This is a genomic window from Sphingobacterium sp. 40-24, from assembly GCF_001899705.1.
Classification (GTDB): Bacteria; Bacteroidota; Bacteroidia; order Sphingobacteriales; family Sphingobacteriaceae; genus Sphingobacterium; species Sphingobacterium multivorum.
In genome coordinates this window covers 1-230,686 of sequence record NZ_MKWH01000034.1, presented here as the reverse complement: position 1 = coordinate 230,686, position 230,686 = coordinate 1, and the positions used below count along the sequence as shown (strand labels likewise).

At 40.9% G+C, this 230,686-nt stretch carries 182 protein-coding genes and 2 tRNA genes (1 of these 184 cut by a window edge); 110 read left to right on the top strand and 74 right to left on the bottom strand.

Annotated features, from left to right (window positions below; all coding sequences use genetic code 11):
- On the bottom strand, positions 1 to 671 hold the 5' portion of the coding sequence (fabG, locus tag BGP15_RS12855; RefSeq protein ID WP_046675808.1) for a 3-oxoacyl-[acyl-carrier-protein] reductase. The gene continues 73 nt to the left of window position 1, outside the view; only the first 671 of its 744 coding nucleotides appear in the window; the start codon lies at positions 669 to 671; the stop codon falls past the left edge of the window.
- 513 nt (positions 672 to 1,184) lie between these two features.
- Here fabG and BGP15_RS12850 point away from each other — a divergent pair.
- The 3 genes from BGP15_RS12850 (at position 1,185) to BGP15_RS12840 (ending at position 4,583) form a co-directional block, all read left to right on the top strand.
- Positions 1,185 to 2,684, top strand: coding sequence for a malate:quinone oxidoreductase (locus tag BGP15_RS12850; RefSeq protein ID WP_070569666.1), 1,500 nt, complete (start codon positions 1,185 to 1,187; stop codon positions 2,682 to 2,684).
- Between the two features lie 215 nt (positions 2,685 to 2,899).
- The gene (pnuC, locus tag BGP15_RS12845) at positions 2,900 to 3,517 is read left to right on the top strand and encodes a nicotinamide riboside transporter PnuC (protein WP_286769739.1); all 618 of its coding nucleotides are present in this window, start codon (positions 2,900 to 2,902) and stop codon (positions 3,515 to 3,517) included.
- Positions 3,504 to 4,583, top strand: a complete 1,080-nt coding sequence (locus BGP15_RS12840) for an acyl-CoA dehydrogenase family protein (RefSeq protein WP_286769738.1) — start codon at positions 3,504 to 3,506, stop codon at positions 4,581 to 4,583. Before pnuC ends, BGP15_RS12840 begins: the two co-directional genes overlap by 14 nt.
- Positions 4,584 to 4,628: 45 nt before the next feature.
- Here the strand turns inward: BGP15_RS12840 and BGP15_RS12835 are convergent.
- Positions 4,629 to 4,700 (bottom strand) — tRNA-Arg (locus BGP15_RS12835).
- Positions 4,701 to 4,978: 278 nt separating this feature from the next.
- On the bottom strand, positions 4,979 to 5,881 hold the full coding sequence (gene xerD, locus BGP15_RS12830; RefSeq protein ID WP_070569672.1) for a site-specific tyrosine recombinase XerD: 903 nt from the start codon (positions 5,879 to 5,881) through the stop codon (positions 4,979 to 4,981).
- 244 nt (positions 5,882 to 6,125) lie between these two features.
- On the opposite strand from xerD, the gene BGP15_RS12825 reads away from it, so the two are divergent.
- Positions 6,126 to 8,981, top strand: a complete 2,856-nt coding sequence (locus BGP15_RS12825) for a M16 family metallopeptidase (RefSeq protein ID WP_286769737.1) — start codon at positions 6,126 to 6,128, stop codon at positions 8,979 to 8,981.
- Between the two features lie 129 nt (positions 8,982 to 9,110).
- Here BGP15_RS12825 and BGP15_RS12820 read toward each other — a convergent pair whose 3' ends face one another.
- A complete protein-coding gene (locus tag BGP15_RS12820; RefSeq protein WP_028068906.1) occupies positions 9,111 to 9,971 on the bottom strand; it encodes a sigma-70 family RNA polymerase sigma factor in 861 nt (286 codons plus the stop codon).
- Positions 9,972 to 10,360: 389 nt separating this feature from the next.
- Between BGP15_RS12820 and BGP15_RS12815 the strand changes: the two genes are divergently transcribed.
- Positions 10,361 to 10,582 (top strand): helix-turn-helix domain-containing protein, encoded by a 222-nt coding sequence (locus BGP15_RS12815; RefSeq protein WP_046675813.1) that lies wholly within the window; start codon positions 10,361 to 10,363, stop codon positions 10,580 to 10,582.
- On the opposite strand, the gene fmt is transcribed toward BGP15_RS12815, so the two are convergent.
- Entirely contained in the window at positions 10,579 to 11,496 is a 918-nt protein-coding gene (gene fmt / locus BGP15_RS12810; RefSeq protein ID WP_286769736.1) for a methionyl-tRNA formyltransferase, read from the bottom strand. The genes BGP15_RS12815 and fmt overlap by 4 nt on opposite strands.
- A 151-nt stretch (positions 11,497 to 11,647) precedes the next feature.
- Between fmt and BGP15_RS12805 the strand changes: the two genes are divergently transcribed.
- The 12 genes from BGP15_RS12805 to BGP15_RS12750 all read left to right on the top strand — a co-directional run bounded on the left by BGP15_RS12805 (position 11,648) and on the right by BGP15_RS12750 (position 26,680).
- Positions 11,648 to 12,865 carry an ABC transporter permease gene (locus BGP15_RS12805; protein ID WP_286769735.1) on the top strand — a complete coding sequence of 406 codons (1,218 nt, stop codon included), beginning with the start codon at positions 11,648 to 11,650 and terminating at the stop codon, positions 12,863 to 12,865.
- 115 nt (positions 12,866 to 12,980) lie between these two features.
- Entirely contained in the window at positions 12,981 to 15,104 is a 2,124-nt protein-coding gene (locus BGP15_RS12800; RefSeq protein ID WP_286769734.1) for a cation:proton antiporter, read from the top strand.
- Between the two features lie 25 nt (positions 15,105 to 15,129).
- A complete protein-coding gene (gene icd / locus BGP15_RS12795) occupies positions 15,130 to 16,392 on the top strand; it encodes an NADP-dependent isocitrate dehydrogenase (RefSeq protein ID WP_286769733.1) in 1,263 nt (420 codons plus the stop codon).
- A gap of 55 nt (positions 16,393 to 16,447) precedes the next feature.
- Positions 16,448 to 16,705: a hypothetical protein gene (locus BGP15_RS12790; RefSeq protein ID WP_286769732.1), complete on the top strand. Its 258-nt coding sequence runs from the start codon at positions 16,448 to 16,450 to the stop codon at positions 16,703 to 16,705.
- A gap of 186 nt (positions 16,706 to 16,891) precedes the next feature.
- Positions 16,892 to 17,962: a 3-phosphoserine/phosphohydroxythreonine transaminase gene (gene serC / locus BGP15_RS12785; RefSeq protein WP_070569687.1), complete on the top strand. Its 1,071-nt coding sequence runs from the start codon at positions 16,892 to 16,894 to the stop codon at positions 17,960 to 17,962.
- 144 nt (positions 17,963 to 18,106) lie between these two features.
- Complete coding sequence (locus BGP15_RS12780) at positions 18,107 to 19,054, top strand: D-2-hydroxyacid dehydrogenase (protein ID WP_046675820.1); 948 nt, start codon at positions 18,107 to 18,109, stop codon at positions 19,052 to 19,054.
- Positions 19,055 to 19,178: 124 nt separating this feature from the next.
- Positions 19,179 to 20,492, top strand: coding sequence for an aspartate kinase (locus BGP15_RS12775; RefSeq protein WP_286769731.1), 1,314 nt, complete (start codon positions 19,179 to 19,181; stop codon positions 20,490 to 20,492).
- Positions 20,493 to 20,507: 15 nt separating this feature from the next.
- Positions 20,508 to 21,668, top strand: a complete 1,161-nt coding sequence (lysA, locus tag BGP15_RS12770; RefSeq protein ID WP_286769730.1) for a diaminopimelate decarboxylase — start codon at positions 20,508 to 20,510, stop codon at positions 21,666 to 21,668.
- A 135-nt stretch (positions 21,669 to 21,803) separates the two neighbouring features.
- Positions 21,804 to 22,556 carry a prolipoprotein diacylglyceryl transferase gene (locus BGP15_RS12765; RefSeq protein ID WP_286769729.1) on the top strand — a complete coding sequence of 251 codons (753 nt, stop codon included), beginning with the start codon at positions 21,804 to 21,806 and terminating at the stop codon, positions 22,554 to 22,556.
- Positions 22,557 to 22,561: 5 nt separating this feature from the next.
- Entirely contained in the window at positions 22,562 to 22,801 is a 240-nt protein-coding gene (locus tag BGP15_RS12760; protein WP_286769728.1) for a hypothetical protein, read from the top strand.
- 11 nt (positions 22,802 to 22,812) lie between these two features.
- Entirely contained in the window at positions 22,813 to 24,216 is a 1,404-nt protein-coding gene (locus BGP15_RS12755) for a radical SAM protein (protein ID WP_286769727.1), read from the top strand.
- A 64-nt stretch (positions 24,217 to 24,280) separates the two neighbouring features.
- A complete protein-coding gene (locus BGP15_RS12750; RefSeq protein WP_286769726.1) occupies positions 24,281 to 26,680 on the top strand; it encodes a mechanosensitive ion channel family protein in 2,400 nt (799 codons plus the stop codon).
- 54 nt (positions 26,681 to 26,734) lie between these two features.
- On the opposite strand, the gene BGP15_RS12745 is transcribed toward BGP15_RS12750, so the two are convergent.
- Positions 26,735 to 27,565, bottom strand: coding sequence for a helix-turn-helix domain-containing protein (locus BGP15_RS12745; protein ID WP_286769725.1), 831 nt, complete (start codon positions 27,563 to 27,565; stop codon positions 26,735 to 26,737).
- Between the two features lie 108 nt (positions 27,566 to 27,673).
- Between BGP15_RS12745 and BGP15_RS12740 the strand changes: the two genes are divergently transcribed.
- Together BGP15_RS12740 and BGP15_RS12735 are read left to right on the top strand one after the other, a co-directional pair.
- The gene (locus tag BGP15_RS12740) at positions 27,674 to 28,588 is read left to right on the top strand and encodes an AEC family transporter (RefSeq protein WP_112374454.1); all 915 of its coding nucleotides are present in this window, start codon (positions 27,674 to 27,676) and stop codon (positions 28,586 to 28,588) included.
- Positions 28,589 to 28,834: 246 nt separating this feature from the next.
- The gene (locus BGP15_RS12735) at positions 28,835 to 29,134 is read left to right on the top strand and encodes a DoxX family protein (RefSeq protein WP_353681985.1); all 300 of its coding nucleotides are present in this window, start codon (positions 28,835 to 28,837) and stop codon (positions 29,132 to 29,134) included.
- Between the two features lie 186 nt (positions 29,135 to 29,320).
- On the opposite strand, the gene purL is transcribed toward BGP15_RS12735, so the two are convergent.
- Positions 29,321 to 33,052, bottom strand: a complete 3,732-nt coding sequence (gene purL, locus BGP15_RS12730; RefSeq protein WP_286769724.1) for a phosphoribosylformylglycinamidine synthase — start codon at positions 33,050 to 33,052, stop codon at positions 29,321 to 29,323.
- A 725-nt stretch (positions 33,053 to 33,777) separates the two neighbouring features.
- Between purL and pheT the strand changes: the two genes are divergently transcribed.
- The 4 genes from pheT to rny all read left to right on the top strand — a co-directional run bounded on the left by pheT (position 33,778) and on the right by rny (position 38,767).
- Positions 33,778 to 36,174, top strand: a complete 2,397-nt coding sequence (pheT, locus tag BGP15_RS12725) for a phenylalanine--tRNA ligase subunit beta (RefSeq protein WP_286769723.1) — start codon at positions 33,778 to 33,780, stop codon at positions 36,172 to 36,174.
- 40 nt (positions 36,175 to 36,214) lie between these two features.
- Positions 36,215 to 36,520 carry a hypothetical protein gene (locus BGP15_RS12720; protein ID WP_046675830.1) on the top strand — a complete coding sequence of 102 codons (306 nt, stop codon included), beginning with the start codon at positions 36,215 to 36,217 and terminating at the stop codon, positions 36,518 to 36,520.
- A 54-nt stretch (positions 36,521 to 36,574) separates the two neighbouring features.
- On the top strand, positions 36,575 to 36,865 hold the full coding sequence (locus BGP15_RS12715; RefSeq protein WP_046675831.1) for a cell division protein ZapA: 291 nt from the start codon (positions 36,575 to 36,577) through the stop codon (positions 36,863 to 36,865).
- A gap of 348 nt (positions 36,866 to 37,213) precedes the next feature.
- Positions 37,214 to 38,767, top strand: coding sequence for a ribonuclease Y (rny, locus tag BGP15_RS12710; protein ID WP_286754411.1), 1,554 nt, complete (start codon positions 37,214 to 37,216; stop codon positions 38,765 to 38,767).
- 334 nt (positions 38,768 to 39,101) lie between these two features.
- Here rny and BGP15_RS12705 read toward each other — a convergent pair whose 3' ends face one another.
- Positions 39,102 to 39,752, bottom strand: a complete 651-nt coding sequence (locus BGP15_RS12705) for an HAD-IA family hydrolase (RefSeq protein ID WP_070569715.1) — start codon at positions 39,750 to 39,752, stop codon at positions 39,102 to 39,104.
- 141 nt (positions 39,753 to 39,893) lie between these two features.
- Here BGP15_RS12705 and BGP15_RS12700 point away from each other — a divergent pair, with 141 nt between their 5' ends.
- Positions 39,894 to 40,421, top strand: a complete 528-nt coding sequence (locus tag BGP15_RS12700) for a DUF962 domain-containing protein (protein ID WP_286754412.1) — start codon at positions 39,894 to 39,896, stop codon at positions 40,419 to 40,421.
- Between the two features lie 164 nt (positions 40,422 to 40,585).
- Here BGP15_RS12700 and BGP15_RS12695 read toward each other — a convergent pair whose 3' ends face one another.
- Entirely contained in the window at positions 40,586 to 41,911 is a 1,326-nt protein-coding gene (locus BGP15_RS12695) for an ABC transporter permease (RefSeq protein ID WP_286754413.1), read from the bottom strand.
- Entirely contained in the window at positions 41,904 to 42,839 is a 936-nt protein-coding gene (locus tag BGP15_RS12690; protein WP_286769722.1) for an ABC transporter ATP-binding protein, read from the bottom strand. The genes BGP15_RS12695 and BGP15_RS12690 overlap by 8 nt, the downstream gene beginning before the upstream one ends.
- A 413-nt stretch (positions 42,840 to 43,252) precedes the next feature.
- On the opposite strand from BGP15_RS12690, the gene yihA reads away from it, so the two are divergent.
- The 3 genes from yihA to BGP15_RS12675 all read left to right on the top strand — a co-directional run bounded on the left by yihA (position 43,253) and on the right by BGP15_RS12675 (position 46,511).
- Positions 43,253 to 43,882 carry a ribosome biogenesis GTP-binding protein YihA/YsxC gene (gene yihA, locus BGP15_RS12685; protein ID WP_046676372.1) on the top strand — a complete coding sequence of 210 codons (630 nt, stop codon included), beginning with the start codon at positions 43,253 to 43,255 and terminating at the stop codon, positions 43,880 to 43,882.
- Positions 43,883 to 43,899: 17 nt separating this feature from the next.
- On the top strand, positions 43,900 to 44,754 hold the full coding sequence (locus BGP15_RS12680; RefSeq protein WP_286769721.1) for a UbiA-like polyprenyltransferase: 855 nt from the start codon (positions 43,900 to 43,902) through the stop codon (positions 44,752 to 44,754).
- Between the two features lie 80 nt (positions 44,755 to 44,834).
- Complete coding sequence (locus tag BGP15_RS12675; RefSeq protein ID WP_286769720.1) at positions 44,835 to 46,511, top strand: PNGase F N-terminal domain-containing protein; 1,677 nt, start codon at positions 44,835 to 44,837, stop codon at positions 46,509 to 46,511.
- Positions 46,512 to 46,588: 77 nt separating this feature from the next.
- Here the strand turns inward: BGP15_RS12675 and BGP15_RS12670 are convergent, their stop codons facing one another.
- A complete protein-coding gene (locus BGP15_RS12670) occupies positions 46,589 to 47,047 on the bottom strand; it encodes an Lrp/AsnC family transcriptional regulator (protein ID WP_046675839.1) in 459 nt (152 codons plus the stop codon).
- Positions 47,048 to 47,207: 160 nt separating this feature from the next.
- On the opposite strand from BGP15_RS12670, the gene BGP15_RS12665 reads away from it, so the two are divergent.
- Together BGP15_RS12665 and BGP15_RS12660 are read left to right on the top strand one after the other, a co-directional pair.
- On the top strand, positions 47,208 to 48,275 hold the full coding sequence (locus BGP15_RS12665; protein WP_286769719.1) for a PLP-dependent cysteine synthase family protein: 1,068 nt from the start codon (positions 47,208 to 47,210) through the stop codon (positions 48,273 to 48,275).
- 99 nt (positions 48,276 to 48,374) lie between these two features.
- The gene (locus BGP15_RS12660; protein WP_286769718.1) at positions 48,375 to 50,057 is read left to right on the top strand and encodes a protein-disulfide reductase DsbD family protein; all 1,683 of its coding nucleotides are present in this window, start codon (positions 48,375 to 48,377) and stop codon (positions 50,055 to 50,057) included.
- 406 nt (positions 50,058 to 50,463) lie between these two features.
- On the opposite strand, the gene BGP15_RS12655 is transcribed toward BGP15_RS12660, so the two are convergent.
- Positions 50,464 to 52,986 (bottom strand): DUF5686 and carboxypeptidase-like regulatory domain-containing protein, encoded by a 2,523-nt coding sequence (locus tag BGP15_RS12655; protein WP_286769717.1) that lies wholly within the window; start codon positions 52,984 to 52,986, stop codon positions 50,464 to 50,466.
- Between the two features lie 376 nt (positions 52,987 to 53,362).
- Positions 53,363 to 55,042: an RluA family pseudouridine synthase gene (locus BGP15_RS12650; RefSeq protein WP_286768266.1), complete on the bottom strand. Its 1,680-nt coding sequence runs from the start codon at positions 55,040 to 55,042 to the stop codon at positions 53,363 to 53,365.
- Positions 55,043 to 55,377: 335 nt separating this feature from the next.
- On the opposite strand from BGP15_RS12650, the gene BGP15_RS12645 reads away from it, so the two are divergent.
- The 9 genes from BGP15_RS12645 (at position 55,378) to BGP15_RS12605 (ending at position 68,816) form a co-directional block, all read left to right on the top strand.
- A complete protein-coding gene (locus BGP15_RS12645) occupies positions 55,378 to 55,851 on the top strand; it encodes a Dps family protein (RefSeq protein WP_070569738.1) in 474 nt (157 codons plus the stop codon).
- Positions 55,852 to 55,999: 148 nt separating this feature from the next.
- The gene (locus tag BGP15_RS12640; protein WP_286769716.1) at positions 56,000 to 58,459 is read left to right on the top strand and encodes a glycoside hydrolase family 31 protein; all 2,460 of its coding nucleotides are present in this window, start codon (positions 56,000 to 56,002) and stop codon (positions 58,457 to 58,459) included.
- A 3-nt stretch (positions 58,460 to 58,462) separates the two neighbouring features.
- On the top strand, positions 58,463 to 60,421 hold the full coding sequence (glgB, locus tag BGP15_RS12635) for a 1,4-alpha-glucan branching protein GlgB (RefSeq protein ID WP_286769715.1): 1,959 nt from the start codon (positions 58,463 to 58,465) through the stop codon (positions 60,419 to 60,421).
- 35 nt (positions 60,422 to 60,456) lie between these two features.
- The gene (locus BGP15_RS12630; protein WP_286754422.1) at positions 60,457 to 61,869 is read left to right on the top strand and encodes a glycogen synthase; all 1,413 of its coding nucleotides are present in this window, start codon (positions 60,457 to 60,459) and stop codon (positions 61,867 to 61,869) included.
- A gap of 6 nt (positions 61,870 to 61,875) precedes the next feature.
- Positions 61,876 to 63,159 carry a glucose-1-phosphate adenylyltransferase gene (locus BGP15_RS12625; protein ID WP_070569746.1) on the top strand — a complete coding sequence of 428 codons (1,284 nt, stop codon included), beginning with the start codon at positions 61,876 to 61,878 and terminating at the stop codon, positions 63,157 to 63,159.
- 164 nt (positions 63,160 to 63,323) lie between these two features.
- The gene (locus tag BGP15_RS12620) at positions 63,324 to 64,085 is read left to right on the top strand and encodes a hypothetical protein (protein ID WP_139145087.1); all 762 of its coding nucleotides are present in this window, start codon (positions 63,324 to 63,326) and stop codon (positions 64,083 to 64,085) included.
- A gap of 1 nt (position 64,086) precedes the next feature.
- Positions 64,087 to 64,869, top strand: coding sequence for a M90 family metallopeptidase (locus BGP15_RS12615; protein ID WP_286769714.1), 783 nt, complete (start codon positions 64,087 to 64,089; stop codon positions 64,867 to 64,869).
- A 129-nt stretch (positions 64,870 to 64,998) separates the two neighbouring features.
- Positions 64,999 to 66,780 (top strand): DUF4091 domain-containing protein, encoded by a 1,782-nt coding sequence (locus tag BGP15_RS12610; RefSeq protein WP_286769713.1) that lies wholly within the window; start codon positions 64,999 to 65,001, stop codon positions 66,778 to 66,780.
- 302 nt (positions 66,781 to 67,082) lie between these two features.
- Positions 67,083 to 68,816, top strand: a complete 1,734-nt coding sequence (locus BGP15_RS12605) for a thiamine pyrophosphate-dependent enzyme (RefSeq protein WP_286754425.1) — start codon at positions 67,083 to 67,085, stop codon at positions 68,814 to 68,816.
- Positions 68,817 to 68,959: 143 nt separating this feature from the next.
- Here the strand turns inward: BGP15_RS12605 and BGP15_RS12600 are convergent, their stop codons facing one another.
- Positions 68,960 to 69,148, bottom strand: coding sequence for a hypothetical protein (locus tag BGP15_RS12600; RefSeq protein WP_112374468.1), 189 nt, complete (start codon positions 69,146 to 69,148; stop codon positions 68,960 to 68,962).
- Positions 69,149 to 69,414: 266 nt separating this feature from the next.
- Between BGP15_RS12600 and BGP15_RS12595 the strand changes: the two genes are divergently transcribed.
- On the top strand, positions 69,415 to 69,903 hold the full coding sequence (locus BGP15_RS12595) for a hypothetical protein (protein ID WP_286769712.1): 489 nt from the start codon (positions 69,415 to 69,417) through the stop codon (positions 69,901 to 69,903).
- Here BGP15_RS12595 and BGP15_RS12590 read toward each other — a convergent pair.
- On the bottom strand, positions 69,877 to 70,269 hold the full coding sequence (locus BGP15_RS12590; RefSeq protein WP_286769711.1) for a diacylglycerol kinase family protein: 393 nt from the start codon (positions 70,267 to 70,269) through the stop codon (positions 69,877 to 69,879). The two genes, BGP15_RS12595 and BGP15_RS12590, sit on opposite strands and share 27 nt — an antisense overlap.
- Before the next feature lie 203 nt (positions 70,270 to 70,472).
- On the opposite strand from BGP15_RS12590, the gene BGP15_RS12585 reads away from it, so the two are divergent.
- On the top strand, positions 70,473 to 71,651 hold the full coding sequence (locus BGP15_RS12585) for a MalY/PatB family protein (RefSeq protein WP_286769710.1): 1,179 nt from the start codon (positions 70,473 to 70,475) through the stop codon (positions 71,649 to 71,651).
- Between the two features lie 160 nt (positions 71,652 to 71,811).
- On the opposite strand, the gene BGP15_RS12580 is transcribed toward BGP15_RS12585, so the two are convergent.
- Positions 71,812 to 73,974 (bottom strand): S46 family peptidase, encoded by a 2,163-nt coding sequence (locus BGP15_RS12580; protein WP_201639396.1) that lies wholly within the window; start codon positions 73,972 to 73,974, stop codon positions 71,812 to 71,814.
- A gap of 226 nt (positions 73,975 to 74,200) precedes the next feature.
- Here BGP15_RS12580 and BGP15_RS12575 point away from each other — a divergent pair, with 226 nt between their 5' ends.
- Positions 74,201 to 75,139 (top strand): hydrogen peroxide-inducible genes activator, encoded by a 939-nt coding sequence (locus BGP15_RS12575; RefSeq protein ID WP_046675858.1) that lies wholly within the window; start codon positions 74,201 to 74,203, stop codon positions 75,137 to 75,139.
- A gap of 6 nt (positions 75,140 to 75,145) precedes the next feature.
- Complete coding sequence (locus tag BGP15_RS12570; protein ID WP_070569765.1) at positions 75,146 to 76,945, top strand: chloride channel protein; 1,800 nt, start codon at positions 75,146 to 75,148, stop codon at positions 76,943 to 76,945.
- A gap of 89 nt (positions 76,946 to 77,034) precedes the next feature.
- Here BGP15_RS12570 and BGP15_RS12565 read toward each other — a convergent pair whose 3' ends face one another.
- The 7 genes from BGP15_RS12565 to BGP15_RS12535 all read right to left on the bottom strand — a co-directional run bounded on the left by BGP15_RS12565 (position 77,035) and on the right by BGP15_RS12535 (position 88,701).
- Positions 77,035 to 77,625 (bottom strand): riboflavin synthase, encoded by a 591-nt coding sequence (locus BGP15_RS12565; protein WP_286769709.1) that lies wholly within the window; start codon positions 77,623 to 77,625, stop codon positions 77,035 to 77,037.
- Positions 77,626 to 78,376: 751 nt separating this feature from the next.
- A complete protein-coding gene (locus BGP15_RS12560) occupies positions 78,377 to 78,970 on the bottom strand; it encodes an RNA polymerase sigma factor (RefSeq protein ID WP_286769708.1) in 594 nt (197 codons plus the stop codon).
- A 199-nt stretch (positions 78,971 to 79,169) separates the two neighbouring features.
- Entirely contained in the window at positions 79,170 to 80,660 is a 1,491-nt protein-coding gene (locus BGP15_RS12555; RefSeq protein WP_286769707.1) for an arylsulfatase, read from the bottom strand.
- The gene (locus BGP15_RS12550) at positions 80,657 to 82,180 is read right to left on the bottom strand and encodes a sulfatase family protein (RefSeq protein WP_112374473.1); all 1,524 of its coding nucleotides are present in this window, start codon (positions 82,178 to 82,180) and stop codon (positions 80,657 to 80,659) included. Before BGP15_RS12550 ends, BGP15_RS12555 begins: the two co-directional genes overlap by 4 nt.
- A 55-nt stretch (positions 82,181 to 82,235) precedes the next feature.
- Positions 82,236 to 83,891, bottom strand: a complete 1,656-nt coding sequence (locus tag BGP15_RS12545; protein WP_112374474.1) for a RagB/SusD family nutrient uptake outer membrane protein — start codon at positions 83,889 to 83,891, stop codon at positions 82,236 to 82,238.
- A gap of 17 nt (positions 83,892 to 83,908) precedes the next feature.
- The gene (locus BGP15_RS12540) at positions 83,909 to 87,337 is read right to left on the bottom strand and encodes a SusC/RagA family TonB-linked outer membrane protein (RefSeq protein ID WP_286769706.1); all 3,429 of its coding nucleotides are present in this window, start codon (positions 87,335 to 87,337) and stop codon (positions 83,909 to 83,911) included.
- Between the two features lie 185 nt (positions 87,338 to 87,522).
- On the bottom strand, positions 87,523 to 88,701 hold the full coding sequence (locus BGP15_RS12535; RefSeq protein WP_286769705.1) for a FecR family protein: 1,179 nt from the start codon (positions 88,699 to 88,701) through the stop codon (positions 87,523 to 87,525).
- A gap of 360 nt (positions 88,702 to 89,061) precedes the next feature.
- Here BGP15_RS12535 and BGP15_RS12530 point away from each other — a divergent pair, with 360 nt between their 5' ends.
- Complete coding sequence (locus BGP15_RS12530; protein WP_146753040.1) at positions 89,062 to 89,487, top strand: hypothetical protein; 426 nt, start codon at positions 89,062 to 89,064, stop codon at positions 89,485 to 89,487.
- On the opposite strand, the gene BGP15_RS12525 is transcribed toward BGP15_RS12530, so the two are convergent.
- The 8 genes from BGP15_RS12525 to BGP15_RS12490 form a co-directional block, all read right to left on the bottom strand.
- Positions 89,468 to 90,340: an EamA family transporter gene (locus BGP15_RS12525; protein WP_286769704.1), complete on the bottom strand. Its 873-nt coding sequence runs from the start codon at positions 90,338 to 90,340 to the stop codon at positions 89,468 to 89,470. The genes BGP15_RS12530 and BGP15_RS12525 overlap by 20 nt on opposite strands.
- Positions 90,327 to 91,145, bottom strand: a complete 819-nt coding sequence (locus BGP15_RS12520) for an alpha/beta hydrolase (RefSeq protein ID WP_286769703.1) — start codon at positions 91,143 to 91,145, stop codon at positions 90,327 to 90,329. The genes BGP15_RS12525 and BGP15_RS12520 overlap by 14 nt, the downstream gene beginning before the upstream one ends.
- Before the next feature lie 74 nt (positions 91,146 to 91,219).
- A complete protein-coding gene (locus tag BGP15_RS12515; RefSeq protein WP_286769702.1) occupies positions 91,220 to 91,795 on the bottom strand; it encodes a Crp/Fnr family transcriptional regulator in 576 nt (191 codons plus the stop codon).
- A 111-nt stretch (positions 91,796 to 91,906) separates the two neighbouring features.
- On the bottom strand, positions 91,907 to 92,683 hold the full coding sequence (locus tag BGP15_RS12510) for a hypothetical protein (protein ID WP_286769701.1): 777 nt from the start codon (positions 92,681 to 92,683) through the stop codon (positions 91,907 to 91,909).
- Between the two features lie 179 nt (positions 92,684 to 92,862).
- Positions 92,863 to 92,935: transfer RNA gene (locus tag BGP15_RS12505), tRNA-Lys, on the bottom strand.
- 141 nt (positions 92,936 to 93,076) lie between these two features.
- Positions 93,077 to 93,355 carry a lipopolysaccharide assembly protein LapA domain-containing protein gene (locus BGP15_RS12500; RefSeq protein WP_286754434.1) on the bottom strand — a complete coding sequence of 93 codons (279 nt, stop codon included), beginning with the start codon at positions 93,353 to 93,355 and terminating at the stop codon, positions 93,077 to 93,079.
- 55 nt (positions 93,356 to 93,410) lie between these two features.
- Positions 93,411 to 96,008, bottom strand: a complete 2,598-nt coding sequence (locus BGP15_RS12495) for a heavy metal translocating P-type ATPase (RefSeq protein ID WP_286769700.1) — start codon at positions 96,006 to 96,008, stop codon at positions 93,411 to 93,413.
- Between the two features lie 251 nt (positions 96,009 to 96,259).
- Positions 96,260 to 96,493, bottom strand: a complete 234-nt coding sequence (locus tag BGP15_RS12490; RefSeq protein WP_046676375.1) for a hypothetical protein — start codon at positions 96,491 to 96,493, stop codon at positions 96,260 to 96,262.
- A 270-nt stretch (positions 96,494 to 96,763) separates the two neighbouring features.
- On the opposite strand from BGP15_RS12490, the gene fbp reads away from it, so the two are divergent.
- Positions 96,764 to 97,774: a class 1 fructose-bisphosphatase gene (gene fbp / locus BGP15_RS12485; protein WP_286754437.1), complete on the top strand. Its 1,011-nt coding sequence runs from the start codon at positions 96,764 to 96,766 to the stop codon at positions 97,772 to 97,774.
- Between the two features lie 114 nt (positions 97,775 to 97,888).
- Positions 97,889 to 99,337: a L,D-transpeptidase family protein gene (locus tag BGP15_RS12480; RefSeq protein WP_083295796.1), complete on the top strand. Its 1,449-nt coding sequence runs from the start codon at positions 97,889 to 97,891 to the stop codon at positions 99,335 to 99,337.
- Positions 99,338 to 99,379: 42 nt separating this feature from the next.
- Here BGP15_RS12480 and BGP15_RS12475 read toward each other — a convergent pair whose 3' ends face one another.
- On the bottom strand, positions 99,380 to 100,912 hold the full coding sequence (locus tag BGP15_RS12475; RefSeq protein WP_053003933.1) for a DUF3943 domain-containing protein: 1,533 nt from the start codon (positions 100,910 to 100,912) through the stop codon (positions 99,380 to 99,382).
- Between the two features lie 101 nt (positions 100,913 to 101,013).
- Between BGP15_RS12475 and BGP15_RS12470 the strand changes: the two genes are divergently transcribed.
- Positions 101,014 to 102,546: a SulP family inorganic anion transporter gene (locus BGP15_RS12470; RefSeq protein WP_115048082.1), complete on the top strand. Its 1,533-nt coding sequence runs from the start codon at positions 101,014 to 101,016 to the stop codon at positions 102,544 to 102,546.
- Here the strand turns inward: BGP15_RS12470 and BGP15_RS12465 are convergent.
- The gene (locus tag BGP15_RS12465; RefSeq protein ID WP_286769699.1) at positions 102,530 to 103,138 is read right to left on the bottom strand and encodes a methyltransferase domain-containing protein; all 609 of its coding nucleotides are present in this window, start codon (positions 103,136 to 103,138) and stop codon (positions 102,530 to 102,532) included. The genes BGP15_RS12470 and BGP15_RS12465 overlap by 17 nt on opposite strands.
- Before the next feature lie 228 nt (positions 103,139 to 103,366).
- Here BGP15_RS12465 and BGP15_RS12460 point away from each other — a divergent pair, with 228 nt between their 5' ends.
- From BGP15_RS12460 to BGP15_RS12440, 6 genes are all read left to right on the top strand, one after another.
- Positions 103,367 to 103,825, top strand: coding sequence for a hypothetical protein (locus BGP15_RS12460; RefSeq protein WP_286769698.1), 459 nt, complete (start codon positions 103,367 to 103,369; stop codon positions 103,823 to 103,825).
- A gap of 252 nt (positions 103,826 to 104,077) precedes the next feature.
- Complete coding sequence (locus BGP15_RS12455) at positions 104,078 to 105,349, top strand: glucose-1-phosphate adenylyltransferase (RefSeq protein ID WP_046675878.1); 1,272 nt, start codon at positions 104,078 to 104,080, stop codon at positions 105,347 to 105,349.
- A gap of 61 nt (positions 105,350 to 105,410) precedes the next feature.
- Entirely contained in the window at positions 105,411 to 105,494 is an 84-nt protein-coding gene (locus BGP15_RS26955; protein ID WP_083295797.1) for a hydroxyisourate hydrolase, read from the top strand.
- Between the two features lie 116 nt (positions 105,495 to 105,610).
- On the top strand, positions 105,611 to 106,387 hold the full coding sequence (locus tag BGP15_RS12450; RefSeq protein ID WP_286769697.1) for a phosphatase PAP2 family protein: 777 nt from the start codon (positions 105,611 to 105,613) through the stop codon (positions 106,385 to 106,387).
- A gap of 376 nt (positions 106,388 to 106,763) precedes the next feature.
- The gene (locus BGP15_RS12445; RefSeq protein ID WP_286769696.1) at positions 106,764 to 110,009 is read left to right on the top strand and encodes a SusC/RagA family TonB-linked outer membrane protein; all 3,246 of its coding nucleotides are present in this window, start codon (positions 106,764 to 106,766) and stop codon (positions 110,007 to 110,009) included.
- A gap of 11 nt (positions 110,010 to 110,020) precedes the next feature.
- Positions 110,021 to 111,790, top strand: a complete 1,770-nt coding sequence (locus tag BGP15_RS12440; RefSeq protein WP_286769695.1) for a RagB/SusD family nutrient uptake outer membrane protein — start codon at positions 110,021 to 110,023, stop codon at positions 111,788 to 111,790.
- Between the two features lie 109 nt (positions 111,791 to 111,899).
- On the opposite strand, the gene BGP15_RS12435 is transcribed toward BGP15_RS12440, so the two are convergent.
- Entirely contained in the window at positions 111,900 to 112,829 is a 930-nt protein-coding gene (locus tag BGP15_RS12435) for a metallophosphoesterase (protein WP_201639378.1), read from the bottom strand.
- Positions 112,830 to 113,921: 1,092 nt separating this feature from the next.
- Here BGP15_RS12435 and BGP15_RS12430 point away from each other — a divergent pair.
- From BGP15_RS12430 to BGP15_RS12400, 7 genes are all read left to right on the top strand, one after another.
- Positions 113,922 to 114,512 (top strand): YdeI/OmpD-associated family protein, encoded by a 591-nt coding sequence (locus tag BGP15_RS12430; RefSeq protein WP_286754446.1) that lies wholly within the window; start codon positions 113,922 to 113,924, stop codon positions 114,510 to 114,512.
- Positions 114,513 to 114,954: 442 nt separating this feature from the next.
- Positions 114,955 to 118,965: a hybrid sensor histidine kinase/response regulator transcription factor gene (locus BGP15_RS12425; RefSeq protein WP_286769694.1), complete on the top strand. Its 4,011-nt coding sequence runs from the start codon at positions 114,955 to 114,957 to the stop codon at positions 118,963 to 118,965.
- A 182-nt stretch (positions 118,966 to 119,147) separates the two neighbouring features.
- Positions 119,148 to 122,012 carry a glycoside hydrolase family 31 protein gene (locus BGP15_RS12420; protein WP_286769693.1) on the top strand — a complete coding sequence of 955 codons (2,865 nt, stop codon included), beginning with the start codon at positions 119,148 to 119,150 and terminating at the stop codon, positions 122,010 to 122,012.
- A 28-nt stretch (positions 122,013 to 122,040) separates the two neighbouring features.
- Positions 122,041 to 125,178, top strand: a complete 3,138-nt coding sequence (locus BGP15_RS12415; RefSeq protein WP_286769692.1) for a SusC/RagA family TonB-linked outer membrane protein — start codon at positions 122,041 to 122,043, stop codon at positions 125,176 to 125,178.
- Positions 125,179 to 125,190: 12 nt separating this feature from the next.
- A complete protein-coding gene (locus BGP15_RS12410) occupies positions 125,191 to 126,819 on the top strand; it encodes a RagB/SusD family nutrient uptake outer membrane protein (RefSeq protein WP_112374501.1) in 1,629 nt (542 codons plus the stop codon).
- A gap of 49 nt (positions 126,820 to 126,868) precedes the next feature.
- Positions 126,869 to 127,804 (top strand): hypothetical protein, encoded by a 936-nt coding sequence (locus BGP15_RS12405; RefSeq protein ID WP_201639375.1) that lies wholly within the window; start codon positions 126,869 to 126,871, stop codon positions 127,802 to 127,804.
- A gap of 4 nt (positions 127,805 to 127,808) precedes the next feature.
- Positions 127,809 to 130,253: a glycoside hydrolase family 2 TIM barrel-domain containing protein gene (locus BGP15_RS12400; protein ID WP_112374807.1), complete on the top strand. Its 2,445-nt coding sequence runs from the start codon at positions 127,809 to 127,811 to the stop codon at positions 130,251 to 130,253.
- Between the two features lie 114 nt (positions 130,254 to 130,367).
- Here the strand turns inward: BGP15_RS12400 and mnmE are convergent, their stop codons facing one another.
- Entirely contained in the window at positions 130,368 to 131,747 is a 1,380-nt protein-coding gene (mnmE, locus tag BGP15_RS12395) for a tRNA uridine-5-carboxymethylaminomethyl(34) synthesis GTPase MnmE (protein WP_070568741.1), read from the bottom strand.
- 177 nt (positions 131,748 to 131,924) lie between these two features.
- Between mnmE and BGP15_RS12390 the strand changes: the two genes are divergently transcribed.
- Positions 131,925 to 132,410, top strand: a complete 486-nt coding sequence (locus tag BGP15_RS12390; RefSeq protein WP_070568738.1) for a hypothetical protein — start codon at positions 131,925 to 131,927, stop codon at positions 132,408 to 132,410.
- Positions 132,411 to 132,477: 67 nt separating this feature from the next.
- Here BGP15_RS12390 and xpt read toward each other — a convergent pair whose 3' ends face one another.
- The 3 genes from xpt to BGP15_RS12375 all read right to left on the bottom strand — a co-directional run bounded on the left by xpt (position 132,478) and on the right by BGP15_RS12375 (position 136,339).
- On the bottom strand, positions 132,478 to 133,053 hold the full coding sequence (xpt, locus tag BGP15_RS12385) for a xanthine phosphoribosyltransferase (protein WP_286769691.1): 576 nt from the start codon (positions 133,051 to 133,053) through the stop codon (positions 132,478 to 132,480).
- A gap of 53 nt (positions 133,054 to 133,106) precedes the next feature.
- Entirely contained in the window at positions 133,107 to 134,885 is a 1,779-nt protein-coding gene (locus BGP15_RS12380) for an AMP-dependent synthetase/ligase (RefSeq protein WP_201639371.1), read from the bottom strand.
- A gap of 260 nt (positions 134,886 to 135,145) precedes the next feature.
- Positions 135,146 to 136,339 carry a proline dehydrogenase family protein gene (locus BGP15_RS12375; RefSeq protein ID WP_046675892.1) on the bottom strand — a complete coding sequence of 398 codons (1,194 nt, stop codon included), beginning with the start codon at positions 136,337 to 136,339 and terminating at the stop codon, positions 135,146 to 135,148.
- Positions 136,340 to 136,434: 95 nt separating this feature from the next.
- Here BGP15_RS12375 and BGP15_RS12370 point away from each other — a divergent pair, with 95 nt between their 5' ends.
- The 3 genes from BGP15_RS12370 (at position 136,435) to BGP15_RS12360 (ending at position 138,597) form a co-directional block, all read left to right on the top strand.
- Positions 136,435 to 136,641, top strand: coding sequence for an RNA-binding S4 domain-containing protein (locus BGP15_RS12370; RefSeq protein WP_286769690.1), 207 nt, complete (start codon positions 136,435 to 136,437; stop codon positions 136,639 to 136,641).
- A gap of 50 nt (positions 136,642 to 136,691) precedes the next feature.
- Positions 136,692 to 137,759, top strand: coding sequence for a 3-dehydroquinate synthase (gene aroB / locus BGP15_RS12365; protein ID WP_286769689.1), 1,068 nt, complete (start codon positions 136,692 to 136,694; stop codon positions 137,757 to 137,759).
- 121 nt (positions 137,760 to 137,880) lie between these two features.
- Complete coding sequence (locus BGP15_RS12360) at positions 137,881 to 138,597, top strand: ThuA domain-containing protein (protein WP_286769688.1); 717 nt, start codon at positions 137,881 to 137,883, stop codon at positions 138,595 to 138,597.
- A gap of 155 nt (positions 138,598 to 138,752) precedes the next feature.
- Here the strand turns inward: BGP15_RS12360 and BGP15_RS12355 are convergent, their stop codons facing one another.
- Together BGP15_RS12355 and BGP15_RS12350 are read right to left on the bottom strand one after the other, a co-directional pair.
- The gene (locus BGP15_RS12355; protein WP_286769687.1) at positions 138,753 to 140,639 is read right to left on the bottom strand and encodes a TonB-dependent receptor plug domain-containing protein; all 1,887 of its coding nucleotides are present in this window, start codon (positions 140,637 to 140,639) and stop codon (positions 138,753 to 138,755) included.
- Between the two features lie 101 nt (positions 140,640 to 140,740).
- Positions 140,741 to 141,652 carry a zinc dependent phospholipase C family protein gene (locus tag BGP15_RS12350; protein ID WP_286769686.1) on the bottom strand — a complete coding sequence of 304 codons (912 nt, stop codon included), beginning with the start codon at positions 141,650 to 141,652 and terminating at the stop codon, positions 140,741 to 140,743.
- A 219-nt stretch (positions 141,653 to 141,871) separates the two neighbouring features.
- Here BGP15_RS12350 and BGP15_RS12345 point away from each other — a divergent pair, with 219 nt between their 5' ends.
- Genes BGP15_RS12345 through BGP15_RS12335 form a run of 3 tightly spaced genes read left to right on the top strand, consistent with a single transcriptional unit; the run spans position 141,872 to position 144,488 of the window.
- Positions 141,872 to 142,858, top strand: coding sequence for a glycosyltransferase family protein (locus tag BGP15_RS12345; RefSeq protein WP_046675898.1), 987 nt, complete (start codon positions 141,872 to 141,874; stop codon positions 142,856 to 142,858).
- A 6-nt stretch (positions 142,859 to 142,864) separates the two neighbouring features.
- Complete coding sequence (gene bamJ / locus BGP15_RS12340; RefSeq protein ID WP_286769685.1) at positions 142,865 to 143,596, top strand: BamJ family beta-barrel-assembly machinery protein; 732 nt, start codon at positions 142,865 to 142,867, stop codon at positions 143,594 to 143,596.
- Positions 143,583 to 144,488 (top strand): aldo/keto reductase, encoded by a 906-nt coding sequence (locus BGP15_RS12335; RefSeq protein ID WP_286769684.1) that lies wholly within the window; start codon positions 143,583 to 143,585, stop codon positions 144,486 to 144,488. Before bamJ ends, BGP15_RS12335 begins: the two co-directional genes overlap by 14 nt.
- Positions 144,489 to 144,494: 6 nt before the next feature.
- Here the strand turns inward: BGP15_RS12335 and kdsB are convergent, their stop codons facing one another.
- The 4 genes from kdsB to mazG all read right to left on the bottom strand — a co-directional run bounded on the left by kdsB (position 144,495) and on the right by mazG (position 147,844).
- On the bottom strand, positions 144,495 to 145,238 hold the full coding sequence (kdsB, locus tag BGP15_RS12330; protein WP_070568708.1) for a 3-deoxy-manno-octulosonate cytidylyltransferase: 744 nt from the start codon (positions 145,236 to 145,238) through the stop codon (positions 144,495 to 144,497).
- An 88-nt stretch (positions 145,239 to 145,326) separates the two neighbouring features.
- Positions 145,327 to 145,944: a deoxynucleoside kinase gene (locus tag BGP15_RS12325; RefSeq protein ID WP_046675902.1), complete on the bottom strand. Its 618-nt coding sequence runs from the start codon at positions 145,942 to 145,944 to the stop codon at positions 145,327 to 145,329.
- Positions 145,945 to 145,956: 12 nt separating this feature from the next.
- Positions 145,957 to 146,955, bottom strand: a complete 999-nt coding sequence (trpS, locus tag BGP15_RS12320; RefSeq protein WP_046675903.1) for a tryptophan--tRNA ligase — start codon at positions 146,953 to 146,955, stop codon at positions 145,957 to 145,959.
- Between the two features lie 76 nt (positions 146,956 to 147,031).
- Positions 147,032 to 147,844, bottom strand: a complete 813-nt coding sequence (mazG, locus tag BGP15_RS12315; protein ID WP_046675904.1) for a nucleoside triphosphate pyrophosphohydrolase — start codon at positions 147,842 to 147,844, stop codon at positions 147,032 to 147,034.
- A 143-nt stretch (positions 147,845 to 147,987) separates the two neighbouring features.
- On the opposite strand from mazG, the gene BGP15_RS12310 reads away from it, so the two are divergent.
- The 4 genes from BGP15_RS12310 (at position 147,988) to BGP15_RS12295 (ending at position 150,466) form a co-directional block, all read left to right on the top strand.
- Positions 147,988 to 148,287 (top strand): hypothetical protein, encoded by a 300-nt coding sequence (locus BGP15_RS12310; RefSeq protein WP_046675905.1) that lies wholly within the window; start codon positions 147,988 to 147,990, stop codon positions 148,285 to 148,287.
- 4 nt (positions 148,288 to 148,291) lie between these two features.
- Positions 148,292 to 148,816, top strand: coding sequence for a hypothetical protein (locus BGP15_RS12305; RefSeq protein WP_286769683.1), 525 nt, complete (start codon positions 148,292 to 148,294; stop codon positions 148,814 to 148,816).
- Between the two features lie 107 nt (positions 148,817 to 148,923).
- Positions 148,924 to 149,607 (top strand): hypothetical protein, encoded by a 684-nt coding sequence (locus BGP15_RS12300; protein ID WP_286769682.1) that lies wholly within the window; start codon positions 148,924 to 148,926, stop codon positions 149,605 to 149,607.
- Between the two features lie 109 nt (positions 149,608 to 149,716).
- Positions 149,717 to 150,466 (top strand): SDR family NAD(P)-dependent oxidoreductase, encoded by a 750-nt coding sequence (locus BGP15_RS12295; protein WP_286769681.1) that lies wholly within the window; start codon positions 149,717 to 149,719, stop codon positions 150,464 to 150,466.
- 96 nt (positions 150,467 to 150,562) lie between these two features.
- Here the strand turns inward: BGP15_RS12295 and BGP15_RS12290 are convergent, their stop codons facing one another.
- The 4 genes from BGP15_RS12290 to BGP15_RS12275 form a co-directional block, all read right to left on the bottom strand.
- Positions 150,563 to 152,122 carry a sulfatase family protein gene (locus BGP15_RS12290; protein WP_286769680.1) on the bottom strand — a complete coding sequence of 520 codons (1,560 nt, stop codon included), beginning with the start codon at positions 152,120 to 152,122 and terminating at the stop codon, positions 150,563 to 150,565.
- Positions 152,123 to 152,270: 148 nt separating this feature from the next.
- Positions 152,271 to 152,855, bottom strand: coding sequence for a YdeI/OmpD-associated family protein (locus tag BGP15_RS12285; protein ID WP_236560166.1), 585 nt, complete (start codon positions 152,853 to 152,855; stop codon positions 152,271 to 152,273).
- 8 nt (positions 152,856 to 152,863) lie between these two features.
- Positions 152,864 to 153,328 (bottom strand): SRPBCC family protein, encoded by a 465-nt coding sequence (locus BGP15_RS12280; protein ID WP_286769679.1) that lies wholly within the window; start codon positions 153,326 to 153,328, stop codon positions 152,864 to 152,866.
- Position 153,329: 1 nt separating this feature from the next.
- A complete protein-coding gene (locus BGP15_RS12275) occupies positions 153,330 to 153,650 on the bottom strand; it encodes an ArsR/SmtB family transcription factor (protein ID WP_112374516.1) in 321 nt (106 codons plus the stop codon).
- Between the two features lie 208 nt (positions 153,651 to 153,858).
- Between BGP15_RS12275 and BGP15_RS12270 the strand changes: the two genes are divergently transcribed.
- The 9 genes from BGP15_RS12270 to BGP15_RS12230 all read left to right on the top strand — a co-directional run bounded on the left by BGP15_RS12270 (position 153,859) and on the right by BGP15_RS12230 (position 161,940).
- On the top strand, positions 153,859 to 154,491 hold the full coding sequence (locus BGP15_RS12270; RefSeq protein ID WP_286769678.1) for a hypothetical protein: 633 nt from the start codon (positions 153,859 to 153,861) through the stop codon (positions 154,489 to 154,491).
- Positions 154,492 to 154,679: 188 nt separating this feature from the next.
- Entirely contained in the window at positions 154,680 to 156,326 is a 1,647-nt protein-coding gene (locus BGP15_RS12265; protein ID WP_204990719.1) for a carboxylesterase/lipase family protein, read from the top strand.
- 236 nt (positions 156,327 to 156,562) lie between these two features.
- A complete protein-coding gene (locus BGP15_RS12260) occupies positions 156,563 to 157,696 on the top strand; it encodes an NAD(P)/FAD-dependent oxidoreductase (protein ID WP_112374518.1) in 1,134 nt (377 codons plus the stop codon).
- Positions 157,687 to 158,400, top strand: coding sequence for a methyltransferase domain-containing protein (locus BGP15_RS12255; RefSeq protein ID WP_286769677.1), 714 nt, complete (start codon positions 157,687 to 157,689; stop codon positions 158,398 to 158,400). Before BGP15_RS12260 ends, BGP15_RS12255 begins: the two co-directional genes overlap by 10 nt.
- The gene (locus tag BGP15_RS12250) at positions 158,361 to 159,449 is read left to right on the top strand and encodes a type III polyketide synthase (protein ID WP_286769676.1); all 1,089 of its coding nucleotides are present in this window, start codon (positions 158,361 to 158,363) and stop codon (positions 159,447 to 159,449) included. Before BGP15_RS12255 ends, BGP15_RS12250 begins: the two co-directional genes overlap by 40 nt.
- A 17-nt stretch (positions 159,450 to 159,466) precedes the next feature.
- Positions 159,467 to 159,904 (top strand): 3-hydroxyacyl-ACP dehydratase FabZ family protein, encoded by a 438-nt coding sequence (locus BGP15_RS12245; RefSeq protein WP_070568678.1) that lies wholly within the window; start codon positions 159,467 to 159,469, stop codon positions 159,902 to 159,904.
- Complete coding sequence (locus BGP15_RS12240; protein WP_286769675.1) at positions 159,901 to 161,172, top strand: beta-ketoacyl-[acyl-carrier-protein] synthase family protein; 1,272 nt, start codon at positions 159,901 to 159,903, stop codon at positions 161,170 to 161,172. The genes BGP15_RS12245 and BGP15_RS12240 overlap by 4 nt, the downstream gene beginning before the upstream one ends.
- A 4-nt stretch (positions 161,173 to 161,176) precedes the next feature.
- Positions 161,177 to 161,431, top strand: coding sequence for an acyl carrier protein (locus BGP15_RS12235; RefSeq protein ID WP_112374521.1), 255 nt, complete (start codon positions 161,177 to 161,179; stop codon positions 161,429 to 161,431).
- Positions 161,428 to 161,940 carry a 4'-phosphopantetheinyl transferase family protein gene (locus tag BGP15_RS12230; protein ID WP_286769674.1) on the top strand — a complete coding sequence of 171 codons (513 nt, stop codon included), beginning with the start codon at positions 161,428 to 161,430 and terminating at the stop codon, positions 161,938 to 161,940. The genes BGP15_RS12235 and BGP15_RS12230 overlap by 4 nt, the downstream gene beginning before the upstream one ends.
- Positions 161,941 to 161,957: 17 nt before the next feature.
- Here the strand turns inward: BGP15_RS12230 and BGP15_RS12225 are convergent, their stop codons facing one another.
- The 4 genes from BGP15_RS12225 to BGP15_RS12210 form a co-directional block, all read right to left on the bottom strand.
- Complete coding sequence (locus BGP15_RS12225; protein ID WP_286769673.1) at positions 161,958 to 163,016, bottom strand: alpha/beta hydrolase; 1,059 nt, start codon at positions 163,014 to 163,016, stop codon at positions 161,958 to 161,960.
- A gap of 173 nt (positions 163,017 to 163,189) precedes the next feature.
- A complete protein-coding gene (locus BGP15_RS12220) occupies positions 163,190 to 164,497 on the bottom strand; it encodes a hypothetical protein (RefSeq protein WP_286769672.1) in 1,308 nt (435 codons plus the stop codon).
- 129 nt (positions 164,498 to 164,626) lie between these two features.
- Positions 164,627 to 165,889 (bottom strand): serine hydrolase domain-containing protein, encoded by a 1,263-nt coding sequence (locus tag BGP15_RS12215; protein ID WP_286769671.1) that lies wholly within the window; start codon positions 165,887 to 165,889, stop codon positions 164,627 to 164,629.
- 116 nt (positions 165,890 to 166,005) lie between these two features.
- Entirely contained in the window at positions 166,006 to 166,830 is an 825-nt protein-coding gene (locus tag BGP15_RS12210) for a helix-turn-helix domain-containing protein (RefSeq protein ID WP_286769670.1), read from the bottom strand.
- A gap of 213 nt (positions 166,831 to 167,043) precedes the next feature.
- On the opposite strand from BGP15_RS12210, the gene BGP15_RS12205 reads away from it, so the two are divergent.
- A complete protein-coding gene (locus BGP15_RS12205) occupies positions 167,044 to 167,856 on the top strand; it encodes a class I SAM-dependent methyltransferase (protein ID WP_286769669.1) in 813 nt (270 codons plus the stop codon).
- 27 nt (positions 167,857 to 167,883) lie between these two features.
- Here BGP15_RS12205 and BGP15_RS12200 read toward each other — a convergent pair whose 3' ends face one another.
- Positions 167,884 to 168,282: a DUF1801 domain-containing protein gene (locus BGP15_RS12200; RefSeq protein WP_286769668.1), complete on the bottom strand. Its 399-nt coding sequence runs from the start codon at positions 168,280 to 168,282 to the stop codon at positions 167,884 to 167,886.
- Positions 168,283 to 168,558: 276 nt separating this feature from the next.
- Between BGP15_RS12200 and BGP15_RS12195 the strand changes: the two genes are divergently transcribed.
- The 3 genes from BGP15_RS12195 to BGP15_RS12185 all read left to right on the top strand — a co-directional run bounded on the left by BGP15_RS12195 (position 168,559) and on the right by BGP15_RS12185 (position 173,551).
- Positions 168,559 to 170,646 carry a CBM96 family carbohydrate-binding protein gene (locus tag BGP15_RS12195; protein WP_286769667.1) on the top strand — a complete coding sequence of 696 codons (2,088 nt, stop codon included), beginning with the start codon at positions 168,559 to 168,561 and terminating at the stop codon, positions 170,644 to 170,646.
- 310 nt (positions 170,647 to 170,956) lie between these two features.
- Positions 170,957 to 172,078 carry a vWA domain-containing protein gene (locus BGP15_RS12190; RefSeq protein WP_286769666.1) on the top strand — a complete coding sequence of 374 codons (1,122 nt, stop codon included), beginning with the start codon at positions 170,957 to 170,959 and terminating at the stop codon, positions 172,076 to 172,078.
- Positions 172,079 to 172,084: 6 nt separating this feature from the next.
- On the top strand, positions 172,085 to 173,551 hold the full coding sequence (locus BGP15_RS12185; RefSeq protein WP_070568647.1) for a sigma 54-interacting transcriptional regulator: 1,467 nt from the start codon (positions 172,085 to 172,087) through the stop codon (positions 173,549 to 173,551).
- A gap of 95 nt (positions 173,552 to 173,646) precedes the next feature.
- Here BGP15_RS12185 and BGP15_RS12180 read toward each other — a convergent pair whose 3' ends face one another.
- Positions 173,647 to 174,369 carry a DUF3667 domain-containing protein gene (locus tag BGP15_RS12180; RefSeq protein ID WP_115048112.1) on the bottom strand — a complete coding sequence of 241 codons (723 nt, stop codon included), beginning with the start codon at positions 174,367 to 174,369 and terminating at the stop codon, positions 173,647 to 173,649.
- Positions 174,370 to 174,688: 319 nt separating this feature from the next.
- Here BGP15_RS12180 and BGP15_RS12175 point away from each other — a divergent pair, with 319 nt between their 5' ends.
- From BGP15_RS12175 to BGP15_RS12140, 8 genes are all read left to right on the top strand, one after another.
- Positions 174,689 to 175,105, top strand: coding sequence for a MarR family winged helix-turn-helix transcriptional regulator (locus BGP15_RS12175; RefSeq protein WP_115048114.1), 417 nt, complete (start codon positions 174,689 to 174,691; stop codon positions 175,103 to 175,105).
- A gap of 17 nt (positions 175,106 to 175,122) precedes the next feature.
- Positions 175,123 to 175,467, top strand: a complete 345-nt coding sequence (locus BGP15_RS12170) for a GIY-YIG nuclease family protein (RefSeq protein WP_070568637.1) — start codon at positions 175,123 to 175,125, stop codon at positions 175,465 to 175,467.
- Position 175,468: 1 nt separating this feature from the next.
- Complete coding sequence (locus BGP15_RS12165) at positions 175,469 to 175,894, top strand: DUF1330 domain-containing protein (RefSeq protein WP_070568634.1); 426 nt, start codon at positions 175,469 to 175,471, stop codon at positions 175,892 to 175,894.
- Between the two features lie 252 nt (positions 175,895 to 176,146).
- Positions 176,147 to 178,087, top strand: a complete 1,941-nt coding sequence (locus BGP15_RS12160) for a family 43 glycosylhydrolase (RefSeq protein ID WP_286769665.1) — start codon at positions 176,147 to 176,149, stop codon at positions 178,085 to 178,087.
- A gap of 442 nt (positions 178,088 to 178,529) precedes the next feature.
- Positions 178,530 to 180,410, top strand: a complete 1,881-nt coding sequence (locus BGP15_RS12155) for an MGH1-like glycoside hydrolase domain-containing protein (RefSeq protein ID WP_070568627.1) — start codon at positions 178,530 to 178,532, stop codon at positions 180,408 to 180,410.
- A 132-nt stretch (positions 180,411 to 180,542) separates the two neighbouring features.
- A complete protein-coding gene (locus BGP15_RS12150) occupies positions 180,543 to 181,409 on the top strand; it encodes an AraC family transcriptional regulator (protein ID WP_286769664.1) in 867 nt (288 codons plus the stop codon).
- A gap of 259 nt (positions 181,410 to 181,668) precedes the next feature.
- Positions 181,669 to 182,181 (top strand): hypothetical protein, encoded by a 513-nt coding sequence (locus BGP15_RS12145; RefSeq protein ID WP_286769663.1) that lies wholly within the window; start codon positions 181,669 to 181,671, stop codon positions 182,179 to 182,181.
- 201 nt (positions 182,182 to 182,382) lie between these two features.
- On the top strand, positions 182,383 to 182,736 hold the full coding sequence (locus BGP15_RS12140; RefSeq protein WP_286769662.1) for a YtxH domain-containing protein: 354 nt from the start codon (positions 182,383 to 182,385) through the stop codon (positions 182,734 to 182,736).
- Positions 182,737 to 182,881: 145 nt separating this feature from the next.
- Here the strand turns inward: BGP15_RS12140 and BGP15_RS12135 are convergent, their stop codons facing one another.
- The 5 genes from BGP15_RS12135 to BGP15_RS12115 form a co-directional block, all read right to left on the bottom strand.
- The gene (locus BGP15_RS12135) at positions 182,882 to 183,805 is read right to left on the bottom strand and encodes a helix-turn-helix domain-containing protein (protein ID WP_286769661.1); all 924 of its coding nucleotides are present in this window, start codon (positions 183,803 to 183,805) and stop codon (positions 182,882 to 182,884) included.
- A 9-nt stretch (positions 183,806 to 183,814) separates the two neighbouring features.
- Positions 183,815 to 184,711, bottom strand: a complete 897-nt coding sequence (locus BGP15_RS12130; RefSeq protein WP_286769660.1) for an SDR family oxidoreductase — start codon at positions 184,709 to 184,711, stop codon at positions 183,815 to 183,817.
- A 196-nt stretch (positions 184,712 to 184,907) separates the two neighbouring features.
- Complete coding sequence (locus BGP15_RS12125) at positions 184,908 to 186,713, bottom strand: ABC transporter ATP-binding protein (RefSeq protein ID WP_286769659.1); 1,806 nt, start codon at positions 186,711 to 186,713, stop codon at positions 184,908 to 184,910.
- Positions 186,713 to 188,455, bottom strand: coding sequence for an ABC transporter ATP-binding protein (locus BGP15_RS12120; RefSeq protein WP_286769658.1), 1,743 nt, complete (start codon positions 188,453 to 188,455; stop codon positions 186,713 to 186,715). Before BGP15_RS12120 ends, BGP15_RS12125 begins: the two co-directional genes overlap by 1 nt.
- Before the next feature lie 24 nt (positions 188,456 to 188,479).
- On the bottom strand, positions 188,480 to 189,301 hold the full coding sequence (locus tag BGP15_RS12115) for an SMP-30/gluconolactonase/LRE family protein (RefSeq protein ID WP_286769657.1): 822 nt from the start codon (positions 189,299 to 189,301) through the stop codon (positions 188,480 to 188,482).
- A gap of 484 nt (positions 189,302 to 189,785) precedes the next feature.
- Here BGP15_RS12115 and BGP15_RS12110 point away from each other — a divergent pair, with 484 nt between their 5' ends.
- Both BGP15_RS12110 and BGP15_RS12105 read left to right on the top strand, forming a co-directional pair.
- A complete protein-coding gene (locus BGP15_RS12110) occupies positions 189,786 to 191,075 on the top strand; it encodes a glycoside hydrolase family 99 protein (protein ID WP_286769656.1) in 1,290 nt (429 codons plus the stop codon).
- 342 nt (positions 191,076 to 191,417) lie between these two features.
- Complete coding sequence (locus BGP15_RS12105) at positions 191,418 to 191,990, top strand: glutathione peroxidase (protein ID WP_286754494.1); 573 nt, start codon at positions 191,418 to 191,420, stop codon at positions 191,988 to 191,990.
- Positions 191,991 to 192,084: 94 nt separating this feature from the next.
- Here the strand turns inward: BGP15_RS12105 and BGP15_RS12100 are convergent, their stop codons facing one another.
- A complete protein-coding gene (locus BGP15_RS12100) occupies positions 192,085 to 194,757 on the bottom strand; it encodes a DEAD/DEAH box helicase family protein (protein ID WP_286769655.1) in 2,673 nt (890 codons plus the stop codon).
- Positions 194,758 to 195,372: 615 nt separating this feature from the next.
- Here BGP15_RS12100 and BGP15_RS12095 point away from each other — a divergent pair.
- Positions 195,373 to 195,828, top strand: coding sequence for a hypothetical protein (locus BGP15_RS12095; protein ID WP_115048137.1), 456 nt, complete (start codon positions 195,373 to 195,375; stop codon positions 195,826 to 195,828).
- Between the two features lie 17 nt (positions 195,829 to 195,845).
- On the opposite strand, the gene BGP15_RS12090 is transcribed toward BGP15_RS12095, so the two are convergent.
- The 5 genes from BGP15_RS12090 to BGP15_RS12070 form a co-directional block, all read right to left on the bottom strand.
- Positions 195,846 to 196,445: a DNA-3-methyladenine glycosylase gene (locus BGP15_RS12090; protein WP_115048138.1), complete on the bottom strand. Its 600-nt coding sequence runs from the start codon at positions 196,443 to 196,445 to the stop codon at positions 195,846 to 195,848.
- Positions 196,446 to 196,718: 273 nt separating this feature from the next.
- Positions 196,719 to 198,443, bottom strand: a complete 1,725-nt coding sequence (locus tag BGP15_RS12085; protein ID WP_115048140.1) for an NPCBM/NEW2 domain-containing protein — start codon at positions 198,441 to 198,443, stop codon at positions 196,719 to 196,721.
- A 134-nt stretch (positions 198,444 to 198,577) separates the two neighbouring features.
- Positions 198,578 to 199,447 (bottom strand): alpha/beta fold hydrolase, encoded by an 870-nt coding sequence (locus BGP15_RS12080; protein ID WP_286769654.1) that lies wholly within the window; start codon positions 199,445 to 199,447, stop codon positions 198,578 to 198,580.
- Between the two features lie 233 nt (positions 199,448 to 199,680).
- Positions 199,681 to 200,277: a DUF4142 domain-containing protein gene (locus BGP15_RS12075; protein WP_046675942.1), complete on the bottom strand. Its 597-nt coding sequence runs from the start codon at positions 200,275 to 200,277 to the stop codon at positions 199,681 to 199,683.
- A gap of 88 nt (positions 200,278 to 200,365) precedes the next feature.
- On the bottom strand, positions 200,366 to 200,863 hold the full coding sequence (locus tag BGP15_RS12070; RefSeq protein WP_286769653.1) for a DinB family protein: 498 nt from the start codon (positions 200,861 to 200,863) through the stop codon (positions 200,366 to 200,368).
- A gap of 293 nt (positions 200,864 to 201,156) precedes the next feature.
- On the opposite strand from BGP15_RS12070, the gene BGP15_RS12065 reads away from it, so the two are divergent.
- A complete protein-coding gene (locus tag BGP15_RS12065; protein ID WP_147282023.1) occupies positions 201,157 to 201,588 on the top strand; it encodes a tetratricopeptide repeat protein in 432 nt (143 codons plus the stop codon).
- Positions 201,589 to 201,702: 114 nt separating this feature from the next.
- Positions 201,703 to 202,503 carry an inorganic diphosphatase gene (locus BGP15_RS12060; protein WP_286769652.1) on the top strand — a complete coding sequence of 267 codons (801 nt, stop codon included), beginning with the start codon at positions 201,703 to 201,705 and terminating at the stop codon, positions 202,501 to 202,503.
- Positions 202,504 to 202,562: 59 nt separating this feature from the next.
- On the opposite strand, the gene BGP15_RS12055 is transcribed toward BGP15_RS12060, so the two are convergent.
- Positions 202,563 to 204,425, bottom strand: coding sequence for a PAS domain S-box protein (locus tag BGP15_RS12055; RefSeq protein WP_286769651.1), 1,863 nt, complete (start codon positions 204,423 to 204,425; stop codon positions 202,563 to 202,565).
- A gap of 154 nt (positions 204,426 to 204,579) precedes the next feature.
- On the opposite strand from BGP15_RS12055, the gene BGP15_RS12050 reads away from it, so the two are divergent.
- The 3 genes from BGP15_RS12050 to BGP15_RS12040 all read left to right on the top strand — a co-directional run bounded on the left by BGP15_RS12050 (position 204,580) and on the right by BGP15_RS12040 (position 206,340).
- Positions 204,580 to 204,849, top strand: a complete 270-nt coding sequence (locus BGP15_RS12050) for a cation efflux transmembrane domain-containing protein (RefSeq protein ID WP_286769650.1) — start codon at positions 204,580 to 204,582, stop codon at positions 204,847 to 204,849.
- Positions 204,834 to 205,139: a cation diffusion facilitator family transporter gene (locus tag BGP15_RS12045; RefSeq protein ID WP_286709492.1), complete on the top strand. Its 306-nt coding sequence runs from the start codon at positions 204,834 to 204,836 to the stop codon at positions 205,137 to 205,139. Before BGP15_RS12050 ends, BGP15_RS12045 begins: the two co-directional genes overlap by 16 nt.
- 262 nt (positions 205,140 to 205,401) lie before the next feature.
- Positions 205,402 to 206,340, top strand: a complete 939-nt coding sequence (locus BGP15_RS12040) for an SPFH domain-containing protein (protein WP_070568567.1) — start codon at positions 205,402 to 205,404, stop codon at positions 206,338 to 206,340.
- A 46-nt stretch (positions 206,341 to 206,386) separates the two neighbouring features.
- Here BGP15_RS12040 and BGP15_RS12035 read toward each other — a convergent pair whose 3' ends face one another.
- The 4 genes from BGP15_RS12035 to BGP15_RS12020 all read right to left on the bottom strand — a co-directional run bounded on the left by BGP15_RS12035 (position 206,387) and on the right by BGP15_RS12020 (position 213,213).
- Positions 206,387 to 207,982, bottom strand: coding sequence for a RagB/SusD family nutrient uptake outer membrane protein (locus tag BGP15_RS12035; protein ID WP_115048156.1), 1,596 nt, complete (start codon positions 207,980 to 207,982; stop codon positions 206,387 to 206,389).
- Between the two features lie 10 nt (positions 207,983 to 207,992).
- The gene (locus BGP15_RS12030) at positions 207,993 to 211,202 is read right to left on the bottom strand and encodes a SusC/RagA family TonB-linked outer membrane protein (protein ID WP_286769649.1); all 3,210 of its coding nucleotides are present in this window, start codon (positions 211,200 to 211,202) and stop codon (positions 207,993 to 207,995) included.
- 230 nt (positions 211,203 to 211,432) lie between these two features.
- Positions 211,433 to 212,614, bottom strand: coding sequence for a FecR family protein (locus BGP15_RS12025; protein ID WP_286769648.1), 1,182 nt, complete (start codon positions 212,612 to 212,614; stop codon positions 211,433 to 211,435).
- A gap of 86 nt (positions 212,615 to 212,700) precedes the next feature.
- On the bottom strand, positions 212,701 to 213,213 hold the full coding sequence (locus tag BGP15_RS12020; RefSeq protein ID WP_286769647.1) for a sigma-70 family RNA polymerase sigma factor: 513 nt from the start codon (positions 213,211 to 213,213) through the stop codon (positions 212,701 to 212,703).
- A 480-nt stretch (positions 213,214 to 213,693) separates the two neighbouring features.
- Between BGP15_RS12020 and BGP15_RS12015 the strand changes: the two genes are divergently transcribed.
- From BGP15_RS12015 to BGP15_RS12005, 3 genes are all read left to right on the top strand, one after another.
- Positions 213,694 to 214,008, top strand: a complete 315-nt coding sequence (locus BGP15_RS12015; RefSeq protein WP_146753046.1) for a hypothetical protein — start codon at positions 213,694 to 213,696, stop codon at positions 214,006 to 214,008.
- A 66-nt stretch (positions 214,009 to 214,074) separates the two neighbouring features.
- Positions 214,075 to 214,854 carry a GLPGLI family protein gene (locus BGP15_RS12010; protein WP_112374551.1) on the top strand — a complete coding sequence of 260 codons (780 nt, stop codon included), beginning with the start codon at positions 214,075 to 214,077 and terminating at the stop codon, positions 214,852 to 214,854.
- The gene (locus BGP15_RS12005; protein ID WP_286769646.1) at positions 214,835 to 217,525 is read left to right on the top strand and encodes a peptidase associated/transthyretin-like domain-containing protein; all 2,691 of its coding nucleotides are present in this window, start codon (positions 214,835 to 214,837) and stop codon (positions 217,523 to 217,525) included. The genes BGP15_RS12010 and BGP15_RS12005 overlap by 20 nt, the downstream gene beginning before the upstream one ends.
- Before the next feature lie 105 nt (positions 217,526 to 217,630).
- Here the strand turns inward: BGP15_RS12005 and BGP15_RS12000 are convergent, their stop codons facing one another.
- Positions 217,631 to 218,518: an alpha/beta fold hydrolase gene (locus BGP15_RS12000; protein ID WP_286769645.1), complete on the bottom strand. Its 888-nt coding sequence runs from the start codon at positions 218,516 to 218,518 to the stop codon at positions 217,631 to 217,633.
- Positions 218,519 to 218,641: 123 nt separating this feature from the next.
- Between BGP15_RS12000 and BGP15_RS11995 the strand changes: the two genes are divergently transcribed.
- A complete protein-coding gene (locus BGP15_RS11995) occupies positions 218,642 to 219,010 on the top strand; it encodes a MerR family DNA-binding protein (protein WP_070568534.1) in 369 nt (122 codons plus the stop codon).
- Between the two features lie 566 nt (positions 219,011 to 219,576).
- On the opposite strand, the gene BGP15_RS11990 is transcribed toward BGP15_RS11995, so the two are convergent.
- The 3 genes from BGP15_RS11990 to BGP15_RS11980 form a co-directional block, all read right to left on the bottom strand.
- Positions 219,577 to 221,118: a protein adenylyltransferase SelO gene (locus BGP15_RS11990; RefSeq protein ID WP_286769644.1), complete on the bottom strand. Its 1,542-nt coding sequence runs from the start codon at positions 221,116 to 221,118 to the stop codon at positions 219,577 to 219,579.
- Positions 221,119 to 221,290: 172 nt separating this feature from the next.
- Positions 221,291 to 221,629, bottom strand: coding sequence for a luciferase domain-containing protein (locus BGP15_RS11985; RefSeq protein ID WP_286769643.1), 339 nt, complete (start codon positions 221,627 to 221,629; stop codon positions 221,291 to 221,293).
- A gap of 78 nt (positions 221,630 to 221,707) precedes the next feature.
- Positions 221,708 to 222,634, bottom strand: a complete 927-nt coding sequence (locus BGP15_RS11980) for an SRPBCC family protein (RefSeq protein WP_070568525.1) — start codon at positions 222,632 to 222,634, stop codon at positions 221,708 to 221,710.
- Positions 222,635 to 222,998: 364 nt separating this feature from the next.
- Here BGP15_RS11980 and BGP15_RS11975 point away from each other — a divergent pair, with 364 nt between their 5' ends.
- The 7 genes from BGP15_RS11975 (at position 222,999) to BGP15_RS11945 (ending at position 230,531) form a co-directional block, all read left to right on the top strand.
- On the top strand, positions 222,999 to 224,039 hold the full coding sequence (locus tag BGP15_RS11975; RefSeq protein ID WP_286769642.1) for an endonuclease/exonuclease/phosphatase family protein: 1,041 nt from the start codon (positions 222,999 to 223,001) through the stop codon (positions 224,037 to 224,039).
- A gap of 154 nt (positions 224,040 to 224,193) precedes the next feature.
- A complete protein-coding gene (locus BGP15_RS11970; RefSeq protein WP_201303515.1) occupies positions 224,194 to 224,853 on the top strand; it encodes a SanA/YdcF family protein in 660 nt (219 codons plus the stop codon).
- A gap of 153 nt (positions 224,854 to 225,006) precedes the next feature.
- Complete coding sequence (locus BGP15_RS11965) at positions 225,007 to 226,557, top strand: serine hydrolase (RefSeq protein ID WP_286769641.1); 1,551 nt, start codon at positions 225,007 to 225,009, stop codon at positions 226,555 to 226,557.
- 194 nt (positions 226,558 to 226,751) lie between these two features.
- Positions 226,752 to 227,192: a hypothetical protein gene (locus BGP15_RS11960; protein ID WP_286754514.1), complete on the top strand. Its 441-nt coding sequence runs from the start codon at positions 226,752 to 226,754 to the stop codon at positions 227,190 to 227,192.
- Positions 227,193 to 227,769: 577 nt separating this feature from the next.
- The gene (locus tag BGP15_RS11955) at positions 227,770 to 229,377 is read left to right on the top strand and encodes a sensor histidine kinase (protein WP_286769640.1); all 1,608 of its coding nucleotides are present in this window, start codon (positions 227,770 to 227,772) and stop codon (positions 229,375 to 229,377) included.
- Positions 229,374 to 230,123 carry a LytR/AlgR family response regulator transcription factor gene (locus BGP15_RS11950; RefSeq protein ID WP_286769639.1) on the top strand — a complete coding sequence of 250 codons (750 nt, stop codon included), beginning with the start codon at positions 229,374 to 229,376 and terminating at the stop codon, positions 230,121 to 230,123. The genes BGP15_RS11955 and BGP15_RS11950 overlap by 4 nt, the downstream gene beginning before the upstream one ends.
- Before the next feature lie 33 nt (positions 230,124 to 230,156).
- Positions 230,157 to 230,531, top strand: a complete 375-nt coding sequence (locus BGP15_RS11945) for a hypothetical protein (protein ID WP_286769638.1) — start codon at positions 230,157 to 230,159, stop codon at positions 230,529 to 230,531.
- Positions 230,532 to 230,686: the final 155 nt, after the last annotated feature.

Here is a 230,686-nt window from a genome sequence, read left to right as displayed (position 1 = left end):
CATGCATTGGCAACATCTTCTGGTTGGCCAGCACGTTTCAATGGAATTCCAGCTTCCCATCCTGCCACGACTTTAGGATCCAATACATCTGTCATTTCGGTACGTATAAAGCCTGGAGCAACTACGTTTGCACGGATATTACGAGAACCTAATTCTTTAGCGACCGATTTTGTGAACCCAATGATACCAGCTTTTGATGCAGCATAATTTGCCTGACCAGCATTTCCTTGAACGCCAACAACGGATGACATATTGATAAATGAACCTTTACGGTTTTTCATCATAATTTTTGAAGCAGCTTTTGTAACGTTAAAGACAGATTTTAAGTTCACATTTAATACATCATCCCAATTCTCTTCGGTCATACGCATTAACAGGCCGTCTTTTGTGATACCAGCATTATTGACAACAATATCTAATCCGCCAAAATCAGCGACGATCGCATTGATCAATTGTTCTGCTTCTTCAAATTTTGAAGCGTCAGAGCGATAACCAATCACTTTGGTGCCAAAAGCCTGAAGCTCCTGCTCCAACGCCTGTCCTTTTTCGACAGAAGAAAGATACGTAAAAGCGACGTTAGCACCATGTTGTGCAAAGACTTCTGCAATTTTCCTTCCGATTCCTTTTGATGCTCCTGTTACTAAAGCAATTTTTCCTTCAAGTATTTTCATCTGTATAAGTTATTTGTTCTTCAATTAATTACACTATGGCATTTATGACCATTTTCCTCGTGCTTTCTTTCGCTCACGGCCCGTCTGATCTTGGAATTCAACACGATACATGAACTCGCTTCCATTAGGTTTATCTTGGTTATGCCACAGTCTTTGTGTTTTTCTCGATGCTATAATATGAGCGAATAAATGATCTTATTTTTTAGCCATCGTGTACACTATTGCCTATCGACGTTCTGCAAAAATGTTAAAACTATATTATAACACAAAATCTTTCGATAAATAACGGTTTAAAATAGAAAAACATTGTGTGCTGACCCGGTGTTTATCTTGGAGTGGGGGAGTGTTTTAAGGTAACATTTTTAGAATTTTACGGTAAGCGATTGCTCACTTAGGATTATTTTAATAAATCAATGGTATTTTTGAATAAGTGGTTCTAAAAAGTACAGTTTTTTGACAAAAGACTTGGACGTTTACCAAAAACTATATTAAATTTGCATCAATCACAAAAACATGAGCAAAAAATCAAATAAAGAAGTTGACGTTGTTCTGATCGGCGCCGGTATTATGAGTGCTACTTTGGGTACTCTAATCAATGAATTAAGCCCAGACGTTAATATTGAAATTCTTGAGCGTTTGGATGTTGTGGCTGCTGAAAGTTCTGACGCATGGAATAATGCTGGCACGGGTCACTCTGCTTTATGCGAGTTAAATTATACCCCCGAACAGAAAGATGGTTCTGTCAAGATTGATAAAGCAGTGAAAATTGCCGAGCAATTTGAAGTCTCTAAGCAATTTTGGTCCTACCTCGTTGATAAAGGCATTATTGCCCAACCTGAAAATTTTATCCGTAGTATTCCACACATGAGTGCGGTTTTTGGTGAAAAAGACGCTAAATTTCTAAAGACAAGATGGGAAACACTAACGACCCAAAACTTGTTCAAAGGGATGGAATATACCGAAGATACAGCATTGTTGAAATCGTGGATTCCATTGATGATGGAAGGACGTGCGGCAGACGAAAAAATCGCTGCGACAAAAATGGATCTGGGTACTGATGTAAATTTTGGGTCGTTGACACGTGATTTGATCGCTAATCTTGAAAATAAAGAAAATATTTCGATTTCCTTAAACCACGAAGTAATTGACATCGAACGTGAAGATGACGGTCGCTGGGAAGTGGAAGTCAAAGATTTAAAGACAGGAACAAAGCGAGAAATCAAGGCAAAATTTGTATTTATTGGAGCCGGTGGGCACTCGTTGTTATTGTTGGAAAAATCTGGAATACCCGAAGCGAAAGGCTATGGCGGATTCCCGGTGGGAGGCCAATGGCTGCGTTGTGTGAATGAAGAGATCATTAATACACACCATGCGAAGGTGTATGGTAAAGCTTCTGTCGGTGCGCCTCCAATGTCTGTACCGCACTTAGATACACGTTATATTGATGGCAAGCAAGCGTTATTGTTTGGACCATATGCAGGTTTCTCAACTAAATTCTTAAAACAGGGGTCTTACTTCGATTTACCGGCTTCTATCAAATTGTCCAATATCCGTCCGATGTTATCAGCCGGACTTGACAACTTACCGTTGACGAAGTATCTTATTACTGAAGTCATGAAGTCACCAAAAGATAAACTGGAGTCTTTAAAACAATTTATGCCTACAGCTAAATTGGAGGATTGGGTTATCGAGAAAGCAGGACAACGTGTTCAGGTCATCAAGAAAGATGAAAAGAAAGGTGGAATTTTAGAATTTGGTACAGAGGTCGTTTCGAGTGCCGATGGTTCTATTGCTGCGCTATTAGGAGCTTCTCCTGGAGCTTCGACGTCAGTAGCTATTATGATCAGCTTGTTGAAGAGATGTTTCCCTGAACGTGCCAAATCAGATGAATACCGTAAAAAACTACGTGAAATGATCCCTTCACACGGGAAATCATTGAACGATGATGCGCAACTTTGTAAAGAAACGCGTACGCGTACGCACAAAGCGTTGAAATTGATTGATATAGAATAATCAATTCGACCGAAAATATACTTATGGGGTGCTTGGAATGACCATGGTCATTCTCGGCTGAGATTATACCCAATAAAAGCGATTGTACCTCCTTGTACAATCGCTTTTATATACCTGATCCAGGTAATGCTGGCGTAGGGATTTAATTTCAATAAAAAATAGCCGTTTCTCTCCCATAGGTTTATTATGAATGACACGATATAATAAACAAGGCGATGACTTCTGAAACAATTTTCGAAGCTTTTGTAAAACAGATTCAACAGGCCACCATTGCGGAATGGTTAGGGGTATCCTTTGGTGTTTTACAAGTTTGGTTTTCCCGGCAAAATAAATCGATCAATTACATTTTTGGGATTATTGGTATCTTAATTTCTGTTTACGTATTATTCCATGCGAAACTATATGCCGAAATATTGCTACATCTCTATTATTTGATCATGAGCATCTATGGCTGGATCTATTGGAAATATAGTCGTGATGTAGCTACGCCCATAACACACTTTGAGCCGAAAGAATGGTGGATAGTAGGTGGCATATGTGCTGTCGGTTTTCTGTTGTTTTATTTCGGATTGGTACACTTAACAGATTCTGATGTACCGCTTTGGGATTCTGCAGTTTCCTGTACAGCTTGGGCAGGGATGTGGTTATTGGCAAAGCGGAAGATAGAAAACTGGATATTGTTGAATATCAGTAATCTGATGGCAATTCCTTTACTGATCCATAAAGGGCTGTTTCTTTATTCGGGCTTGACGTTATTTTTATTTGTTATGGCATTTAGTGGGTATTTTAATTGGAGGAGAATAATACGTGAAGAAAGATATGCAATTCAATAGCGAAGATATCGCTATACTGAAAGATAATCAGGCAAAAGGAATTCAGCAGAAAACGTTGCCAGATGGACAATTGCAGCTGATTTACCGTCGGAAGTGGTTTAAGATTTGGGTTCCCCGTGCATTAGGTGGATTGGGGTTAAGTGTACCTGAAGGACTCAGTTTATTGGCTGATCTGGCTTATTGGGATGGGGGATTAGCCTGGACAGTAACCTTATGTTCAGGAGCAAATCTGTTTGTCGGTTTTATTGATCCCCTTATAGGAAATCAAATTTTCGAAACGGATCGGGTTTGTTTCGGAGGTAGTGGACAGGCATCTGGTACTGCTACGCGTGAAGGGGACCACTATCGACTCCGTGGTTTCTGGAGATATGCTACCGGAGCGCCACATTTAACGCACTTCACATTAAATGCCGCAATTCAGGAGGCGGGAAAACCCGTTTTGGACGAAAAAGGTGAACCGCTGATAAAATCATTTTTTGTCGATCGGGATCATGTACTGATTCACTATGACTGGGATACATTTGGATTGGAAGCTACAGCTTCGCATTCTTTTTCGCTGGAAGACGTTCTCGTTGATAGCAGGCAGTCTTTTGAGATTGATGCGGCAAAAAGTACACGTCGCGAGCTGTTGTATCAATATCCCTTTATGCCTTTTGCGGAATTGACTTTACTGGCCAACTTTACGGGAATGTATAAGCGCTTTTTGGATTTAATCGAAAAACTATTTGTGTTAAAAAGCAATCAATCCAAATGGGAGAAGACTGAAAGTAAAGAAGCGTTTAGGGTACTCGATGAATTTCAGCAAGATTATGTTAATCGGAGGGAAGCAATCATGAATTTGGCCGCTCTTTCTTGGGAAAATCTTCACGATGGAAATGATAATGCAGCGATTTATGAACAGATAGGGATACAAAGTAGAGATTTTGTGGAATCTATCTTAACAAATACGATAAGACTCTATCCACACACCGGAATTTCGGGGGCCGCCATTGACCATGAAATCAATATCATCTTCCGGAATATTTTTACGGCTTCGCAACACAAGTTATTGCAAAAGAGCTTCTAAACAACAAAGACTATCCTAGGATAGTCTTTGTTGTTAAATAGGATGTGTTCCCGGCGGGGGTCGAACCCACATCGTCAGAACCGGAATCTGAAATTCTATCCATTGAACTACGGGAACGTCTGGCAAAGATATACTATTTTCTAGATCTTACAAACAATCTTTGTGATAAAATTATATCTTTTAGCAATCAATTTTTAAGGCATCTTATCGTCAGTATTTTAGCGTTTAGCTTTTGTCAATTCTCTATTTTTTTACGTCAATGCTATAATAGTTTCCATATATGCTTAGCATCGGGCGGGCAATGTGGAATGAGAGGAGGCTAGCACGATTGCCCCTGAATAAAGCAGTATAGTTCATTTGGATGACCGAGCTGGCAAAAGGTGATCGGACATTCATCACGACCGTGGATGATATTGCGTAATAACGGAATGAAGGTAGTCCCTATCGATGTGTGTGTATATTTCGGTCGTGGTAATGCTTTCATGACCGAGCATATCTTGTACAGCTCTTAGATCTGCCCCGCCTTCCACTAAATGTGATGCAAAACTATGCCTAAAGGTATGTGGGCTGATGGTTTTTTGTAAACCGATTTTTAAGGCAAGTTCTTTGATGATCAGGAATATCATTACCCGAGATAATGCGGCGCCTCTTCTGTTGAGGAATACAATATCTTCATTTCCGGCCTTAATCTTGATATGAGGTCTGATCGTTTCTAAGTAGATACGGAGGTGTTTAATGGCGTGTTGACCAATTGGAATGAGGCGTTCTTTGCTTCCCTTGCCCTCAACTTTGATAAATTCAACATCTAAAAAAAGGTTCGATATCTTGAGTGTGACAAGTTCGGAAACACGGAGACCGCATCCGTATAAGATTTCGATGATCGTTTTATTGCGCTCACCCTCGGGTGAAGAAAGATCGATTGCCGCGATCAATTGATCGATCTCATGTATGCTCAAAACGCTGGGCAGCTTGCGTGCCAAGCGTGGCGCCTGAAGAAGATCTGTCGGATTGTGGACGAATTCATGCTCGATCATCAAAAAGCTAAAGAAAGTCTTCAGGCCAGAGATCAGCCTGGATTGTGTGAAGGGTGAAATATTAAACTCCTGCAACCAAGCCAAAAACTCCTGTATATTTTTTCTCGTTACAGTATTTAAAACCAAATGATTGTCTTCGCAGTAGATCTGAAATTTGGATACGTCATTTAAGTAAGCATCAATTGAATTAACGCTTAAGCCTCTTTCGAACTTTAAGAATTGTTCGAATTCTTTTTTTATATCAGTCCAGTTTTCAAAATCCATTTGCAACAAAATTACAATTAACTGTTGTTCTTTTCGAAAGTTATTCTGTATTTTTAAGTGGAATTTTTACAGATTATAAGTAATACAAAGAGACGTTCCCTTATAGCGGGTCCCGATTCCTCCTTGGATAATGAAAAAAGTATTAATCTGTATTTTACGATTTATCGGGACAATTGATCTCCTGTTCCGTTTACCCTAATATAAAACAATTAGCAAAAATAACTGAAAAAAGACATTTTTTTGTATGAAATTCATTAAACCACTCGCATTAGCTTTTCTATTACCGGCTACGTTCTATATAGCAGAAGCAAAAATGCCAACCACGTTAACTGCGGAAGCGCGCGCGATTCTATCCCAAGATAGTTTGGCCCTGAATCAAAAATTACCCTTCGATAATGAAGTCATCACAGGGAAACTGAAAAATGGATTTACATACTTTATTCGTAAAAATAGCGAGCCTAAAGGTCGTGTTACCATGTATTTGGGCATGAAGGCCGGCTCTATTCTAGAAAATGAAAAACAGCTTGGTTTGGCCCATTTTTTAGAACATATGAACTTCAATGGCCTGAAGCACTTTCCAAAGAATGAATTGGTTAACTACCTGCAGAAAGCGGGGGTTCGATTTGGATCGGACCTCAATGCCTATACCAGCTTTGATCAGACCGTTTATCAGCTGCCCATTCCTTCTGACGATCCTGAACTTTTAAAAAATGGTTTGCAGGTAATGCGCGATTGGGCTCAGGACGCTTTGTTGGATGGCGAAGAAATTGATAAAGAACGGGGTGTTATTCTCGAAGAAAAACGAGGTGGAAGAGGAGTACAGCAGCGTTTACAGGATCAATACTTTCCGATGTTGCTCAATGGTTCCCTTTACTCCAAGCGTTTGCCGATCGGAACTGAACAGATACTGAAAACATTTCCCTACACAGAAATACGCAAATTCCATGAAGACTGGTATCGCCCGGATTTACAGGCCCTGATCATCGTTGGAGATATTGATCCCAAGGAGATGGAAGAAAGGGTGAAAGTATTGTTTTCCGATATGAAAATGCCCAAAAAAGCATTGGAGCGTAAAAAATATCGGGTCGATCTGTTAAACAAGAACCAGTTCTTGGCTATTTCAGATCCGGAACTGCCCTACACTGTTGCACAGATTTTGATCAAAAGCGAAAAAGAAAAGGTTTCCACGGTAGGAGATTACAGAAACGAGCTGTTGAAGAATGTGTTCAATCAGATGATCGCGGGGCGTTTTTCTGAATTGATGCAACAACCGAACCCTCCTTTTATGCAGGCAGGTGGAAGTATCAGCGATTTTGTTGCTAACCTTAATACTTTTTCATTGTTGGTAGTGCCTAAACCAGGCGAGTTGGAATCCGGATTTAAAGCGATGTTAACCGAATTTGAGCGCATTCAAAAATACGGTTTTACACAGACGGAGTTGGATCGTGCCATCGCCGATATGAAAAAGGGTAACGAGATGTCATTTATCGAGCGTGATAAAAAGAAGTCGGATAGCTATGTAAACCGTTATCTCAATTATTTTATTGATGATGAACCTGCTTTAAGTAATGAAAACGCTTATCGTTTGACAAAACAGCTGTTACCAACCTTGAAACTGTCGGAAGTGAATGGTTTGGTGAAAAAATATTATACCGATCTGAATCGCGATGTTTTAGTTATGGGGCCAGAAAAGGATAAGGCCAATTTACCCGCTGAGTCTACCGTGATGGGCTGGGTAAAGGCAGTGGAAGAGAGTCCCGTGACAGCATATGAAGATAAAGTTTCCAATCTTCCCTTGCTTTCAAAAGAGCCCGTAAAAGGCACTGTTGTATCGTCAAAAAGTATTGACGCCGTTCAAGCGAAAGAATTGATCTTAAGCAATGGTGTGAAAGTAATCTTAAAGCCTACGGACTTTAAAAATGATGAGATACAGATTATGGCGTATAGTCCGGGTGGAACATCAGGCTATAGTGATGCAGACTACTTCTCAGCCTCCAATGCGTCTTCTTTAATTGATGCAAGCGGCGTTGGACAAATGAACAACGTTGAGCTTACGAAGTATCTTTCAGGAAAAGATGTCTCCATCTCTCCGTATATCTCCGAACGTTACGAAGGTATTTCAGGTAGTACAGATAAAGAAGGCTTGAAGAATGCTTTTGAATTGATTTATGGTTATTTTACCGAGCCTCGATTGGATCAGGATATTTTCCAGAGTACCATGACCCGGGCAAAAGGATCTTTGGAAAATAGGTTGAGCAATCCAAATAATGTATTCTCGGATAAAGTGAAAGAAGTGCTTTATGGCAACAATGTCCGCCGGCAAAACCCAACGGTAGAAACGATCAATAAAATTGATCGGGAACGTGCTTTGGCAATTTACAAAGAACGATTTGCTGATGCTTCGGATTTTGTGTTTACAATTGTGGGGTCATTTGACGAGAATCAGATCAAGCCTTATTTAGAAACCTACCTGGCTTCATTGCCGGCCCTTAAAAGAGGAGAAAGCTACAAGGATTTAAATATTCTGGAGCCGAGCAAGGGCGAGCGCGTAGTTGTTCATAAAGGCAAAGAGGAGAAGGCAAGTACGCAATTGGCCTACTATGGGGACTATACCTATAATGAAATTGAAAATGTGAATATGGAAGCCTTGGAGAGTGTGTTGACGATCAAATTGTTGGAAAGACTCCGTGAAAAAGAAGGTGGAGTTTACGGCGTGGGCGCTCGGGCGAGTTTCAGTAAGCTGCCAAAAGCACGTTATGCTTTTTCCATTGGTTTTGGTTCGGCAGTAGATAAGGCTGATGCTTTAATCACTTCGGCCTTGGATGAAGTAAAAAAGATTCAGGAAAAAGGCCCTGAAAATGGAGATATCGAAAAGTTCCTAGCAGAACAGCAGCGACAAAATGAGTTAAATCTTCGTGAAAATGGTTATTGGCTGAATTATATATCAAGTTCTTATCAGAATGATCTTGATCTTGCACGATATACACGTAGAATAGACAATTTGAAGAAGGTAACTTCGAAGTCGGTGCAGGATGTTGCCGGAAAATATTTGAAAAGAGATCGACTTTTTGAATTTATTTTGATGCCGGATTCTAAATAACAGGAGTCCTGGAAAATAGAAGGGTTGCCTGCGTAGTAGGCAACCCTTTTTTATTGGCCAAAAATTAGGAACAAAAAATCCCAACCATTTCTGATTGGGATTGCCAAAATGTCTAATAAGTATCTCTTGTTAACCCAAATAGGATTTTAAGATTTTGCTTCTTGAAGTGTGTCTCAAACGTTGAAGAGCTTTATCTTTGATCTGACGAACGCGCTCACGTGTTAAATTGAATTTTTCTCCGATTTCCTCTAACGACAATTGGTGATTGGAACCTAAGCCAAAGAAAAGCACGATAATTTCACGTTCTCTTTCTGTTAATGTTGCCAATGATCGTTTGATTTCTTCTGACAGAGATTCATCAATCAAAGAACTGTCTGTGTCTGGATCATGGTTCTCCAAAACGTCCAAAAGTGTGTTTTCTTCACCTTGAACAAAGGGAGCGTCCATAGATACGTGACGGCCAGAGTTGCTTAGCGTATCCGAAACCTTGTCTACTGTGGTTTCAAGGATATCCGCCAATTCTTCTGGAGATGGTTCCCGTTCGTATTCTTGTTCTAGTTTTGAGAAAGCCTTACTGATTTTGCTCAATGAACCAACTTGATTCAATGGCAGACGTACGATACGCGATTGTTCAGCAATTGCTTGAAGAATAGATTGGCGAATCCACCAAACGGCATAAGAAATGAATTTAAACCCCTTTGTTTCGTCAAAACGTTTAGCTGCTTTAATTAAGCCCAGGTTACCTTCATTGATTAAATCACCTAAGGTTAAACCTTGATTTTGATATTGTTTTGCTACTGATACTACGAAACGAAGGTTGGTTTTAGTCAATTTTTCCAAGGCAACTTGATCGCCTTCGCGGATACGCTGTGCTAATTCTACTTCTTCTTCTGCTGTAATTAAGTCTACTTTACCAATTTCGTGTAAGTATTTGTCCAAAGACTGTGACTCACGATTGGTGATAGATTGTGTAATTTTGAGCTGTCTCATTAATTTTTATTAATTCTCCTCTCTAAGAAATGTTTGCGAAAATACGAAAAATTTTTGAATTATTAATGGAAAATTGATTATCTAGCCACTCATATTTAATGAGTTAGGCTTTTTTGAGTTTCAATTTTTAATCATCAAAAACTATTCCATTTTAATATTTTTTTTCCTCTTATCTGTTGCTGTAATATTCAACTGTTTGATATTTAAAGAGCTAAAAGGTTTAATTTTTTTTATTGTTCTAAACAATTTAACTCGTCGGCAGCTGATTTATTATGCACCATGCATTCCTCAAATTTATTTTAAAATGATAATTTTATGATAAAACAAAAAGATGGATCTTTTGTTTTATTAGTGACATTAAATAAATTTAAAAGAATAAAAATTATATTATGCCAATCTTAATTCACTTGGATAAAATAATGAAAGAGAAAAAGATGTCGCTTAACCAATTGAGTGACAACGTCGGAATTACCCTTTCCAATCTTTCAATCATCAAGAATCAAAAGGCGAAGGCATTGCGATTAGATACTCTTGAAGCGATATGCAAAGCGCTAGACTGCCAGCCTGGTGATCTGCTGCAATATTATGATGGTGGTGATGAAAAAGGTTAAAATCGATAGCCTTTTAAAAAATCGACTACATTCATTCTTTTTTTGCCTTCGAGTTGAAGGTCAGAAATGACAATATAGCCGTCTTGTGTCGCAATTTTTAAGAAACTTTTCTTGTCAGTTTCTACGGTTCCCGGTATTGTAGCTGTATGGGCAAGCTCTTTTTCTGTGCGATAGATTTTTAGTACCTTATCATTTAAGAGGGTAAATGCCGCTGGATAAGGGCTTAAACCGCGAATGAAGTTATAAACCTGCGCAGTGGGCTGATCCCAGTTTATTTTACAGTCTTCTTTGAAAATTTTTGGTGCATGTTTGAGCGGCTCCGTGGTGAGAAGGACGTCTTGAGGTTTAGGCTGCAAGGTTCCGGCCTTCAATTGCTGGATGGTTTGAAGGAGCGTTTCTGCTCCAGCCACCATGAGGTTATCGTGAAGATCACCGGCGTTATCTGTTTCTTTGATGGCAACTTTCTTCGACAATAAGATGTTTCCCGTATCGATTTCGTGCTGTAGTAAAAATGTCGTTACGCCCGATTCTTTCTCTCCATTGATGATGGCATGATTTATCGGTGCTGCACCCCGGTATTGTGGAAGGAGTGAGGCATGGACGTTGATCGTTCCAAATTTAGGCATATTCCAGACGATCTCAGGTAGCATACGAAATGCCACCACAACCTGTAGGTCCGCCTGAAAACTTTTGAGGTCATTCAGAAATGCTTCATCGCGAAGTTTCACGGGTTGAAGAACTGGGATGTTATGTTGTTTAGCAAATATTTTCACCGCAGATTCATGTATTTTTTGTCCGCGTCCTGCAGGTTTATCCGGTACAGTAACCACAGCGACAACTTGTTCGCCAGACTGAATCAGTGCTTCAAGTGAAGCTACAGCAAAATCGGGAGTACCCATGAAAATAATACGCATAATACTTGAAAATTTTTATAAAACTCTTTAAACCAGTGCAGGGGCCTCCTCGTTGAATAGCCTACTGAAAAACGCCTAATAATTTGTCATTTCAGTTTTGTAAATAACAAATTTTTATAACTTTGCGAAGTTACATAAATATATTGAAAGCTTGAATTTTCCTTATTTTTTAGCAAATCGGATCGCATTTTCTGGAAAAAGAACGTTCTCAAAATTGATCGTTCGGGTGACTATTGGTGCCATTGCTCTTGCTATTGCAGCGATTATTATATCTATTGCGGTATTGCGCGGATTTAAGGGAGAGATTATCAGTAAGCAACGGAGTTTTTTTGCCGATGTATTGGTTTTACGTTACGACCTGAATAAGTCTTACGAAAATTCGCCCATATCACTTGCACCGGAGGTCCGCAAGTCCATATTGGCGATTCCTCAAGTCAATTCCATCAGTTCCTTTGCAACCAAGGCCGGAATCATCAATGTCAACAATGAAGTGGAAGGCGTGGTTCTCAAGGGTATCGATTCATTGTACAATCAGCAGCCGTTTCAACGTATGCTGGTGGAAGGGAATATGATAGACTTTAAATCGGATAATGCCGATAATCAAATTTTAGTCTCTAAGTATCTCGCAGATCGATTGCTCTTAAAAGTCGGTGACGATTTTATTATGTATTTCGTGCAGGATCCTATACGCAAACGTAAATTTGTCATTAAGGGCATTTTTAATACAGGCTCTGAAGAATTAGATAAGGTCTATGTAATCGGGTCTCTCAATGTCATCCGCAAACTGAGCAACCTCGATGATCATGAGGTAGGAGGCTATGAGATTCGGATCAAAGATTTTAGTCAGCTCGAACGGACAACAAACAAGGTTGAAGATCTGTTGCCTATCGATATGCAGGCAATTAATATCAAGGATCAGGTTCCCGATATTTTTCAATGGCTGGAACTGCTGGATATGAACACCAAAATCATTTTTATACTGATGACGGTCGTGGCTATTATCAATATGATTTCCGCCTTGCTGATCACCATTCTTGAGCGTACTTCAATGATCGGTATTTTAAAGGCGTTGGGGTATCACAATGCCGGAATTCGCCGCGTCTTCATGTACAGTGCCTTGTACCTGATCGGCCTCGGATTGTTAATCGGTAATCTTATTGGCCTCGGTTTTTACTTTTTTCAGGATTTTACCCATTTCTTTAAATTGGATGAGAAGACCTACTATATCTCCTATGTGGCCGTTCAACTTCAATGGTCTGATGTGATTCTTGTCAATTTGGCTGTTGTGTTTATCGGAATGATCTCTTTATTTATTCCGTCAATGCTAATTACCAAAATTAGTCCGATTAAAGCCATTTCTTTTAAGTAACACTCTTTTTAGGCTTCGCTTTCTTTAAAAAATCGTATTTTTAATGCTGTTAACTATTTTTCGAGCTGTATAGAAAAATAAGTATTTATATTTTACGGCTAGTATACAAGCACATATGAATAAAACTTTTGAGCATATTTCCCACGCCTTTGAAGCACCTTTACAAAATCCTGTACTTATATTTTCACTGGTACTTTTTATTATCCTGTTATCACCGATTGTACTGCGACCGATTAAGGTTCCGGGGATTATAGGATTAATTATATCCGGCGTTATTATTGGGCCGCATGGACTAAATTGGCTGGAAAAAAACTCGGCCATAACGCTTTTTTCAACAATAGGCCTGCTCTATATCATGTTTATTGCCGGGCTCGAGTTGGACATGAATGAATTTAAAAAGACAAAAAATAAGAGCTTGCTCTTTGGCTTCTTGACATTCATCGTGCCGATCAGTATTGGCTATCCCGTTTGTCACTTTTTATTGGGTTACGATGTTTTGCCGAGTTTATTGATATCAAGCATGTTTGCTACCCATACGCTGGTTTCTTATCCCATCGTCAATAGCTATGGTATTTCAAAAATGGAGGCCGTTGCGATTACGATCGGTGGAACAATCCTGACCGATACGGCCGTGCTGATTATTCTTGCTGTAATTACCGGCGTTTCTCAGGGAAATATAGGTAATGAATTTTGGATTACCCTGGCGATTTCCTTTGCTATCTTTCTGTTTATCATGTTTGGTGTTATTCCGAGGATCGCGAAATGGTTTTTTGAGCGCTTGGGGAGTGAGAAGACGTCCAATTATATCTTCGTTCTCTCGGTTGTGTTTTTTGCGGCATTTTTGGCAGAAATTGCCGGCCTTGAGCCGATTATTGGGGCTTTCGTGGCCGGTCTGGCCCTCAATAAACTGATTCCACATTCTTCGGCTTTGATGAATCGGATCGAGTTTATCGGTAATGCGATTTTTATTCCTTTCTTCTTGATATCTGTGGGCATGATTGTCGATGTCAGCGTGATCTTGAAAGGGCCGCAGGCCCTTATTATTGCCGGAACACTGACCGTTGTGGCTATCGTCGGAAAATATGTGGCCGCCTGGCTGACACAGATCGTTTTTAAATACAGCCGTGGTCAACGTAACCTAATATTTGGTTTAAGTAGTGCACATGCTGCGGCAACACTGGCCGTTATTATGGTTGGACATAAGAACGGCATTATCGATGAGAATGTGCTTAATGGTACGATTCTGCTGATTTTGGTGACCTGCATTGTCGCCACGGTGGTGACGGGAAATGCCTCACGTAAAGTGGTTCTGGATGGCGAACAGGACGAAGAACATACTGATGTGGTAAAGGAAAAAGATGAAAACATCTTGATTTCTATCGCTAATATGGATAATATGGAGCCGATTTTGGATTTTTCAACCTATATTAAAAGCAAGAAATGTTCCTATCCTGTCAATATTGTGTCCGTTGTGAAAGATAATGAACAGGCACAATTAAACATGTCCAAAGCACGGAAGAACCTGGACAATATGGTCAGGTATGCTTCGGGTAGTGAAACAAATGTGAATATAAGTGCTACTATAGATTTAAACATTGCCAGCGGGGTTGCACGTTCGGCAAAAGAGGTTTCTGCCAATTGTATTGTTTTAGGCTGGCCAAGTGCGGCCAATTTTATGGATAAGTTTGTCGGGGAGAAAACGGAAAGTATTTTAAATAGAACCTCGGCTAATGTGATGTTATGTCATTTTAAAAAACCTTTTATTTCGAATAAGTCGATTGTCGTTTTTGCACCACCGATGTGCGAGGCGGAATTTGGTTTCGAATACTGGCTGGAAAAGGTAGTTAAGTTTGCCCAGGAATTATCCCTGTCCATCACTTTTGTGGTTGATACACGTTCTGCCGCTGCCATTGAAGAACATCTCGTCGAATTGAAAAATTCTGTTCCTGTCACATTCAAACATTACGACAACTGGGACAATTTACAGGGCCTTAAAGCGTTTAAGGAGGAGGATGCGATGTTTATTTTTGTGTCGGCTAGAAATGGAGAAGTTTCCTATCGGGATTCGCTGGATGGAGTAGCAAAGAAATTAGATCGTATTTATGCAAACGAAAATCTTGTTTTAGTGTTTCCTAGTAGAGTGGAAAATGCGCACATCGACGAATATGAAGATGTTGAAGCTGCACCAATCTTTAGAAAAATTAGCAAAGAAATCGGAAATATGTTTAATAAGGGATAGTTATTGTCCGTTAAAATTGAAGGTTATGTCAAATAAGATTACAATGTCAAGTGAAGGAACTTTACAGGTTCCAGATTTTCCAACAATTCCTTTTATTATCGGCGACGGCATTGGTCCTGACCTCTGGCATGCGGCAGTGCGTGTTTTTGATCAGGCGGTGGAGAAAGCGTACGGCGGACAACGGAAAATTACATGGAAGGAGGTGTTGGCAGGTGAGAAAGCTTTCAACGAAACAGGCGAATGGCTACCAAAAGATACGTTGAATGTATTAAAAGAGTACCTGGTTGGAATCAAAGGGCCGCTCACCACGCCAGTAGGCGGGGGAATCCGTTCGTTGAATGTTGCGTTGCGTAAGGATTTGGATCTCTATGTATGTCAACGCCCGACAAAATGGTTTGAGGGTGTACCTTCGCCAGTCAAACATCCCGAGTATGTGGATATGGTGATTTTTCGCGAAAATACCGAAGATATTTATGCTGGAATAGAGTTTCAGGCAGGAACAGCTGAAGCCAACAGATTCCAGGATTTCTTGCATGATGAGCTTGATATTGATTACAATTTCTCGGCCACGACAGGCGTCGGTGTCAAGCTGGTTTCTGAAGAGGGCTCCAAAAGATTAGTCCGTGCAGCGATAGAACATGCTATTGATCACAATTTGCCTTCCGTGACGATTGTCCACAAAGGAAATATCATGAAATTTACGGAGGGGGCTTTTAAGATGTGGGCTTATGAGGTTGCTGAAACGGAATTTGCCGACAAAACCTATACGTGGGGACAGTGGGAGCGAACGAAAGAGGAAAAGGGTGCTGAGGTTGCTAACCAAGAGCAAAAAGCGGCCTTGGATTCCGGTAAAATCTTGATTAAAGATATGATTGCCGACAATTTTTTACAGCAGATCCTGCTGAATCCACGGGATTTTTCTGTTGTAGCAACGTTGAATCTGAACGGTGATTATATTTCTGATGCGCTGGCAGCAATGGTTGGCGGTATAGGGATCGCACCGGGTGCTAATATCAATTTTAAAACCGGGCACGCTGTCTTTGAAGCCACCCATGGTACTGCACCTCGCTTTGCAAATACCAATACCATGAATCCTTCATCGGTTATTTTAAGCGGTGTTATGCTATTCGAATACCTCGGCTGGACCGAAGCTGCAGCGGCAATTGTTAAGGCCTTAGGAGAAACGATACTGGCTAAGACGGTGACGGTGGATTTTTACAATTTGATGGATGATGCGACCTTGGTCAAAACAAGCGAATTTGCAGATCGAATTATTGAAAAAATATAAGAATTTTATTTTCTGAGATATTAAGCAGAAATTTGAATAAAATTTCTGCTTTTTTATGGATTACAATCAGCTGCCACTTTTTATAAAGGAATCGACCGTTTTTACGGAGAACGAAAAAATGAAGTTGGCTCAGATCGACCGTTTACCCACGCCACAGGAGGTAGACGATATAACGAGTCTCCCTGAAATTTACGAATTGCTAAATGCCTTTATTGGTGATCAATCTTCTCGTAATACCCATCTTCAGCTCAAGGCTAAGGAGTATTTGCAAGATAATCAGGTAGATATGGCATGGAAAGTGTTGCTTATTTGATGTTTTTTGCATTGAATTAGCTGTTTGTTGTGCGATCTTTTTATTGAAATCATTTAGAATTTTATAAATTTTCAATAAAAAAACAGATTAGTTGAAAAATATATAATTTTATTTTACCTTTGGTTTTTAAACAACGGATTGCTTAGCTAGGGTTAAAAAATAGCAATCAAACAAACTATAACATCAATGAAACATAATTTTGGAGCAGGTCCATGTATTCTGCCAAAGGAAGTATTTCAACAAGCCTCAGAAGCTGTAATTGATTTTAACAACACCGGTTTATCAATTTTAGAGATCTCTCACCGTTCCAAAGAGTTTGAAGCAGTGATAGATGAAGCCACACAATTAGTACGCGAGTTATTGGCAGTCCCTCAGGGATATTCGATTCTTTTCCTTCAAGGAGGGGCAAGTTTGCAATTTGCAATGGCGCCGTTGAATCTTTTACCTGAAGGCGGTAAGGCTGCTTATTTGGATACGGGTGTATGGGCTACAAAAGCATTAAAAGAAGCTAAAAAATTCGGTACAGTAGATGTTGTAGCTTCGTCGATTGATAAAAATTATTCCTATATCCCTAAGGGATATGCCATCCCAACAGATGCGGCATATTTTCATTATACAGCCAACAATACCATTTACGGTACGGAGGTTTTTGATAAACCCGAAACTGCATTGCCAGTGGTTGTTGACATGTCTTCTGATATTTTTTCACGTGAGATCAACGTTGCTGACTATGATTTGATTTATGCTGGTGCTCAAAAAAATATGGGACCTGCAGGTGTTACACTCGTGATTGTTAAAGATGATATCTTAGGTAAATCAGGACGTATTCTTCCATCGATGTTGGATTATCAATTGCATATCAACGGTGGTTCAATGTACAATACACCACCTGTATATTCGATTTTTGTTTCGATGTTAAACCTTCGTTGGTTAAAAGCAAAAGGCGGTGTTTCGGTATTGGAACAAGAGAATATCATCAAAGCACGTGCTTTATACGATGAAATCGATCGCAACCCATTATTCAAAGGTACTGCTGCTGTAGAAGACCGTTCACGCATGAATGTTACTTTTGTGATGGATACACCAGAGTTGGAAGCTGAATTTTTGGCTTTGGCGAAAGAACGTAATTTGATTGGCATCAAAGGTCACCGTTCTGTCGGTGGATTTAGAGCTTCAATCTACAATGCTTTACCATTAAGCAGCGTAAATGCGTTGATTGATGCCATGAAAGAATTTGAGGACACGCATACGGCCTAATGTCGTATGAATGTTGCTGGAATTTAACAGTTGACGAACAAATAATTAGTTAGATTACGAATTATAAAGGTCGTATCGTATTCACGGGATTGGATCTTCCGATAAGTTGAATGGTACTGATACCTTTAAAAACGAATTATAAAGATGAAAATATTAGCGAATGACGGTATCGATCCACTAGGAAAAAAAATGCTGGAAGATGCCGGTCATAGTGTAGATACAACGCATATTCCACAAGAAGAGCTTCCAGAAAAGCTTCTTGCTTATGACGCAATCACGGTACGTAGCGCAACTAAAGTGCGTCAGGCCCTGATTGATGGCTGTCCTAATTTGAAAGTTATCGGCCGTGGTGGAGTAGGCATGGATAATATTGACGTAGAATATGCCCGTTCAAAAGGCATTGCTGTTGTCAATACCCCGGCGGCATCTTCGCTATCCGTCGCTGAGCTGGTGTTTGCTCACCTATTGAATGGTGTCCGTTTCTTATACGATGCCAACAGAAAAATGCCTGTTGAGGGCAACACAAAATTTGGCGCCCTTAAAAAAGCTTATGGTGCCGGTACGGAGCTTCGTGGTAAGACGATCGGTATCGTTGGATTTGGCCGTATCGGTCGCGAAGTTGCCAAAATCGCCATTGGTCTAGGAATGGATGTGGTTTATACGGATTTGTTCGAAGGACCAAAAGCGTTGACCATAACACTTTCAGGTGGTATCCAGGTTGACGTGCCTATTCAACAAGTGGAGATGGACAACTTATTGAAAGTTTCAGATTTTATCTCTTTACACGTTCCATTTTTGGATAAACCAGCGATTGGAGCTGCAGAGTTCCCATTATTGAAAGATGGTGTAGGCTTAGTCAATGCTTCTAGAGGTGGCGTTATTGATGAGTTGGAATTGGTGAAAGCATTGGATTCGGGCAAGGTAGCATTTGCTGGTTTAGATGTATTCGACAACGAACCTACTCCACGTGAGGAGATTTTAAAACATCCGAAAATTTCATTGACGCCACATATTGGAGCGGCAACTAATGAAGCTCAAGAAAGAATCGGCGAAGAATTGGCCGGTCTACTGATCGAAAACTTGAAGAAGTAATTCTTCCGCATAACATAAAGGTATGCGGCACAAAACTTTCATGATTTTGTGCCGCATTTTTTTTAATATAAATTCATGAATTGCCTATATTGGCACACAGAAATTTAATAATTGTAACTTCAGTATGAAAGTTTTAAAATTTGGTGGTACTTCCGTGGGGAGTGCAGCACGTATCAAAGGGTTGTTGGATATTGTAAACCCTTCTGAACGTCAGATCGTCGTGTTGTCCGCAGTTGCTGGAACGACAAATGCTTTGGTTGAAATCGGTCAAGCTTACACAGCAGGTAAGAAGGACGAAGCTAAAGAGTTGGTCAAGAAGCATAAGGATAAGTACGAAGACCTTATTAAAGAACTTTTCAGTACTGAACAGGGATATAAAAATGGTAAAGAATTGATCGATTACCATTTTAATCTGATTTCTACCTTGGCCAACGAATTGTTTACACCCATCGAGGAGAAAGTTATTTTAGCACAGGGCGAATTGATGTCTACCGCTTTATGGCATTTTTACCTGAATGAAATTGGCGTAAAATCCGTGCTGTTGCCAGCCCTGGACTTTATGAAAATTGATGAAGACAATGAGCCTATGGTTGATTACATTGGCGAAAAGCTAAGCCATATTTTGGCCCAGAGTCCAGAAAATACCCTATTTATCACGCAAGGTTTTATTTGCCGTAATTCTTTTGGTGAAATTGATAATTTGCGCCGTGGAGGTTCAGATTATACGGCTTCCTTGATCGGGGCAGCAATCCGTGCCGAGGAAGTTCAGATCTGGACTGACATCGACGGGATGCACAACAATGATCCCCGTGTTGTCAAAGGAACCACACCGATTGCACATCTAAGCTTTGATGAAGCTGCGGAGCTAGCTTATTTTGGTGCTAAAATCTTACATCCACAATCGGTGTTCCCAGCGCAAAAATATAACGTTCCAGTTCGGTTGTTGAATACGATGGAACCCAATGCAAAAGGGACATTGATCAGTAAAGACGGTGCGCAGAAAGGTTGTATTCGTGCTATAGCAGCGAAAGACGGTATCACAGCAATTCATATCCATTCGTCGAGAATGCTACTTGCCTACGGTTTCCTGCGCCGTGTCTTTGAAATATTCGAGCGTTATAAAACACCAATCGATATGATCACAACTTCGGAAGTGGCGGTGTCTTTGACGATTGATGATACCACAAATTTGGCGGATATTATCAAAGAAGTGGAAGATTTTGGTTCAGTAACAGTTGATGGTGATCAGACCATTGTATGCGTTGTAGGGGATTTTGGTTTGAATAGCCATGGCTATGCCGCTCGCGTACTTGATGCTGTAAAACACCTTCCAGTTCGTATGATTTCGTATGGTGGTTCAGACTTTAACGTGTCAATTCTATTGAATTCAGATCATAAAACTGAAGCATTACGTTCATTGCACAATCGTTTATTTTAAGAATTAGGTTTTTATATGATAAATACAGGTATCGCGGCGAAGTTTGCAGAGAAAGAAACGCCGTTTTATTATTATGATCTGCATGTGTTAAACAAGACCCTGGAGGCTGCGCATGCTGCTTCGCACAAACGGGGATTTCATGTTCATTATGCATTAAAGGCCAATTTTAATGACGAGTTATTGAAGGCGATTCAAGCGGTCGGCTTTGGTGCGGATTGTGTGAGCGGCAATGAGGTGAAGAAAGCCATTGAATGTGGCTTTGATTCCAAAAAAGTTACTTTTGCAGGAGTTGGTAAATCCGATAAGGAAATCAATTACGCGCTCAATCAAAATATCTTCGCGTTTAATGTTGAATCTATTCAGGAGCTTGAAGTCATCAATGAGCTTGCCGCAAAGAAAGGTGTAAAAGCAAATGTGGCTTTACGGATCAATCCAAATGTGGATGCACATACCCACCATTATATTACAACAGGGCTTGACGAAAACAAATTTGGTGTGCCCAATGCCGATTTGGAAAAGTGTGCAGCCGTGCTTAAAAAATGTGAGTCTATTGAATTGGTAGGCCTTCATTTTCACGTCGGTTCACAGATTACGGATATGACCGTATTCAAAAGCCTTTGCGTAAAGGTCAATGAATGGAAAAACTGGTTTGAAGAACGCGGTACACAAATCCGTGTATTGAATGTCGGTGGCGGATTGGGGATTGATTATAAAAATCCGGATGGAAATACAATTCCTGATTTTGAAGCCTATTTTGATATTTTCGACCGCTTCCTGGAGCGTACAGCACAGCAAGAAGTGCACTTTGAATTGGGACGGGCTTTGGTCGCGCAATGCGGAAGCTTGGTAAGCCGCGTGTTGTATGTCAAAAATGGTGTCAAAAAAAATTTCTTGGTATTGGATGCCGGAATGACTGAATTAATGCGCCCAGCCTTGTATCAGGCCTACCATAAAATTGAGAATATCAGTGCGACAGACAGCGCCGAATCCATTAACTACGATGTGGTTGGGCCAATCTGTGAATCTTCGGATTGCTTTGGAAAAGAAGTGCCACTTCCGGTTTCAAAACGCGGCGACTTAATTGCCATTCGTTCTGCAGGTGCTTATGGCGAAGTGATGGCCTCGCGTTATAACCTCCGTGAAGAAATACGCTTTGTATACAACAATCAGCTATAATTGCTGTCGCAAAATAATTATTTCTAAGCCAGTCCATTTCTTGGGCTGGCTTTTTCGTTTTAACTGTTATACCGTGTGCTCTGCAACTTTTGTTTATGACTTTCTAGATCGTCTTTCGTATACTTGTTTATGCTTATGACGATTGAATTTCCGGTTACGATAGCGTTGTTTGGAAAAACATTTCTATTACATCCTTTTATGGAAGGCTTGGGGATGTTTATAGGTATGCGGTATTATCAACTGCTCAAATGGAAGGATGAGGAAAGTTTAGGGCATAGCAATTCACTGCTTATTGTGATCGCAGCAGGTCTAGGCGCTTTAATCGGCTCGCATCTTATCGGTTCCCTCGAGCGTCCGGCTGAATTGCTCAATGCGACACATAAATGGGCCTACATCTGGGTAAATAATACAATAATCGGTGGTTTGGCCGGAGGTTTGGTTGCCGTAGAAGGGATGAAGAAGATCATGGGCAAAAAAGAGAGTACCGGGGATAGGATGGTCTTTCCTTTAATTACCGCAATTGCCATTGGTCGGATAGGATGTTTTTACACGGGGGTGTTCGAACAGACTTATGGTTTGCCCACAAGCTCTCCCTTGGGAATGTACCTCGGTGATGCCTATAAACGGCATCCGGTAGCGCTGTATGAAATCGCATTTTTACTGCTCTTATTTGTAGGACTCCAACTTTTTAAACGACGATACAATTATCGAAATGGTGTGTTGTTTCAACTTTTTATGCTTAGTTATTTTAGTTTTCGTTTCCTGCTGGACTTTATCAAGCCCCGGGCAATTATACTTTTGGAGCTAAGTACCATACAAATTACCTGCATCGTGGTGATAATTTATTATATTTATTTATTAAAAAATGAACGTTTAATCAAAAAATAGAAATTATGTATTTGCTTGAAGGGTCATTTGGTTCGGAAAGTACCGCGATGTTGGGACTTTTTCTACTTACTTTAGGTGCTATTGTAATTGGGATTGCACTTTTGGTTATTATCATCGGCTCGATTATTAAAGCGGGCAATAAAGATTCAAAATTCAATGTCAATCCCTGGCTTAAAGTATTGTTGGGTGGAATTGGAGCAATGCTAGCAGGAGGGCTTGCCTGTGGACTTACCTTTATGAACTAGAAATCAGAACGATGCCAGTTAGAAACTATACCTACTACGATTATACCATTAGCCTATGTCCAACATGCCTTTCGCGTGTTGGTGCCAAGATTATTATTGAGGATGAACAGGTATTTATGACCAAAAACTGTCCTGATCATGGCTTTTTCAAAACATTGATTGCTACGGATGTTGACTATTATAAGAACATTCGGAATTATAATAAGGCCTCCGAAACACCTTTGAAATTTGACAATGAAGTACATTATGGCTGTCCATACGATTGCGGTTTATGCGTCGATCACGAGCAGCATAGCTGCCTGTCAATTGTTGAGGTGACCGACCGCTGTAATTTGACCTGTCCAACCTGTTATGCCATGTCGTCACCCCACTACGGGCGACATCGCTCGCTGGAAGAGATTGAACAGATGTTTGACAAAATTGTAGCCAGTGAAGGCGAACCAGATGTGGTTCAGATCAGCGGTGGAGAGCCAACCATACATCCTGATTTTTTTAAGATTTTAGACATTGCGAAGACAAAGCCTATTAAGCATCTCATGCTCAATACGAATGGTATCCGAATTGCCAACGATCCTGGTTTTGCTGAGCAACTCGCCACCTATGCGCCTGAATTTGAAATCTATCTCCAGTTTGATTCTTTTCGCCCTTCTGTGCTTGAAAAGTTTCGGGGAAAAGATCTCACGGATGTCCGAAAAAAGGCCATTGACAAATTAAATGCGCTCAATCTGAGTACAACATTGGTGGTGGTCCTGGAAAAGGGAACCAATGATGATGAAATTGGTGAAATCTTAGATTATGCTTTACAACAGCGATGTGTACGCGGGGTAACCTTTCAACCGGTGGAAATTGCCGGGCGAAATGCGACCGATGCACAGCAACATAAAATGACACTGACCGAGGTGCGTCAGGAAATCCTGAATCAATATTCCCTATTGGATCCACATGATATTATTCCTGTTCCTTGTAATCCTGATGCGTTGGCGATGGGTTATATCCTGAAGATAGGCGATGAGCGGATACCCTTGACCCGGCATATTGATCCGGCTATTTTATTAAATAACCAATCGCGCAATACCATTGTCTATGAACAGGACAAAGGTGTTCAGATGCAATTGCTGGATATATTTAGTACCGGAATTTCGGTGGATAAGGTAAAGCCAAAAGTAAACCAGTTACTTTGCTGTTTGCCAGAAGTGTGCGCACCTGATCTTGATTACGACAATCTTTTCCGCATTATCATTATGAATTTTATGGATGCCTACGATTTTGATGTTCGTGCTGTTAAGAAATCTTGTGTCCACATCGTCAATAAAGACTTGAAGTTGATTCCTTTTGAGACGATGAATTTATTTTATCGTGATGATAAAATAAAACGGCTGGAAGAACTAAAACTCTCCGATGCTATTCGATTTTAACAGGAGATAAGTTATTTTTGTCGGAGAAAAACCTTTGGTCCTTTCTTTGCAATTTGTAGTTTCCATGGCATTTGACTACCTGTTGCCAGGAAAGAAAGTCAACAAAATTAGAAGTATGAAATTGGGCATTGTTAAGCGTTTTATTTTTGTCTTAAGTCTCTTGACTTTTCAGCTGCACGGATTTGCACAGGACTCCGTTCAGGTTCGGAAGAATCAGATAGGCGATCGCACGGCGAGCCATAGCAGCCTAAGTAGACGGTCGAATGTGGATTCGACGCGGGTTGGAAATGACTCACTGCGGAATGAGCTACGAAATGATCTGCGCAAAGTAAATCTAAACTTTTTATCCAATATTCGTACGGCTTCCATGGCCGAGCTTATCGCGCAGCTGAATGAAAAATCCAATGGCTACTTGACAACGAATGCTGGATCGGCTAAAGATAGTATTGCTTTAATAAAAAATAGTATCCATGAAGAAATCAGCCAGTTGAAGTCAATTAAAGGCAGTATCAGCAATTATTCCAATAGCCTCAATGTGACAGCAGATCAGATCAAGACGCTGATCAACCGCTATGATATCAGTGCCAATAATCACAGTAGAGCGTATCAATATCTCGACAATGCGCAGCTTAAACTAGCTGCAAAACAAGATTCGCTGGAAGCGATCAATCGGACGATTGATGAACTTATAGCTAAAAATCAACGTCATCTGATTCGGATCGAAACCGTTCACGAAATGAAAAGCGGAAACAAAAAAGCCGATTCCGTGACCGCTAAAAGTTCGATATGGAAAGCCAATACGGCAGTCATCTCTAAAGATGTGATCTTAAATAATATCCGGAGTAATTACAGTAACAATAAGTCGATAGACAAATATGTGAATCGGACAGATTGGGCGAGCCGTATCCTGTTGATTGTACTGGGATTGGGGTATTGCTACTGGATTGTACGGGTGTCTTATATCCTTCGGCAAAATGATCCTGAACATAAACTTGCGATTGATGCGATCGTTGGGAAAACCATTATTTTTCTCCTGACACTGTTGCCTTTTGTAAACTTCTTTACACCAAGTTTCATTTTGCAGGCTTCCCAATTGGTCATCATGTTAATCTTCATGTTTTTGCTCAGGCATCGCATGAGTGGATTGCAGCGTAAAATTGCCATTATCCTTGTTGTATTCTATATCCTGGATGTATTTGTCAATATGATCGTAAGCGATGACCTGTTTTTACGTATCGTTTGTATTGCCTTCAATTTGATTGCTTTAGGATTGGTCAGTTATACGAAACGGCGTATAAAGAATGCGGATAGTCCGGGTTATATCAGTAATTTTATTTATGTGATTTTTGCTATACTCAACGTGACCGCAATTACACTGAATATTATCGGGCATGTGGAGCATTCACGTAGTTTTAGTATTGCCTGTGCTGTGGGGCTGGTACAGTCTTTTACACTGCAGTATTTTTCGGATATGATTAAGGCGGATGTCCGCAATCAGTTTAAAAAAGATCGGCTGACTTCCGGTTTTTGGATGCGTTTCAACGAGCAGCGCACCTTGGCTATCATCACCGAAATTCTGCGTATTGTCTGTGTGCTTTTGGCGATCATTGTCCTGGCAAATAACTTACAGTTTATTGAAAGTTTATTGGCATTGAGCGAAACATTCTTCGGAAAAGTACGCAGCATCGGCAGCATCTCTTTTACCTTAGGAAATCTTGGTGTAGCGGTTTTACTGCTGTTGGTGGCCAATTGGTTTCAGAAAAATATTAGTTTGATCGTTCTTGGTGGTGAAGACGGTCAGCTCAGCCAGGTCTATAATCAGAAGATGACCTTATTTCCGCTCTTTCGCTTGGCCATTATTCTGATCGGTTTCTTTATGGCCATCTCGGCCCTGGGTATGAGTTTGGACAAACTTACGGTCGTGATTGGCGCATTGAGTGTTGGTATCGGACTCGGCATGCAGAATATCATCAATAATTTTGTCTCGGGCATAATTTTGGTTTTTGATAAGCCGTTTCGCGTTGGTGATCAAATTGAGCTTGCGGACAAAAAAGGGCGCGTCAAGGAAATCGGTATACGCGCCAGTGTTTTAAAAACAGGTGATGGTGCAGATGTCATTATTCCAAATGGTGATTTGCTGTCGGGAAGGGTTGTCAATTGGACCTTATCCCAAGAATACAGCAAGACAAGTTTTGTTCTCCATATCGATCGGAAAGCAGATTTGGACCAAGCCAAACAATGGATCAAAGACGCTATGGAAAGTAGTGACCATTTTATCAAGGATAGAGATAGCGGAATCAGTATACAGGACATCAGTGCTGAGATGATTTACCTGAGTGTTTCCGGCTGGGTAAATTTTGCTGCCAATGCTTCTGCCTTTAAAAATGATGTCTTACTTGTATTGTATAAGAAGTTTGAAGCTGAGGGCTTGAAGTTTTATAGCGTCATTCCACCCAAGATTTAGCCCATTCAATTGCAATTTTTCCGCGTATACAGGGTGTATTATCTGGAAAGCCTACTATTTAGTCCGCTGAGTTCGATAATGTAAAGGACTAAATCCCCTGGCGCGTTTGTAGAAATGGGAAAGATGGCTCTCGTCGGTAAATCCGAGTTCTGCAGCAATTTGTTTCAAGGTATAATCTTTGGATTTAAGTCTGTTCTCGATGAGTTCGATCCGGTAGGTATTGATATACGCTCTTAAACTGCTGCCGAAGTTCTTCTTAAAGTAGGTCCCAAAATAGGATGGGGCAATATTGAATTTCTGAGCCAGTAGGCTGACCTGAAGTTGTTCGGGCGAAAAAATATGCTGATGAATGTAAGCCGAAATCGATCGGTCAACATATAGTTCTTGCTGCTGGGGTAAACGTTGCGTCTCTGCTATTTCTTTGAAGAGCCCAAAGATCGCGACGAGTTGGTCAAATAGCCAGTCCGAATGCTCGCTGACTGTGGTATGACTATACAGTCGGACCGCTTCCAGGATATGAGTGTAAATCAGGCGATAATGCTCGTCCATATCCAATTTGCGTTCCTTTAATCCCCTGTCGTTCATCAGCTCCATAATCCAGGCATAGCGCTTTTGATTGCGTTTATTCTGCAGGAAGTAGGTATCTGTAAATAAAATAAACAGAAAATGTGTCTTTTCTTCAATGTTAAAATAATGCTTGTCTGCCGGACTAATTAAGAATACATCACCAAGTTCATAGTTCAGTTCAAATCTGTTGATCACATGGGTTCCTTTGCCTGAACGAATATAAACAAGCTCATAATAATTCTGCTCATGTGGAGGTAAATGAAAGCTATCCTCAATAAATTCACTGATCCGCAAAGGCTCAAACTGTTTTTTGCGCATTATTCTCCTGATTATATATCCGTAAATGTACATAAAAATAATGTATTTGTACATGTTATTGCCTGCCGTACTATTGCACCTTTGTGTCGTATAAAATGGTAATAAAACATGGTCAATTTTATAATGATTGCATTTTGCATCGCGGCAGGGATGCTGTTAAAGCGAACAAATTTAATTCATTCCGAAGCACATAAAGGGATCAATACCTGGATTCTTTATTTTGCCCTTCCAGCGGTGTCTTTCAAATATATTCCGAAGATTGTATGGTCATCGCAATTACTGTTTCCGGTGTTTTCGGCAATCCTCGTTTGGGCAGGTAGTTGGTTATTTATGGAAATGTACTGTAGGCGTAAAAACTATAAACAGCGTTCGCGCAGTAGTTTGGAATTGGCCGCTGGTTATAGCAATACGTCCTTTATTGGCTTTCCATTGATCATCGCCTATTTTGGCGAAGCCCAGTTGCCGATTGCGATTATTTGCGACCAAACCACATTTATTCTACTTTCTACAGCTGGACTTATCAATGCACTGCGAGCGAATGCCCAAGATGGCGAGGCGATCGATGTCAAATTTATGCTTCGAAAGTTAGTCAGCTTTCCACCCCTGATCGGTTGTATAACAGCCTTAATGCTGTCGCAATTGGTTGATCTTTCAGTTGCCGAGCCTTTTTTCGATAAGCTGGTGGCGACCGTTGGACCCTTGGCCTTATTTTCTATTGGTTTACAGTTGAAGTTTGATGGCTGGCGACAACAGATTTCGCAGATCAGTACAGCGATGAGTTATAAATTGATTCTTGCCCCAGCATTGGTATTACTATTTGCTTTACTACTTGGTGTAAAGGGCGCTGTTGCGCGGATTAGTATATTCGAAGCGGCTATGCCAACCTTGGTAACCTCAGGGATCATTGCCGAGCAATACCATCTGAATACCAAATTGGTCAATCTGGTGATCGGTTTTAGTATCGTTGTGGGGCTGCTGACAACCGCGTTTTGGGATTTTGTTATTCGATTTTTTTTCTCCTAATTTATGGTTGCATTGATTGATTGATTGATTGATTGATTGATTGATTGATTGATTGATTGATTGATTGATTGATTTTGGAAACAGTGTGGGGCCTCATTTGCCAACGATTGGTTTGAGCAGAAGTGTTGCGTAGGAGTGGGCTGTCTTCACTTCGTAACATTTTGATAGTGAATCATCTCATACAAACAACTTTTTTACTGTTCAATTGTTATTAGGCTATAACCATCTATAAAAAGGAGGTATGTTATGAACCTGATACACAAAATTGAGCATTGGGGCGATGCACATCACCCACAATGGGTCGATTACCTAAGAATAGCCTTAGGGATCGTTATTTTTGCCAAAGGTGTAAGTTTCGTAAATGATAGGGACGTTGTTCAACACATGATTGAGCAAAGTAGTTTCCACTTATCATCGTGGGGTGCGGTTCACTATGTGGTTTTTACCCATTTGGTAGGCGGGCTGTTCCTTATCTTAGGTTTTCAAACCCGTTTAGCCTCATTAACTATTATTTCCGGTACTGTTAGGGGCTGTATTTTTTGTTAATATCACCCACGGGTTTAGTTATTTGAATTCCGAATTGTGGCTTTCTATAGTCGTATTCTTTTTGCTGATCTTTTTTATGGTCATGGGCTCTGGAAAATACTCCCTAGATCAAATGATGAACAAACCAGGATACAAAAGGGATATCTAAAAAAAAACTCCTTCATACATGAAGGAGTTTTTCTTTTTTTATTTGCCTTGCTCGTCAATCCATTGACGTGCATTAACGAATGCTTCAATCCAAGGTGAAACTTCGTCCTGACGACCTTTTGGATAATTTGCCCAATGCCATTGGAACACCGAACGCTCAATATGTGGCATCGTAGCCAAGTGGCGTCCAGTCTTATCGCAGACCATTGCTGTATTATAGTCCGAACCATTTGGGTTATGCGGATATTGCTCATAAGCATATTTTGCCACGATATTGTATTGCTCTTCCCCATACGGAAGGTTGAATTTTCCTTCCCCGTGTGAAATCCAAACCCCTAAGGTACTTCCCGCTAGTGTCGATAACATGACCGAATTGTTTTCCTGAACTTTTACAGACACAAAGTTTGACTCGTGTTTCCCTGAAGTATTGTGTAGCATTTTTCCATGGATTTCATGCTCAGGATTGATCATTTCAAGTTCCATAAATAACTGACATCCATTACAGATACCAACCGAAAGTGTATCCGGACGAGCAAAGAAGTCGGTTAAGGCTTTTTTCGCTTTTTCATTGTAAAGGAAAGCACCGGCCCAACCTTTTGCCGAACCCAATACATCTGAGTTCGAGAAGCCTCCGACGGCACCGATAAATTGGATGTCTTCCAATGTCTCACGACCAGTGATCAAATCGGTCATGTGAACATCTTTCACATCAAAGCCTGCCAGGAACATGGCATTTGCCATTTCGCGTTCGGAGTTGGAACCTTTCTCACGAAGGATTGCCGCTTTCGGACGTGCTTTAGTTCCGTCGATTTTTGGTTTCTTACCATCAAATTGACTTGGGAAAGTAAAGGCTAGGGGTTGGTGTTTATAATTATCAAAACGTTGTTGTGCAGTTCCATTTTTAGATTGCTTGGAATCCAAAAGGAAGGATGTCGTAAACCATACATCACGTGTTGCTGCTACATCAAAGCTGAATACCGCTTCTTGATTTTTAATCGTCACTGTATTACCTTCGATCACCTGACCAATTTTAACCGCGTTTACACCGGCATCTTTCACGATCGCTTCAAATGCAGCGTCGTCTTTTGCTTGAAGGACAAGTGCAATATTCTCATTAAAGAAGGCTTTTACGCTATCCGATTCATGTAATGCCGAAAGGTCATAATTGGCACCAAGATTAACATCGGCAAAGGTCATTTCCAATAAGGTGGTAATCAAGCCACCCGATCCGACGTCGTGCCCAGCTTCGATCTGTCCTTCGTGAATTAATTGCTGTACGGTATTGAATGCTGTTTTAAAGTAAGCAGCATCTTGAATGGTCGGTACTTCAGTACCTAATTTATTGATGATTTGTGCAAATGACGAACCGCCTAATTTGAACTGATCTTTTGATAAGTTGATGTAATAGATTGATCCGGCTGTTTTGTTTAGCACAGGTTCAACCACTTTGGTGATATCAGTACAGTTTCCTGCGGCAGAAATGATCAATGTGCCAGGGGCAATGACGTTTTCGCCGTTTGGATATTTTTGCTTCATCGACAAAGAATCTTTTCCCGTGGGGATATTGATTCCCAATGCAATGGCAAAATCCGAGCATGCTTTAACAGCTTGGTATAAGCGGGCATCTTCACCCTCATTATTGGCTGCCCACATCCAGTTGGCCGATAGGGAGATTCCTGCAAGACCGTTTTTGATTGGGGCAAATACGATGTTGGAAAGCGATTCCGCAATAGCCGTTCTGCTTGCCGCAGCCGGATCCACTAAGGCAGCCACAGGGGAGTGACCTATTGTTGTCGCAATACCTTCTTTACCTTTATAATCCAATGCCATGACACCGACGTTATTCAACGGCAATTGCAATGGACCCGCACATTGTTGTTTGGCAACACGGCCACCAACACAACGGTCTACTTTATTGGTTAACCAATCTTTGGAAGCAACCGCTTCCAGTTGTAATACTTGGTTTAAGTAGCTTGGAATATTAGCTGCATCATAAGCAAGATCAGCGTAGTTGCGAACTACGGTTTTATCGCGCATGAAAGTTTTTGGCGATGAGCCAAAGAAATCTTCAAGGGCATAATCCATTGGTTTTTCACCCGTACTTTTTGATTCAAAAGTAAAGCGGTGGTCGCCAGTGACATCACCTACGGTGTACATTGGTGCACGTTCGCGATCGGCAACACGTTTTAAGGTGTCAATATCATCTTCGGCGATCACAAGTCCCATACGTTCTTGCGATTCATTACCGATAATTTCTTTTGCGGATAGTGTAGGATCGCCTACAGGAAGTGCATCCAGGTCAATCAAGCCGCCGGTCTCTTCAACAAGTTCAGATAAACAGTTTAAGTGGCCACCTGCACCATGATCGTGGATAGAGACAATAGGGTTATGATCAGACTCTACTAAGCCACGAACAGCATTCGCTGCACGTTTTTGCATTTCGGGATTGGAACGTTGAATGGCATTAAGCTCAATTCCAGAACCAAATGCCCCTGTATCTGCAGAAGATACAGCAGCGCCACCCATTCCGATGCGGTAATTTTCTCCACCTAGGATAACAACTTTATCGCCAGTTTTCGGCGTATGTTTTTTCGCTTGATCCAGTTTTCCATAACCAACACCACCCGCTTGCATAATGACTTTGTCGTAACCAAGTTTACGGCCATCCTCTTCATGTTCGAAGGTCAATACAGAACCTGTAATTAAGGGCTGACCAAACTTATTACCGAAGTCAGAAGCACCATTGGAAGCTTTAATCAGGATGTCAACCGGGGTCTGGTACAACCATTGACGCTCTTGCATCGCATTTTCCCATGGCCGCGTTTTGTTGAGTTCCTTTGCCGGTTCAGTAACTGTTCCTGCCTGAAGGTCCAATTTATTTTGTTCCAATCGCGAATAAGCAGTCATGTATACGGCAGTACCCGCCAATGGAATCGCTCCTTGGCCACCGGCCATACGGTCGCGGATTTCACCACCTGACCCAGTTGCAGCACCCGAAAATGGTTCTACAGTAGTCGGGAAATTGTGTGTTTCAGCTTTTACGGATAAAACCGAATCAAATGCTTTCTCTTCGTAAAAGTCAGGTTTGTCGGCCGATTTAGGTGCAAATTGTGTGACACGTGGACCTTTGACAAAGGCAACGTTATCTTTATAAGCAGAAACAATCTCGTTCGGATTGGTTTCAGAAGTCTTTTTAATTAATTTAAAGAGGGAAGTGGGTTGCTCTTCGCCATCAATGATAAAGGTACCATTGAAAATCTTGTGTCTACAGTGTTCAGAGTTTGCTTGTGAAAAAGCGAATACTTCCGAGTCTGTAAGCAGACGACCCAATTTGGTCGAAAGGTTATTGAGGTAATCTACTTCTTCTGGATTTAGCGCTAGGCCCTCAGATTTGTTGTAGGCCTCGATGTCTTCAATTTCCAATATCGGCTCAGGTGTAATGTTGACGGTATACATGTCCTGTGTCAACATACTGAACTTTTGTGAAATCATTGGATCGAAGTCATTGAAATCCGCTGGTACCGGTTGAAATTCTTCTATACGAACAATTCCTGCAATTCCCATATTTTGCGTGATTTCTACTGCATTGGTACTCCAGGGAGTAACCATCGCGGCGCGGGGTCCTACAAAGTAATGGTTAAGGTTTTGGTCGTCTAGTTTTTTGGCGTTGCCGAATAGCCAGTTGAGTTTAGTAATGTCTTCTTGTGATAAAGAGTTTACGCTTTGAACACCATATACAGTGTTCGATGGGTTCTCAAAGAAATGAATCATTATAAATGTTTGTTTTGAACGTTCTTCAAATTAAAGCACAAAGTTACATATTATTTTTATGGAAATGACGGGATTTTTGATTAAAAAATAGGTCTTTAAGATTGGACATAAAAAGGATAAAAATCGGTACAATCTGATAAGGCTTTTTTTATGAAATTGTGTTGGGGCTTGCTTATTCAAGAGCGGAGTGTATATGCCTAAAGTCCGTTTAATTCCCTTTAAATCCGCTCAAGTCCGTTCAAATCCGTACGCTATTCGGCAACGGATCAGGATTGCTTCGGGAACGGCTCGGGACAGCTTCGGGACAGCTTCGAGACAGCTTCGGCTGGGCTTCGACTGGGCTTCGGGAAAGATTCGGGTCCGCTTCGGCAAGGAGCCGAACAACGGCCGAACAGCAGGCGAAGCAATCCCGACCATGTTCAGGCCATGTCCCGAAGCTGCCCCGAACCAAGGCCAACGATGTGCCGACCAAAGCCCAAAGCACCTTGTCCATGCGGAAAACCTGAAAAAGCATAAGCAATAGCGCAAGAAAAACGCCCTGTGGCAAGTCGGTTTGTTCGCCGAAGCCCAACAACCCCTTAGATCATATGGTAATTTGTCATACAGCAGGTGAGGATAGGGGCTGCCAGCTATCTTCAAATTCAGGACTTCCGGCGATGATCGGCAAATTGACGTTGGATATAAACTCAAATTTATCTAAGTTTGTGCATCAAATCAGATTCGAGATGAATATTTCATATAATTGGTTAAAACAACACGTTAATATAGATTCGACACCGGAGGAACTATCGCTGATCTTAACAAATACAGGATTGGAAGTAGAAGCTTTGGACGTCGTGCAGAGTATCCCAGGTGGATTGGATGGTTTGGTTGTTGGTGAAGTGAAAACTTGTGAACAGCATCCTAATGCCGATAAATTAAGAGTAACCACTGTTGATGTCGGTGGACCGGAGTTATTGCACATTGTATGTGGTGCACCAAACTGTCGTACAGGATTGAAAGTTATTGTTGCTACAGTAGGTACTACTTGCCATCCGCTTACCGGAGAGCCTTTTAAAATTACCAAATCTAAAATTCGTGGTGAAGTTTCCGAAGGTATGTTATGTGGAGAAGATGAAATCGGTTTGGGTACATCTCATGCCGGTATCGTTGAATTACCAGCTGACGTTGCTGTGGGGACCTTAGTGAAAGATCATTTCAATATCCAGGATGATTACCGTTATGAAATTGGCTTAACACCAAACCGTGCAGATGCTGCTTCGCATTTAGGCGTTGCAAGAGATATTGCGGCACATTTTCGTACACACGTGTTAAAGGCAGATGTTTCTGCATTTAAGGCTGCTGAGGCGGAGGGAACGACAGTGGTCGTTGCAGACGCACAGGCAAGCCCACGTTATAGTGGTATCAATATTACCGGTGTTCGCGTTGGCGAATCTCCCGATTGGTTAAAAGAGAAATTAAATGTTATCGGTGTTCGTCCGATCAATAATATTGTCGATGTTACCAATTATATACTACACGATTTAGGTCAACCACTGCATGCTTTTGATGCTGATAAAATTGCGGGAAATAAAGTCATTGTTCGTTTGGCGACTGAGGGTGAAAAATTTGTTACGCTGGATGGTGTGGAGCGTACCTTGTCTGCAGAGGACTTGGTGATTGCAGATGCTGAAAAACCAATGTGTATTGCGGGTGTTTTCGGTGGAGCACATTCGGGTGTATCAGCCGAAACGACCAATGTATTTTTGGAGTCGGCCTATTTCAATGCTGTTTCTGTACGGAAGACCTCCAAAAGACATGGCTTAAAAACAGATGCCTCTTTCCGTTTCGAACGTGGTACCGATCCGAATATTACGGTTGAAGCCTTGAAGCGCGCAGCTTTATTGATTCAGGAAATTGCGGGTGGAACGATTTCATCGACGCTAAAAGATGAGTATCCCGTGGTGATTAACCCGTTTTCATTTCACGTGAGCTATGCGAATGTGGTTCGTTTGATCGGTCAGGCGATCCCAAATGAAGAAATTAAATCCATTATTGTCGCTCTTGGCATTGAAGTCGCTTCAGAAACTGAAACAGGACTTGATGTGTTGGTGCCTGCATACCGCGTTGATGTCACACGCGAGGTAGACGTTGTGGAAGAAGTGTTGCGGATTTATGGTTATAACAATATCGAGTTGAAGTCACAAATTAAGGCCTCTTTAAATACGGTTGAGAAGCCGGATAAGGAAGTTGTCTTAAATCAATTGGCTGATCTGCTCATCGCCAATGGGTTTCGTGAAATTCTGTCCAACTCCCTAACGAAGCTGGATTATGCGGATGATAGCGAAACGGCGGTCAAATTGTATAATCCATTGAGCTCGGATTTGGATACAATGCGTCAAAATATGGTTTTTTCTGTTTTGAGTGCGATTGAATATAACCAAAAACGAAGAAACTTTGACCTGAAGTTCTTCGAATTCGGTAAAACTTATGCGCTGGATGGTGAAGGCTATAAAGAAACGCAGCATCTGGCTTTTGCCATGGCAGGTAAAAATGAAGCTGAGCAATGGAACAGCAAAAAAGACGCGGTTAATTTCTATAACCTTAAAGCGGCTGTAGATACGCTTATCAAACGCTTGAAAATTGAAGGAATTCAGATACAAGATGCTACAAGTACACATTTCGCCTATGGTTTGAACTATATGAAAAGGCAGAAATGTTTAGTTTCTTTTGGTGCAATCGCGAACGCAGATTTGAAAAAAGCAGATGTTGAAGGTCAGGTTTTCTTTGCTGATTTTGACTGGGATGTTTTGATGAAAATTATTCGTAAGAATAGCATTCAATACAAAGAAGTTTCCAAATTCCCGGCTGTGCGCAGAGATTTGTCGCTCTTGATCGATGAAAATGTGAGCTTCGATAAGCTACAATTTGTTGCTCAAAAGACCGAACGCAAGCTTTTGAAGGAGGTAAATGTGTTTGATGTGTATAAAGGTGATAAAATTCCGGAAGGGAAAAAGTCTTATGCTCTGAGCTTTATCTTGCAGGATGAAGAAAAAACACTTACGGATAAGCAAATTGATGCGATAGTTCAAAAATTAATTGTTAATTTTGAGAAGGAACTAGGCGCGGAAGTGCGTGGTTAACGAGAGATACAACATTAATTGGTAATATTCAATTTATACTATGGCAACATTGTCTTCACAAATGAATCTGATCGTTGAGAAAACGAAAAATTTAATTCAATTGTGCGAAGTCTTGCAAGAAGAAAATGATTTGCTTAAATTAGAGGTACAATCCTTAAAAGTGGCTTTCGATGCGAGCAACGATAAGAGCAAGCAGTTGGAAGAGAAGGTCAAAGCGTTGGCAGTTGCCCGCACGTTAGATTCTGAAACGGATAAGGAAGCAATTAATGAAAAAATACTTGACACAAAACAAAAAATTAACGATTTTGTGCGGGAAATAGACAAATGTATTAGTTTGTTGAAATAGTTGGGAGAAGTGTTATCGGATTCAAACTAATACAACGTTAAAAAGCTCAAAGAAATGGGAGAGATTTCCATAAAAATAAATATCGCAGATCGTGTTTATCCCCTTCGGGTGGAGAGCGCGGAAGAAGAAGTAATTCGACATGCTGCGAAATTGATAAATGAAAAAGTAAAGGAATTGCAGGAAAACTATACTGTGAGAGATAAGCAGGATTTGTTGTCCATGTGTGTATTGCAATTTGCGACGCGTATGCTTAATGCAGAGCGGCAGTCCCAAAACCACGAAGTGGGCTTGGAAAATTCAGTACAGGAACTTGATCAGTTGTTGACGGATTTCTTTAAAAAATAAATTTACGTTCTTTATATTTAGAGCTTAAACGACGAATTTGCCGCAATTAAATTCGGGTTGTCACTATTTTAAACTTAACGCTTCAATATTACAGGCGCAAAAAGATATAGGCCATTTTGCGAAAGCCATCTGGGTCATAATCTAAGCCTAATTATGTAATCACGAAGTTTAATAATACATGAGACCTGTTTAAATTTAATTGCGGTTTTTTTTTGTCATGAAGTCTTATGAGCTTATCAGGCTCGCCACATTGGTGCATACCAAAGAAGGGGAATAGGACGATTCATGATTTTACTGGAATTTGAATATAATTAATAAAAACAAACATAATAATACAATTATACATACATGGACATCGCAATTTATAGCATAATTTCTCTGATTGTTGGTGTTGTTATAGGTCGTTATCTATTGGTTTTGTTGTTTAAAAAGCAAGAACAGGAAGCCAAGGATAAGGTAAATAGCATACTGAAAGATGCAGAGCAGGAAGGGGAACACATTAAAAAGAAACGCCTGTTAGAGGCCAAAGAAAAGTTCCTTCAATTAAAATCTGAACATGAAAAGGAGGTCAATCAACGTAACAATGCCATCAACCAGAAGGAAAATACGTTAAGACAAAAAGAGCAGTCAATTAACCAAAAATTGGAAAACATCAACCGCGACAAGCAGGAGGTGGATACCAAGAAAAAGCAATTGGATAAATTGGTTGAACTGAATGAAAAGAAATCCGAGGAAGTAGAAGCGTTAAAATTGCAACAGATTAAGCAATTGGAAAGCATCGCTGGCGTAACTGCCGACGAAGCAAAAAATCAATTGGTGGATTCGTTGCGTGAAGAAGCCCGCTCACAAGCCATGATTCAAATCAAAGATATTGTGGATGAGGCAAAATTGACAGCGACTAAAGAGGCGAAAAAGGTTGTTATACAGACGATTCAACGCACCGCTACGGAATCTGCAATCGAAAATACCGTTTCAATTTTCAATATTGAAAATGATGAAATTAAGGGCCGTATTATTGGTCGTGAAGGTCGTAATATTCGTGCATTGGAAGCTGCAACGGGCGTAGAGATCATCGTAGATGATACACCTGAAGCAATTATCCTATCCGGTTTCGATCCTGTACGTCGGGAAATCGCACGTTTAGCTTTACACCGTTTGGTAACCGATGGACGTATCCACCCGGCACGTATTGAGGAAGTTGTTGCAAAAACACGGACGCAAATTGAGGATGAAATTGTTGAAATCGGTGAACGTACAGCGATCGATTTGGGGATCCATGGTTTGCACCCCGAATTGATTCGTATGGTAGGGCGTATGCGTTACCGTTCATCTTACGGACAGAATCTTTTACAGCACTCGCGTGAGGTTGCTAATTTTGCAGCGACAATGGCTGCAGAACTGGGCCTGAATGTTAAACATGCGAAACGTGCTGGATTACTACACGATATTGGTAAAGTGCCTGATGACAATCCAGAGTTGCCACACGCTATTTTAGGTATGCAACTTGCAGAGAAATACAAGGAACACCCTGATGTATGTAACGCAATTGGTGCTCACCATGATGAGATCGAAATGACGGCTTTAATATCTCCGGTTGTTCAAGCCTGTGATGCGATTTCTGGTGCACGCCCGGGCGCACGCCGTGAGGTTGTAGAAAGTTATATCAAGCGCTTAAAAGAGCTGGAAGACTTGGCTTTATCGTATCCTGGGGTTGAGAAGACCTTCGCGATACAAGCTGGTCGTGAACTACGTGTCATCGTGGAGAGTGAGAAGGTCTCTGATGCGCAGTCGGAAATACTCGCTGCTGATATCTCTAACCGTATCCAAACGGAAATGACGTATCCAGGGCAAATTAAAGTAACTGTTATCCGTGAGACAAGATCGGTGTCTTACGCAAAATAGATCCAAGGATCCATCTTAAAAAAAGCTCCAATTAAAATGATTGGAGCTTTTTTTATGGAATTCTACAGCTTTCCCTCAACAGGATGATTTCAGTTATTCAAGGTGTTTGGGTATTGACTTGAACTGTTCTCAATAAACTTGGCCTGAGTAGAATTAGCCTGAATTGACTTGTGTCTTGCCTGGCGAATGGACTTGAATTGGTGTCAATAGACTGTATTGGAATTGATCTGAATAGACCAGACTTGAATAGACTGAACTTGAATAGACTAGACTTGAATCAAGTTGACCTAAATGGACTCAACCTAAATTGTCTTTAATTTAGGATCCCTATTTTTTAATTGAAAAATTCGATCAGGTCAGGCACTGTCTGGATGAGATAGGTCGGTGACTCCTGCTCGAGTTCGGCTTGGCTACCATAGCCATACAGTACGCCAACAGCATCCATGGCAGTTTCCCTTGCGCCAATCAGATCATGTTTACGATCGCCGATCATGAGGCATTCCTGTGGATTTGTTAGTTTGGCCTTTTCCATGACATATTGGATGACGCTGGTTTTGGTCGGTCTGGAATCGTCCAAAGCGCTTCCACCAGCAAAATCAAAATAGGTATTTATTTCAAAGTGTTGTAATATTTTGTGGGCGAATATTTCGGGTTTGGAGGTCGCCAGATAGATGCTGTACCCTTTTGTTTTCAGGAGCGTTAAAAGCTCGGGTATGCGATCAAACAGGATGTTCTCGTACAGTCCTATGGCTGAAAAGCGCTCCCGATATTTTTCTACACAGGCAATTGCTTCGCTTTCCCCAAATCCAAAGGTATGTATGAAAGAATCTTTAAGGGGCGGACCGATCAAGGGTTTGAGGCTATTCAGATCGGCTGTATGGATGCCTTTGGACTCCAAGGCATAGGCAATACATTTTGTAATCCCTTCTGCAGGGTCGGTCAGGGTTCCGTCCAGATCGAATAAGATATGTTTGTAAGACTTCATGCTGCAATATTACGGAATAGAATAGGAGTAAGCGAGTTTGTTTGCCCTGAAAGCAGATAATGACCTACGGCAGACCAAAAAATAGGGAATATTATCATTTTTAAGACCTAAGGCATGCTCAATATTTGTTAAATTTGCCGAATGAAACAAAAGAAGAAAGTTCAAGAAGTCGAACCTTTACGTCCCGTAGATAAGTATTTTGCGGAGCTGGATGCTAATTTTCAGGATCCGACCAACCGCCTGATTCAGGCCATCTTTTTACCATTATTATTTTTTGGTATCATGGGCTGCATCTGGATGATTCCATTTCCACAGTTCGAATTCTTGGTCAAACTCAATTGGCATACCTTTTTGAATTGGGGCTCTTTCTTCATCGCTATTGTCATTTATTATTATTTAAAGCTGTCTGCAACCTTGTCCTATGCGATATTATTCTCGATCGGGGGTATGAGTTTCTTTATCGTGCAACTGGAATACGTACAGAAGAACGGTGGCCCGGCTGTCATCTGGGTGTGTTTGGGAATCGCATTGCTATCTATTGTCGCGCTGTTTATCGGTAAGGGAAAGGAAAAGAAGAAAATCACAGGACAACAGTTTCTGCAGTTTTTACTTGTCGGACCGATATGGCTGTGGCATTTTGTCTTTAAAAAATTGAAATTAAGATATTAATTGAGCTGTCCTTAGGAGCTGATCGCATTGCATCTGATCGCATCCTAATCGGGGGCTTAAAAGAACGGGGCCAAATTGCTTGCAATTTGGCCCCGTTCTTTTAGTTGAGCGCTGACATAGATCGGGGATATCCGACAGCCATGCGTAATTAGTTCAGTACATAACTAACTTTTGTAATTGAACCATTTGATGATTTCTTTGAGATTTGCCTTTTTTCCATAGATCAAAATGCCGACGCGGTAGATACGTGCAGCGACCCAGGTTACCAATAAGAAGGTCAGTATGAGCAAGGTCAACGAGGTCAGGATCTGCCATAGGGGTACACCAAAAGGTATGCGAACGAGCATGGCGATCGGTGAGGTGAATGGAATAAAGCTCAACCATGTTGCAATCGGTCCATTGGGATCATTGATAATGACGCCGAAAGAAAGAATATAGGTCAATAGCAAGGGCATGGTAATGGGCATGGAAAACTGATTGGCCTCTGTTTCGTTGTCGACAGCTGAGCCTGCAGCAGCGAAAATAGCACTATACAATAGGTATCCGGCAATAAAAAACAGAAAGAAGAAAATGATGACCTCCGTGAAATTAAAGCTTTGGATCGACGTAAGGATCGAAGCGGAATCATTCTGGGCCATAGCTTTTGATACGGTACTCATATTACCCGCTCCAGGTTGGCTTGCGGCGACTTCCTGCATGTCCTGCGGATTGACAAAGAGTAGCGTTGCTGTGATAAATAGGCCTCCTGTAAGTACAAGCCACATGACAAACTGTGTCAGTCCAACCATACCGATTCCAACAATTTTACCCATCATGAGCTGAAAGGGCTTGACCGAGGAAATAATAACTTCGATGATACGATTGCTCTTTTCTTCGATAATACCACGCATTACCTGGGCACCATAAAGAAACAGGGATAGATAGACTAAGATAGCCAAAGCGACACCAAGGCCCATTGCAATGGCCGTGTTGCTGTTCTTTTCTTCGCCGTCGGCAGTTATTTCTTTTGCATCGATGCTGACTTTCGGCTTAATGGACTGGATAATCTGCAGGTCAATTCCCTTGGCTTTATATTCCTTTTCACGGATGATCTCTTCCAGCTGTCCACTAATGATCTCCTGTATGACAAAGCTGGTCTTGCCTCCGGTAATCAGTTCGGCTCTTTGGCTTGTTAAAATATCTTTTGGGATATAAAGGATCGACTGTTTTCCTTCACTTTGGGTCAGCTGCGCTTTTTGTGCCTGGAGATCCAGTTTACTGATTGTATAACTTACATTTTTATTGCTTTGCAGTTTTCCCGCAAAGTCGCCTTGTTCATCTAAAATAAAGACTTCGGTGTGTGAATCTTTAAAGCTCTTTTTTGTCAGATAAAACATGCCTGCATACAATGCAAAAAAGAACAATGGCACGGCAAAAGTCATGACAATAAAAGATTTTTTCTTGACACGGGATAGGTATTCCCGTTGAATGATAAGTAGTATTTTATGCATGATCTTGAGATAGGGGTGAGACTTGAGTAACTTTTTGAATGAAAATATCCGCCATAGAGGGAACGATTTCGATCAACTGGTTGAGCTGTATTTGGGGTAAGAAACGCATTAAGACATTATTGATATGAATATTGTTATTTAGCTGAATTGTAGTGTTGTATGTTTTGTCGTGCTTTGTGGACGTGATGACCTTAAATAGGCTGTCTTCGGATAGAAGAAAATTATCTTCATTGGCTGTATATTCTAATCGATAGGTTTGATTTCGGTATTCTTTTTTAATCGCCTGTACGGAACCATCGAGTATTTTCTTGGATCGGTTGATGAGGGCGATATTATCGCAAAGCTCTTCCACAGTCTCCATACGGTGTGTGGAGAATATAATGGTCGCCCCCTCTTGATTCAATCGGAGAATCTGTTCTTTTATGATATTGGCATTGACGGGATCAAATCCCGAAAAGGGTTCATCCAAGATAATCAATTGTGGTTGGTGGATGACCGTGGCGACAAATTGTACTTTTTGCTGCATACCTTTACTGAGATCTTCAATTTTTTTGTCCAACCAGGATGTGATGTCCAGGCGCTGGCACCAATCTTGGATGCGTGCTAGGGCTTCTCGCTTGGAAAGTCCTTTAAGTTGCGCCAAATACAACATTTGATCGCCGATTTTCATTTTTTTGTACAGCCCCCGCTCTTCGGGTAAATAGCCGATTTGTGCAATATGCTGTGGACCCAGCGCTTCGCCATTAAACAAAATCTCACCGGAATCGGGCGCGGTAATTTGGTTAATAATACGGATCAGGGACGTTTTTCCAGCCCCGTTTGGCCCCAATAGTCCGAAAATTTTACCCTTTGGGATTTTAATGGATACGTCGTCCAATGCACGGTGATTGGCGTAATCTTTGGTGACATGATTGATTTCGAGTAACATCTATTTTAAGGTTTAATTAATTCGTTCTTTGAGTTTGTTAGAAATATTCCTTTTTTCCCAAAGACTGACGTTTATTTATGTGATTAGTATCTTGAGCAGCTGAATTGTTACAGCAGCTCCGAAAAATTTCTTGTTTGGTGATGTTTCCATTTTACCTACTGGACTTCTTATTACAAGATTTATTTTTTTTATGGCATGCAGGACTTCTTTTATTTGGCTAATAAGACGTATACCCAACCGCATAGTGCATCTTCGGGATGCGCTCAGTTGTTTGATGAATCGTTTGAAGTGAAAGTTAAAAATAATTGGGGACATTTTAGTCCCTGGCCAATTAAATAGGAGACGGAGCTTTTTTATGGAATAGAAGCGGTACACATCTTGTCAAAGGGATTCATTTAACGTACCTTTGTTCCATGGAAGTGAAAAAAGCCGAATTCGTGTGCAGTAACACGAGAGTTGACAAATTACCTGCACCCAATTTGCCGGAGTATGCGTTTATCGGACGTTCAAATGTCGGTAAATCATCGTTGATCAATGCAATGACCAACAAGAAAGGACTTGCCAAGACCTCCCAAAAGCCTGGTAAGACTCAGTTGATCAATCATTTTATCATCGACGATACCTGGTATCTGGTGGATTTGCCCGGTTATGGTTTTGCCAAAGCCTCTAAAACAAGTCGCACGGAATGGGAAAAGTTCATCCGCAGGTATCTTACCCATCGGGACAATTTGCAATGTGTTTTTGTATTGGTAGATAGCCGTCATGAACCACAGAAGATAGACTTGGATTTTTGCTATTGGTTGGGCGAATGTGGTTTACCCTTTATGTTGGTTTTTACCAAGGCAGACAAGCAATCGACTGTCAAATCCGATGTGAATATTGCGAAATTTAAAAAATCATTGCTTCAATGGTTTGAAGAGGTGCCGCCGATTTTCCTAACTTCAGCGGAAAAGAAAATGGGCCATGAACCTATTTTAGAGGCTATCGATGAAGTTAACGGCCGATTTGTTCGCCCTGAACCCGAAGGAAACGAACAATTTTAGCTAGATCTTAAGTTCAGATGAAAAAATACTTGTCCTTAGTTTTATTTGCCCATAGTGTATTTGCATTGCCATTTGCCTTCATCGGTTTCTTTTTGGCTTTGCACACAACGGACTACACCTTTTCGTGGAAATTATTGGTTTTGATGCTCGTGTGTATGGTAACGGCCCGTAATGCCGCTATGGCATTCAATCGTTATTTGGATCGCGATATTGATGCCATTAATCCGCGAACGGCCATGCGTGATATTCCTGCCGGAAAAATTTCTGCTAAAAATGCATTGATTTTTACGTTAGTAAATTGCCTTATTTTTATGGCAGCGACGTATTTTATCAATTCTCTTTGCTTTATGTTGTCGCCCATTGCACTTTTTGTTGTGCTTTTTTACTCCTATACGAAGCGCATAACACCCTTATGCCATCTTGTGTTGGGAGCAGGGCTAGGATTGGCTCCAATAGGTGCATATATGGTTATTACAGGACAGTTTGCGACTGTTCCGGTACTTTATGGCTTCGCAGTGTTGACCTGGGTGAGCGGCTTCGATATTATTTACGCGTTGCAGGATGAAGCGTTTGATCGGGCCAATCAGCTGAATTCTATACCCGTTTGGTTGGGAACGAAGGGAGCCATGCGCGTTTCGGAAGTTCTGCACGTGTTTTCTTTTATATTTATTTTAATACCAGCATTTTTGATGCCTGTCGGTTGGATTTATTATTTAGGGGTGGCCTTTTACGGTGCATTGCTGATTTACCAGCATACCCTGTTTTCATCGACTAATTTAAGTCGGGTCAATCGTGACTTTATGACAACCAATGGTTATGCCTCGGTGATTTTTGCGGTATTCTACCTCTTGGATATCTGGTTGATCAAATAAACGTTTTAGCATAAAATAAGAAAGGCTTTAGGAATTCCTAAAGCCTTTCTTATTTTTGCATCTAAACCAATACACATGCTATGAAGAAAAGTATTCTTTTTACCTCTATTTTATGTTTGTCATTGTCGTCGCAGGCGCAAAAGCTGTCGAGTTATGTCATTCAATATAACCAAAGTTTCAATGGGAATACAGCTGCCAATCAAAATGCCATCCTCGTCTATGCCAATGAAAAGGAGACTTTTGTCAGTTCAGCGAAGGAAATGCAGGGACAGTTGGCGCCGCCATACGAACGGGTTGTGGTGGAGCGTTCCGGAGGCAATGCCTTACTTAAAATTGCTAAACTCAAAGATGGATCAATCATTCTAACCAAAGATTCGCTCGCACTTTCGAAGCAAAAATTTAACACGACAAACGAGACTAAAACAATCTTGGGCTATCCCTGCAAAAAAGTGGAGACCAGCATCAATTCCAATAAAATAGAAGTTTGGTATACCGATAAATTAGGGGTAAAAGGTGCACCCACGGAACTTGGTCAGGACCTTGGTTTGGTACTTGAGGTAATCCGCAATGGGAATACACGGACTTTTGCCACCAAAGTAGAAAAGGTCAAGACGATACCGGAGCAACTGCGATTAAAAGGAAATGAAAAATTGTACGATGAACTCTCGTATAAAGATCTGATCTGGAAAAATCGTTTTATCCAAATACCTGTTTTTCGGAAGGAGCGCATACGTTTTGCGGATGATGTAAAGTCGGATTCTGTTTTGCGTTTTGCCAATGGTACAGTTTTGGTAAAAAAGGTGAAAATCCCAAAAATAAAGACTAGCGATAATGTATTTGTGCAGTTGGTCGAACAATCGAAAGGTGATGCCTATGACCGTACGGGGTCAGTTTTTATCATCCCGACCAACAAGGCGCAAAGCTTTTTGGATGGCATGAAAAATGGTATGGGTACCCTGCCTACGTATGAAAATGGAAATGGTAAAGCTTATCAAGGCGTTGTAAAAACAGCATCTTTTGAGCCTATTGTTGAATTGATTCGTTTCTTTACACCCTTTGGTGTTAAGCAGTTTAACTATCTTCAGTTAAAGGATAAGGTTTGGCAAGACTCGGTACTGTACCGTCAGGACGTAACGGAACTGGCTGGTCTGTTGAGCGAGCAGGAAATCTATGTAGGCGCCTTCATTGGCAATTATGATAAAAATGGACATGAGGTGAGTGTGGAGCTGACGGTGCATCCGGGGTTCGATGCCGAGTCAAAAGGCAGTCTGAAAAAGACGATGTCTTTATTCACCACAACCAACGTTATGGAAATGGGCGGCCAGGAGTATGGATCTATGTTTGATAAGGAGAAAGGTCTTACTGTTTCGTTTCATTTGGACCAGGACGCTAAAAACGTGCAATTACGCTACATTACCACAGGGCATGGAGGCTGGGGCAATGGTGATGAGTTTGTGCCGAAGGAAAACCGCATTTTCCTAGACAATTCATTACGCTTTAAATACACACCGTGGCGTAATGATTGTGGCTCGTACCGTTTGTCAAACCCAGCTTCAGGCAATTTTGCCACAGGTCTGTCTTCATCCGATCTAAGCCGCTCCAATTGGTGCCCGGGTACAGTAACACCACCAATCTACATTGATCTGGGGGATTTAAAAGCTGGCGACCATACAATGCAGGTGCAGATTTCACAGGGAGCTCCTGAAGGAACAAGTTTTAGTAGCTGGAATGTGACAGGAACCTTGTTGTTCGATTAATTAGTTTTTCATTGCTGTCATATGCAATAATGCTATTGCATATGACAGCAATATTCCTTGGGTTTTTAAGACAAAGATTAAAGGGGGTAGGCCGTCTCGCTTTTTGTCTCCGATAATACAAAGTAGGTCTGTACGGTATTTACTTGCGGTAGTACGGCCAGTCGATGCCGCAGAAAAATATGATAAGCATCCATATCTTTGGTTGCGATACGTAACATAAAGTCGTAAGAACCCGCCATTTGGTAGCATTCCATCACCTCGGGAAATTTAGCTACCTCTTTTTCGAATTCATTCAACACTTCAAAAGTATGCGCCTTGAGAAAGACCTGAGAAAAGGAAATTAACCCAATGCCTATCTTGTGGCGGTCCAAAATTGCCACCGTTTTTTTGATGTAGCCCAACCGCTTTAGCTTTCTAACGCGTTCGTGAACAGCAGCGATAGATTTGTTAAGTTCAAAGGATAGCGCTTTATTGCTCATGGAGGCATCTTGTTGTAGGAGGCGTAATAATTTTACATCTATTTCATCCAATTCCATAATCTGAATATTTTCGGTACGGTTGTAAAAATACGCTATTGTTCTGAATTATTTATTGGTTTTTATGTCTTTTAATTTAATTTTTATTGAAATTATAGTGATGTGTTGAATATTATCTTGTCAATGGTCAATTTTGCAACAGAATAATCATTTATAAGAAATGGCTGAACAAGAATTATTAAGTGCGTGTTTGTCACCTGCATTGGACAAGAGATTCAAACATCTGTGGAGATTGGTCGGAAATACACCGATGTTGGAACTACAGTATACTTACAAAGGTAAACCCGGACGAATTTTCGTGAAATGTGAGAACTACAATCTGACTGGTAGCATTAAGGATCGGATGGCGCTTTATATTTTATACAAAGCGTATATGAATTGTCAGATCCGGCCGAGTGATGTTGTCATTGAAGCCACAAGTGGCAACACAGGGATTGCCTTTTCAGCAATCGGTAAAGCACTTGGTCATCAGGTAAAGATTATTATGCCTAATTGGCTGAGTAAGGAACGTACCGATATTATTCGCAGTATGGGTGCCGATATACAGCTGATAAGCAAAGAAGAAGGAGGTTTTTTAGGAAGTATTCGTTTAAGTGAAGAGCTTGCTGCAAAAGGTGGCGTTTTTCTTCCACGACAATTCGAGAATCAATATAATGCCGAAGCGCATGAGAAAACCACCGGTTATGAAATTGTCAAGCAACTGGAAGAACAGGGCTTAGTTGCTGATGCTTTTGTTGCTGGTGTGGGAACTGGTGGTACGGTCATGGGTGTGGGTAGAAGCTTAAGAAAGGTAAACCCAAATGTCCGCGTCCATCCGCTAGAACCGGCAGAAAGTCCAACCTTAACTACAGGGCATAAGGTAGGTTCACACCGTATTCAGGGAATATCTGATGAGTTTATTCCTGCCATTGTGGATTTGGATGAACTCGATACGGTCGTATGTGCCAACGATGGCGACTCCATTATCATGGCGCAGAAGCTATCGCGCCAATTGGGATTGGCTGTTGGAATCTCTTCGGGAGCAAATGTAATCGGAGCGATTAAATTACAGCAGCAGCTGGGCGATGAAGCTGTGGTGGTGACCTTACTTTGTGATGATAACAAAAAATACCTAAGTACCGATTTGGTGAAAGAGGAGCCGGTAAAAGAAGGGTATCTTTCTACGGACGTTGATTTCTCGGGTTTTCAACCGATCTGCAGATTGGCAAATCCGGTATTTGGTGCTTAAAAAGATTTAGTTTCATATGTTTATAGTTAACTCGGGGAGTCTCTAGCTCCTCGGGTTTCATTTATTCAAAAACCAATTTATACCTAAGAATAACACAACATGAAAGTCAATTTTAAATTATTAATCCTTTTGTTGTTGTTGGTTGCGCCTGTGGCAATGTTTGCCCAAGCGGATACAACAAACACGTTGGAGGGGCTTGAGTTTACGGATGGTACGATAAGTCCCGATTCACTGTCCTTTGAGGAGTATCCAGATACCGCTACCGTAAAAGCCGATTCCGCCCAGATGAAATCGGTAGCTGGGACAATCGTAGACAAAGCTGGGGCAGAAGGCAAAAAATCGCTGTGGAGTATCTTTATTGCGGGCCTTTTAGGCGGTTTTGCCGCTTTATTGATGCCTTGTATTTTTCCGATGTTACCGCTGACGGTGAGTTATTTTACCAAACAGGCGGGGAGTCGTGCCAGTGGTATTAGTAAAGCCCTGTTATATGGATTATTTATTATTGTGATTTATGTGGCTCTGGGGATGATTATCACGATCGCATTCGGATCTGATGCACTCAATGCACTTTCCACCAACGGTATCTTCAACTTCATTTTCTTTTTGTTGTTGGTGGGCTTTGCGGCATCTTTTTTTGGTGCTTTTGAAATTACCTTGCCAAGCTCCTTTGTCAATAAAATGGATGCCAAATCGGATAAAGGTGGATTAGTGGGGTTGTTCTTTATGGCCTTCAGTTTGTCCTTGGTTTCATTTTCTTGTACGGGGCCGATTATAGGGACACTGTTGGTTGAGGCAGCTTCGAAAGGCGAGCGATTGGGTCCAGCAGTTGGGATGCTGGGATTCTCCATTGCCCTGGCCATTCCTTTTGGTTTGTTCGCGATGTTTCCTTCGATGCTTAAATCCTTGCCGAAATCTGGCGGTTGGCTGAATAGTGTAAAAGTCGTTTTAGGCTTTTTGGAACTCGCTTTAGCGTTGAAATTTTTATCCAATGTCGACCTAGCTTACCACTGGAACTTGTTGGATAGAGAGGTGTTCCTGTCGCTATGGATTGCTATTTTTGCGTTGATGGGGCTATACCTGATTGGCAAGATCAAGTTCTCCCATGATAGTGAGCTGAAATTCCTGTCTGTTCCTCGAACTATTTTGGCCATTGTTGTTTTTTCTTTTGTGGTCTATATGGTGCCAGGTTTATGGGGAGCGCCTTTAAAATCAATTTCCGCTTTTTTACCACCATCGGCAACACAAGATTTTGATCTTTCTTCGGGCGTAAGTGCCGGAGCTGTTGCGCATTCAGATGGAAAGGTGAAAAAATATGCTGAAATTTTTCATGACAGAGGCACGCCTAAGGGATTTGATCCTTATTATGATTACGACCAGGCCTTAGCTACGGCTAAAGAATTAAACAAGCCTGTTTTAATTGATTTTACGGGCTGGAATTGTGTCAATTGTCGTAAAATGGAAGCGAATGTCTGGACGGACAAAGCTGTGGCAAAATTATTAAAAGAAGAATTTGTGATGGCCGAACTTTTTGTGGATGATAAAACCGAGCTGGCTGCAAACGAACAATTTGTTTCAAAGTATAGTGGCAAAAAGATCAATACCATCGGCAAGAAAAACAGCGATTTTCAAGCGGCTACATTCGATAGCAATTCGCAGCCGCTGTACGTTATTGTCGATCCGACGGGCAAAAAACTGGTGCCCCAGAGTGGTGCCAACTACAATGTAGAAGAGTACAAGGCATTCCTACAAAGTGGCGTGGATGCATTTAAACATAAAAACTAACCATCGTCATATGCTAATTTTATCCTCCTTGTACTATGCAAGGGGGATTTTTTTGTTCATAAGCCATCGGTTTTTGTGTCTGCAGGCCTGATGCAGTGGGGCTTTCCTCGTATCGTGTTCGTACCTGCTTCGTACCAGCTTCGGAAGGCGACAATCTTGCAATAAATATTGACCAGCCCCTGACCAGGTAATTCCTGGTCAGGGGCTGGTCGGAATCTGATCAACATCTGTACAACATCTGTTGTATCTCCGAATAAGGTACGAAGCAGGTACGAAGCTTTCCCCGCTATTTCGTCCAGAAATCGTTGGCGGGGGAGCCGATGTTGCGGAAGCCTAGGGCAAAAAAAGAAGCCCCGTCATTTATATGAACAGGGCTTCAAATTATACTATAAATTTATGGAAACTATTAGAAGTCAAATCTGACCCGCGCACGAATACCCCAAGCTGGTGCATCGACGTGATCAAGATAATTTAGACGTTTTACGTAGTCCACGCGTAATATTTTAAAAATGTTGGATAGACCGATACTGGCTTCCATATAAGGTTCTGAACCGAAGGTATAAGAACTCTGTACACCTTCTGCATTGTGCTGCCAAGTGAATACCTTTGAGCCATAGTTAGGATCGTCAGGATTGTTTTCCTTGCGCAGTCCGCCATATACACCTTTGAAGCTAAATACTTCACGTAATTTAAGCTTTTTGATCAAAGGAATTTTATTCAACAGAAAACCGTTCATGTAATACTGCACGTTCAATGAGGCATTGTGGTCACTAACAAACTCCAGGAAGTTCATTAAGTTATACGAGTTCAATTGATAAGCATAGGTCTGATTGGCACGATGGATTGTCAAGAAAGGGAATGGGATCTCTTTACCTGCAATATAGTTGCCTTCAGCTGTTACGTCAGCAAATCCAAATTGACTAAAATAAAAGCGTTTGAATGCACCAACATTAAAGTTGTGATAATTGTATTCACCTTTAGCCAATCCTTTGATTCCAGCAGTATAATTGAACGTGAAGATCGGATATTGATTGAATATAGGTGTCCGGTAAATCTTGCCTTGATAGAACTCTTCATGTGGAGCATATCTGAAATTTACGGATACTTCTGTCGAGTTCAATTCATTAAACAGTCTACTTTCATTGTTGGCATCTACCATCTGGTAGGTAAGGCTTCCAGCAGGTGTTTGTCTGTTGATATTGAATGCCGCGCCAATAGCCAAGTGGTTTAAAAATTCTTTTTTATACTCTAAGCCGTAATTTGTCTCATAGATGTAACGGTCATTATCACCGCGTTTGAAAGACAGCAAGAAGTTGTCTTCCTGAATAAATTCCAGTTTTTGTCCTGGAATCTTCGTATCCTTTTTATAAGAGGCCCTGATGTAGTGCATTGGGAAGGAGTAGACCGATTTGTTGTTAAATGCGTAGGTACCGCTGAAAAAGTATTTCCATTTCTGATCTTTAAAACCATAGGCCGCATACGATTCAGCATAGAAACGCTTGCTTAGCGCTTCTGTTGTACGTCCGCCGACACGTAAACGGAAACCTTCTACGGGATTAAAGCTATAGAATGTATTGACTGGACCGATCTCAACTGGGCCGGCCTGTTTGTATCCTGACAGCAATAAGGCAGCGATATCCATGAACGAACGGAATGAAGGGATCTTTTGTAAGGTATCAATATTATGATAAATATTCAGTTCGTTTTGCGCAAGGACAAGCGGACGTTGTGTTTCAAACAATGTTTTAATCGCTTTCTTATTTTCTACATTATAGGCAATGACCGTAGATGGACCATCATAGGTACTATCAGGACGCTGAATGCCGACTTTGTAATTGTTGTAATCAACTGTACGACTTCCGCGGATCCCCATGCCTTTTTCCGTTAAAGAAAAATCGATACCCAGGGTACTTGTTTTTAGGTAGAAGCGACTTTTGCTGTCTTTCTCAAATTTAAGCTGTATCTGAAGGTCACGTACAAAGTTTAGATTGATATCATCGGCCACAGTCATATTGGCGCCCTGCACTGCATAATTGCCGTCTAGCGTCACATACAGTTGACCTTTAAATAACATGTCGGCCTTGTTGCGTGGAAAGAAGCTTAATTCGACCAACCAGGGTTGAACAGTCTTAATGGTATCCGTTATAAAAAACTTATAAAAAGTAGGAGCGGAATTAGCAATTGGACTTAAAAACTGATTGGTAACTAATGAAATGTTGTTGTCGTAAATATCAACTTGTTCGTACAGTTTATTGAAGTAGGCTGTCAGACCATCATTATCAATAAATCTAGGGTCAAATTGTGCCCGTTGGTCACCAAGGATATACTGTTTGGTTTTGCTTGGATCTTTACGGTAATATACCTTGGACATTTTTTCTTCAATAAAGGCAGGCAAAACATATTTGTTGGCTGTTTTAGCGGAGTCGTCCGTTTCAAAAAGAAATTGATAGTTTTTGAATATTTTTTTATTGACGAATTTCTCCGAAAGATTGCTCAGTCCTAAAGACATCTTCTCATACTGGTCAAATTCAGCATATTGTTGTCCTGAAAGTCTATTTTTCTCCTTATTCTCGATGACTTTTCGGATCAGTGCGACAGCAGGATTATCTTTGTTGCTGTATTTTTTCTTTGTGGCCTTGACAACAACTTCTTCCAGCATGTTGTCCTGTTGATCCATCAGAATTTCTTTTGTTTGCGTTGCATCATTCGTAACAAAAGCGTCTTTGCTGTCATACCCAATGTAACTTGCTCTGATTTTTACATACGATGTTGGAAAGACAAGTTTAAATTCACCATTTGCATTGGTCGACGTCATGGTTCCAGCAGAAGCCGGAGCGCCAACGACGGCTACGGTAGCATAGGGTATAGGATTCTTGGTCTTTGCATCTTTAACTGTACCGGTTACGGTCTTGTTTTGGGCAAAAGCCATGGACACCGTTAGTACGAGCGTTATCGAAAAAAAGAGTTTAGTTATGAAGGTTGTTGCGTCTATTTTAGCTCTCATTATATTGCTATAATCTTGAAAATTCAAAATTGTTTTCCTGTTTCTACTTTATTTTTGACTTTATAGGTATTAAAATCAAAAAATCAGTGAACAAAGGAAACAAAAAATTAAGAATAATTAAAATTTTATTGTAATGTAATAAAGGAAAGTAGTTGAATTACATTTGTTTGTAAGTCTTTGTTTGTGAGTTGTTTATGTTAAATTATTGATTTGGGTCAATAATTTTCACATTACATTTTGACTTGGCGATGATTTTCCGCTACTTTATTTACTGACTTTTGTAACGATATAGTCAGCGCTATTAAAAATCTGGCTCGATTTCGAAGGTCATTTCTTTTTTGAAACGAGGGTGTATAAAGGTAATTGAAGCGGCATGAAGGTGTAATCTATTAGCTTTTTTGCCATAGAGATCGTCACCAACAATAGGTGTATTTAGCCCATTGGGGTGCACCGCATGCATGCGGAGCTGGTGGGTTCGGCCAGTCAAGGGATAAAACCTGACCCTCGTTTGATTATTCTCTATCGCAATTTTTTCCCATTTTGTCTGCGCTGGCTTGCCATAGGTGTAGCAGACCATTTGTCGGGGTCTATCATCCAGATCGACGCGAAGAGGGAGGTCGATCAAGCCGGATGGAGCTTCGATAATACCATCAAGTAAGGCAATGTATGTTTTTTTGATGGTATGCTGAATAAATTGATCCTGAATAAATTTATGCGCTTCTTTGTTTTTGGCAACAACCAATAGGCCGGATGTCGACATATCCAGGCGGTGGATAATAATCGGGCCTGCTTTTGGATAACGTTGAAGAATACGGTTGTAGACCGAATCCTTGACATATATTCCTGGTACAGAAAGAAATTCTGCTGGTTTGTTGATGATGATAATATCTTCATCCTCATAAATTTGAGGAAGTGCGATATCCAAGGTCGTTTCCTGCTGCATGGGATTCGGATCTACGACCAAGCCTTGGAGCATATACCCTAAAATCGGTTCACATTTTTTGCGGCATGCCGGATAGTAGTTTTTGTGCCTGCGTATTTCAGATGCAGGGGAGCAGCCCCACCAAAATTCGGCCAAAGCTAGGGGTGTTAACTGGTTTTCATATGCATATTGCAGCAGTTTTGGCGCAGCGCATTCCCCCGATCCCGCAGGCGGAGTTATCGTGTCAAATTCATGGAATATGTCGACGACATTCTTGCGTTGCCCTTTTGCATTGCGAAAATTATATTGTTCGAAAAGCTGTTTTTGCAGATTGCCTGAGCGTGTTTTGCGTTCCTCTTTTAGCGCGGTAATCGTAGATAGCAATTGTTGTAAATGGTTACTCTCTGTTTCCAGAGCCAAATGCATGTCATATTGAAAGCGCTGAAGCTGTTGTTTGTCTTTTAAACTCTGGCTCCGCATGTCTTCCATCAATAATTCATATTCCGCATCGGATAAACTGACCTTCAGTTTTGTACGGGTTTCTTTTCGTTCCTTCTTTTGGATTCTTAATTTCGATTTTAGCTCATCGAGCGACTTATCCCATTCATTTTTTAACCGGTCAAGATTACGCTGCGTGTCTGCTAGCTCTTCACTATTTTCAAGCCTTTCTATTTTGCGGTTCAGTGCATTGAGATGCACCTCTTCGTTTAGAAAAAAACTGTTTTCTTCCAACATATCGAATATTGGCGGTACAAAATAGCGGTGTTTGTTGCTTCCGGCCAGTTTTCCCGAAACAGCGGCAAGGTAGCCAAGCTCATTGTGTTGGTTTCTGACAACCAGCACACCGAACATTTTTCCAATAGCGAGGCCCTCCATGGCGCTGTCCAGGCCAAAATTGTGGGTCCAGTCCTCTTGTGTTTCGATGTAATATTGAAGTTCTTTTGCGGCGGTTACGGCAAGGGGGTGCGGTTCATAGCAAAATGGGAAGGTAAATCGTGTTGGAAGTTCAATCGCTGAAATATCCTGTTTGAATTTGTGAAAATAGGTATTGTTGTCCATGTTGTCCGCAGCTTTCCCTCAAAATAAAGATGTCTGCAAAAATACAACATTATGTGCTTTAAATAATAGCTTGATCGATTTTTGTTTAAAATGTTTCGTTCATAAGGTACAATCTAGTTCTTATCTGTTTCTACAAAGAACACTGTCGGTGCAGCCTTCGCTTTTCATTTTTCAGTCTAGCAAACGCTTTGCAGTAATACGAAATGTAAGTCTGGTTTGGTATAGTAGGGTGAGGTAATTGTTGTGAATTTGACTGGCTTTTATTTGGTTTTTACCGCATTTTTGGGTAAATTTAACTAAGCATTTAAAACATATAGTTAACAAAAGATTATAATATGAAAACTTCAATTGGAATTAAAGATGCGGACTTGAAAAAAGTTGCAAAGTTGTTAAATGTGCTGTTGGCAGATGAACACATTGTCTACATGAAGACGCGTAATGCGCATTGGAATGTGGAAGGTGCGGATTTTCATGCTGCTCACTTATTTTTGGAATCACAATACGATGAACTAGCTGAAGTGATCGATGAAGTAGCAGAACGTGTACGTACTTTAGGGCATTATGCGGTAGGTACCTTTGATAAATATTTGAAATTGACTCGTTTAACGGAGTCTACTTCAGAAAAAACCGACAGTCAGTCCTATTACAAAGAATTGTTGGCTGACCATGAAGCTATAGCGATGTCAATTCGTGCCGACATTTCTGTGGTTGAAGGCACTTCAGATAATGGTACGGAGGACTTTTTGGTTGGACTATTGGAAAAGCATGAAAAGATGGCTTGGATGCTTCGTGCGCATTTTGTTAAGTAAGCTGTAGAAGTTTATCCACAGGTATTGAAAAAAATCCCGTCTATCCCAATAGGCGGGATTTTTTTTTGTGTTTTGTTGTCAGCGCAGGATTAATTTTCTATCTTAAAGAGGAATTAAGCCTTCAGAAACTTTTTAACATATTACAATTATGCTTGAAGACGACAACCTAAATCAAACCACACTACATGAGGAGGAAAATGATGGTACTTTGGAGAGTATGCATCATGTGAATAATCCGGTATTGGATTTACCGAAAATTGAAAAGAAATACCTTGAAACGATAGTAGCCCACAATCAAAACGATAAGTCTTATTATTTTTCTGACGGCAAAGCCAAGGTAGAAATTAAGATCGTCACGGATGAGATCGTGCGAGTACGGCTGGCTCCACAAGGGACTTTTTTGGAGGATTTTTCGTATGCCTTGGCCAAGAAAGATCACCGCGTCAGTATACATCAATGCAAGGAAGAGGCAGATCATTATCTGGTGCATACGAATACTATTTCCTGTAAGATCAATAAGAATGACTTTTTGATTTCTTTTGCTGATCGTTCAGGTAAACTGTTCAATGCAGATTTGGCGCCGATGCACTGGGAGGAAAACCCTGATTTTGGAGGCTATTATGTATATAGCACAAAAGTGGCCTTTGAAAACGAAGCTTTTTATGGACTGGGGGATAAGGCCACTAAATTGAACCTGAGAGGTAAAAGACTTAAAAATTGGAATTCAGATACTTATGCTTTTGCTTACGATCAGGATCCACTTTATAAAACTATTCCGTTTTATATTGGTTTAAAAGATGGTGAAGCCTACGGTATATTCTTTGACAATACCTTTAAAACGTATTTTGATTTCGCCGCGGAAGATCCGGGAAAAACAAGCTTTTGGTCCGAAGGAGGGGAACTGCAGTACTACTACATCCATGGTCCACATATTATCGACGTTATCCGTCGCTATCATACGCTGACAGGTACGCATTACCTGCCACCGCTGTGGGCAATTGGTTACCATCAGTGTCGCTGGAGTTATTATCCCGAAGCGAATGTCCGGAAGGTTGCTGAGGAGTTTCGGAAGCGACAGATCCCCTGTGATGCGATTTATCTTGATATCGATTACATGGAAGGATACCGCTGTTTTACCTGGAACAAGCAGTATTTTCCCAATCCTAAGAATATGATCAGCGATTTGGCCAATGATGGCTTTAAAACGGTGGTGATGATCGACCCGGGCATCAAGGTTGATGAGAACTACTGGGTGTTCAGGGAAGGAAAGGAAAATAGGTATTTCTGTCGCCGCGGGGATGATTATTTTATGGAAGGATTTGTGTGGCCGGGACGTTGTCAATTTCCTGATTTTACCAATCCGGAGGTTCGTCAATGGTGGGGCACCTTATATCAGGGCCTTGTGGAAGATGGCGTGGCTGGCTTCTGGAACGATATGAATGAACCGGCCGTATTTGGCCGCGGAACATTCCCCGACGATGTACGTCACCAATATGACGGGCATCGGGGTTCGCATCGTAAGGCACATAATATCTACGGCATGCAGATGGTCCGGGCAACCTATGATGGTTTAAAGAAATTGTATAAAAATAAACGGCCATTTACCATCACCCGAGCGGCTTATGCGGGAACACAACGCTATTCTTCGGTCTGGACCGGCGATAATTTGGCGAGTTGGGAACATCTCAAGTTGGGAACCTTGCAGTTACAGCGTTTGTCGACTTCGGGCATGTCCTTTTGTGGAACGGATATCGGTGGGTTTACGGGTGAACCCGACGGTGAGTTATTTACGCGATGGATGCAATTTGGCGTTTTCTCGCCTTTTATGCGTGTGCATTCCGCTGGCGATACCCGCGACCGGGAGCCCTGGAGTTTTGGGGAGGATTGGGAAAAGATCAATCGGAAATTTATCGAACTCCGTTATAAGTTGTTGCCGTATATCTATACCTGTTTTTGGGAGCAAACGAAGTATGGTTTTCCCATATTACGTCCGATTTCCATGGTCGAACAGCATATACCGACCAATTGGCAACGTGAGGAGGAATTCTGTTTTGGGGATAAAATATTGGTATCCCCAGTTTTGCAGCCGGGACAAAAAAGCAAGATTGTCTATCTGCCTGAAGGTACTTGGTTTTATTATTTCAATAATGAAACCTACGTGGGCGGTAAAGAACATACTGTTCCTACGCCGATTGATGAGATGCCGATTTTCATTCGTGGGGGATCTGTTATCCCCGAATATCCAGTGATGCAATATACTGGTGAAAAGAAAATTGAGGAGCTGCAGCTCAATGTTTACTTCGCTGAAGGTGTAACCCGTTCGTATGTGTATTCGGATCATGGTGACACCTTTGCCTATGAGCAGGATATTTATCTTGAAAAATGCTTTACCGTATCGGGGCTCAAAGATTCCCTGTCGATTAAACAGACGCAAGATGGGCTTTTTACGGAGCGGTATGAGGAATATAAATTACAGTTAATCGGCTTGCCTTTTCAGGTTAAGAAGGTGAAGACTGATGGTATTGAGACAAAAGTACAAGTAGATGATAAGGGGCGGTATTGGATTAATGTCGCACGAGAATTTGATAACATATTGATAGAAGGTTAAAACATGACCAATGAAGTAATTCCGCATAGTCTATTTTCTGAATTTGATGTCGCCTTATTCCAGTCGGGTAAGCACTTCAAATTATACGAAAAGTTCGGTTCACACGAGCTGGAAGTCAATGGTGAAAAAGGCGTTTATTTTGCGGTTTGGGCTCCAAATGCAAAATCGGTCTTTGTAACCGGCAACTTCAATTTTTGGGATAAAGCGCGTCACGCGCTCTATGTGCGCTGGGATGGTAGCGGAATCTGGGAGGGATTTATTCCGGGGCTTGGCAATGGGGAGGCGTATAAGTATGTTATTGAGACTTATACTGGCGAACAACTTGAAAAAGGAGACCCCTTTGCTTTTCAGTGGGAGATCGCGCCAAAGACTGCTTCCATTGTTCATTCGACCTGGTTCGAGTGGCAGGATAAGCAATGGATGCAGGAAAGGGCTGTTAAAAACAGGCTGGATCAACCATGGTCTGTCTATGAAGTGCATTTAGGATCTTGGTCGCGGGATCCCGAAAGTCCGGATACTTTGCTCAACTACCGCGAAATCGCTGTGGCGCTCGTATCCTATGTGAAGGAAATGAATTTTACCCATGTAGAATTTATGCCCCTGATGGAACATCCCTATTACCCTTCTTGGGGATACCAGATAACGGGCTATTTTGCTGCGAGTTCACGCTACGGATCGGCACAAGATCTCATGTATCTGATTGAGGAGCTGCATGCCGCCAGGATAGGCGTATTGTTGGATTGGGTTCCGTCGCATTTTCCAGGTGACGCACATGGTCTTTATCGTTTTGATGGCACGAGCTTATACGAGCATGAAGATCCCCGGAAAGGGTTTCATCCCGATTGGCAATCCTATATTTTCAACTACGGACGTAATGAAGTGCGTTCTTTTTTGATCAGTAATGCATTTTATTGGTTGGATCGTTTTCATATCGATGGACTTCGGGTCGATGCGGTTGCTTCTATGCTCTATTTGGATTATAGTCGAAACGCAGGCGAGTGGATTGCCAATGAGTTTGGTGGAAATGAGAATCTTGAAGCGGTACAATTTTTAAAAGAACTGAATGAGGCCGTCTACGGACATTTCCCACATGTGCAGACCATCGCGGAAGAATCGACTTCCTGGCCAGGTGTCAGTCGCCCAACCTATGCTGGTGGATTGGGGTTTGGAATGAAATGGATGATGGGCTGGATGCATGACACATTGGATTATTTTAAAGAGGATCCGATTAATCGCAGCTATCATCATGATCGACTGACCTTTGCGACAGTATATGCTTTCCATGAAAATTTTATGCTACCGCTGTCACATGATGAGGTTGTCTACGGAAAGCATTCATTAATTTATAAGATGCCGGGCGATGAATGGCAAAAGTTTGCCAACCTGCGGGCATTGTATCTCTTTATGTATACTTTTTCGGGAACAAAATTGCTGTTTATGGGCGGAGAATTTGGGCAGACTTCGGAGTGGAATGTAAACCAATCGCTTGATTGGCATCTTTTGGAATTTGCGCCACACCAGGGTATGAAGCAATTTGTAGCCGACCTGAATACGGTTTATAGGAGCCAACCAAGTCTTTACCAGAAGGCTTTTGACGCTTCGGGCTTTGAATGGATAGATGCTGGTGATCGTGAAAATTCGGTTGTGGTCTATTGGCGAAAGGGATTTGACGCCTGGGATGATACGGTTGTTGTACTTAACTTAACGCCTGTTGTTCGGGAACATTTCCGTATTGGTTTACCTTACGCTGGTGAATGGGAAGTGCTGCTGAATTCGGATGATTTGACCTATTTCGGTTCTGGAATACATCAGCTGCTTATTCATAGTGAACACCTGCATTGGATGAACCAGGTACAGTCTGCTCAAGTTCATTTACCTCCGCTTGGCGGATATATTTTGAAAAGGAAGAGAGCGGTAAAGGAAGTCAATCCCATTAAACAAGGCGAGCGTATCCCTGTATAAAATCTTGTTATTAAATCTCATGCTGTAAAAGAAGAATGAACGTATTTCACTTGAGTGTAGAATGTTATCCCGTGGCCAAAGTAGGTGGTCTCGCGGATGTCGTGGGCGCGCTGCCCAAATACCAAACCAAACTGGGATGGGAGGCGGCGGTTGTCATGCCTTGGTATGATCGTCCTTTTGTTAGGGATCATGCTTTTAGCCTAGTTCATGAAGGTACTTTTTACCAAGGATCTGAATTGCTGCGCTACAGTGTTTATAAGGAAGATCATCAGGTACTTGGATTTGAGCTCTACCTGATTAAGATTCCAGGTAAACTCGATCGGCAGGAGGTATATTGTTATCCGGATGAAGGCGAGCAGTTTATCGCCTTTCAACATGCTGTTTTGGCGTGGTTTAAGGATAAAAATATAGTACCTGATATTGTGCATTGCCATGATCATCATGTCGGCTTAATGCCTTTTTTGATGAGGTATAGCAATGACTATAACTTTCTTGCCGACGTTAAAACGGTGGCCACCGTCCACAATGGGCAGTATCAGGGCTGGACGCATTGGAGTAAAGCTATTCTGTTGCCCGCTTTCGATAGTTGGAAATGGGGATTATTGGACTGGGATGGTTTAATTAATCCGCTTGCAGCCCTCATTAAATGTTGCGATGCGTACACAACGGTCTCCGAAGGTTACCTGGAAGAGCTTTATGTGGAAGCAAATGGTTTGCAGCAGCTGTTTTATGATGAGCGAAATAAATCTGTCGGTATTGTCAATGGAATTGACTGGGAAATCTGGGATCCTAAAATTGATTATACCTTGCTAGAAAACTACGATGCTGTACAAGCTTTTTCCGGAAAGTTGAAAAATAAGGAGGCTTTGGCGAAGCAGTATAAAATCAATCCAGATCGACCGTTGCTTGTTTTTATCGGCCGATTTGCAACAGAAAAAGGAGCGGATTTACTTCCGGAGATAATTTTGGATTTGACGGAGAAATATCACGATAGATTAAGTATATTTATACTGGGTGCCGGAGACCCAGCGATCCAGTCACGTGTGAAATCACTCGTCGATGATGGAATTGATAATTTTGATGTGTTCTTTGGTTATGATGAAAATCTGGCCCATTGGCTTTATGCCAGTGCGGATTTTCTTTTAATGCCTTCCCGTGTTGAGCCCTGTGGACTTAATCAGCTCTATGCTATGAAGTACGGTACATTGCCGATCGTGCATCAGGTGGGGGGATTAAAAGATACGGTAATCGATCTGAAAAATGATGGCTACGGTATAGGTTTTGATAGTCTGACAATCACTGAAATTAGTGCAGCGATTGTTCGGGCTATAAATTTTTACGATAGTAAAAAGCAGTTTGAGGAGAATCAACGTAAAATGATGCAGTTGGATTTTTCTTGGGATAAATCTGCAGCGAAGTATATAAGTCTATATAACCAATTAATGTAATTTGATATGTCACGTCATAATGTAGTAGCTATCGTCTTGGGCGGAGGAAGGGGCTCACGTCTGTATCCATTGACCGATCAACGGTCTAAGCCAGCAGTTCCCATTGCCGGGAAATATCGCTTGGTGGACATTCCCATCTCGAATTGTCTTAATTCGGGTTTTAACAAGATTTTTGTGTTGACACAATTCAATTCTTCGTCGCTCAACTCCCACATTAAGAATACCTACAACTTTAGTATTTTTAGCAAGGGCTTTGTCGATATTCTGGCTGCTGAACAGACCAACGATGGCGACAAATGGTTCGAGGGTACGGCCGATGCCGTGCGACGATCGTTTCGGAAGCTGGCGAGTATTGATTATGACTATGTACTGATTTTATCAGGGGATCAGCTATATCAAATGGATTTTGATGCACTGGTTGACTTCCACGTCGAAAACGAAGGCGACCTGACCATTGCGACTATACCAGTAAACGCCAAAGATGCCACCGGTTTTGGTATACTGAAATCGGATGAAAAGAATCATATTACCTCTTTTATCGAGAAACCGAATAGCGAGCAGCTGGTAGACTGGAGTTCAGAAGTGAGCGATCATTTAAAGGGTGAGGGCAGAGAATTCCTGGCCTCTATGGGTATTTATGTTTTTTCAAAAGGCGTCCTGAAACGTATGCTTGAAGAGAATCGCGGAATGGATTTTGGTAAAGAAATTATTCCCGATGCCATTGATACAAGTCGGGTGCTTAGCTATCAATTTGAGGGCTATTGGACAGACATCGGTACCATAGGGTCTTTCTATGAAGCCAACATTGGTTTGACCGATAATATTCCGGCCTTCAATCTGTTTGATAAAAATACGGTTTTCACCCGTCCAAGGATGTTGCCGCCTTCTAAGATTTCGGGTACAACATTAATCAATTCGGTCATTTCGGATGGCTGTATTATCCAAGCTGATAAAATAGACCGTTCCGTCGTGGGCGTTCGTTCACGGATTGGTACAGGATCTGTTGTGCGCGGTACTTATATGATGGGATCAGATTATTATGAGGATCTCGTCGATATGGAGGAAGCAAAGCGTAAAAATATACCTGTGGTCGGTGTTGGAGAACGTTGTTATATTGAGAATGCTATTTTGGATAAAAATTGTCGTATCGGCAACGATGTCCGGATCAATGGTGGACCTCATTTGCTGAACGCCAATCACCCCACCTATACCATTTGTGACGGCATTGTTGTCATCAAAAAAAATGCTGTAATTCCAAATGGAACAACAATAGGATTGACAAGCTTATAAAATTTATAGAACAAGGGAGATAATATATTGTTATCATTTCATGTTATTCATATAAAAGTATCTTGAAAAGTAATTACCTGAAGTCAAAATTTGCCTAATACCGGCAAATTAACGTCAGATGGTATTGTCTTTGCTAGCAAAGAATAGATATTATAATGAGTAGTATGCGATTGAGACAGATTATCTCCCTTTGTTTTGTGTTGTTTGTTCTTTTGGGCTGCCAAACGTCATTGATGGTTCAAGGTACAGGTGTCTTGCGTGATGCCTCACGAAAATTCGAGCTTCGCCATGGCGATCGATCAGTCGTTTATATTCCAATGCGGCATCTGGGTACGCGGGTGTACTATGATCAAATTCAGCGCGCTGTAGATTCCCTCCAACGTTCGGGCTATGTTGTTTTTTATGAAAGTATCGCCTATCAGGTGGATAGTGCGGCACAACGTGATCTGTATGACCGCAAATTTAGAAAACTTACAGGCAATCGGCTCGGGCTGCAGCAATGTATTGAAATACCGGGCGATACCTCCCGGGTTCTTCGGGCGCCCATGTACCGTAAACTGGGGCAACGAATCATCAGTCAGCCCGATTATTCCTTTTTCCTGGTGAATTATGAAACGGCGGTGAATGCGGATATTCCCAAAAATAAATTGCTTGACGAGTTTGAATACCTGTATGGTACGATCAAACTGGATGATTGTGATTACAAAACACCGCTCCAAGAACCTTATTCCTGTAAACCGATCAAAGCAGCCTTAAAGAACAAATTTGATAAAGAATTTGTCATGAAAAAAAGGGAAGAAAACCTGGCATCATTAGTTGCTGACGCCCCACAGCAAAAGATTTTAATCTTATTCGGAACCTCACATTTTAAAGGCTTTTTGCGTAATTTGCAGGCTCGGGATCCCAAATGGATACAGATCAACTAATATGTTAGGAAAACTATTTATTATACTGCTTATACCAGTAACCATTTATGTTGTTTATTACCTGTTAAATCGTACGGCCAAAAACAGCAAAGCCATTAAACGTGTATTAAGCGACGAAGGAAAGGAAATTCTGGAAAAAGAAGTTGCCTATTACCGCAATCTGTCCGATGCGGATAAAATGGAATTTGAAACCCGCTGTTTAAAATTTTTGGATACGGTCAAAATTGAAGGTGTGGGCGTAGCGGTTGAGCTGAAAGATTATATGATGATTGCCGCCAGTGCAATTATCCCAATATTTGCCTTTAAGAAATGGACTTATCCCAATTTGACCAATATTATGGTTTATCCTTCCCAGTTCAATACAGCGTATGAATTTGAAGGCCATGCTGACCGAAATATAATGGGAATGGTAGGTGAGGGAGCCATGAACGGACAAATGATATTGTCCAAATCGGCATTGGAGTATGGTTTTAGGAACCCAAAAGATGGACAGAATACAGCGATACATGAATTTGTACACTTGATCGATAAAACCGATGGTACTGTGGATGGCATTCCAACACGTCTGATGGATAAAGCTTCAGTCATTCCTTTTATGAATCTGATACGGGAAGAGATTGCCAAAATAAAGGCGAATAAATCTGATATTGATGTCTATGGCATGACCAATCCAGCCGAGTTTTTTGCAGTTGCTTCTGAATATTTCTTTGAGGACCCAGCGAAATTCAAGACCCATCATCCTGAACTGTATAAAGCACTTTCTGAAATTTTTGAACAAAGTTAGTTATAGATAAATAAAATTTTACTATTTTTAAGGCAAACAGAAGTTGTTTGCCTTTTTTCTGCGAGCACCCTGCTCCTGGGCTGGAAAGAAGATCATCGCTTCGCTAAAGTTTTGTTAATTATAACTGTTATGCCTAAAACTACAATTTATTCTTCTATTGCCCTGGCTTGTATGCTATTTTGCGGCAGTAATCCGGGATTTTCCCAGCAGCGTTTTGCTACAGGGACAACATTTACTGAAATGGCCGATCCGACAAAGGATACGTTATCCAACTGGTCGAATGTTAAAGCCGGCCTACATGCTTCGTTTGTATCGATAGACAAACGTTATCCCAAATCCGTCAATCCAAATCTGACAACACAACGTACGGCGACTGTAGATGCCTGGAAAGGTGAACAAGTATCGGCGCAGGTATTGTTATGGACCAGTGTTGCCACAGCGCATGTCGCTGTATCAGCAAGTGAATTAAAATCTACAACAGGCAAGGTGATCGGCAGCGATGCGGTACAAGCGCGTTTTGTTCGTTATGTCATGACTGATGAATTTGCAAGTGGCTGTGGCCATCGTAAGCCAGAAGATTTTAAAGCTTCTCTTTCGGCAGATATGTTGGATGATCTCAAAAGCTATGACCTTGAAGCGAAGAAAGTCCGTCCTGTATGGATTACCGTAAAGGTTCCCAAGGAAGCTGCCGCAGGACAATATAAAACGACAATTTCGGTTCAGCAAAATGGTAAGGTGAAAGAGCAATTACAGCTTATCGTCAATGTTCAAAATCATGTGCTGCCGCCATCGTCGCAGTGGACTTATCATTTGGACCAATGGCAGCATCCTTCTGCTGTAGCTCGTGTCAATAATGTGAAGATGTGGAGCGATGAACATTTTGAAGCGTTGAAGCCGACCATGAAACAGCTTGCAGCTGCTGGGCAAAAAGTGATTACTGCGACTTTAAATAAGGATGCGTGGAACGTACAGACCTATGATCCCTATGCGGATATGATCACCTGGAAGAAGGCAAAAGACGGTTCCTGGGCTTATGATTATTCTGTTTTTGATCGATGGGTAAACTTTATGATGGATCTAGGGGTCAACAAACAGATCAATTGCTATTCGCTTTTACCATGGAACAACGAGGTACATTATTTCGATGAGAGCAAAAATGAACTGGTCAATGTGATTGCAAAACCCGGTACAGCAATATTTGAGGAGCTATGGACGCCTTTCTTAAAGGATTTTAGTAAGCACATTACCGCAAAGGGCTGGTTAAAGATTACCAATATTGCGATGGATGAAAGAGGCCGGGAAGAAATGGATCCAGCGATCGCCTTGTTGGAAAAAGTAGCGCCCGAATTTGGTGTTGCATTTGCTGATAATCACAAAAGCTACCAACGCTATCATAAGAGTACAGATATCAGCGTCGCCGCTGGCGATCCTTTTGATCAGAACGATCTTATTGAGCGACGTAAAAAAGGATATATCACGACATTTTATGTGTGCTGTTCGGACGAATTTCCAAATCAATTTACGTTCTCGGATCCAGCAGAATCCACCTATATGGCTTGGTATGCGCTGGCGGCAGGTTTCGATGGGGCACTGCGTTGGGCATTCAACTCCTGGGTGAAGGATCCACTGCATGATTCAAGGTTCCGTACGTGGCCGGCAGGAGACACCTATATTGTTTATCCGCAAGGAAGAAGCTCTATCCGTTACGAGCGTATGTTGGAAGGTATTCAGGATTATACCAAAGTCGGCATTCTGAAAGCCAAGTTGGAGAAGTCAAAAGATCAAGCCAACCTAGCGAAGCTAAATGCAAAAATTGCAAAATTAAATACCGCTAAACGCTATGCGGACTGGAACAAAGATCTCAATGATGCAAAGCGTTTTGTCGATGAGTTGTCGCGACAAATCAACTAAGGATTTATCCAAGCTATCATTTTAAAAAAGCTGTTTCAATGAATTTGAAACAGCTTTTTTTGTTGATTACAATCTCTTTTTATTTCAAGTGTAGCGAGTTGTTGTCTTAAATTTGGGCCCAGTATATACCTGCTCCCAATTGAGGCTGTTATTGCACATTCGACCAGATTATACGCTTGGGAAACGACAGACCTGTTCAGCTAATGTCCCAAACCATTACGCTACATTATTGTTGTTATTAAATAGCGGCAATATAATTTGCACGATGCCGCTATCACAAAATCTTAAATTATAGTATAAGTATGAAAAATGTAGCACACCAGATTGTGGGTCTTTTAAAGGATGCGGGAATTCAGCGTATTTATGCCGTAACGGGCGATAGTTTAAATTTTTTCAACGAAGCTGTTCATGCAGATGGAACGATGCAATGGATACATGTCAGGCATGAGGAAGTGGGGGCGTTTGCTGCAACGGCAGAAGCTGATTTGCACGGGATCGCTTGTTGTGCGGGAAGCAGTGGGCCTGGGCATGTGCATCTGATCAATGGTGTTTATGAAGCACACAAGACTCGTGTACCCATGCTTGTGATCGCATCAACATGTGCTACCTACGAATTTGGAACCGATTATTTTCAAGAAACCAATCCAATCAAACTGTTTGATGATTGTTCTTGCTACAACCAAATGATCACTCGGCCGGAGCAGGTGCAACGTATGGTGCAAAATGCATTACAACAGGCTATCTCTAAACGGGATGTTGCAGTTATCGGCCTACCTGGTGATGTATCAGAAATGGAAGCGGTTCAAATGAATACTTCAACGAAGGTGTTTTTTACCGAGCCGCAAATTAGACCTTCGGAGATGGAAATTGGGCGATTGGCACAATATATCAATCAAGCAGAAAAGATAACCTTGTTCTGTGGTGTGGGGGCCAAGAAAGCACAGCAGCAAATTGTAGCATTATCACAAAAGATCCATGCGCCAGTAGGTTATTCATTTAAAGCAAAGTTGGATATCCAACGCGACAATCCCAATGAAATCGGGATGACAGGACTTCTAGGAATGGCTTCAGCATTTCAAAGTATGCATCATTCCGATCTTATTTTACTTTTAGGGACTGATTTTCCTTACAAGGATTTTATACCGACCAACAAAACCATTATCCAGATTGATATTGAAGGTGAAAAGCTAGGGCGTAGATCCATCGTAGACTATGGGCTTGTTGGCGATATTGAGCATACCTTAAAAGCGGTATTGCCCTTTGTAGAAGCGCGTTCGGATACGAAATTTCTGGAGAAGCAGCTTGCTTCTTATGAAAAGGTCAAGGAAGATCTCATGACGTATGTGGAGGATTCAGGCAGCGAATGCGCAATACAGCCAGAATTTGTCGCTCATACCATTGATCAGAAAGCCAGTGATGATGCTATTTTCTTGCTTGATACCGGGATGTGCTGTGTTTGGGGAGCACGTTATATTAATCAGCGAAAGGATCGAATCATGCTGGGGTCTTTCAATCATGGTTCTATGGCTAATGCCATGCCAATGGCTATTGGAGCTGCATTGACACATCCTGAGCGCCAGGTTATTGCTTTTTGTGGCGATGGAGGCCTATCCATGTTGTTGGGGGATCTTGCAACAATAAAACAATATAACTTACCGATCAAAATCATCGTCTTCAACAATCGTGCACTTGGTATGGTTAAATTGGAGATGCAGGTATCAGGTCTTAAAGATCAGGAAACTAATATGGTCAATCCAGATTTTGCGATGATCGCCCAGGCGATGGGCATACGTGCATTTACGGTGACTCAACCCCAGGAGGTGGATGGTGTTATCCATGAGGCTTTTGGGATTGTCGATGAGCCTGTCCTAATTGATCTATATACCAATCCCAATGCATTGGCTATGCCACCCAAGATATCCTTCAGTCAAATGAAAGGGATGACAGAAAGTATGGCAAAATTAATGTTGTCGGGTAATTTCGAAGAGGTGTGGGATACCATTAAGTCTAATTATAAACATTTGAAATCGCTTTGATCCCTCGTCATCGAATATATTAAAAGCCCCAAAAAGCATAAAGCAGAGGGGCTTATTTTGTGTTAAAAGTGACTTGAATGTGTGGCGGTCAGACCATAAGAGGCTGATCGGCGGATAGTCGAAATTTGAAGGAAAATGTTATCTCAACATTGACGTTGAACAAACCAAAGGCTTTTAAGTAACTCTTCTTTACAGCGTCTGAGTTTTTCAATTTTGGATTCGGAAGGAATCGTAACTTGCTCTTTAACAATAATAGCCAAGTCTGTTTCAATGGACAATTTTGTGAGTGATGTACATCCACTATCAAATTTCTTAAAGCTTACATCTTTCATACTAATATTGGTTAAGAATTCCTGAATTTTATAATGTACAATTTACTAATAAAAATTAGCTTTACAATAAGCCTACGATAATTTTATTGTTACTAAATTGTTTATTTTTAATAGCTTATATCGTGCTAAAATAGTAGACTGCTATCTAACTTATAAACAATATTCGCTTGCTTTTTGTTTTTTGAATTTGAAAATTTTAAATGGTAGTTATTTAAAACAAAAATTCTTTTGAATTGCTATCTATACGATCAAACAAAAAATAGACGATGAGAATAATCAATTTCGGATTTATAGCGTTGCTGTGTTGTGCTGGCTGCCATCAGGAACAAAAAAAACAAGTTACTTCAACGAAACGCAATGATACTGTTCAAACTACTCAACCGTTGGATACCGCGGGTTTTTTTAGTGGAAAGAGTACATATCAGTACCTTAAAAATGGCGATACCATTTCACTGTCAATCACTGTTGATGGAGAAAAGGTACAGGGTGATCTTAGCTATGCCTGGAAGGAAAAAGATCGTAATAGCGGACATATTGATGGTGTCTTGAAGGGGGACATTTTAACGGCCGATTATACTTTTTCTTCTGAGGGACAGGAATCGGTCCGCCAGGTGATATTTAAATTATCTAAGGCTCGTGCAATGGAAGGTTATGGTGCGATGGAGGAGAAAGCTGGAAAAATGTCTTTTGTTGATCCGAAGAAGATTGCATTTGATGAGAAATTCGCGTTAGAAAATGTAACGAAGGGCCAATGAGATCAGCTTGGGGGTAAAAATTAATAGGCCGATCAATAGCGCGGTGATGCTGCTTATCATCACTGCCGCTGCGGCGACATCTTTCATCTTTTTGATGTTTGGGTTATGTTCTGGACAGATAAAGTCAGCCATATTTTCCAATGCAGTATTTAACAACTCACAGACGAATACAAAACCAATGGCAAAGAGTACAGCAATCCATTCGTGGGTACTGATGTGAAGCACAACGGATAGCAGTATGGCCATAATGGCCGCTATACAATGCACCCTGAAATTATGTTCTTCATGCCAGGCTGTTTTCAACCCACTGAAAGCATAGTGAAAACTCTTTAATCTGGCACGGAATGAAAAGTTGTTTTTGGCCATAGTTGTTATGCTATTTTCTGTAAAGATAGCGCTTTCTGCTTATCCAGGTATACTGGATTTTTTTATTGCATGTTGTCTATTATGTCCGCGAGTTTTGTTATGTATATTAGCCTTCACTAGGTAATTTATCGTGCGATCTGAACCCCCTTTTACTTTATCATATTTTTTTTGCAAATGCCTCCTAATTTTAATTAAATTGCTGTATGATCTATAATTTTGACAAAACGATTGTTCGTCGTGGTACCGATTCGGTCAAATGGAATCAACACGATTATGCCGATTTGATTCCACTCTGGGTTGCGGATATGGACTTTCCAGCAGCACAACCAGTCGTGGATGCACTTGCGCAACGGGTTCAACATGCGGTATATGGTTATGCTACGATTCCAACTGCTTTTTACAGCGCAGTGATGAGCTGGTCCTCACAGCGGCATAAATTTGTACTTCAACCGGAATGGATACTTCCTGTTATCGGTGTCGTACCGGCGCTTTCGGCTTTGGTAAGCGCATTGACATCACCCGGAGATAAGGTTTTGGTGCAAGAACCTGTATATCATTGTTTTTTTTCTTCCATAGAACGCAATCAAGCCCAGGTGGTTTCCAATGACCTGATTTATCGTAATGGCGAGTATACGATCGATTTTGAGGATTTTGAGCATAAAGCAAGTGATCCGAAAGTCAAGTTATTTATTTTATGTAGCCCACATAACCCGGCTGGGCGAGTTTGGACCCGAGCTGAGCTTGAACGTCTTGGTGAAATCTGTTTGCGACACCAAGTTTTAGTCATTTCGGATGAAATTCACTGCGATCTGGTATTTGAAGGCTATACACATATTCCTTTTGGAAGTATCAGTGCAGCCTTTTTGGCGAATTCGATTACCTGTGTAGCACCGAGTAAAACCTTTAATTTGGCGGGATTGCAGGTCGCTACAGTTCTCGTGGCCGATCCTGAACTCAAGAGGAAGGTGCAACAGGCTTTCTTAGCTAATGAGATCAGTAGCATAAGTCCCTTTGCCATTACGGGCTTGATCGCTGCGTACGAGTGGGGCGGGGAATGGTTGGATCAGGCTTTAAGCTACATCCATGCAAATTATCTGTATTTGAAAGGCTTTATGAACGAACATCTGCCTGCTTTGCATGTGTTTCCTTTGGAGGGTACTTATCTGGTGTGGGTAGATTGCGCCGCTTTGGGGATTTCAAGTCGAAAATTGGGAAAGCTCTTATTGGACGAAGCGCATGTGCAGGTGAATGTAGGTGCGATGTACGGGAAGGGGAGTGATGACTTTATTCGCCTCAACATTGCTTGTTCGAGGGAGGTATTGACAACAGGCTTGTTGCGTTTGAAGACTGTTTTCTCTTCTTTGCTCCAAGGGGCAAAATAGTATGCGAAGCTATTCTGAGTTAGATGAATAGGTTCTGATTTACGGTGATTCTTCGTTCGTAGTGGCATGCCGCCGGGCGAATCGGAAATAGCGTGGTGAACAAAAAAAGCCGCTGCATCTCTCGATGCAGCGGCTTTCTTGCGCCTTGTTTTAGACCAGATTAGATACCCATTTCTTTCAGGATAAAATGCGCGTTGTCAATTTTATCGGCAACCCAGAGGACATAACGAATGTCGACTCCGATGGATCTGCTGTAACTCTCGTTCCAAGCGAAATCATTAATTGTTGCGTCGTAAGCACGGTCAAAATTTACACCGATTAATTCACCATTGGCATTCATTATTGGAGATCCTGAATTTCCACCTGTAGTATCCATATCATATAAGATATTAACCGGCACGGACCCCAGGTCTTTTTGAACATAGGGACCAAAATTTTTGTTGAGGTAAGCTGTCTTGATTTCTTGTGGATAGTCAAATTCTGCTAAACCAAGATTTCCTTTTTGAATAATCCCTTCGATTGTTGTAAACGGTTTCATATAGGTTGCGTCAGCAGGCGAGTAGCCTTTGATGTGCCCGTAAGTCAGACGTAAGGTTGAATTTGCATCAGGAATAAAGTTCTTGGCCTGGAAAATTTCCTTAACGGCGACATAATCGCCCATTAATTTGTTCAGTACCCCTTCACGTCTTTTTTGTTCAGCAGCGAACTGGACAATATCATTGTTCAATTTGCCCTGGAAATCCAATAATTTGTCGTCAAATTTCTGAAGTGCATCGGCATTGGCCAAGACGGTATTTAGTATGTAATTTTGATCGCCAAGTTTACTGTTCTGAATAATCTCTGTTGCAAATTCTTGTGCAGTAGCCGTATTAAATTGCAATTTCTGAATGGAGGCCAATTGATTTTTACCTTGGAATGCAATGGCATCTTCCAACATTCGGGAGAAAATACGCTGATCAGCTTGCTTATTGTAGCTTTCGTAAGTTTCTTTAAGTGCTGTTTTTAACTTTTCAATATTTAAATCGAAAAGCTGTTTGGCCGCCTGGGATGATTTTTCCTTGGCTAAGTTGGTTTTCAGAACGTTTAGGTCGCGAGCTACTTTCAATAAGCTTGTGCTGTTGTAAATATTGTTGATCCAAAGTTCTTTCAGGGCATCTTGATCACTGAGCTGATAATAGGCATCAATATCAGCGAGTAGACTTCCATATTTGTTTTTCAATTCGGGTTTACTTAAGATAAACGCTGCCAGTGCTTCGTCTTCTTGTTTTTTTGTCGATAGCAAGTCGATTCCTCGTAAGCCCTTGAGTTTACCACGATAGTTTTTCAATACATTCGCATTACGTTTTATGCGTGTTGCCAAGGATAGGGCGATATCGGTATTGTCTTTTCCTGCTTCCTCCATCTGTTTATTTTGGAAATCATACAGGTTGGATACGTAGGGCAAAAGATATTCCTGTTGATATTGAATATATTGTGCTGGTCTGTGTCGGAATGTTTTTCCGGGATAACCAAGGATAAAGGTGAAATCATTTTCCCGTACCCCATTTGGATTGACTTTAAGGTGTTTTTTGGGCTGGTAAGGAACGTTATCTTTAGAATAAGGTGCAGATTTTCCGTTTTTGCCGACATAAGCTCTCAGAAAAGAATAATCTCCCGTGTGGCGTGGCCATACCCAGTTATCGGTCTCTCCACCAAATTCTCCGATGTTTTGACGTGGAATATAAACTAAACGAACGTCTTCAATTGTTTTATAACGGAATAGGACATAACTTTTGCCGATAAACATTTCCGATACTTCAGCTTTAATCGTCGGATCTTCCTTTTCAGCTTGTTTAACCAGTTCTTGTTGTTTACGTTTGATCGTATTGATACGCTCCACTGGATCGCTGATGTTAGCGACAGCATTTAATATTTTAGCGGAAACATCCTCATAAGAATCGGTAATTCTTATTTTTAATCCTTTTGCCTCAATTTCCTGCTCTTGATTTTGTGCGACAAAACCGTTTTTTAGGTAATTGTTGATTGCTGTACTCGCAAGTTGAACGGCAGAAAAAGCACAATGATGATTGGTAATAATCAGACCACGGTTTGAGACAAACGATCCAGTACATCCACTGACTTGAACCAGGGCATCTACCAGTCCGACCTGGCCAGGATTGTAGATGTCTCTCTCACTGATCTTTAATCCGGCTTTCTTCAATCCAGCTCTATTTAATTCGCTCAATGGAAACATTCCCTCATCAGGATTTGCCTTGCTATAAGGACTGTTTGCCATGGTTAAGAATAAAGCTAGTGCAATTGTCGTACGATTTATAAACTTCATAGGATTTTAACTATCAACTGTTGTAAATCTCCAAATTTAAGAAAAGCATTTCGATGAAATCGATTTTTTATGTGAACTAATGTAACAATAGTGGATATACAGGATCTTTTTGGCAAGGTATTTATTGTATAATCAGCAGGCCCAATACCCCTGTTGACTTTAATTGTAAAGGATTTGACATTGGTTTACGACAGGAATCGTAATTTTGTGCTTTAAAGATAGTAAGATGACCTTAATCCAATTGGAATATATTATAGCTGTTGATACCTACCGAAGTTTTGTTGCAGCTGCAGAAAAATGTTTTGTCACGCAACCTACGTTGAGCATGCAAATACAAAAACTTGAAGAGTCTTTAGGGGCAAAAATCTTTGACCGGAGCCGTCAGCCTGTTGTTCCTACAGAAATCGGCGAGAAAATTATTCTTCAAGCTCGAATGGTATTGACGGAAAGCCGAAAAATCAATGAGATTGTACAGGATAAAAAAGGGGAAATTGAGGGTACACTAAGGGTCGGTGTTATCCCGACAATCGCACCATATTTACTTCCGAATGTGCTGACCACATTTATGGAAAAATATCCGAAGCTACAATTGCAGATATGGGAATATACCACAGAACGGATTGTGCATGAATTGAAGGTCGGACTTTTGGACTGTGGTGTGCTATCTACTCCTTTAAATGACCCTGGGATTTTGGAGTCGCCTTTATTTTACGAAAATTTTGTCGCCTATATCTCAGTCAATAGCCCCCTGTTTCCGAAAAAAATACTGAGTGGCGATGATATTGCCGATGATAAACTTTGGTTGCTCAATGAGGGGCATTGTATGCGTGGGCAGGTACTTAATATTTGTCACCACAAACACAATCAAGATCTTACAGGAAGATTTGAATATAACACCGGTAGCGTAGAGACCTTAAAACGTATGGTCGATATCAACGATGGCATCACCATATTGCCTGAATTGTCGATTTGGGATTATTCCGACGAACAATTGGATCGTATCCGTTATTTCAAATCACCAGAACCGGTACGTGAGATATCATTGGTGACCACACAGAACTATGTGAAGAGACAGGCCATCCAGGCGCTGGAAAGAGAAATATTGGCCGTAGTACCCGATAAATTCAAAACAAAAAAGAAGAAGGAAGTGTTGAGCTTTCAATAGAACGATATGGGAAACCTCAAAAGACGTTTTTTTAAAAAAATAGACCAGATCAATCAATGGCGGATGAAGAAAGTTTCGAATCGGAACTTTATCATTATACTCGCATTTTTGGTTGGAATTGTCGGTGGTATTATGGCATCTGTATTGAAAAGATTAACCCATTTTATTGCAACGACAATACAAGATGATATCGACTGGAAAGTAAAATACTCAGTTTACTTAATTTTTCCATTGATCGGAATATTGCTCAGCGTGTTTTTTGTTCGCAAATTTCTAAAAGGGAAGAAGATGGAACATGGGATTACACCCATTATCTATGCCATCAGTCGGAAAGGCAGCCGATTGGATCCCAGTAATATTTATTCTCAGGTAGTGACCTCAGCTATAACCGTTGGCTTTGGCGGTTCCTGTGGTTTGGAAGCACCAGTTGCTTTGGGCGGGTCTTCTATCGGTTCTAATATCGCCCGTTTTTTTGGACTGCAGTATAAGGAAGTTACCATGTTATTGGCTTGCGGTGCAGCAGCAGGAATTTCAGGTGCATTCAACAGCCCTTTGGCCGGAATGATCTTTGCCATCGAGATTTTGCTTCCAGAATTTTCAATTCCCGTGTTCATTCCTTTGCTGATCTCATCAGCATTGGCTTCTGTTGTCTCTCGTGTGCTTTATAATGAACCCTTATTCAGTACATTTAATTCCGACTGGCAGGTTTCGGCCTTAATATTTTACCTCTTGTTGGCCGTGTTGATTGGGCTTTATACGATTTACTTTGCACGTGTTTCCAGAAGTGTGGGTAAATGGTTTTCTAAGATTAAGAATCCCTATAATAAAGTCTGGGTCAGTGGAATTGCTTTAGGTCTGATGATTTTTGTATTCCCGGCACTGTATGGCGAGGGCTATATTACCATTCAGCAGATTCTGAATGGTCAGTTTAACTCGATTGTTAAGAACAGTTTGTTTTCAGACTATAAAGATATGGGATTAGTCGTCCTGGGTTATACGATATTAACTTTATTTGGAAAGTCCCTTGCCGCATTATTTACTTTAAATGGCGGTGGAAATGGTGGTGTATTTGGACCAAGTTTAGTCATGGGCGGATTATTAGGATTTGCATTTTCGTATGGTGTAAACTTAACCGGAATAGCCGAGTTAAATGTGCCAAATTTTGTGGTTGCGGGGATGGCCGGTGCGTTGAGCGGCATTATGCATGCGCCGTTGACAGGCATATTTTTGATTGCTGAAGTGACCGGAGGTTATACGTTAATGGTTCCATTGATGTTGGTTTGTTCCATTTCTTATTTGATTAATCGAGCCGTGCTAAAGCATTCCATTTACACCAAGGTATTGGCCGAGTCCGGCGATCTGATTTCTTATGAAGATAAGGATCGATCCGTGTTAAGTATGATGCGGATTAAATATGTATTGGAAACTAATTTTGTGATCTTACGCCCTGACGAAACACCAAAAGGTCGACAAACAGACATCATCCATAGTAAACGCAATATCTTTCCCGTGGTTGATTATGAGGGCAAATTTATGGGACTTCTTTATAGTGAGTTTCTATTTTCAGTCTTATTGGGCGAAGTGGATGGGGGAGATACCACCTTTGAGAAATTAGCGCAGAAGCCAAATGATACCGTTGGGATCAACGAAAACATGGAAATCGTGATGGCTAAAATGAATAAGGACGATACGTGGATACTTCCGGTTTTAGGGGACGAAAATAAATATATGGGCTTTGTTTCCAAATCGAGTGTATTCAATAAATATCGCGCATTACTGATCCGTCAGGGGCACTATTTGGAATAAATCAAGTAGACAGTTAGGACCCGAAATAAAGCGTGTAAGGATGAACTTCCTTGGATTACCTTTAAACCCAAGGAAGAACAGTGAATTTTTTAAGCGCGCAAAGCCATTATCTTCGTGACATATTTCCCGATGATATCAAACTCCAAGTTGACTGTGCTCCCGACTTCAACCTGCTGCAAGTTGGTATGCTCTAACGTATATGGAATGATGGCAACGGAGAACTGATCGTCTTTAGAATCGACTACTGTCAAGCTGATACCATTTACGGTAATGGATCCTTTTTCTACGGTGATATTTTGTTGGGAAACATCATATTGAAAGGTGAAAATAAAACTACCATTTTCATCTTTCTTTTGGATACAACGCGCAGTCTGATCTACATGTCCCTGAACGATATGTCCATCAAATCTTCCGCCTGCCAAAGTACAGCGTTCCAGATTGATCAGATCGCCCACCTTTAACTGAGCCAGATTTGTCTTCTGTAGGGTTTCGTCAATTGCTGTCACTTTATGGAGATCATTGTTTAATCCTACTACAGTAAGACAAACGCCATTATGACTAACGCTTTGGTCTATTTTAAGTTCATTTGAAATAGCAGAACTGACGTAAAAATGGATATTACTTTTCTCCTGTTCGATATTTTCTATTTTTCCTAAGGTTTCTATGATTCCAGTAAACATGTTATTTTATTTTTGATTGTTTCCAAAGTTACTAAATAAAAAAATGAAATATGATTGTTAAGGTCGCACAAATACTGTCGCGATAAGTCAGGCGTATGCTAGTTGAAACTGGACTTAATGCTCAAACTAGCAGGATCGTTATAGCGATTGTTAAAAGGATCTTTAAAAAGGGCAATCCATCATTTCGGACCCTGTTTATGCATCCAATTGAACCTGTAAAAAATAAGAGTGCTTGATAAAACGAAGCAAAGGAGTGCTCCCTTATTACATAGTAAATTTAAATAATGCACGAGTTAAATACTGTGGTTGGGAGGCGCTGAGCGAAGCTACCAAAAAAAAAGCTTGTTGAAAAATGCAAAAAGACTGTAGTGTACATTGTACACTTACTATTCCTTTTGTGATTGCTATGCTAAAACAAATTTATGGGAGTTGAAAAAAAATATAACAAAATTTTTGTTTATATCATTTGAAGCACTATCTTTGTCCTAGGTTTAGGTTGATTGCCTCTTACAAAGAGGTATTTATAAAAGCTTAGCAGGTCGCCCGACCGAATGCTAAGCTTTTTTTTGTTTCTAGTTTTTTAAAATTATTGCTTTCTTAGTTTACTGATAAACAGTTGTTTGTATTTTTTAAACCGTTCCAACGTTGGAGGGCAAGTATTGCCTGAAGGTGGTTAACCTTAGAGGGTATGCTGTGTGAATAGCCTATTGGTCTATCTAGGGGTCGGATGCGGGAAATTGAAGGGAGTTAATTATCCTTTGAAGGCATACCATACAGATAGCATAAGAACACTGAGGTATTCAAATTTTTTAGATTTGAACCTTTCTTTTAATGCGTATAATGCCTTAGACCTTGCATAATAGACGGTCGATGCGGTTGTGTTTAATGTTTCACAAATTTCTTCGGTATTCAAGCCGGCCAAAAAGCTGAGCTTGAAGATCTGAGCCTGCTGTCTGGGGAGCAAATTTATTTCAGCAAGCAGCAATTCGGTGAGTTCTGTCCGGAATATTTTCTTGAGTACATCGTCTTCCGGAACCGACATATGCTGAAGAATATCGAGCTCCTCTTTCCGTACTTTGAATTGCGTCGTTCTTTGCATATCGATACAGGCATTTTTAGTAGCGATAAAAAGAAAGGCTTTCAGGCTTTCATAATTCTCTACCTTTTGTCGATTATTCCATAACTTAACAAAAACATCGGAGACAATTTCTTCGGCGTCGGTTTTGTTGCGGAGGTAGGAAAAGGCAAAATAGCGTAACGAATGACCAAAATGATCCATAAAAAAGCATAAAGCCATTTCATCACCTTCTTTTAGTGTATTGATGTATGATTCTATTTGCCGCATACTTGGTTATTGATCCTTTTACGTTGGCCTTCGGAATATGTTGTACTCCTCTATGGTCGATACGTCATTCAATAGGTACATTCACATTAGACTCCAGCTGTGGATTGCTGTGCTAAATTACATAAAAAACTTGGGTTGTCATGATTCAATCCGGACAACCCAAGTTTTTTAAGATAAAAAAATGAAGAAAGAAATCGATTTATTTTTTAATCATCTTATTCGCTACAATTTCCCATTCCTGAATATGGGCAGGTCGGTGTTCATGCTGAACAATTTCATCAAAATGTCGCAGCATTTGTGGGTATTGTGCAGCTAAATCATTTTCTTCCCAAGGGTCTGTCGTTAAATCAAACAATTGCCATTTTGCTTTGGGGTTTTTCTTCAGATCGAGTTTGACGGCCTTCCAACGTCCTTCGCGTATGGCGAGCTGGCCGCCCTTTTCTGGATATTCGAAATAGAGGTATTGATGTTTCTGTTGATCCTTCTGACCCAGCCAGGTTGGAAGGAGGGAGAGCCCATTGCTGTGTCCGGGGCTTTGTTGAACCAGCTGTGCGAAGGTTGCCATGAGGTCATATTGGGCCGAGATAAGGTCCGTTTCAGCATTGGCTTTGATATGGTTTGGCCACCTGACAATTAACGGAACTTTGATACCACCTTCAAAAACATCCATTTTTAATCCCCTAAGCGAATCGACACTGCGGAAAAAGCGATAATCTATGCCCCCATTAAAACCAGTTCCGTTGTCACTGGAAAACAGAATAATGGTATTGTCATCTATTCCCAATGATTTGATATGTTTCATAATCGTACCGACTTGGTCATCCAGATAGGTGATCATACCCGCATAGGTCGCTCTTGGATAGGGGGTAGCGGTATAGCCGTCCTGTCCGTAATACGGTTTGTCCTGGAAGAGGTCCTTATATTTATCCACATATTCCTGGGGAACTTGTAGTGATAAGTGCGGCAAAGTATAAGGAAGGTATAAGAAAAAAGGTTTACTTCGGTTTTTGTCGATAAAAGCCAGCGCTTTCGCTGTCATTAGTTCAGGTGCATATTCCTTACCGTCAAACTGCTTGAAGTCCTCTGCCGTGGCCTTACTGGAATCTAAAGGAGTATGTACAAATTTTTCCTTGTTTTGAAGGGGATATTTTGTTTCATTTTCCCAAAGATGAGTTGGGTAGTAATTGTGGGCCTGTTTTTGGTCCAGGTAGCCAAAAAAATAATCAAATCCCTGTTTGTTGGGGCTTCCGGTGGAATTATTCATCCCAAGTCCCCACTTTCCAATGGCTGCGGTCTGATAGCCGGCTTTTTTAAATAGGTGAGCCATGGTATACGTTCCTTCAGGAAGTGGCATCTGGCCAGCTTCGAGACTATCTGCAAAACCGCCCAATTCATAATTTCCGCGAATATAGGATTGGCCACCATGCTTGCCCGTCAACAACATGCAGCGGGCGGGGGCACAGACAGGCGTACTTGTATAGTGGTTTATAAAACGTAGACCTTCACGTGCCAGCTGTTGGATATGTGGTGTTTTGATCAATCGCTGTCCATAGGGCTCCGTTTCGGCATAACCTAAATCGTCCGCATAAAAAAATATAATATTGGGCAATTTTTGTTGCTTTTTCTTTTGTTGTGCAAAAAGAGTCCCCCATCCGAGGAGGATGAGGGCGAGTCCAGCTTTTATTTTCATTTTTTACGTTCTCCTTCCAATAACTGCTTGAGTTCAGCGACCTTTTCTGGATATTTTGAAGCCACATTATTCTTTTCGCCGATATCATTTTTGAGATCGTATAACTGATCTTCCGGAAGACTTCCTGTTTCAGTATCGGTTAGTTTCATGTAGGGGGCACCTTTGCTGGGTGCAATATATTTCCATTCGTCCTTTACGATAGCCAGTGTCTGCGCATGCTGTACCATACTGCTACGTCCCTTATTATCTTGACCGGTTAAGGTTTTCAAGAGTGGGGCGCTGTCTTTTGCTTCATCTGCTTTTAGTGGAACATCCAATAATTGGGCACTTGTTGCCAACAGATCTATTTGGCTGATCAAAGCATTGGAAACTTTCCCCTGTGCAACACCTTTGCCGCTCACGATAAAGGGCACGCGCGTTCCGCCTTCGAAGATGCTATATTTGCCACCGCGTAGTGGGCCTGCGGGTAGATGGCCATTTTGTTGGGCCACAGCTCCATCCATATAGCCGTCGTCGAGAACGGGCCCGTTGTCGCTACTGAAAATTATAATCGTGTTTTTGTCAAGTCCCAAGAGCTGCAACTGCTGTTGAATTTGTCCGACGGTCCAATCCAATTGCAGAATAGCATCGCCGCGGTAGCCGAGTTTGCTTTTCCCTTTAAATTGTGTTGCGGGCATACGTGGGACATGTGGTTCTGTCAAGCAGAAATAGAGAAAGAACGGTTTGTTTTGATGTTGGGAAATAAAGTCCTGGGCTTTGTGGAGAAATGTTGTGGAAACTTCTTCATCCACCCACCTGGCACGTGTTCCGCCGCTCATGTAGCCGATTCTTCCGATACCGTTGACGATAGTCTGATTGTGGCCCTGACCCGGTGAAGAATGCATTTTGAGCAGTTCGGGGTGTTCTTTGCCCGTAGGGTCGTTCCCAATTTTCTTTTCATAGTCCACCAGAATTGGATCATTGGCTTCAGCGGCCACAACTTGATCATTTTCAAGAAACACTGTTGGGACGCGATCTGCTGTTGCAGGAAAAATGAATGAATAGTCAAAACCTACATCATTAGGCCCGGGTTTAATGGGGGCATTCCAGTCTTTTTGGACCTGATTTCCGAGTCCCATATGCCATTTGCCAACAATGGCAGTAGCATAGCCGGCATGTTTAAATACTTTGGGTAATGTAATTTTATCCGTAGGAACGATTAGCTTGGCATCGCCTGGCAGAATGCCTGTCCCTTCCTGGCGCCATGGATACGTCCCGGTCATCAATGCAAAACGGGAAGGGGTGCAAGTTGCCGATGTACTATGTGCATTGGTAAATCGGACGCCGTTCCGGGCGAGCTTATCCAGGTTGGGTGTCTCGATTTGTTTGGCACCATAGCTACTTAAATCACCGAAACCAAGATCATCCGCATAAATATAGATGACATTCGGTTTACTTGCCTTTTGGGCAAAACTAACGGTGGGTAGCGTAACAAAAAGGCTCGCGGAGAGTAATAACGCTAGAGATAGTGGCTTCTTCATATACGTTGAATTTTGTTTAAAGGGTATCGTTTGACAATTGACGATACCCAAGGTACTATTTTAAATTTGGATTGATATTAATTTCATTCTGTGGAATTGGCCAATGTTCATCTTGGCCAGCTCGGAAGGCCTTACTGGTTACGTACCATCGGCTATAAGGATCTTTGTTTCCACCTGCTTTTATGCGGAGATTTTTCGCACCTGGGAATGGTGCCCCATAGAAATCGCCCTTTAGTACATCTTTTGCGATACCCCAACGTAATAAATCCCAATAACGGAGTCCTTCCAGTGCAAGTTCGACACGTCTTTCGTTACGTAAGGTCGAACGCAGTGCGCTACTGCTTTGGACGGTGATGGCTGGCATATTAACGCTGCTTCTTTTTCTGACAGCGTTGATAGTTTTGTCCAGTAGGTCGCTGGTAATAGGATCACCATTTTCGAGTTTGGCTTCAAGGTAACTCAGGAGGACTTCGGCGTAGCGTATAATAGGAACATCGGCTCCAGAGTTTTGTAAGTTTCCACTAAAGCCTTCGTCGTTGAACTTGCGCAATCCGTAGCCCGTGCGTGTTGCCTGTTTTGTTGTTGTCAATTGATCAATAGACAATGTGGAATCTGGATGTGAGGTGTATTTTAAATTTTTAAAGCGGTCTCCATTTGTTATCACCGTGAAGGCTAAACGCGGATCCCGGTTTTTGCTGATGTCTTGCGCATTATATCGCGCATCATCGTACGAAAATGCCGTTCCATCGGTGAAACCATAGCTCTCTACAAGGCTACCAAGCGGGCAATGGAGATGCCAACCCCCGGCGACTGCGGGAAAATTGTGTTGGAACATACCGTTTCCAGCGAGATCAACAAGATACTGCGTGGCAAAAATAATCTCTTTGCTCGTTTCGTTGGTTCCATTAAATAAGCCTGAATAGTTGGGATCAATGCTGTTTTCATTGGCATTGATGATCTGCTCATAACTTTTGATCGCGTCGGCGTAGGCTTTTTCGGCCAGTTGGATGCGTCCCAGGAAAGCGAGGGCTGCCTGTTTGCTTGCGCGGCCCCGTTCTGCGGCAGTCAATTTGCCATAACTCGGTAAGTCGTTTGCCGCTTCCTGTAATTCACGTTCAACAAAAGTAACCAATTCCTGTTTTTTTGCTTTGGATACCTGGTTTGCCTCATTGGGTGTTAAGGTTTTGGTCACCAAGGGAGCGTCACCCCAGTATTGAGAGAGGTAGAAATATTGACAGGCACGTATAAAGCGCGCTTCTGCCTTGAAACGAGCGAGTAGTTCAGCTGAAATCGGCGTCTTATCAATATTTTCAAGGAAATAATTTGCACGGGCGATTTTCTTATAGGTATACTGCCAATAATTGTCTAAGTTGCCGTTATTGCTCGTTAATGTTCCATCGGATAGCTTGTTGAAAACCGAATTATCACCACGTCTATCGTAGGCATTGTCCGAAGCAAACTCCAGATAAAGTAGCCCGTTATAGGACCACCAGTCTGTGGGGCTGAATTCGGCGAGGGAGTTCATTTGGATTTCTGCTTTGTATAATCCTGTCAGCGCTGATTGCGCATTCGTTTCACTGGTCCAAAAAGTCTCGTTTGCAAATTTATCAAGCGGATTGGTTTCCAGCTGTTTTTTGCAGCTGATGCTCAGGCTTGATGCAAGAAGAATGCATAGGGCCAATTTTATATGTCTGTGTGTGCTATGTATCATGGTTTTTTATCGATCGGTTAAAAACTAAGGTTAACCCCAAATGTAAAATTGCGCATAATAGGGTAGTAGGCGCCGCTTGAATTGATTTCCGGATCCCAGCCTTTTCTATAATTGCTTTTGGTAAATAGGTTTTCGGCGTTTGCATAGATCCGCAGGCCTGACAATTTCCATTTTGCAAGGGTGTTCTTGGGAATGGTATAGCCTAATTGCATATTTTTGAGGCGTAAGTAGCTCGCATCCAAAAGCCAGTAGTCTGACAGCAGTGTATTGGGAGTACCTGTGCTTGGCAATTGTTCAATTCTTGGGTAAACCGCATTGCGGTCGGGATTTGCTGCTGTCCATCTGCCATCAGCTTGCCAGCGTTGGATATTGCCGTTTTGTGTCAACGCAAATCCAGCATAATTGTCCAATAAGCCTTTAACACCACTTACACCTTGAAGAAGTATTCCTAAGTCAAAACCTTTATAGCTCATCCCGATATTCATCCCGTAGGTGTATTTGGGGATACGTGATCCGATAACAGTTCGGTCATATGTGGCATCTACTTTTCCATCAGGTATGCCGTCGGGGCCACTAATGTCTTTGTATCGGATATCGCCTGGCTGTGGCTTTGGGTTGATGCTGGTTTGATTGGCCCAGCTTGCAATATCAGCAGCATCGATAAATAGGCCATCGGCTTGGTAGCCATAGTAAGCCTGTATGGGGTAACCGATAAATAGGGTTGAACCATTTCCAACTAAGCCATTTGGCTGGTTGATATTGCCGACACCCAAATCGACGACTCTATTTTTGACGGTAGAGAAGTTTAGATTCACATTATACGAAAATTCGTTCAACTTCTTTTGATGTCCCAAGGTGAATTCCCAGCCACTATTTCGAAGTTTTCCAGAATTCTGTACGCCTACTTCAAACCCCAAAACTTTGGAAACACTAGAACCTGGGCTCACCAAAATATCGTAAGTATATCGGTTATAATATGTACTACTGAATGTCAATAAATTTTTAAATAAAGCCACTTCCATGCCCGCATCTGCCGTTCGGGTTGATTCCCAGCGTAGCGTAGGGTCAACAATTGTTGTTCTGGCGACCCCTGGAGAAATGGTATTTCCAAAAGGGTAATTATAACCCGGATTTAAAACATCCTGGTATGGGTAGTTAGAGACAACGCGCTGTTGTATATTACCGACAATATTTTGGTTTCCAAGTACCCCATAAGATCCTTTGATTTTCAATTCGTCGATCCAACTATAATGGTCCTTTATAAACGATTCTTCACTCAGCAACCAACCTACTGCAATCGAAGGGAAGGTCGCATATTTTTTATCGGTTGGAAAACGGGATGACCCATCGTATCGAACAACACCCTCGACAAGGTATTTCTTGGCATAATTATATTGTACGCGTGCAAATAATGATTCTAATGCCCACTCTGAGGCTGTCCCAGCGTTCTGTTGCCCATCTGGTGAACCTACATTTAACTCGGTAAGATCATTGCTGGGAAAATTCTGGCGGTAAGCGCTTAAACCTTCGCTGTAGCCTTTTTCGAAAGAATAACCACCTAATATTTTCAGGTTATGCGACCCGAAAGTCTTCGTGTAGTCTGCTAAAGCTTGAAAAGTTTTGTAAGTGTCGTAGGGCGCACTTTGGTTCAGATTTGAGGGGCCCAGAATTATGGAATTGTTGATCCGTTGCGAAGCTCTGAAAAGTTTTGTACGGCCATTCGTCTGCGTATACCCGCCAATAGCGGATAAGGTCAGATCTGAAATCGGTTTCCAATCGAGCTTTGCGTTTCCCGAGATATTGGATACTTTTTCTTTGTAGAAGGATTCGCTCTCCAGGAAAGATACGGGTGTCCCTTTCAGGTTATTTCCTGCGCCCCAGTCACCGTTGCTCAACCGAATAGGGTATATGGCGGGATAGCGAATCACCTGAGAAATGATATCCGTCATGCGGGAGAAGTCGAGCGTTGCCGGTGCTGCCGGTTCGTCTGTTTCGGTCTGAATTGCTGCTACCCGCGTCGTTAATTTGAGCTTGTCATTGAGGTTTGATATGAGATTGAGGCGGACATTGTATTTGTCAAAATTGTTTTTGATGACAATACCTTTTTGATTCAAAAAACCAGCAGATAAGGTGTATTGTATTTTATCTGTGGTATTGGATATATTTAAATTGTGGCCTGTTTGTGTTGCTTGCGACTTAAATGAGCTTGCCATATAATTGGCATTGGGATAATTTTCAGGATCTGAGCCATCCTTAAATTTTTGGATTTCTTCGGCCGTATAACCACCGCCACCACTTGTGGTTTCGTTGAGTAAGGAAGCGTACTCCCAAGAGTTGACAAATTCGGGGAATGCTGTTGGCTTTTGGATCCCATAATAACCATTGTAATTGACCGTTAATTTTCCGCCAGCTGCGCCTGTTTTTGTTGTTACCAGAATAACGCCGTTTGCGGCTCTAGCTCCATATATGGCTGCTGAGGAGGCGTCTTTCAATACCGATATCGAGGCAACATCATTTGGATCAATATCATTAAAGGAATTGGTGGGGATACCATCAACTAAAATAAGTGCGTCGGTACTGGCGCCGAATGATCCCACACCACGAATCTGTATCGTATTGTTTGCTGCCCCGGGTTGGCCAGATCGCTGTATGACGGTCACGCCCGGCATTTGACCAGTGAGGGCCTGAGCAAGCTGGGGAACGGAGCGTTTGGCGAGTTGTTTCCCATCAACTTGGGAAACCGAACCGATTAGTTCTTTCTTTTTTGTCGTACCGTAGCCTACGACGACGACTTCCTCCAATGCGTCGATATGCTGGCTAAGTTCAATATTGAGGTAGGGCTGGTTGGCCAACGGGATTTCCTTGGTTTGGTAGCCGATCATTTTAATGACAAGTACGGCGTTATTATTTGCTTCAATCTGAAAGTTACCACTTGCATCTGTAGTAGTTGCTTTTGTCGAACCTTTTATCATAATTGTTGCACCTTGGAGCGCGGTTCCTTTGCTATCGTGAACATTTCCCTTGATGGTGCGGTTTTGTTGCACTAAGACGTAATTGCTTGGAAGGTCATACGTTAGGTGGTTTGTTTTTAACTTCGTTACGACAAGCATATTATCCTGAAAACTCCAATCCACAGGTTGGCCTTTTAAGAGGATCGGTACAGCTTTTTCTAAAGGCATATTGCGAACCTGCGCCTCAATTTTTAGTTCAGCAAGTTCTTTACCATTCAATAGAAAGGGGACGCCACTCTGTTTTTGGATGGTACGTAGTACCTGCACCAATGACATTTTTTTGGCGTTAATCGTGATTGATTGTGCGTAGCTGGCTGCAGACAGCTTAACAACACATGCAAGAGTAAAAAATGCGCTCAGCTTCATTTTGGTCTTCCATTGCTTGGGGATGTTCACAGCAATTCGATTTCTATGAACAAGAAATTTAAAATTCATAAATTTGTTGAATTAGGGATATAATCTATTGTTAAACTGATTGGGTAAATCGGTCAAAAATGGAGATCGCTATTATGGCCGATTAATGTTCGTAGCATTGGTCGGCTTTTTTTAGTATCTCGTTTTGTCTCCTTAGGTTGGTTTTCTCATAATTGTTGTTTTTGGGTTATTTCATGGATAATTGGTTAGTTTGAAACAAAGAGTTTACGGATGCCATTTTCTTGGATCAATTCAAATTTAATATGGCTGCGTTCCAAAATTTTTAGGACTGCCGATAGACTTTTCGTACGTTGAATTTCGCCATATAATAGTGTTTCTTTTATCGGTTGCGTGTAGATGATTTGCAGGTCATACCATTGACCGATCAATTGTAGGGCAGTATGAAGGTCCGTTTCATTAAAATAGAATTTATTGTCGAGCCATGCGATGTAGTTAGCGGGATCGACCACTTTTTTGGATAGTTGACCCGAAGCTAAGAGCGCTTGTTGGTTGGGTCTGAGCTGTAACGTTTGCCCTTGCGCCGATAGATTGATGCTTCCCTCCACAAGCGTGGTACTACTTTGGGATTTCGAATAGGTGTTTACGTTGAATTCGGTACCGGTGACTTCGATGAGCTGTCCATTGGAAACGACCTGAAATGGAACCTTTTTATTTTTTGCAATTTTGAAATAGGCTTCACCGTCAACTTCAACAACACGTTTGTTTTTTGCAAAATGAAGCGGGTATTTGAGTGTTGTTTTCGCATTGAGTGTAATTTCCGAGCCATCTTCCAATTGGAGTTTCAGCATTGTGCCGGCGGGGGTATTAACTGTGGCCATCAGATCTTCTCTTAAAGATTCGTTTTGTAGAACAGTACCGTCTTCGTAGGTCAATTTATCTCCTGAAACAAGGGCTCCTTTCTGACTCGATACCTGGAGTACTTTGCCATTCGAAAGTCGTATTTCAGCGTTGTTGTTCTGTGCTTCTACATCATTTAAGACCATTCGATCGCTGATCGGTGTAGCCTGTTTTTTTACCACTATGAAATACATCAGACCACCTAAAATTAGGCTTATTAAAGCTGCAGCGTAGGGTAGCAAACGCTTTAGGTTTCTTATAGGAGATGGTTTAATGGCGGAGGTTCGAATGGTCTCTAGGGTCTTTGTCTTTAACCTTTCGTTCCAATCCATCGTATCTGAGGCCTGGAGTAGGCTCCATTGATTTAAATCGTTGATAAAATCATCGCGATCTAAAAGGTCTTCAAAAAAAATACGGTGTTCTGCTGATTCGTCCAACCATAGCTTTAAATCGGTCTTTTCATCCGACGTTAAGTTGTCGCCGATGTACTTTATGATTAGTTGTTTGATATCATCAGTCAATCTCATGGTGTATAATTTTAGATAGATACGTAACAGGAAGGATAAACCTTAGTAAAAAAATGAAAAAATATTCAGGTGTAGCATGCCGACAAATATTAAGGTCCATCCGTCAAATATCGTCAGGACCACGTCCAATAGTGCTTTGGCATTTATCTTTCAAGGATTAATTTGCATCTTTAAAAAGATTCTTGTCGTTTAAAGGTTACGCGGGTTTAGCAGTTATGCTATGTGAGAAGTCAGCCTTGAATTCGGTTTTGAAATTGAGGCGCTCGGAAGGGGCCTGGTCGAAATTTATTAAGGGAAAATAGGAGGGGACCAGAAGTTCAGGCCTATTCGCGGTTTTGTTTATTTTAAAATATTGTGCCGATGAAAAGAAAGCTAAGTTTTATTTTTCTGCGAATTATAGGGTTTAGTGTGTCGACGACCTTTGTCCTTACAGCCATACTTCAGGCAAATAATGAGGCGGCAAAAAGAGCACGTTGCTACATGCCCTTTTTTACAGAATTGTTGCTTTCATTCGTGACACTCTGTATTGCGATTGGTACGATATCTATTTTTCTAAATTTAAATAAGCAATTCAGAAGCAGTAGGCTTGCACGGGCACTATCCTTTGTTTTATTGCCCGCTGCTATTAGTCTATTGTTTTCATCCTTTCTGATCCAAACTGGTGGAGCCTCTAATATATTTGAAATGCTCCACATGGCTGCAACCATAGTTCCGGTTTGGGGGCTGATCTTATGGCAATATAATAGATTTAGTCATTGGCTGGCTACTACGACTTACCAACATTAATTATGATGACAGCCATTAAAATCAGGAGTATGCCCAACCATTGGAATCCTGAAACAACTTCCTGCAGAACCAACATGGCAGATAAGGTTGAAACGGGGATTTCCAGACTTGAAATAATATTTCCCATCGCTATTCCAGTTTTCGGGATTCCCTTTGTAAACAATAAAGGCGGTAGGATCGTTCCAAAAATGGCAATCAGTAATCCCCAGGGGATTGCATTAACTTGCATATACCGAATAATATCCATGTTCCAAAATGCGACGATGAGCAGCAGTCCGCCTAAAACCAAGAATTGGCTTCGTACCGAACTCGGCAGCTCTTTCTCCACTGTGCTTGAAGCATAAATTGCCAGCGCATAACTTATTCCCGCTCCGAAACCCAGTATTATTCCTCTGTAATCAAGGTTATTATTGTTTTGGAATAGATTGGTTGCTAAGGTCGTTCCGAGCAAAACGATAATAACTCCTGTTATCTTGCCTTTTGAAGGAAACTTTTTCAACAGCACTGCTTCTGCAACCAAACTTATCCAAATGGATTGCATCAGTAAAATAATTCCAACAGATACCGAGATATATTGGATGGAGAGATAGTAAAGTGTAGTTGTTAGGCCCAATGAAATGCCCCATACCATCAGTTTTATTTTTGATGAAAATTTGATAACGTTATGTTCTTTTGCACTACGCTTTGAAAACAGATTAAAGGCCAGCAAAAAGAGAAAACCAAACATAAACTGCAGAAAGGTCAACAGACTTGTGTGTATCCCTAAATGGTTTGCATATTTCACGATCGTTGCGAGGAGTCCATAGCTGCAAGCGCCTGCAGCAACATAGAGTGTCGATTTATAGTCCTTCATGTTGAAAGTAGTTTTGAAATAAAGCCAACTGTTGTGATAGTGATTTGCTCCAATAAGCAGTATCGTGTCCGCCTTTTGATTCGATGTAAAGATGCTCGATGTTTTTGTTGGTCAGATGCTTGTGGAATGTCCGGTTCATTTCCAGCATTTGCAGGTCTTCCGTTCCACAATCGAGGATATAGCGTTGTTTATTGTGCTTCATTTTATCTTCGTTGCTGTAGATGCGGTCTACATCGTTCAGATTTTTGAAATCGCCCAATACCTTGTCTACCTGATATTGCTGGTAGGCTTGTCCAAAGCGGTCGAAATCAAGTGCGCCGCATGAACTTCCGACGATCGAAAATGTTTGTGGGTAGGCTATGCCGATGTGCAATGCTCCGTAGCCACCCATACTCCAGCCCAGTATTCCGCGCGCATTTCGGTTTTGTTGCGTCGGGTAGTGATGATCGATGTAATTGACTAGCTCATTTCCGATAAAGGTGCTGTACTGTGAATGTGGATCGATGGGGCTATCTACGTACCAAGAATTGAAGTTGCCATTTGGGAGCACATAAATAGTCTGAAATGTTTTTGCTTTTTGGATTAAGTCGGGAATATCTTCTTGCACTGTGCGGGTGGGGTTGCCGCTATAACCGTGGAGTATATAAACTGTTTTATAATTGATCCCGTCTTGCATGTCGGGTGTAATTATAATGGTTTCAATGTTTTTGTCCATTTTGGCACTATGGATTTTTGTCTTAACGACTTTTTGTGCCGCCAGTGGTAGGCTAAGGGCAGAAAATAGGAGGGTGTATACTGTTTTCATAGCTTAAAATTTTATCTTTATAAGGCAAAATTCAAGAGTATAATCTTTAAAAACGTATACAGATGTTGATGGAATTATTCTTTTAATTCCTTACGGATGCGGCTTAATTGCGTGGGAGTTACACCAAGATAGGAGGCGATATGATGCTGTTTGAGGCGTTTGAAAAGCACTTGATTCTGATGAAGTTCAAGGTAACGTTCCTTCGCAGATTCCCATTTCAAATCGATTTCAAGTGGTTCTTTTTTGACCACCCAATTCTTTTCCAGGTAGGCTATCTGAAAGAGTGCTAAATCATGCTTTGTCCGGACAAGCTCACGGAAAGCCTTGGCAGAATACTGAATCAACTCAACATCTTCGAGTGCAACGATGTTGAACGCGCTCGGTGTTTCTGTGATGATGGCGGCGGTGGAAGCACAAAAGCTATTTTCTTCAAAAAACATTTTATAGATGGTATTACCATCAGCGTCTAATTTATAATAGCCTAATAATCCTTTGCAGATAAAATAATAGTACTTGGCATATTCTCCAGCACGTAGAATATGTTCATTTTTTTTGAACTGCTTCACCTGAAAGATAGTTTTCAAAATGTCTGTTGTTTCTGCACTGAGCGCAGCATAAGTATTCATTTCGAAGAGTAGTTTTTCTATCATCTGGGGCAATTGTTTTTGTACATGCTGGTCTGTCTTATTAACAAAGTTAGTGAAATGACAGCTGCAATAGTGTCTTTACGGACTGTAACTTGGAAATTAATGATTTTTACACTAGTCTTTGATGTAATACTCTGTTCCATTTAAGCCGACATAGATTTCCCTATCGAGGTCACCGCGATAGCCAATAAATAGCGGATACTGCTGTTCACGTAGTGGATTATTATAAAGTTCCTCGATATTCGCATACTTTGCTTTAACAACGATCTGATTGGTTTCGCTATTTTTTATTCCCTTCAGTAAAGTGTGTTCACTGGTAAAATCTATGTAGTGTATTTCTTTTCGTTTGGGCTGAAAAACCAATTTAACACCTTCTTCAATCAACTCCTTGTTTTTTGTTCGAAATTCCTGAATGGATTGCTCGTCCGGAAATAGTTGTTTTCCGTTCCGGTTGTCTCTGATGTGTTGAAAGAGTGTGTTTTGATCTATGTTGTCGCTATAATAAACAGTTGAATTTTTATACAGATAAATGGTTGTTTCACCTGTTTTAAAATCGGTTGGATTGTATTTATATACTCGTGTACCCTTTTTATCGATGCGGTATCGCTCACCATTGAATAGAACCCAGGCATAGTCTGCTGTTCCATATTTAATGATCTCGGCATTATTCACATGGAAAAGTTGGAAATTGTAATCAGCCTCGAATAATTCTGCCTTTTCAAAAAGCGCTTTTATCTTAATGTTTAGCGATTTGTCAGAGTAGCCATATAAGCTGTTCTGCATGAGTGTCGGAATTAAATCAGGATACGCCAAATCTGTTGAGGCTAATTTATCTTGGGCATGAGCAGGAATACATAAAAAGGTTAAAAGAAGTAAAATAAAATTTTTCATCCGTTTTGCTATTTAATGTGCCTAACAAAGCTATTAAATTAGCTCTGTAAAAAAATCAATGGAAATAGTGATTTTTAATATTGCTGAGCCTCGAAAGGATTGAATCCGGCCGACCTTTCTTTCGAATCCTAATAGCTTTAAAACAAAAAAAGCTAATCTTGCGATTAGCTTTTCTTTTGTGATCCCGCTGGGATTCGAACCCAGGACCCATACATTAAAAGTGTATTGCTCTACCAGCTGAGCTACGGAATCTTACTTCTTTGTTTTTGAACTACCGTTCCTTGTTTGAAGTGATGCAAAGATAGGATTAATCCCTATTCCACGCAAGTATTTGTGCCATAAAAATGCGCTACAGCTGTTTAGGGCTTCATTTTTAGTGGTTTATTTTTTCTTTTAGGAGAGGAATTCTCGATCTTCATCCGATAATTGAGGTTTTTTGTGATCGTTTTCTTCTTCCGATTCGTCTATTTCCTCCTGTTCGTGTACCTGCTGTTTCTTTTTTCCGGTTTTTAGCAGCGATACAAACACAATTCCGGCAATAAAAAAGGCCAATAGTAGCTTCCATAGTGCCACTTGTGATTCCCCGAGAAAATTGAGCTGCACCGATTGCGGATTCTTGACACAGACAACTGTGATGATAACCGTAATTAAGATTAAAAAGATATTACGCATGTTACTGTAAGCTATATGTCGTTATTGTAGCAGCGAATATAGGGAATATCTGTTTTTAATCGATATCGATCTTTGCACGATTTAAGCGCAAAGAATTCAAAATAACCGAAACGGAACTAAAACTCATTGCGGCAGCTGCTATCATGGGTGACAAGAGAATTCCGAAAGATGGATATAGCAGGCCGGCTGCCAAAGGAATTCCGAGTATATTATAGACGAAAGCAAAACCCAGGTTTTCCTTAATGTTACGAAGCAATTTATGACTCAGTACTTTTGCTTTGGCAATTCCGGTCAGGTCTCCTTTCAACAAAGTCAAAGAAGCACTTTGTATGGCAACGTCAGTACCCGTACCCATGGCAATGCCGATATCGGCTTGAGCAAGGGCAGGGGCATCATTGATACCATCACCGGCCATCGCGACCACATGACCTTGTTGCTGTAATGTATGAATCTCTTGCAACTTATCTTTGGGCAAGGCATTGGCTTTGAAATGCTTAATGCCGACTTGATCCGCCACAGCCTTTGCCGTATGGACATTATCTCCAGTCAGCATGACTACATCGACTTGATGTTTTTGGAGGTATTGAATTGCCTGCTTCGATGAAGCCTTGATTTGATCTGAAATACTAAAATAGCCCAATAAGGTTTGATCTTTTGCGAGGAAAGACACCGTTTTTCCATTGGACTGAGCGGTTTCAGCCATCTGCTTCATATCGTGTGGAACTGCTATACCGATAGACTCCATCAACAATTGATTGCCAAGTGCTATACTGTTTCCGTTTATGTTTCCTTTGATTCCTTGTCCCGCTACGTTTTCGAAATCGGAAACTTTATTTTCTGTTTTACTGTTTTCTTTTTTTGCTCTTTCAATAATAGCATGACCTAAAGGATGTGTGCTATTGGCATTTAAAGCGGCAGCCAAAGACAATATTTCGTCTTTGCTACTGGAGGAGTTTGGTTGAATATCATCGACGGTGGGTTTTCCTTCGGTGATGGTACCTGTTTTGTCTGTTAGTACCACATCGACCTGGTTCATTTTTTCCAGTGCACTTGCATCTTTGATCAGGATGCCATGTTTGGCTCCTTTGCCGACACCAACCATGACGGACATCGGTGTCGCGAGCCCCAAGGCACAGGGGCAGGCAACAATTAGTACGGCAAGTGCATTGGCAAAGCCGAACGCTAAGGAAGCAGAAGGAACCCAGAGCCACCAGGTAAGAAATGTCAAAATTGCAATGATAATGACAATCGGAACAAATACCTCGGATACTTTATCTGTTAACCGTTGAATGGGTGCCTTGCTTCTGCTGGCATCATTAACAAGTTGAATAATCTGAGCCAAGAGTGTGTCCGAACCAATACGCTCTGCTTTCATGAGGAAACTGCGGTCGCCATTGATGGTTCCTGAACTGACATGATCGCCTTCCTGCTTTTCTACCGGAATAGGTTCACCCGTCAGCATGGATTCATCGATGCTGCTGTTGCCATCCGTAATTTGTCCGTCGACTGGAATTTTATCACCGGGTTTTACTTTGAGTATATCACCAAGTTGAATTTGATCTATGCCTATTTTTTTATCGATTCCATTTTCCACGCGCGTAGCTTCGGAAGGACTCAGCTTGATCAGTTCTTTGATCGCTGAATTGGTTTTGGAATGTGCTTTAGCCTCCATCACCTGGCCTAACAATACCAGTGTTAGAATGACGGTAACGGACTCGAAGTAAAGCGCAATGTAGCCATGGTGATTTTTTAATTCATCAGGAAAGATCTGCGGAAAAAATAGACCTACCAAACTATAGACAAACGCAGCTCCAGCACCAAGTGCAATCAGGCTAAACATATTAAGGCGCCAGGTTTTGAAAGATACCCAGCCACGTTGAAAAAAAGACCAACAGGTGTAAAAAACAACCGGTAAAGATAAAACCAATTGTATCCATCCCGACCAGCTGGGCGGAATGATTTTACCGATCGGGTTGCCCGGAAGCATTTCACCCATGGAAAGTATAAATATGGGCACAGTAAATAGGATGGAGACCCATAATTTCATACGAAGATTACGATAGGTATGATCGTCGTCCGCACTATTACCATTGGCTATAGGCACAAGGTCCATACCACATATGGGGCAATTTCCGGGATGGTCTTGTACAATCTCAGGATGCATTGGGCAAGTATATTGAAGGTCTGTCTTTAACATGGGGACTTTTTCCAGGTTCATGCCGCATACGGGGCAGTTTCCTGGTGAGTCATAAAGCTTTTCGCCTTCGCAATGCATGGGACAATAGTATTTATCTGCAGACGTACTATGATGTGCTTTGTCGGGTGTAGCTAATGTTTGTGACTGATGCATTGTCGCATTTGACTGAGCGGAATGATTGTGTTGCTGTTTGCTATGGATAGGCGGAACTTCCATGGATTGATCGGAGGGAACCTCGGAAGTATGCTGATGTGCTTCGCCGATTTGATATGGCCCCAATTTGGATATTATTTCCTGTAATTGCTGTAACGGAATGTGTTTCTGGGATGTTATTGTGATGCTTGGCGGGTTTAAAGTCACCTCGGCATGAACCCCAGGTAACTCGTTCAATGCATGTTCGATTGTTGTTTTACATCCATCACAGGACATTCCTGAAAGTGTATAGCGGTGTTGCATAGCGTTGTCTTTGTTGCCTAAAGTTAAAAGTTATATCGAGTTGATTTTTACACTTTTACCGGGTTTTTTTGTAAAATTTCCCGTTGATAATATGCTTTCAATTTGCCCCATTTTCTAGGTCGAGCCAGCTTTATAGTCTTCGGGAGACGGAATGTGATGTGAAAAACATCGAAATCACGCTATGATAAACACAATCGAGCGATGTTTTGTTTGCTTTGGGGATAGCTATGGGGGTTGGAATATCTCGTTGATTAAGCTAATAGCATCACTTGGGGATGTTTGATCAATGTATTGATGCTGACCTGCTCTTTCAGCAATGCTTCATGAAAAGGCGCCGGGATCATTAATTTAAATGTTTTTTTTGTGGTCTTGACCATGAATAGGGCGCCGTGAACGACCTGTTTATCATCTATGATCAACGTGTGCTGTTTTACCAATTGGCTTCCCAATTTTTCCTTTTCGATGAGCTGTATAAGTTGTTGCATTGTATCAGAATATTTAGCCAAAATTACCAAATACTTAGCATTTATTGTTTTTTTTTCTAATCGTCGCTCTTTGAAATTTATCCACTGCTTTCCACCTTTTATTATCTTTTTAATAGCTAATAATCGTTTTAGCAAAGAAGAGTTTTCAAAACTTAGCGCAATCGATTGCGTATTTGGTCTGCTAAAATGCTAAATATGAGCAGCATGTGTTTGCTAAAGTTTGTTTAACTTTTTTAGCTTTGTGCAACAAATATCCAATAAAACAATATTATGAGTGGTATAACTACACTAGGTCAATTTATCATTGAAAAACAGGCCGATTTTCCATATGCTAAAGGGGAGCTTTCTAGACTCTTGCGCGATATTGGAATTGCGGCAAAAATTGTAAATAGAGAGGTAAATAAAGCGGGATTGGTTGATATTTTAGGCGATGCAGGCCAGGTCAATGTGCAGGGCGAGGGACAAAAGAAACTGGATGTTTACGCTGATGAACAGTTTATCAAAGCACTTCAAAGTGGGGGCGAATGCTGTGTAGTTGCCTCAGAGGAGCATGAAAATCCAGTTTACATCCAATCAGGGGTTTCCAAAAATGCCAAATATATTGTGTGTATTGACCCGCTGGATGGCTCAAGTAATATTGATGTCAACGTATCTGTGGGGACTATTTTTTCCATTTATCGACGAATTTCTGATACGGGTGTTTCTTGTAATAGCAATGATATTTTACAACATGGAACGAAACAGGTCGCTGCAGGTTATGTGATCTATGGTAGTTCAACCATGTTGGTGTATACAACCGGAAAGGGCGTAAACGGATTCACATTGGATCCATCGATCGGCGAGTTTTGTTTATCCCATCCCGATATGAAAATTCCGGCGTCGGGCCAAATTTATTCAATTAACGAGGGAAATTATTCCAAATTTCCAAACGGCGTCAAGCAATATATCAAATATTGCCAAATGGAAGACAGTGCAACGAAACGCCCCTATGCGTCACGGTATATCGGCTCAATGGTCGCCGATATTCACCGTAATCTCCTCAAAGGGGGCATCTTTCTTTATCCAACGACTTCTGCACACCCTAATGGGAAACTGAGATTGATGTATGAGTGCAATCCAATCGCTTTTATTATCGAGCAGGCCGGAGGTAAAGCTTCGAATGGATCTCAGCGTATACTAGCTATTGAGCCAAAAACTTTGCACCAACGATCAGCAGCTTTTTTGGGCAATACCGATATGGTGGAATTGCTGGAAGATTTTCTGAAAAAATACAGTGATTGATTCTGTAGTGATTCAATGACAGGTAAGATTCTTTAGACCATAAGAATTATTTATCTTTGTCCCCAGAAAATGGCTTCATTATTGCGAAGCCATTTCTTTTTCACGATTTGTAATATGTTACGATTTTTAGTTTTTATTTCATTTATTTCAGTAGTATTTTTTTCTTGTAAAGATAACCCTCCAACTTATGGCGATGTGCTGGCGAAGGAGTTTGAAAATAAGTCCTATAAGGATTTTGACACAGCTGCTTACGTAAAAGTCTTCCGTGACGTGTATGCTAAGGAAAAATCCCAATTGGTTAATCCGAGCTGGATGAAGGAATTATCGGATTCTACTGAAGGGATGACTTTAATTGCCGAACATCTCTTTGATGGTAGTATCGATACTATGATTACTTACTTCGAGCGAAGCGAAGAGCATGGTATTCGGACCAGTTATTTCCATACGGCTGCGATTAAGGAAACGTTGTTTTCGCTTCGAAAACTGAAGGGCAAAGATGTTGCCGAAGTTTATCCTTTATTGGCGAAGCTTGACTTATTGAGCACTGATGGACTCGTGGCTTATATCAGCAGTATCAAATATGGTGTGGTTAATCCCAAACGCCTTTATGGAAGGTATTTCGTTCCTCAAAAACGTATGAGCTATGGCAAAGTTGTCAACTTGTTGGACAGCGTGAAAATCGGAAACGTCTTGGCCGATATACAGCCTAAAAATCAATATTATACTAGATTTCAAGATTTGTTGGAAAATGGGAATCTAAACAGTGCACAACGAAGCCAGGTGTTAATGGTATTGGAAAAATTGCGCTGGATGGGGGATGCTTTTCCGGAGAAATATGTATTTGTGAACATACCTGAACAGCGTTTACATATCATGGAAGATGGGAAGACAAGCCAACTGATGAATGTGTGTGTGGGTGAAACAGACAATCCGGCATATACGCGGAAAGGTGAGAACCATGAGACGCCTGTGATGCAGGGGATGTTGGATGCCATGCAAGTTAATCCGGTATGGAATATTCCAAGCAGTATTGTTAAGAAAGAATTATTGGCAAGTGTTCGGAATAATCCAAACTATTTGGCGTCGCGCAATATGGTGGCTTATTACAAAGGTAAACAAGTGGATCCTACAACTGTCAATTGGAATTCGGATTCTGTGGAGAATTTTCGTTTCAAACAGAATCCCGGTTCGGATAATTCATTGGGGAATGTAAAGTTCCTGTTCGAGAATCCCTATTCTATTTATCTACATGATACGCCGGCAAAACAAATGTTTGGGCAAAGCAACCGGGCGGTCAGCCATGGTTGTGTGCGTGTAGAAAAACCTGTGGATTTGGCTTCTTATCTTGTCAATAATGAAAAACAGGCCGAAAAAATTGCGAAAGAAATTACGACAGATTCCATTTCAAAGTCTCGCTGGGTAACACTAAAACGGCAGATGCCAGTTTATATCACGTATTATACAACTTGGTTGGATGACGAAGGTAAAATTGTTACTTATCCGGATATATACGGGTACGACCCGCGTTTAAAGGAAGCGTTAAAGAAGTATTGGACAAATTGATGAGAAAGGCTTAACCAAATGCGTTAAGCCTTTTTTTTATAGCTAATATTCAGAGTTGTAGGCTAGGGCTATCCGGACAAAAGGATAGTCTTTGTTGACGTTGTTATGGTCTTGATAACGACCTTCCAATCTAAAGTAACCAGAGTAAAGGTTGACGCCAAAGTTCTTCCAGATACGCATTGAAGCACTCGTGGATGCCGTATGAAGAAAATGGTGGGATTTGTTACCACTGATTGTGACAAAATATCCACCACGATAATCTACACCAAATTTAAAGCGGTTTAATGTGCTCAATGTAGCCGAAGCCCTAACATCAGCTCCGGGTCCGTAATCGTATGTGCGGCTTTCACCAAAATGGAGGTAGGGATCGGGTACAGCGGCCAATACCACCGGACCACCACCAAGAATGGTTGTCAGCTTGGTACGGCTACCAATATTGAAGTTTGAAAAGACATTGTAATTGATGCTCTGGGATCCGTAATAAAAAGCTTCATTGCGCAGAAAGTCAAAATGTGCAGACACGATACCACGGTGGCGTCCTGTTAAATTAGAGAGAATACGGTTTCCATATAGCGAAGCATAGACATTGACCGCATTGACAATGGAACTATCATCTGATCCGAGTTCCAAATTGAGGAAGAAGTCATCAAAGGGTTTCTTTTTGTCTATATCATTGTTGGTGTAAATCAGTTTGATACGTGCATATACGTCATTCTTTCCTTTATTTAAGATGTCATGTTCTTTGGCATCAAACCGTCTTAGCCCCAATTCAACTTCGGTGTGCACTAAAGAACTGTCGATAACAGCTCCCTTGACCTTATCTCCCCAGCGCCCATCAAGCAGTCGGTTGAGTCCGTTTATCGGATTGATCAGCATGGCCAGTAGTTCTTTTTTATTACGTTGTCCTTTAGTTAGGCTTGGGCGTGAAAGAATATGATGCGATAGTCTATGGGTCATTTCACCTAAAATAGTACCCCCAAAGCTTGTGTTGATGATATCATTGATGGATGGGGGTTCGGTTTCACCTGCAGTTTCCCAGATATAGCTACCAGCTACGGTTGCAGCTGTTGATTGTAGAAAACTATAGTTGTTGGATCGGAACGAATTGAAATAAAACTGACCGTGATAAGGGTGCGCCATTTGATTTGTTGCAAAAAGATTGTCGTCCCAGGTCCAGGCAGACAGTTTTAAATGGCTAAAGAAGTTTTTAAAGGAAATATGGGAAACAGGATCTTTTCGAATGAAGTAATTAACCGAGGCAGGAATAGCCTGGATGGAGAACCACTCAATTCCCGCCCTTAAGAAGTTCTTTTTTTGGTAATCAAATAGACTGTCTGTTTGTTTTACATTGATACGATGATTGTTCCATGGTTTTGGCTGCTCGCGGTGGAACAAGTGATTTTTTTCGACTGATGTCGCTCGAAATAGGCTGTCTGAATTCATTAAAGAGTCTCTTGCTGGAAGGAGTGCTGCCTTACTTGGTCCTATATTCCCGAGCTGGACAAGCACCCAAAAGATAAATATAAAGAGACTATAGTGACGTTGGTTAATGCGTTGTTTGATCGAAATGAACATACTGTTTTGCGATAAAATTTGTAAAGAATAACAAATATAGGATAAAAGTGTTTGTGCGATTAGTACCTTTGCATCAATTATCCTGTTCAAGTAATTTAGAAATGAACAATACCTTTGAAATATTCAATATAAAATCGATCAATCTTAAGAATGAGTTGTTTGCAGGATTAACGGTCGCGATGACGATGATTCCGGAATCACTTTCGTTTGCTATTTTAGCTGGATTACCGCCTTTAACGGGACTTTACGCAGCATTTTTAATGGGTTTGATTACTTCCGTTTTGGGAGGCAGGCCAGGGATGGTCTCTGGAGGTGCTGGTGCAACAGTGGTTGTTTTAATGGCCCTGGCGGCAAGTCACGGTATTGATTATCTTTTTGCCGCTGTCGTCTTGGCGGGGCTTCTACAATTTTTGGTCGGACTTTTTAAATGGGGGAAATTTGTACGCTTAATTCCGCAGCCTGTGATGTACGGTTTTTTAAACGGACTGGCCATCATTATTTTTATGGCGCAAGTGGTCCAATTTAAAGAGAATACAGGATCGGGGGTGGAGTGGATGTCGGGAAGTACCTTATACATCATGGGCGGACTGACTCTACTGACGATGTTGATCGTGATTGGATTTCCTCGAATCACAAAGGCAGTCCCGGCCTCTTTAGTCGCTATTCTCGTTGTGTTTGGCTTGGTTTCTCTTTTAGGAATTGATACCAAAAAAGTAGTAGATATAGCCTCTGTCAGTGGGACATTACCCCATTTACATTTACCCAATGTACCCCTGAGCTGGGAAACATTGCAACTGATTTTTCCGTATTCGTTGGTGATGGCCGGAGTAGGGTTGGTGGAATCGCTTTTGACACTAAATATGGTGGACGAAATAACCGCGAGCAAAGGAAATGCAAACCGCGAATCCATGGCACAAGGGGTAGCCAATGCAATCAATGGATTTTTTGGAGGAATGGGTGGATGTGCTATGGTTGCTCAAACACTGGTCAATTTAAATGCTGGTGCACGCACGAGGCTCTCTTCTTTTATTGGAGCCATGACCATCTTAGTGATTATTTTGGTAGGTGCTCCTTTCATTGAACAGATACCAATGGCAGCGCTGGTCGGTGTGATGATGATGGTGGCAATAGGTACCTTCCAATGGGTGAGCTTGCGTATTGTCAATAAATTTCCCAAATCAGATATTTTCGTTGGTATTCTTGTCGCAGCGATTACGGTGGTTTTACATAATTTAGCACTGGCGGTGCTTATTGGTGTCGTGGTATCCGCACTTGTATTTGCCTGGGACAATGCAAAGCGCATTCGGGCAAGAAAATATTTGGATGCCGAGGGCATCAAGCATTATGAAATTTATGGACCGCTTTTCTTTGGTTCGACAGCTAATTTTTTGGATAAATTTGATGTTTTGGAAGATCCTGACCGTGTGATTTTAGATTTTAAGGAGAGTCGTGTGGTGGATATGTCCGCTGTGGATGCGCTTAACAAAATTACCGAACGCTATGCCGCACAAGGGAAAAAGATCGAATTGTGGCATCTCAGTGAGGATTGTCGCTCACTGCTAAAAGATGCAGCAGACATTGTGAAGGTCAATATCGTCGAAGATCCCACTTATCGGGTCATGCCGGACAAGTAGACAATTTTTTGCGCAGCTCAAAAAACAGTTCATTTCCCTGTCTTTGGGGAATACTATTGGTGGAATCTGCCAGGTGTAAAATGTCAAATTTAGATTTGAATAATTGTTGGTATTCTGTTTGATCTCCACCGAAAGGTGGGCCTTGCTGCGCAAATTCCCGTTTGAACAATAAACCCATCAGTATACCCTGAGGCTTGAGCAAAGTATGCATTTGTTGTACATAGCTGGGGCGTAATGAAGGATCCAGTGCACAAAAAAAGGTTTGCTCAATTATATAGTCGTACTGGCCCTGGTGCTGGAAGAAATCTTGACATAGAATTTGGATGTTAGGGTTATTTTCGAATTCCCTTTTTACCTTTGCAACGAGTGTTGGGGCGATATCAAGTAAGGTAATTTGACTAAACCCCATGGCAAGGAGAGCCTTCGCCTCGTAAGCATTTCCACAACCGGGAATTAAAATTGCCGCATCTTTAGCAATAGACCCCGCTGCATAGTTGATGATTGCAGGGGATGCGTAGCCAATATCCCAGCCTTTCGATTGGGTCTTATAACGTTCATCCCAATAGTTTTCATCCAATAGTGAAGAATCCATAGCTATTTTGTTCTATATACTTTAGCAATTTACATAAATATTAGGTCAATAGCGTGCTTCTCTCCAATGAAAATTGCGTTTAGCTATCCTCTCGGAAGTTGATCATCTAATTTCAATTTTGGGAGCTATCGAAAAGGAGCAAAGTGTTGTAATTCACTTGCGTTCCATACGATATTAAAATTTATAGCGTTCAATTACTCTAGTAGGGCAAGTAGCCTGTGTTTTTAGATGAATTATATTAAAGTAGTCTTATTTATTGTTTTATTTCTAATTGTTGGTCTTGCATATGCTAACCAAGATTGGAATGGTTTGGAGAGCGCGCATCACTATATCGGTTATGTGCTGTTAACTGTCTATATATCAGGATCAATTATGTTTGTGTACAAACCTCTTAAAGGAGATAGAAAATTGAGACGACATTTTTTTATCCGGTTTTCTGTGGTTTGTATCGCCTTCCTGCTACTTCTTGTCCCATATTTGATTCTTAAGCAACAAAATGATGGTTTGGGGGCAGGATATTTACTCTATTTTATGACAGTCAGTCTTGCGGCACCCTTGTCTGTTTATGCCTTTATTGAGATCCTATGGTTATTTACGCAAAAGAAATATCCGCAAATAGGTATTAATCTATTGCTTGTTGGTTATATCTACTGCCTTTTTTTATTCAGTGGTCTATTTGGATATTAAATCTACGGGAGACACGGACTTGTAATCATCGTCTTTTAATCGGTTAAAATTAAGAATGGTTCTGTTCGTTTTTCGGGGATTACCTTTATTGTAAAAAGAATCAATGATCAAAATTGCTGTTTGCTTCTTATCCGAAAAATTGCTAATTTAATAAGGATTCTTAAACCTGAATTTAAAGGATCTCGAGTGTAAACCTGATCAGGTCCCTATTCTTGAAGATAATAGTTTTATAACCAATTAATGGATTGAGGTATGATACACAAAGTAGTTTCCCTTGTATTGGGAGGAGGTCGAGGGTCGCGCCTTTTCCCATTGACGCAACAGCGTTCGAAACCAGCGGTTCCAATAGCTGGAAAATACCGTTTGGTCGATATTCCGATTTCGAACTGTTTGAATTCAGGCTATAATAAGATCTTCGTACTGACGCAGTTCAATTCAGCCTCTTTGAACACACACATCAAAAATTCTTACAATTTCAGCATTTTCAGTAAGGGCTTTGTCGACATCTTGGCTGCAGAGCAGACCAATGAGGGCGATCGTTGGTTTGAGGGTACCGCTGATGCGGTCAGGCGCACGCAGAAGCATCTCCTTAATGTCGATTACGACTACATTCTTGTATTGTCTGGTGATCAGTTGTACCAAATGGATTATTCAAAGCTGATTGATTTCCATGTTGAAAATGGAGGCGATGTTACCATCGCTACGATACCAGTCAATGGTAAAGATGCTACGGGATTTGGTATTTTAAAAGCGAACGAAGCGAATGAGATTACTGCTTTTGTCGAAAAGCCCGATAAGGATGAAGTATTAAATTGGACCTCAGAGGTTTCAGCGGTTTTGCATAAACAGGGAAGGCATTATTTGGCATCTATGGGGATTTATGTTTTCTCAAAAAACATATTGCGCAACCTTTTGATCGCCAACCCGGGGATGGATTTTGGTAAAGAAATTATACCTGATGCTATCGAAGCACTTCGGGTATTGAGCTATCAATTTGATGGGTATTGGACCGATATCGGGACCATCAAATCATTTTTTGATGCCAATATTGGATTGACAGATGATATTCCGGATTTCAATTTGTTTAATGAAACCGTGTATACACGTGCGCGGATGCTCCCGCCTTCGAAAATTTCGGGTACAACGTTAAATAATACGGTAATTGCCGATGGATGTATTTTAAATGGCGATAAACTGGAGAGGTCTGTTATTGGGATACGTTCCCGTATTGGTGAAGGAACGGTTATTAAATCGACCTACATGATGGGAACTGATTACTATGAGCAGTTGGAAGAAGTATTGGAGTTGGGAAATACACAAAAGCCACCACCGGTAGGTGTAGGTAAACGTTGTTATATCGAAAACGCAATCTTGGATAAGAACTGCCGAATTGGAGATGACGTTCGTATCATTGGTGGACCGGGTTTGAATGATGGCGATTTTGATACGCATATGATCTGTGATGGGATTGTTGTTGTGAAAAAAGATGCGGTCATTGCCAATGGTGTGACGATAGGACTTTGATCATACATAAATTTTAAATCTAAAGCCCGCTGTTCACATCAATTCATGAAACAGCGGACTTTTGTTTACGCTTTTTGAGCAGACACATCTTCATGTGCCGATTACGCTTTCGCCCTACGGCTATTCAACCTATAAGGGAAGCTGACCCTCTGACGAAGGTGGATGCAAGATGCTTAGTTTCCGAGTTGACAATGCCCGTTGTCTTTTTTTACTGGATATTTTAATATTATCTTTGCGCACGATAAAATAAATACGGATAAAATGAGCACTTACAAAAGATACTTTGTTTTTTATTGTATCCTGGTTTCACTTTTTGTAGTACCGGCTACCTCAATTGCCCAAATTCTGTCGGAACAACCGTCGGATTCGAGCCGCGGATCTCATTTTTTTAAGAAAGTTCCTTACAAGGAACTGGCTGTTCCTGTAGGACTGATCACCTATGGTGTCGTTGCCAAAGGAAATCCTTTTTTAAAGGGGATAGATGAAGACATTAGAGACGGCGTATCGAGAGGAACTAGCCGAAAAATTAAGTTGGACGATTTCACCCGCTTTGCTGGAACTGCCGGAGTATTTGTTTTGGACGCGGTAGGGGTGCCTGCCAAACATAACCTTAAACAACGCCTGTTTACGACAGCGGTTTCTAATATTATCATGACTTCAACCGTGAAAATTATGAAATCCACCATTCCCGTATGGCGGCCTGATAGTTCAGCGAATAATTCCTTTCCTTCGGGGCATGCTGCTACTGCGTTCGTTGGTGCCGAACTGTTTTGGCAGGAATATAGACAGGAGTCAATTTGGTACGGTATTGCAGGATATGCTGTTGCAGCAGGTACCGGTTATCTGCGGATGTACAACGACAAGCATTGGTTCTCGGATATCGCTATGGGAGCTGGGGTCGGTATCTTAAGTACTAAAATCGCCTATTGGTTGCTCCCTTTGGTAGACAGTCGATTACAGAATTCGAAAAAGAGCTATGTTGTGCTTCCAACATATAACGGGAGACAATTTTGTTTAAACGCTAGCTTACAGTTTTAGGCTCATTTTTTTAAGCCCCATTCGGGGTCTCTACATTGATCGTATTCGGCTTGCCTCAAAACAAAATTTCCTAGATAGTATTCGTACAGGGGTATAAATCCACTTTAAACCCCTGTATTCACTACAGTTTTTAGGTGTTCTACCTGAAGATCGGCACTGCTGTGTCAGCCATTTCCATTCCCTATTTCAGCATGTAACGTTTATGTGAACTTCGGATTAAAAAATCATGTTAATTTCGTAAATAAGAATTTGTTTTTTAAATTTAGTAGACAATCTAATCCACTTTTGCTGTTTTTTACAAAAAGAAAAGCAGGCTAAGTAAATAAACCAAAGTTGAGCCTAAGGGTTCTTTATTATTTTAAACCAATTTGTAATTATGATGAGAAATTTTTTTCTTCATGGAAAGGCGAGACCCATTAGCCTTTTGGGGCTCTGCCTGCTGTTTAGTCAGCCTGATTCTTACGCACTGAATCTGGATCCGATCAATGCTATTGTCGATCAAGATCAGGTTACAGGGATCGTCAAAGATGAGAAAGGTCAGGCATTAGCCGGCGCTACCATCACCGTCAAAGGAACATCCGTTCAAGCATCCTCCAATCAACAAGGTATTTTTTCTATTCGGGCCAAGCGTGGTGATGTTTTGGTCGTGAACTACCAAGGCTTTACAAAACAGGAGGTAGCCGTTTCCGCAGGCAACATCAGTGTTGTTATGGTTTCGAGTGATCAGGCGCTTGAAGAGGTCGTGATCATTGGCTATGGTAAGCAGCGGAAAGGGAATATCACCGGTTCCGTCGCTACCGTCAATGCAGAACAGCTAAAGAATATCCCCAGTTCAAATCTTTCCAATTCACTTGCCGGTAGAGCAGCGGGGGTCAATGTCACCAATACTTCGGGGATGGCTGGAGCATCGTCGAGCCTGCGTATCCGGGGGAGTTTTGCCGAGCCACTTTATGTAATTGATGGTGTGGTCCGCGATAAAGCTGCATTTGATGTGCTTGAAGCGAACGAGGTCGACCAAATGACCTTCTTAAAAGATGCAGCGACTGCCGCAGTGTACGGCACCCGGGCGGGTAATGGCGTTGTCGTTGTGACGACGAAAAAAGGAACAGCGCAAGCACCAGTTTTTAATGTACAAAGTAATTATACTTTTAATACGCCAACACAGGAACTTCTTGCGAATTTAACGACTGCACAAGATGAACTCACCTATCAAAATAGGGTCGCCGAATTTCGCGGTCTTTCCATCCCAAATGGACAAAAAGAGTTTGATTATTTCAAGGATAAAAATTACAATGCAAATGATGTGATCTGGCGCAATCCATTTACCCATCGCCAATCCATATCGGTCAATGGTGGTGGCGACAAAATTACTTATTATAGCTTGCTGAGCTACCGCAAAGAAAATGGATCCTATAAATCTTTGGACCATGAGAAGTTCAATTTGCGCAGCAATATCTCCGCGCAGATTACCGAAGATTTTAGCATGGATTTTAATATTTCAGCTAACCAGACCAACTCGAAGCGCTTTTTTTGGCCTTTTAGCACATCTTCCAATGATGATGATTTTGATGTATCCGATTTCTACCGTGTTACCTTCAACTGGCCAAAGATGTATCCGTTTTACTTGAATGCAGACGGAACACCGAGCAATACGCCAACGGCTTATCCCGTACAGACACCTATGGGAAGCTGGCAGGCATGGAATGTGATCGATCAGGTCATCGGGGATCGTTATATCGACCGCAAAGTGCGGCAGGTTAATCCTATTATGACCCTAAATTTGAAGCTGGATAAATTGGTACAAGGTCTATCGACAAAACTTGTGGGGAGTTATCTTGCCAGTGACTATATGCGCAAGCGCTATATGAGCTTTCAAAAAAACTACACCTTTACTTCACTGAATCCAAATGACAACCGCTTTATACCGGCCCCACCTTCGGAAGCGAATATCAATATCTTTACTTTTAGTCAGAGTCAGCCTTTCATGGATTACAGCCCACAACGATTGTGGGAATATCAGGTAAACTGGTTTTTAAACTATAACCGCAAATTTGGTAAACATTCCGTCGATGGGACATTGGTTTATGAGCAGTCCAAAAAAGGAGGGACGTACGTTACTTCACGGGCAGAGAATCCGATTACAGCCCTGGATCAGATGTTTATTTATCCTACAGATCGGAACTTTAGGTCGACAACTGCCAATGAAACAATTGATTCAAGACGCGGCGTGATTGGGCGTGCTAATTATAATTATGCAGATAAGTATATTGCGGAGTTTTCTTTCCGCTACGATGGATCACCTTTGTTTCCTAGCGATAAACGGTGGGGCTTTTTTCCTTCAGTCTCGGCAGCCTGGCGTGTATCGGACGAGAACTTCTTTACGGATATAAAGAATACGATATCAGACTTGAAGTTCAGAGCTTCTTACGGTACAACGGGTAATGATTTGGATGTAAATGCTAATCGAATCGGTCAGTTTGGCTATCTGGAAAAATATTACAGCTCTGGTGGCTATATGTTCGGAGATCGCTATTACAATGGTATTGCGTATGGTGCAACACCGACGCAGAACCTCACTTGGACGACTTCTAAAAGCGTCAATCTCGGTTTGGATTTTGGATTTATTAAGAATAAGCTGACCGGTAGCCTAGATCTGTTTTCACGTAAGGAAACGAACATCCTAGGACCAAGATCACTGAAAGTTCCGGATAACTATGGTCGCGCACTTGCTCCTGAAAACTATGCCGCAAGAAGTTACAAAGGCGGGGAGATTTCGTTGAACTGGAATGATAAGGTGGGCGAGGTGACCTATGGGCTCAATGGGAATCTGGGTTATGCAAAAGACCGCTGGGATATCATTGACGAGGAACCGGCGTATGCTGCCGGCCAACCGCAGAACTTTCGTTCCAGAATTGGGCGGCCAGAAAATAGAATTATCGGCTTAGAGGCACTGGGTTTAGTAAGGACACAGGCTGAAGCCGACGCACTGAAAGCAAAAGGATTTAAGACCTACGGAAGGGATCCTTTTCCTGGGATGATCTTATATAAAGATATTCAAGGGGCGAACTACTCAGGAGGTCCGGATGGGAAAATTGATGATAACGATTTGCAGTTATTGTCAGACAATAATTCTCCGCGCATCAATTACGGGTTTGGCTTCAATGCGAGCTGGAAAGGCTTCTATGTCTCGACATTATTTCAGGGGGTTCTTGCTTATGATCGGATGATCAGCAATCAAGAAGGTGGTGGAATGCGTCAGCATGGCGATACTTTCCGTCCATATTACCCGATTTGGGCTTCCGATGTCTGGACGCCGGATAATACCAATGCGAAATACCCTCGTCCAACAGGCTATTCTGGTTGGGCTGAGTCTGGTGCAGCTCCTTCGTCGTTCTGGATAAGAAATGGAGCCTATCTGCGTTTACGCGATGTTAACGTGTCTTACCGATTGCCGAAAAGCATGACCGAGAAGATCCGTGTAAAAGATGTCAACCTGTTTTTCAATGGAACCAATTTGTTTGTTTTTTCGCCGATGAAAGAATTCCATGATCCGGAACAAAAGCTGTATGATTCTTATCCAGTCATGAAAACCTTTACGTTTGGACTTGATGTTAAATTTTAAATGAAAAAAAGATGAAAAAAATATATTATCCTTTAATAGCGTTGGCTCTGTGTATGTCTTCCTGTAAAAATGTGCTGGACATTGAAGATCTCAATTCGCTGGATGAAGCTAAAGTATGGGCCGATCCAAATCTAGTCAACGGCTATCTTGCCAATCTATATCCACTATTTGGCAACTGGAACGCTGGTGCGGATGGAAATTCGGAACAACTAATTGGCATCGCTTTCCCTTTGGATGCGGTCACCGTCAACAATGGTTCTTACAAATCCTGGGATTATACAACCATCCGAAAAATTAATACGGCGATCCAGAAAGTTGGTGAAAGTACTGTGCTAAAAGCGGACTTCAAAAATGCGGTGATTGGGCAGTCTTTGTTTCTCCGTGCCTATATGTATTTTAATATGGTCAGGATTCATGGTGGGGTCCCTTATATTACGGTACCTCAAGATTTAAAAAATGATGATCTTAATGTACCCCGCAATTCTACAAAAGAGTGTTTTGATCTGATGATCAAAGATTTGGATCAGGCTATTTCCTTACTGCCAAAAACGATTGCCAAGGGTACGGCAGATTATGGAAAGGTTGACGGTGATTTTGCGGCAGCTTTTAAAGCGAAAGTATTGTTATATAAAGCTTCACCCCAGTTTAATCCTTCCAATCCTTATGGAAATGCCTATTGGCAGGAAGCCAACACTGCGAATAAATTGGCTTATGAGCAACTTAAAGCGGATGGCTATAGTTTGACTCCAGATTATTCCAATATTGCGCTGGTTGAAAAAGGACCAGAGGTTGTTTTTGCTGTGATTAATACTTATCCAAATAAAGTCGCTAATTGGGATAATGGCGTACGACCCGGCTCCGAAAGTAGAGGGCCAGCGGGTTCCGTTCCATCCTGGGAATTTGTAAAAGCTTTTCCAATGAAAGATGGAAAGCTTTATTCCGATCAAACGGGCAAATACTATAAGACAGAAGATCAATTTTTGCAATCCTATTGGGAAAACCGCGATCCGCGTTTTGATAAATCCATTGTGTGGAATGCCAAGATTTATGAGGTTTCAGGAAAGACCGGCAAACGACAATACACTTCTGTAGGTATTGCTCCGGCTTTAGATGACTTTGGTATAAACCCTAACGCAAAAACACCTTCTTCCAATTTGGATCGATATAGTGGATTTTTTATCTTAAAAAACTCTAAATTATCATTAAAACAGACCGAAGTGGAAACCCAGTATGATGTGGATTTTGTCTTGATGCGCTATGCCGAAGTCCTGTTGAATTATGCTGAAACAGCAAATGAAATCGGAGACTTTGCGACAGCCTTAGATTTGGTGACACAGATCAGAAAAAGAGCGGGTATAGAACCTGGTGCGGATAATAAATATGGTATTGCAGCGACTACGAAAGAGCAAATGCGTGAAGCCATTTTAGCAGAGCGTAATATTGAGTTCTGCTTTGAAGGACATCGTTTTTGGGATTTACGACGGTTACGTAAGTTAAATATACTAAACAATACGACAAAGCATGGAGTTGAAGCTATTGCGATCAATGCTAATGGAACTGAAATGAAACTGGAAGATGCAAATGTATTGGCCAAAACATACACGTTGAAAGAGAATCAGTTTAAATATAGTGTCTTGCAGGTGCCTAGTACAGGAAACAAAGTGAACCTGGTACCAGATACCTATTATTTCTTTCCAATAGCACAATCAGTCATTGATAAAAATCCGAATATCAAGCAGAATAAAGATTGGGGCGGAACATTTAATCCAACCCTAGAATAGTGTATTCACTAAACCCATTCAATAAAAAACACCCTCAACGGCTTTCGCTGTTGGGGGTGTTTTATTTAAATTTCATTTATGGCGAGTTTTTTAATCGCCCGATTGAGCCTTATTTGGATGATAATTTAAAAACTCTTGAACTGAGTCTACCCTGGCCTTTGATTTTGATTTCTTCCGGATAAAGCTCCAAAAGACCATAGGCATTGCTTGTGGGTGTTTCTATCATACCTTCCATGGTCACAAAAGGAATATTGTTTACCATCACATAATTGCCTTTATGATTATGACCGGAAAGTACCAGTTTAACTTCTGGGAATTTGTAGAGTATATCAAGAACTGGCCTATTATTGAGTGTTTCATAACCATTTTCTGGCAATAAGGGATGATGTGTCAATACGATCACATGCTCCTTATTTTTCCGCGCTCGGGCAAGTTCGTTTTGCAACCATAGGAGTTGTTTATGATCAACTCCGCCATTCCAGGGTTGCGTATTTTTCCTTCCGTCTGCCTGTAGGCTACCCACCAAGATTTTCCATTCACGTTGGTCTGCTGAATTGGGCGTTGTGGCATATTCACTGAGCGCATTCGTATTTAAGAAAACAAATCGCCATTTCCCTTTTGTAAATGCGTAGTATTTAGCTGGCATCCCAAAAGTGGTGTGCAGAAGATCTGGTTTAGATACGCTGACATAGTCATGGTTGCCAAGTAGACAATACATCGGTTTTTTTAAAGGGTAGAGATGTTTTAACAATACAGGTAGATCTTTTGGACCTTCGTCGACAAGATCGCCAAGAACCAATGAAAAATCGACTTTATTGCGATTAAAGAAGTCTACAGCGGTATCGACTTTCATTAAAGAATTGTGGTAGAACCGGCTACCGTGGTCTGTTTTGTCTGCGTATTGCATATCGGCCATGATACCGATACGGAGAACCGGCGTGTTGGATTGTGCCATGCTGAATAAGCCGGGTAAAGAGCAGATGACGAATATGGAAAGAAACTTCCATTCCTGTTTGATTTTTAAGCCAATCTGTTTCATTTTTTTAGCGTTTTAAAATATGTTGCTATAAGAATATATTAGTCCGTATTCCGGTAATGTTGCTTTGCTGTCTGTTTAGTCTATTTTTTGAACCACTGTTCTGGGTAATTGATTATAATGTTATCACGAGTATACTGAGAATAAATTAGAGATTCAAGTAAATTGAATACACAAACGTTTGTGTAAATTGATGGATCACTAACGAATTATAAATGATTGCCAACACATATAAACTATCGATTTTTTAGCTATTGTAAAACTGTAAATTGGCGATTGTGGTGTTTAACGAATAAAAGGTTTAGGTATATAGATCATATGAAATTGATTCGTGCAATAACAATTATTCTGCTTACTTGTTATGGTATTTTGTTACCAATTTATCTCGGAATTATACTTCCCGAATATTGGGCTTGTCGGAAATGTATTTATGAGGGGGCTATGGGCACTGATATATGGGGAAACTCAGTACAGTGTTTTGGCGACAGTAAAGCGTTTGGTGAAGCTATTTTCCAGTTTTCGTCTTTTCTGGTCTCGGGATTAACAGCTGTGTTGATTGTAATTTTTTTAAGGGCTTATTATTTGAAACGAAATGCAAAAATAAATACGTATGATAAAGAAAATCCTGATTAGCTTGACTTCAATTACCATTATTGGCTGTTGCTGGTTTTTTTTTACGCTATTCGACGCTATCGACTTGGCACCTACAAAAAATAATCATTTGGCAAGCGAGGAAAAATGGAAAATAGAGCAGCAGGCTGATATTGATAGCTGTGAAAAGCATGTGCTGAAAAATCAGATCGATTTACGGCGCAGAAACGCAAAACGAGTCTCTGAACTTGCTTTTCGAACTCAGACTATTTTGTTTTTTGTAATCTGCATACAGATTGTTCTACTCTTAATACTTCTATTAGTTCCCAAAAGATATATTCTTAAAATTTAAGAATGAAAATGCTGCTGACTAATTTGAGTTTGTCAATAGGACAAGCTGGTCGTTGTTGTTCTGCAAAACATGGATGACTAGTATTCAAAAAAAACGTATTTTCACAATAGACAAATTTTATCCATACCAGTAAGGACTAAAAAACTATATCAATGATCAAACAGAATTCGGCGGAGAGAGTCACTATTTACCTGAATACAAAAGAAGAATGGCGATTTTGGCTCGAAAACAATCATCATATAGCACAATCAATTTGGGTGATCTGTAATACTAAAAAATCAAATTTACCGGTGGTCAACTGGACTGAACTTGTGGATGAAGCATTGTGTTTTGGTTGGATTGATAGCACACGGAGGCCGATTGATGCCTATTCATTCATGCAGTTATTTAGCCGAAGAAAACCCAATAGTACCTGGTCTAAAATTAACAAAGAAAAAGTTAAAAAACTAATCGATGCGAATCTAATGACTCCAGCGGGGCATGAGGTTATAAAAATAGCACAAGAAAATGGCTCTTGGTCAATTTTGGACAGTGTGGAAGAATTAATTATTCCCGAGGATCTGGATGAAGCATTTCAACATTATGCTGGTTCAAAAGATTATTTTCTTGGATTGAGTAAATCCGTCAAAAAAATGATGTTGCAATGGATTGTTCTCGCCAAAAGACCAGATACCCGCAAAAAACGCATTGATGAGATTGCCGCAAGAGCAGCAGAAAAAGACAGGCCTAAGCAATTTCAGTAAAGTATTCAATTGTCGAAATGAATCAGGTCTATGGTATTAACTTTTGTCTTTTATGACTAATATTGCACGTTCTATGTAGCGTTGTTTCGCTTTTTTTACGCTGTCCATCTCTTCCTTATAAGTCAATTTCTTTCTTGGATTTTAACGATTGTTTAGAGTGGTTAAACGTATCAATTAATTTATACGAGTTCAACCAGTAGGAGGGGTTTAACTGGGGGGTAACAGGGGGTTAACAGGGGTATAACAGGGGTAAACCCTTGTTAACCCCCTGCTATATCCCTATAAAAATGGTGTTATTTAGGTTTAACTCACGAACTTGATCTCAATGTGGTAACCTAGTTTATAGGATAAAAAATATGGGGCTCATGCTAAAGCTTATATTAATAGCAACTTGATTTGCTGTATTTACTCAATTTTTGTATCATTGGGGAGATGATAACCAATGCAGCAGCTTAAGTCTTTTTTATTCGCTTATCTCCAACTCTTTCTTCTCCTTTTCTTAGGGCAATCGTCAGCTTGGAGCCAGGTCAATACCTATGCGTTTAAAACCTTAACCTCTGACCAGGGCCTGGTCCATAATCATGTCAATTGTGCACTCAGGGATAAGTACAATTACCTCTGGTTTGGTACCGAATCTGGTCTGAGCCGATTTGATGGGACGCAATTCACAAATTTTCGCTATTCCGCCAATAAACGTACCGGCCTGAGTGGAAATGCAATTTCCGCAATCTTTGAGGGACCAGAAGGCAATGTATGGATTCGCACCAGCAATCGGATGAATGTGTATGATCAGCACTCAGGCATTATCGTCCAGCAGCTTGATTCCATACTGACCCACTTAAAGCTGCCCGTCAAAGACGTACACACGATAAGGCCGCTGGAAGGGCAGACCTTCGCATTATTGTATAGCGATCGTTCGCTGATCTTGTACGATAGCCTAAAGAAAATCTATCGTACTGTACCGTCGTTGACAAAAAACAACCGAATCGCTGATGTGATAGCTGGTCAAGGGCACACGATCTGGGTAATCTACGAAAATGGCCTGTTGGGCCACATCGATACCAAATCATTGCGCAGTACCAAAACCAGCCTATTGCCGATCAGCAGTAAGCTGGTAAATTATAATCTATTTGCCGACCGGGAAGGGGCGATATGGATTTTCTCAAAAGACATTCCAATTGGTGTATACTGGCTTGACCCGAAAGATGGATCAATTCAACACCTCCAAAAAGAACTGTCCAATCCTTTTGTAGGCAATATCGTGCAAGATGATCAAGGGCATCTTTGGCTAGGAACTGATCATGGTGGGATCAATGTTTATGATAAAAAAACAAAAAGTGTACAGATCCTCGCTAACGATAAATATGATTTACGGAGCCTACCTTACAATAGCATAACGGCTTTATATCGGGATAAGTCAGGTATCATATGGGCGGGAACCTATAAAGGTGGCATCAGTTATTATCATCCCAAGCTGTTGTTATTCTCTTTAATCAGGAACTATCCAGGGCTTCCTAAATCGCTTCCCTTTGACGATGTCAATAAGTTTGTACAGGATCGAAAGGGTAATCTATGGATCGGGACAAACGGTGGGGGATTGCTCTATTATAATAGCAGTCAGAAAACATTCACGCAATACCTGCATGATCCTCAGGATCCCAACAGTTTGAGCTCCAACGTGATTGTTTCCTTATTGCTGGATACGGAAGATAAGCTGTGGATCGGAACTTATCGAGGTGGTATGTGTCGATTCGACGGCAAAAGTTTTAAGGTTTTCCACCGTGATTCGGCACCTGGAAAGTTGAACGACGATAGTGTATGGGAGATCTACGAGGATAGTCAACATCGATTTTGGATAGGAACCTTAAGTGCTGGCTTGTACCTGTTTGATAAAAAGACAGAACAGTTTTCGAGAGCGTATACTCGGCAGGGACAAACCATTAACAGCAATTATATCTCTGTCTTGTTTGAAGATTCAAAAAAACGGCTCTGGATCGGCACAGCGACAGGTTTGGCATTGTTGGCTCCCGACGACAAGATTAGCTATATGAATACATCCAGTTCGCCCATGAAACTTATGAATGATCTGATTTATGATATTAAAGAGGACAAAACTGGTCGTATTTGGGTAGCAACACAAGAGGGCTTGCATGTAATCGACGGTACAAAAGTAAGCTATCTCACACAGCAGGATGGACTCAGCGACGATGCGATCCTGGCGCTCTTGGTCGATAATCAGGGGGGAATCTGGGCTTCAACAAACAAAGGACTGTCGGCGATTGTCGGCAAAGGGCAGGCCGAGAAGTTCATCATCCGCAATTTTACAAGGGAATCAGGCCTTCAGGGGAATGTATTCAATGAAAACGCCGCTTTAAAAATGCGGGACGGAAGACTTGTCTTTGGTGGGCCAAAGGGATTCAATTTTATCGACCCTAAGAAAATTAGCAGCGAAAGTGAACTGGTCTTACCGCTTTTGTCCAATCTTTATTTATTTAACAAGCGGATAGCCGTAGGTGAGGAATTTTCGGGCCGGGTCATTTACGATCAAGCCCTGAATAATCTTAAAGAACTGAGTCTTCCTTACAACCTCAATGCCATTTCGCTGGAGTTCTCTACCTTTGACTACCTGCAACAGCATAATGGACTCTACCAATATCAGCTTGCTGGTCTAAGTGATGAATGGTTTGATTTTGAACCGGCAACCATGCGCGCCAATTTCACCAATCTAGACACCCGAAGCTACAATTTGTATATTCGGCACGCCATCGATTCGAATAGCTGGTCTGAGGGCGTGCTGCTCCTAACAATCGATATACAGCCACCTTTTTGGCGTTCGGCTTGGGCCTTTCTTTTCTATGCCAGCCTGGTACTGATCGTCCTATGGGCTTATTTTTATTTGACAAAACTACGTGTCAAGACGCGCAATCAACTCTACCTCGCCCAGGAACAGGCTGCACAGGCAAAGGAACTGGATGCGTTGAAAACACGTTTCTTTACCAATATAAGTCATGAATTCAGAACTCCGATCAGTTTGATTCTAACTCCAGCGCAGCAGCTGCTGGATGAAGAGCAGCATCCAGAAAAAAAAGCCGACCTAAACTTAATCAAGAAGAATGCAGACCGTCTGCTTAAATTGGTCAATCAGCTGCTGGACTTTAGAAAATTGGAGAAAAGTGAGCTTGAGCTGAACGAAGCTTATGGGGACCTCATGGGATTTATCCGCGAAATGCTTGATGCCTTTGCCGGGATAGCGCAAAGCAATCAGATCTCGCTGCAGGTCAATATCGCTCCAGACACCTATCTGTCCTGGTTTGACAAAAACAAATTGGAAAGCATTATTTTCAATCTGATGTCAAATGCGATCAAGTTTAGCCCGGTATCCGGCATTGTGGCATTCAATGCCGAAGTCACTGAACACGAAACAGGAAAGATGCTGCGTATTGAAGTTCAAAATCAGGGTACAGCGATTCCCGAAAACCTACAAGCCCGCGTATTTGAACGTTACATGCAACTGGATGTGCCCAATGGAAAACTGAATCAGGGTACGGGAATCGGGCTTTCTATTGTTAAAGACTATGTCGAATTCTTGGGCGGAACTATCGCGCTGAGCAGCAATGTGCACTGGACGATTTTTAAAGTTCAGCTACCCATACATAAGGCCGAAGCGAGTGTCGATCCTGTCGAAAGCGATAAGCAGGATAAACCCGCTATTTTATTGGTCGAAGATGATATCGACTTCCTCCATTACCTGGAGCGGAGCCTGAGTTCAGCCTACCTAATCCACGCTGTGCAAAGCATCAATGATGCAAAATTGATCCTAAGCAAGCAAGAGGTCAATCTGATCATCACCGATCTCAGCCTCCCTGGAGAGAGCGGACTGGAATTTTGCCGGTTTATAAAGGCCCAGGCCAAGCTGGTCCATATCCCTGTGCTGATTGTAACAGCCGTAGTCAATCAGAAAATTGAACTGGAAGCCTTGGAGTCGGGTGCTACAGATTATATCAACAAGCCTTTTAATATTAACCTGCTGCGTTCAAAATTAGCGCAGATACTCCATCAACAACAGACAATGGTAAAACGGTATAAAAAACAGATTAATGTTAATCTGACGCAGCCCGATATCGCATCTGCTGATGAACAATTTATCCGTGCGCTGGTAATGGAAATTGAACAGGATCTCAGTGACTCTTCGCTTTCTGTCGAACTGCTTGCCAAAAGAATGAACATCACGCGCGTAGGGCTTTATAAAAAGGTGCTTGCCATCACAGGCTATTCACCGATGGAATACATCCGACATATTCGGCTCAAACGTGCCATGCATCTGGTTCAGAACTCGAAATTATCGATGGCTGAAATTGCTTATGAAGTAGGATTCGGAAATCCGAAACAATTCAGCAAATATTTTAAATCTGCATTTGGTAACCTGCCGTCTTTTTATCGAAAAAGCTTGTAAATAAGTGAATTGTCGATAGTGTTTTTCGCCAGTATCCCCGCATAAGTTAACAAAATAACCCCTAAAAGTTAACAAAATATACCCCTTATACAACCGGTTGCATTCTATATTTGATCTGTTCTTTCAATAGGAAAGGACGCGTAATAACCAAGGGAATATAATAACCAATAAATCTTATTTAAATGCGCAACTTAACGTACGCTTTAAGTGGTTTGATGCTCTTCGCAATCGTGCAGCAGGGATTTAGCCAAGCCAATAAAGCTCATTATGAAAAAATGCCTTCCGGTATTAAGGTCAGCTTCAAAAATTCGGAGACCTCCATTGATCAGGATATTTATTTGGATGTCGTAACTGACAAGATTGTGCGTGTCACAGCTGTTCCAGCTGGTGCAATCTTACCGGGACAAACGAGCTTAGTGATCGTCGATTCACTGCGCCGGCAAGTAAAATCACTTGCGGTAAGCTCGACCGACTCTACGGTAAATGTACAAACGGCCAATATGCAGGCAGTGGTTTCCTTGATGAACGGCAAAGTGGAATTTTTTGACCTTAAGGGGCAATCCATCTTGAAAGAAGCAAAGCGGAATTCAAGTTCTTTTTTAGCTAATAGTTATCAAGGTGATGCATTTTATCACATTAACCAAGACTTTATTGTCAATGCGGAAGAAGGGATCTATGGACTCGGCCAACATCAGAATGCGGTGATGAATTATAACCGTGGCAAACAGGTTTCGCTGCTGCAGTACAATACAGAAATCGGAATACCCTTTTTACTGTCCACTAACAACTATGGCATTTTATGGCACAATTACTCCATTACAAAAGCGGGCGACGTGAGGCCGTTATTGCCTTTAAATGCTTTTAAGTTGCAGTCAAAAGAGGGAGAGCCGGGTTGGCTCACGGCAACCTATGTAAATCGGAACAAGGGCGAAGAAGTGTATCTATCCCGACCGGAATCGATTATCGACTATGGCTACTTAACAGATCAGCACAAATTTCCAAAGAGCGTAAAGCTGGCCGAAAGCAAAGTCATCTATGCCGGAAGTTTCTCTTCGCCCTATACTGGCAAACATGTGCTGCATTTTAAATATTCGGGTTATATGAAAGTCTGGATTGATGGGGAGCTGGTCGCCGACCGCTGGCGTCAATCCTGGAATGCAGGTACCTTTGAGATTGAGAGAGACCTCCAGAAAGATAAGCCCCACCAGATCCGCATGGAATGGATACCAGATGGAGGGGAATCTTATTTTACCTTAAACTGGCAGAGCCCCATTCCAGAAGCGCGTAAAAACGTATTTTCCTTTAATTCAGAAGCTGGAGATGCCATTGATTATTACTTTGTACAGGGCGCATCAATGGATGAGGTCATTGCAGGTTATCGCCACTTGTCCGGCAAGGCACCGATTATGCCGATTTGGAGCTTTGGATTTTGGCAGAGCAGAGAACGTTACAAGACACAAGCGGAAATTGAGGAGGTCGCGGCTGAATTTCGCAAACGTAAGATTCCGATCGACAATATTGTGCAGGATTGGTCTTACTGGGCTGAAAACGACTGGGGGAGCCAAAAATTTGATGTAAAGCGTTTTCCAGACCCTCTGGCCATGGTGAAGAAGCTGCATGATCAGCACTTTAAGATCATGATTTCGGCCTGGCCTAAAATCAATGAAGAGTCTTCCGTATACCAAGAATTTAAAGCCAACAAATGGATCTATCCGAGAAATATTTATGACGGCCGTAAAGATTGGATCGGAAAGGGCTATACCTCGACATTTTATGATCCTTTCAACAAAGCGGCACGCGATGGGTTCTGGAAATTGTTGGACAACAATCTTTTCAAAATTGGGATCGATGCCTGGTGGATGGATGCGAGTGAGCCAGATATTCACTCCAATATTGATCTGGACGAGCGTAAATCGGTCTTTCAGCCAGCTATAGGATCATCTGTTCGCTACTATAATGCGTTCCCTTTGCAAAATGCCAAGGGTATCTACGAGGGCCAGCGTGAAACAGATCCTAACAAACGGGTGTTTATTCTGACGCGATCCTTTTTTGCAGGGCAGCAGCGCTATGCGGCGGCTGCCTGGAGCGGCGATATTGCTTCGAGATGGCATGACATGAAAGATCAGATTGCCGGGGGCATCAATTTCTCGATGTCCGGTACACCTTATTGGACAATGGATGCGGGAGGCTTTTTGGTTGAAAATAGGTTTCACAAACCTAATACGGCGGACTTGGAAGAGTGGCGCGAGCTGAATAGCCGCTGGTACCAATACGGGGCATTTTTGCCTTTGTTCAGGGCGCATGGACAATATCCCTACCGCGAGCCGTATAATATCGCTCCTGTGGATCATCCGGCCTATAAAAGCATGACCTACGCGATTAATCTACGGTATAAATTACTGGCCTATAATTATAGTCTTGCCGCGAAGACTTTTTTTGAAGACTATTCGATGATACGTGGACTTGCGATGGATTTCCCGCAGGACAAAGATGGATTCGACAGCAACGACCAATACCTTTGGGGACCATCCTTGCTTATCAGTCCAGTTACTGAAAAAGGGGCTACCTCACGTAAGATACACTTTCCAAAAGGAGCCAGCTGGTATGATCTATACAATGGCAAGATGGTAGCAGGGGGGCAGGATCTGCTTATTGCAGCACCATACGAACGTATCCCTGTTTATGTCAGAGCCGGAGCAATATTGCCCATTGGACCGGTCATGCAATATACAGCCGAGAAAAAGCCGGAAGTATTGGATCTTTATATCTATGCCGGAGCAGACGGTCAGTTTTCACTTTATGAAGACGAAGGCAGCAATTATAATTATGAAAAAGGGAAATATAGCCGCATTGATTTCAGCTATGACAATTCTGCACAAACACTGTCTTTGGCCAGCCGTCAGGGGGATTTCGACGGCATGCTGACCAAAAGAAAGTTCAATATCATTTTTGTCAGCGACAGCAACGCTGTTGGACTGGATGTATCACCAGCAAAACCAATAGAGGTAACCTATTCAGGTAAAGCTTTGCAGATCAAATTAAAATAATAAAAAACCAATTTATAAATCAAGACATATGATAAGCAAACAATTGTTGAGCAGGGGCATGGCCGTCGTGGTCATGACCAGTGTGACCTCTTTGGTCTGGGCACAATCCTTCACGGGATCGGTTGTTTCGGCTGATTCAGGATTGCCGATCGGGGGAGCGAGTATCAGCGTAAAGAATCAGAAGATTTCAACGAGTAGCGATGAGTCGGGCAAGTTTTCTCTTGGGGCCAGCACAGGGACTATATTGACCATTACTTACGTAGGGTACAAAACGGAGGAAGTTAAAATTACTGGTCCCAATATGGTGATCCGCCTACAGCCGCAAGCTTCCGATCTCGAAGAGGTGGTGGTTATCGGCTACGGTGTACAAAAGAAAAAATTGAATACGGGAGCCAATTTGAAGGTGGAGGGTGAAGAACTGCAGAAACGCAATCAATTGAACCCGCTGCAGTCGCTTCAGGGCCAAGCACCGGGTGTATCCATTACATCAACTTCCGGTCAGCCGGGAGCAGATATGAAGGTCGTCGTCCGCGGACTGGGAACAATTGGCAATTCGGGCCCTTTATACGTCATCGATGGCGTTCCGGGAGGGGATATTTCGGTCTTAAATGCGGCCGATATCCAATCTATCGACGTATTGAAAGACGCGGCTTCGGCCGCCATCTATGGTTCGCAGGCTGCCAATGGGGTTATTCTGGTCACCACTAAAATGGGCGCTGCGGGAAAAAATGTGCTGTCGTTTGATGGCTATACAGGCATTCAGAACGTTTCGCGTAAAGCAAAATTGCTGGATGCAGATCAGTACAAGCTGATCATGAATGAGCAATCGCTGAATTCGGGGGCCGCGGTGATTGATTTTAACAGCATGGATGGTCTGGCCAATACCAATTGGATGGATTACATGTTTAAGGATAATGCAAAAATGGACAATTACAATGTTGCTCTGACCGGGGGCAATGAAAAATCCACCTACGCCTTATCGATGAATTATATTGGTCAGGAGGGGATTGTAGGTGGTAAAGACGTTTCCAACTATCAGCGTTATGGTTTCCGTACGAACTCGGAACATAAACTCTTCGATAACTTTGTGAAAATAGGTCAGCACCTTAACTTTAACTACATCAAAAATCGGGGCATCGGTGTAGGCAACCAGTACAATAATACCTTACGCGGTGCTTTTGCGACTTCGCCCTTGTCACCGGTGTACTCGGACAATGGCTTGTACGGAAGTCCTTTCAATGATACCTCCAATTCACCTTGGTACAATGGGGACAGCAATCCATATGGGGTGATGATGACCAATTCGAATAACGCCAATGATGGCCAAAAATTACTGGCGGATGTATTTGCGGAGATTGAGCCTATCAAAGGCTTGAAGGTCCGGTCATTGCTGGGATTCAACTATTATGCTTCAGAATACAGAAGTTTTACGCCCTTATACCGCTTCTCCATCTACACCTACAACCAAGATCATACAACAACCTCACAGAACATGAGCAAAGGTCATACGCTGACCTGGACAAATACTGCTTCCTATGACTTTGATATCCATACGGATCATCTTTTTTCAGCCATGGTCGGTATGGAATCGCTACGTTACCAGGGAACTTACCTTTCGGGGTCCAACTGGAATCTGCTTTCGCAGTTCAATGATTTTGCACATGCTTATTTGGACAATACCACAGGCCAGGCGCACCTGGATGAAAAAGGGAACGTCGTCGAAACGCGTACGGTGTCTGGAAAGCCAGAGAACATCACCCGTAGGGTCTCGTACTTTGGACGGCTGGGCTATAATTATAAGGAAAAGTACCTGTTGAATGCTACATTGCGTGCAGATGGATCCTCTAAATTTTCGCGCAGCAATCGCTGGGGATATTTTCCTTCGGTATCGGCAGGTTGGGTCATTTCTTCCGAAGAGTTTTTTAAAGAACATTTAGCGGCTGTAAACTTCTTTAAACTCCGTGCTTCATGGGGGCAAGTGGGTAATCAGGATATCGCTGATTTTCAATATGCGGCACCCATCAGTACCTCAACAGGAATTACATCGTCCAACCCCGGAGCACATTATGTCTTTGGAACGAGTAACAATAATATCGCCGGGGCTTATCCGAGCCGTTTATCCAATCCGAATCTGACCTGGGAAACTTCCGAACAGACTAATATTGGATTTGATGCCAAATTTGCGAACAGCCGCCTGGATGTTGTTGCCGATTTTTATGTCAAAAAGACCAAGAACTGGCTGGTTACAGCGCCTGTTTTGGCGACAACCGGAACGTTGCCCCCTTTTATCAATGGCGGTGACGTGAAGAATACAGGGGTGGAATTGGGCCTAAATTGGGCGGATAAGATCAATGAAGTCAAGTATCGTCTTGGGGTAAATGGTGCCTATAACAAAAATAAGGTGGGACAGATTCCGACTGAAGATGGCATTATCCATGGACAGACAGCCATGTTATACGATAATTCGGAAGAATTTTATCGTGCTGCAAATGGTCTACCCATTGGCTACTTCTGGGGGTATAAGACAGACGGCCTATTCCAGAACCAAGCCGAGATCGACGCCTGGAAAACAGCCGGGAAAGGTATCCTTCAAGCGGATGTGAAACCGGGCGATGTGAAATATGTAGACCAGAATAGTGATGGTATTATTAATGCCTCGGATAAGACAAATCTGGGTGTGGGCATGCCTAATTTTACTTATGGATTTAATATTGGACTGGATTATAAAGGATTTGATTTCTCGGTGAATGCCTACGGTTCCCTGGGAAACAAAATTGTACAATCTTACCGCAATCATGCCAATAAACAAGCAAACTATACCACGCGAATATTAGACCGATGGACCGGAGAGGGGACTTCCAGTACAATTCCCCGTGTTACGGAAACGAATGTCAATTGGCAGTTTTCAGACCTTTATATTCAGGATGGAGACTTTCTTCGGATCAGCAATGTGACCTTAGGTTATGATCTATCGAAGCTGATCAAATGGAAGTATGCTAATCAGATCCGCTTCTACGTTCAAGGACAAAACCTGTTCACGTTCACCAAATATGATGGGATGGATCCCGAGATCGGTTATGGAACCGATGGTTGGGTGTCGGGTATCGACCTTGGTTACTATCCAAGACCAAGGACTGTATTATTTGGCCTAAATGTTAAATTCTAAACACAAGAAATCATGAAAAAAACGAGCTATATCTATCATTCCATGTTATTTGGGTCCTTAATCTTAGGATCATGTTCATCCAGTTTTTTGGATGTCGAACCGATGACAAGCGTTTTGGAAAGCAATTTTTATAAAACCATAGCCGATGCTGACATGGCTTTGGTCGGCTGTTATGATGGTTATCAACGCACAACCTCCAATGGGAGCCAATCTTTCTATCTGACAGCAGAGGTGGCCGCCGACAATTGTTTTGGCGGAACAGGTACAACAGACGGTCGATCATTTCAGGCAATAGACCGTTTTGATATTGCGCAGTCCCAATCGGACAATAATATCTTTGATGGTACCTGGTCTGATTACTATGCGGGAATTTTTCGCTGCAATACACTCTTGGGAAAATTGGATGGCACTGATTTTTCAGGCAACACAACAGCGCGGGCACGTATTGAAGGGGAAACGAAGTTCCTACGGGCGACCATGTACTTTGATCTCGTCCGTCTATTCGAAAACATACCTTTGCTAACGAGCCCGACCAATGAGAATATTCCACAGTCGGATCCCAAAGCGATTTATCAACTGATTGTTTCAGACCTTAAATTTGCGGCTTCCAATATCCCAGCCACAGCTTACCCCAAGTCAGCTGCGGCAACCAATGATGGCCGGGCTACTCCATTTGCAGCAAAAGCGCTATTAGCCCGTGTTTATCTATTTTATTCAGGTTATTATGGTGGCGAGGATATCGGTGTCTCCAAAGCCGAAGCCCTGGCGGGACTGGAAGAGGTTATCGGTAGCGGCCAGTTTGCGTTGGTGGCTGATTTCAAAAATCTGTGGCCAGCAGCGAGTTATATCCCCAATGCAAGCAATAATACACTAGATATCTCCAAATATGCCGGCAAGGGAAATGCAGAGGTTGTATTTGCACAGAAATTCAACAATACATCGAACTACAACGGTTATGTTGATGGCAACCGCTGGGTCGTCTTTCTGGGCTTGCGCGGAAAAAATTGGTCGCCCTATGGCCAAGGATGGGGGGCATGTACGGTAAGCAAAAAGTTTTTCAATGAGTTTGACAACATGGATACGCGCAAAACCGCCTCAATTATTGATATCGATGGCGAGAACATCACTGGATTTGACCTCAAAGACCAGCGTGAGTATACAGGTTACACCATAAAAAAATACGCCCCCACGGCATTGCCGGATGGGACCACCAATACAGGTGGGGATAAGGATATGCAACTGTCCCAAGACCAGGATTACTTTGTCATCCGCTATGCTGATGTCTTGCTTATGGCGGCAGAACTCGGTTCCGCAAACGCGCAGAAATACTTTGATGAGGTAAGAAAAAGAGCTTATAAGACCAATTTTGTGTCGCTAGCAGTTTCAAAAAACAATATTCTGAAAGAAAGAAAATTTGAATTTGCTTTTGAAGGTATCCGCTATTGGGATGTATTGCGGCAGGGGCTGAATAATGCCGCCGCAACACTAGAAACAACAGAGGATGTGCTAAGTGGATCTGTACCCGAGAAGGTCATCGTGACTAAAGAGCGTTTTTTGACAACGAAAGGATTTATGCAAATACCCAATAAGCAGATTACCTTATCCAATGGTGTACTGAAACAAAATGCTGGATGGAACTAAACACAAGTATACGAGGACTCACTATTAGTTGAATTATAAATAGACAAACATGAAAAAGATATTCACCTATGCCATCTGCTTTTTTGCGGCGATGGTACTCTTTGGAGCCTGTTCTCCTGAGAATTATATATTGGGAGACATCGATGTCACATCGGCACAGTTGGACAAGGGAAAGGCCTTTACTGTTGAACATGATGCCAATAATCCCAATATTGTGTATTTAACCAGCTTGATGGATTCAAAATACACCCCATTGTGGGAGCATCCACAGGGGCGGAGTCAAGAGAAAAAGGTAACCCTAAGAATGCCTTTTCCTGGTGAGTACACTGTCAAATTTGGTGTCGAGACGCGTGGTGGCATCGTCTACGGCGAGCCTGTGACATTCAATATCGATCAGATGTATGCCGAGTTTATCAGTGACGAGACTTGGACCTTATTGACAGGGGGGGCGGGAGAAGAGAAAACCTGGTACCTCGATCTGGATGCTGAGGGCATTTCTCGCTACTTTAAAGGTCCAATGTATTTTTACGGCACCGGTGACTGGTGGGGAAGCATCAATAAAACAGCCGCGCCTTTAAACAGCGATAGCTGGAGCTGGGAACCCGATTGGAAAGGCAATAGCTGGCTTATGCCTGCAGGCGATTATGGAAGTATGACTTTTGACCTGAAAGGCGGTGCAAACATCAACGTGAATCATGCCATGCTAGGTAAAGTCCAGAAGGGGACTTTTAACATTGATACCGAAAAGAAAACCATCCGTATGACTGGGGCGTCGCCTTTACATGGAAAGCCACAAGATGGAATCGTCGTCGACTGGGGCGATGTCCGTATTATGTCGCTGACCGAGAATACCATGCAATTAGCCGTATTGCGAGATCCCGTGCTTTCGAATGACGGAGCGGCCATGCTGACCTTTAATTTTATCAGCAAGACCTACAAGGAGAGTTTGGCCGAAGATGCCAAGAATAACAATAAGACCCCATAAATGTATGCTGAAGCAATTAGTTGATACTAGGTATAGCCGGATAATAGGTATACTGATCCTGTTATTTGCGACGGCGGGTTCTTTAAGTGGACAGTCCAGAAAGGTTATTGATTTTAATGGGGGCTGGTGGTTTAAACGGGACAGCAGCCAGCAATATAGCAATGGACGAAAAGGAGAGGGCTGGCGAAAGCTCGATCTACCACATGACTGGAGTATCGAAATGCCATTTAGAGAAAGCAGTCCCGCAGGTAGCGGGGCTGCTTACCTCGATGGTGGCGTAGGATGGTATCAAAAAACGTTTAAACTGGCTCGGGCTGAGCAAGGGCAACGGATATTTATTGCATTTGAAGGTGTATACGAAAACAGTGAGGTCTGGATCAATGGGCATTTCTTAGGAAAAAGACCCAATGGTTATATCGGATTTGAATATGAGCTTTCCCCTTATTTATACTGGGATGGTAGAGACAACCTGCTTTCAGTAAAAGTAAACAATAAGAATCAGCCCAACTCGCGTTTCTATTCGGGGTCGGGGATCTATCGGGATGTCAAATTAATCAGCCGGAATCCAGTCAGCATAGGAACGAACAGTACCTTCATAAGAGCTGGGCAGCTCAGTGAGAAACGTGCTGTCGTGGATCTCTCTCTGGAAATTGAGCATAACCTTGAGGAATCAAAAAAGATTACGCTACTGACAGAGGTTCTTTCAGCTCAAGGTGCTGTTCTAGCGAGTAAACGTACTACGTTGAACGCCCTCAAGGCAGGTCTGCATCCCCTCGATCAGCAGATAGTCCTCGAAAATCCCATCTTATGGGGTATCGAAAATCCCTATCAATATACAGCAAAGATTAAACTTATTGTTGATGGTCGGGTTGTAGATGAACAGCTTACGAAATTTGGCTTACGTAATTTTAGCTTCGATCAGCAACAGGGCTTTATGCTCAATGGGAGGCCGCTTAAAATCCGTGGGGTCTGTTTACATAGTGATCTCGGCGCTTTGGGCATGGCATTCAACCGATCTGCAGCATTACGTCAGCTTCGCATCATGAAAGAAATGGGGGTGAATGGAATACGGACATCACACAATCCTGCGGCGCCAGCGTTTTTGGATCTCTGCGATAGCTTGGGTTTTGTTGTGATGAGTGAAACCTTCGATGTCTGGAAAGGGCGCAAAAATCCCTATGACTATCATTTATATTGGGACGAATGGTACAAGCGGGACTTTGTTGACCATATCAAAAGGGACCGGAATCATCCGTCGTTGTTTATATGGTGCTTGGGCAATGAAGCGCAGGAGCAATGGCATTCCAAAGCTGATGGTGCAGCGATTCCGATTGCGCTGGCAGCAATCGTCGATAGTCTGGATGGCACACGTCCGACCACCATTGCCAATAATGAACTCTCCAAAGCCAATCCAGTGCTGATGAGTTCGGCGGTAGATTTGATTGGCTATAACTATAACCATAAGAAATGGGCAAGCTTCCCACAAGATCATCCTGAAAAGAAGTTTATCGTAACAGAAAGTACTTCGGCATTGGAAAGCCGCGGAACGTATGATTTGGTGCCATATGATTCTAGTCGCATGTGGCCAGAACGATGGGATATTCCCTTTTCTGGCGGGAACAAAGACAGGAACATATCGGCTTACGACAATGTATTTACACCTTGGGGATCAAATCATCAGACAAGCTTGAGGTTGATGGAAAAGTACGACCATATTGCGGGCATGTATGTATGGACAGGATTTGATTATCTAGGCGAACCAACACCCTACACCTGGCCGGCACGAAGTTCGTACTTTGGTATTGTGGATCTAGCTGGATTTCCGAAAGATGTCTACTATCTGTATCAAAGCGTCTGGACAGAAAAGCCGGTCTTACATGTATTGCCTCATTGGAATTGGAAGCAAGGTGATCGGGTAGATATCGTGGTATATTTTAATCAGGCTGACCGGGTGGAGCTTTATCTGAACGGTAAAAGGATAAGGGAGCAGTCCAAAGACCCAGATCGGTACGACCTTGTATTTAAAGCTGTTGAATTCAAACCAGGGGAGATTGAAGTAATATCGTTTCAAGGTGGCAAGAAACTGCTAAGTAAAACGATCCGTACCGCAGCGAAAGCGCATCGTATACAATTGTTTGCAGAAAATGTGACTTTCAATTCGGCAAAGAAAGAACTTTCCTTTGTACATGCTTATATCGTGGACGAGTTTGGCACGATCGTTCCTTATGCAGACGATAAAATCGAATTTGAAGTGGAGGGAGATGGTGCAAAAATTGTGGCGACAGACAATGGCAATACGACGGATCTGACGAGCTTCCAATCTGCTTCCCGCAATGCTTTTCATGGTAAAGCCTTGGCGATTGTCACGAGCAAAAACAAAGGCAAAATACAGGTAAGGGCAAAAAGCGAAGGACTAATTTCGGGTGATATTCAACTTGAAGCCAATTAGTTCTTGGCTCTGCTCTGCTCTGGATTTGTATGTTTTTTTTCACTAATAAGAGCAAGGTCCGACCATGGTCGGACCTTGCTCTTTGTTGTATAACGCGATCATTAAGGCTATGATTTACTTGCCAATGCAGAATTTCGAGAAGATATTATCCAATAAATCGTCTGTCGAAACACTTCCCGTGATTTCACCAAGATGATATAGCGCTTGGCGGATATCCATTGCTAGGAAATCAGAAGTGACCGGATTGTTAATACCATATATTACGCGTTCCAGTGAATCTGCTGTTTTTTGTAGCGCTTCCACGTGACGGATGTTGGTGACCATAACATCATCTGTATTCAAATTTCCTAATTGTACACGATTGATCAATTCGTCTTTCAATTCCTCGACGCCAATTTGCTCTTTTGCTGAAATGTAGAGCGGATTAAGGACATTGTAAACGTCTTTTTGCGCCTCAGAAAGCAAATCTGATTTATTGATAATGGTGACAAATGGAATTTGTAGTCGCTCGATTTCTGGTAATTGAGCTTGTACTTCTTCAACTTTGTCCTGTGTAGGATCGAAAAGATAAATGATCAATCGTGCCTGTTTCATCTTTTCACGGGTACGCTCAACTCCTTTTGCTTCAATAACATCTGCCGTCTCACGTATACCTGCAGTGTCAATAAATCGGAATGTGACGCCATGAATATTAATTTCATCTTCAATCGTATCACGCGTAGTCCCTGCAATATCGGAAACAATGGCACGTTCTTCATTTAAGAAAGCATTCAATAGGGTTGATTTTCCAACATTCGGTTTCCCGGCAATGACAACAGGAACACCATTTTTAAGGACGTTACCTTGTTCAAAAGATTGTATTAATTTTTGAACAATGACCTGTATTTTGTTGATTAGATTTTTTAGCTGATCCCTGTTCGCAAATTCCACATCTTCTTCCGAAAAATCAAGCTCTAATTCAATTAGTGATGCAAAGTGAATGAGATCTTCACGAAGGGATTTAAGCTGATTGGAGAAACCGCCCCGCATTTGTTGCATCGCCACTTGATGCGAAGCTGCAGAATTGGATGCAATTAAATCGGCAACTGCTTCTGCTTGCGATAAATCCATGCCGCCATTGAGAAATGCACGTAGGGTAAATTCTCCTGGACGAGCAGCACGTGCTCCTTTTTTGATCAGTAAATTTACAACGCGCTCGATAATATATTTGGAGTTGTGCGTTGATATTTCCACCGAATTTTCTCTCGTGTAGGAGTTCGGGGCTACAAATAAAGAAACAAGTACTTCATCTATAATCTCTTCGCCATCCCTTATGGTTCCAAAATGGATAGTATGCGATGCTTGTTGAAGCAGGTTCTTTCCTTTAAATATTTCGTTTGTAATTTTTATGGCATTCTGACCTGAAACGCGTATGACAGCGATAGCTCCATTTGTTCCGGAAGATGTCGCTAATGCAACAATGGTATCTTCAGTGATATATCCCGTATTTGACATGGTACAAAGATACGTTAAATTGGAATAATGGATTCTATATATTGCGGCACAAATTAAATTCATATTGACCGATTAAACCTTTGTTCAAACATTGATGTCATACCCATAGAAACGCTTGTAAAAAAGAATGAAACACAGGCGGAGTGAAATTAATTTTTAAATTTAAATTATACTGTTATGAGAAAGATGATATACTTCGCGTTGGCAATAGGAGGACTTGTCTTAATGGCTCCACAACAATCGTCCGCTCAGTATCGGGGACATGAACGTGAGTGGAAACAGGACAAAGAGCGTAGAAAATATGAAGAGAAAAGGGATAAGGAATATCGAAAATATTTAGAAAAACGCGAAAAAGAAGACCGTAAGTATCATAAAGAAGTAGCTAAGTCATACCGAAAAGGGTACCGTCATGGAGCACCGGCCTGGGCAAGTGCACATCGTTACGATAGTAGACACCATGTATACTTTAGAGATTACAAAACATTCTATGACCCTTACAGAGGAGGTTACGTGTATATGCGCAATGGCCGTTGGAATTTTTCATCAAACGTGCCTTCGTTTATGTTGAATGTCAACTTGGGAGCAGCCAATATTCGGATTGTAAAAGATGTTGCAATTAGCAGACATCCTGAAGATTTTTACAACGACTACCGTTGGGATTAGAAAGAATTTATCTTGTTGTTTGAATATAAAAGCCTCAATCTTTAGGGAGATGAGGCTTTTCTTTTTGCTAGTCTTCTTCGAAACTGACTTTATTCACTTCAAGCGACTTTATCCGCGCTAACGATTCAATTCTTAAATCGGACAATTCTCTTAATCTTTTACCACCTTCCTGGAAGGATTTTTCGATAATAAATCCCATGCCCAAAACTGAAGCCCCCGATTGTTTAACGAGATCGAGCATACCAAAAGCGGCGTTCCCATTGGCCAAAAAATCGTCTATAAAAAGAACATTGTCGCTCGGCGTAAGAAACTCTTTGCTGACACAGATGTCATAGGTTCGGTTCTTAGTAAATGAATACACCTGGCTTACATACATATCAACCATGGTGGTCGGTTTTGCTTTTTTCACAAATACAACCGGTAATTCCAAAAGGTAGCCAAGCATGATCGCTGGGGCTATTCCGCTTGCTTCAATTGTAATGATTTTATTGATCGGGAGGTCTGCAAAACGACGGACAAATTCCACCGCAATAGATTTCATCAATACGGGGTCCATCTGGTGATTGATGAAGTTGTCTACTTTAAGTATGCCTCCTGCAAGACTTTTACCGTCATGATGGATTCTATCCTTTAATAATTTCATATTTTACTCGTATAAATATAACGCGCTGTGTCAAAATTTTGATCAGTTGATCCTTAATCCATCTCCATTTGATAGAGGTTATTGAACTCTTCTTGATGATGTTCGAGAATGACCTTCCGTTTCATTTTTAAGGTTGGTGTTAACTCTCCATTTTCAATAGTAAATTCATCGGTTAAAATAATTGGTTTCTTAATCTGCTCCCAGTTACCAAAGTGTTGGTTTGCACGACGTACCTCCTGATTGACTTTTTTTACAATGGCAGGGTCAGTCAGAAAATCGTCCTTTGTCATGGTTGCAAGTTCAGGAGCATCTGTTCTGGCCCAATCCAATAAATGGGCATAGTTTGGCACAATAAAGGCAGAGGCAAATTTCATCCCGTCACCGATTACCATTGCCTGTTCTATAAACTTAGATTCAACGAGCTTGGTTTCGATAGGTTGTGGTATAACGTACTTCCCGCCTGAAATTTTGAACATCTCTTTTTTTCGGTCAATGATTTTTAAGAATTTTTCATCTTCCCACTTCCCGATATCTCCGGTGTGCAACCATCCATCAATGATGGTTTTATCCGTCTCTGCCTTATTCTTATAATAGCCCATCATGACGTTGGGACCTTTTACCAATATCTCTCCGTCTTCGGCGAGTTTTATTTCAACAAAACGTACAGGAAGTCCAACAGTGCCAATGCGAATACCTTTGATATAATGATTGACTGAAATTAGTGGGGAGGCTTCGGTCATGCCGTAACCCTCATATAATGGAATTCCTGCAGCTAAGAAGGCACGTGTTAACTTGCTGTGAAGAGAGGCTGATCCAGAGGCAACGGTAAGCAATTCGCCACCCAAAGCCTCATACCATTTGTTAAGGACAAGTTTCTTGGCAAGCTTTAGTTTGAGATTATAGGATAGACTTCTTTTCTCAGGATTTGGATCATATTCTTCTGCAACTGAAACAGCCCAATCAAATACTTTGCGTTTGAAACCAGTGAGATCGTGGCCTGTTTTCATGATTTTCTCGTAAACTTTTTCCAGAATACGTGGGACAACGGTCATGATATGAGGTTTTACTTCCTTCAGATTATCACCAATCTTGTCAAAAGATTCTGCGATATAGATCGTAAAGCCAAGATACATATAGGTATATAAAACCATACGCTCGTAGGCGTGACAAGGAGGGAGGAAGGTCAGTCCGCGGTCATAAGCTTTACAAGGGGTAATTTCTGCTGCGCCCAATACATTGGAAAAGATATTATTGTGCGACAACATGACGCCTTTTGGTTTCCCTGTGGTTCCGGAAGTGTAAATCAGGGTAGCGAGATCTTCAGGTTTGATCTGATCGCGGAGTGCTGCTAGTTTTTCTGGGGAGCAATTGGAGCCTATATCATTAAGTTCTTTCCAGCTGCGTGTTCCTTCCTGTTCGGCGATACAAAAAAGATACTTCAATGTATAGATTGAATCGGTTAGATTCATCAGGCGATCGTACAAGCTTTTGTTACTGACGATACAAACCCTGATTTCGGCATCATTAAAAATATATTGATAGTCTGTATCGGTAATATTTGGATAGATGGCCACCACGACTGCACCAATTTGCTGGATTGCAAAGTCAATCATATGCCATTCCATGCTACTGCCGGCAATGAGACCAACTTTCTCGCTGGGTTTCACGCCAAGTTCAATCAGCCCTTTGGAGAGATTGTCTACTTGTTCAAGAAAATCTGCTGTTTTGATATAATTCCACTTGCCGTCCACTTTGTGCGCAAACATATCAAGATTGGGGTATTTGCCCATCTGTTGACGTGCAAGATCAAATAATCTAAGTTTTTCTTCCATTTCAAATCGTATTCTTTTAAGCTCCGCGGGAGCACCCTTCCAGTATGAACTTTGTTTTAAGGGAAAAGTTTGCAAACATAAATAATTGTTTCAAGAATATGGAATGATTTTGTAATTAGCTTGTTTCAAAAGTGCGAAGGGGAGCGATAGGTGAAGTGCTTTTGTGCTTTTCAAAAGTAGGGTGTTTCTTGGAGACCATTTGAGCATAGTTCCTTGAGTAGATGGACTTGATGCGCGCCAATTATAAAAAAAGCTAGTCGTTATCGACTAGCTTTTCTTCTTTGTTTTTCTTTGATCAAAAGCCCGAGCTCCCGACCTGTAGCTCCTGCGACTGAAGTATTTTCCTGTGCTCTACGGAAAAGGTATGGCATCACTGCTTTCACCGGTCCGTAAGGCATGTATTTGGCAACATTGTAGCCGTGTGCAGCTAAATTGAAGCTCAGGTTATCAGACATACCCAATAATTGTGCAAAGTAAATACGGTCGATTGATCTGTCGATACCGCGTCTGTCAATTTCCTTTGCAAGTAGCATGCTACTGTCCTCATTGTGTGTACCCGCCATTAGTCCAAAGTTGTCCAGATGGTCCAAGATAAATTCAATAGCTTCATTATAATCTCTATCGGAAGCTTCTTTATTTGGCTGGATGGGATCGGAATAACCTTTTTGCGCAGCGCGAGCACGTTCGATCTCCATATAGGCACCACGAACGATCTTAGCACCCATGTGAAATCCTCTAACTTTGGCGTATTCAAAGTCAGCTTTCAAAGATGCCAACTTATCACTACGGTACAATTGATAAGTATTATATACAATTGGTTTTTCCATATTGTATTTTTCCATCATTTCACGAGCGATATCGTCAATTGCATCTTGGATCCATGAATGTTCAGCATCTACTAAAACTTTTACACCAGCTGCATGACAAGCTTTACAGATGCGATCGGTACGATCCAACATACGTTGGTATTCTGCCTGTTCACTTTCTGTCAAGGCTTCCTTTGCATTGACTTTTTCAAACAGTTCAAATCGGCCTAATCCAGTTGGTTTAAATACTGAAAATGGAATGTATTTGTTTTTACTGGCCGCGACTACGGTGCGCAATACCTCGTTGCAGCAAGCGTCAAATGCACTTTCAGTTTCTTCTCCTTCAACGGAATAATCCAATATTGTTCCTACACCATTCTCTCCCAATTCGTTAATCGCATTTTCGCAACCTTCGATGGTCTCTCCGCCACAAAAATGCTTGAAGATTGTTTTACGGATGATACCCTGGATAGGTAATCCGATGTTCAGTGCAAAGTTGGTCATGGATGGACCTACTTTTGTCAAGAAGTTATTCGCTATTATTTTGAATAACCAATACGCTCTTTCCAAATCCTTATCGCTTTTACTTTTAAAAGCAATCTCTGTATTATCAAAGGATAATGTCTTGGGCTCAGAATTCTCAATCATAATCTTTATTTGCAATAAGGCAAATGTAGCAATTTACTAAGCATTAAAACGATGATAATTCTTGTATTCCTCAGTGAAACCACTATTTTTGTGAAATGCAAGAATTTAAAATCGAGGGCGAATATATCCAGCTCATACAGTTACTTAAAGCTTTAAATTGGGTGGAACATGGTGCTATGGCTCAGTGGGTTGTAGCGGAAGGGTATGTAAAGTATAATGGGCAGGTCGATTACCGGAAAAGGCTCAAATTGCGACCAGGAGATGTTGTTGAATTTGATAGGATGCAAATAAAATTGGTGTAATATTAAACAATATTGGTAAATAGAAAACTTAAACCTTAAAGAATCGTAGAATGGAAGTCATAGAAAGTTTGGGCTATCAGGTATATTTTGATGATACGTTGGCCTCTTTGGAGGCGTTTTTAGCTGAGCGCAGTTACTCAAAGATCATCGTCTTGGTGGATACCAACACCTTGGATAATTGTTTACCCTTATTTCAGCAGGCCTTACCCAATTTGGCGAATTATGACGTGATAGAAGTAGATCCTGGCGAGGAAAATAAAAATATTGATTTCTGTATTGGCGTATGGCATAATATGCTCGATTTCGGAGCGGATAGGCATTCGTTGATGATCAACCTGGGTGGTGGGGTAGTCACCGATATGGGGGGATTTGCAGCGTCAACTTTCAAAAGAGGGATGGATTTTATTCAAATTCCGACGACTTTACTTTCCCAGGTAGATGCATCGGTAGGAGGTAAGACCGGCATTGATATGGGCAGTGTGAAAAATATTATTGGAACTTTTGCACAACCTCAAGCAGTATTTATTTCAAGCCAGTTTTTGAAAACCCTAGATCAGCGTCAATTAATCTCAGGTTTTGCTGAAGTAATTAAACATGGACTGATCTTCGATCGGGCTTACTATGAGCGAGTGAAAACATTGGAGATCGATCAAATCGACAATTCTTTGATCAAACATTCTGTTTCGATCAAAAACCGTGTTATCCTTGAGGATCCGAAAGAAAAAGGACTGCGTAAAATTTTAAACTTTGGCCATACAATTGGTCATGCTATTGAGGGATACTCTTTGTTGAACGATGCTTCACCTTTATTACATGGAGAAGCTATTGCAGCGGGAATGATTTGTGAGGGGTACCTATCGCATAAATTGAATGGTTTGCCTTTGGATGAATTAAACGATTTGATCCAAACTTTTAGAAAATATTTCAACGACTACACATTTGATTCTTCCATTGATACAGCCCTGTTGGATCTGATGCGAAACGATAAGAAAAACTTGTCCAATCAGATCGGTTTCGCATTGCTTGACCAAATTGGCAGTTGTCAATATGATATCTACGTTTCTGAGGAAGATATTATTGAAAGCCTTGATTTTTATCGTGAGCTAATCACACCATAATAAAACAGAAAAGCCGTGTATCGGGAGAATGCACGGCTCTTCTTTACAGCTATTTTTATCGCAATTTCGTTGCGGAAATTAGTAAACCTAAACTTAAATCATCATAATAACCATTTATATCATGAATAGAATCTTCATTTTTCTGTTTCTCCTGTTGGGGATATCAGCTGCTGTTCAGGCACAAAGGCAAGTATTGATCTTTAGCAAGACAAAAGGGTTTAGACACGGAAGCATCGAAAAGGGTGCAGAGGTACTTAAGCAATTGCTTGATAAAGAAAAAATAAAATCTGATCATTCGGAGGATGCAGCTCTGTTTACCGATCAGGGATTGAACAAATATGACGCCGTTATCTTTCTGAGCACAACCGGCGATATTCTCGATAATGCGCAACAAGAAGCTTTTGTGCGGTATATCCAATCAGGAAAAGGGTTTGTGGGTATCCATGCGGCGACGGACACTGAGTTTGATTGGCCCTGGTATAATGGTCTTGTAGGGGCGTATTTTGCGTCTCATCCTGTTGTACAAAAAGCCAAAATTGATGTGCTGGATAGAAAACATCCGGCCACCAAGCACCTCCATCCGATCTGGTGGCACAAGGATGAGTGGTATAACTTCAAGGATGTGAAGGACGGATTGCATGTGTTGATGAATTTGGATGAAAAAAGCTACCAAGGAGGAAAAATGGGGGATCACCATCCAATCTCCTGGACCCAGAGCTACGATGGAGGGAAAGTCTTCTATACCGGGCTTGGACATACCGATGAGTCCTATGACGAACCTGAGTTCCAAAAACATTTAATTGGAGGAATTTTATCTGTTCTTCCCAAGAAAAAGTAACTTATTTTATAGTTGGCGTTTTCTTAAATAGGGCATGGTACATGCTTCTATGTGGCAATAACACAATGAAAAGTCCCAAATGGTCATTCCATTTGGGACTTTTTTATAATTGATGGCGAAATGGGAAGAGAACCGATTTTGCCATTTAATCGGGTTTAATAGTTCAGTTTATATTTTGCGCCGATACTAAACCAACGACCGGGCATAGGAACGGCGGCAGCTTCTATATAGCTCTTGTCAAATATATTCTGAACATCCACAAAGATGTTTAAGTCTTGGAGTTGGTACGATCCTCTTACGTCAGCGATGAAATAAGATTTGTAACTGATACGCTCATTAAAGCGGTTTGCAGAAGTGAACATCCAGTTCTTGTGGTTTATGGTAAAGTTGGCAATAACTTGATGCCTTAAGCTTTCAATAGCATATTTGGATAGTATCCCGTCTGCTAATGTTATGCTTGGGTTGAGATAATTATAACTTAGCGTTGTAAAGTATCGTGTCGTTGCGCTGGGATCATTGATATTATATCGGAATGAAGCATTGAATCCATCAATTTTATTTTTTCCAATATTTATTGGTTTCCACGGAATGACCGTTCCGCTTCCTGTAGTGGCATCCTCTTTTTGCCAGTCAATGAAATCGTTTATCCTTCGATGGAAATAGCCCACTTGCGCAATAACTCGATTGGATAAGTATTTTATACCACTTTCTATCTGATAGGCATTTTCAGAGCTCAGTGTGGGGTTTCCGACGTTGGCTGTCTGATTGGTGTAAAGATCCGTAAAGGAAGGGATACGTTGGCTAGAACCTGCGTTGACTACAATCTTCCAATGTTCGGTAATATCATAGCCCAAATCTAGACCCGGGAATACCTGCCAGCCAAATTTTGAGTTATAATTGATGTAGGCACCTGAGTTGATCATCAGTTTTTCGATCGCCTCGGTTTTGAATTCCAGGTAGCCGCCGTAATTCTCCCGGTTATGGTCGCCAATACTGGTGCTATTGATACGTTCAAATCGACTTTCTAATCCTAAGCCAAATGTACCATAACTTTGCTCCAATGTAGCATTGATTTCTGCTCCAAAGACGTTGCTGTAATGTTTGGATCTACCTTTCGTTGTTTCTCGGCCCAAATACCAATATTCATCTTCGTTGTAGCGATTACTGAGGCGTGGACTGATGGAAAATGCCTGTGTTAATTGATGCTTGGACTGCAGGGAAGCGAAAACTGTCTTAACCTGTTCATACGCTTCCTTGTCACTCGGTGCAGCGTAGTAACCATTGGCTCCAAATTGATTGTTGATATAGCCAACATTGGCTTTTATCATATTGGCTGTATTCGGTTGATATGTCCCGTCATAATAGAGTTTATTATTATTAGAGGCTGTATTATAGCGTTGCCCATTGGAGTCTTCGTGGCCAAAATATAAACCGTGGCTTGTTTGCTTGGTTAAGAACTGTGAGCCAAGCTGAACGCCTTTACCATAATACTTGCCTGTACTTGTCTGCTCATTATCTTTGAATGATGAACCACTATACACCTGGGCACTAATTTGATTTGATTCAATTTTTTTTGTTACGATGTTAATAGCGCCGGTTAGCGCATTAATGCCGAAAATTCTGGATGCTGGTCCTCGAATGATTTCGATACGTTCGATGGCCTCCAGCGGAACCGGAAGGTTCATATTGTGATGGGCACTCTGTGGATCGGTGATTTTAACACCATTGAGTAGGATCGCTGTCTGTTCAAAAGAGCCTCCGTCGATACTTATATCTGCCTGCGAACCGAATGGTCCACGTTGGCGAATATCAACTCCTGGGATATTGCTAAGCAATTCGTTGATTGATCGATTTGGTAGTCTCTGTATATCTTCCTGCGTCAATATTTGGATGTTCTTGCTTTGTTTTGAAAAAGGGATCTGTAAGCGATTTTGATTAATGATGACTTCACCCAAAGCGGTTGTGTCATTAATCTGCGCAGTCGCAGCTCCAATACTCAGTACTAATGCAAGTTTTGTTAACGTAATATTCTTATTCAACATGCTTTCCTAGATTTTACGCTGCAAAAGTAGCTTAGCAGATTAAAAAACAAATAGTCCGGTGTGAATAATACTGGTAGTCCGGATGATGTTTTATAGCCTTTTTACATCCATTCTTCTCGACCGATACGCTTTTTCCCTGTTATATCGATGTGATCTTGCTTGTTGGTGCTTTTTATTTTTTCGATGTTGGTCAAGTCGGGTTGGCCAGATTCGAGCCAGGCGGAATACCAATAGGAGGCAACACGTAAGATGGTTTTTTGCATTCTCCTTTCTACCATACCGTTCATGGCTTCATGATAGGCTCTGGCATAATTATCAGAGTAGGTCCATACCAATTGATTGTTTCGTTCAATAAATGATTTTTTTTGAGATGCCTTAAATTGACGATCGAGACCAGCTTCAATCGTCAAGACAGAATCCACAAGGCGATTACTTTCGTAAACAATAACCCAGGCTTCTTGTAGAGGATCTTTGATATAGCTCGCTTTTCCGACGCGAAGGTTGTATTTTTCGGAAAACATTTCCGGTAAGCGGCTTTCCCAGAATGCATGTATGCCTAGTTGATTGGTGAGCTGTCCATTGTAATTTTTAGTCGTATGCAATGGAACATGGGCGTCTGCAATATAATGGCCCAGTTCTGCTGAGTGTTTGATGATCCGTTTATAATCTTTTGCTTGAAAGGCCTTAACAAGCTTTTGATAGGTAAGGTTGATTTGCCAGGGTACTATACCATTTTTTAACAATTGACTTTCTTGAAATCTTTCTTTGGCTTGTGACCAATGTAGGGGTATGGTGTCAATTTTACTTTCCTTAAGGTAGTCCTCCATATCGATAAAATGTCTCGGGCCTTCAGCGCTATCTGTGAAGCAACGTTTGTCTGGATCGACCGCTTTTTCGGTAATAAGGTCGATATTGGATTTATAAAATTTTGCCAACTTTGCTGGTAGGGCGAAAACGGCATAATGATTAATTTTTTTATGCGCAAAAAATCCCCACGATGTTAAAATTAGCATGGCGATTATGCAAAGCATCTGATAAAATAGAGACTTCATGGGGTATCAAACTGGCTATTAATTAATTGTTGATATTAAATATACATAAAGGAAAATTAAAAACGGATTAACTGTATTTTTTATTGATGTTAATTTATATTTTCTTAACATAACTAAACAATAAAATAATATTGATACTCGTTAAAATTGATTAATTTGCCGACACAAAATGCAGTCGTTATGAAGATATTGTATGCCGTACAAGGGACAGGAAACGGACATCTGAGCCGTGCAATGGATATTGTCCCCTGTCTGAGGGAGTTAGGGGAAGTTGATGTTTTGGTTAGTGGAATTCAAGCGGATCTATCATTACCTTTTGAAGTGAAATACCGTTATCATGGGCTGAGTTTTATCTTCGGTAAATCCGGCGGGGTAGACCTGTGGAAAACTTTTATGAGTTCGACGATCCGCAAATTTACGAATGAAATTAAGAGCTTGCCCATCGAAAACTATGATTTGGTGATCAATGATTTTGAACCGATCTCTGCTTGGGCTTGTCATTCAAAAGATCTAGAATGCATTGGGCTGAGCCATCAGATCGCTGCTTTAGACCCCTCGAGCCCCAAGCCAGAAGATAGTGACATGTTGGGCAAATTTATCATGAAAAATTATGCTCCGTCTACCCATTCCTATGGTTTCCATTTCAAGCGGTACGGCAAGAACATTTATCCACCGGTTATCCGTAATGCTGTTCGTGAATTAAATGTCACCGATCAGGGACATTACACTGTTTACCTCCCCGCATATGACGATGCGCATCTTTTAAAGCATTTGATGAAGTTTCCGGACGTGAAATGGGATGTCTTTAGTAAACACAATTCAAAGGCATTTGACATGAAAAATGTAACGATAAGGCCGATCAATAACCAATCTTTTATTGATAGTATGGCATCTTCTTCTGGAGTTTTATGTGGGGCGGGTTTTGAAACACCGGCAGAAGCGTTATATTTGAAAAAGAAACTGTTAGTTATCCCAATGAAAAACCAGTATGAGCAGCATTTGAATGCAGCGTCATTGGAAGAGATGGGAGTGCCTGTAATTTCGAGTTTAAAACAGAAGAACATGCTGGCGATAGAAGCCTGGCTCAACAGTAAATCTAGGGTTGACGTTGATTACCCTAATATCACGCAAGAAATTATAAATGAAATCGTGCAGAAGCACCGTTAAACACACATGAAGTATATCGCATTAGCCCTATTATCCTTGACGACGGTCACAGGATTTGCTCAACAAAAAAAAACGAACACGGCGGCAAAGAAGAAGGTCGTCGCAACTAAACCAAGTGCAACAAATCAACTGAAAACGAAGGCCGATTCTGTGTCTTATGCATTTGGTGCCGATATCGGAAATTCCCTAAAGTCTATTGAGATCGATTATTTGAAGTCAGATGTCATTGCAAAAGCAATTTCGGATGTTCTGAAAGGAGAGAAGTCTCTATTGGAAGAGGGGCAAGGAAGAGCTGTTATCCAACAGGCGATCATGGACGTTCGTGCTAAAAAAGAGGCTGCTAGCCGTGCTGAAGAAGATAAATTTTTTGCCGAAAATGCAAAGGTTGCTGGGATGAAATCTACAGCTGAGGGGATTCAATATCTTGTTCTAAGTCAAACCGAAGGGCCAAAACCAAAAAGTGACGATGAGGTAACAGTGCATTATAAAGGTACCTTATTGAATGGAAAGCAATTTGATAGCTCATATGACCGTAAGGAGCCATTGAAACTATCCTTGGGTCAGGTGATCAAAGGTTGGCAGATTGGAATCCCGTTAATGTCCAAGGGGGCAAAGTATAAATTTTTTATACCAAGCAGATTAGCGTATGGCGAACGGGCAACAGGTGAAATTCCGGCAAACAGCACATTGGTGTTTGAGGTAGAATTGCTTGATATTGGTGCAGATGGAACAACGTAAATTAGGTAATACAAGCTTAATCGTTTCGGAAATAGGTTTGGGCTGTATGTCGCTAAAAAGCAATCAGTCCAAACAATCGAAAGATATTATCCAAAAAGCTTACGAGAAAGGGATCACTTTCTTCGATACGGCTGATCTCTACGATAGGGGTCTAAATGAGATGATCGTTGGGGAAAGTGTGCAAAGCTTTCGCAAACATATTGTGTTGGCGTCGAAAGTTGGTAACCATTGGCGTGCAGATGGATCAGGTTGGGATTGGAAGGCTTCAAAGGACTATATTATCAAGGCTGTGGAAGGTTCCTTGTCACGTTTAAAAACGGACTACATCGACCTCTATCAGTTACATGGTGGTACGATAGAAGATCCGATAGAGGAGATTGTTGAAGCGTTTGAGTTGTTGAAGAAACAAGGGAAAATCCGTGCTTATGGTCTTTCTTCAATTCGCCCAAATGTTATTAAGGCATTTTTATCCAAATCTGATATGGCCTCAGTTATGATGCAATACAGCTTATTGGATAGAAGACCTGAAGAAGAAATCAGTGGCTTATTGGAAGAACGGGGGGTAAGTATCGTCGTACGCGGCGTATTAGCCAAAGGTGTTCTCATTAACAAACCTATTGAACCTTTCTTGCAGTATAGTTCGGGAGAGGTGGCCCATATCGTGAGAAACTTGGCAAATCTTTCCAAACGTATCGGAAAAGACAATATGATTGTCGCACTTTCTTATGTGCTTTCTAACGCAGCTGTTGCTACAGCACTCGTTGGTGTGAGTACCAAATTGCAATTGGATGAATTGATCAGAGCAAAAGAGCAGATGATCAAATTCAGTGATTCGGATAAGCAGGTTCTATTGGAAGGTGTCCGGTCGTTATACTATACCGAACACCGGTAAGCTTTACTATTTATTGAAAAATAGTCTTAATATTTTAGCGAGGTCTTCTTTTGTATCCACAGCGACAGTTTCATGCGTTGTAATTGCCGTTTGAATGGCGTAACCGTTTTCTAACCAGCGCAGCTGTTCCAATGCTTCTGCTTCTTCTAGCATAGAAATAGGAAGTTGTGTCAGGGCTTTTAATGTATCTACCTGGTAGGCATATATTCCGATATGTTTATAGAATGTTTGCTTGTGTAGCCATTGGTCTTTTTCCACAGCTCTTAAAAAAGGAATGGTCTGCCGACTGAAGTAGATGGCTTCTCCTTTGGTGTTTCGGACAACTTTGGGTATGTTTACATTAAAGAGTTCCTCTTCTGCTGTAATTTCCTTGACCAAGGTCGCAATCTGCGTAGTGGTATCTTCAAAACAACTTGCTAAAAGATCAATTTGTGCGGGGTCGATAAAGGGTTCGTCACCCTGTATATTGATGGCAACATCATAGCCTCCTATATTCGTTATGACTTCGGCGCAACGATCTGTTCCCGATTGGTGATGTGCTGCGGTCATGACGACTTCGCCACCAAAAGAGCGTACAGTCTGTGCGATGCGTTGGTCGTCAGTAGCAACAACAACCTCGTTTAATTTTGTTGATTTTTTGACCTGTTCGTAGACACGCTGGATCATCGTTTTTCCTTCGATGTCGATTAGCGGTTTTCCAGGGAATCTACTCGATGCATATCGGGCAGGAATAATACCTAAAAATTTCATTTTTTATTTTTTATCATTGGCTGAGGAAATGCGCGTTTATCAAAAAGCCTGTAAAATCAATTGACTTACAGGCTTTTTGATGTCGCAATTATTCGAACAATCCAAATAATTCGGCTTCGATCTTTTGAATGATATTTCCGAGGTCCTCTGGGTTTGTGGTAAAATCCAGATTGTCTTTGTCGAGAATCATGACCTTACCGTCTTTGTAATTATTGATCCATTTATCGTATTTATCGTTTAGCTTTGACAAATAATCCAAACGAATTGCAGACTCATAATCACGGCCCCTTTTTTGGATATTATTCACCAGGGTAGGGACAGAGGCTTTGAGGTATATCAATAAATCCGGCGGTTTGATATAGTGGATGATGCTTTGAAAAATATTACTATAGTTTTCAAAATCACGTGCGCTCATTAAGCCCATATCATACAAGTTTTCGGCAAAGATATAAGCATCTTCATAAATGGTACGGTCCTGAATCATATCAATGCCGGTTTCCTGCAATTTTACAATATGTCTAAAGCGACTGTTGAGGAAAAAAATCTGAAGATTGAAAGCCCAGCGTTTCATGTCCGAATAAAAATCTTCCAGATAAGGGTTGTTGTCTACAGCTTCAAACTGAGGTTCAAATTTAAAGTGGCTGGCCAACATTTCGGTTAATGTTGTTTTGCCGGCACCTATATTTCCAACGATAGCTATGTGCATATTATTTCTAGCTTAATAAAATCTTCTAATACCAATAATCTCACGAACTTCTTTCAGGGTCTTGCGTGCGGACTCGCTTGCTTTTTCAGCGCCCATTTTTGCAACTTTAGCAATGTATGCATCATCGTTTGATATTTCTTCAATACGGGAGCGGACATCGTTGGTGGCAAGGACCATATCTTCGGCCAATTGCTTTTTGAAATCACCATAACGAATTTCACATTTGTTATAGAGTTCATCAAAATGCTGTAATGTGTCTGCAGTAGATACGACCTTCATTAAGTCAAAAAGATTTTGGATAGCTTCAGGTTTAGGCTGGTTCATCTCCGTCGGGCCTGAATCCGATACTGCGCGCATCACCTTTTTACGAATTACGGTTTCACTATCCGATAGATAAATACAATCAGCTTCACCATTAGATTTACCCATTTTTCCCTGTCCTGCAAGTCCGGGAACTTTCACCAATTTGTCAGAATAAGAGAACGCAAATGCCTCTTTAAAATAATCTACATTATATAAGCGATTGAAGCGATTACCAAAAGTCCGCGTCATCTCCAAATGTTGTTCCTGATCTTTTCCTACCGGAACTTTTGTGCCATGGTGAATCAATATATCACAGGCCATCAAGACGGGGTAGGTCAACAAACCTGCGTTAACATTGTCGGGATTGCTTCTAACTTTATCTTTAAAAGCTGTAGCGCGTTCAAGCTCGCCGAGATAGGCGTTCATATTCATGTATAAATAGAGTTCCGCGACTTCTGGAACATCAGATTGAACGTAAATAGTCGATTTTTCAGGGTCTATTCCTGCTGCTAAATATTCAACAATAACTTGGCGAACCGTTCCCTGAAGCCCATGAGGAGTGGGGTGGGTCGTTAGTGAATGTAAATCCGCAATGAAAAAAAAGCAATTATATTCGTTTTGCATTTTCACAAAATTGCTCAATGCGCCGTAATAATTTCCTAAATGTAATTTTCCGGTACTTCTGATACCGCTAACAACTGTTTCCATATTGCTGCGAATTTACGCATAAATTTGACAAAGTCGAATTAAATTCGGTCGCTGCCCGCCTTTTATAGGAATTGCTTTATTTTTTCAATTTTTTAGCTTCATTCCAATAAACGTCCATTTCTGCTAAACTCATTTCTTGCAGTTGCTGCTTATTTTCGGCTGCTTTTTGTTCCAGATAGGTGAAGCGTGCAATGAATTTTTTGTTGGTACGTTCAAGCGCATTTTCGGGGTTTATACCCATATGGCGTGCATAATTTATCAAGGAGAATAAGAGGTCGCCAAATTCGCCTTCCGCTTTTTCCTGATCCATTGGAAGTGCTGTCTCTAGATTAAATTCAGCTTTAAATTCGGCCAGTTCTTCCTCTACTTTTTCCCATACTTGTTTCTTATCTTCCCAGTCAAAGCCGACACCGCGCACTTTATCTTGAATACGATACGCCTTCACCAATGCGGGCAAACCTTTCGGGACGCCAGAAAGAACAGATGTGTTGCCTTCTTTGAGCTTGATTGTTTCCCAATTGGATTTGACCTGATCTTCTGTATCGGCATTGGTGTTACCGTAGATGTGGGGATGCCGCGTAATCAATTTATCACAGATTGCATTAAGTACGTCTACGATATTGAACTGTCCCTCTTCTTCGGCAATGCGCGCATAGAATACAAGGTGCATCAAGACGTCACCAAGTTCTTTTTTTATTTCGGGATAATCTTTTTCCAAAATGGCATCGGTCAATTCATACATTTCCTCCATCGTCAAATGGCGAAGGGTTTCCATGGTCTGTTTCTTATCCCAAGGACATTCAATCCGTAAGGTATATAAGACATCGAGTAATCGTTGAAATGCCAATTGAGGTGTATGCTGATAAGCTGGTGCTGCTAGATTTGCCATATTTCATCGTGTTTGGTAGCACAAAAGTAGACATATGATTTTGAATAAACTATTTCAACTTGCGGAAAACAAAACCCTTTTGTCAATCGTTTTATAATAAATTATAAAAATTAGAATTTAGATCGGGTTTAGAACAATCAACTATGGAAAGAATGCATGGATACTCCTCTGCAAGTGTTGCCTTGGAAAAGTTAAACAACTTAGGTTACACAATAGACTATAATATCGAATTTGACGATTTGTTGGCTCATGCTGATGAGTATAAAATTGACTACTTATTTCGCTACGAAGGGGCGTCAGATCCTGATGATGAATCGACTGTATATGGTATCAGCAAAAATTCAGGACAGAAAGGCGTTTTTGTTGCTGGCAATTTATCTTTGATTGAAGGTAAAAAGCGCGATATTCTATTACAATTAGAGCTTAGGGAACGGGAGCGGTAGTCTTATGGGAAAAAATGAAATGGAAACCACCGAGCGGCTTGAGCAGCTTAAACTTTGGGCCCTGAAACGGGATGGTAAAGATGCGGCAGCGGAATATCATGATCTCGGGTCAGATCGTTGGTTGCAGGTGTATAGAAATGAAGCGCTCAACCTGATGAAATCTGGCGCCTACGACAAAGGGTCGAGGCTGTTTGAGTCTTATGTTGAGGTTCACTACCCACACGAACTGGAAAAATTGATTGGCAAATTGGAGCGTAGTTACGACAGCTTACAGCGTTTTAGCCCAGGATTGCTTGAAGATGGTTTTTATAATCTCGTGTTGGGTGATATTCCTTTGCTTATGGCAGGTACGATCGTCGTTTTGCTTCGAGCCAAAGAGTCTGATTTTCCAGCCGTTTATAATAATGATGCCGATGCCGACATGCGAAGTTCTCCAAATTGGCTTATACAGCAGTCAAACAGCGCTATTTGGGTGGATATGCACCAAACCGCATTAAATAATATTCACTACCCGGATAAAATTCTTTAGTCTGGCAAAATTTTTGTAGCCGATTGTATTAAAAAAAAGGAAAACTAAATAGGTTGTTCCTTTTTTGGATTTTTATTGAATTATAAACCCATTTTAAATTTTATTTTATGATGTTGTACATCGGCATTTTTGCTGTTATCGTTGTGGCTTGCGTGTTTTTTTCTCTTATGATGATGAAAAAGCAAAAGGAAACGGCCAAAAAATATGAAGGTGAATCCGGGATTGGCCTAGCTCCAGGTGTAAAGGATGAATTGTTAAATGATGAATTTAGCGAATTAAGAAAACAATTGAACGGCGTTCCAATCGACGCCTTTACGCAATGCGCGTATATTGCAACGGTTGGGGATAAAGTTGCTTCGGCTGCGGCGACAGCAGCGAAGGCTGTTGCTTGGGCGGCTGTAGGAGTAAAGGCTCGTTACAATGAACGGGATAACGCTTCTTATCTGGTGCTTAGCAACAACGAATTGCATTACGTATTTTTTTATGAGGGGGAGGTGAGAGACCATTTGGTTTTCGATCATGAAACCTTGCTCAATGCACGGACTGCGCAGATTACAAATGCTGAAAAGGTAACGCGTATGGGCTCCGTTATGGGCTTGAAACCTAAGAAAATGCATCTTGACCTCAATGGAAATGGGCTCGATATCATGTATTATGGCACTGTTCAGCGTATGCCGCATGGTATTATTTCTCCAGGTTCAGGTATGTTTGAAACGCAAGCCAAGCTCCAATTGATGGGGCGTTTGTTTTTGGATAGATTATATAAAAAATATCCGCAGCTACAGAACTAACCCGTCTAGTAATGTCATTTTAGTTTCGTTTTAAATGAAGTAAATGTCCGCTTCTGCTTTATTCCGCGTTGCTTTTAGTAAATTGTATTTATCATAAAATTTATAACATATGAAAATTTTAGCAGATAAAGTAGCTTTGGTAACAGGAGCTGGTTCGGGGATCGGCCAGGCTGTTGCACTGGCTTATGGTAAAGAAGGAGCAAAGGTCGTTGTCTCAGATATCAATGAGCAAGCGGGCCAAGAAACAGTAAAACAAATTGAATCTCTGGGAGGAGAGGCCGCGTTCTTTAAAGCAGATAGCTCATCTCCAACTGACAATGAGTCTTTGGTGACTTATGCCGTCAAGACATTTGGCCGACTCGATATTGCCTGTAATAACGCGGGTATTGGGGGAGAGGCTGCCCTAACTGGAGAGTATAGTCTAGATGGCTGGAAAAAAGTCATCGATATTAATTTCAATGGCGTATTTTATGGCTGTAAATATCAGCTGGAGGCGATGGAAAAAAATGGAGGCGGAGTTATTGTGAATATGGCTTCCATTCACGGTACTGTTGCTGCTCCAATGTCAAGTGCCTATACTGCAGCCAAACATGCTGTTGTGGGATTGACAAAGAACATTGGTGCAGAATATGGTCAAAAAAATATTCGTTGCAATGCGGTCGGACCCGGCTACATTGATACCCCGTTATTGGCGAAGTTGGAGGAAGAACAAATCAATGCATTAATTAGTAAACACCCTATTGGACGTTTGGGAAAGGCCGAGGAAGTCGCTGAACTGGTTCTTTTCCTAAGTTCGGATAAATCATCCTTTATGACTGGAGGGTACTATTTAGTTGATGGTGGATATACCGCTGTTTAACAGAGGTCGTTTAATAAAAACGGGGATCCAAAGCTGGATCCCCGTTTTTATTATAATTGAGTTGACGATGGTTGGCAGCAGGTCCATATCATCCATTTATTTAACAGTTAAGTTTTCTTGCTTGAGGACCTGCTGAAAAGCGGGTCTTGTTGCATCATCATCGCCTGCTTCGGCTTTTAGTTTAGTCAGCTTTTTCTTCAACCGGGCAATTTCTTTGACATATTTTTTGTCTAGAATGGCGTTGTGTGTTTCCATGGGGTCCTGATGTAGATCATAGAATTCCCAGGCTGGTGCTGTTGTTTTGGAGTCACTACCTGTCATTTCTAAGGGCTGTCCGTAAAAATAAATCAGTTTGTAACGTTCATCACGGACTCCCAGGTGGGCAGGGCGTATTGGTGCATGTTGCCAGTAACGGTAATATAGGGCAGAACGCCATGCTTTGGATGTATTTCCTTTGAGGTTATTCCGGAAGCTTTCGCCTTGGATGTAAGCGGGTTTTTTGATGCCGGCATAGTCTGCAAATAGCGCAGCGAAATCGATATTTAGAATCATGTCGTCTAATCGACTACCTGCTTTGATTTCTTTGGGGTAGCTGATCACAAAAGGCATGCGCAGTGATTCTTCGTACATGAGACGTTTATCCATGAAATTGTGTTCTCCCAAGAAGTAACCTTGATCGGAAGCCAGGATCACAACGGTATTTTCGTCCAAATTTGCGGTTTTAAGGTAATGCATAATTTTTCCCAGATTATCATCGATCCCAGCGACGCAACGGAGATAATCTTTGATGAACTTTTGGTAGATCTTTTTGCGGGCTTCCAAAGGGGCCATTCCTTTTGTTGAAAACGGAAGCTCAGGATAAGATGTCCAAAAGGGGCCTACCGAAGCTTGCTCATAGCGGCGGCCAAGCTCTTCCAAGGGTTGACCTTCAAAAGAGCGTCCAGTCGTGGTTGCTCCTGAGTCCAAAAATGTAGGAGGATAAGGAAACTCCACATCTTTGTAGTAATCTTTGAATCGCTCCGCAAAATCAAAGGGTTCATGGGTCGCTTTGTAATGACACATTAAGAAGAAGGGCTTGTCTGGGTTGCGTGATTTTAACCAGTCCAGACTCATTGTTGTGGTGATATCATCTACATAGCCTTCGTAAGGTGTGCCAGCCTCTTCCTTATCATTCCAATTGTCTTTAGAGAGGTAAGTCGGGTTATGATAAACACCGTGTCCAGGTAGAACTTTAAAATCGTCAAATCCACTTGGTCTCTTTTTTAGGTGCCATTTTCCAAAAACAGCAGTTTGGTAGCCTGCATGGTGCAGATCCTTAGCGATGTTTTCCTTATCGGGATCCAAAGCATCTTCAAGTGTGTAAACTTGGTTTTTATTACTGTACTGTCCTGTCAGTATGGTTGCGCGGCTAGGGGTGCAAATGGAATTTGTACAGAAGGTATTATTGAGCACCGCCCCTTGACTGGCTAATTTTTCAATATTCGGATTTTTGACAAAATCTTTTAAAATACCACCGTATACGCCCCATGCCTGGGCCGTGAAATCGTCCGTCAGGATAAAGACGATGTTGGGGCGTTGTGTTGCGTTGTTCTTTTTCTGTGCTTGTGAAAAAATGGGCAAGAGGCCGCAGAGGAGCGATACTAATTTTTTATTCATGTGAATTCAGCGATATATGAGTCGACGAATTGAGTATACCGGATTACGATAATTGCTATAATCGTTCGTCTTGGTCTAGTTCTGTCTATTTGATTGTAGACAAATCTACTCTTTATAGACTACTATATCGCGAATAAACTGTAATATGTTAGTCATCGACACCTTTTCCATCGAGAATATGCTGGTAGTATTTTTCGATTCTTGCCTCGCGAGTTTTCACTTGTTTTGCCTGGTTAAAGTAGAATAGATACCCTTTTTGCCGACCAGGCGTAAGTGATTGAAAGGCTTTTTGGAGCAAAGGGTCTTCCAGTAAGGCGCGCTTAAATTCTTCTGGTACAGGGTAATCAGTAGCTTTTCGCATGTCCACTTTCTTACCTGATTTTTCAATTTCGATGGCTTCCTGAATATATGCCGATATCACCTCTCGTAATGATTCAATCTGTTCAACAGTGGTGAATCTAAGCTGTCTGGCCGATTGAACATTTTCGGTTTGCTGGATCAATATATTTTTGGGATCTTTTAATAATGCACCTTTGTGGAATAGCAGTGCACAGTATTCTTTAAACCCGTGTATCAATACGACATTTTTACCTTCAAATGTATAACAAGGGTGCATCCATTTATAATCCTCTTGCAGTGTTTTATTGCCACGGACAATTTCTCTCAACAGATTGAATTCTTCATTCCATCTTGTCGCATTTTCAAAAAAATGTTCAATTTTTGGATTCATCATGTAGTGCTTTAGGTAAGTTTGGAAAGAATTTCTTGTAATCTGTTGTGCGCCATATTGATTCCTTGCGCAAAAGGCATCTGTAGCAGCTGGTTTCTAAACGCGACCGACTGAAATATAATATGGATGTGAAGCCTGCTACGTTCTGCACTTATTTTTTCAAATGTTAAATATTCCAATTGTACGGGAAATGTACTGTTTTCCATTTCAAACGTCCGTGTGATACGTTGATTGGGTAGGAATTCGTGTATCGTTCCATTTGCTTTGAACATGACCTGGCCATTATGGGAAGTTTCAAACGCATAGGAGCCATGCGTTTTATTTTCCAATTTTAAGACTTTGGTTCCCATCCACTGTTCAAAAATTTTGGGATCCTCGTATGCTTTGAAGAGCAGTTCAACAGGTAAATCGAACTCTCTTGTAATGACAATCTCCTGTTTATTATCCTCAGCCTGTACGTTGGTTTTTACCTCCATATTATTTGTTCTTGTAGTTTTGCATAATAGCTTCCAATCTATTGAATCTGTCATCCCACATTTGACGAAAAGGTTCGATGAAATCTGCAATTTCTTTCATCTTCGTTGGGTTGAGTTGATAGTATATCTCACGTCCATTTTGTTGAGACTTTAATAACTCACATGTCGTCAATATTTGTAAATGTTTTGAAACTGTCGGTCTTGCTGTATTGAAGTTGGCTGCAATTGCACCTGCAGTCATGGCTTGTGAGGCCAAAAGAAGTAAGATTGCTCTTCTTGTTGGATCTGCTATAGCTTGGAAAACATCTCGTCTTAAGTTCATTTTGAAGTCATTTGACTACGAATATACGTGTAGTTATTTAGCTACGCAAATATTTTTTACATTTCTGTGGAGAAAATCGGTGGGCAGAAATGGAGATGACGAATAAAAATTCTTTCCTGGCGGATTTAAAATGAAAACGATCGAGAATTAAACCGACGGATCAATGTTTGGCGAATAATGCTAAATTAGGGTAATTAATTATAACAAGATGAAAACACAGTTATCGTACTTAAAAAAATTGAGCGTATTGGGGACGAAAACTTTAGTCAAATATTATTTGCTGGCTATTGTTTCGACTTTACTTTATTTGGTGGTTGGTAGTTTACAATTTAATGCTAGTCATGAAGCTTTCTTTTCGACAGTCAGTCCTGTACAAGCCGTGGCTAAATTCCTTTGGTTGATTGGATTGATCCTGCTACCAGTATTACTTTTTATTTTCAGCAACAAATATGTGTTTTCGAAGATTGCAAGTCTTGTCGTGGAGGAAAGGCAGGATGATCTCATTCTTCCAGCATTTGACAAAGTACTTTTAATTTTTCAATCAAATCAGCCCGATGTAGTACAAAATGTCGCTGATTATTCGTTTGCGAAACTTAAACTGATTAATGACGTAAAAAATACCAAAATTGAGAGCCCTTGGGTGCGACGCATTGTCATTTTTGGTCTGAACAAAGTGAAGTTTGATTCCTTGGATTTGGACAATAACACCAGCTTCTATACTATTATAAGGTCAAAGTTTATTGGTGTACTCGAAATATTGACCACAGCAAGTAGTAAGCCATTTTGGACATGTATTCTTGTCCAATGGCTTATGCTACTTTTTGTTTGGCTGACCAACTAAATGCGTTGATCACTGCAAGCAAGCAAGCAAGCAAGCAAGCAAGCAAGCATCCGGCTGCTGCAGGTATTTGTCTATTGGTTAAGTTTTCTTTAAGTCTTTGCGCTGAAATGTCAGATTATCACGACGGTATAGATTTTATTTTGTATTTTAACTTTAAGAATAAAACCATGGAGTTATAAATGAATGTTATGATGAAAAAGATTTTTTTTACAGTTGTTGGGCTTTTGGTTGCATCGTTTGTTTTCGCCCAAATGCCACAGGTAAAGGTTGAAGAGGGGGTGCTAGAAGGGATTATCTTGTCAAGCGGGGTCGAGTCCTTCCGAGGGATCCCCTTTGCAAAACCCCCAGTAGGCGATCTAAGATGGAAAGAACCGCAAGCTGCTGAACACTGGTCTGGTATCCGTAAAGCAGATCATTTTGGTTATTCTCCGATGCAGAAACCGATCTATGGGGATATGCGATTTCGGTCGCCGGGGATCAGTGAAGACTGTCTATACCTGAATGTATGGCGTCCAAAGAGTCTTCATTCAGGCAAACTTCCTGTTTTAGTTTATTTTTACGGCGGGGGGTTCAATGCTGGTGATGGATCTGAAAATCGTTATGATGGTGAAAGTTTTGCTAAAGAAGGTCTTATTGTCGTTACTGTCAACTATCGTCTTGGTATCTTTGGTTTCTTCGCGCATCCAGCATTAACGGAGGAATCACCGAAACATGCTTCAGGAAATTATGGACTGCTGGATCAGCATGCAGCTTTGGTTTGGGTCAAAAAAAATATAGCTGCATTCGGCGGTGATCCCGATGCGGTCACCATCGGTGGCGAGTCGGCAGGAAGTATGTCTGTTTCCGCTCAAATGACTAGTCCGCTATCCAAGGGGTTGTTTACGCGTGCTATCGGTCAGAGCGGAAGTGTCTTTAACTTACGGTATGGTACAGCCTCTATTACTGAGCAGGAACAACAGGGTGTTGCATTTGCATCGCGGGTAAATGCAACAGGTCTTGATCAACTGCGTGAAATTCCTGCGGCCGAACTTCTAGATAAAGCCAGCGAGCCAGGAGCCTTCACTACCCGTTTGATTGTTGATGGCTATTTTTTGCCGCGATCTCCATTGGCTATTTTTGAAGCCGGGGAGCAATCTAAGGTTCCCTTGCTTGCCGGTTGGACTTCCACGGAAGCTCCCTATATGGCTTACATGGGTAAATCTTACCCATCTCCGGAGAATTATGAGAAGTTGGTAAGAGCACAGTTTGGTGTTAAAGCTGAAGAAGTGCTCAAGGAGTATCCAGGGAAGACCGAGGCAGAAGTCATTGAATCGGCAACTGCATTAGCTAGCGATAATTTTATTGTGTATAGTACTTGGAAATGGCTTGACCTGCAACGAAAGAATAGCGGTAACCCAGTCTTCGTTTATATATTCGGTAAACCGCGGCCACCCATGCAACCGGCATATCGTGATGCACAAACCGGGCTTGCCGGAGGAATTAGCAAGAAATCTACACAAGAAGACAAGGAAAAAAGCCCACAGCCCCTACCGGGAGCTTTCCATGCCAGTGATATCGAATATTTATTGGGAAATCTGCAGAGTAATGATGTTTTTGCCTGGACAGAAGATGATTACAAGGTTTCGAAACTTGGTCAGCAGTACTTTGTTAATTTTATCAAGACGGGTGATCCAAATGGAAAAGGACTTCCAGCCTGGCCGAAAACAACAGCAAAAGATCAGCGAATGAATATCTTGAATTTGAATACCGAGGTGAAAGCTTCTGCTGAAGAATTTCGGAACAGGTATCTTTTTCTGGATAAAATGTTTGTCGACCGTGAATATAAATCCAGATAGTTGCCTTCTTTATTTACGGTCAAATAAAAACCATTTATCGCTAAGGGCTGTTATCAGAGAGACTTTTTATAAAAGCGGATGGATGATATTGTCCTGTGCAGGAAAATCCTAGGTCGCGAACAGATTTATTAAGAATCGTCTGTTGAATAGCGGGGGCAACCAATGTAGGAGACCGAAGCATGATTTGTAACGTTGATTTTTTGTAGATGAAACTCATATAGAACAAACTTGGATATATGGTAATACACCCTGATGTGATTATTATAGGTGGCGGCTTGGCTGGACTTACAAGTGCATTGCATCTGTCTAAACAAGGATTCAACGTGACGTTAATCGAAAAACATGATTTTCCTCGTCATAAGGTTTGTGGCGAATATGTTTCGAACGAAGTCTTGCCCTATCTGCATTGGCTACAAGTGGATGTCGAATCGCTCTGTCCAACACATATTCGGGAGCTTGAGTTCTCGACAGAAGGTGGGCAGATGAATAGGGTCAGGTTACCCTTGGGTGGAATTGGCATCAGTCGTTACGCGTTGGATGATCTGTTATATCAGCGAGCAAAAGGGGCGGGTTGTACAATTGTTATTGCGACCGTCACAGGCGTATCCTTTAGCAATGATACATTTGCTGTTTCATTTCAAGATCAGGTATTAAGATCAAAAATTGTACTGGGCGCATATGGAAAACGCAGCAATGTGGATCAGCTCTTATCCCGCGATTTTATAACAAAAACCTCTCCGTGGATGGCTGTTAAAGCACACTATTCGGGCGATTTTCCGAATGACCTTATTGCCTTGCATCATTTTGAAGGCGGTTATTGTGGTATTTCTAAGGTCGAAGATGACCAGATAAATTTATGTTATCTGGCCGATGTAAAAACGTTCAAGAGGTATAAAAATATAGGTGATTATCAAAAGTATGTGTTGTCTAAAAATAGGCATCTTCAGTGTTTTTTTGAAAAGAGTAGACTACTTTTTGACAAGCCGCTTGCAATAAGTCAATTTTCATTTGATCAGAAATCAGCGGTAGAAAACCATATGCTTATGATTGGTGATACGGCCGGTCTTATTCATCCATTCTGTGGAAATGGGATGGCGATGGCGATACATAGTGCAAAAATGGCTTCCGAGCTTATTGTGGACTATTACCATGGTCATATCGATTCGCGCCAGCAATTGGAACAGTCCTATATGAATCAATGGAATCGAACCTTTAAAAGACGGCTCTTATTCGGACGACTTCTGTCGGGTGTACTGCGTTATAAAATAGGTACCGCGGTTCTAATGAAGGCTACGATATTTTTTCCAAAAATCTTAAGTTGGATGATAAAACAAACTCATGGAAATGCAAGCTCAATAAAATGGGGATAGACACAAGATATAGAACATCGCAGAATGAGATCATGGACGATTTTCGGCTGGAGGGCGACGAACTTCGCGTCACGCTGGATCGAATTGCAAAGATTAATCGTTTTCTAGGCGGAAATAGCATTACGTTGAATGGTGTGAAAACATTGCTTTCAACCAGCTACAAGAATGAAACAATAACCATTGTGGATATCGGTTGTGGTAATGGGGACATGCTTCGCATGTTAAGCGATTATGGCAATAGACATCATATTAAGCTTTCATTGCTCGGGATTGATGCTAATCCGTATACAATAAATTGTGCAAGGGATCTGTCGAAAGATTATACCAATATATCCTATTTGTGTGCAGATATCTTTGAAGCGAATTTTGAAGATGTCAAGTATGACATTGTTCTGTGTACGCTTACTTTACATCATTTCGACGATGAAGCGATTTTTCGTCTGCTAGATAGCCTGGTCAACGTATCAAAATTGGGGGTCGTCATAAACGATTTACAAAGGAGTAAAATGGCTTACCGGCTTTTTCAAACTATTGCTGTTGTTTTTAGGTTAAATAGAATGACAAAAGTGGATGGACTTGTTTCCATACTGCGCGGGTTTAAAAAGATTGAGCTTGTACAATTCGCAAAGGGATTACGGTTAGAACATTACACCATCCAATGGAAATGGGCCTTTCGTTACCAGTGGATAATTTTCAATATATGAATGTTAAAATAATAAATGTTGCCAAGCAACTCCCTAAATACTCTTGTACTACCGTTGATATTCTTCCGCTATTGGATATTTGGCTTCATGGACAGGAACCTCGTTTTATTAAGAAAATCAAGAAACTTTTCGAAGGTGCCGCCGTGGACAGGCGCTATGCGATTATGGATCCTATCGAAGTCTTCACGGCGACATCTTTTGAAGAAAAAAACAATGTGTATTGCCGGGAGGCGATAGCCCTAGGGGAGCAAGCACTTCGTCAGGCCCTTGAACAAACGGGCTGGGATCCCCAGTCTCTGGATTATATCATTACAGTCAGTTGCACTGGAATTATGATCCCCTCTCTAGACGCGTATCTTATTAATAGGATGAAACTCCGACAGGATATTGTGCGGTTACCAGTTACCGAAATGGGTTGCGTTGCCGGTGTTTCAGGTATTATTTATGCTAAAAATTTTCTTCAGGCAAACCCAGGTAAACGTGCTGCGGTTATTGCCGTCGAAGCGCCAACAGCGACTTTTCAGCTGGAAGATTTCTCGATGTCGAATATGGTCAGTGCCGCCATTTTCGGCGATGGTGCAGCTTGCTGTCTGCTTTCATCCTGTGAGGAAGATTGCGGACCTGTAATTCTTGATCAGGAGATGTATCATTTTTATGATGCGGAGGACATTATGGGGTTTAAATTGACCAACACTGGTATGCAGATGATACTGGATGTGGACGTGCCCAATGTGATTGCGTCCCATTTTGATGCAGTTATACATCCATTCCTGAAAAAGAACCAGCTGGAAATTAAAGATATTAATTACATGATTTTTCATCCGGGCGGGAAAAAGATCGTAGCCACAATCGAGGAGATTTTTGCTGAATTTGATAAAGATATTGAAGATACTAAGGCTATACTAGCGGACTATGGTAATATGTCGAGCGCCACGGTACTCTACGTCCTTGAACGTATTATGAAACGTAAGCCTCAAGCCGGTGAATTGGGGTTGATGCTGAGTTTCGGTCCGGGATTTTCAGCACAGCGGGTTTTATTACAGTGGTAACTTACTCATTTTGAACAATGGAATTGAATGCTATACTAGCGAAATTGCCCTACAGGGCCCCATTTTTATTTGTCGATGAGTTGATTCATGTCGATGACGAAGGTGTTGCAGGTACCTATACTTTTGATGAAGATCTGGACTTTTATCGCGGCCATTTTTATGATAGAGCGATTACCCCGGGAGTTATTCTGATCGAAACGATGGCTCAAATAGGTCTGGCCTGTTTGGGAATCTTTCTGCTCAATAAAGACTTAATGCAAGGCTCGTCTATTGCGTTGACTTCTACTGAAATACAGTTTTTAAAACCAGTATATCCAAAGGAGAAAGTCACCGTGTTTTCAAAAAAAATATATTTTAGGTTTGGCAAACTAAAGTGTGCCGTTACGATGAAGAATGAAGCCGGACAGGAAGTTTGTAAAGGGATATTGGCAGGCATGATGACGGAGGAGTTATGAAGAGAGTTGTGATTACTGGACTAGGAGTCGTTGCGCCCAATGGAGTGGGGGTGCCTGCCTTTACTCAGGCCATCAAAGATGGCGTTTCGGGTATTAGACATGATGAACAGCTGGAAAAACTACAGTTTTCCTGCCAGATTGCTGGAATGCCGCAAATATCAGATGATCTTAAAAGGCAATATTTCACTGAACTTGAGCTTAGAGGTTTTAATAGTACAGGCATCTTGTACGGAGTCATTGCTGGAATGGAGGCCTGGACAAATGCAGATCTTCCTATTGCCGTAAATTCGGCCCCCGATTGGGATAGCGGAACAGTCTTTGGTTCAGGTACATCAGGTATTGATAAGTTTCGCGAGAGTATTTATAAAATTGATGAGCTACAAACCCGCAGACTAGGTAGTACAGTTGTGGCGCAAACAATGAACAGTGGTGTCAGTGCATATTTAGGCGGGAAACTAGGCCTCGGAAATCAGGTGACCACCAATTCCTCGGCCTGTGCTACTGGGACTGAAGCAATTCTAATGGCATATGACCGGATTCGGTCCGGAAGAGCAAAACGCATGCTGGCAGGCAGTACTGGAGATAGTGGGCCTTATATTTGGGGCGGTTTTGATGCGCTACGTGTCTGTAGTTCGCAATATAATGACCGCCCTGCGGAAGGGTCGCGCCCAATGAGTGCAACAGCCGCAGGGTTCGTCCCGGGTAGTGGGGCTGGAGCCCTATTACTGGAAGATTTGGAAAGTGCCTTAGCACGCAATGCCGTTATATATGGCGAGTTATTGGGCGGCCAAGTAAACTCTGGAGGACAACGGGGAACAGGCAGTATGACAGCTCCAAACGCTGATGCTGTACGCCGTTGCATTCAAGAGGCCCTAAACAATTCGGGCGTCTCCAAATGGGATGTCGATGCTATAAACGGTCATCTAACGGCAACAGCCAAAGATGCTTTTGAAATAGAAAACTGGACCGAGGCACTTGGGCGTAAAGGGAAAGATTTTCCATGGATAAATTCGCTAAAAGGAATGACTGGGCATTGTCTCAGCGCGGCAGGTAGCATAGAATGCGTGGCCACAGTTTTGCAGTTATTTCATGGATTTTTATTCGGAAACAGTAATTGTACTGATTTACATCCCGAGATCGCAGCACTGATAGATCCATCAAGAGTATCAATACATCAAATTGATGTCAAACCCCAAATTATAGCCAAGGCAAGTTTCGGGTTTGGAGATGTAAATGCCTGTTTAATATTTAAAAAATTTGATAACTAAATTTATGAAGAGAGAAGAATTGATCGGTGCCTTAAAACCAATTATAGCACCCTACACAACAAACGAAGAAGCTTTCGGAAAGCTTACTGAAGAGACTGATTTTATGCGTGATCTACAAATTAATTCAGCCAATTTGGTCGATATTGTACTGGATATCGAAGATCAATTTGGGATTGTTATTGAAAATTCTGATATGGAGCGTATGCTTAATATAGGAGCCGCAGTCGAAATAATCGAAAGCAAGTTACAAGAAAAATGATTGGTAATGACATTATCGATCTGGTTCAGTCCAGAAAAGAGAGTAATTGGAGACGTAGAGGTTTTCTTTCAAAACTATTTAATGAGCAGGAACAACTGTTGATTGTGAACAGTCCAGACCCCGAAATTGTTGTTTGGCTCTTATGGAGTATGAAAGAGGCTGCCTATAAAATATGGAATAGACAGACAGGAATCAGAAAGTACATTCCTTTAAAATTGCGGTGTTCAGTTATTGAACGAACTGCTTGCAAGGCGAGGGGAGAAGTCATCTGCGAAGGAAAAAGGTATTATACGAAGACCATCGTTTCCCCTGATTTTATACATAGCGTAGCAGCTGGCGAATTAGTTCATTTGGACGATATTGTTGAAATCAAAAGAGATGGAATTATTAAAGATTCTCTCGGAGTTCCAAGCCTCGTTCTGAGGGATGGGAAGAGGCGCTTGCCTGTTTCCGTAAGTAACCATGGCCGTTTTGAGCGAATAGTTTCGATTTATAGCCTATTGACTTAATTAGACGAGCGACCATCTTATTGTACTTGGATGGATTCCTCCCGAAGCATCTGTTTGAATTTGGGATCTCGGATATAACGACTAAAGTCATGGCTTGACATTCCTGTGAAATCAGTCATCGAAAAGATGGTATAATTTTTCTTAAGTGTGTTAAAACTTTCCTCTTTATATCCCAGATCTGTTGGATTAAGTTTATTCGATAAGAATCCAAAAAACTTCTTCAACATCTTATCCGTACCATTTATGGTGATATGTATTTTCTTAACCTGGGAGCTCAGTTCCACAAATTTTTTGGTGTTAGTTGTTGTATCGGTATACTGAAATTCGGAAAGCCCTATGGCTGGCGCCAACATAATACAGGTAATCCTGTTTTTGTTTTCCAATAAAGGTTTTGCCCGCTCGATATCGACCTTATGAATGTCTTTGGCCTGAGCGGAAAAAGAACTGTTGTATTCCGGATTCGAAATAGCACTCATCACCACAGATGCTCCACGACTGTGAGAGATAATGAAGACATCTTTATCGGCCATATTATTCAGTATACGTCTCAATCCAAATTCACCGGCCATCTGGCTAAAGGAGGCTGCGGAAAACCAGTTTTTTGCAGATCGAAACGGAGAGGTTGATCGTAAACCATCCCAATAAAAGCGAATAATTTCGTCGGTTTTGGGATTTGTAACGATATGATCGGCAATATATTTATATTGTTTTACAACGGATTCTTCATCGGCATTAAAGCCATGAACTAAAATGAACACACGTTTTTTTGGTGCAATGCGTTTTGACAGACGCAGCATGTTACCGCGTTCAAAAGCAAGTAACTGTTCGCGGTCGCCTCTGTCGGTGGCAATCTTCATCAGTGAATAAGGGTCTCTAGCAGCTTTATTCGAGGGTATGCCATAACTTTTCTTCCAATTATCGGGGTAGAAATTTCCATTCTGATCCACAAATGAATACCATAAATTGGGATCTACACCAGTATTGGGAGATGCCGAATCAGGAAGGTTATGAATAAGACCACACGAGGCGAACAAGGTGATAATGAGGATGAAGTAGAAAAAATATCTTTTGTTCATATGCTTTATTTCCTTCTATATCAGAATTTTATTTTCACTAGGATCCAATGGCTATCAAATTGGATGTATTTCTACAAAAATTCATTTCATGTAATATAGTCATTATTTTGGATAGCAAAAAGCAAGTCCGCATTTCGTCTGCTTATTATTTTTCCTAATTTATCTGGATGAAGCTAAGGATCTATTCTTTTAATCAAATAAAGCCTATTGCGTCGACTGGTGAAAAGCTGGTAATTTAAAGCCGCATTTGAGTAGTAACCATAGTTATGAAATTGTTCCGTATCCTCAAAAGTCAGCGCTCCAATATTCTTACCATTGATTTCAATCTGAGACCAATGCCACTCCTCATCAAGATATAAATGATCTTTAAATTTTAAGGTGTCGTTTTCGACAACAAGGTGTGAGAAAAGGCAACCTTGCCAACGATCGCCTTGCTCATATTTTCCGCTGTTCACATCCTGTCGATTGCGAATACGCCTGATTTTTTGGTAATAAACCGATTGAATATTGGCGGGGGAATGATTCGTGACCCATTCATTCTTGTCCCAGCGTCCGAAAAGGTCATTTACTGTACGCCCTCTAGACACAGTTTGCAGATTTAAATTACCATCATCCGATATATTTTCACAGAATATATGCCATTTACCGTCCATGAAATACGTTTTTTTTGAGTAGCTTTTCGAATTGCTGTGTTCGAAATCATAGATTCGCTCAGAAAGAAAATACTGTGCTTTACGATCGATATCATCTAGTTGTTGGCGTTGTTGATCCGCAGTCCAGTTGAGATCGGCATTGCGTATTTCAATGCTGTTTTTTGTGGTATCACCATCTAATGGCCAGCTACGAAAGTAATGTTTTCCTATGTTGATCAGATAGCCCTCGAAAAGAATCTCTGTATCCTTATCTTCATCCTGTGTGTAAGAATATTGATCGATCTGCTTGCCGTTTTTGTCCAATTTATAAAACATATGGATGGTTGGTTCTGTATCGTTAGCGTTTTTAGCCTTGCTCAAACTATGGATGATTAATTCGTTGTTCTTTGTCAAAAACTGATCAATAGGATTACTACTCGCCTTGAAAAGAATGATTTCATGTCGTCCAAATCTATTTTTGGTGTTATTGATATCGAGATATTGCCCGTATTTTTTCGGGAGTGTCGACGAGTGAAAGATGTTTTGAATCCTAATATCGATATCAAAAATACCATTTGTATATATAATTGTACCGGCTATCAGCATACATCCCAGTAGATAATATTTCAAAGTACTGGTATCTTTTAACAGCAGATAGAAATAGCAAAATACCCAGCTCAGTATAAATGCAAGCGGCGAAAAAATAATATAATTCAGCTTCACATTGTTGCCTGCATCAAAAATAAAAAAACTGATGAGATAGGCTGCCATAAACACTAGGCATCCGAAAAAAGACTTTAATAAAGGACTCTTTTTAGCTTTCTCCGGATTTTGATCTGTCTGTTGCACGATGTTATAATTTAGGATAGTTTGTATACTATTTAACACTGGACTGATAAGGGCGTAATTTAATTTTTTTCTTTAAGGTTTCAAGGAGTCGATTACACATTTGATGCTAAAAGCATGCATATGGGTTCATTAATTTTTATTGGTCCTTGGGAAAACTTCCTTAACGCCACCTTTTGTTAAAATAAGGGAATTGTAAATTCCTGTTTTGTCTCTAACAAACTCGATTGTTCTGTCGTTGTCGTCTGCCCTGAAAAATTTTGTTTTAGACTCGGGAATGAGTTCAGTATCCGCATCGTTATAGTAGAGTTTGCCTGTAATTTTTAATATATGTATTTTCCCATATTCACCTGCATAGTTATCGTACAGCGTCGTATCTATTTTGGTGGGATAATGTTTATAGGGAAGCTCTACTTCTTTACCCAGCGCAATCGCAGACAGTCCATACCCGATGATATGGGCGGGGGAGCCGTTGTTGGAAAGGACAGTGACAAAGAGTTTGTCCTCAGTAAATCGATTAAAAGAAGTCATTGTACCAAAGAATCCGCCATCATGTGCAATCAAATAATGTCCATGATTGTAAAATGGATTGATGATAAATCCATAGCCCCAATTTTCAGCGCTATATGGTGTAAACATTTTTTCTTTCATCGCTGCCGATAGAATCGTTGTTCCATAGAGTGCTTTGTCCCAAATGGCTAAATCTTCAACGGTTGAATAAATGCCATCGTGGCCCAGGTTGATCTCCCAGTTGATATGGGGATTATGGATAAAACCTTCTGCATTATGATAATATACTTTTGCTTTTTTCGTGACGATGGAATCATTATTACTGACTCCGGTGTTACTCATGCCAGCTTTATCAAATATGTTTTTCTTTAAGAAAGAAGCGTAATGCTCACCTGAGACCTTTTCAATAATCTTTGCTAACAAATAATAACCGATATTACTATAGGCGCTTTTCGTTCCCGGTGAGCATTCGAAAGGAATTTTCTTGATGGCGGCATAAGCAGAATCGCTACTTATACCACTTAATGCGATTTCTTTGAAACCCATAGCAAGTCCTGAGGTGTGTGACAGCAACATGTGGATACTTATACTATCGGCTTTTGGATAATCGGGGAAAAGCTTACTGAGTTTATCGTTTAGCGATAATCTTCCGCTGTCTACGAGCTGTAAAATAGCAGCCGCGGTAAATTGTTTTGTGACCGATGCCAACTGAAACTTCGTATCGATCGTATTTTTGATCTTCCATTCATAATCTGCTAAACCGTAGGCTTTTTTTAATAAAATCGCGCCGTTTTTCGTGACAAGAACTGTTCCACTAAAATTATTTACATCGGCTTGTGCCTGCATATAGGTGGCAAGCTTGGCTGATGTTTTTTCTTGTGCCACAAGAAAAATTGGACAAAACATAAGTAACATTAAAAGCTTCATAGCGTATGGTATAAATAATTATGGAGCAATGTTACTGTTTAATAAAATAGTGTGATTGTATTTTTGTAAACCTGCTAAATAAAAATCCATTTTATTTGGTCCCGTTCAAGATCAGCTATTTTGGAAAAGAAAATTTTTGGTGTAAACCCTGTTAATTTTTTAAAATCTCTGATCATGTGGGACTGATCGAAATACTCCAGGTTATAAGACAGACCTATTTTGTTGCCATCTTCGAGGTGACTTTGAATCGCAGCTCGAAATCTAATGATTTTTTTGAATTGGGAAGGTGTTTTACAGATATGTTGATCGAATTGCTTATTTATGGTTGTTCTCGATCTTCCTGTTTTTAGCGAAAATTCTGACATCGATTGATTGAGGTTACTTGTATCTAGCATTTCGGTGATTATGTTTTCGAGCAATGCATTTTCAAATAGCCAAAATTTTGATATCCAATACTCTTCTAAGGCCCTGATTCGCTCGTCTTGTTTATCAATGGAAAGGATAGATGTCATCGCGTTTTTATAATCCAAGTGCGGATTAAAATCGGGAAATGTTCCGCTGTTATAATAGCTTAAATCATTGGGTATAAAAGCATTTATCCCAAGAGGTTTGAAGTAAGTGGTAATTTCATTTATTTTTCCCTCATAACTCACTAAAACAGGTTCATTAAAATTGCATACAAGGTTTGTTTCTATCGAATTGGACGGACAATGCTTCGTAATGACCTCATTTGGGCTTACCTTAGTTTTGGTCTGCTCACTTATCGTCACTATGGTGTAAATGCTCGGAAACGTAAAATATGCCGTCGCTTTTTCTTCGTGAGTTTTCTCAAGTACATAGAAGCATTCAATATATTTTTTTAGAAGTAAGCTCTTTGGTCTATATATTTTTATCGTCATTTATTCTTCATGTAAATAGGTGTTATTCATACATCATCTTTTTAAACTTGGATGTATTGGATAATCGATTTAAATATAGAGAACCTTTATGATAATTTTTACCAAGCTTAATTTCTTAAAACACTTATTTTTAAATTGGGGAAAAGATGAATCCGATAGCATTCAATTTTTAGCGTACTTTAGTCGGTAATTAACTGTTTAATAAAAAACCAAATGAACGATTTGAATCCAGAAGAAAATTACATCGCAATAAACAAACACTCGTGGAATAATAGAACAGATACACATCTAAAATCAGACTTTTACAATCTAGCAGGATTTTTAAAAGGGGAGACTTCGCTAAATTCAATCGAATTGGCCTTATTGGGTGATATCAGCGGAAAAAAAATATTACACCTACAATGTCATTTCGGACAGGATACAATTTCTTTGAGTAGACTTGGTGCCAAAGTTACTGGTGTTGATCTATCCGACAAGGCGATTGAAAGTGCTCGAGAAATTGCGAAAGAAACGAATGCAGATGTACAGTTTATCTGTTGTGATTTGTATGAGCTTGAGAATCATCTTGACGGACAATTTGATCTGGTCTTTACCAGCTATGGAACGATTACTTGGTTACCGGATTTAGATAAATGGGGGAAAATAATTTCACGTTTCTTGAAACCGAAAGGGAAGTTTATTTTTGTCGAGTTTCATCCAGTTGTTTGGATGTTCGATGATAATTTTGACAAAATTGGCTATAATTATTTTAATGTTGCTCCAATTGTTGAAACCGAGCAGGGAACCTATGCCGATAAAGATGCAGCTATTTCGCAGTCCTATGTTACCTGGAATCATAGTATGAGTGAGGTCGTTGGAGCTTTACTTCATCATGGGCTAAACATTCAAGACCTGAACGAATTTGACTATTCACCTTATCCCATTTTTAAAAACATGACAGAACTAGATCCTAAAAAATTCAGAATAGCCCATTTGGGAAATAAAATTCCGATGGTCTATGCTATTGTTGCGCGTAAAAGTGAATAAATAGAATGCTGGGAATTGACCAGGTACTTATTTCTTTTTCAAATAACGATTTATCATGGGGCTAAAATCTATTTTGGATGAAGCCTGAATATGTTCTGCCAATACGGATGCGGGAAATTCATCCAATGTTTTGAAATTAATACAGCCTTTTTTAAATTTAGCCTTGGGTAATTTTAATTTTAGTTCTTCCATCAATTCGGGGTTAGTATAGATAACCAAGGAATGGAATGAAATGTAATTCTTTGCGACTGTTAGCCCGTATTTAAATACGCCCTGTTCATTAAAGCTAATTGCATTAGGGTTTGACATGAATTTTCCGAAGCTCTCAGAGACGGTATTGTCATTTTCTGTTATCGCTTTCCGGAATTGACGGATGACCTCTTGCTCCGTTTCCGAAAGTGTATTGATATACTGATCTATTTCCATAATATCGTATTGTTCTTAAGGGCTGTAGTTATTAGCTAAAAGTATCAAATTTTCTTCTATATCGATGTAGGTCAGCATAAAAAGATGCATTGATTTATCTTGGTTACATGTTGACCTGCCTTTAAAATTTTACCCCTCTTTATTTCAGATTTTACCCCCTGTGGTTGGCAAGTTATTTATAATTTAATGTTATTAATCAAATTATACAATTCGTATTCGTTGGAATAAGGAATACGTCTGCAAGAATTATAACATTTATAAACTAAAAACAGCATTATGAGAAAATTTATGATGGTGATTTCTATTGGAATCATTGGGCTATTGAGCTGCCAAAAGTCTGTTCAACTAGATTCTCCGACATCACTAAAAACAAAAGCGAAGGTAAATCTAGCAAGTATAGGTAATACTTACTATATAGATCCCAGCGGAAACGATGATAGCACAGGAACGAGCACAACTGCAGCATGGAGAACGCTGGCCAAAATTAATGCCTCGGTTTTTGGCCCTGGTGATCGTATTTTGTTCAAGAGTGGTGGCGTATGGAATGACACGTTGCATATGAAAAATTCGGGAACGGCTGAAGCTCCTATTATTATAGATAAATATGGCGGCGATGTTCGTCCGATTATCAACGGTGGTGGAAAGAGAAACGGATCAAATGCACTATACCTCAATAGGGTGTCTTATTTTGAGGTAAATAACCTCGAACTGACAAATACAATCCCAAGCGGAACAAGTTATGCTGCTACGGGGATCCGCGTGGTTGGAGGCAGTTCTGCAGGAACAGCAATTAGCAATGTCTCCGTTAGAAATTGTTATGTTCACGACGTCAATGGTGCGATCGATGGACAGACCAATTATAACAAAAGCTCTGGCGGGATTATCTTAGACGGTAAAATATACGGTGCTTTGGTACAAAGTTGCCACGTAGCCAATTGTTCCGTTGAAGGGATAAGGACCACTGGCGATAGGGCTATGGCAGCCAGATCAAAAGATATTATTATCGATAACAATTTGATTGAATATATCTACGGCGACGGAATCGTTATGTCCGGCGTGACGGGAGGAAGTAAAATCACACACAATACGGTCTATAAGGCATGTATGAACACAGGCTCTGAAAATTATGCGGGTATTTGGACAATTGGTAGCTTGAATACGCTGGTGGCTTATAATGAAGTTTACGGTATGACAGGCGGGGGCGCTAACGATGGAGTCGCGTTCGATGCCGATGGCTATGATACCAATTCAGTAACCGATGGAGATATTTTCGAATACAATTATTCGCATGATAACAACGGCGGATTTATGCTTTTTATGAACCAGTCTAAGAATATTAAAGTTCGCTATAACGTTTCTGTTAACGATATCGGTACAACACGGTTAAAAAAGCTCTTTTTGATCGAAAAAACGACATACGATTCCCGTGAGATTTATAATAATGTATTTTACATCAAAAATCCAACCGCCAGCCTGTTTAACGTCATGAATGGCGTAAGTTCAGGAAAGCCTTATGCAACATTTTCAAATAATATTTTTTACACGACCTCGACCATTAGTAGTTTGTCTACCCAAGCCGATAACGGACTGAAGTTTAACAATAATTGTTTATTCCCGTCGAGTACATTTACGTCATTGAACTGGGGAACTACCGTGCGGAACAACAATTTCTATGAAGATCCGGTATTTGTCAATCCAATCGGTGGAAACGGCCTTGACGCTGCAAAAGGTTATGATGTCGGTTCCAGTTCGGCCGCCCTTAATGCCGGTGTATTTATAAGTAACAATGGAGGCGAGGATTTCGCTGGAAATGCGCTGCCATTGGGTAATCCAGACGTTGGAGCGTTTCAGCATGCTGTTGTAGCCAATGCCGGAAGCTCTCTTGCCGATGCCTATGTCCGCAACGGTACCTATGCAAGTACAAATTATGGAACTACAACTGATCTTGTCATCAAATCCGACGCTACATCTTACGCACGTAAAGCATATACTAAATTTGATATTTCGATGATTACTAAACCTAAAGTGAGTTCGGCAAAATTAAAAATGTATGTTGCAGGAGTGAATACAGCACCACAACGTACTATTAATATTTATACAACCTCCACGACATCTTGGTTGGAAAATAGCATTAATTGGAACAATGCACCAATGGATACTGTACTTGTCGGTAAAATTCCTATTTCTGGGATAGGTTTACAGACCATCGACGTCACTTCGGCCATTAATAGATTGCTGACCGGCACTGATCGTAAAGCATCCTTTCTATTTTTAAATACAGCTGCGGCCTCTTCTACAAATGATATGTCTTTTAGTAGTAGGGAAGCTGCCGCCAATAAACCGACTTTGGAACTGCTCTATTAAGCTGGTACTTATTCAGGTAATTCTATCCTATTTGGAATAACCAAATCAAGAAGCCGCAGAGAATGCCAATTCTCTGTGGCTTTTTACGCTTTTCCAATAGCGCTTTATGCTATCACCCAAAAAAATCGGGCTAAGTAAACAAGACTGCTATTAATTTTAGTGTACCTTATTTTTGATGCGTCATACTATAGCCAGTTTTTGAAGTTAAATGGATGTACGGTGCTCACAAAAATTATTATTTCGTAAATTCATACTATGAAGCATCCGATACAGGAGTTGGATAGCTTCTTCATACTAATAAGAGGAATGCATGAAAAGCACGAAACGAAGGAAAGGTTTTCTTTTCAAACAATGTGAAGAGCCGTTTCAAACGCCCTTTGATAAATTATTTGACATTTTCAAAGAACTGATTACCCATACCTCTGGTGATTTTGATGAAGCCATTGACTGGCTTAGGCAATTGGATAAAGAGTTCAAACTGACGACGCCAGCCTATACGATAGACGATTTCATTGCGGATCTGAAGAATAAAGGTTATATCAGGGAAAAAGTGGAGTTTGGTGGTGAAGGTGGCGTAGATATTACCTCAAAGCTGGAGAAAGCTTTGCGTCAGCATGCCTTGGACCAGATATTTGGGAAAATGAGGAAAGGGAAATCAGGCAATCATAAAACCAATCACCAGGGACGGAGTGACGAAAATATGGGCGATTTCAGAAACTATCAGTACGGAGATAGCCTGGAGAAAATAGTTTTGACGGAGAGCTTGAAAAACGCACAGATCAATCATGGGATAGGTGAGTTTGCCTTATCCGAAAATGATCTCGTCGTAGAAGATACACAGTTTAAGTCACAGATGAGTACAGTGTTGATGATCGATATCAGCCACAGTATGATTTTATACGGCGAGGATCGGATCACACCTGCAAAAAAAGTGGCGATGGCTTTATCAGAACTTATTTTGACCCGTTACCCGAAAGACTCACTTGACGTCATTGTTTTCGGAAACGATGCATGGCCTATCGCGATAAAAGACCTGCCTTATTTGCAAGTTGGACCATTTCATACCAATACCGTCGCGGGCTTAAAGCTAGCGATGGACTTGCTAAGGCGAAAACGGCATGCGAATAAGCAAATTTTTATGATAACCGACGGGAAACCGAGCTGTTTAAATATGCCGGACGGCACTTACTATAAGAATCCTATGGGTTTGGATCCTTTTATCACCAGCAAATGCTATAGTATGGCTGCGCAGGCTCGAAAGTTGGGAATACCAATTACAACCTTTATGATTGCTTCGGATCCTTATCTACAGCAATTTGTCGACGAGTTTACAGCTTCAAATCAAGGGAAGGCTTATTACACGGGACTTGGGGATCTAGGTGAAATGATCTTTGAGGATTACGAAGAAAATCGAAAAAAAAGAATACGATAAGAATATATGGATTACACGAAGATTACAACATTTGGTGCATTAAAAACTTCGGGTTATAAACCTAAAACAATAAAAGAAGAATTGCGTCAGAATCTGATTACAAAAATAAAGACGGGTGAAACCGTGTTCAATGGGGTACATGGTTATGAAGATACCGTAATTCCAGAACTTGAAAGAGCAATACTTTCCAAACACAACATTAATTTCTTGGGCCTTCGCGGTCAGGCGAAAACACGTCTCGCTAGGCTCATGGTCAACTTATTGGATGAATATGTGCCTGTGGTTCAAGGTTCAGAGATTAATGATGATCCGTTTAACCCCATATCGCGTTATGCGATAGAGTTGCTGAAGGAGAAAGGCGACGATACACCGATAAGCTGGCTTGGTAGAGGTGATCGTTTTGCGGAGAAACTGGCTACGCCTGATGTGACAGTAGCTGATTTGATCGGTGATGTAGATCCCATCAAAGCCGCAAATTTAAAACTGAGCTATGCAGACGATCGGGTGATTCATTTTGGTATGATTCCTCGGGCAAACCGTTCTATATTTGTCATTAATGAGCTACCTGATCTTCAAGCTAGAATCCAGGTAGCCCTCTTCAATATATTACAGGAGGGAGATATTCAGATCCGCGGTTTTAAGTTACGCTTGCCGTTAGATGTACAATTTATATTCACAGCGAATCCGGAGGATTATACCAATAGAGGAAGTATTGTGACGCCGCTGAAAGATCGCATTGGATCGCAGATACTTACACATTACCCCGCATCGGTTGAGATAGCAAAGGCAATTACTGCGCAGGAGGCGAACTTGGAAGCGGCCCAGAAGGAGCAGATATATGTCCCGGAGCTGGCTAGGGAATTGATTGAGCAGATAAGCTTTGAAGCACGAAATAGTGAATATGTTGATGAAAAGAGCGGCGTGAGTGCGCGTATGAGCATTACAGCATTTCAAAACTTATTAAGTACCGCTGAATTACGCATGCTCCGAAGTGGGGAACAAGCAACTGCAGTACGGCTGAGTGATTTTATGGGTATTGTGCCTGCGATAACCGGCAAAGTTGAGCTCGTTTATGAAGGCGAGCAAGAAGGAGCGGGTGTCGTTGCAGTGCAGCTGATAGAAAACGCGATTAAAAGCCTTTTCCCGATTTTATTCCCAAAAATTGAGAAACTGGAAAGAGAAAACGAGCGTTATCCCTACGATGATATTGTTCGTTGGTTTTCGGAGTCAGAAGGAATCGAATTATCTGATGAACTCAACGATTTGGCGTACGGGCAGGTTTTGGATCAAGTGAAGCCTATCCATGCTTTAATTCAGCAATACCAACCGGAAACGAAACCCGAAGATCTCCATTTTCTGACTGAATTCGTTTTATGGGGACTTACCCTCAACAATAAATTAAGTAAATATAGACTGGGGTCCGGCCTTCAGTTTCAAGATAATTTTCAGGGATATCTGAGAAATAATCTGTAACAGGCAACGAGTAATAGGATGGGTAAGTTTACAGCGCAAACTTACCCATCATGTTATTTTAAAAGGTTTCACAAGGACGGAAAAAGGAGGATAACCTATCTTTTCATTAAAATTAAGTCTATCGATAGACCAATAATAACGACGACAACAGTAAATGACAGATAACCTAAAATATAAACAGCGAGCGCTTTTAAATAACTGGGTATTTTGTAGGGGTCGAAAAATTGTCCAATAGCCCAAACGCTATATACCATAGCGACGATGCTAGCCTGTACCATAACACCTGTATGTGTTACACCTTCAACTAATGCAAAAATAGTATAGATCAACATCGTGATTCCCAAAATAAAACACAGCAGGATGACAATTTCAAAAAAATTAAAACCGTATTTATTAAAAAATAGTTTCGCCCAAAAAGCGATAAACAATCCTATCATGATATTGGCGTAACCATAGTGATCCTGGATCCAGAGGTATATCGAACCCGTAGTAGAATGTTGGGATTCGTAATAGCTCACATATTTGTCGTTTACATGAAAAAAATGGCTTACTACAGAGTATATCAGCGAGGTGATGATGATAAAAATAATGGGTTTTACCAGGCGACTCCTGTTCTCGGCAATATATTTTTTTACATTTTTTCCGGGTGTGGTAATGAGTTCACGAATCGTGTACAAGATGCCGCGCTCGAAATGAAGGACATGTTCAATCTCGTGGACGATATAATGCGCATCAATTCTTTTAAGGACCGCTGGCTGTCCGCATTTCGGACAGAAATTCAGCGTTATATCTGTCCCACAGTTTTTGCAATTTGTCATGTTTATACTATGTTATAGGTAATAAATTTGTTAATATTTGAGGATTCTTTCCTTTCCATATTCTGAAAATCTTTGGCTTTAGCCTCCTATCGATTAGAATTTGTCCAAAAATATTATAGATTATGTCAATCAAGGCTACACCTAAGTGTAGTTTTATACCAACCAACTTCTCTCGTAAGGTAAATAGATTTATTGCGCTGTCGTGTAACCGCGCTGTTGGCAGAATCTTTTATTCTATTCGGCCATTTAAATAAAACTATTATATTTGCATAATACTTGAGTTGTCAAGTATTATGCAAATAACAAGAACAATAATATTATGAACGCGATTAATACGATTCTGAACATTGTAAAAGTTCAATCTGTCATCACCAAAAAGTTTGATGGGTTGAGCTTGCATGGACTAAGTCTGACAGACTTTATGATCCTACATATTTTAAGCCAGGTTCCCGGTAACCGGCTACGGCGAATTGATCTGGCTGAAAGTACCGGTTTAACAGCCTCAGGAATTACACGGATTATTTCCCCCATGGAAAAGATGGGGCTTGTTGTAAAAGAGCACAATGATAGAGATGCCCGGGTCAGTTATGTGAAGCTTACGGCGGCTGGTGATCGAATTTTAAAGGAGGCGACTGTTACAGCTGAGCACATCGCCAATAAGCTATTGGACGGAATGGCCGTAACAGATCTCCTTATTTTTGCTGCGCAATTGAAGTCATTGGGCGGAGATTTATAATTTTAATTTAAAAACACATGAACAAAATAGATAAAAAGCAATTGAAAGCCGAATTCTTGGACAGTAAACCATTGATGGGAGTGTTAACAATTTACAATAGGGTCGAAAATAAAACATATATCGCAGATAGCCTGAATTTAACGGCTCTTTCCAACAGAATCAGATTTATGTTAAACATGGGGCAATTTGACAATAAAAACTTACAGGCGGATTGGAACCAATTGGGCGAGGGAAATTTCCTGTTTGAAAATGCAGTTATTATTCCATTTGAAAACGACAAAATCATTGATTATAAAAGAGTTGTACATCATGCTGCAACTGAGTTGAAGAGTAAAGTGAGTGAAACAACAAGTATCTATTGATATGGCAAGAAAGACGTATTTGTATCCGAGTTATGAAGCCGGAAGGAATCTGGCATTGAAAAATATCCAAGGCCCCATTGTCAATCTCAATTTAATTCAGTTGAGGAAAATCGCGGACTATACTAATTTTCCGGAGATTGCGCCAATCAAAGAAATTTCGGGATACGATGCTTTCATGAATTATATAAAGCTAGCCAAACCTTTTGTGGAAGAAAGCGGCGGTGAGCTACTTTTTGTTGGGCATGGTGACCAGTTTCTGATAGGCCCCGATCAGGAGCAGTGGGATATTTGTCTGCTGATCAAACAGCGAAGTGTGTCCGATTTTTTTTCATTTGAACAAAATCCAGCGTATATGAAGATTATAGGGCATCGTACTGCAGCAATCTTGGATTCAAGACTTTTACCCCTGGAAAATGTCCCGTTTTAAACGGTACTTACCATAAAAATATCGCCTATTTAAATAATAAATGTATATTTGACATTAATGAAAGTAAACCTCGTATCGTATTCTTCTACAGCTTCGTGGAAAAGTGTTTTTGAGCAAATTTAAATTTGTGTTGAATATCCCTTCGATCAAGATAATTTGGAATTTGTGCATTAAATAATCCATGGTTAAGGTGTAATAAAGAAGGTTTACTTGGCAAATGAGCATTTAGAAAAACCTAAAAATTGATCAAACATGAAACTAAAACAAATAGGGGTATTGAGTATTGCATTAATGAGTTTTACCAATGTCATAGCGCAAAAAATATACAATGCAGATAAGGAGGCGGGTTATCTTTTTGCATATTTTGAAGGTTCGGGGGATAAAAATACACAAGAGCAATTGCGATTTGCAGTCAGTCAGGATGCGCAAAACTGGGTTGCATTAAATAACAATAAACCTATTTTGTCATCGGCGGATATATCCCAAACGGGAGGGATTCGTGATCCGCACATCCTTAGGGGAGAGGACAAAAAGTCATTTTATATGGTCGCAACTGATATGTTTACGATAAAGAATGGGTGGGGAAGTAATCCGGGTATTATTTTGATGCGATCTGATAATCTGACGGACTGGAAACACAATACTGTTGACCTGGCAAAGTTATACCCTAAAAAATTTAAGAACGTAAAATGGGTATGGGCACCACAGACGATCTACGATCCGGCTGAAAAAAAATACCTGGTGTATTTTACGGTGAAATCGCATGAGAATGATAAACTTGATTTTTATGCGGCCTATGCGAATAAAGATTTTAGTGGCTTTGAAAAGGAACCTACTTTATTGTTCAGTCCAAAATTTGGCGGTATTGATGGCGACATTGTCTATAAAGATGGGCTATATCATTTTTTCTTTAAGGGTAATACAAAAGATGCTGCCGGAAAAGAAGTAAAAAATGGAATTCAGCAGGCGACAAGTAAATCCTTAAAAGGACCATGGAGAGAAGACTTCCGGTATCTCGATGCCTACGCAGACACGTCTGTTGTTGTCGAAGGATCTAGCCTTTTTAAGTTGAATGGAACAAACGATTATATCTTGATGTACGATTTGTATGCGAATGGAAGATACGAATTTCAGCGCACAGATGATCTCTTTAATTTCTCTTCAAAACCTGAACCTTTTCATAAGAATTTTAATCCGCGACATGGAAGTGTGATTTCAATCAGCAAGGAAGAGTCTCGTCTTCTGAACAATAAATGGGGCGGTGTACCTGGTGAATTGCTAGCTCCTGTGGCTGCGGATGACCGGTATCATTTTACCGCAAAGGGAAATCCGATTATTAAGCATCATTTTACGGCCGATCCGGCAGCATTAGTTAAGGGGGATACACTTTGGTTGTATGCAGGTCATGACTTTGCAGGAGGTCAGAAAGGCTATAAGATGAAAGACTGGATCGTTTATTCTACAACGGATTTAAAAAATTGGACGGAATATCCCGTGTCTTTGCGCATAAGTGATTTTACCTGGGCAAAAAGCGGCGATGCATTTGCGGGACATGTTACCGAACGTAATGGAAAATATTACTGGTACATCAGTTCCAATTGGTCCGGAATAGGGGTTGCTGTCGCAGAAAGACCCGAAGGTCCCTTTAGCGATGCATTGGGAAAACCCTTATTGACCAACAAAGACTGTTTTGCTTCTTCCCATTCCTGGGCCTGTATCGATCCAGCTGTTTTTATTGATGATGATGGTCAAGCCTGGATTTTCTGGGGCAACCGCGAGTGTTACTACGCAAAGCTCAAAGAAAATATGGTTGAGATTGATGGCGAAATAAAACAGGTGAATTTTGAAGGACTAGCTTTTACGGAAGCACCATGGGTTCACAAGCGCAATGGAAAATACTATTTGAGTTATGCCACGGAATTTCCGGAGAAGATCGCTTATGCCATGGCCGATAAGATCGAAGGCCCCTATGTCTATAAAGGAATTCTGAATGAAATAGCAGGCAACAGCAATACGAACCATCAAGCAATTGTCCCTTTTAAAAACCAATGGTATTTCATTTACCATAATGGGGGAATTAATCCAGATGGAGGCAGTTTTAGCCGTTCGATATGCATAGACACCCTAAATTACCGTCCAGATGGTACAATCCATAAAATTAAAATGACAACGGAAGGAACTACCGGAGACTAAGCATGAAAAAGCCGGCGAGCAAGCTAAAGTGGCTGCCGTAGAAGGTGGGGTAAAGACCGGTTTAATAAATTAAAAATGTGGAACGACAGCGTCGTTCCACAAAATGTTTTTCAGTGTAGTATTGTAGGATTCTTTTTACAGTATTCTTATCGAATCAATTCAGAAATTTAAAATGATGAGATAGGCATCTCCATTCATTTCGGCAATTACTTCTCTTGAGTCAAGTTTACTTATGGAACAAATGTAGCTTAGAACAGCAGTAGAAAGAATATGAAAAAGATACTTTTTTATGTGAAAATGGGAATATTTGAGTTTTATATAAATACGGTTGTTGCAATATGATACATTGTATCAATTTTACGTCGATTTGTTCCACCATGCTTAATTGTCATAAAAATTCTGTTGATTAGGTCTTTGTTCCAGTTCTATTCCATATAACCACATGAAAAGACAACATCGTTACGTTTTTTTAAATTCTATTGTTTTAAGCAGCACAGCCTTTTTGGTTCTAGGTGTTCTTTTTTCCTGTTCGAGTAACCGCGGATTTTCTGGGAAGCAGGAGTCGATATATCAGCTTGAACTTGATCGTTTAAAGGAAGTGGCGAAAAATAATCTAACAGATAATATAAAGGAGTTCAATGCTTTCGAGCACCGGCCAAAATCGGACGGAGCTTTTGACGAATCCAACAACAAAGACTTTTTAGTTAATAATATTCCGTATTTTGAGAGTTCCAACGATACCCTAAATCGCGTGTATAATTATCGTTGGTGGATGATCAGCAAGCATCTTCGGGATTATTACGATCCACATGATTCAAAGAAATATTGGGTTATAACAGAATTTTTCGGGTATCCCGCCTGGGGATCCTTGAGTGGAGCGATTACCTGCCCAACAGCGCATCAGTTTTACGATGTACGTTGGCTTCGTGATCCAAAATACCTTCGATCTTATGCCGAATATTTTATGCTTGGATCAGCTTCCAAATTAAATCAACGGGAAAACGGTAATTTTTTGACCCATTTGAGCAGGCCCGAAAGTGTTCATTTTTCCAGCTGGATGGTCGATGGTATTGAATCATTTTTAAAAATTCATCCCGATCAGGCCTGGACGCAAAAGATGCTTCCCGCGATGGAGAACCATCAGTACCTTTTGGATAGCCTATTCACTGTGAAAAATCCCGATGCGAAGACCAACGGCATGTACAAAATTCTGGATCTGTACGATGGTATGGAATTCAGCCTTTCGGCGGTGCTTGGCTTGATTGAGAGTAAAGGGCCCTATGCTATTTATACCGATAGTACATGGAGAGATCTTTATTTAGGTTGGGGGACGACAGAAAAGGCTGCAAATACGACTGCGGCGAAAGACTTTCCATTGGCCTTTACCAAAGGTTATCCTGATTTTTATCTGGTGCGCCCATCCGTTGGAAGCTATTCCTTTGGGAATACCAACGCATTGTACAATCTCTATAGACAGGAAGAGCAACATCATCCTTCGATTAAGAATAAGGCGAAAGCAGATTACTATAAATTCAGAAGCCAGGAAATACAGCGGAAATTTCTCAGGACACTTTGGAATGCAGATGATGGTTTTTTTTATACCTTGACAGCCGGAGACAATGCCTATGGTGTACGGGATTACGAAGCGCGGGTGCGGGAATCCGTTGGTTATACCCCGTGGTATTTCAATATGATACCGCGTGAGGATAATAAAATGTATGAGGTAGCTTGGGCGATGTTTACTTCCGAAAAAGGTTTCAATAACCATAAAGGAATGACCACGGCCGAAAGACAACATCCCTATTATAATGAGCAGGCTTATGCCTGGAACGGCAGAGGATGGCCTTTTCAAAACTCAGTCGTCTATAAAGCATACAGCAACTATTTAAGAAATTATAAAAATCAAATCACTGCGCAGGACAAAGAGACCCTGTACGAACAAATTATGAAGCTTACACGGCTCCACGGTTATGCCCACCCAAATATCGGTGAATGGTATATACCAAGTGATGGTGAGCAATTTGGCGGGCAGAATGATTATTTTCATTCAACCTATCCAGACATAATCATAGCGGATCTCATTGGATTTGAGGCATCCCATCACAACAGCTTTCAGGTTCAGCCGCTGATACCTGCTGGCAAAATGGATTATTTTTACCTCGGAAACTTAGCCTATCACGGGAAAACAATAGACATTGTCTGGAAAGAAGACTGGGATCAAAACAAACCTGGAAAACAGTCTATGTTATGTATTTGGGTAGATCATGTTTTAAAGGCAAGCAGCAAAGATCTTGGTGTTAAAATAGACGTAAATTTAGACTAATATTAACAGGTGTTTAACGAATTTAAAATACATCGATTGGAAGAATCTATTTTAACGGAATTTTAAAAAATAAGACTCGATTGCACAACCGTCATTTTAAGTATACGGAACTCAATCGATAAATTTGAGAAATTGAGCGGTACAATGGTAAATGATTACAAAAAATATGAGCTATTTGGAAGACCGATGATGCAGAAAATCGCATTGAAGGCACCATTTACGTTTGAATTTCCAGTAGCGGAACAGGCTTGCTTCCTCTATGTGCTGGAAGGGGAGATGCAATACCAGGCAAATGACGAAGAGCTAACTATTGCGAAACATTATTCCTTATTGCTGAATTGTATTAATTCTGGAAAGCGAATCCACGATGTGAATCCAACGCGTGATTGTCAGCTGTTAATAGTCACTTTTTATCCAGATACCTTGAAGAAAGTTTACGATAGAGAGTTGCCCTCGTTGCTGCTTGAACCTGAAAATATCATTTCAAACCAATCAAAAGAAAAAATTGACAATGATTTCCTGATCCAGAAATATGTGGAAGGCTTGCTGTTCTATTTTGAAAATCCTTCATTGATCAATGAAGATATACTGGTGCTCAAATTAAAAGAAATTATATTGCTCCTGTCCCAAACGCGAAACGCGTCGGTCATACGAGTGATATTATCACAGCTTTTTTCTTCAAATACCTATTCGTTTAAACAGATTATTGAAGCCAATCTGTTTTCCCAATTAACCATTGAGCAGCTTGCGGAACAGAATAATCTGAGTGTTTCTTCATTTAAAAGAGAGTTTGCCAAATTATATCAGGATACACCTGCCAGTTATATCAAAAATAAGAAGCTCGAAAAGGCGGCAGAGCTCCTTTTAGTTTCCGATCAGCGTGTTTCCGAAATTGCCTTTAACTGTGGATTTAACGACCTCGCAACATTTACAAAGAGTTTTAGTGACAAATACCACATATCGCCAACAAATTATCGTCGACAGCTTAAAAGCAACTAAAAACCAATGGTGACTTGTATATAGTATTCCATTTTGATCGAGGGGACCAAGTTTTCTCCAATAAGATTGTAGTCCTGTTTTTTGAACTAAAACATCAAATCTTTGAACGAAATCAAAAAACCATTTTCCTTATTCTATTGCAACTTTGTAGTGTTTCATTAAAGGGTAGTTATTCCATGGACTGTACCGTGAAAGCGTGACAACGACCTTACATTACAGGAACATTTATTTGAAATTATCAACGTTAAAAATAGAAAAAATGAATTTATCAGGTTTAGGAGTTTTCCACACAGTTATTGGTCTTACAGCACTTTTAGGCGCTGTATTAGGATTTATCAGCTATGGTAAGATCAATCTTACAGTATTATCGGGGAAGTTATATTTTTATGCGACAGCCATCACTTCTCTTACGGCATTAGGAATTTCGAAACAGGGCGGCTTCAATGCTGGACATGTTTTTTCACTCTTCATCTTGGTTCTTGTCACGGTAGCCTATTGGCTGCACGCAACGAAGAAAAGTAGTACGAAGGCTCGGTATTTTGAAAATTTTCTATGGTCATTTAGTTTCTTCTTGTCGCTGGTGCCTACTGTTAATGAGACCTTTACCAGAGTTCCGGTCGGACATCCCTTGGCAAAGGATATAAATGATCCAATTATTGGACAGACCCTTCTTGTCCTTTTTGTGCTTTTTATTATTGCAGTCATTTTTCAATACTTCAAACAAAAGAAAATCAACACTGGATTGGGGTCAGAACTGAAAAGTCGAGTGTAGTAGAGCTATTTGATCCAGACCATTTCTGAACGCTCATCTTTAGCGCCTTTCGATTCATATGGTGCCGCAATCTAGTCTGTTGTACATTATTTAAAATATGACAAACTAATGTTTTGCTTTTATTGTTTGCTCTTGTAGAAGTTTAACAATATAATCATTTTGAAATATATGCTTAATTACGATTGTCTAAAGAATTTAAAGATGTGCAACGGAAAAAATAATTCAACGGGATTACTTCTCGCAATGGTGGCGGGAGCAGCAGTAGGTACATTGGTCGGTCTATTAGTGGCACCGAATAGTGGAAAAAAAACGCGGAAAAAAATCAAGGAAAAAACAAGGGACCTCAAAGAACAGGCAAAACACACATACGAAGAAGTAGCCGATAAAGTGAAAGAAGAGTATGATCATGTGTCATCCTCGATTAGCGAAACAGCAGGTCATGTGGCCGATAAGGTCTCAAATGAATTTGATAAGTATAAAGATCAAATAAGTGAAAAGACCGCCGAAGAAACTAAGGCGATTAAAGATACAATTAAAGATCAAAAAGAAAAATAATCTTTGTTGATTCAAACAGCAGACCGGATAATAGCTATTGCTTGGTCTGCTGTTTATTTTTTGATCTCCGCCCCTAAAATTATAATGTCCATGCCCAGATGGACCGTTTTACTGAATTCAATGGTCACGGTTAGCTTTCACTAACTTAGTGAAAGCCCGCTCGAAATTCCAGGGGCGATAGTTTGGTTTTTGTTTTAAACAATTTGCTGAATGACTGTGAATGTTCAAAGCCTAATTCATAAGCGATCTGGCTAACAGAAAGTGCCGTTGTTGACAATTTCTCCTTTGCTTTTTCAATTAGTTTTTCGTGAATATGCTGTTGGGTGCTTTGTCCCGTCAGTACCTTAAGCAAACTGCTCAGATACTTAGAGGAAATATTTAAGCTATCTGCAATATATTGAACGGATGGAAGCCCCTGTGCGATCAGGCTCTCTGTCGAAAAATAAGCATTCAGCAGTTCTTCCAAGCGATTTAAAACCTGATGATTGGCTTTCTCGCGCGTTAGGAATTGTCGGTTGTAAAAACGCTCCGAATAATTCAGTAATGTTTCAAGGTTTGATACAATGATGTTCTTGCTGAATTTGTCCATATTTGCTCGATATTCCCGTTGGATATTTTCAATAATATCATTTAGTGTTTTCTCTTCACTGTCTGAAAGAAATAAAGCTTCATTTGCCGAATAATCGAAGAATTCATGCTCTTTAATAGTTTTCGCTAATGTGGTATTCCATAAAAAGTCCGGATGAATAAGCAACATCCACCCGCTTCGGTTGACGTTGGCAGCAGCGTCATTTTCTTCCAGTTTCAGCAATTGATTGGGCGACATAAAGCCGAGCACACCATTGTCAAAATCAAAGAGCTGCTGCCCATAGCGCATTTTGCCTGTGATGCCTCTTTTATTGGAAATGACATAAAAATCAAACAATAAGGCCGAAGCATCATCCAAAGGAGAACGTTTCATCTTTGAATAGTCCACAACACTAAGCAATGGATGCTCTGGCTGTGGCAAACCTCTTAATTGATGAAATTCACTGATCGTTTTTATACGCTGTGTTCGACTTTGTGGCATATAACAAATTTATAAATAATTTTGCTGAACATCGTCCAATAAACCGATCTGCTTAGGCGACCAATTTAATTGCTGCTGTGTCTCAAAACTTGTCGCCGGGCTATCGAAGGTGATGAAATGGCTCAGCCATTGGAAATGTTTAACCATATCTTCACCCTGTAATGAAGTAACAGGCAGATTTAATTTCGTGCCGATCAGTTCAGCAATTGCGCTGATTTTAATGCCGGTTTCACCAATAGCGTTGTACAATGCACCAATTTCGGCCTTCTCGGCCGCCTGGCAAAAAACTTTTGCGGCGTCCAAGCGATGAACCGCTGGCCAACGATTGTTTCCATCTAAGGGATATGCCGAAACACCATGATTGCGCGCAAATTGGATCAGGCTTGATGTGAAGCCTGCCATAAAGCCAAGATCACTGCTGCCATGAACAGAGGGTGGTAAGCGAATCACTGAAGCATGGACACCTTTTGCTGCCAGGGACATTGCCGCAGGTTCTGAACCTCTTGGTGAATTTAGGAGGGTACTTTCTTCGGTGACGAACCCATTGATAAGGGGTAGACCCAAAGTTCCAGCTGTAACGACAAGCGGTTTTTGTGTACCAAGCAGCTCTTCGCCCATGGCATTGATCGCATTGATATCAATTTCGGCAGCTTTTGCATATTCATTTGCAAACATTAGATCGTGGGAAAATCCCGTATGGATGACGGCCTCGGCGTTTGAAGCGGCTTGTTTTAATATATCCAAGTGTTGAAGATCGCCACGGATTACCTGAGCACCTAAATTGGTGATTATTTCTGCTGATTTTTCTGAGCGTGCTAAACCAGATACTTGATGTCCCGCATCGATCATTTCTTGAACAACTGCTGAACCTATGAAGCCCGAAGCTCCAGTTATAAATACTTTCATAATCTTTTTTTTCTTGAGACAAAGTTCTGTGTAAAGTTGACGGCAGATGTATCCAAATGTCAGAATGTTGTAGCCATCTTTCAGAAAATCGATGATCTCGTATTTTGCAAGCCGCGGTACTTTTCAAAAAAGATCCTCTGCCACGAAATAAATACAGTATTCACGAAATAAGCAGGGTGTTAAAGCTTCGGGATGATCAGTCAAACTGTCCCATATACAAACGATAGTATTTACCTTTTTGCTTTAGCAATTCTGTATGTGAACCGAACTCGGCGATTCTCCCTTTTTCGATCAGACAGATGACGTCGGCATTCTTGATGGTCGAGAGTCTATGGGCAATGACGAAGCTTGTTTTGTTTTGCATTAACCGGTCAATACCTTCCTGAATAGCGATTTCAGTTCGTGTATCGATCGAGCTGGTCGCTTCATCCAATATTAAGATTGGCGTATTGGCAATAGTTGCCCGGGCGATGTTAATTAACTGCCGTTGTCCCTGACTCAGATTGGCTCCATCATTGGTCAATTCGGTTTTATACCCTTGTGGCAATTGCATGATAAAGCTATCCGCTGCGGCAAGCTTCGCTGCCGCTATCACTTCATCATCTGTTGCGCTGAGCCGGCCATACCGGATGTTTTCCATAACCGTATCGGTAAACAAATGGGTGTCCTGAAATACAATAGATAGTTTTTTACGCAGTTCATTGCGGTCCAGCTTAAAAATCGATGTCTTATCTAACAGAATATCCCCGGATAGCAAAGGGTAGAAGCGAGGCAGCAAATTGATAATTGTCGACTTGCCAGCACCAGTTTCACCCACAAAAGCGATCTTTTGACCTGGTTTTACGTCGATGTCGATATCAAATAAAACCTGTTTTTCCGGTACATAACCAAAATTTACATGCGATAGTGTCACTTGGCCCTGCACCGGTGCCGGCATTGGCTGCGGATCGACGGTTTCACTTTCAGGAGCCGTGTCAATAACGGCAAAAATACGTTCTGCGCCCGCCAACGCTGCCTGTAGGCTATTGTATTGACTGGAAATCTCATTGACAGGCCGTCCAAATTGCCGTGCATACTGTAAAAATGCAGTTAATCCCCCTAAATCGAATCCACGTGTGATCACTAGAATACCACCTGCGATGGTAGTCAGCGCGTAGTTAATGGTGCTCATATTCGCCATCAAAGGCATCATCATGCCAGAATAAAACTGTGCCTTTGTTGCTTTTTCCCGGAGCACTTGATTAAGCTGTTCAAATTGTTCGATGGCGGCGTTTTCGTGCCCGAAGACCTTCACCACTTTTTGTCCGCTGATCATTTCCTCTACATAGCCATTGGCATTGCCGAGTGCAGCTTGGTTGGCGGCAAAAAAACGCTTGCTTTTGTTGATGATCAGTTTTGCCAGATATAACATCAGGGGGATCATGATCAATGCAATAATAGATAAGATAGGGCTGATATATACCATGAGCGCGAGTGTTCCCAACAAGGTAATTGAGCTGATTAAAAGTTGTGTAATGCTATTGTTTAGGGCGTCGCTTACGGTATCCATGTCATTGGTGAAGCGACTCATCAGATCACCATGTTGATGGGTATCGTAAAACTGCAAAGGTAGGTACTGCATGCGGTCGAACAGCTCATTTCGGAGGTTGGAAATCGTTTTCTGTGCAACTTTTATGGTCAGCCGGTATTGCAACATGTTGAAAATTCCTGTAGCGATATAAATTCCGATCATGACGAGGGCGATATGTCCTAGACCAACAATATCTTTTTTAAGTACATAATTGTTGATTGCAGGCCGTAAAAGGTAGTTGCCCGCTAGTGTTCCCGCAGTTCCCAGCAAAAGTGAAATTAAAATCAGCAGGAGCATCAGCCGTTGCGAAGACAGGTAGCGCATCAATCGCCATAGAGCCCTAAATCCCTGTTGAGGCTTTTCATTTTTAATGCGTCTTGAACTTCCGGGACCGGGTAAACTCACGGGGATGGATTTGTTTGAGGTACTCATTAGGCTTCTTCTTTTTGCAGGTGTTGGGACTGATAAATTTCCTGATAGATGGTATTTGTTTGCAGAAGTACCTCGTGTGATCCGGAACCGACAATGCGGCCTTCTTCCATGACCAATATCTGGTCGGCGTGCATGACGCTTGAAATACGCTGTGCAATAATCAATTGTGTGGTATCCTGCAGATAATTTTTTAAACCTTCACGTATTTTCCGGTCGGTGTCGATGTCCACAGCACTTGTACTGTCGTCCATAATTAAGATTTTAGGTTTCTTCAATAAAGCCCTGGCAATACGTATGCGTTGTTTTTGTCCTCCCGAAACATTGACGCCTCCTTGTCCTAGTAGCGTGTGATATCCGGCGGGGAAGGAGCGTATAAAATCGTCTGCACAGGCAGTCCTGGCAGCAGCATAAATATCCTCATCCGTTGCCTGCTCATTTCCCCATTTGAGATTTTCTAAAATAGTTCCTGAAAAAAGTTGATTTTGCTGCAAGACAATCGCAATCTCGCTGCGCAGTTCCTGTAGTTGGTAATTTCTGACATCGATGCCATCGACCAACACGCTACCTTCAGACACATCATACAGTCGTGGGATTAATTGTACCAACGTGCTCTTTCCGGAACCTGTGCCACCTATGATAGCTAAGGTACTCGCAGGCTTCACGTCGAAGCTAATGTTGTCGAGGTTGGGTTTCGCACTTTGTTTGTTGTACCGAAAAGTGACTTGCTGAAAGGCGATCCGTCCTGCTGTGATAGCGTCTCTGTTTTGGAGACCTTCCACCGTATCCGATAAGGAAGGCTGTTTCTCTAAAACTTCTTCAATTCTATCACCCGAAGCGATTGCCCTTGAAATCATCATGAAAGTCAATGAGAGCAACATCAAAGAAATAAGGATCTGCGTGATATAACTTAGAAAGGACATCAGTCCACCAAGCGCAAGCGTTCCGGTCATTACTTTCTGTCCGCCAAACCAGGTCACGGCAACAAGCGACAAGCCCATCACCAATTGCATAACAGGCATAATAAGGACAACGATGCTTGAAGCTTTGGTCGCAACATCCATCAGGTCGAAATTGACTTTGTCGAATTTCTTTTTCTCAAAATCCTGGCGGACAAAAGCTTTTACCACCCGCACATTGAGTAGATTTTCCTGCACAACACTATTGACACGATCGACCGCCTGCTGCATCTTGATAAAAAAGGGGAGCCCTTTGCGTAATAATATGAAAATGCTTAAGGCTAATATAGGCAACGCAATGGCCATCACGATGGACAGATCCTTATTTATAGAAACCGCAAAGATAATGGCAAAAACCATCATAAGAGGTGCCCTTAGGAGCATACGCAGGCACATCATCATGACTTGCTGCATCATATTGGTGTCGTTGGTGAGCCGCGTAGTAAGCGACGCCGAACTGAAATAATCGGTATCCGCAAAAGCAAAAGATTGTATTTTTCGAAACAGGGCAGTCCGGAGATTCGTCGCAAAACCCACAGATGCATGTGCAGAGTAATAGATGTTGCACAAATTGGCAACGATGGCAACGATGGCTAACCCGATCATGGCCAATCCAATTTTCAAAATGTAGTTGATATCTTTATGCAAGATTCCGTCATCGACAATAATAGACATTAGACGAGGTTGTACAATTTCGCAAAACACATCAATTACAACGAAAAAGGGAATAATCAAAAAAGCCTTTCTAAATGACTTGGTATAAGGGGTAAACGTGGAAAGCTTCATCTACTTGTATATCCATTAAATCATTTAGTCCAGTTTGTATGCCTGAACGCTGTTACTCCTAACGGTAGGCACATAAAGCATACCCGAAGATTTGTCGTAACCGATATCGGCAGCATTTATCTTCTTGTCCCGTGTATCAAGCAATACCGTATTGGAGCCGTCAGGTTTGACATGATAGATCAGTCCTTGCCAGCCCGAAATTACAAATTCGTTGGGTTTAATTTGTACGACACCGTCCAATCCACCTTCCATACCTTTCGATATTACAGTGGTATTTTTATCCTGATCTATCTTAACAAGAGCACCATCCGATAACACATACAAGTCTTTGCCGACAGCCAGCAGTCCGTTTGCACCTTTGAGATTTTCGGCATATAGCATAGGGGCGTCATTTTCAATGCGATATACTTTTCCAAGTCGCGTATCACTCACATAAACAATACCCTTTGAGTCAACTGTAATGTCATTGAGCAGCTCAGCACCATCGATGGTAATTCTTTTAACGATGCTTGCTTTATCTATATCGATGACGGCAATCGATTTAGCGAATGCTTCCGCTGCATAGAGCCGGTTTTTGTAGATTCCTATGCCCAAAACAGCATTTAATCCTGTCACCCAATCTTTTTTGATAAATTTTCCGTCCATATCCAGTTTACTGATGAATGCAGTTGTGTTAGGTTCGAAGGCAATCGTATTTGAAACATAGAGTACTTTGTTTTTGGCATCTACCCAAACGGACTCTGGAGATCTTAGGGTAGTGTCCGATTGCCATTGAGGCGTTAAAGACTTCTGTCCAAACAGGACTTGTACAAACATGATAAGGGTTAATGTTAACGTAATTTTCATAGAAAATCGGATTGGTGTTTATATTAGTTTAATTTATTCGAGTTAAAAAACGACTACTCAAATGAACTTTTGGTCTTCTGTTAAAGAATAAATAGTTGTAGTCAAAAAAACCGACCATTGAGCTCCTTTAATATACAGCATTTAGATCGTATTGTTTTCTTTTTTCGAAAGAAAACCCTATCAGATCGCTTAGATCAATACTTCTTTATAGATAAATTGCTGTAATATTTCTTTTCAATATACGGCAAAATTGCTTTAGGCCCACCAATATATTTATAAATAATTTTTCGTTTCATACCGATTTATAGAAGCTATTAATTTCTTGTTAATAGTTCATTAATGGTACCTCATAACTTTGATTTCGAGAATAAGCCCAATAAAATTTTTGGCCTTTCAAAACAGCGAAGCAGTATGGGCACCAGCATTGAAATAAACCAATATGTATAAACCAGTTTCAACCATTTATAAAAAAAATCACTTGATTATGAGTATTAAAAAGCAAACAAAATTATGTGCGGTCTTCTTGTTGGCAACTTTGCTGGCGTCCTGTTCGAAGAGCGAAAAGATGATGGAGCAACCGCTCCCGAAAGAGGAGGCCAAAAAGGCAAATGGCAATAATGCAGTTTCCGCGACAGGCGATGTTGTTGGCCAGATTACTGTGGGATACCAGGGCTGGTTTTCCTGCGCTGGCGACAATTCTCCCATGGGAACACATTGGTGGCACTGGACCGAGGCCTGGCAACAGACGCCGTCCCAGGGTAATTTCCATATTCCTTCTTGGCCCGACAATAGTGAATACCAAAAAAAATACAACAGCAATTTACCGGCGTTGGGCAATGGTTCACCTGCGTCTTTGTTTTCTTCATTTGACGATCAGACAGTCAATGTCCAGGTTAAATGGATGAAGGATTATGGTATCCACACGGCGGCATTGCAGCGATTTAATCCCACAGGGATAGAAGGTCCCATTCGCAATGCCATTACCGCTAAAGTTAAAACTGCCGCCGAGCAACACGGTGTCAAATTTTATATCATGTATGATGTGTCGGCCTGGGTTAATATGCAGGCTGAGATAAAAAATGATTGGCTAAATCTAATGAAACAATATACTCAGTCTCCAGCCTATGCCAAACAGAATGGCAAGCCTGTGGTCGGTATTTGGGGATTTGGTTTTAATGACAACAACCACCCCTGGTCGGCGGCCGTCTGTCTGGATGTGATCCAGTGGTTTCGCGACCAAGGCTGTTATGTCATGGGCGGCACGCCAACACATTGGAGGCTGGCACAAGCAGGGGGAGATTCGAGGCAGGGCTACATCGACGTTTACAAAGCATTTGATATGTTGTCGCCTTGGATGGTAGGACGTATCGGAACCATTGCAGACGTGGATCATTATGCACAGCATATCCAAAATGCTGATCTACAGTTTTGTAATTTAAATAACATAGACTATCAGCCCTGTGTATTGCCGGGCTCACTGCAGGAGGGGCAAAGAAAACATGGTGATTTTATGTGGCGACAATTCTATAATCTGACTTCGCTCGGTGTCAAGAGTATGTATGTGTCTATGTTTGATGAGTACAACGAATCCAATCAGATCGCGAAGACTGCTGCAACCCAACAGGATGTTCCGGTTGGGCTGGGGATTAAATCCATGGATGAAGATGGGACTGCTTGTTCTTCGGATTACTATCTCCGGATCACAATGGACGGTGGAAAGATGCTAAAGGGACAGATACCGCTGAACCCAAATAGACCAACCTCCCCACAATAAGTCAACTTTTAACGAACACAATTGGTTTATATAGTTTAATAGTGCGGCCGAATCTTCGTTATGAAGATTCGGTTTTTTATAGGGTTTTATTATCCGATCAGAAAAGCACTTTTCATTTTCAATTCAGACTTTCTTTAGTAACTTTAATCTATGATGAACGTTGCGCTTACCGTTTATAAAACTTCGCAGCATACGTTTTGTCTTGTACAGCGTTGGTCGGCAAGGTTGTCATGTACCATCCTTGGTCCTAGGTCCAAGGGTATTCATCGACCTAAATTCAGACGATGTTGGGGTGGTTTCGTGTAGCTATAGATTGTCATGTTTCAAAAAAAAATAAAAAAAATGCTCTTTATAATTTTATTCATCGTGGCGGTAGTCGCCGCAGGTGTAGCCTATTATTTATTCACCAATGGTAATGTTAAAGTAGATATGGCCTTGAAGTCAGCTACGCTATATGATTTTAAAGTGAAGGGGTTGGATGGCTCGTCCATCGATTTTGCGCAGTTTAAAGGTAAAAAGATACTTGTTGTAAACACCGCTTCTAAATGTGGATTTACACCACAGTACGAGGGACTCGAACGCTTGTATAAAAGATTTAGTGATAAGTTGGTCATTGTAGGTTTTCCATCAAATGATTTTTTAGACCAAGAACCTGGTAAAGATGCCGAAATAGCTGCTTTTTGTCAACGGAATTACGGCGTAACTTTTCCGATGGCAGCAAAGATTGATGTTAAAGGAAAGCGGCAAGCGCCTATTTATCAGTGGTTAACAAATAGAAGCTTGAACGGCGTAGAAAGTTCTGCTGTCCTGTGGAATTTTCAGAAATATCTGATCGATGAAAACGGCAGGCTTATCAAGCATTTTCCTCCAAAAACAGATCCCGAAGATCCAGCAATTGTAGCGCTGATCGATTAGTTAGACAGCGTTCATTCAACTTTCTTTAAACAGTTGAAAGTCCGCGGTAGTGGCTGGCTGCAGAATGGGAGAAATTCTTTTTTAACTTATTTCTTCACCGCCACTTGCTTACCTGCAGTACTTTTTCATCCAGCTGCGCAGCCAATGATTTCACCCGCGCTTTTAAGATCAATTTTCTACCAGCAATTGTTCGGGTAAAAATTAATTCACAATTCCCTACATGTGCTTCCCACTGATTGCTAAAATATTCGGCGAATTCTTTTTTGCGTGCCAGCAGTTCCGGAACAGCATGATAATCTTCCTGCTTGACAAAAAAAGCAAATTTATTCTTCCTGACAATCACATAACGCGGATTATTGATCGGTGCAATAATCTCTTGTAATGCATTGATAAATATGGATTTGTCGAATGTTGTACCCCCTTCTAAATGGCAATAAACGGCACCGGAGCGGTCAACTTGCGTTTCCACGCGCACTTCGTTTTGATCAGCCCGTATGATATGTGCTTTTAACAAGCTATTTAAGAGCGCAGAACTCACTTGGTTCAGATCTTTGGAAATATCGCGATATTTCAAATATAGTCTGAGTGATTTGATCGTATTTCTTCCGAAAAGCAGCATTCCTACTGCACTCAAGCTGGCGATGTAAATATAAAAATCTTTCAGGCTTTGCATATTTTTTAATGCCCTAAAAAATCCTTGAACGTTGTCAAGTCCAAAACTTAGCCAGGCAGCGCCCACTGTCGCCAGTACATTTCTAATTGTTTTGTTGAGATACAACGATTTTACCCGTTGATAATCTTGTTCTTCCGCAAAAGGTATCTTGATCTCCTCGACGAGATTCACTCCTTTGGTAAGCGCATCATTCCACCGCTGCCTGAGGTTTACCCGATTGGCAGCAAATAGTAGCATTTCCGCATTTTTCCGTGAAATTTCCCCAACGTTGTTTATGTTTTCAGGTAGATCAAAACGGCCTATACCATTTTCAATTTCAGGTTCTTGTCGCAGCGAGACGCCGACAAAACTTTTGAACCGTCGTTTTAGTAATTTAAGGTCATCACCACCCGTTGCCGAGGTAGAGTCAGCACATACCAAATGCCAGATATTTGCCGTTTTATCCTTATTGCCCTGTTGCGCTCTAATAGCCCGACCGCGCATCTGATTGGAAAGTACAAATGAGCCAACAAAACTCGCTAAAATCAACGCATTGATTGCCGGAGCATCCCAGCCTTCACCTAGCAATGATTTGGTCCCCAGTAGGACTTCAATTTCTCCAACCTGGAATAGCTGTGTGACAATGTGAACAATATCGTGTTTAAGACCCTCCGTCTGGTTTATTAAAAGGTAATTTGCATCAAAAGGAACAGGGCTCGTAGAGCTGTCAAATATACCATATCTAGCAGCAGTAGTTTGAAATGCTGAGTAAGCACTGGCCGGAATAATGATCATGGATCCTGTAAGCACAGCGATTTTCTTATTATTCTTATTTTCCCGTCTTAATTTTTCGAAAATAGGGATGACACCTATTTTGTTCAATTCAAGCGTATTGTGGTCGGTGTTTACATAGAATTCTTTTCGGATGAAATCCGAGAGGACGACCAGCCGCAGGTCTTTCCCCAATTTTTCATATTCAAAATCCACAATCGCGGTAATAGCGTCCATTTTACTGATACTGGATGTTAAATATTGTCGGACACGGCTATTTTGGGAAAAGTTTACCTGTTTTCTTTCCATGGCACCGTGCCGTTGTAATTTATTTTCCAGCGCGCTTCGATGTTCTGCAAATGCATTGAAATGCACTTTTTCCTGATGTAGGTAAAATTCAAGTAGAATTTCGAGCCATTCATAATCCAGGTGAGGTATTTTAAAATCTTTGCCACCGATGATTTCCATATGGAGCTCGGGAATTGGGATTTGGTTGGCATGGAGAAAAATTAAGCATGCCGAGTAATATTTCAAGTTATTATAGACCCAGTCGAGATCATCCATCGGGTTTAGCCATATCGGATGATTTTGGATCCCCTGAAGTACGATTTCGTCCGTGCCTAATTCCTTAAATAGCTTAAGCATACTATCCCTGTAATCGGCAATAAACTGTCTTTCCTTTTCGCTGGGATTGGTGAAATAGATATAATCCTGATGCGGACATAGATCACCTTCAATGACAAGTTCGGGGACCGAAATTTCCGCATCTATGGGGCCGTTGAGGTCCATATAGCGCTGCCATTCTGTTGGAGAGACATCGTAAGGGGGAGTCGCTGTTAGGCCAACGATCGTCGGGTTCAGCTTTTTCTTGATATTAATTAATGTATGCCACCACTCATTTTTAAGATGGTGTGCTTCGTCGACGACAATTGTACCAATTTTTTGGGATTTCAATCCTTTTAGGATAAAGTCAAGGTTTGAATCTGCTCCCTTTGGATCTTGATCACTGCAGGCAGCATGCATTCCCTGATAAGTCGCTACAGTGATAAATTTAGGATTTCGGATATCCCTGGAGATCCAGTCAGGCACGGTATCCGATGGAAGAAAAAGTTCACAAAACCGTTGTATCCATTGGTTACGGATTGCACGTGTCGGTGCGAGAATTAGCGTTGGTTTATTGATGCGTATAGCAACTTCAAGCCCCAGGACCGTCTTACCTGAGCCGGGAGGCGCCACGACATGTAAATGACCATCTTTAAGATGCTCCTGTAATTCCTCAAGTACCCGTAATTGGTACTTACGCCATGGATATTTGAATTTAATTGCTTTAGGGTACTCAGTCAATAGATTCGGATAATTTAAAATTTACACCATATTGCAGCGCAATATACCAATTTAGTTGAAATTACGATTTGTTGGAGAGGCTTGTGAAATTACCTCTATTGACCTCGAATTTAGGCGACGATATGGAGACTATGTTTTTTTTAAGTTAAATATTGTATATGCTTGCCGAGGGAAAAAAACAACCATTTTATCCACGATAGAGATACTTTCATAGTGCGGTTAAAGCACTTTCAAGGCACTAACCCCTTGTACCCGAACAGTGCTATATCCGTGCTTTATCTGTGCTTAGCATGTGCTTCATCTGTGCTTGATCTGTACAGCCTCCAAAAATGGGCTCTTTTTAAGCCCTGAATTTCAGCAGGCGGTTAATTAAAAGTTAAAAATAAGCAGGATGGATTTTGGCTCCGTTTTGTCTGCTGTTAGGCTTATTGGATGGCATAATAATTACTATTCGCCGAGATTGACTTTATATTCGTGTATCAGTCCCAGAAAATAACTTGATATCTTTGTAAGCTTACTTGAAGGAGTTGTCAATGCATAAACAAAACGTTATCTCGGTTATATTATTCATAAAACCAAGAAATCAGCAAAAGCAATTGTAAAATACGAAGTAATATGGGAAAAATTATATTCAGATTTTGGTTGGTTAATGTATTGATAAGTGTCGCGCTATTTGTACTGTACCGACTTGTTATCGCAGAGACGGATACGGCTGCTACGGGATTTCTCGAGACAATCATCGTTATTCTGGATATTATTGTCAATTTGGGTTTTTCAACAATTTATCTTTTCGCGGTGATTTTATGTTCCTTACTATTTTTTCTAAATCATATCGAAAAAATTCGCCGTAATAAAGGATTATCGTTTTTGACATTTTCGGGAATACCGGCTGTTTGCCTGATCTTACTGATCATTTATATTTTGGTTGGATTTTATAAATATCATATGGTTCTTGACCCGTTAAAAATGCTGCTTCTGTTCTCCGTTATTTATCTAGCCAGCACCATCTTAGAATTTATCTTGTTCCGGAAAATAATCAAAAAACAGCAGGCTGACCCAAAAGTTCAGTAATAAACCGCATTGTTATGTTATCCGTTCCTGGCGTATCTACTGTCCTTTACAAAAAAACGCAGGGGTAGGACTGCGTGCTCCTGAGCATAAGCGATACCGATTCGTGCTGCTTTTCCGATTTGTGCTGAACTGTATTTTATTCCCTGATCTTCAATCCATATGCTATCACCGGTCAATAATACGCCATTAAATGAGGCGTCAATTCCCAAAGCTTTAGCCGTAGATCCCGGTCCGTTGGAGAAGGAGGGTTTTTCGGGCCGCACAGGTCTCCGCAATGCCATTACGTCAATGCCAACCAACGGTTCAATCCCTCTAATTAGAACGCATTGGGGATCGTCTGCTCCAGAAGTCACAATATTCAACAGATGGTGAATACCATAACAGAGGTATACATAGGCGACGCCACCTTCCTTGTACATCGGCTCGGTTCTCGATGTTCTCTTTCCGTTAAATGCATGGGATGCTTTATCCATAATGCCAAAGTAAGCTTCGGTCTCGACAATTCTACCCGCTGTTACCAGGCCATCTTTTTGCGTATAGAGAACTTTTCCTAACAGATCTTCCGCCAGGAATATGGTATTTGTATTAGTATAATAAGATTGAGGTAGTTTAACCATTTTTTATCCTTCAAACTGTCAACGATTATGTTCGTCGCATAACGGTGATTAAATATAGGGAAAATCATTTGATTCGCTATTCATTAGCAAATCAAATGATTTCAGGGCTTATATTCAGGAGCAGATGAAAAGCCTGTTTATCCTAATTTTCATGAGGCCTAACAGCCGCAATCAGTAGATATAGCAGTGAGATCAAATTGTTTGGCGAGCTCCGGGAATATATAACCTTCTGGAAATACCTTTGCGAACTTGATAAATAGTGGTCGTCGTTGTTTATTTTATAAGACATGGGTTGCACCAAATTGACCAGGCATTAAAGTTGTTGCCGCTTTGATCTTGCGTAAGAAGCTCAAGATGATCGACACCTGTGATATCAAGATCAAAAAGATACTGTTCGTTGGGTTTGACGTTATGGGAAGAAAGGATTTTCCCATTACCACGGATGATAAATTGAATGCCTTCTGGTTTTTGTGAGCCGTCGCGTAAAGCTGCGATGATCTTTAATTGTCGCCACTTTTTTGCAAGCTTGTACTTATACAGGGATGGTGCATGGGCATATAATCCTTTGCGATATACTTTAGCGTTGTTTTCTAGAAAAAATAAAGCATTAGATTCTGCTGTGTAATAATTTCTCGCTGGGTTTTCCCAACCTACATAAGCTTCTTCCCATGCTGCCTCAGAAAGAAAGATACTGTCCTTTTTTATGGTTCTAAGGTTGATAGGGTGGTCGTCCTGCAACAATTGATTTAAGACACTCAACTTGGCTTGTTTTTGATTATCCAGGCTGTCATTTTCTACTACTCTAATCAGGTCATTGACGGTAGCCTGACCAAAATTGTTAAGGGTTAGGAAATCTCCTTCTTTACTATGGCTAACCATTTTTCGGTATTCTTTAACTGATCCGTTGTCGAATAAAAATAGCATTCTTATTTCATAGGGTATATTGCCTTCAAAAGGAGCAATATCAATTTCTACAGAATTGCTCTGATTGACTACAGCGGTAAAGCTGTTGCTCAAATACTCTGAGATATTATAAGGGCGGATCAGTGCTACAACGCCACATGGTACTGTACCTGCACGGTACTGAACCTTTAATTTTGTCGTATTTTCAGCTTGAAATAGCGTAAATGATTGTAATAGGAATTCGTTTTTTTGTAGGATAGGTTTTGGTCGCTGTGTAAATATGGGATGACTACTTAGTTGAAAAACTGAGGCTTTGGAAAATTTAGCTGATTTTAAACCACCCCATTTTTCGACTTTGTAGTGCCTGCTACCATGTTCTCCCATTAAGGAAATCGTGTTTGGATTGAACTCATTTGGAAAACCATGATCGTGTGGTAATCCAAATAGGTGGCCCATTTCATGTGCTATCCCACCGAGGTACCAACTGTTGAACTCTCCTACAGTAGATTCTTTATTTGTGGCAAACATCTCTGTAAAAGTTATTTTGGTGCTTGCATCCGTGAGTAATGCCGGATCTAGCAATTCGCAGTCGGCAACCATGCACAAGCCCGAGGAAGCAGAGCCCCTGCCATAGTATGGCGAATGAAAGACGTAGGTCCCATTTTCATCTTTATGGCTTAAGGCAGTAATAATAAGGATATGTTCGGTATTTGGATTGATAGCAGGCGTCAGTTTCTCGAAGATTTCATTTTCTATTTCACGCCCTGAATTTATTGTATAATCATTTGAGGGTTTCGACCCTTGAACCAAGTGGTACCGATAACCCGAATCGTCTGCCTCAAAAGGGATACCATCACTTTTAAACCCCGAATTTCCAAGCTCAGTTTTGTAATAGGAGGAGATGTCCTTCAATGTTCGGTCGAGACGATTTTTCCAATCGGAAGACAGTTTTGCGTCAGCAGGATAAAAATAAACAACCTTAACAGTATGAAGCAGTTTATTTTTATTTGTTGAGATTGCTCCTTGAGCGAATTGGTTAAATGTTAATAGTAAAATAGACAGCATTATCCAGAGGAAGTTTGGCTGACGTTTCATACATGGTGAATATACAATCGCTATTGATTTCAATTAGGTTTAATCTAGGTTTTATATTATCTATACACTAAGTTAAATAAAATCAGAATGGTTTTCTTCAATAATATGCATAAGTTCTTCTCCCTCTACAGGACTTATTTTAAAAAGCTATTCAGATAACCTAAAATGCTACCAGTTTGGCCTATCAGGCTGACGTGGCTTTGTCCTGGGATAATAGCTAATTGGGACTTCGGCATTTGTCCAAAGTCACCAACCACTTCACCGCCCAATAATTGATATGTTTTTACCAGCTCGATCTTGTCTAGACCGTCGTTGTCTCCAGCAATCAAGAGTACAGGTGAAGATATTTTGGCAATATTTGCGTCTCCCAGATCATATGGTTGCTGTGCCAATGAGATCATCTGTTCCAAAAATTTTGTCCACTTTGTTTTGTCGGGAGCAACGGCTTCATAGGCTTGCTGCATCGGACTATTTTCAAATAGTGCTGGTTTCATGTTCTGGAAGGCTTTGTTAATTTCCGGCATCCATCCCTTACTTTTATAGGTAGCAGAAATAATGACTAATTCATCTAAACGCTTCGGATACTGAATGGCAAATTGGTAGGCTACTGCCCCTCCAAAGCTGTAGCCAAGCACTGCAGCATGTTCAATTTTCAGATAATCCATCACTTTGGCAACATCAGCTGCAAGTATGGCGTGGTCAAATTTTCTATCAGAATAGGGTGAATGGCCATGGCCCTGCAACTCAATGGCGATGACTTTCCTGTTTTTTGACAGTTCGGGTATGAGCTGACTCCAGTTTGTGCTGATGGTCATAAAAGCGCCGTGTAATAATACAATCGGTTTTCCAGTACCATAAACTTCATAATATACCTTGCTGTCCTTAAGGTGTACTAAACCTTGAGCCGAGGGTTTAATTTGGGCATAAGATTGCATAACAGTAATCATCATAATGATATAAAGTAATGATTTAAAAATAGTATTGGTTTTGATACGTGTGTTCATAACGAATTTATTTAAAATGTACATGACAAATATCATTACGATTTCCCAGGAAAATACTGTGAAAATACGACAAATATAGGGGCGATTGCGTCAGAAACGCAAGCAGACAGTTCGTTAAAAAAAGATCGGAGCGCGATAATACCCGAGGAGAGGATTTCGTATCGCTGGGGCAGTTGAGGTGTAATTAAAAAAGACAGGGACCAATATCCTATACCAGCCCCTGTGTTTTGCTATTATTTCAACTTATCTTTTACACTTTTAGCATGATCTAAGTGGTTTCTAAGTGTTGGTAGAGTTTTATCTACAAACGCTTTCAGCTCGGTATCTTTAAGATTTTTACTAGCGTCCTCAAACAGCTTGATATCCTTTTCATGGTCTTTAACCATATCTTCGATATACGATTTATCGAAGTCTCCGGGCGACTTTTTGGACAATTCATCCTTCAAATTTTGCTCATCTGTACCCAAGGTGGCTGGTAGCGTGATATTTTTTGCTTGTGCAAGTGTTGCAAGTTCATCATTTGCTTTGGAATGATCTTTAACCATCATTTCGCCGAAGGCTTTTACATCCAGATGCTGGCCTTTTTCCTTTGCCAGTTTTCCAAGTTCTACCTCAGCCATGCCACCGTTCGCTGCTTCAGTAACGAATTTTGCATCGTCTTCACTGACAGCAACAGGCGTCGTTGCCGTATTATTATCGTCTATGTTTTCTGGTGCTTTTGTTTCGTTGATACTGTCTGCTGTTTTTTTGCTGTCGTTATTTGCATTGCCGCAACTTTGGACAGCAACAATAGAAAATGCAATTGCTAGGGTCAAAAATATTCTTTTCATGATCTTATGAGTTTTGATTTCTAGATAAACAGTGGTCAAAACAGTATCGTTTCAAAAAAATGACCAACGCAACTATCTCATATTACATTCACGTGTTTTTTAGCTTCAAAAATTTAATAGTGATACCCAGCTGACCCAGGTGGTAAAAATCGTGATGGATAAGGCCTGTCAGGAGGTATTTGAGGTTATGCGGGAAATCAGGATTCGCATGTTTATAGGGTTGTTCGAGGAAGGAATCGTGTTTGCCGTTGAGAAAGTGAATAACGTGTCGCTGACTATCCCAGAAATCTTCCAACAGCTTTTTCCAGCCTGTTGTCTTCAGTTCGTCATTCGTTCGCCAATTCCTAGCTTCGTTCATTTCGAGTCCCCGTGGATTTCCCTTCAAACGGCTCAGAACCTCCTTACGCCATTCAATGAGATGCGACATCAGTTCCGCTACACTGTGCATTTCTGGGATAGGACGCTCATAAACAGATGATTCGGTCACCGTAGCTAATTTTTTTTCAAAATTTTCATCGATCCATAGATCGGCGTGCTCCACATCCTTTAATTGCTGAATGATATCTTTTATCAGAATAGTGCTCATAATGACTTAGTTTTAAAATGATTAAGTTTGAGATTTTAGAAAGTAAACCGAACTATACAGGAATTAGTTTTAACCAATTGTGTATTCGTTTAAAATGCTAACCTCGTACTGAAGAATTTCAGCTAGCAACGCTGGAATAGTTGCGGGGTGAAAAGGTTCTAGTTAGGATGTAATCAGTAGACAAACTATTATTTGCTGAATCTTGTCCTTCTATCGAGATTCCCTAGGAAAGGCAATCGCTTTATGATCCGGGCTCATACCCGCGTTTTATGGTCTCGAACAATCGTATTGAAATGGCTGATCAAAGATCCACAGCACGTCTGTCTATCAACGAATTAATGAAACAGGCTAAATTGTTAGAATCCGAAGGCAAATTGGAGGATGCTGTCAAAAACTATCATACAGTTATCGCAAAGGATAAGCTGCATACCGCTGCATATAATCGGCTCATGATTGTATATCATAGGCAGAAAATGTACAAGAAAGAGCTAAGTACCATAAAGAAGGCACTCGCTGCCTATGAAAATGATCTGTTGAAAGATCAGCGCAAATGGAAGAAGCTGAACGGTGGGTCAGCGGACTTAAGTCAGCGTTTGGCCAAAGTACTGGGATTAATGCAGGAGGATGGCCTTCCAAGATATGAAGAACCGCAAGTCATGGCCTGGAGAAAGCGTTTGGGAAAGATAGAGCAATCTATCAAAAAGGCAAAAGGTGTAAAGACCTAGACGCTTTAAATTTGTTATAAAATCGTAAACGAAATTGTAGATGCTACTGTTCACTATAAAACTCATTAGTTTTAATAAGTCGATATTGAGCCGAAACCCATTTTATAAATGACGATGAAATACATATTCTGCACGGTTGAAACACCCAAAAATTCAAATGCTAAATACAACTATGAGCCAAAATGTGGCGGATTTGTTCTAGCAAAATACCTTCCTTTGGGCTCAGTTTTCCCCTATGATTTCGGTTTTATCCCGGGCACGGTAGGAGAGGATGGTGACCCTTTGGATATTATCGTTATTTCGGAACAAGGGACGTTTCCTGGCTGTATATTGAAATGCAGAATAATTGGTGCAATAAAGGCGATACAGCAGAATAAAGATGGCGAAACTGTAGAAAATGACCGGTTTTTGGTTGTGCCAGAGGCTTCAGCCGTCTTTGGTCACATTCATCGTGTCGCCCAATTGCCTGAAACCGTGCTCGATGAACTGCAACAGTTCTTCATAAATTATAATAAACAGGAAGGCAAAAATTTCCAGCCTTTGAAAATTCTAAGTGCTAAAGATGCATGTAAGGCAATAGAAAAAGCAAAAAGTAACAGTCAGCCCATCAAAAAAATTGAACTTTTTCTTCCACTCTACGATGCGTCGGGAACACCCTTCTCCGCTCAACTATTTCAGGATATTAGGAAGCAGCTCATTAAAGACTTTGGCGGGATAACAGCTTATACGCGTGCCCCTGCCATTGGTATATGGATCGATCCTAAAAAACAGTCAATTAAAGACGAGAATGTGGTTTATGAAATCATGGTTGCTGAAATCGACTATGCCTACTGGAAACAATTCAAGAAAAAACTCGAATTACAATTTGCCCAGAAAGAGTTAGTTATTAGACAAAGTGAGGTCGGGCTGCTCTAGTCGGTATATTAATACTGTAGATCTGCTGGAATGTAGACCTAGTAGGCTTATTGATTTATTTAGTTTGAAGCGTAGGTGAACGGAAAATCAAAATAGAAAATAGATCCCTTATCCTTGGCGCTTTGAACGTGTATCTGTGAACCATGTTTTCGCAGGATTTCTGCGACCAAATATAGGCCGATGCCAAATCCAGATATGTTAGAAGTATTTAGGTTATCCACCCGATAGAATGATTTAAAAATATTTTTTTGATGTTTGGGCTCGATTCCAATCCCTTCATCCTGAACATATATACGTACTTTTTCGCCTATTATCTGCGTGCCAATAATAATCGTTCCGCCGTGGGGAGAGTATTTTATGGCATTGTTAAGTAAGTTGGCAAAAACCTGATCCATTTTGGGCCAGTCAGCTAAAATATGAACGGTAGGATCGCAACGCAGTTCAATGCTGTGCCGATTCGTTTCCAAATCATTAATACAGTCCTGCATTAATTTGTCAAGCTGAAAAATGGTTTGGTGAAGTTGCAATTTTCCTTCGTCTACCTCCGTTATACTTAGAAAATCCGCAATCATGAGCATCATTTTTCTTACTTGGGATTCGATCTTAGTTCCTATCTGGGCACTTTTTTCACCAAATATAGTTGCATGCTGTTGCATCATCTGCGCACTCATCAAGACTGTGGTGAGCGGTGTTTTGAGTTCGTGGCTTGCTACGGATATAAACGTATTTTTTCGCTTCTCTTCCTGCTTTTTTTCGCTGATATCCCGTGCAATTTTTGATACACCAATGATCTCGCCGAGATCGTTTTTTATGGGGGATATCGTCAGCGACAAATCGACCAATTTGCCTGATTTTGTCTGCCGAACAGTTTCAAAATGCTTGATGGAATGTCCCATGCGCATTCGCCCCAGGATATAATCTTCTTCAGAATGCCTATCTCGTGGAATTAATTTTAGGATGGACTGACCGATCATTTCCGCATTTGAATAGCCAAAAAGATTCGTCGCAGCGTCGTTCCAGCTGGTTATAATACCGTCTAGTGTCTTTCCGATAATCGCATCGTAGGATGAGTTAACAATGGCTGCGAGTTCGGCACTTTTTTCTGTCGCTTTTTTCTGATCTGTCACATCCATAAGCGCTCCGATAATCCTGCGCGATTCTTTGCTGCCGCTAAAGAAAGCCGATCCCGTGATTTTTACAAAGGCAATCCCATGTGTGATAGGTCTTATAATGCGGCAGGTAAACTCAAAATGGCCGTCCATTTTATTTTCGCTCAGCCCTCTCATTTGCTGGAAAATAGCGGGTTGATCTTCCGGATGGATGAGCGTTATCATCGCTTCTTTCTTTTGGATTGGGGCAGAAAGTTCCAAAATTTCTTGAGCCTGTGGGGAAAGTTGAACTATTCCTTTCGCAGCGTCCCAATCCCAGGTCCCAAGTCCGGTAGAGGCGATGGCAAGGCGAAGTCGCTCTTCCTTCTCCTGCAGGATTGCTGTGAGTTTATCTCTTCTTTTTTCTGCAAGTACGGCTTCCGTAACATCTTTGGTAAAACACATCGAATGGACAAATTCGTCATCCTTCATCAAAGCACTGGAATTTATAACAACATGCTTTATATCTCCATTTTTGCACCTCAGACTTGCTGGATAATCCTCCACACGTTGATTATTTAAAAGCATGTGTAGGATTTTCGAAATGGTATCCTGATCTGTGTGAAAGTCTGCAATGGGGAAACCAATATATTCTTCCTTACGATAACCAAGAAGGTCAAGTTCAGCTTGATTGGCCCAAATAATAACCCCTTCCCGGTTAACCCAATGTAGTGCTAGAGATGCACTGTCGATAAAGTCAGTTAGTTCAGTAATCCGGTTGTTGAGCTCGAGATTTTCAATTCGTAATTGTTCTATTTGTTCGGAGCTGTTCATAAAGATGTCGTATGGTGTTATAAAGACAATTATATGGATATAAAACTACTTTAAAAAAGGTAAAAGTACGGGTCATCTTAATGATAAATAACAAAAATCGCACTAAACCATGTTTGAAGCTATTTAAAGCAAACAAAAATTGGGTGACGGCAGTTTGAAAATAATAGTATCGAATAATTTTAAGTATAATATTTCATGGCGGACAGCAAAAAATAGAGGCTATTATATCATGGACAATAATAAAACATCAATTTACAGTGCCCTTGCTGCCAATCTACTGATAGCGCTGACCAAATTTATCGCCGAATCTTTTACCAACAGTTCTTCTATGATTTCTGAAGGAATTCATTCCACAGTTGATACGGCTAATCAGCTGTTGATATTATATGGATTGAGGATGGAGCAGCAGTGGCGGGACTATTGATTGTCATGATCCTCATGTCGCTAAGCCATTCCCTGCAGATTCCCGAATTGGATGGATTAGCTTCTGTAATTGTTGGGGTGCTGTTGGTTTTTGTTTCGTTTATTCTCGCCAGGGAAAGTCGGAGCTTGCTGTCTACCTATCAGTCTCCTGAAGACGTTATATTGATGCTTATCATTGATTTTAAGGATGATCTTGATACAGAATATATTACCGAAGCAATTACCCGCATCCGTACACGCATTAAAACCGAATTTCAATTTATCCATTATGTCATTATCCAACCAGAATAAATATTAAACGCCAATTAACCTTGATAGCTATTTTAATAGCAGCGGCTTCGTTTTGAAAGTGAGCTTTTGCAAGGACATCGCGGGGGGCTTATGCCAAGATTGCAAAGAACACAGCTTTGGCTAGCACAGTAAAATGTAGCGTTGGGCTATCTTTAGGATGGATAACCGAGTTTCGGAACTTTATCGAAAAATTATGTAAGAAGTAGAAGAATGACAATGTAAACGTGTAAGTTTGTAGATCACCAATATTAAATTTAAGGTTATGCTATATTTAGGAATTTTGGTCTTTTTTGGACTTATTACATTATTTGCTTCATTTTATACGGTAAAGCAAGAGTCTGCGGCCGTGATAGAAAGGCTGGGTAAATTTTTAAAAGTAAGTCATGCCGGTTTGCATTTAAAAATTCCATTTTTGGATCAGATCGCTAAGCGGCTGAATCTTAGGATAAAGCAATTGGATGTCATAATTGATACCAAAACATTGGATAATGTTTTCATTAAGATGAAAGTTTCTGTTCAGTATCAGGTAATCAGAGATAATGTAAAAGACGCGTATTATCGTCTGGAGAATCCCGAAAATCAGATTACATCGTATGTTTTTGATGTTGTGCGTGCTGAAGTTCCAAAAACAAAATTAGATGATGTTTTTGTAAGAAAAGACGATATTGCCATTGCTGTAAAAAGTGAATTGCAGGATGCGATGCAAAGCTACGGTTACGATATTATCAAAGCATTGGTGACAGATATTGATCCTGATGAACAGGTGAAACATGCTATGAACAGAATCAACGCTGCTGAACGCGAGAAAACTGCCGCAGAATATGAGTCTGAGGCACAAAGAATACGAATTGTTGCCGTTGCAAAAGCTGAAGCAGAATCTAAAAAATTACAGGGGCAGGGGATTGCAGACCAGCGAAGAGAGATTGCGAAGGGACTGGAAGAATCGGTAAAAATGCTGAATGCGGCCAATATCAATGCACAGGAAGCTTCTGCCTTAATTGTCGTGACGCAACATTATGATACGCTGAATGCCATTGGAGCAAATAGCAGAAGCAATTTGGTCTTGCTTCCAAATTCACCAACAGCAGCAAGCACTATGCTGAATGATTTGGTAGTTTCAATGGCCGCAGCACAAAAAATTGATGGGCATACTAGTGCGCAATTGCCTGAAATTCCTAAAGATAGCAGTCGGCAGGAATAAAACAAAGGTAGCGTGGTATAAGCGCTACCCTTGTTTTATTGTTTCATTAGTATCCCGGGTTTTGGATCAGATTGGGTTCGACTTGAAAGCTACTTTCGTGGAAAGGCCAGAGGTATTGATGTTTCAAAAATTTTCTATCTTCAATTTTAAGCACCTCAGATTTCCCGTCCGCACTTTGTCGCATATGACCCAATGCAGGTTGATTAAGAACTACTTCTGCTGTTTTCCATCGAAGAATATCACTATAGCGCAGCCCCTCACCGGCAAATTCGACTCTTCGTTCATTGCGAATTAAGTCAATCCATTCTTGTTGAGATCTCACCGTGAGATTGACATCTGCTACATTCATATCGAGTCCTGCACGTTGTCGAATCTGATTGATACAGCTTTTCGCTAATTCATCTACGTTATTCAGCATAATTTTGGCTTCGGCATAGGTCAATAACACTTCTGCGTAGCGTGCCAAAGGAAAGTACATATTACCTCCCGTCCGAAATGCATCAGCTTCATCGACAAATTTCTTAAACCAATAGCCCGATCGGCTGCTTCGTAAGTTTTGATAATAGAATAGACTCTTTGAATCATAAATATCTATTTTTTCTTTGTTGAATAGGTCGCCCTGCCCAAAAATACTTGCTGTGTAACGTGGATCACGATTTAATTTGGGGTTGAGCTCATATTCCTGCTTGCTGTGTAAGGGGCATTTGTCAATCGAACGTCCTTGTAGTGTCCAATAACTATCAACCAAAGACTTCAAAGGAACGACATAAGATTGCCCATTTCCGGTCTTATATTGTGGGGCAAGATGCTGAAAGGAATTTGTAGCAGAATTATTGTGGCTTTCCATGTCAAATTTGATGATAAACTCCTTATTGGTCTTGTCTGCTTGATAATTGAATAGGCTAGCATATTGGGGGTGAAGTTGATATTTGCCACTGTCCATTATTTCCTTCGCAAGGGTTGCGGCAAGCTCATAGCGTCCATTGTAAAGAGCATATCGCATGACCAACGTTTTGAAGGAGTATTTGTTGAACATATAGGCGTTTGTGGTACCTTCATTTTCAGGGAGCCTGTTTGCCACATCTTGGCTCATTTCAAATAGTTTGTTCAGTATTTCAGCTTTCGGCGTTACTGGAGGTATTGCTTCTTCAAGTGTAACCGGGACTAGGACAAAAGGTACGTCACCCCAAACTTCAGTGATCCTGAAATAATGCCAGATACGTAGTGCTTCTAAGATTGCTTTATATTTTTGTCTTATCGACTCATTTTCCACATAGGGAATGTCAATATTCGCGAGGTAAGTATTGATCCGCCCCACGTGTTTATTATATAATGTCCAATAGTACTCAGCCAAACGTGCGTTGCTTGTCATATTGCCATTGGCAATGATCATATGGTGGTCTGTCTCTATTCTAGCATAGGCGTTATCGCTACGACCATCTAACATATAGAAGAGCAGGCGACGTTCTCCTGGTCCCATAAAAACATCCAAATAACTACTGTAGACTACCCGACGTAAATCTTCTTCGGTATTGAAGAACTCGTCGAAGGATGTTGCGGTAGGATCTCGTTTATCAAGAAATTTTTCGCAGCTACTTAACGTTGCTAGCGCAATTATCAAGGTTAAAATTTTCTTTTTCATTAGCATAGTTTTAAAAAATACTCGCACTCAGTCCAACACTGTAGGTTGCCATACGTGGATAATTTCCGTTCCCATCATTTGTTCCAGGACTATCGACATCAATACGTTCGGGGTCAAGACCTTCCCATTTCGTGAACGTGAATACATCCTGCGCATTAACATATATTCTAAAATTTTTGATGCTTTTGCCGATTTTAGGAAATGTATAACCAAGCTGAAGAGACTTGATACGGAAAAAGGCAGCATTGCTAAGCCAAACATCACTGAGTAGGGTATTGGGGCTTGGCCCCGTCCAAAGACGTGGAAAACGGCTATTCGGATTTTCGGGGCTCCAATGGTTTGCTACATATTCGACACGTGGTGCGCCGAGGTCGTTACTGTTTCCATCAACATACACCGGATAGGCCTCTTGGCCGATCAAGCGGCCCGTGCGCTTTCCGATCCCCTGACCCAATGCTGAGAAATCCCAGCCTTTATAGCGAAAGTCCAGATTTATAGCATAGTTATAATGGGGAAGAGGGTCTGCCAGATAGCTGCGGTCCTCATCGTTGATTATACCATCCTGATTTTTATCCACGTAGCGGATATCACCAGGTTTTGAATTTGGCATTTTAGCGGGCGTTGCGTCAACTTCCGCCTGCGTTTGGAAATAGCCATCAGACTGGAAGCCATAATAATTGTTGATTGGGACACCTTTGTACCAGATTCGGTTATTATCGCCTTTAAAGATCAATCTATCGTTTTCATTGTAGCCCGCCTTGAGCATTCGGTTGCGGTTATCAAAAAGCATTCCACCAATCGTATACGAAAAATCGTCCTTTTTGTCGGACCAGCTTGCTGACAGCTCCCAACCATTATTTTCCACGGCACCGATGTTGACCGCAGATTCCAGACTATTTGATCCCGTGAGCGGAGGCACGGCAAATTGGTCATAAATAAGATCGTATGAATTTTTATGATAAAGCTCTGCCGTAAAGGATAGTCTATTTTTAAATGCATTGACGTCTAGGCCCAGGTTCCATTGCTTCTGTTTCTCCCAGGAGAAATTTGGATTGGGAACACGTATTGTCCAGCCCCAGGTATTAACAGATTCCTGCCAGAGGTATGGCGCTACATTTTCGTTTCCGATAAGTCCATAGGAAGCTCGTATCTTAATGTTATTAACTGTTCCCGATTCGAGAATAGGTTTAAAAAAATGTTCGTTATGTAAGTTCCAGGCGAAAGCTCCCGAGGGAAAAAATCCCCAGCGATGACCGGGGGCAAACTTGCTACTCCCGTCTGAACGTCCAGTCAACTCTAAAATATAGCGGTTGTTAAAGGAATAATTTAATTTACCGAAAAAAGAAGCTTTGCTGATTTCTCTAAAATCGGTGAAGGTGTAATTCATGACTTCTGAACCTGCGGTTAGATAGATCTTGTCTTTGTGCTGGCGGAGCTCTTTGTTAAAGTTAATCAGCATCCGAGCGGTGAGCTGGCTTTCACTAACACCTTGCGAGGCATTGACATCATTTCCCCAAATTGCTGCCGGAGCACCATTTTCATCAAAGAACTTATAGGTCAACCTTTTTTGTTTATTGGCCGATTTGTTAATCATGTAGGAGACATTTCCCTCAATATTGAAATTGCTGTTGATGTTATATTTGGGACGTAAATTGATGGTACTACGATCATACATATTGTTTTTTGTACCACCGTGTTTTATTGAAGCAATTGGGTTGATGTTATTATGCAGGATATAGTGTTCGGGGAGGTCAGAATCATAAAAAATTTGTTGCGTTGGGTTCAGGCGCCAGGCCTGTTTATAAAGGCCGTGCCCATCATCGTTTGCCAAAAGACGATCTACCTGTAGACGGTGCGCATAGAAATCGGCCATTAATACAAATTTGTCGGCAATGTTGATATTTGTATTAAAACGTGCCGAAAACTTTTGAGTACCTTCAATCTTATTGAGGCCATTTTCTTTTATATGGCCAAGCATTAAATTAAAAGTACCAACCCCACCACCGCCAGATATACTTGCGTTATTATTCATTGCTGTCGACGTTCGTTCCATGACTTGATCGAGCCAATTGACTTCTTTTAATTCTCCGGAAGCATATTTGTTTATTGTTTCTTCGGGGTAGATCGCAGATTGTCCCTGTTGGATTAAGGTTTCGTTCCGCAATTTCATAAAATCAACGGCTCCGACAAATTTTGGAAGATCAATGGGTTTATTGACTGCAAACCAGTTGTTGGTAACGACTTTAAACTGTCCTGTCTGTCCGCGTTCTGTTTCGATGATGATAACGCCATTTGCGCCACGGGAACCATACATGGAAGCGGATGCGGCATCTTTTAAGACGGTAATGCTTTTAACTTGATTCGGGTCAATATCATGTATGCTCTGTTCCATACCGTCTACGATGACCAAAGGATCTGCATTTTGTAAGGTACTGATTCCGCGAATAGAGATGGTACCCGGAACACTTCCCGGCATACTGTTTCCGCGCATCATTGTGACTCCTGGGATCGTTCCTGAAAAAGCATCCTGCATTTTAAAAATTGGACGATTTTTTATTTTCTCCATATCCATTTGTGATACGGAAGATGCAACGTGCTTTTTGTCTACTTCGGAGAAGCCGACGACCACCACTTCATCAAGCCCCACTTCATCTGCATCCATAATAACATTTAGCTCCGATTTATTGTTAATCGGGATTTCTAGCTGTTTGAATCCGACTGCACTAAAAATCAGGGTTCCTTTTTTGCCATCGGGGAGTGTCAGTTGGAACTCTCCTTTCGTATTCGACGAAGTTCCTGTATTGGAGCCTTTTAGCAGGATGCTTACAGCAGACAATAGATTTCCCTTGGTATCATGTACTTTTCCTTTTATGACTTGCTGCTGCAAATTGGATATGCCGGACGTACTTTGTTCTGGCAAAGAAATATCTTCATTTTTACGCTTGATAACAACAGTACCACGATGTAACATGTAATAGAAAGCGGTGCTTTTGAAAATTTTATCTAAAGCCTTATCGAGTGATACATCTGTGATTTCAACCGTTGCTTTTTCGTTTTTTAGTAATCCTTCTTTAAAGATAAAATGTATACCAGTCTGTTTGGTAATGCTTTCCAGGACAGTCTCAATCTTGGTATTTTGGGCATGTAAAGTTATCTGAGCGGAGCTTGAAGCGTAGGCGCCCATCATGGATGTCGCCAATAAGATTCCTGTCAGTTTCATTTTTAATAAATGGTTCAGAGTTTTCCCTTTGTCAACGGGACATAAGGTCCCTTTTGAATAAAATAAATTATTCATAAATTGGTATAGAATTAATGGTTTATGATCAGTGTTAATTCAATTTTGATGCAGGAGTATTTGCCGTACTTCTGCATTTTTATCATCTTAATTTAGGTTTTTCGCTTTTTTACATACAAAGTCCTCCTCAATAAGTTTATCTGTTTATAATTAGTTTATCTGTTTACAATTAGTTTATCATTGTCAATGGTCAATTTATAACCTGTCAAATCTTTTAGTACATTACAAAGTTCCGCCAGCGTTACATCTCTTTTCATGCTACCTTCATATCGTTCATTATTTAATGGGATCTTACAATCGACCTGAATTCCGTACCAACGGCTTAATTCATCAAGTATCTGTTGCATATCTTTATTTTTAAAATAGAAATATCCGTCTTTGAAGGCTGTGGCTTCAGCCTTACTGGCTAATGGAAAAGTCTTTAGCTTTTTATCGACAATTTCCGTTTCGCTGCCAGCATTCATATAGATTTCGTTTTCATCGTTGCTAACTTTAAGTTTTCCTTCTGTCAATGATACTCTCGTATTTGCATGATAGGAATTTACATTGAAAGCTGTTCCGATCGCCTGTATATTGATATGATTTGTTTCAACAATAAAGGGCCTATGTGCATCTTTTGCAACTTCAAAATAGGCTTCACCTTTTAGTGTCACTCTTCGCTCTTTTTTATCAAAATTTGCTTTATAGCTGAGCTCAGAGGCAGCATTTACCCACACTTTAGTCCCATCGCTAAGGGTTAATACCATGGTAGATCGTTTAGGAACTATTAAAGTATTTTTTAGGTTTTCTGCTAAGCTAGCGGGGTATATAAGCCGTCCTTCTTTTAATTCGATACCTTGCGCAAAATATTGGATTGCCTTTTTTTCGGTTAATCGTATTTCTTCTTTGCCCTCAATTTTTAAAACTGCACCTGCTCCTCCTGGAAGAACATCATTTTTATGTCCGTATATCTTGTCCGGAATTAAATAGTTTATAGGTTTTTCTTGCTGTTGTCTTTGCCATAACAGCGTTAGGACAAGTAATAGGGCGGCAGCAATCCCAATAGCCTTGTACCATGGTTTATTTAAGAAGAGATATTTCTTTCTTGATTGTAAAATTGTTTCCTTCGTCGTAAATTTACGCTGTGTGATGAGCCATTCTTGTTTTACATCAGTAGTGCGAAGATCAAAAGGAACATATATGTCGGTCTGTGATAACCGACGAGATAAGCTATCCCTTGCGCTTGGATATTTTTGTAAGAGATTTTTTAATTGGTTTTCTTTGTCGGATGGTAACTCACCATCCTTCAAAAGAAGAGCAATCAGTTCTGCTAATAGTATTTTGTCGGTTTCTATCATAATTCAGAAGCTAAATAACTTGAACGGTTGAAATGGGTGATCCGTTTATGGAAATAAGTGGAGGTTTAGTTGTAAGGTGTTGATTGTTAGAGTGTAAAAAATGTAAGAAGTAGGCTTAGAAATTTTCTTTTAAGCAGGTTTATCGCACGCATCCGTTGTGTTTTAACCGTGTTTACTGAAACATTGAGTTCCTGTGCGACCTCGTCATACTTCATTCCGTCCAGATAGATTAAACGGCAGATTCGTTGACAACCTTCGGGCAATTCATTGAGTTCCCGATGTAGAGCTCCAATCAGTTCTGCGTTTATTAAATTATCCAGGATATCATTGTCATCCGGCTGGTCAAGGTTAAATTGGCTCCGTACACGATCAAATATCACATTTCTCCGTTTGATATTCATTGCTATATTTTTTACAGCGCTATAAAGGAAGCTCTTAATGACGGGCTCTCCCTTTTGCAGTAAGTCCTGTCTACCCATTAGAACGATAAATGCGTCCTGCACGATGTCTTTTGCAATTTCTTCGGAACCAACCCATGGAAATGCAAATACACTGAGTTGCAGAAAATATTTGTTAAAATAATATTCTGTGGATAACATTTCGTTTGCTTTTTTTTTAAAATATAAATTTTAAAAGTGAAATAAAGAAAAATATTAGAGATTTTATGTAGGTAAAAACGTCTTAAAATTTTGAAGCTTTATAAAGCTGCTATTAAATGCTGTTTTTAGTTATAGTTTACTGTAATTTAATATAAATATGATATAACAGAGGTTTTTTTGTGTGAACATCTTGGTTTTTCGGAATCTTTCATGTGTTGTTTCTATCGATTTTTTTTCAGAGGTAGGCTACTTTACAGTAAGGCTTTGTGCGTTTTTATCTCATAGCGATTTGCCCCATAATTTTAGTTATTCAGTGAACAAGCCCATTGCGAATAGTAACGGATCAGCTACGAATTCTAAGTGACCATTTACAGATATTTAATCATCATTTAAATAATTAAATGTGTCTTTATTTTTACCGTCATATACAAGGGTATGCCATCAAATCATACCATGGTTTAACAAGTAAATTTAAAAACAATGAAAAGATTAATGATGAGTTTGGTAGCAGTGGTTATGCTATCATCTGTTGCTTCGGCTAAGACAGCGACAACACCGGTCAATGGAAATGCATCTGTGAAAACAACTTCCCAGCGCCTGGCCAACAATACGCTCCGGGTAACCGAGGAAACCACGGAAACGAATGCAGCCTTTGTACGCTGTAATTTTAAGGTAAGCATATATAGCAGCGACGGCGTTTTGCTAGGCAGCGCAGTCTATACAGATTATGCTTCTTCAGCTGGCGGTTGTGCGGGTTTTTTTGCTGCAATGCATGACTGGGTTGCAAACAACTAACTTTTTATTCATTATCACAAAAAACAAAAGCGGGGCTTTGACCCCGTCTTTCTAAACTAAATTATCATGTGTAAATATTATATATTCTTTTTATTTCTGTTCCTTTCCAGATTATCTTCTGCACAGCGGCTTCATGCCGTATATGAATACATTCCATCGGCAATGGCTACTTTTAAAGAAGCGGTCTATTATGATGGAACAGTGAAGATTGCTGTTCGTGATTCGATGCCAATTCGTAAGCAAGAGCTTAACAAAGATGCCGACGATGAAGAAGTAGCATCTTCATTTTCGATAACAATCGGTTCTGGCAAGAGGTATAACAGGGTCGTGATCCATCAAAATAAGACTGACCAACAGTTAGAAACCCGTTCCATTCAAGGTGTTAACTATTTGGTGACGGACAAATTTCCGGCGCTGGTCTGGAATACGGATTACACCGATGTGGATACATTGGGCAAACATGTATGCCATAAGGCAACGGCCTCTTATCGAGGAACTACGTTGGTAGCTTATTATACGAATGATATTCCCGTGCCTGTTGGACCATCGAAATTTGGCGGCTTGCCAGGCCTTATCGTGATGCTCTATAACGAAAGTGCTAATCCGAACTATTGGTACTTGAAGGAGGTAAATTATCCCTATACTGGCGATATTCCCGTAAATGATAAATATATTCAGTCTTTACCCAAATTGAGCCTGGAAGAGTTTGTCAAGAAAGACGACCAATTCAATGAAGAGCAAATGCGCATTATGTACAGCAAAATGCCAATGATGGAAGGCGTAAGCGTTGAGAAGCAAAAAGTTAGGGGCAGTGTAGAGCAAGTGTATGAATGGGAACATCAATAAGCGGATAGCGGTCTTACTCAGCTTTTGTCTGTTGTGTATGGCCGTATATGGACAAGTTGCTATCCATGGAAGCGTCAGTACTGAAGGAAAACCTTTAGGAGGGGTGCGTATTGATTTACGGCGTGATGGCGATAACAAAATGCTGGCTTATACGTTTAGCGACGGTCAGGGGAAATATCATGTGCAAACGGCCCAAAGTGGATCATTTACGTTGCTATTCAAGGCGCTGAGCTTTAAGTCTGTTTCCCTTTCCATCACACCAATGCAGGTCGATACGCTAATTGATGTGCAGTTATCAGCTGGGGGAGTGGAACAATTGCAGGAAGTGATTGTCCACTCCAAAGGGGCTTATCGTCGGGGCAGAGATACCATTGAGCTTGCTGTGAAATCCTTTTTGCAGGGCGACGAGCGTACGGTAGAAGATCTACTTCGAAAGATCCCAGGTATTCAGGTGGGTACCGACGGCAGTATCAAAATAGGTAATAAAGAAGTGGAAAAAGTGATGGTGGAAGGGGATGATTTTTTCGAAAAGGGCTACCGCTTGCTGACGCAAAGCATGTCTGTTCGTCCCTTGGAAAAAATTCAGATATTGCAGCGGTATTCCAATAATAAGCAGCTGAAAGGTATCGAAAATTCGGACAAGATTGCACTAAATCTGCAACTTAAGGAGGAAAGTAGGGCACAGTGGCTTGGCTCTGTTGATGCGCAGTTGGTTCCCATAGGCCCCAAATATTATCAGGCGAGTGCTAACCTGATGAATTTTGGGAAGAAGAACAAATATTATCTCTTGGGTGCTGCTAACAATAACGGAGTGGATGCCGTAAGCAGCATCAACCACCTCATTCAGTCTGGTTCTCCAGATGAACCAGGTCAGATTGGTGTGGGGGTAACAACACCCACTTTGATAGATAATACACCAAATCTGCCTGGTTTTGATTATAAAAGAACCAATTTCAATAACGACAAGTTGTTGTCATTGAATACCATTTTAAATCCGACCCCACAGTTAAAAATCAAATGTCTGGGTTTTGCAAATCCTACTAAAAAATCATTTTACCGAAATACCGTGCAGAACTATCATTTGGAGGATATCCAATTTACCAACACCGAAGATTATCAGTTTACCAGAAACATCGATAACTACTTCACGAAACTGGAGCTGCAGTTGGAGCCCAATAAGCGTACATTGTTGAGCTATTCAGGTACACTAGGTTCTTTGAGGAAAAATGATTTGGGCGCATTATTGTTCAATGGTGTACAAAGTGAGGAACTGACCAAAAGCAAAGGGTATTTGACCAACCACAATCTGAGTTATAGCTACAAATTTTCGGAGCGGGATGTACTGGTCAGCTCACTACGTTGGATAAACCAGCAATCGCCAGTAGATTACAGTATCGATCAATATTATTATAAAGACTTGTTTGGGGGGGAAGATATCCGTGCGGTAAAACAACATATTGAAAATAATCTACAGTATTTGGGTGCCACTACGCATTATGTAAGCCGGAAAAAAAATGGTGACTTCTTTGAGTTGGCTTTCAATATGGCCTATCAGCAGCAACAGCTTAATACCGAATTAGATTTGCTGTCAAATCCAGATGAGTTAGGGGGAAAAGCAGTCTCTCCCTCGGGATTTTCTAATGCGATGGACTTAAACGTATTCCAGACAAACTTTACTTCCAAGTACACTTTTAAACGAAATAAATGGGAATTAACACCTCGTTTGCAGGTAGGTCTCGTACAGAATAGGTTAACAGATTTTGGGAAAACCATGCCTAAAAATAACCTCTTGCTTTCGCCTGGATTATCGGGGAAATGGGTTATCCACCCAAAAGGGCGCCTGGAAACCGACCTCTATTTTCAGCAACAGAATACCTCGCTTACCGAGCTCATTCCCCATTATTATACGACAGGGGTTCGAAACTTTATTCGAGGAATGGATAAGCTAGCCACGCTAAGCAGTTCTGGTGGCACGCTGATGTATACCTATGGCAGTATGACAGATCGTTTTTTTGCGAACCTCTCGGTCGGACATCAGATTTTGTTTGATTATGTGGGTACAGAAAGCAGTTTAGACCCCAATTTTAGCCTTGTGCAACAGGTATTGCTCAAAAACAAAAAGAGCAGCAATTATAAGGCGGATCTTAATTACTACCTGAAGGCTGTAGGAGGAAATTTTCGTTTGGACTTAGGTGCAAATACAGCAGATTACGAAACATTGGTGGTGGACGTGGGCAATCGTCGCATCCATACAGAGACATACGATTATGGACTATCGTTTAGAAGTGCATGGAAATCCAGGTTGAATATTTACACAGGTTACGCCCTGCAGTCGGTCACTTATCGCTCAGATAGCAAAACTACACTACATAATAGTCGCGGGTTTCTGAATGTATTTTTGAATATGGGAAAAAACATACAGTGTAATCTAAAGAATGAATCCTATCGCTTTGGTAGTTTCCTTGGCCAGGATTCCAAGACCTATTATTTCTCGGATTTCTCCTTAGCTTATGAATTGCGGCAGCATAGGACAAGATTTACCATGACAGCAAAAAATATTTTCAATACTCGCTTTTTCAGAAATGCTGAATTGACAGACCTTTATAATACCAGCACCGAATATAAGCTTTTGCCTGGTTATATCAGTTTTGGGGTAGATTATAGCTTTTAAGTTTTTATTTTGAAACTAGGACAGTACTATCCTCAAAGCTGAAAATCCTACGCGGATAGCCAACACAATCGTTGCTGGTTGATTACAAGTTGATTTCGTCTGAAATTAGATCGTCAATAAAAACCCTTTGATCAATTCGGCAGTTTCGATAGGTTTTTCGGCAAGAATAAAATGGCCACAGTTTTCAATTTTTTTAAGTGTTAGATTACAGGTGATTTCCGGTAAAGAATGATGGAATAGGTCATAACCACTCGCACCAATCGCTAGGACTGGCATTTCTAATTTATCATAGCTCCCGTAATCTTTAATATCTTGTGGAAAGGCCTGATACCATGCATTGGAACTACGAATGGCATCCTGGTTGTCATACGCTTTACTATACACCGATATATCAAATTGGCTTATGCTATCTTTATTAATCAGCAGGTTGTCGAATAACCAAGAGATGACGATTGACATGCGTCCCTCAAGCAACTTTTCTGGCAATTCTCTGACTTGGTTGAAAGCTAGCCACCAGGGATATAAATAACTGCTCCCTAAAATAGGTAACATCGGAAGCTGATACATGCTTGGGTCTGGATGTGGTGTATCCAGCAGTATCAATTTGCTTGTTGCTTGTGGATAATTACAAGCAAAACTAAAAGCGACATGTGCACCGATATCATGACCTGCAATACAAACGCTGTCGAAGCCTAAATGCTTGACTAATTCGTAGATATCCTTGGCCATGTTCTTTTTATCGTAACCATTTTCCGGTTTATCCGAGCTACCCATCCCTCTAATTTCAACAACAAATACTTGGTTGTCTTCTGCTAATATTGGCATGACATGATGGTAAGCCCACCATGTTTCTGGATAACCCGGAATAAGAATTATGGGGTCTCCTTTGCCCCCTTGAACATAATGGATTGATAGGCCATTTATTACAATAAAATTGTTTGTGAAGCCGGGTACAAGTTTAATAAGTTCTTTGTCGGAATATCCTATTTTCATGATAAAAGATAATTGATAGTTACCATTGATTTTCAATAGACAAATTTAAACTGTATTTTTACAACCCACAAGTATGAAGTATACTATATACTTTTATTATTTTTTTAAACTATTGATTATCAAGTGAAATTAATTAGTCAACTAGCGAAGGAAGCGAACATGCCTATTGGAACTATACGCTTTTATGAAAAGAGCGGACTCATTTCTGGCATGACAAAAAAGGATGTAACTTCCAACAAGTACGTGTATTATGACGATGAAGTAACCGAAAAACTGAGGTTCATAAAGATGGCGAAAGCTGTAGGCTTTACCTTAGCTGAAATTAAACAGGTTATTGATGCATGGTATCAAAAAGAGCTGACTCAGGCAAGTAAAATGGAAGTGCTTGATCTTAAATTGCAACAGATAGACACTAAGATAAAGGAACTTAAGCTAATGAAAAAACAAATTGTACGATGTAAAAGCAATATCGAAAATGGTTTAAGTCGATAACCTATAAAAAACTTTGCGAAAAAGAAAATGATGAAGGAATACAGCATTGCTATTGGACTGTCAATCGTATTGTGTCTAATTGCCTTTTTTATTAGAGATCGGTTTTTGGTGTTTTTTACCACCGAAATAATAGGTGAAAGCCCTTTGCTTAATAATAGTTGGCGCCTACCCGGTCAGGTTTTGCCAGCACTGATTTTTATTTTCTCTTTTGGGATTCTTCCTTTTCTGTATCTGTCAGTCAAAAATTATTGTAAAATATCTTCGGTAAGAAATCAATTGTTTACTATACTATTGATCTGTACGTCAGGATCTATATTTTGTGGAATACGCGTGATTTATTTAAAATTTAAAGTTGCTCAGATACGTGACCTATTAAAAAGGGCCGAGTTTGCTTCGGATAGTGATATACCTAGTGTTCGTTTTCAGGATATGCACCTGGAGTCTTATCTCTTGGTAGGTTTATTTGTTGGCTGGCTATTGTGTATGATTATTTTTAGAAAATCTACAAATCCTAAACTTTAGCTTTTAAACCCACCCTGAATGTTTAACGAACGGGGCATTTCATACTACGAACTGCATGAAAGTGTAGAACATCCTGCGGTGTCGTCATAGCTTGAAGGACGCTTGACGGAAAATTCCGGAAATAATTCCTGGTAAGGATTTTCTAATGCCTGTGTTAGTTTCATTAACAGGGCTGTTTTTCCGGCACTAATTTCTTCAATACATTGGTAAAGAAGATAGTTCCGCAATATAAATTTGGGGTTTGTTTTTTTCATTAATTCCACGGACTCAGCTTTTGAAATAGCATTTGAATTCAGACGGGATCGATAGTTTTCCATGAAGTCTTTCAGTCTGCTGAGCTTTTCTTCATTTAAAGCGCTGTAAGCTACCGGGCTGAAATGTTCCTGTAAATCAGTTTCTGGTGTTGTTTTCTCCAGTTGATTGAAGAATAAGGTATGATCCAATGCGAGGTCCTGCATTAAGCTCTGCCAGTTATTAAAAAATACCTCATCCTCTTCTTTTAGTTCATCAAATCCGAATTTTTTGCAGAGCATTTTGTCATGAGTTTCCCAAAAATAAACGCCAAAATTATTTAGGGTGTTTTCAAGAAACTTTTCATCGTTGATGATGGGCTGGAGGGTATTTGCGAGTTTCCATAGATTCCATTGGGCAATCTGTGCCTGCTTTCCAAATGCATATCTTCTTCCCGGTAGATCCGTTGTATTCGGGGTGAAATTTAAATTATATTCATCCAGCATTGAATAGGGACCATAATCGATCGTTAGGCCTAAGATGGACATGTTGTCTGTATTCATTACCCCATGTACAAAACCTACTCTGAACCATTCTACCATTAAGTCTGCTGTGCGGATACATATATTCTCAAAAAAATCTTTGTATTTCTGCTGATCGGATGAAACAATTTCAGGGAAGTAATTTTCAATTGTAAAATCAAGCAGATCCTGTAATAACGTATGTTCACCCTGAGCAAACATCAGTTCAAAATGTCCAAAGCGAAGGAAGCTTTCGGCGGTTCTGATCACTACGGCTCCTTTTTCGTATTGTGGATTGCCGTTATACATGATATCGCGAAGAACATCTTCTCCTGTAAAGGCTAGGCTTAAAGCCCTGGTGGTAGGTATGCCTAAGTGATGCATGGCTTCACTCATTAGGTATTCACGTACAGAAGACCGTAATACGGCTCTTCCGTCTGCACGCCTTGAATAGGGTGTTGCACCGGCTCCTTTCCATTGTATTTCGGTCTTCTTACCAGCAGCATTGGTAATTTCTCCCGCCAGAATGGCCCTGCCGTCGCCCAGTTGCCCGGCCCAATTACCAAATTGATGTCCGGCATAAGCTGTAGCGTAGGTCTGAATATTGTCGGGTAGGTGAGAGCCTACCAGAAAGTTAAGATCCTTTTCTTCAAATTTACCCAGCCCTATTTCCTCAGCAAGAGCTTCGTTAAAAGCAATCCGTTGAGGCTGGTCAAACCCTGCAGGTTCAATCGTAGCAAATAGCACTTTTGGCGTGCCTCGCTGTGTAGGATTATTGGAAAAATCTCCAGGGAATTTTTTGAGAAAAGGTTGTTTGATCTGTTCAATATTCATACAGCAAAGATATTAAATCTAAAAGATAAAGACCTTCCTTTTTTATACCTAGATGGTGTCTTAATAATGAGTACATAGATAGCCAAAATAAAGAGCCGATAGCTAATTATTGCAGTGAATGAATATTTTATGAAGACAAAGCCTGTCTAACAGAATGTATATAATGCTGTTTTTATCTAGCACGGTCATAAGCCTTTTTCAAGAGATAACAGGCATAGGCAACATCTTGCTTATTGTGAAGATAAAAACTGATCCAGCCTGAATTTTTAAACACATGGTGGTCCTTAATTTTTCCCTCCATCATTAATGATTTTTTTAGCTCTTTATTTAATAGAATGTCCATTAAACCATTGCTATGGACATGTGCAAATTCCTTTCCTAAATAATTGAACGCAGTCCCACCATATTTATGTATCCCAATCGTCGTCCCGGGCATTCCTTTTACATTTTCTTCCAGGTCATCGATCCAATTTAGCAGTTCAGGCTTGGCAATGAACATCCAAAATCTCATGAGACTATCAAATAGAATGGCTAATAAGGGGATATCCTTTAAAAAGCCAACTCTTTTTACCACAAAAGAAAACATAGATTATCGCTCGCTTAAAAGTTTAATATGCTCCATGACTCGGAAATGGACATTCCGAGTGATACTTTCTGCCCAAAGGTCATAGTACCAAGTCGGGAAAACATGGAGATTATACCAACTGTTCCCAATAAGGGTAGTGGTACCATTTCCATTGTCTTTCAATATAAATTGACCTCTTTTGATATCGATATGTCCCATGATTTCAGGGTCTTTGGGTTGATCAATGATATCAAAAATTAAGTTTTCATTGACGTCAAATTTTACAATCTTCTCATCGAAAACATACCCGTTGCTAAAAATACATTTTCGGTTTGCGCCCAGTTTATGTTCACTTACCGTTGTAGCCATGGGGCTCGGCATTCCTATACTAAAAAGCCAATAGTTTTCCTTCTGAGATATGGGATCGAAGGCGACCACGTGTTGCCATACTTGCGTTGGACTCGCATGAATTAAGATCTCATCGGAGACCATATTTTCATGATGGTGATCAGTCAGGGAGTCGACAATAAAAATTCCAAGTAAGAGGCTAACAATGCTTATATTCAATTTTTGATTACTCTTTTTAAACATTGACCTTCCAATAAAGGCACCTGCGATAACAAAGCCAAAGATAAGAGGTGAAACAATTAAGAGGCAAATAATGCCCTCACCTAGGAATATAAAGCTGAGTAAGATAGCCATAAGGCCACCCAAGATAGAACATGCGGTTATTTGTTTACCTCTCATGTCAGTATCTTTCCAACACCAAGCCATGATAATACCCATCAACAGTGGAATAATCACAAACTCAGAAAAAACAAGTACCCCTGCATCCTTGGGCAGCAATGAAGATTGCATACCAATAATTAGAAATGCAAAAATGTTGGCGATTAGAATTCCCTGAACTGTTTTAGAACTTCGTACTTTATAAAACGTTTGTTTCAAACTCATGATACTTGATTTTTATGTTCATAAACCGGTTGTGCTAAAACTTTGTGTGGCTAAGGTATTAAATAATTCGCTATTTAATAAATTGTGGAATGCTGATAAATATGATGCTATTCAATTGAAGCTGATCAAAATGTTACAAATACAAAAATGCCGTTGCGTTGGATGTATCCTACTGCTGAATTCGATACAAATCGAGAAAAAGTTGATGAAGCAAGTCAACGACAATGTGTTGGAGTTGATAATGTGGATAAAATTATTTGGTTATTACAGAAATAAGTAAGAAACTCGCTTATATGATAATGGTAGAAACCGTTCTCGGCAAGAACGTTGCGGTAATACTTTCCAGTAGAAATAGACAACTCCAATGAAATTAAGAAAGATTATATTGCTTTTAGTGATAGCCCTTTTGGGGCATACACTCTTCGCTCAGGCAAAAAATGAGGTAAAAGTACTGCAGATCAACATTTGGCAGGAGGGGACTGTTGTGCCCAATGGGTTTCCTGCGATAGCAGACGAAATTATTGCCAAGCATGCAGATGTCGTTCTCTTTAGTGAAGTCCGCAATTACAAGGGAACAGATTTTATTCAGCGTATACTAACGGAACTCAAATCTAAAGGGGCAATCTATTTTGGCCAGTCCAGTGATGCAAAACTGGATGTCGGTTTTATTTCCAAATATCCGATTGAATCACAGCATGCGCTTTATGAAAAAGATAGTACCATGGGCGGTGTTTTAAAAAGTAAGATCAAGATTGGAAAGCGTTCTTTTGTATGCTATTCTTTACACTTGGACTACACAAATTACGCATGCTACTTGCCGCGTGGTTACGATGGTTTGACCTGGGAGAAGTTAGATCGTCCTGTTTCAGATGTAGGTACCATTATTGAGGCTAATCGGAAAAGCAAACGTGATGAAGCTATCCAAGATATCCTGAGCGACGTAGAAAAAGAGGATCAATCACAATCGTTTATTATTGCAGGTGATTTTAATGAGCCTTCACATTTGGATTGGACATTGGCTACAAGAGATCTTTTCGACCATCGTGGGGCAGTGGTTCCTTGGGACTGTTCGGTTTTATTAGAAAAAGCCGGATTTATAGATAGTTTCCGTCAATTATATCCCAACCCGGTCAGTCATCCTGGTTTTACCTATCCTGCTTTTAACAAGGATGTTCCCATTGGGAAATTGGCATGGGCACCCACAGCGGATGATCGAGATCGGATCGATTATGTTTATTACCGCAGCAAAAAACCGTTGAAACCAGTAAAAGCTAACATTGTCGGTCCTGTAGAAACCGTAAAGTATGGACAGAAGCAGGAAAAAGATAGTGAAGATAACTTCCTGCTGCCCGAAGGCGTGTGGCCAACCGATCATAAAGCGATGTTGGTTATGTTTAAATTCTAGAGCATTAATAGCCAAATGAAATATACCGAAAAGACTGTAAGTGCCTACGAATGATAATTTATCTGCAGCGAATTATAATTGGTTCGATTTTCAATTGGTTGTACTATTAAATTTGTGTTTAAAATGATAAGTTTATCATGAACAAATCAAGCTAATGAAAAAGATTAAAAGGTTCGTTTTAGTGGTTGTGGTTCTATGCGTAGTAGCCCTGGTTGTTGTGGTGATAACCAATAGCAATGTAACGGCTAAAACAGATTCGGTGATTTTCACTGAACTTAAGGATGTGCCAAGAACCAAGGTAGCCATCATTTTTGGCGCTGGCATCAATGGTGATCAGCCAAGTAGGTATTTGAAAGATAGACTCGATGCTGGGATTTCGTTGTACAAAAACCACAAAGTGGATAAAATATTGTTGTCGGGAGACAACGGAAGAGACGAGTACGATGAGCTTAGCGTAATGAAGTTGTACTGTCAGAAAAATGGCATCGATACCGCTAAAATTTACATTGACTATGCTGGGTTCGATAGCTACTCGACCATGTACCGGGCAAAATATATATTTAATGTTGATACGGCAATTTTGGTATCTCAAAAATATCATCTAAATAGATGTGTTTATCTGGGTGATAAATTAGGTATAAAATCATTCGGTTATAGTGCCGATCGAGGAGTTTACCCTGGATATAAATATTATGCATTTAGAGAAAAACTATCGGTAACGAAAGCGGTTTTGGATGTAATGAGAAATAGAAAACCAAAGTATTTAGGTAAGCAGGTGGATGTAAACGGAAAGTCGAATTATACGAAAGAATAATTTAGGAGATTTTACGGATTGATAGACCAGTTATTATCGTAAAATTCAGCAACCTCCTAAGAACAACCAGGAATAAAAAAATTAAAGGCAATGTCTACAGTAGTTTGCGGGAATCATGTTGAATAAGTATTTTCGTATATATTCCAATTTGATATGAAATTCCTTTTAACCTTTATTTTTTGTTCCTGGTTTTCTTTTTCACTATTTTCTCAGGTTGGGAAAGTAGGTGGGCAGAAAGATCAATTTAAAGCAATTGATTCTGTTCTCGGCCAAGTTTTAAAAGATCATCATGTGGCGGGTTTTGCCGTTGCTGTTGTAAAAGGCGATAAAATAATTTATAATAAGGGATTTGGCTATCGTGATTTCGCGAATAAAAAACCTGTTACACCGAATACGCTTTTTGCAATCGGTTCGAGCTCCAAAGCTTTTACCGCTTCATTGTTAGGTTTGTTGAGAGCGGATGGCAAACTGACATTTGAGGACAGAGCGGTATCTTTACTGCCTGCGTTACGGTTTTACAATGATGAGATGGATAATCAAATCGTGGTTAAAGACCTAATGGCGCATAGGACAGGCTTGTCCCGCTATGATTTATCTTGGTTTCTGTTCAATAGTAAAAATAGAGATAGTCTGATTTCACGGGTCAGATTTATGAAACCCAGTTCAGGCCTGCGCATGAAATGGTTCTATAATAACTTTATGTACCTTGCTCAAGGAATGATTGTGGAGCGATTGAGCGGTAAGACATGGGAACAAAATATACAGGAAAAGTTTTTTACTCCCCTAGAAATGACTCGTTCTAATACCGATCTCTTAGCATTTCAACGGGACAGCGATGCTTCTTTGCCCTATACACTTTCCAAAGATAACACGATAAAACTGATTGATTATTATAATATTAGTGGTATGGGGCCAGCAGGAAGTATAAATAGCAGTGCTAGTGAGATGTCTAATTGGCTCAAGGTTTGGCTCAACCAAGGTTATTTCAATGGGAAAGAAATACTTCCTGCAAATTATATAAATGAGGCTGCGAGCTCCCAAATGGTGATGGATGCCGCTTTACCGGACAAACACAAAGATGTTTTCCTTTCCAATTATGGATTAGGCTGGATGATTGGCTCCTATAGAGGACATTATCAAGTCGAACATGGTGGAAATATTAACGGATTTTCTGCGAATGTGGCATTTTTTCCAACAGATACACTCGGAATTGTCGTATTAACCAATCAAAACGTGTCTAAGGTCCCTACGGTGGTCAGAAATTCTATAGCGGATATCCTTTTTGGCTTGGAACCAATCGATTGGAATGGTGAAAAAAAGGCTGAAATCGATTCGCTGCGTCATGTTAAAAAAGAAGAAGAAAAGTTGCCCATTCCAGCGACGAAACCTTCCCATTCCTTAAAACAGTACACTGGTTCTTTTGAGAATCCTGCATATGGAATTATTGAGGTAAGGCTTAAGGATAACAAGCTATACAGTGAACTCGGTTATGAGAAGGTTGTCCTTATCCACCGACATTATGATGTTTTTGACCCAAGGTCTGTCGATAAAAATGGTGTAGCAGATCCTGAACCAAGTAATCTTCTCTTTAACTTCTTTAGCGATGTGGACGGTCAGATTCAAGGTATAGGAATTCTGTTGGACGGTAGTGAAAAACCGGTTATGTTTGATCGTAAACACAGTCCTGTTACTGCATCGCAGTAACCGACCAATCGTATGGAGCAATAACATGAAAAGGAGGTGCCCCGATGGCACTCCTAAGCCAGCTGCCACAGAAAAGATTAGCTGTCAAATTGTATTTGACATACGAAAGCAGAAGATTGGGTGAATTTAAAAATGGGGACTTTAATGAATCTTAAGTATTTGAGATTTAATCCCTGATAATTTATAGACGCATTATGAGATATTCACCTGTAAAAATAATACTAATTGAGGTCGTACTTTTGATGGGGTGTAATTTCGATAGGGAAAAACAGTATTTTCTGGAATTCAGAGAAGAAAAGACAATAGCATCCATGCCCAATGATATTTATTTCAACGATCAAAAAATAGGAACGGTGGATCGGGTATTATTAAAATCAAAGGTTCCAACTTTCAAGGTGACCTTATCTGATCCAATACCTATACATTCAACTATTGAATTAACTGAAATGGATCTGCTTGGTAATCACAGATTATTATTGAAAAAGAGTAGTGCTGAAAGAATATATCATCATAATGACACCATTACAGGTTTTTTAAAATACATTAAACAAAAAAACATAGATCCAAAACTGCGGGATAGTATTTATAAATCAATTCGCGAGGGGAAGGGGATCCTTCAATTTGATACTGAGTAGTTTCCCCGCTTTGAATATTTAAGCTTTTATACCTATTTTTATTACTTGTATAAGGCGCTTATCTCCGTGATATCTCGGTAACCCAAGTGAAAAAATCAGATCTTATTGTAACCTAAATGACTTCTTTACCGAAGCTCTTATTGATTGGAAAATTCTTCTTATGGAGGGGAGGTCTTTATGATTATGTCCAGAACAGCATAGGCGCTCCGGATATAAAGGTAACCGAGTTAAATACTCGCAAAATCTAGCAGGATTGCTTTCGTCAAGTTATGGCTACTACGAATCAAGACAGGTACGTCTGAGCTTCAACTAATAGGTTCATTTATGGCGCGACTAAGGATCAACGTAATCGCAAATCGACTCTCGAAAGCGAATGCGGTCGGATACAATAAGATAGAGTCCGGCTATGTCGACTTTGTGTTTATACCTTTCGATATAAGAGCGTAATTGTGATGAGCGCTCAAATGATTAAATCCTGATTCTGGCGTATAGTTTACCAAGTGAGCGGAGAGTAATACTGTTTTTGCATTTTTTTAAAATTAATAATTATAGAGTTTTGTAAGTATAAACGACAATCATGAAAAAAAACACGTTTTTACTAATCGCTATATTCTTTTGGATACCCCTTGTTGCTCAGGTTAGCAGCAAGGGCGAACAGTATTCAATAGACAAAAAGGTAGAATATTATTTAGGGAGTATAGATATTGCAGGAATAAGCATCGGTGCCTCCTTCGATAGCCTGAGTAAAATTAGGAGCTATGCAAACAGGTTTCCCAACATAAGCAACCAAGCGCTGACTTATATCAATAATGGAAATAGGGTACAATTCAAAATTCGTACTAAACTACTTTCAGGCATAAAGAACTATCGCTTTGCTGTTGTCGATGATTTAAAAAATACGTTGTTATCCGGACGCTTAGAGGACCTGACCTTTAACAAACATGGGTTATTTGGTTATATAGCAGAATTGCCAATAACGGAGATCCGAAATAAGACCATTTCTGTAACCTTATATAACGAAAAAAATCCTTCAGAACAGGGAAGCGTGATTATATATAACACAGCGATCCCAAAAACTGATATTATCTTTCTTGGAAGGGAGCTAATTGATAGATCAAATAGATCTGCGGTTGAAATGAAAACAGATGCGTCGAAAATTATCTTGGACAATGATGTTACAGGTCTGAAGGTTGCAGTTAGAAAAAATGATTACAGTTCCATTTACTCGTTATTGTTAAAAGAAAAGGAAACTGGCAACATTGTATTTAAAAGTAATTCTTGGAATTACAGTTTTTACACTGTAGATGGAATAGAGCAACCGAATATTTCAATAGGTCGGGAGAATTTCAAAAATTCTGGAGAATATGAAATCATTATTCGACCACAATTAGAGAATATGACGGAGAAAGAGATGGAATCGTCTAGTTTTAGACAAAATGTCAAAATACAAATTGATAGAACTTTCTCTATGCAAGATATGATCATGTGGTCTCTATCATTAATTATTATCTTTAGCATTATAAGCTTTCTTCTAATTTATGTACTGCGTAGAAGAAATAGAAAAAAAATCCGAGAAGAGAGTTTAAATAAAAAAATATCGGAAACTAAACTGATCTCGATTCAGGCGCAACTCAATCCTCATTTTCTTTTCAATTCGCTCGCTAGCATTCAGAGTTTTATAAATAACAATGATGTGGACAATGCAAATAGGTATTTAAGCAAATTTGCCCGTCTCACCCGAAATGTGCTGGATAGTGAATCGGTAAATACACTCACGGATGAGCGCAATCTTTTAACCGATTATCTTCAGATGGAACAGCTACGATTTGGTTTTGAATATGCGATTGATGTTAACGATCTTGATCCTAATAACATCGAAATACCAACAATGCTCCTACAACCATTGGTTGAAAATGCTATAAAACATGGGATATCAGAATTGAAGGAACGTGGAAAGGTTAGCTTATATTTTGAGAGGAGGGAGAGTGATATGATAATAACTATATTGGATAATGGTCGAGGGTATGATATAGCACATACACCATTCGGGTTAGGAGTCAAGTTAACGAATGAGCGTATACAGCTTTGGAATGAATTGCATCCAGAGACAAATATTTTCATAGATACAGAATCTAAAAGTACGGGGACATGCGTATCTTTAATTTTTAAAAACTGGTTATTATGATACGTGCTATTTTAGTGGACGATGAAATTTCAAATACCAAAAATTTAAAGGCGCTATTGGCTAAGTATTGCCCCGATGTTGAAGTTGTGGCAATTGCAAATACGATTACTGAAGCAGCGAGCTTAATTAAAAATAATAGACCCAATTTGGTATTTCTTGATATAGAAATGGGGAGTCAGACAGGTTTTGACCTGCTTAAGGATTTTGAAACAATAGACTTTCAGGTGATTTTTGTTACAGCATACAACCAATATGGTATACAAGCCATAAAACATGCGGCATTAGATTATCTTCTAAAACCCATTGATATAGACGAGCTCAAATTGGCCGTTGAAAAGGCTTGCAAAAAAGTAAGTACAATAGTGCAGAATCCCGGGGTAGAATTTCTGATTCAGCAGTTGACATCGAAACAGAGGGTGCCTCAGAAGATAGCTCTTGCTTTTCAAAACGAAACTCGATACTTACTCATTAGCGATATTATACGTTGTGAAGCAGACGATACATATACCGTTTTTCACTTACTAAATGAAGAGAAAATAATTTCTTCAAAACCTTTAAGAGAATACAGCGAAATACTAATTCCACACAACTTTATTCGAACACACCAAAGTCACCTTATAAACCCTTTTTATATCCAAAGTTGGCTTAAGGAAGACGGCGGGACTTTACTATTGGCAAACCGTGAGAAAATACCAGTATCTAAACCAAACCGTGAGCGCGTAAAAAACGCTTTGGCACAATTGTAAAACAACTTGGACCTGCAAAAATGGGAAACGGGTATGCATGAATTACGCTCAGTATACGACAGTTTACCCCCGAATGAAAAAGCAAGTTGTCTTATTTGGGGCAAACATTACTCGCAGGAGGGTGCAGTCGAACTGATGAAGAGTACATATGGGCTTCCGAACGCCTTTTGTTATCACGGTAGCTTCTATAACTGGGCACCGACAGGCCGTATGCCCCAAACGGCGATTGCCATTTGTTATAACGATACCAGTGACGATTTCTTTTGTTCTTTTTTCGAAAAAGTTGTTCCTGTGCGAAAATTATATAGTCCCGATGCAAGTAGCGAAGATTGGGTGCTGCAAACGATCTATCGCTGTAAAAAACCTAAGCAGGACTTTAACAAAATGAAAGATTTGTTTAAAAGTTGAATATTTGAATACGCATGCTGCTTACTTTATTTGACTGGGCTGCAAGAAGTATAAAATTGTATTAAGAAGGGGCTATCTAACCTTTAGATGAAGTAGTCAAGACTTAATCTGACAGTTGCGATAAATTAACAACTGTAAAATAGATTAGAGTTATG

Bases quoted from the DNA above. Each gene is read 5' to 3' on its own strand.
- BGP15_RS12850 (WP_070569666.1), top strand. From the start codon at position 1,185: ATGAGCAAAAAATCAAATAAAGAAGTTGACGTTGTTCTGATCGGCGCC.
- pnuC (WP_286769739.1), top strand. From the start codon at position 2,900: ATGACTTCTGAAACAATTTTCGAAGCTTTTGTAAAACAGATTCAACAG.
- BGP15_RS12840 (WP_286769738.1), top strand. From the start codon at position 3,504: ATGCAATTCAATAGCGAAGATATCGCTATACTGAAAGATAATCAGGCA.
- xerD (WP_070569672.1), bottom strand. From the start codon at position 5,881: ATGGATTTTGAAAACTGGACTGATATAAAAAAAGAATTCGAACAATTC.
- BGP15_RS12825 (WP_286769737.1), top strand. From the start codon at position 6,126: ATGAAATTCATTAAACCACTCGCATTAGCTTTTCTATTACCGGCTACG.
- BGP15_RS12820 (WP_028068906.1), bottom strand. From the start codon at position 9,971: ATGAGACAGCTCAAAATTACACAATCTATCACCAATCGTGAGTCACAG.
- BGP15_RS12815 (WP_046675813.1), top strand. From the start codon at position 10,361: ATGCCAATCTTAATTCACTTGGATAAAATAATGAAAGAGAAAAAGATG.
- fmt (WP_286769736.1), bottom strand. From the start codon at position 11,496: ATGCGTATTATTTTCATGGGTACTCCCGATTTTGCTGTAGCTTCACTT.
- BGP15_RS12800 (WP_286769734.1), top strand. From the start codon at position 12,981: ATGAATAAAACTTTTGAGCATATTTCCCACGCCTTTGAAGCACCTTTA.
- icd (WP_286769733.1), top strand. From the start codon at position 15,130: ATGTCAAATAAGATTACAATGTCAAGTGAAGGAACTTTACAGGTTCCA.
- BGP15_RS12790 (WP_286769732.1), top strand. From the start codon at position 16,448: ATGGATTACAATCAGCTGCCACTTTTTATAAAGGAATCGACCGTTTTT.
- serC (WP_070569687.1), top strand. From the start codon at position 16,892: ATGAAACATAATTTTGGAGCAGGTCCATGTATTCTGCCAAAGGAAGTA.
- BGP15_RS12780 (WP_046675820.1), top strand. From the start codon at position 18,107: ATGAAAATATTAGCGAATGACGGTATCGATCCACTAGGAAAAAAAATG.
- BGP15_RS12775 (WP_286769731.1), top strand. From the start codon at position 19,179: ATGAAAGTTTTAAAATTTGGTGGTACTTCCGTGGGGAGTGCAGCACGT.
- lysA (WP_286769730.1), top strand. From the start codon at position 20,508: ATGATAAATACAGGTATCGCGGCGAAGTTTGCAGAGAAAGAAACGCCG.
- BGP15_RS12765 (WP_286769729.1), top strand. From the start codon at position 21,804: ATGACGATTGAATTTCCGGTTACGATAGCGTTGTTTGGAAAAACATTT.
- BGP15_RS12760 (WP_286769728.1), top strand. From the start codon at position 22,562: ATGTATTTGCTTGAAGGGTCATTTGGTTCGGAAAGTACCGCGATGTTG.
- BGP15_RS12755 (WP_286769727.1), top strand. From the start codon at position 22,813: ATGCCAGTTAGAAACTATACCTACTACGATTATACCATTAGCCTATGT.
- BGP15_RS12750 (WP_286769726.1), top strand. From the start codon at position 24,281: ATGGCATTTGACTACCTGTTGCCAGGAAAGAAAGTCAACAAAATTAGA.
- BGP15_RS12745 (WP_286769725.1), bottom strand. From the start codon at position 27,565: ATGCGCAAAAAACAGTTTGAGCCTTTGCGGATCAGTGAATTTATTGAG.
- BGP15_RS12740 (WP_112374454.1), top strand. From the start codon at position 27,674: ATGGTCAATTTTATAATGATTGCATTTTGCATCGCGGCAGGGATGCTG.
- BGP15_RS12735 (WP_353681985.1), top strand. From the start codon at position 28,835: ATGAACCTGATACACAAAATTGAGCATTGGGGCGATGCACATCACCCA.
- purL (WP_286769724.1), bottom strand. From the start codon at position 33,052: ATGATTCATTTCTTTGAGAACCCATCGAACACTGTATATGGTGTTCAA.
- pheT (WP_286769723.1), top strand. From the start codon at position 33,778: ATGAATATTTCATATAATTGGTTAAAACAACACGTTAATATAGATTCG.
- BGP15_RS12720 (WP_046675830.1), top strand. From the start codon at position 36,215: ATGGCAACATTGTCTTCACAAATGAATCTGATCGTTGAGAAAACGAAA.
- BGP15_RS12715 (WP_046675831.1), top strand. From the start codon at position 36,575: ATGGGAGAGATTTCCATAAAAATAAATATCGCAGATCGTGTTTATCCC.
- rny (WP_286754411.1), top strand. From the start codon at position 37,214: ATGGACATCGCAATTTATAGCATAATTTCTCTGATTGTTGGTGTTGTT.
- BGP15_RS12705 (WP_070569715.1), bottom strand. From the start codon at position 39,752: ATGAAGTCTTACAAACATATCTTATTCGATCTGGACGGAACCCTGACC.
- BGP15_RS12700 (WP_286754412.1), top strand. From the start codon at position 39,894: ATGAAACAAAAGAAGAAAGTTCAAGAAGTCGAACCTTTACGTCCCGTA.
- BGP15_RS12695 (WP_286754413.1), bottom strand. From the start codon at position 41,911: ATGCATAAAATACTACTTATCATTCAACGGGAATACCTATCCCGTGTC.
- BGP15_RS12690 (WP_286769722.1), bottom strand. From the start codon at position 42,839: ATGTTACTCGAAATCAATCATGTCACCAAAGATTACGCCAATCACCGT.
- yihA (WP_046676372.1), top strand. From the start codon at position 43,253: ATGGAAGTGAAAAAAGCCGAATTCGTGTGCAGTAACACGAGAGTTGAC.
- BGP15_RS12680 (WP_286769721.1), top strand. From the start codon at position 43,900: ATGAAAAAATACTTGTCCTTAGTTTTATTTGCCCATAGTGTATTTGCA.
- BGP15_RS12675 (WP_286769720.1), top strand. From the start codon at position 44,835: ATGAAGAAAAGTATTCTTTTTACCTCTATTTTATGTTTGTCATTGTCG.
- BGP15_RS12670 (WP_046675839.1), bottom strand. From the start codon at position 47,047: ATGGAATTGGATGAAATAGATGTAAAATTATTACGCCTCCTACAACAA.
- BGP15_RS12665 (WP_286769719.1), top strand. From the start codon at position 47,208: ATGGCTGAACAAGAATTATTAAGTGCGTGTTTGTCACCTGCATTGGAC.
- BGP15_RS12660 (WP_286769718.1), top strand. From the start codon at position 48,375: ATGAAAGTCAATTTTAAATTATTAATCCTTTTGTTGTTGTTGGTTGCG.
- BGP15_RS12655 (WP_286769717.1), bottom strand. From the start codon at position 52,986: ATGGCTTTTGCCCAAAACAAGACCGTAACCGGTACAGTTAAAGATGCA.
- BGP15_RS12650 (WP_286768266.1), bottom strand. From the start codon at position 55,042: ATGGACAACAATACCTATTTTCACAAATTCAAACAGGATATTTCAGCG.
- BGP15_RS12645 (WP_070569738.1), top strand. From the start codon at position 55,378: ATGAAAACTTCAATTGGAATTAAAGATGCGGACTTGAAAAAAGTTGCA.
- BGP15_RS12640 (WP_286769716.1), top strand. From the start codon at position 56,000: ATGCTTGAAGACGACAACCTAAATCAAACCACACTACATGAGGAGGAA.
- glgB (WP_286769715.1), top strand. From the start codon at position 58,463: ATGACCAATGAAGTAATTCCGCATAGTCTATTTTCTGAATTTGATGTC.
- BGP15_RS12630 (WP_286754422.1), top strand. From the start codon at position 60,457: ATGAACGTATTTCACTTGAGTGTAGAATGTTATCCCGTGGCCAAAGTA.
- BGP15_RS12625 (WP_070569746.1), top strand. From the start codon at position 61,876: ATGTCACGTCATAATGTAGTAGCTATCGTCTTGGGCGGAGGAAGGGGC.
- BGP15_RS12620 (WP_139145087.1), top strand. From the start codon at position 63,324: ATGCGATTGAGACAGATTATCTCCCTTTGTTTTGTGTTGTTTGTTCTT.
- BGP15_RS12615 (WP_286769714.1), top strand. From the start codon at position 64,087: ATGTTAGGAAAACTATTTATTATACTGCTTATACCAGTAACCATTTAT.
- BGP15_RS12610 (WP_286769713.1), top strand. From the start codon at position 64,999: ATGCCTAAAACTACAATTTATTCTTCTATTGCCCTGGCTTGTATGCTA.
- BGP15_RS12605 (WP_286754425.1), top strand. From the start codon at position 67,083: ATGAAAAATGTAGCACACCAGATTGTGGGTCTTTTAAAGGATGCGGGA.
- BGP15_RS12600 (WP_112374468.1), bottom strand. From the start codon at position 69,148: ATGAAAGATGTAAGCTTTAAGAAATTTGATAGTGGATGTACATCACTC.
- BGP15_RS12595 (WP_286769712.1), top strand. From the start codon at position 69,415: ATGAGAATAATCAATTTCGGATTTATAGCGTTGCTGTGTTGTGCTGGC.
- BGP15_RS12590 (WP_286769711.1), bottom strand. From the start codon at position 70,269: ATGGCCAAAAACAACTTTTCATTCCGTGCCAGATTAAAGAGTTTTCAC.
- BGP15_RS12585 (WP_286769710.1), top strand. From the start codon at position 70,473: ATGATCTATAATTTTGACAAAACGATTGTTCGTCGTGGTACCGATTCG.
- BGP15_RS12580 (WP_201639396.1), bottom strand. From the start codon at position 73,974: ATGAAGTTTATAAATCGTACGACAATTGCACTAGCTTTATTCTTAACC.
- BGP15_RS12575 (WP_046675858.1), top strand. From the start codon at position 74,201: ATGACCTTAATCCAATTGGAATATATTATAGCTGTTGATACCTACCGA.
- BGP15_RS12570 (WP_070569765.1), top strand. From the start codon at position 75,146: ATGGGAAACCTCAAAAGACGTTTTTTTAAAAAAATAGACCAGATCAAT.
- BGP15_RS12565 (WP_286769709.1), bottom strand. From the start codon at position 77,625: ATGTTTACTGGAATCATAGAAACCTTAGGAAAAATAGAAAATATCGAA.
- BGP15_RS12560 (WP_286769708.1), bottom strand. From the start codon at position 78,970: ATGCGGCAAATAGAATCATACATCAATACACTAAAAGAAGGTGATGAA.
- BGP15_RS12555 (WP_286769707.1), bottom strand. From the start codon at position 80,660: ATGAAAATAAAAGCTGGACTCGCCCTCATCCTCCTCGGATGGGGGACT.
- BGP15_RS12550 (WP_112374473.1), bottom strand. From the start codon at position 82,180: ATGAAGAAGCCACTATCTCTAGCGTTATTACTCTCCGCGAGCCTTTTT.
- BGP15_RS12545 (WP_112374474.1), bottom strand. From the start codon at position 83,891: ATGATACATAGCACACACAGACATATAAAATTGGCCCTATGCATTCTT.
- BGP15_RS12540 (WP_286769706.1), bottom strand. From the start codon at position 87,337: ATGAATTTTAAATTTCTTGTTCATAGAAATCGAATTGCTGTGAACATC.
- BGP15_RS12535 (WP_286769705.1), bottom strand. From the start codon at position 88,701: ATGAGATTGACTGATGATATCAAACAACTAATCATAAAGTACATCGGC.
- BGP15_RS12530 (WP_146753040.1), top strand. From the start codon at position 89,062: ATGAAAAGAAAGCTAAGTTTTATTTTTCTGCGAATTATAGGGTTTAGT.
- BGP15_RS12525 (WP_286769704.1), bottom strand. From the start codon at position 90,340: ATGAAGGACTATAAATCGACACTCTATGTTGCTGCAGGCGCTTGCAGC.
- BGP15_RS12520 (WP_286769703.1), bottom strand. From the start codon at position 91,145: ATGAAAACAGTATACACCCTCCTATTTTCTGCCCTTAGCCTACCACTG.
- BGP15_RS12515 (WP_286769702.1), bottom strand. From the start codon at position 91,795: ATGATAGAAAAACTACTCTTCGAAATGAATACTTATGCTGCGCTCAGT.
- BGP15_RS12510 (WP_286769701.1), bottom strand. From the start codon at position 92,683: ATGAAAAATTTTATTTTACTTCTTTTAACCTTTTTATGTATTCCTGCT.
- BGP15_RS12500 (WP_286754434.1), bottom strand. From the start codon at position 93,355: ATGCGTAATATCTTTTTAATCTTAATTACGGTTATCATCACAGTTGTC.
- BGP15_RS12495 (WP_286769700.1), bottom strand. From the start codon at position 96,008: ATGCAACACCGCTATACACTTTCAGGAATGTCCTGTGATGGATGTAAA.
- BGP15_RS12490 (WP_046676375.1), bottom strand. From the start codon at position 96,493: ATGCAACAACTTATACAGCTCATCGAAAAGGAAAAATTGGGAAGCCAA.
- fbp (WP_286754437.1), top strand. From the start codon at position 96,764: ATGAGTGGTATAACTACACTAGGTCAATTTATCATTGAAAAACAGGCC.
- BGP15_RS12480 (WP_083295796.1), top strand. From the start codon at position 97,889: ATGTTACGATTTTTAGTTTTTATTTCATTTATTTCAGTAGTATTTTTT.
- BGP15_RS12475 (WP_053003933.1), bottom strand. From the start codon at position 100,912: ATGTTCATTTCGATCAAACAACGCATTAACCAACGTCACTATAGTCTC.
- BGP15_RS12470 (WP_115048082.1), top strand. From the start codon at position 101,014: ATGAACAATACCTTTGAAATATTCAATATAAAATCGATCAATCTTAAG.
- BGP15_RS12465 (WP_286769699.1), bottom strand. From the start codon at position 103,138: ATGGATTCTTCACTATTGGATGAAAACTATTGGGATGAACGTTATAAG.
- BGP15_RS12460 (WP_286769698.1), top strand. From the start codon at position 103,367: ATGAATTATATTAAAGTAGTCTTATTTATTGTTTTATTTCTAATTGTT.
- BGP15_RS12455 (WP_046675878.1), top strand. From the start codon at position 104,078: ATGATACACAAAGTAGTTTCCCTTGTATTGGGAGGAGGTCGAGGGTCG.
- BGP15_RS12450 (WP_286769697.1), top strand. From the start codon at position 105,611: ATGAGCACTTACAAAAGATACTTTGTTTTTTATTGTATCCTGGTTTCA.
- BGP15_RS12445 (WP_286769696.1), top strand. From the start codon at position 106,764: ATGATGAGAAATTTTTTTCTTCATGGAAAGGCGAGACCCATTAGCCTT.
- BGP15_RS12440 (WP_286769695.1), top strand. From the start codon at position 110,021: ATGAAAAAAATATATTATCCTTTAATAGCGTTGGCTCTGTGTATGTCT.
- BGP15_RS12435 (WP_201639378.1), bottom strand. From the start codon at position 112,829: ATGAAACAGATTGGCTTAAAAATCAAACAGGAATGGAAGTTTCTTTCC.
- BGP15_RS12430 (WP_286754446.1), top strand. From the start codon at position 113,922: ATGATCAAACAGAATTCGGCGGAGAGAGTCACTATTTACCTGAATACA.
- BGP15_RS12425 (WP_286769694.1), top strand. From the start codon at position 114,955: ATGCAGCAGCTTAAGTCTTTTTTATTCGCTTATCTCCAACTCTTTCTT.
- BGP15_RS12420 (WP_286769693.1), top strand. From the start codon at position 119,148: ATGCGCAACTTAACGTACGCTTTAAGTGGTTTGATGCTCTTCGCAATC.
- BGP15_RS12415 (WP_286769692.1), top strand. From the start codon at position 122,041: ATGATAAGCAAACAATTGTTGAGCAGGGGCATGGCCGTCGTGGTCATG.
- BGP15_RS12410 (WP_112374501.1), top strand. From the start codon at position 125,191: ATGAAAAAAACGAGCTATATCTATCATTCCATGTTATTTGGGTCCTTA.
- BGP15_RS12405 (WP_201639375.1), top strand. From the start codon at position 126,869: ATGAAAAAGATATTCACCTATGCCATCTGCTTTTTTGCGGCGATGGTA.
- BGP15_RS12400 (WP_112374807.1), top strand. From the start codon at position 127,809: ATGCTGAAGCAATTAGTTGATACTAGGTATAGCCGGATAATAGGTATA.
- mnmE (WP_070568741.1), bottom strand. From the start codon at position 131,747: ATGTCAAATACGGGATATATCACTGAAGATACCATTGTTGCATTAGCG.
- BGP15_RS12390 (WP_070568738.1), top strand. From the start codon at position 131,925: ATGAGAAAGATGATATACTTCGCGTTGGCAATAGGAGGACTTGTCTTA.
- xpt (WP_286769691.1), bottom strand. From the start codon at position 133,053: ATGAAATTATTAAAGGATAGAATCCATCATGACGGTAAAAGTCTTGCA.
- BGP15_RS12380 (WP_201639371.1), bottom strand. From the start codon at position 134,885: ATGGAAGAAAAACTTAGATTATTTGATCTTGCACGTCAACAGATGGGC.
- BGP15_RS12375 (WP_046675892.1), bottom strand. From the start codon at position 136,339: ATGATTGAGAATTCTGAGCCCAAGACATTATCCTTTGATAATACAGAG.
- BGP15_RS12370 (WP_286769690.1), top strand. From the start codon at position 136,435: ATGCAAGAATTTAAAATCGAGGGCGAATATATCCAGCTCATACAGTTA.
- aroB (WP_286769689.1), top strand. From the start codon at position 136,692: ATGGAAGTCATAGAAAGTTTGGGCTATCAGGTATATTTTGATGATACG.
- BGP15_RS12360 (WP_286769688.1), top strand. From the start codon at position 137,881: ATGAATAGAATCTTCATTTTTCTGTTTCTCCTGTTGGGGATATCAGCT.
- BGP15_RS12355 (WP_286769687.1), bottom strand. From the start codon at position 140,639: ATGTTGAATAAGAATATTACGTTAACAAAACTTGCATTAGTACTGAGT.
- BGP15_RS12350 (WP_286769686.1), bottom strand. From the start codon at position 141,652: ATGCTAATTTTAACATCGTGGGGATTTTTTGCGCATAAAAAAATTAAT.
- BGP15_RS12345 (WP_046675898.1), top strand. From the start codon at position 141,872: ATGAAGATATTGTATGCCGTACAAGGGACAGGAAACGGACATCTGAGC.
- bamJ (WP_286769685.1), top strand. From the start codon at position 142,865: ATGAAGTATATCGCATTAGCCCTATTATCCTTGACGACGGTCACAGGA.
- BGP15_RS12335 (WP_286769684.1), top strand. From the start codon at position 143,583: ATGGAACAACGTAAATTAGGTAATACAAGCTTAATCGTTTCGGAAATA.
- kdsB (WP_070568708.1), bottom strand. From the start codon at position 145,238: ATGAAATTTTTAGGTATTATTCCTGCCCGATATGCATCGAGTAGATTC.
- BGP15_RS12325 (WP_046675902.1), bottom strand. From the start codon at position 145,944: ATGCACATAGCTATCGTTGGAAATATAGGTGCCGGCAAAACAACATTA.
- trpS (WP_046675903.1), bottom strand. From the start codon at position 146,955: ATGGAAACAGTTGTTAGCGGTATCAGAAGTACCGGAAAATTACATTTA.
- mazG (WP_046675904.1), bottom strand. From the start codon at position 147,844: ATGGCAAATCTAGCAGCACCAGCTTATCAGCATACACCTCAATTGGCA.
- BGP15_RS12310 (WP_046675905.1), top strand. From the start codon at position 147,988: ATGGAAAGAATGCATGGATACTCCTCTGCAAGTGTTGCCTTGGAAAAG.
- BGP15_RS12305 (WP_286769683.1), top strand. From the start codon at position 148,292: ATGGGAAAAAATGAAATGGAAACCACCGAGCGGCTTGAGCAGCTTAAA.
- BGP15_RS12300 (WP_286769682.1), top strand. From the start codon at position 148,924: ATGATGTTGTACATCGGCATTTTTGCTGTTATCGTTGTGGCTTGCGTG.
- BGP15_RS12295 (WP_286769681.1), top strand. From the start codon at position 149,717: ATGAAAATTTTAGCAGATAAAGTAGCTTTGGTAACAGGAGCTGGTTCG.
- BGP15_RS12290 (WP_286769680.1), bottom strand. From the start codon at position 152,122: ATGAATAAAAAATTAGTATCGCTCCTCTGCGGCCTCTTGCCCATTTTT.
- BGP15_RS12285 (WP_236560166.1), bottom strand. From the start codon at position 152,855: ATGATGAATCCAAAAATTGAACATTTTTTTGAAAATGCGACAAGATGG.
- BGP15_RS12280 (WP_286769679.1), bottom strand. From the start codon at position 153,328: ATGGAGGTAAAAACCAACGTACAGGCTGAGGATAATAAACAGGAGATT.
- BGP15_RS12275 (WP_112374516.1), bottom strand. From the start codon at position 153,650: ATGAACTTAAGACGAGATGTTTTCCAAGCTATAGCAGATCCAACAAGA.
- BGP15_RS12270 (WP_286769678.1), top strand. From the start codon at position 153,859: ATGAAAACACAGTTATCGTACTTAAAAAAATTGAGCGTATTGGGGACG.
- BGP15_RS12265 (WP_204990719.1), top strand. From the start codon at position 154,680: ATGATGAAAAAGATTTTTTTTACAGTTGTTGGGCTTTTGGTTGCATCG.
- BGP15_RS12260 (WP_112374518.1), top strand. From the start codon at position 156,563: ATGGTAATACACCCTGATGTGATTATTATAGGTGGCGGCTTGGCTGGA.
- BGP15_RS12255 (WP_286769677.1), top strand. From the start codon at position 157,687: ATGGGGATAGACACAAGATATAGAACATCGCAGAATGAGATCATGGAC.
- BGP15_RS12250 (WP_286769676.1), top strand. From the start codon at position 158,361: ATGGGCCTTTCGTTACCAGTGGATAATTTTCAATATATGAATGTTAAA.
- BGP15_RS12245 (WP_070568678.1), top strand. From the start codon at position 159,467: ATGGAATTGAATGCTATACTAGCGAAATTGCCCTACAGGGCCCCATTT.
- BGP15_RS12240 (WP_286769675.1), top strand. From the start codon at position 159,901: ATGAAGAGAGTTGTGATTACTGGACTAGGAGTCGTTGCGCCCAATGGA.
- BGP15_RS12235 (WP_112374521.1), top strand. From the start codon at position 161,177: ATGAAGAGAGAAGAATTGATCGGTGCCTTAAAACCAATTATAGCACCC.
- BGP15_RS12230 (WP_286769674.1), top strand. From the start codon at position 161,428: ATGATTGGTAATGACATTATCGATCTGGTTCAGTCCAGAAAAGAGAGT.
- BGP15_RS12225 (WP_286769673.1), bottom strand. From the start codon at position 163,016: ATGAACAAAAGATATTTTTTCTACTTCATCCTCATTATCACCTTGTTC.
- BGP15_RS12210 (WP_286769670.1), bottom strand. From the start codon at position 166,830: ATGACGATAAAAATATATAGACCAAAGAGCTTACTTCTAAAAAAATAT.
- BGP15_RS12205 (WP_286769669.1), top strand. From the start codon at position 167,044: ATGAACGATTTGAATCCAGAAGAAAATTACATCGCAATAAACAAACAC.
- BGP15_RS12200 (WP_286769668.1), bottom strand. From the start codon at position 168,282: ATGGAAATAGATCAGTATATCAATACACTTTCGGAAACGGAGCAAGAG.
- BGP15_RS12195 (WP_286769667.1), top strand. From the start codon at position 168,559: ATGAGAAAATTTATGATGGTGATTTCTATTGGAATCATTGGGCTATTG.
- BGP15_RS12190 (WP_286769666.1), top strand. From the start codon at position 170,957: ATGAAAAGCACGAAACGAAGGAAAGGTTTTCTTTTCAAACAATGTGAA.
- BGP15_RS12185 (WP_070568647.1), top strand. From the start codon at position 172,085: ATGGATTACACGAAGATTACAACATTTGGTGCATTAAAAACTTCGGGT.
- BGP15_RS12180 (WP_115048112.1), bottom strand. From the start codon at position 174,369: ATGACAAATTGCAAAAACTGTGGGACAGATATAACGCTGAATTTCTGT.
- BGP15_RS12175 (WP_115048114.1), top strand. From the start codon at position 174,689: ATGAACGCGATTAATACGATTCTGAACATTGTAAAAGTTCAATCTGTC.
- BGP15_RS12170 (WP_070568637.1), top strand. From the start codon at position 175,123: ATGAACAAAATAGATAAAAAGCAATTGAAAGCCGAATTCTTGGACAGT.
- BGP15_RS12165 (WP_070568634.1), top strand. From the start codon at position 175,469: ATGGCAAGAAAGACGTATTTGTATCCGAGTTATGAAGCCGGAAGGAAT.
- BGP15_RS12160 (WP_286769665.1), top strand. From the start codon at position 176,147: ATGAAACTAAAACAAATAGGGGTATTGAGTATTGCATTAATGAGTTTT.
- BGP15_RS12155 (WP_070568627.1), top strand. From the start codon at position 178,530: ATGAAAAGACAACATCGTTACGTTTTTTTAAATTCTATTGTTTTAAGC.
- BGP15_RS12145 (WP_286769663.1), top strand. From the start codon at position 181,669: ATGAATTTATCAGGTTTAGGAGTTTTCCACACAGTTATTGGTCTTACA.
- BGP15_RS12140 (WP_286769662.1), top strand. From the start codon at position 182,383: ATGTGCAACGGAAAAAATAATTCAACGGGATTACTTCTCGCAATGGTG.
- BGP15_RS12135 (WP_286769661.1), bottom strand. From the start codon at position 183,805: ATGCCACAAAGTCGAACACAGCGTATAAAAACGATCAGTGAATTTCAT.
- BGP15_RS12130 (WP_286769660.1), bottom strand. From the start codon at position 184,711: ATGAAAGTATTTATAACTGGAGCTTCGGGCTTCATAGGTTCAGCAGTT.
- BGP15_RS12125 (WP_286769659.1), bottom strand. From the start codon at position 186,713: ATGAGTACCTCAAACAAATCCATCCCCGTGAGTTTACCCGGTCCCGGA.
- BGP15_RS12120 (WP_286769658.1), bottom strand. From the start codon at position 188,455: ATGAAGCTTTCCACGTTTACCCCTTATACCAAGTCATTTAGAAAGGCT.
- BGP15_RS12115 (WP_286769657.1), bottom strand. From the start codon at position 189,301: ATGAAAATTACGTTAACATTAACCCTTATCATGTTTGTACAAGTCCTG.
- BGP15_RS12110 (WP_286769656.1), top strand. From the start codon at position 189,786: ATGAGTATTAAAAAGCAAACAAAATTATGTGCGGTCTTCTTGTTGGCA.
- BGP15_RS12105 (WP_286754494.1), top strand. From the start codon at position 191,418: ATGCTCTTTATAATTTTATTCATCGTGGCGGTAGTCGCCGCAGGTGTA.
- BGP15_RS12095 (WP_115048137.1), top strand. From the start codon at position 195,373: ATGGGAAAAATTATATTCAGATTTTGGTTGGTTAATGTATTGATAAGT.
- BGP15_RS12090 (WP_115048138.1), bottom strand. From the start codon at position 196,445: ATGGTTAAACTACCTCAATCTTATTATACTAATACAAATACCATATTC.
- BGP15_RS12085 (WP_115048140.1), bottom strand. From the start codon at position 198,443: ATGAAACGTCAGCCAAACTTCCTCTGGATAATGCTGTCTATTTTACTA.
- BGP15_RS12080 (WP_286769654.1), bottom strand. From the start codon at position 199,447: ATGAACACACGTATCAAAACCAATACTATTTTTAAATCATTACTTTAT.
- BGP15_RS12075 (WP_046675942.1), bottom strand. From the start codon at position 200,277: ATGAAAAGAATATTTTTGACCCTAGCAATTGCATTTTCTATTGTTGCT.
- BGP15_RS12070 (WP_286769653.1), bottom strand. From the start codon at position 200,863: ATGAGCACTATTCTGATAAAAGATATCATTCAGCAATTAAAGGATGTG.
- BGP15_RS12065 (WP_147282023.1), top strand. From the start codon at position 201,157: ATGGCTGATCAAAGATCCACAGCACGTCTGTCTATCAACGAATTAATG.
- BGP15_RS12060 (WP_286769652.1), top strand. From the start codon at position 201,703: ATGAAATACATATTCTGCACGGTTGAAACACCCAAAAATTCAAATGCT.
- BGP15_RS12055 (WP_286769651.1), bottom strand. From the start codon at position 204,425: ATGAACAGCTCCGAACAAATAGAACAATTACGAATTGAAAATCTCGAG.
- BGP15_RS12040 (WP_070568567.1), top strand. From the start codon at position 205,402: ATGCTATATTTAGGAATTTTGGTCTTTTTTGGACTTATTACATTATTT.
- BGP15_RS12035 (WP_115048156.1), bottom strand. From the start codon at position 207,982: ATGAAAAAGAAAATTTTAACCTTGATAATTGCGCTAGCAACGTTAAGT.
- BGP15_RS12030 (WP_286769649.1), bottom strand. From the start codon at position 211,202: ATGAAACTGACAGGAATCTTATTGGCGACATCCATGATGGGCGCCTAC.
- BGP15_RS12025 (WP_286769648.1), bottom strand. From the start codon at position 212,614: ATGATAGAAACCGACAAAATACTATTAGCAGAACTGATTGCTCTTCTT.
- BGP15_RS12020 (WP_286769647.1), bottom strand. From the start codon at position 213,213: ATGTTATCCACAGAATATTATTTTAACAAATATTTTCTGCAACTCAGT.
- BGP15_RS12015 (WP_146753046.1), top strand. From the start codon at position 213,694: ATGAAAAGATTAATGATGAGTTTGGTAGCAGTGGTTATGCTATCATCT.
- BGP15_RS12010 (WP_112374551.1), top strand. From the start codon at position 214,075: ATGTGTAAATATTATATATTCTTTTTATTTCTGTTCCTTTCCAGATTA.
- BGP15_RS12005 (WP_286769646.1), top strand. From the start codon at position 214,835: ATGAATGGGAACATCAATAAGCGGATAGCGGTCTTACTCAGCTTTTGT.
- BGP15_RS12000 (WP_286769645.1), bottom strand. From the start codon at position 218,518: ATGAAAATAGGATATTCCGACAAAGAACTTATTAAACTTGTACCCGGC.
- BGP15_RS11990 (WP_286769644.1), bottom strand. From the start codon at position 221,118: ATGAATATTGAACAGATCAAACAACCTTTTCTCAAAAAATTCCCTGGA.
- BGP15_RS11985 (WP_286769643.1), bottom strand. From the start codon at position 221,629: ATGAGATTTTGGATGTTCATTGCCAAGCCTGAACTGCTAAATTGGATC.
- BGP15_RS11980 (WP_070568525.1), bottom strand. From the start codon at position 222,634: ATGAGTTTGAAACAAACGTTTTATAAAGTACGAAGTTCTAAAACAGTT.
- BGP15_RS11975 (WP_286769642.1), top strand. From the start codon at position 222,999: ATGAAATTAAGAAAGATTATATTGCTTTTAGTGATAGCCCTTTTGGGG.
- BGP15_RS11970 (WP_201303515.1), top strand. From the start codon at position 224,194: ATGAAAAAGATTAAAAGGTTCGTTTTAGTGGTTGTGGTTCTATGCGTA.
- BGP15_RS11965 (WP_286769641.1), top strand. From the start codon at position 225,007: ATGAAATTCCTTTTAACCTTTATTTTTTGTTCCTGGTTTTCTTTTTCA.
- BGP15_RS11960 (WP_286754514.1), top strand. From the start codon at position 226,752: ATGAGATATTCACCTGTAAAAATAATACTAATTGAGGTCGTACTTTTG.
- BGP15_RS11955 (WP_286769640.1), top strand. From the start codon at position 227,770: ATGAAAAAAAACACGTTTTTACTAATCGCTATATTCTTTTGGATACCC.
- BGP15_RS11950 (WP_286769639.1), top strand. From the start codon at position 229,374: ATGATACGTGCTATTTTAGTGGACGATGAAATTTCAAATACCAAAAAT.
- BGP15_RS11945 (WP_286769638.1), top strand. From the start codon at position 230,157: ATGCATGAATTACGCTCAGTATACGACAGTTTACCCCCGAATGAAAAA.